General features: G+C 43.2%; 218 protein-coding genes, 1 tRNA gene and 1 pseudogene (2 of these 220 running past the window's edge). 77 read left to right on the forward strand and 143 right to left on the reverse strand.

All coding sequences use genetic code 11. From position 1 onward, the window contains the following. From ppk1 to ABD128_RS01055, 6 genes are all read right to left on the reverse strand, one after another. Positions 1-583, reverse strand: partial view of a polyphosphate kinase 1 gene (ppk1, locus tag ABD128_RS01030; RefSeq protein ID WP_343985334.1) — the 5' end (the start) only. The gene continues 1,478 nt to the left of window position 1, outside the view; 583 of the gene's 2,061 nt are visible here — the first part of the coding sequence; it begins with the start codon at positions 581-583; the stop codon falls past the left edge of the window. A 110-nt stretch (positions 584-693) separates the two neighbouring features. Beyond that, complete coding sequence (gene rluB, locus ABD128_RS01035; protein ID WP_343985336.1) at positions 694-1,572, reverse strand: 23S rRNA pseudouridine(2605) synthase RluB; 879 nt, start codon at positions 1,570-1,572, stop codon at positions 694-696. Between the two features lie 89 nt (positions 1,573-1,661). Continuing rightward, positions 1,662-2,165: a response regulator gene (locus ABD128_RS01040; RefSeq protein WP_425545665.1), complete on the reverse strand. Its 504-nt coding sequence runs from the start codon at positions 2,163-2,165 to the stop codon at positions 1,662-1,664. Positions 2,166-2,288: 123 nt separating this feature from the next. Beyond that, entirely contained in the window at positions 2,289-3,140 is an 852-nt protein-coding gene (scpB, locus tag ABD128_RS01045; RefSeq protein WP_343985338.1) for an SMC-Scp complex subunit ScpB, read from the reverse strand. Positions 3,141-3,142: 2 nt separating this feature from the next. After that, a complete protein-coding gene (locus ABD128_RS01050) occupies positions 3,143-4,072 on the reverse strand; it encodes a segregation and condensation protein A (protein ID WP_343985340.1) in 930 nt (309 codons plus the stop codon). A 55-nt stretch (positions 4,073-4,127) separates the two neighbouring features. Beyond that, complete coding sequence (locus tag ABD128_RS01055; RefSeq protein WP_343985342.1) at positions 4,128-5,345, reverse strand: tryptophan--tRNA ligase; 1,218 nt, start codon at positions 5,343-5,345, stop codon at positions 4,128-4,130. Positions 5,346-5,552: 207 nt separating this feature from the next. Here ABD128_RS01055 and ABD128_RS01060 point away from each other — a divergent pair, with 207 nt between their 5' ends. From ABD128_RS01060 to ABD128_RS01070, 3 genes are all read left to right on the forward strand, one after another. Continuing rightward, on the forward strand, positions 5,553-5,915 hold the full coding sequence (locus ABD128_RS01060; protein WP_343985344.1) for a DUF1428 domain-containing protein: 363 nt from the start codon (positions 5,553-5,555) through the stop codon (positions 5,913-5,915). A gap of 117 nt (positions 5,916-6,032) precedes the next feature. Further along, the gene (locus ABD128_RS01065; RefSeq protein ID WP_343985346.1) at positions 6,033-6,578 is read left to right on the forward strand and encodes a hypothetical protein; all 546 of its coding nucleotides are present in this window, start codon (positions 6,033-6,035) and stop codon (positions 6,576-6,578) included. Next, positions 6,578-8,731, forward strand: a complete 2,154-nt coding sequence (locus ABD128_RS01070) for an alpha/beta hydrolase family protein (RefSeq protein WP_343985348.1) — start codon at positions 6,578-6,580, stop codon at positions 8,729-8,731. Before ABD128_RS01065 ends, ABD128_RS01070 begins: the two co-directional genes overlap by 1 nt. A gap of 47 nt (positions 8,732-8,778) precedes the next feature. Here ABD128_RS01070 and ABD128_RS01075 read toward each other — a convergent pair whose 3' ends face one another. Beyond that, entirely contained in the window at positions 8,779-9,402 is a 624-nt protein-coding gene (locus tag ABD128_RS01075; protein ID WP_343985350.1) for an L-threonylcarbamoyladenylate synthase, read from the reverse strand. A 12-nt stretch (positions 9,403-9,414) separates the two neighbouring features. Beyond that, positions 9,415-10,329: a PHP domain-containing protein gene (locus tag ABD128_RS01080; RefSeq protein ID WP_343985352.1), complete on the reverse strand. Its 915-nt coding sequence runs from the start codon at positions 10,327-10,329 to the stop codon at positions 9,415-9,417. A 40-nt stretch (positions 10,330-10,369) separates the two neighbouring features. Between ABD128_RS01080 and ABD128_RS01085 the strand changes: the two genes are divergently transcribed. The 4 genes and pseudogenes from ABD128_RS01085 to ABD128_RS01100 all read left to right on the forward strand — a co-directional run bounded on the left by ABD128_RS01085 (position 10,370) and on the right by ABD128_RS01100 (position 12,396). Continuing rightward, positions 10,370-10,930 (forward strand): inner membrane-spanning protein YciB, encoded by a 561-nt coding sequence (locus ABD128_RS01085; RefSeq protein WP_343985354.1) that lies wholly within the window; start codon positions 10,370-10,372, stop codon positions 10,928-10,930. A 30-nt stretch (positions 10,931-10,960) separates the two neighbouring features. After that, the gene (locus ABD128_RS01090; RefSeq protein ID WP_343985356.1) at positions 10,961-11,260 is read left to right on the forward strand and encodes a YciI family protein; all 300 of its coding nucleotides are present in this window, start codon (positions 10,961-10,963) and stop codon (positions 11,258-11,260) included. A 55-nt stretch (positions 11,261-11,315) separates the two neighbouring features. Then, a complete protein-coding gene (locus tag ABD128_RS01095; protein ID WP_110200888.1) occupies positions 11,316-11,594 on the forward strand; it encodes a BolA family protein in 279 nt (92 codons plus the stop codon). 2 nt (positions 11,595-11,596) lie between these two features. Continuing rightward, positions 11,597-12,396 (forward strand): annotated as a pseudogene (locus ABD128_RS01100) (alpha/beta fold hydrolase). A gap of 50 nt (positions 12,397-12,446) precedes the next feature. On the opposite strand, the gene ABD128_RS01105 reads toward ABD128_RS01100, so the two are convergent. The 18 genes from ABD128_RS01105 to pyrG form a co-directional block, all read right to left on the reverse strand. Then, the gene (locus ABD128_RS01105; protein WP_343985360.1) at positions 12,447-13,454 is read right to left on the reverse strand and encodes a peptidoglycan DD-metalloendopeptidase family protein; all 1,008 of its coding nucleotides are present in this window, start codon (positions 13,452-13,454) and stop codon (positions 12,447-12,449) included. A 66-nt stretch (positions 13,455-13,520) separates the two neighbouring features. Next, on the reverse strand, positions 13,521-14,108 hold the full coding sequence (locus ABD128_RS01110; protein WP_343985362.1) for a YqaA family protein: 588 nt from the start codon (positions 14,106-14,108) through the stop codon (positions 13,521-13,523). Next, the gene (locus tag ABD128_RS01115) at positions 14,105-14,773 is read right to left on the reverse strand and encodes a protein-L-isoaspartate(D-aspartate) O-methyltransferase (protein WP_343985364.1); all 669 of its coding nucleotides are present in this window, start codon (positions 14,771-14,773) and stop codon (positions 14,105-14,107) included. The genes ABD128_RS01110 and ABD128_RS01115 overlap by 4 nt, the downstream gene beginning before the upstream one ends. Positions 14,774-14,789: 16 nt before the next feature. Next, the gene (gene surE, locus ABD128_RS01120; RefSeq protein ID WP_343985366.1) at positions 14,790-15,542 is read right to left on the reverse strand and encodes a 5'/3'-nucleotidase SurE; all 753 of its coding nucleotides are present in this window, start codon (positions 15,540-15,542) and stop codon (positions 14,790-14,792) included. Positions 15,543-15,556: 14 nt separating this feature from the next. Beyond that, a complete protein-coding gene (gene truD, locus ABD128_RS01125; protein WP_343985368.1) occupies positions 15,557-16,660 on the reverse strand; it encodes a tRNA pseudouridine(13) synthase TruD in 1,104 nt (367 codons plus the stop codon). Next, positions 16,657-17,136, reverse strand: a complete 480-nt coding sequence (gene ispF, locus ABD128_RS01130) for a 2-C-methyl-D-erythritol 2,4-cyclodiphosphate synthase (protein ID WP_343985370.1) — start codon at positions 17,134-17,136, stop codon at positions 16,657-16,659. Before ispF ends, truD begins: the two co-directional genes overlap by 4 nt. A gap of 35 nt (positions 17,137-17,171) precedes the next feature. After that, positions 17,172-18,395, reverse strand: coding sequence for a histidinol dehydrogenase (gene hisD, locus ABD128_RS01135; protein WP_343985372.1), 1,224 nt, complete (start codon positions 18,393-18,395; stop codon positions 17,172-17,174). After that, on the reverse strand, positions 18,385-19,632 hold the full coding sequence (gene hisI, locus ABD128_RS01140) for a phosphoribosyl-AMP cyclohydrolase (protein ID WP_343985374.1): 1,248 nt from the start codon (positions 19,630-19,632) through the stop codon (positions 18,385-18,387). Before hisI ends, hisD begins: the two co-directional genes overlap by 11 nt. Positions 19,633-19,651: 19 nt before the next feature. Continuing rightward, a complete protein-coding gene (hisF, locus tag ABD128_RS01145; RefSeq protein WP_343985376.1) occupies positions 19,652-20,434 on the reverse strand; it encodes an imidazole glycerol phosphate synthase subunit HisF in 783 nt (260 codons plus the stop codon). Next, complete coding sequence (gene hisH / locus ABD128_RS01150) at positions 20,419-21,021, reverse strand: imidazole glycerol phosphate synthase subunit HisH (protein WP_343985378.1); 603 nt, start codon at positions 21,019-21,021, stop codon at positions 20,419-20,421. The genes hisF and hisH overlap by 16 nt, the downstream gene beginning before the upstream one ends. Further along, positions 21,018-21,596, reverse strand: a complete 579-nt coding sequence (hisB, locus tag ABD128_RS01155) for an imidazoleglycerol-phosphate dehydratase HisB (protein ID WP_343985380.1) — start codon at positions 21,594-21,596, stop codon at positions 21,018-21,020. The genes hisH and hisB overlap by 4 nt, the downstream gene beginning before the upstream one ends. After that, the gene (locus tag ABD128_RS01160; protein ID WP_343985382.1) at positions 21,593-23,314 is read right to left on the reverse strand and encodes an aminotransferase class I/II-fold pyridoxal phosphate-dependent enzyme; all 1,722 of its coding nucleotides are present in this window, start codon (positions 23,312-23,314) and stop codon (positions 21,593-21,595) included. Before ABD128_RS01160 ends, hisB begins: the two co-directional genes overlap by 4 nt. After that, positions 23,311-24,159 (reverse strand): ATP phosphoribosyltransferase, encoded by an 849-nt coding sequence (hisG, locus tag ABD128_RS01165; protein WP_343985384.1) that lies wholly within the window; start codon positions 24,157-24,159, stop codon positions 23,311-23,313. The genes ABD128_RS01160 and hisG overlap by 4 nt, the downstream gene beginning before the upstream one ends. 441 nt (positions 24,160-24,600) lie before the next feature. Next, the gene (ispD, locus tag ABD128_RS01170) at positions 24,601-25,305 is read right to left on the reverse strand and encodes a 2-C-methyl-D-erythritol 4-phosphate cytidylyltransferase (protein ID WP_343985386.1); all 705 of its coding nucleotides are present in this window, start codon (positions 25,303-25,305) and stop codon (positions 24,601-24,603) included. A gap of 12 nt (positions 25,306-25,317) precedes the next feature. Beyond that, positions 25,318-25,593, reverse strand: coding sequence for a cell division protein FtsB (gene ftsB, locus ABD128_RS01175; RefSeq protein WP_343985388.1), 276 nt, complete (start codon positions 25,591-25,593; stop codon positions 25,318-25,320). A 278-nt stretch (positions 25,594-25,871) separates the two neighbouring features. Beyond that, positions 25,872-27,155 carry a phosphopyruvate hydratase gene (gene eno / locus ABD128_RS01180; RefSeq protein WP_343986541.1) on the reverse strand — a complete coding sequence of 428 codons (1,284 nt, stop codon included), beginning with the start codon at positions 27,153-27,155 and terminating at the stop codon, positions 25,872-25,874. A gap of 72 nt (positions 27,156-27,227) precedes the next feature. Beyond that, positions 27,228-28,088, reverse strand: a complete 861-nt coding sequence (gene kdsA, locus ABD128_RS01185) for a 3-deoxy-8-phosphooctulonate synthase (RefSeq protein WP_343985390.1) — start codon at positions 28,086-28,088, stop codon at positions 27,228-27,230. 80 nt (positions 28,089-28,168) lie between these two features. Then, the gene (pyrG, locus tag ABD128_RS01190) at positions 28,169-29,806 is read right to left on the reverse strand and encodes a CTP synthase (protein WP_343985392.1); all 1,638 of its coding nucleotides are present in this window, start codon (positions 29,804-29,806) and stop codon (positions 28,169-28,171) included. A gap of 421 nt (positions 29,807-30,227) precedes the next feature. On the opposite strand from pyrG, the gene ABD128_RS01195 reads away from it, so the two are divergent. After that, the gene (locus ABD128_RS01195) at positions 30,228-30,677 is read left to right on the forward strand and encodes a YaiI/YqxD family protein (RefSeq protein ID WP_343985394.1); all 450 of its coding nucleotides are present in this window, start codon (positions 30,228-30,230) and stop codon (positions 30,675-30,677) included. A 537-nt stretch (positions 30,678-31,214) separates the two neighbouring features. Here ABD128_RS01195 and mazG read toward each other — a convergent pair. Then, complete coding sequence (gene mazG / locus ABD128_RS01200; protein ID WP_343985396.1) at positions 31,215-32,006, reverse strand: nucleoside triphosphate pyrophosphohydrolase; 792 nt, start codon at positions 32,004-32,006, stop codon at positions 31,215-31,217. A 4-nt stretch (positions 32,007-32,010) separates the two neighbouring features. Then, positions 32,011-34,221, reverse strand: a complete 2,211-nt coding sequence (gene relA, locus ABD128_RS01205; protein ID WP_343985398.1) for a GTP diphosphokinase — start codon at positions 34,219-34,221, stop codon at positions 32,011-32,013. 790 nt (positions 34,222-35,011) lie between these two features. On the opposite strand from relA, the gene ABD128_RS01210 reads away from it, so the two are divergent. Together ABD128_RS01210 and ABD128_RS01215 are read left to right on the forward strand one after the other, a co-directional pair. Next, entirely contained in the window at positions 35,012-35,407 is a 396-nt protein-coding gene (locus ABD128_RS01210) for a hypothetical protein (protein WP_343985400.1), read from the forward strand. A gap of 253 nt (positions 35,408-35,660) precedes the next feature. After that, positions 35,661-36,095: a hypothetical protein gene (locus ABD128_RS01215; protein WP_343985402.1), complete on the forward strand. Its 435-nt coding sequence runs from the start codon at positions 35,661-35,663 to the stop codon at positions 36,093-36,095. 221 nt (positions 36,096-36,316) lie between these two features. On the opposite strand, the gene rlmD is transcribed toward ABD128_RS01215, so the two are convergent. Next, positions 36,317-37,678, reverse strand: coding sequence for a 23S rRNA (uracil(1939)-C(5))-methyltransferase RlmD (gene rlmD, locus ABD128_RS01220; protein WP_343985404.1), 1,362 nt, complete (start codon positions 37,676-37,678; stop codon positions 36,317-36,319). Positions 37,679-37,737: 59 nt separating this feature from the next. Then, positions 37,738-38,511, reverse strand: a complete 774-nt coding sequence (locus tag ABD128_RS01225) for a 3'-5' exonuclease (RefSeq protein ID WP_343985406.1) — start codon at positions 38,509-38,511, stop codon at positions 37,738-37,740. Between the two features lie 156 nt (positions 38,512-38,667). Between ABD128_RS01225 and ABD128_RS01230 the strand changes: the two genes are divergently transcribed. Next, complete coding sequence (locus ABD128_RS01230) at positions 38,668-39,684, forward strand: ABC transporter substrate binding protein (RefSeq protein WP_343985408.1); 1,017 nt, start codon at positions 38,668-38,670, stop codon at positions 39,682-39,684. Further along, complete coding sequence (barA, locus tag ABD128_RS01235) at positions 39,681-42,530, forward strand: two-component sensor histidine kinase BarA (RefSeq protein WP_343985410.1); 2,850 nt, start codon at positions 39,681-39,683, stop codon at positions 42,528-42,530. The genes ABD128_RS01230 and barA overlap by 4 nt, the downstream gene beginning before the upstream one ends. A gap of 3 nt (positions 42,531-42,533) precedes the next feature. On the opposite strand, the gene mtaB is transcribed toward barA, so the two are convergent. Together mtaB and ABD128_RS01245 are read right to left on the reverse strand one after the other, a co-directional pair. Then, on the reverse strand, positions 42,534-43,880 hold the full coding sequence (mtaB, locus tag ABD128_RS01240; RefSeq protein WP_343985412.1) for a tRNA (N(6)-L-threonylcarbamoyladenosine(37)-C(2))-methylthiotransferase MtaB: 1,347 nt from the start codon (positions 43,878-43,880) through the stop codon (positions 42,534-42,536). A 173-nt stretch (positions 43,881-44,053) separates the two neighbouring features. After that, positions 44,054-44,848, reverse strand: a complete 795-nt coding sequence (locus tag ABD128_RS01245; RefSeq protein ID WP_425545670.1) for a mechanosensitive ion channel family protein — start codon at positions 44,846-44,848, stop codon at positions 44,054-44,056. A gap of 299 nt (positions 44,849-45,147) precedes the next feature. Here ABD128_RS01245 and ABD128_RS01250 point away from each other — a divergent pair, with 299 nt between their 5' ends. Continuing rightward, a complete protein-coding gene (locus tag ABD128_RS01250; protein ID WP_343985416.1) occupies positions 45,148-45,558 on the forward strand; it encodes a hypothetical protein in 411 nt (136 codons plus the stop codon). A 20-nt stretch (positions 45,559-45,578) separates the two neighbouring features. Here the strand turns inward: ABD128_RS01250 and recJ are convergent, their stop codons facing one another. Beyond that, positions 45,579-47,291, reverse strand: a complete 1,713-nt coding sequence (recJ, locus tag ABD128_RS01255) for a single-stranded-DNA-specific exonuclease RecJ (protein ID WP_343985418.1) — start codon at positions 47,289-47,291, stop codon at positions 45,579-45,581. Positions 47,292-47,405: 114 nt separating this feature from the next. Between recJ and ABD128_RS01260 the strand changes: the two genes are divergently transcribed. Beyond that, on the forward strand, positions 47,406-47,774 hold the full coding sequence (locus ABD128_RS01260) for an Mth938-like domain-containing protein (protein WP_343985420.1): 369 nt from the start codon (positions 47,406-47,408) through the stop codon (positions 47,772-47,774). Positions 47,775-47,806: 32 nt separating this feature from the next. On the opposite strand, the gene ABD128_RS01265 is transcribed toward ABD128_RS01260, so the two are convergent. From ABD128_RS01265 to ffh, 8 genes are all read right to left on the reverse strand, one after another. Next, positions 47,807-48,649, reverse strand: coding sequence for a thioredoxin fold domain-containing protein (locus ABD128_RS01265; RefSeq protein WP_343985422.1), 843 nt, complete (start codon positions 48,647-48,649; stop codon positions 47,807-47,809). 137 nt (positions 48,650-48,786) lie between these two features. Further along, positions 48,787-49,713, reverse strand: a complete 927-nt coding sequence (gene xerD / locus ABD128_RS01270; protein ID WP_343985424.1) for a site-specific tyrosine recombinase XerD — start codon at positions 49,711-49,713, stop codon at positions 48,787-48,789. 144 nt (positions 49,714-49,857) lie between these two features. After that, a complete protein-coding gene (gene rplS / locus ABD128_RS01275) occupies positions 49,858-50,214 on the reverse strand; it encodes a 50S ribosomal protein L19 (protein WP_343985426.1) in 357 nt (118 codons plus the stop codon). 60 nt (positions 50,215-50,274) lie between these two features. Next, positions 50,275-51,027 (reverse strand): tRNA (guanosine(37)-N1)-methyltransferase TrmD, encoded by a 753-nt coding sequence (gene trmD / locus ABD128_RS01280; protein WP_343985428.1) that lies wholly within the window; start codon positions 51,025-51,027, stop codon positions 50,275-50,277. A gap of 19 nt (positions 51,028-51,046) precedes the next feature. Beyond that, positions 51,047-51,562: a ribosome maturation factor RimM gene (rimM, locus tag ABD128_RS01285; RefSeq protein ID WP_343985430.1), complete on the reverse strand. Its 516-nt coding sequence runs from the start codon at positions 51,560-51,562 to the stop codon at positions 51,047-51,049. Positions 51,563-51,589: 27 nt separating this feature from the next. After that, positions 51,590-51,838 (reverse strand): 30S ribosomal protein S16, encoded by a 249-nt coding sequence (gene rpsP, locus ABD128_RS01290; protein ID WP_343985432.1) that lies wholly within the window; start codon positions 51,836-51,838, stop codon positions 51,590-51,592. Positions 51,839-52,168: 330 nt separating this feature from the next. Next, positions 52,169-52,564: a hypothetical protein gene (locus tag ABD128_RS01295; protein ID WP_343985434.1), complete on the reverse strand. Its 396-nt coding sequence runs from the start codon at positions 52,562-52,564 to the stop codon at positions 52,169-52,171. A gap of 63 nt (positions 52,565-52,627) precedes the next feature. Next, positions 52,628-54,025: a signal recognition particle protein gene (gene ffh, locus ABD128_RS01300; protein WP_343985436.1), complete on the reverse strand. Its 1,398-nt coding sequence runs from the start codon at positions 54,023-54,025 to the stop codon at positions 52,628-52,630. 372 nt (positions 54,026-54,397) lie between these two features. Here ffh and ccsA point away from each other — a divergent pair, with 372 nt between their 5' ends. Genes ccsA through ABD128_RS01315 form a run of 3 tightly spaced genes read left to right on the forward strand, consistent with a single transcriptional unit; the run spans position 54,398 to position 58,923 of the window. After that, the gene (gene ccsA / locus ABD128_RS01305; protein WP_343985438.1) at positions 54,398-55,132 is read left to right on the forward strand and encodes a cytochrome c biogenesis protein CcsA; all 735 of its coding nucleotides are present in this window, start codon (positions 54,398-54,400) and stop codon (positions 55,130-55,132) included. Between the two features lie 18 nt (positions 55,133-55,150). Then, positions 55,151-56,434, forward strand: coding sequence for an HlyC/CorC family transporter (locus tag ABD128_RS01310; RefSeq protein ID WP_343985440.1), 1,284 nt, complete (start codon positions 55,151-55,153; stop codon positions 56,432-56,434). An 8-nt stretch (positions 56,435-56,442) separates the two neighbouring features. Further along, positions 56,443-58,923, forward strand: coding sequence for an efflux RND transporter permease subunit (locus tag ABD128_RS01315; RefSeq protein WP_343985442.1), 2,481 nt, complete (start codon positions 56,443-56,445; stop codon positions 58,921-58,923). A gap of 46 nt (positions 58,924-58,969) precedes the next feature. On the opposite strand, the gene ABD128_RS01320 is transcribed toward ABD128_RS01315, so the two are convergent. The 8 genes from ABD128_RS01320 to ABD128_RS01355 all read right to left on the reverse strand — a co-directional run bounded on the left by ABD128_RS01320 (position 58,970) and on the right by ABD128_RS01355 (position 67,952). Beyond that, entirely contained in the window at positions 58,970-61,969 is a 3,000-nt protein-coding gene (locus tag ABD128_RS01320) for an immune inhibitor A domain-containing protein (RefSeq protein ID WP_343985444.1), read from the reverse strand. Beyond that, a complete protein-coding gene (locus ABD128_RS01325) occupies positions 61,969-62,295 on the reverse strand; it encodes a hypothetical protein (RefSeq protein WP_343985446.1) in 327 nt (108 codons plus the stop codon). The genes ABD128_RS01320 and ABD128_RS01325 overlap by 1 nt, the downstream gene beginning before the upstream one ends. Before the next feature lie 256 nt (positions 62,296-62,551). Further along, the gene (locus tag ABD128_RS01330; protein WP_343985448.1) at positions 62,552-63,751 is read right to left on the reverse strand and encodes a DUF4785 domain-containing protein; all 1,200 of its coding nucleotides are present in this window, start codon (positions 63,749-63,751) and stop codon (positions 62,552-62,554) included. A gap of 9 nt (positions 63,752-63,760) precedes the next feature. After that, positions 63,761-64,615 (reverse strand): hypothetical protein, encoded by an 855-nt coding sequence (locus ABD128_RS01335; protein ID WP_343985450.1) that lies wholly within the window; start codon positions 64,613-64,615, stop codon positions 63,761-63,763. 484 nt (positions 64,616-65,099) lie between these two features. Further along, positions 65,100-65,186: transfer RNA gene (locus ABD128_RS01340), tRNA-Leu, on the reverse strand. Positions 65,187-65,273: 87 nt separating this feature from the next. Beyond that, positions 65,274-65,498, reverse strand: coding sequence for a helix-turn-helix transcriptional regulator (locus tag ABD128_RS01345; RefSeq protein WP_343985452.1), 225 nt, complete (start codon positions 65,496-65,498; stop codon positions 65,274-65,276). Between the two features lie 2 nt (positions 65,499-65,500). Next, a complete protein-coding gene (locus ABD128_RS01350) occupies positions 65,501-65,971 on the reverse strand; it encodes a hypothetical protein (RefSeq protein WP_343985454.1) in 471 nt (156 codons plus the stop codon). Positions 65,972-66,167: 196 nt separating this feature from the next. After that, entirely contained in the window at positions 66,168-67,952 is a 1,785-nt protein-coding gene (locus ABD128_RS01355) for a DUF885 domain-containing protein (protein ID WP_343985456.1), read from the reverse strand. Positions 67,953-68,108: 156 nt separating this feature from the next. On the opposite strand from ABD128_RS01355, the gene ABD128_RS01360 reads away from it, so the two are divergent. After that, on the forward strand, positions 68,109-68,585 hold the full coding sequence (locus ABD128_RS01360; protein ID WP_343985458.1) for an RDD family protein: 477 nt from the start codon (positions 68,109-68,111) through the stop codon (positions 68,583-68,585). Between the two features lie 177 nt (positions 68,586-68,762). Here the strand turns inward: ABD128_RS01360 and lptG are convergent, their stop codons facing one another. Together lptG and lptF are read right to left on the reverse strand one after the other, a co-directional pair. Beyond that, on the reverse strand, positions 68,763-69,869 hold the full coding sequence (gene lptG / locus ABD128_RS01365) for an LPS export ABC transporter permease LptG (protein ID WP_343985460.1): 1,107 nt from the start codon (positions 69,867-69,869) through the stop codon (positions 68,763-68,765). Further along, positions 69,866-70,975 carry an LPS export ABC transporter permease LptF gene (lptF, locus tag ABD128_RS01370; RefSeq protein WP_343985462.1) on the reverse strand — a complete coding sequence of 370 codons (1,110 nt, stop codon included), beginning with the start codon at positions 70,973-70,975 and terminating at the stop codon, positions 69,866-69,868. The genes lptG and lptF overlap by 4 nt, the downstream gene beginning before the upstream one ends. A gap of 122 nt (positions 70,976-71,097) precedes the next feature. Between lptF and ABD128_RS01375 the strand changes: the two genes are divergently transcribed. The 6 genes from ABD128_RS01375 (at position 71,098) to ABD128_RS01400 (ending at position 77,928) form a co-directional block, all read left to right on the forward strand. Next, positions 71,098-72,588: a leucyl aminopeptidase gene (locus ABD128_RS01375; protein ID WP_343985464.1), complete on the forward strand. Its 1,491-nt coding sequence runs from the start codon at positions 71,098-71,100 to the stop codon at positions 72,586-72,588. Positions 72,589-72,600: 12 nt separating this feature from the next. Then, the gene (locus ABD128_RS01380; RefSeq protein ID WP_110200939.1) at positions 72,601-73,041 is read left to right on the forward strand and encodes a DNA polymerase III subunit chi; all 441 of its coding nucleotides are present in this window, start codon (positions 72,601-72,603) and stop codon (positions 73,039-73,041) included. A 12-nt stretch (positions 73,042-73,053) separates the two neighbouring features. Further along, positions 73,054-73,938 (forward strand): DUF6498-containing protein, encoded by an 885-nt coding sequence (locus tag ABD128_RS01385; protein WP_343985467.1) that lies wholly within the window; start codon positions 73,054-73,056, stop codon positions 73,936-73,938. A 97-nt stretch (positions 73,939-74,035) separates the two neighbouring features. Further along, complete coding sequence (locus ABD128_RS01390; protein WP_343985469.1) at positions 74,036-74,593, forward strand: class I SAM-dependent methyltransferase; 558 nt, start codon at positions 74,036-74,038, stop codon at positions 74,591-74,593. A 150-nt stretch (positions 74,594-74,743) separates the two neighbouring features. Further along, positions 74,744-77,527: a valine--tRNA ligase gene (locus ABD128_RS01395; RefSeq protein ID WP_343985471.1), complete on the forward strand. Its 2,784-nt coding sequence runs from the start codon at positions 74,744-74,746 to the stop codon at positions 77,525-77,527. 29 nt (positions 77,528-77,556) lie between these two features. Further along, positions 77,557-77,928 (forward strand): hypothetical protein, encoded by a 372-nt coding sequence (locus ABD128_RS01400; protein ID WP_343985473.1) that lies wholly within the window; start codon positions 77,557-77,559, stop codon positions 77,926-77,928. A 28-nt stretch (positions 77,929-77,956) separates the two neighbouring features. Here the strand turns inward: ABD128_RS01400 and ABD128_RS01405 are convergent, their stop codons facing one another. The 4 genes from ABD128_RS01405 to guaB form a co-directional block, all read right to left on the reverse strand. Further along, complete coding sequence (locus tag ABD128_RS01405) at positions 77,957-80,515, reverse strand: bifunctional aspartate kinase/diaminopimelate decarboxylase (RefSeq protein ID WP_343985475.1); 2,559 nt, start codon at positions 80,513-80,515, stop codon at positions 77,957-77,959. Between the two features lie 236 nt (positions 80,516-80,751). Next, on the reverse strand, positions 80,752-81,219 hold the full coding sequence (tadA, locus tag ABD128_RS01410; RefSeq protein WP_343985477.1) for a tRNA adenosine(34) deaminase TadA: 468 nt from the start codon (positions 81,217-81,219) through the stop codon (positions 80,752-80,754). A 243-nt stretch (positions 81,220-81,462) separates the two neighbouring features. Beyond that, positions 81,463-83,040, reverse strand: coding sequence for a glutamine-hydrolyzing GMP synthase (gene guaA, locus ABD128_RS01415; protein WP_343985479.1), 1,578 nt, complete (start codon positions 83,038-83,040; stop codon positions 81,463-81,465). Between the two features lie 312 nt (positions 83,041-83,352). After that, positions 83,353-84,813, reverse strand: a complete 1,461-nt coding sequence (gene guaB / locus ABD128_RS01420) for an IMP dehydrogenase (RefSeq protein WP_343985481.1) — start codon at positions 84,811-84,813, stop codon at positions 83,353-83,355. Positions 84,814-84,942: 129 nt separating this feature from the next. Between guaB and xseA the strand changes: the two genes are divergently transcribed. After that, positions 84,943-86,292 (forward strand): exodeoxyribonuclease VII large subunit, encoded by a 1,350-nt coding sequence (gene xseA / locus ABD128_RS01425; RefSeq protein ID WP_343985483.1) that lies wholly within the window; start codon positions 84,943-84,945, stop codon positions 86,290-86,292. A 15-nt stretch (positions 86,293-86,307) separates the two neighbouring features. On the opposite strand, the gene der is transcribed toward xseA, so the two are convergent. The 21 genes from der to ABD128_RS01530 all read right to left on the reverse strand — a co-directional run bounded on the left by der (position 86,308) and on the right by ABD128_RS01530 (position 108,854). Then, positions 86,308-87,723: a ribosome biogenesis GTPase Der gene (der, locus tag ABD128_RS01430; RefSeq protein ID WP_343985485.1), complete on the reverse strand. Its 1,416-nt coding sequence runs from the start codon at positions 87,721-87,723 to the stop codon at positions 86,308-86,310. 12 nt (positions 87,724-87,735) lie between these two features. Continuing rightward, a complete protein-coding gene (bamB, locus tag ABD128_RS01435) occupies positions 87,736-88,890 on the reverse strand; it encodes an outer membrane protein assembly factor BamB (protein ID WP_343985487.1) in 1,155 nt (384 codons plus the stop codon). A 63-nt stretch (positions 88,891-88,953) separates the two neighbouring features. After that, positions 88,954-89,586 (reverse strand): YfgM family protein, encoded by a 633-nt coding sequence (locus tag ABD128_RS01440; protein ID WP_343985489.1) that lies wholly within the window; start codon positions 89,584-89,586, stop codon positions 88,954-88,956. A gap of 16 nt (positions 89,587-89,602) precedes the next feature. Next, positions 89,603-90,880 carry a histidine--tRNA ligase gene (hisS, locus tag ABD128_RS01445; protein ID WP_343985491.1) on the reverse strand — a complete coding sequence of 426 codons (1,278 nt, stop codon included), beginning with the start codon at positions 90,878-90,880 and terminating at the stop codon, positions 89,603-89,605. Positions 90,881-91,013: 133 nt separating this feature from the next. Then, positions 91,014-92,153, reverse strand: coding sequence for a flavodoxin-dependent (E)-4-hydroxy-3-methylbut-2-enyl-diphosphate synthase (gene ispG, locus ABD128_RS01450; protein ID WP_343985493.1), 1,140 nt, complete (start codon positions 92,151-92,153; stop codon positions 91,014-91,016). A gap of 86 nt (positions 92,154-92,239) precedes the next feature. Further along, on the reverse strand, positions 92,240-93,238 hold the full coding sequence (locus ABD128_RS01455; RefSeq protein WP_343985495.1) for a RodZ domain-containing protein: 999 nt from the start codon (positions 93,236-93,238) through the stop codon (positions 92,240-92,242). A gap of 3 nt (positions 93,239-93,241) precedes the next feature. After that, positions 93,242-94,033 (reverse strand): type IV pilus biogenesis/stability protein PilW, encoded by a 792-nt coding sequence (gene pilW / locus ABD128_RS01460; RefSeq protein ID WP_343985497.1) that lies wholly within the window; start codon positions 94,031-94,033, stop codon positions 93,242-93,244. A gap of 30 nt (positions 94,034-94,063) precedes the next feature. Beyond that, positions 94,064-95,200, reverse strand: a complete 1,137-nt coding sequence (rlmN, locus tag ABD128_RS01465; protein WP_343985499.1) for a dual-specificity RNA methyltransferase RlmN — start codon at positions 95,198-95,200, stop codon at positions 94,064-94,066. A 396-nt stretch (positions 95,201-95,596) separates the two neighbouring features. Next, on the reverse strand, positions 95,597-96,028 hold the full coding sequence (gene ndk / locus ABD128_RS01470) for a nucleoside-diphosphate kinase (protein ID WP_343985501.1): 432 nt from the start codon (positions 96,026-96,028) through the stop codon (positions 95,597-95,599). 261 nt (positions 96,029-96,289) lie between these two features. Then, entirely contained in the window at positions 96,290-97,270 is a 981-nt protein-coding gene (locus ABD128_RS01475) for a BsuPI-related putative proteinase inhibitor (protein ID WP_343985503.1), read from the reverse strand. 224 nt (positions 97,271-97,494) lie between these two features. After that, positions 97,495-98,178: a 7-cyano-7-deazaguanine synthase QueC gene (gene queC, locus ABD128_RS01480; RefSeq protein ID WP_343985505.1), complete on the reverse strand. Its 684-nt coding sequence runs from the start codon at positions 98,176-98,178 to the stop codon at positions 97,495-97,497. Positions 98,179-98,793: 615 nt separating this feature from the next. Further along, entirely contained in the window at positions 98,794-99,435 is a 642-nt protein-coding gene (queE, locus tag ABD128_RS01485; RefSeq protein ID WP_343985507.1) for a 7-carboxy-7-deazaguanine synthase QueE, read from the reverse strand. A 113-nt stretch (positions 99,436-99,548) separates the two neighbouring features. Then, positions 99,549-100,286 carry a tol-pal system protein YbgF gene (gene ybgF / locus ABD128_RS01490; protein WP_343985509.1) on the reverse strand — a complete coding sequence of 246 codons (738 nt, stop codon included), beginning with the start codon at positions 100,284-100,286 and terminating at the stop codon, positions 99,549-99,551. Then, positions 100,286-100,804, reverse strand: a complete 519-nt coding sequence (pal, locus tag ABD128_RS01495; RefSeq protein ID WP_343985511.1) for a peptidoglycan-associated lipoprotein Pal — start codon at positions 100,802-100,804, stop codon at positions 100,286-100,288. The genes ybgF and pal overlap by 1 nt, the downstream gene beginning before the upstream one ends. Before the next feature lie 38 nt (positions 100,805-100,842). Next, positions 100,843-102,207 (reverse strand): Tol-Pal system beta propeller repeat protein TolB, encoded by a 1,365-nt coding sequence (gene tolB, locus ABD128_RS01500; protein WP_343985513.1) that lies wholly within the window; start codon positions 102,205-102,207, stop codon positions 100,843-100,845. Between the two features lie 21 nt (positions 102,208-102,228). Further along, positions 102,229-103,209 (reverse strand): cell envelope integrity protein TolA, encoded by a 981-nt coding sequence (gene tolA, locus ABD128_RS01505; protein ID WP_343985515.1) that lies wholly within the window; start codon positions 103,207-103,209, stop codon positions 102,229-102,231. A gap of 9 nt (positions 103,210-103,218) precedes the next feature. After that, positions 103,219-103,659, reverse strand: a complete 441-nt coding sequence (gene tolR / locus ABD128_RS01510; protein ID WP_110200965.1) for a protein TolR — start codon at positions 103,657-103,659, stop codon at positions 103,219-103,221. 11 nt (positions 103,660-103,670) lie between these two features. Further along, entirely contained in the window at positions 103,671-104,333 is a 663-nt protein-coding gene (gene tolQ, locus ABD128_RS01515) for a protein TolQ (protein WP_343986544.1), read from the reverse strand. Between the two features lie 4 nt (positions 104,334-104,337). Then, positions 104,338-104,784, reverse strand: a complete 447-nt coding sequence (gene ybgC, locus ABD128_RS01520; RefSeq protein WP_343986547.1) for a tol-pal system-associated acyl-CoA thioesterase — start codon at positions 104,782-104,784, stop codon at positions 104,338-104,340. A gap of 116 nt (positions 104,785-104,900) precedes the next feature. After that, positions 104,901-105,923: a Holliday junction branch migration DNA helicase RuvB gene (ruvB, locus tag ABD128_RS01525; protein ID WP_343985518.1), complete on the reverse strand. Its 1,023-nt coding sequence runs from the start codon at positions 105,921-105,923 to the stop codon at positions 104,901-104,903. A 1,017-nt stretch (positions 105,924-106,940) separates the two neighbouring features. Continuing rightward, positions 106,941-108,854, reverse strand: a complete 1,914-nt coding sequence (locus tag ABD128_RS01530) for an ATP-binding cassette domain-containing protein (protein WP_343985520.1) — start codon at positions 108,852-108,854, stop codon at positions 106,941-106,943. Between the two features lie 259 nt (positions 108,855-109,113). Here ABD128_RS01530 and ABD128_RS01535 point away from each other — a divergent pair, with 259 nt between their 5' ends. The 9 genes from ABD128_RS01535 (at position 109,114) to ABD128_RS01575 (ending at position 114,156) form a co-directional block, all read left to right on the forward strand. Next, positions 109,114-109,419 (forward strand): hypothetical protein, encoded by a 306-nt coding sequence (locus ABD128_RS01535; protein ID WP_343985522.1) that lies wholly within the window; start codon positions 109,114-109,116, stop codon positions 109,417-109,419. Between the two features lie 81 nt (positions 109,420-109,500). After that, positions 109,501-109,851, forward strand: a complete 351-nt coding sequence (locus ABD128_RS01540) for a hypothetical protein (RefSeq protein WP_343985524.1) — start codon at positions 109,501-109,503, stop codon at positions 109,849-109,851. A gap of 205 nt (positions 109,852-110,056) precedes the next feature. Beyond that, on the forward strand, positions 110,057-110,305 hold the full coding sequence (locus ABD128_RS01545; protein ID WP_343985526.1) for a DUF6868 family protein: 249 nt from the start codon (positions 110,057-110,059) through the stop codon (positions 110,303-110,305). Between the two features lie 85 nt (positions 110,306-110,390). Beyond that, positions 110,391-110,753 carry a hypothetical protein gene (locus tag ABD128_RS01550; protein WP_343985528.1) on the forward strand — a complete coding sequence of 121 codons (363 nt, stop codon included), beginning with the start codon at positions 110,391-110,393 and terminating at the stop codon, positions 110,751-110,753. 243 nt (positions 110,754-110,996) lie between these two features. After that, complete coding sequence (locus ABD128_RS01555) at positions 110,997-111,527, forward strand: REP-associated tyrosine transposase (RefSeq protein ID WP_343985530.1); 531 nt, start codon at positions 110,997-110,999, stop codon at positions 111,525-111,527. A 110-nt stretch (positions 111,528-111,637) separates the two neighbouring features. Next, on the forward strand, positions 111,638-112,198 hold the full coding sequence (locus ABD128_RS01560) for a VF530 family protein (protein ID WP_343985532.1): 561 nt from the start codon (positions 111,638-111,640) through the stop codon (positions 112,196-112,198). Positions 112,199-112,211: 13 nt separating this feature from the next. Further along, positions 112,212-112,406 carry a hypothetical protein gene (locus ABD128_RS01565; protein WP_343985534.1) on the forward strand — a complete coding sequence of 65 codons (195 nt, stop codon included), beginning with the start codon at positions 112,212-112,214 and terminating at the stop codon, positions 112,404-112,406. Between the two features lie 113 nt (positions 112,407-112,519). Beyond that, positions 112,520-112,768, forward strand: coding sequence for an RNA recognition motif domain-containing protein (locus ABD128_RS01570; protein ID WP_343985536.1), 249 nt, complete (start codon positions 112,520-112,522; stop codon positions 112,766-112,768). A gap of 104 nt (positions 112,769-112,872) precedes the next feature. Continuing rightward, on the forward strand, positions 112,873-114,156 hold the full coding sequence (locus ABD128_RS01575; RefSeq protein WP_343985538.1) for a sensor domain-containing phosphodiesterase: 1,284 nt from the start codon (positions 112,873-112,875) through the stop codon (positions 114,154-114,156). A gap of 3 nt (positions 114,157-114,159) precedes the next feature. On the opposite strand, the gene ABD128_RS01580 is transcribed toward ABD128_RS01575, so the two are convergent. Then, entirely contained in the window at positions 114,160-114,660 is a 501-nt protein-coding gene (locus ABD128_RS01580; RefSeq protein WP_343985540.1) for a hypothetical protein, read from the reverse strand. Between the two features lie 140 nt (positions 114,661-114,800). On the opposite strand from ABD128_RS01580, the gene ABD128_RS01585 reads away from it, so the two are divergent. Then, positions 114,801-115,358, forward strand: a complete 558-nt coding sequence (locus ABD128_RS01585; protein ID WP_343985542.1) for a hypothetical protein — start codon at positions 114,801-114,803, stop codon at positions 115,356-115,358. 53 nt (positions 115,359-115,411) lie between these two features. Here ABD128_RS01585 and ruvA read toward each other — a convergent pair whose 3' ends face one another. From ruvA to aspS, 4 genes are all read right to left on the reverse strand, one after another. Next, complete coding sequence (gene ruvA / locus ABD128_RS01590; RefSeq protein WP_343985544.1) at positions 115,412-116,029, reverse strand: Holliday junction branch migration protein RuvA; 618 nt, start codon at positions 116,027-116,029, stop codon at positions 115,412-115,414. Continuing rightward, positions 116,026-116,556 carry a crossover junction endodeoxyribonuclease RuvC gene (gene ruvC / locus ABD128_RS01595; protein WP_343985546.1) on the reverse strand — a complete coding sequence of 177 codons (531 nt, stop codon included), beginning with the start codon at positions 116,554-116,556 and terminating at the stop codon, positions 116,026-116,028. Before ruvC ends, ruvA begins: the two co-directional genes overlap by 4 nt. A gap of 478 nt (positions 116,557-117,034) precedes the next feature. Further along, a complete protein-coding gene (locus ABD128_RS01600; RefSeq protein WP_343985548.1) occupies positions 117,035-117,778 on the reverse strand; it encodes a YebC/PmpR family DNA-binding transcriptional regulator in 744 nt (247 codons plus the stop codon). A gap of 429 nt (positions 117,779-118,207) precedes the next feature. Then, complete coding sequence (gene aspS / locus ABD128_RS01605) at positions 118,208-119,968, reverse strand: aspartate--tRNA ligase (RefSeq protein WP_343986549.1); 1,761 nt, start codon at positions 119,966-119,968, stop codon at positions 118,208-118,210. Positions 119,969-120,279: 311 nt separating this feature from the next. Here aspS and olsF point away from each other — a divergent pair, with 311 nt between their 5' ends. Next, a complete protein-coding gene (gene olsF, locus ABD128_RS01610) occupies positions 120,280-121,980 on the forward strand; it encodes a bifunctional ornithine lipid synthase OlsF (RefSeq protein ID WP_343985550.1) in 1,701 nt (566 codons plus the stop codon). Positions 121,981-122,218: 238 nt separating this feature from the next. Then, positions 122,219-123,865 carry an amidohydrolase gene (locus tag ABD128_RS01615; protein ID WP_343985552.1) on the forward strand — a complete coding sequence of 549 codons (1,647 nt, stop codon included), beginning with the start codon at positions 122,219-122,221 and terminating at the stop codon, positions 123,863-123,865. A gap of 103 nt (positions 123,866-123,968) precedes the next feature. On the opposite strand, the gene ABD128_RS01620 is transcribed toward ABD128_RS01615, so the two are convergent. Then, positions 123,969-124,229 (reverse strand): hypothetical protein, encoded by a 261-nt coding sequence (locus tag ABD128_RS01620; RefSeq protein ID WP_343985554.1) that lies wholly within the window; start codon positions 124,227-124,229, stop codon positions 123,969-123,971. A 219-nt stretch (positions 124,230-124,448) separates the two neighbouring features. Here ABD128_RS01620 and ABD128_RS01625 point away from each other — a divergent pair, with 219 nt between their 5' ends. The 4 genes from ABD128_RS01625 to ABD128_RS01640 are packed head-to-tail and all read left to right on the forward strand — an operon-like array spanning position 124,449 to position 128,969. Continuing rightward, positions 124,449-126,167: a proline--tRNA ligase gene (locus ABD128_RS01625; protein WP_343985556.1), complete on the forward strand. Its 1,719-nt coding sequence runs from the start codon at positions 124,449-124,451 to the stop codon at positions 126,165-126,167. Positions 126,168-126,181: 14 nt separating this feature from the next. Beyond that, positions 126,182-126,748 carry a transglycosylase SLT domain-containing protein gene (locus ABD128_RS01630; RefSeq protein WP_343985558.1) on the forward strand — a complete coding sequence of 189 codons (567 nt, stop codon included), beginning with the start codon at positions 126,182-126,184 and terminating at the stop codon, positions 126,746-126,748. Positions 126,749-126,750: 2 nt separating this feature from the next. Beyond that, positions 126,751-127,917 carry a patatin-like phospholipase family protein gene (locus ABD128_RS01635; RefSeq protein ID WP_343985560.1) on the forward strand — a complete coding sequence of 389 codons (1,167 nt, stop codon included), beginning with the start codon at positions 126,751-126,753 and terminating at the stop codon, positions 127,915-127,917. Further along, on the forward strand, positions 127,914-128,969 hold the full coding sequence (locus ABD128_RS01640) for an NAD-binding protein (protein ID WP_343985562.1): 1,056 nt from the start codon (positions 127,914-127,916) through the stop codon (positions 128,967-128,969). The genes ABD128_RS01635 and ABD128_RS01640 overlap by 4 nt, the downstream gene beginning before the upstream one ends. Here ABD128_RS01640 and tilS read toward each other — a convergent pair. The 3 genes from tilS to ABD128_RS01655 all read right to left on the reverse strand — a co-directional run bounded on the left by tilS (position 128,952) and on the right by ABD128_RS01655 (position 132,031). Further along, complete coding sequence (gene tilS, locus ABD128_RS01645) at positions 128,952-130,259, reverse strand: tRNA lysidine(34) synthetase TilS (RefSeq protein WP_343985564.1); 1,308 nt, start codon at positions 130,257-130,259, stop codon at positions 128,952-128,954. The two genes, ABD128_RS01640 and tilS, sit on opposite strands and share 18 nt — an antisense overlap. 18 nt (positions 130,260-130,277) lie before the next feature. Next, positions 130,278-131,237: an acetyl-CoA carboxylase carboxyl transferase subunit alpha gene (gene accA, locus ABD128_RS01650; protein WP_343985566.1), complete on the reverse strand. Its 960-nt coding sequence runs from the start codon at positions 131,235-131,237 to the stop codon at positions 130,278-130,280. Positions 131,238-131,380: 143 nt separating this feature from the next. Next, entirely contained in the window at positions 131,381-132,031 is a 651-nt protein-coding gene (locus ABD128_RS01655; RefSeq protein WP_343985568.1) for a DUF1287 domain-containing protein, read from the reverse strand. A gap of 167 nt (positions 132,032-132,198) precedes the next feature. Here ABD128_RS01655 and ABD128_RS01660 point away from each other — a divergent pair, with 167 nt between their 5' ends. From ABD128_RS01660 to ABD128_RS01675, 4 genes are all read left to right on the forward strand, one after another. After that, positions 132,199-133,596, forward strand: coding sequence for a DNA-3-methyladenine glycosylase 2 family protein (locus ABD128_RS01660; protein ID WP_343985570.1), 1,398 nt, complete (start codon positions 132,199-132,201; stop codon positions 133,594-133,596). Positions 133,597-133,613: 17 nt separating this feature from the next. Next, on the forward strand, positions 133,614-134,087 hold the full coding sequence (locus ABD128_RS01665) for a methylated-DNA--[protein]-cysteine S-methyltransferase (protein WP_343985572.1): 474 nt from the start codon (positions 133,614-133,616) through the stop codon (positions 134,085-134,087). A gap of 31 nt (positions 134,088-134,118) precedes the next feature. Further along, positions 134,119-134,502 (forward strand): hypothetical protein, encoded by a 384-nt coding sequence (locus ABD128_RS01670; protein WP_343985574.1) that lies wholly within the window; start codon positions 134,119-134,121, stop codon positions 134,500-134,502. A gap of 190 nt (positions 134,503-134,692) precedes the next feature. After that, positions 134,693-135,124, forward strand: coding sequence for a helix-turn-helix domain-containing protein (locus ABD128_RS01675; RefSeq protein WP_343985576.1), 432 nt, complete (start codon positions 134,693-134,695; stop codon positions 135,122-135,124). Between the two features lie 189 nt (positions 135,125-135,313). Here ABD128_RS01675 and ABD128_RS01685 read toward each other — a convergent pair whose 3' ends face one another. The 17 genes from ABD128_RS01685 to rpsB all read right to left on the reverse strand — a co-directional run bounded on the left by ABD128_RS01685 (position 135,314) and on the right by rpsB (position 154,497). Further along, positions 135,314-135,718, reverse strand: coding sequence for an MAPEG family protein (locus ABD128_RS01685; protein ID WP_343985580.1), 405 nt, complete (start codon positions 135,716-135,718; stop codon positions 135,314-135,316). A gap of 387 nt (positions 135,719-136,105) precedes the next feature. Next, positions 136,106-139,591: a DNA polymerase III subunit alpha gene (gene dnaE / locus ABD128_RS01690; protein ID WP_343985582.1), complete on the reverse strand. Its 3,486-nt coding sequence runs from the start codon at positions 139,589-139,591 to the stop codon at positions 136,106-136,108. A 179-nt stretch (positions 139,592-139,770) separates the two neighbouring features. Beyond that, positions 139,771-140,361, reverse strand: coding sequence for a ribonuclease HII (gene rnhB / locus ABD128_RS01695; RefSeq protein WP_343985584.1), 591 nt, complete (start codon positions 140,359-140,361; stop codon positions 139,771-139,773). Continuing rightward, positions 140,358-141,569 (reverse strand): lipid-A-disaccharide synthase, encoded by a 1,212-nt coding sequence (lpxB, locus tag ABD128_RS01700; protein ID WP_343985586.1) that lies wholly within the window; start codon positions 141,567-141,569, stop codon positions 140,358-140,360. The genes rnhB and lpxB overlap by 4 nt, the downstream gene beginning before the upstream one ends. Positions 141,570-141,579: 10 nt before the next feature. Then, the gene (gene lpxA / locus ABD128_RS01705; RefSeq protein WP_343985588.1) at positions 141,580-142,338 is read right to left on the reverse strand and encodes an acyl-ACP--UDP-N-acetylglucosamine O-acyltransferase; all 759 of its coding nucleotides are present in this window, start codon (positions 142,336-142,338) and stop codon (positions 141,580-141,582) included. Positions 142,339-142,347: 9 nt separating this feature from the next. Next, a complete protein-coding gene (gene fabZ, locus ABD128_RS01710) occupies positions 142,348-142,821 on the reverse strand; it encodes a 3-hydroxyacyl-ACP dehydratase FabZ (protein WP_343985590.1) in 474 nt (157 codons plus the stop codon). Beyond that, positions 142,814-143,860 (reverse strand): UDP-3-O-(3-hydroxymyristoyl)glucosamine N-acyltransferase, encoded by a 1,047-nt coding sequence (lpxD, locus tag ABD128_RS01715; protein ID WP_343985592.1) that lies wholly within the window; start codon positions 143,858-143,860, stop codon positions 142,814-142,816. Before lpxD ends, fabZ begins: the two co-directional genes overlap by 8 nt. Before the next feature lie 20 nt (positions 143,861-143,880). After that, a complete protein-coding gene (locus ABD128_RS01720; RefSeq protein WP_343985594.1) occupies positions 143,881-144,381 on the reverse strand; it encodes an OmpH/Skp family outer membrane protein in 501 nt (166 codons plus the stop codon). A gap of 21 nt (positions 144,382-144,402) precedes the next feature. After that, the gene (gene bamA, locus ABD128_RS01725) at positions 144,403-146,877 is read right to left on the reverse strand and encodes an outer membrane protein assembly factor BamA (RefSeq protein ID WP_343985596.1); all 2,475 of its coding nucleotides are present in this window, start codon (positions 146,875-146,877) and stop codon (positions 144,403-144,405) included. Positions 146,878-146,889: 12 nt separating this feature from the next. Beyond that, a complete protein-coding gene (rseP, locus tag ABD128_RS01730; RefSeq protein ID WP_343985598.1) occupies positions 146,890-148,230 on the reverse strand; it encodes an RIP metalloprotease RseP in 1,341 nt (446 codons plus the stop codon). A gap of 30 nt (positions 148,231-148,260) precedes the next feature. Then, a complete protein-coding gene (gene ispC / locus ABD128_RS01735) occupies positions 148,261-149,469 on the reverse strand; it encodes a 1-deoxy-D-xylulose-5-phosphate reductoisomerase (protein ID WP_343985600.1) in 1,209 nt (402 codons plus the stop codon). A 17-nt stretch (positions 149,470-149,486) separates the two neighbouring features. Next, positions 149,487-150,365, reverse strand: coding sequence for a phosphatidate cytidylyltransferase (locus ABD128_RS01740; RefSeq protein ID WP_343985602.1), 879 nt, complete (start codon positions 150,363-150,365; stop codon positions 149,487-149,489). A gap of 9 nt (positions 150,366-150,374) precedes the next feature. Next, entirely contained in the window at positions 150,375-151,049 is a 675-nt protein-coding gene (uppS, locus tag ABD128_RS01745) for a polyprenyl diphosphate synthase (RefSeq protein ID WP_425545671.1), read from the reverse strand. Between the two features lie 213 nt (positions 151,050-151,262). After that, complete coding sequence (gene frr / locus ABD128_RS01750; protein ID WP_343985608.1) at positions 151,263-151,820, reverse strand: ribosome recycling factor; 558 nt, start codon at positions 151,818-151,820, stop codon at positions 151,263-151,265. A gap of 90 nt (positions 151,821-151,910) precedes the next feature. Beyond that, positions 151,911-152,627, reverse strand: coding sequence for a UMP kinase (gene pyrH, locus ABD128_RS01755; protein ID WP_343985611.1), 717 nt, complete (start codon positions 152,625-152,627; stop codon positions 151,911-151,913). A 42-nt stretch (positions 152,628-152,669) separates the two neighbouring features. After that, on the reverse strand, positions 152,670-153,536 hold the full coding sequence (gene tsf / locus ABD128_RS01760) for a translation elongation factor Ts (protein WP_343985614.1): 867 nt from the start codon (positions 153,534-153,536) through the stop codon (positions 152,670-152,672). 226 nt (positions 153,537-153,762) lie between these two features. Next, a complete protein-coding gene (gene rpsB / locus ABD128_RS01765; protein ID WP_343985617.1) occupies positions 153,763-154,497 on the reverse strand; it encodes a 30S ribosomal protein S2 in 735 nt (244 codons plus the stop codon). Between the two features lie 674 nt (positions 154,498-155,171). On the opposite strand from rpsB, the gene ABD128_RS01770 reads away from it, so the two are divergent. Next, a complete protein-coding gene (locus ABD128_RS01770) occupies positions 155,172-155,717 on the forward strand; it encodes a hypothetical protein (protein WP_343985620.1) in 546 nt (181 codons plus the stop codon). A gap of 180 nt (positions 155,718-155,897) precedes the next feature. Here ABD128_RS01770 and ABD128_RS11405 read toward each other — a convergent pair whose 3' ends face one another. Further along, a complete protein-coding gene (locus ABD128_RS11405) occupies positions 155,898-156,062 on the reverse strand; it encodes a DUF5694 domain-containing protein (RefSeq protein ID WP_425545666.1) in 165 nt (54 codons plus the stop codon). A 37-nt stretch (positions 156,063-156,099) separates the two neighbouring features. On the opposite strand from ABD128_RS11405, the gene ABD128_RS01775 reads away from it, so the two are divergent. The 4 genes from ABD128_RS01775 to ABD128_RS01790 all read left to right on the forward strand — a co-directional run bounded on the left by ABD128_RS01775 (position 156,100) and on the right by ABD128_RS01790 (position 157,873). After that, positions 156,100-156,354: a hypothetical protein gene (locus ABD128_RS01775; RefSeq protein WP_343985622.1), complete on the forward strand. Its 255-nt coding sequence runs from the start codon at positions 156,100-156,102 to the stop codon at positions 156,352-156,354. 332 nt (positions 156,355-156,686) lie between these two features. After that, positions 156,687-156,896 carry a cold-shock protein gene (locus ABD128_RS01780; RefSeq protein ID WP_343985625.1) on the forward strand — a complete coding sequence of 70 codons (210 nt, stop codon included), beginning with the start codon at positions 156,687-156,689 and terminating at the stop codon, positions 156,894-156,896. Positions 156,897-157,075: 179 nt separating this feature from the next. Beyond that, positions 157,076-157,423: a Fis family transcriptional regulator gene (locus ABD128_RS01785; protein ID WP_343985628.1), complete on the forward strand. Its 348-nt coding sequence runs from the start codon at positions 157,076-157,078 to the stop codon at positions 157,421-157,423. Positions 157,424-157,558: 135 nt separating this feature from the next. Further along, positions 157,559-157,873: a hypothetical protein gene (locus ABD128_RS01790; RefSeq protein ID WP_343985631.1), complete on the forward strand. Its 315-nt coding sequence runs from the start codon at positions 157,559-157,561 to the stop codon at positions 157,871-157,873. A gap of 34 nt (positions 157,874-157,907) precedes the next feature. On the opposite strand, the gene ABD128_RS01795 is transcribed toward ABD128_RS01790, so the two are convergent. After that, positions 157,908-158,543 carry a glutathione S-transferase family protein gene (locus tag ABD128_RS01795; RefSeq protein ID WP_343985634.1) on the reverse strand — a complete coding sequence of 212 codons (636 nt, stop codon included), beginning with the start codon at positions 158,541-158,543 and terminating at the stop codon, positions 157,908-157,910. Between the two features lie 116 nt (positions 158,544-158,659). Here ABD128_RS01795 and ABD128_RS01800 point away from each other — a divergent pair, with 116 nt between their 5' ends. The 14 genes from ABD128_RS01800 to ABD128_RS01865 all read left to right on the forward strand — a co-directional run bounded on the left by ABD128_RS01800 (position 158,660) and on the right by ABD128_RS01865 (position 168,663). Further along, on the forward strand, positions 158,660-159,292 hold the full coding sequence (locus tag ABD128_RS01800) for a toxin-antitoxin system YwqK family antitoxin (RefSeq protein WP_343985637.1): 633 nt from the start codon (positions 158,660-158,662) through the stop codon (positions 159,290-159,292). A 64-nt stretch (positions 159,293-159,356) separates the two neighbouring features. After that, positions 159,357-159,563: a DUF3565 domain-containing protein gene (locus ABD128_RS01805; RefSeq protein ID WP_343985640.1), complete on the forward strand. Its 207-nt coding sequence runs from the start codon at positions 159,357-159,359 to the stop codon at positions 159,561-159,563. A gap of 65 nt (positions 159,564-159,628) precedes the next feature. Next, positions 159,629-159,967 (forward strand): zinc ribbon domain-containing protein YjdM, encoded by a 339-nt coding sequence (locus ABD128_RS01810; RefSeq protein ID WP_343985643.1) that lies wholly within the window; start codon positions 159,629-159,631, stop codon positions 159,965-159,967. 86 nt (positions 159,968-160,053) lie between these two features. Continuing rightward, the gene (locus tag ABD128_RS01815; protein ID WP_343985646.1) at positions 160,054-160,329 is read left to right on the forward strand and encodes a hypothetical protein; all 276 of its coding nucleotides are present in this window, start codon (positions 160,054-160,056) and stop codon (positions 160,327-160,329) included. Positions 160,330-160,359: 30 nt separating this feature from the next. Beyond that, complete coding sequence (locus tag ABD128_RS01820) at positions 160,360-160,779, forward strand: VOC family protein (protein ID WP_343985649.1); 420 nt, start codon at positions 160,360-160,362, stop codon at positions 160,777-160,779. 79 nt (positions 160,780-160,858) lie between these two features. Continuing rightward, positions 160,859-161,377, forward strand: a complete 519-nt coding sequence (locus ABD128_RS01825; protein WP_343985652.1) for a CC0125/CC1285 family lipoprotein — start codon at positions 160,859-160,861, stop codon at positions 161,375-161,377. An 87-nt stretch (positions 161,378-161,464) separates the two neighbouring features. Next, positions 161,465-161,695, forward strand: coding sequence for a glycine zipper domain-containing protein (locus tag ABD128_RS01830; protein ID WP_343985654.1), 231 nt, complete (start codon positions 161,465-161,467; stop codon positions 161,693-161,695). A gap of 180 nt (positions 161,696-161,875) precedes the next feature. Next, positions 161,876-162,709 (forward strand): type I methionyl aminopeptidase, encoded by an 834-nt coding sequence (gene map / locus ABD128_RS01835; protein WP_343985658.1) that lies wholly within the window; start codon positions 161,876-161,878, stop codon positions 162,707-162,709. Positions 162,710-162,723: 14 nt separating this feature from the next. Further along, positions 162,724-165,375 carry a [protein-PII] uridylyltransferase gene (gene glnD, locus ABD128_RS01840; protein WP_343985661.1) on the forward strand — a complete coding sequence of 884 codons (2,652 nt, stop codon included), beginning with the start codon at positions 162,724-162,726 and terminating at the stop codon, positions 165,373-165,375. 23 nt (positions 165,376-165,398) lie between these two features. Beyond that, on the forward strand, positions 165,399-166,223 hold the full coding sequence (gene dapD, locus ABD128_RS01845; protein ID WP_343985664.1) for a 2,3,4,5-tetrahydropyridine-2,6-dicarboxylate N-succinyltransferase: 825 nt from the start codon (positions 165,399-165,401) through the stop codon (positions 166,221-166,223). 37 nt (positions 166,224-166,260) lie between these two features. Beyond that, a complete protein-coding gene (locus tag ABD128_RS01850) occupies positions 166,261-166,605 on the forward strand; it encodes an arsenate reductase (protein WP_343985668.1) in 345 nt (114 codons plus the stop codon). Positions 166,606-166,613: 8 nt separating this feature from the next. Then, entirely contained in the window at positions 166,614-167,753 is a 1,140-nt protein-coding gene (dapE, locus tag ABD128_RS01855; RefSeq protein ID WP_343985671.1) for a succinyl-diaminopimelate desuccinylase, read from the forward strand. Position 167,754: 1 nt separating this feature from the next. Continuing rightward, on the forward strand, positions 167,755-168,471 hold the full coding sequence (locus ABD128_RS01860; protein WP_343985674.1) for a M15 family metallopeptidase: 717 nt from the start codon (positions 167,755-167,757) through the stop codon (positions 168,469-168,471). 51 nt (positions 168,472-168,522) lie between these two features. Further along, a complete protein-coding gene (locus tag ABD128_RS01865) occupies positions 168,523-168,663 on the forward strand; it encodes a hypothetical protein (RefSeq protein WP_170114230.1) in 141 nt (46 codons plus the stop codon). A gap of 31 nt (positions 168,664-168,694) precedes the next feature. On the opposite strand, the gene ABD128_RS01870 is transcribed toward ABD128_RS01865, so the two are convergent. After that, positions 168,695-169,435 (reverse strand): enoyl-CoA hydratase, encoded by a 741-nt coding sequence (locus tag ABD128_RS01870; protein WP_343985681.1) that lies wholly within the window; start codon positions 169,433-169,435, stop codon positions 168,695-168,697. A 74-nt stretch (positions 169,436-169,509) separates the two neighbouring features. Further along, positions 169,510-170,919 carry a M28 family peptidase gene (locus ABD128_RS01875; RefSeq protein ID WP_343985683.1) on the reverse strand — a complete coding sequence of 470 codons (1,410 nt, stop codon included), beginning with the start codon at positions 170,917-170,919 and terminating at the stop codon, positions 169,510-169,512. 122 nt (positions 170,920-171,041) lie between these two features. Between ABD128_RS01875 and ABD128_RS01880 the strand changes: the two genes are divergently transcribed. After that, a complete protein-coding gene (locus ABD128_RS01880; RefSeq protein WP_343985686.1) occupies positions 171,042-171,521 on the forward strand; it encodes a glutathione peroxidase in 480 nt (159 codons plus the stop codon). After that, the gene (locus ABD128_RS01885; protein WP_343985689.1) at positions 171,521-172,351 is read left to right on the forward strand and encodes an SDR family oxidoreductase; all 831 of its coding nucleotides are present in this window, start codon (positions 171,521-171,523) and stop codon (positions 172,349-172,351) included. Before ABD128_RS01880 ends, ABD128_RS01885 begins: the two co-directional genes overlap by 1 nt. Before the next feature lie 28 nt (positions 172,352-172,379). Here the strand turns inward: ABD128_RS01885 and ABD128_RS01890 are convergent, their stop codons facing one another. The 13 genes from ABD128_RS01890 to rpoE form a co-directional block, all read right to left on the reverse strand. After that, a complete protein-coding gene (locus ABD128_RS01890) occupies positions 172,380-173,114 on the reverse strand; it encodes a hypothetical protein (RefSeq protein ID WP_343985691.1) in 735 nt (244 codons plus the stop codon). A 47-nt stretch (positions 173,115-173,161) separates the two neighbouring features. Beyond that, entirely contained in the window at positions 173,162-173,545 is a 384-nt protein-coding gene (acpS, locus tag ABD128_RS01895; protein ID WP_343985694.1) for a holo-ACP synthase, read from the reverse strand. Next, positions 173,527-174,276 carry a pyridoxine 5'-phosphate synthase gene (gene pdxJ, locus ABD128_RS01900; protein ID WP_343985697.1) on the reverse strand — a complete coding sequence of 250 codons (750 nt, stop codon included), beginning with the start codon at positions 174,274-174,276 and terminating at the stop codon, positions 173,527-173,529. The genes acpS and pdxJ overlap by 19 nt, the downstream gene beginning before the upstream one ends. A 42-nt stretch (positions 174,277-174,318) precedes the next feature. Next, the gene (gene recO / locus ABD128_RS01905) at positions 174,319-175,038 is read right to left on the reverse strand and encodes a DNA repair protein RecO (RefSeq protein ID WP_343985703.1); all 720 of its coding nucleotides are present in this window, start codon (positions 175,036-175,038) and stop codon (positions 174,319-174,321) included. Next, entirely contained in the window at positions 175,035-175,955 is a 921-nt protein-coding gene (gene era, locus ABD128_RS01910; RefSeq protein ID WP_343985706.1) for a GTPase Era, read from the reverse strand. The genes recO and era overlap by 4 nt, the downstream gene beginning before the upstream one ends. 10 nt (positions 175,956-175,965) lie before the next feature. Continuing rightward, positions 175,966-176,661, reverse strand: a complete 696-nt coding sequence (rnc, locus tag ABD128_RS01915; protein ID WP_343985709.1) for a ribonuclease III — start codon at positions 176,659-176,661, stop codon at positions 175,966-175,968. A 24-nt stretch (positions 176,662-176,685) separates the two neighbouring features. Further along, positions 176,686-177,063 carry a DUF4845 domain-containing protein gene (locus tag ABD128_RS01920; protein WP_343985712.1) on the reverse strand — a complete coding sequence of 126 codons (378 nt, stop codon included), beginning with the start codon at positions 177,061-177,063 and terminating at the stop codon, positions 176,686-176,688. Between the two features lie 85 nt (positions 177,064-177,148). Next, positions 177,149-178,051, reverse strand: a complete 903-nt coding sequence (gene lepB / locus ABD128_RS01925) for a signal peptidase I (protein ID WP_343985714.1) — start codon at positions 178,049-178,051, stop codon at positions 177,149-177,151. Continuing rightward, positions 178,051-179,856 carry a translation elongation factor 4 gene (gene lepA, locus ABD128_RS01930; RefSeq protein WP_343985717.1) on the reverse strand — a complete coding sequence of 602 codons (1,806 nt, stop codon included), beginning with the start codon at positions 179,854-179,856 and terminating at the stop codon, positions 178,051-178,053. Before lepA ends, lepB begins: the two co-directional genes overlap by 1 nt. 228 nt (positions 179,857-180,084) lie before the next feature. After that, positions 180,085-181,377, reverse strand: coding sequence for a Do family serine endopeptidase (locus ABD128_RS01935; protein ID WP_343985720.1), 1,293 nt, complete (start codon positions 181,375-181,377; stop codon positions 180,085-180,087). A gap of 113 nt (positions 181,378-181,490) precedes the next feature. Next, positions 181,491-181,967 carry a SoxR reducing system RseC family protein gene (locus tag ABD128_RS01940; RefSeq protein ID WP_343985723.1) on the reverse strand — a complete coding sequence of 159 codons (477 nt, stop codon included), beginning with the start codon at positions 181,965-181,967 and terminating at the stop codon, positions 181,491-181,493. A 135-nt stretch (positions 181,968-182,102) separates the two neighbouring features. Then, entirely contained in the window at positions 182,103-182,765 is a 663-nt protein-coding gene (locus tag ABD128_RS01945; RefSeq protein ID WP_343985726.1) for an RseA family anti-sigma factor, read from the reverse strand. A 270-nt stretch (positions 182,766-183,035) separates the two neighbouring features. Beyond that, a complete protein-coding gene (rpoE, locus tag ABD128_RS01950) occupies positions 183,036-183,626 on the reverse strand; it encodes an RNA polymerase sigma factor RpoE (RefSeq protein ID WP_110201047.1) in 591 nt (196 codons plus the stop codon). Between the two features lie 344 nt (positions 183,627-183,970). On the opposite strand from rpoE, the gene nadB reads away from it, so the two are divergent. Next, complete coding sequence (gene nadB / locus ABD128_RS01955; RefSeq protein ID WP_343985729.1) at positions 183,971-185,572, forward strand: L-aspartate oxidase; 1,602 nt, start codon at positions 183,971-183,973, stop codon at positions 185,570-185,572. Between the two features lie 11 nt (positions 185,573-185,583). Here nadB and ABD128_RS01960 read toward each other — a convergent pair whose 3' ends face one another. Together ABD128_RS01960 and ABD128_RS01965 are read right to left on the reverse strand one after the other, a co-directional pair. Continuing rightward, on the reverse strand, positions 185,584-186,015 hold the full coding sequence (locus ABD128_RS01960) for a protein YgfX (RefSeq protein ID WP_343985732.1): 432 nt from the start codon (positions 186,013-186,015) through the stop codon (positions 185,584-185,586). Positions 186,016-186,050: 35 nt separating this feature from the next. Then, positions 186,051-186,305 carry an FAD assembly factor SdhE gene (locus tag ABD128_RS01965; RefSeq protein WP_343985734.1) on the reverse strand — a complete coding sequence of 85 codons (255 nt, stop codon included), beginning with the start codon at positions 186,303-186,305 and terminating at the stop codon, positions 186,051-186,053. Positions 186,306-186,463: 158 nt separating this feature from the next. Here ABD128_RS01965 and ygfZ point away from each other — a divergent pair, with 158 nt between their 5' ends. Further along, a complete protein-coding gene (gene ygfZ, locus ABD128_RS01970) occupies positions 186,464-187,384 on the forward strand; it encodes a CAF17-like 4Fe-4S cluster assembly/insertion protein YgfZ (RefSeq protein ID WP_343985737.1) in 921 nt (306 codons plus the stop codon). 67 nt (positions 187,385-187,451) lie between these two features. Here ygfZ and ABD128_RS01975 read toward each other — a convergent pair whose 3' ends face one another. Then, positions 187,452-188,090 carry a peroxiredoxin-like family protein gene (locus ABD128_RS01975; protein ID WP_343985740.1) on the reverse strand — a complete coding sequence of 213 codons (639 nt, stop codon included), beginning with the start codon at positions 188,088-188,090 and terminating at the stop codon, positions 187,452-187,454. Positions 188,091-188,210: 120 nt separating this feature from the next. Continuing rightward, the gene (locus ABD128_RS01980; RefSeq protein WP_343985743.1) at positions 188,211-190,079 is read right to left on the reverse strand and encodes a DUF885 domain-containing protein; all 1,869 of its coding nucleotides are present in this window, start codon (positions 190,077-190,079) and stop codon (positions 188,211-188,213) included. Between the two features lie 449 nt (positions 190,080-190,528). Between ABD128_RS01980 and fabA the strand changes: the two genes are divergently transcribed. Further along, positions 190,529-191,041 (forward strand): bifunctional 3-hydroxydecanoyl-ACP dehydratase/trans-2-decenoyl-ACP isomerase, encoded by a 513-nt coding sequence (gene fabA, locus ABD128_RS01985; protein WP_343985746.1) that lies wholly within the window; start codon positions 190,529-190,531, stop codon positions 191,039-191,041. Between the two features lie 54 nt (positions 191,042-191,095). Next, on the forward strand, positions 191,096-192,307 hold the full coding sequence (gene fabB, locus ABD128_RS01990; RefSeq protein ID WP_343985750.1) for a beta-ketoacyl-ACP synthase I: 1,212 nt from the start codon (positions 191,096-191,098) through the stop codon (positions 192,305-192,307). A 65-nt stretch (positions 192,308-192,372) separates the two neighbouring features. On the opposite strand, the gene ABD128_RS01995 is transcribed toward fabB, so the two are convergent. The 4 genes from ABD128_RS01995 to ABD128_RS02010 all read right to left on the reverse strand — a co-directional run bounded on the left by ABD128_RS01995 (position 192,373) and on the right by ABD128_RS02010 (position 197,162). Beyond that, positions 192,373-192,639 carry a DUF3081 family protein gene (locus tag ABD128_RS01995; protein ID WP_343985753.1) on the reverse strand — a complete coding sequence of 89 codons (267 nt, stop codon included), beginning with the start codon at positions 192,637-192,639 and terminating at the stop codon, positions 192,373-192,375. 403 nt (positions 192,640-193,042) lie between these two features. After that, positions 193,043-194,542, reverse strand: coding sequence for a lysine--tRNA ligase (gene lysS / locus ABD128_RS02000; protein WP_343985756.1), 1,500 nt, complete (start codon positions 194,540-194,542; stop codon positions 193,043-193,045). A gap of 422 nt (positions 194,543-194,964) precedes the next feature. Beyond that, a protein-coding gene (prfB, locus tag ABD128_RS02005; RefSeq protein WP_343985759.1) for a peptide chain release factor 2 occupies positions 194,965-196,063 on the reverse strand; the annotation gives its coding sequence in 2 pieces (ribosomal slippage) (positions 194,965-195,987 and positions 195,989-196,063; 1,098 coding nt in all). A 607-nt stretch (positions 196,064-196,670) separates the two neighbouring features. Next, positions 196,671-197,162, reverse strand: a complete 492-nt coding sequence (locus ABD128_RS02010; protein WP_343985761.1) for a DUF4442 domain-containing protein — start codon at positions 197,160-197,162, stop codon at positions 196,671-196,673. A 196-nt stretch (positions 197,163-197,358) separates the two neighbouring features. Between ABD128_RS02010 and ABD128_RS02015 the strand changes: the two genes are divergently transcribed. Further along, positions 197,359-199,215 carry a DUF885 domain-containing protein gene (locus tag ABD128_RS02015; RefSeq protein WP_343985764.1) on the forward strand — a complete coding sequence of 619 codons (1,857 nt, stop codon included), beginning with the start codon at positions 197,359-197,361 and terminating at the stop codon, positions 199,213-199,215. 59 nt (positions 199,216-199,274) lie between these two features. Here ABD128_RS02015 and ABD128_RS02020 read toward each other — a convergent pair whose 3' ends face one another. Genes ABD128_RS02020 through ABD128_RS02040 form a run of 5 tightly spaced genes read right to left on the reverse strand, consistent with a single transcriptional unit; the run spans position 199,275 to position 207,656 of the window. Further along, on the reverse strand, positions 199,275-199,817 hold the full coding sequence (locus tag ABD128_RS02020) for a GNAT family N-acetyltransferase (RefSeq protein WP_343985767.1): 543 nt from the start codon (positions 199,815-199,817) through the stop codon (positions 199,275-199,277). A 5-nt stretch (positions 199,818-199,822) separates the two neighbouring features. Further along, a complete protein-coding gene (locus ABD128_RS02025) occupies positions 199,823-203,218 on the reverse strand; it encodes a UvrD-helicase domain-containing protein (protein ID WP_343985770.1) in 3,396 nt (1,131 codons plus the stop codon). Next, positions 203,211-205,931, reverse strand: coding sequence for a PD-(D/E)XK nuclease family protein (locus tag ABD128_RS02030; RefSeq protein WP_343985773.1), 2,721 nt, complete (start codon positions 205,929-205,931; stop codon positions 203,211-203,213). The genes ABD128_RS02025 and ABD128_RS02030 overlap by 8 nt, the downstream gene beginning before the upstream one ends. A gap of 27 nt (positions 205,932-205,958) precedes the next feature. After that, positions 205,959-206,957 (reverse strand): YhdH/YhfP family quinone oxidoreductase, encoded by a 999-nt coding sequence (locus tag ABD128_RS02035; protein WP_343985776.1) that lies wholly within the window; start codon positions 206,955-206,957, stop codon positions 205,959-205,961. A 36-nt stretch (positions 206,958-206,993) separates the two neighbouring features. Beyond that, a complete protein-coding gene (locus ABD128_RS02040; RefSeq protein ID WP_343985779.1) occupies positions 206,994-207,656 on the reverse strand; it encodes an alpha-ketoglutarate-dependent dioxygenase AlkB family protein in 663 nt (220 codons plus the stop codon). Positions 207,657-207,881: 225 nt separating this feature from the next. On the opposite strand from ABD128_RS02040, the gene ABD128_RS02045 reads away from it, so the two are divergent. After that, positions 207,882-210,092 carry an oligopeptide:H+ symporter gene (locus ABD128_RS02045; RefSeq protein ID WP_343985781.1) on the forward strand — a complete coding sequence of 737 codons (2,211 nt, stop codon included), beginning with the start codon at positions 207,882-207,884 and terminating at the stop codon, positions 210,090-210,092. A 73-nt stretch (positions 210,093-210,165) separates the two neighbouring features. On the opposite strand, the gene queF is transcribed toward ABD128_RS02045, so the two are convergent. Together queF and rlmM are read right to left on the reverse strand one after the other, a co-directional pair. Then, positions 210,166-211,023 (reverse strand): NADPH-dependent 7-cyano-7-deazaguanine reductase QueF, encoded by an 858-nt coding sequence (gene queF, locus ABD128_RS02050; protein ID WP_343985784.1) that lies wholly within the window; start codon positions 211,021-211,023, stop codon positions 210,166-210,168. A gap of 13 nt (positions 211,024-211,036) precedes the next feature. Continuing rightward, positions 211,037-212,113 (reverse strand): 23S rRNA (cytidine(2498)-2'-O)-methyltransferase RlmM, encoded by a 1,077-nt coding sequence (rlmM, locus tag ABD128_RS02055; protein ID WP_343985787.1) that lies wholly within the window; start codon positions 212,111-212,113, stop codon positions 211,037-211,039. Between the two features lie 132 nt (positions 212,114-212,245). On the opposite strand from rlmM, the gene ABD128_RS02060 reads away from it, so the two are divergent. Next, on the forward strand, positions 212,246-212,842 hold the full coding sequence (locus ABD128_RS02060; RefSeq protein WP_343985790.1) for a class I SAM-dependent methyltransferase: 597 nt from the start codon (positions 212,246-212,248) through the stop codon (positions 212,840-212,842). A gap of 500 nt (positions 212,843-213,342) precedes the next feature. Here the strand turns inward: ABD128_RS02060 and ABD128_RS02065 are convergent, their stop codons facing one another. The 3 genes from ABD128_RS02065 to ABD128_RS02075 form a co-directional block, all read right to left on the reverse strand. Then, positions 213,343-214,572 carry a nucleoside recognition domain-containing protein gene (locus ABD128_RS02065; protein WP_343985793.1) on the reverse strand — a complete coding sequence of 410 codons (1,230 nt, stop codon included), beginning with the start codon at positions 214,570-214,572 and terminating at the stop codon, positions 213,343-213,345. 133 nt (positions 214,573-214,705) lie between these two features. After that, positions 214,706-215,119: a hypothetical protein gene (locus tag ABD128_RS02070; protein ID WP_343985796.1), complete on the reverse strand. Its 414-nt coding sequence runs from the start codon at positions 215,117-215,119 to the stop codon at positions 214,706-214,708. A gap of 33 nt (positions 215,120-215,152) precedes the next feature. Then, a complete protein-coding gene (locus ABD128_RS02075; RefSeq protein ID WP_343985799.1) occupies positions 215,153-217,021 on the reverse strand; it encodes a DUF11 domain-containing protein in 1,869 nt (622 codons plus the stop codon). Between the two features lie 292 nt (positions 217,022-217,313). Between ABD128_RS02075 and ttcA the strand changes: the two genes are divergently transcribed. The 3 genes from ttcA to ABD128_RS02090 all read left to right on the forward strand — a co-directional run bounded on the left by ttcA (position 217,314) and on the right by ABD128_RS02090 (position 221,079). Further along, on the forward strand, positions 217,314-218,234 hold the full coding sequence (gene ttcA / locus ABD128_RS02080) for a tRNA 2-thiocytidine(32) synthetase TtcA (protein ID WP_343985803.1): 921 nt from the start codon (positions 217,314-217,316) through the stop codon (positions 218,232-218,234). 101 nt (positions 218,235-218,335) lie between these two features. Continuing rightward, a complete protein-coding gene (locus ABD128_RS02085) occupies positions 218,336-218,794 on the forward strand; it encodes an acyl-CoA thioesterase (RefSeq protein WP_343985806.1) in 459 nt (152 codons plus the stop codon). Positions 218,795-218,979: 185 nt separating this feature from the next. Continuing rightward, positions 218,980-221,079 (forward strand): M13 family metallopeptidase, encoded by a 2,100-nt coding sequence (locus ABD128_RS02090; RefSeq protein WP_343985809.1) that lies wholly within the window; start codon positions 218,980-218,982, stop codon positions 221,077-221,079. A gap of 116 nt (positions 221,080-221,195) precedes the next feature. On the opposite strand, the gene ABD128_RS02095 is transcribed toward ABD128_RS02090, so the two are convergent. After that, positions 221,196-222,260, reverse strand: coding sequence for a PQQ-dependent sugar dehydrogenase (locus ABD128_RS02095; RefSeq protein WP_343985812.1), 1,065 nt, complete (start codon positions 222,258-222,260; stop codon positions 221,196-221,198). Positions 222,261-222,406: 146 nt separating this feature from the next. Next, the gene (locus ABD128_RS02100) at positions 222,407-224,620 is read right to left on the reverse strand and encodes a S9 family peptidase (protein WP_343986551.1); all 2,214 of its coding nucleotides are present in this window, start codon (positions 224,618-224,620) and stop codon (positions 222,407-222,409) included. Between the two features lie 223 nt (positions 224,621-224,843). Here ABD128_RS02100 and ABD128_RS02105 point away from each other — a divergent pair, with 223 nt between their 5' ends. Further along, a complete protein-coding gene (locus ABD128_RS02105) occupies positions 224,844-225,797 on the forward strand; it encodes a DMT family transporter (RefSeq protein WP_343985815.1) in 954 nt (317 codons plus the stop codon). Positions 225,798-225,859: 62 nt separating this feature from the next. On the opposite strand, the gene ABD128_RS02110 is transcribed toward ABD128_RS02105, so the two are convergent. From ABD128_RS02110 to aceE, 4 genes are all read right to left on the reverse strand, one after another. Further along, positions 225,860-226,246: a hypothetical protein gene (locus ABD128_RS02110; protein WP_343985818.1), complete on the reverse strand. Its 387-nt coding sequence runs from the start codon at positions 226,244-226,246 to the stop codon at positions 225,860-225,862. 186 nt (positions 226,247-226,432) lie between these two features. Further along, on the reverse strand, positions 226,433-227,851 hold the full coding sequence (gene lpdA / locus ABD128_RS02115; RefSeq protein WP_343985821.1) for a dihydrolipoyl dehydrogenase: 1,419 nt from the start codon (positions 227,849-227,851) through the stop codon (positions 226,433-226,435). A gap of 207 nt (positions 227,852-228,058) precedes the next feature. Then, positions 228,059-229,717 (reverse strand): dihydrolipoyllysine-residue acetyltransferase, encoded by a 1,659-nt coding sequence (aceF, locus tag ABD128_RS02120; RefSeq protein WP_343985824.1) that lies wholly within the window; start codon positions 229,715-229,717, stop codon positions 228,059-228,061. Positions 229,718-229,732: 15 nt separating this feature from the next. Next, a protein-coding gene (gene aceE / locus ABD128_RS02125) for a pyruvate dehydrogenase (acetyl-transferring), homodimeric type (protein WP_343985827.1) crosses the window boundary here: on the reverse strand, positions 229,733-230,686 show its end. Its footprint extends 1,740 nt past the window's final position; 954 of the gene's 2,694 nt are visible here — the last part of the coding sequence; its start codon lies off the right edge, out of view; its stop codon occupies positions 229,733-229,735.

A 230,686-nucleotide genomic window follows, 5' to 3' on the forward strand; every position in this document is an offset into this window, starting at 1 on the left:
TTTCAGGCAGTTCAATAATTCGTGGCAAAGAACGTGGCATGTGCAAAACCGCATACTCCAAATTTCGCCCAAAAGCATCGTTACCATGTAAGTGTAATAGAAAGTGCAAACTCTTATTGACCAAACGTGGGAATGGGTGGGTTAAATCAAGACTGATAGGACTGATAACAGGAATAACCTGATGTTTAAAATACTTTTTTAACCACAGACACTGTGCTTCATTCCATTCATTTGCAGGTAAAAACTGTATTGACTCATCAGCTAGCTTAGGCAATAACTCATCATTGAAAATTCGGTACTGTTCATCAACTAGCTGGTGCGCGCGCAAATTAATCTCTTTTAATACCTCTTCCGCGGAGGCACCGTTGAGACTCGGCTTGGTATTTCCCCGAGCTAAATCATGTCGTATACCGGCCACGCGGACTTCGAAGAATTCATCTAAATTATTGCTACAAATAAAAATAAAGCGAATGCGCTCTAGAAGGGGAATAGTAGGGTCGAGAGCTTGCTGCAATACTCGCTTATTAAAGGCCAGCAAACTCAGCTCTCGATTCAAATAGTATTTTCGATCTTTTAAATTCATTCCATTAAGCTTACCAAAAGATTGAAGGTGGCACTTGGCCTTTTTCCTTGAGGGTCTTATACGAAAAAAGCCACCACGCATTAGCTACGAAGTGGCTTTAATCGGAAGAGTTAGTGCCTTCTCCAAATATTCTTACGTTGGCTGCCTTTTGGCTTTGGTTGTTCTTTACGAGGATTGACATCTAACTTCACCAATTCAGCAACTTTGTTGATTTGGTCTGCAGTCAAATCCATCCAACGGCCTCGGCTTAGGCTCTTAGGAAGCTCAACTGGCCCATACTCGATTCGTATAAGACGCGAGACATCAACATCCTGCGACTGCCATAACTTACGAACTTCACGGTTTTTGCCCTCGGATAAGCCCACATCAAACCACTGATTAGCACCCTCGCCCCCACCTGGCTGGATGAAGTTAAATTTACACAAGTCGCCATCAATAAGAACACCATCTTTCAGGTTCTTGATCATTTCATCAGTAACTTCACCATGAATACGCACCGCATATTTACGTTCAACCTGATATGAAGGATGCATTAATCGGTGCGCAAGTTCGCCGTTGTTCGTGAATAGCAATAAACCTGTAGTATTAATGTCCAAGCGACCAATACTAATCCAGCGACCAAAACTAGTCCTAGGTAAACTTTCAAATACGGTCGGTCTGCCTTCTGGATCTTTTTGCGTGGAAACCTCGCCAAGCGGCTTATGGTAGGCGATGATCCGAGTGTATACTTCATCAGAAGGCTTTATTTTGATAACTCGCCCATCAACACGAATAGTATCCTTATCACTTGCCCTTTCGCCTAAGCTGGCAATGGAACCATTAACACTGACACGCCCATCAGCAATCCATTTTTCCAGCTCCCGACGCGAGCCTAAGCCAGCATTAGCTAGAATTTTCTGAAGTTTCTCCGTCTTTTCGGATCGTGACTTAGCCTCACTTTTTGGTTTGTGTTCACGATCCTGCTTAGACATGCTCTTTTCTTTAGACATAAGGGGTCTTCATCAATCAGTATTAATACAATTTTAGGCGTTTAGGAGCGTACAGTCGAGAGCAACTGTACTTATTTTCAAGGAATGTCTTAAGAAGACGTGCGTCGGATGCGTTTATCTGGGCCAATAAAGTTCTCAATTCGATGAAAAACCTCATACCGTGAAAAAGGTTTTTTCATAAAATCATCAGCACCGATCCGTTCAGCGTAATACTTTTCAGTAGCAATGACGTTACCACTGATCATAATTACTGGGATATTTTGTGTTTTAGGATCTTTACGTAACTCTCTCAAGGCTTGAAAACCGTTGATACCAGGAAGAACGATATCGAGGAAGATTAAATCGGGTAAATGTTGTTTGGCTAATTTCAATCCTGCTTCAGCATCAAGCGCAATGCCAACTTCATATTGATTTTGTATCAACATTTTCTTCAATAAGACACAAACTGTTTTAGAGTCATCAATAATCAGCATTTTGGTACCTGGGCGAGCATTTACGCGATTACTTTGTCGTCTATCAGAGTGCTCCAAATTATCAGCAGACTCGGATAGCCCAGATGATAGCGTAGAACGAATTTTATCTAGAAACCCCAAGCTAGCCCCCAGCGATTAGCGTCATAAATTTGAATATGTTTTTGTTAATGAACGATTATATACAAAATTTTAAGCAAAAAACCACGATCAGCTACTCAGTTAGCAGCTTTACTTTATTTACTTTTAATGAAGCTCCGTGGGCTTGAGGCTTGTATCGCTTTCTTCTTCACCTTCACTAGAGCCAGAATCTAGAGTACTAGCACCACCCTCGTCTACGCCCCTGTCTTCCACATCAGACTCTTCCGTAGAGAGGCGTTGGATAGAATTTGCCTCATCAACCTCTTTTGGTTCAGACGAATCGTCACTGTCTACAGACTTCTCTTCATCCCTCGAGGCTAAGTCAACTTCTGAATCTTCCATTGCTTCGATGTGAGTCTTTTCGTTTCTTGATTCCGTAACATCTTGAGCTTCATCGTCACTATCAAATTTTAATTCAGGGTTAAGGTTATCCAAGTCTTTGATTTCCGCTAAAGACGGCAACTCATCCAAGCTTTTCAAGCCAAAGTAATCTAAAAACTGTTTGGTTGTAGCATATAGCGCTGGCTTTCCAGGCACATCACGATGCCCCACCACACGAATCCACTCGCGCTCCAATAAGGTTTTTACAATCGAAGAGCTCACACCCACACCACGAACTTGCTCAATATCACTACGTGTAGTTGGTTGACGATAAGCGATGAGTGACAATGTCTCTAATAAAGCGCGTGAATATCGAGAAGGACGCTCTTCCCATAGTCGAGCAATCCATTCGGCATAATCTTGACGTGCTTGATAGCGAAAACCTGTCGCCACTTCCACTAACTCAACACCACGCCCTTCACATTCGTTTTGTAAAATGTCGAGGGCTTTAGTAACGTCCGAAGTTTTGACTTTCTCTTCTTCAGCAAACAATTCAACTATTCGATCTTTTGATAAAGAACTACCCGCAGCTAAGAGTGCCGCTTCAATAATGCATTTTATTTTATCTATATTCATACTCATGCTTGATCGCTTGTGGTTTCTACTTTCGCTAACTTTTCATCGATGGACTCGTTTTCCCCTTCATCTTCGTGGCTACTCCCAACCTTTGCCCTAACATGAATTGGTCCATAGCTATCGCTCTGGATAATTTCTAATAGAGACTCTTTTGCCAGCTCCATGATTGCTAAGAAAGTAACAACAACACCGGAGCGTCCTTCTTCTGGATCAAATAATTTGGAAAAATCAGTAAAGGACTGAGCAGATAGGCGCTCCAAAACCTTACCCATGCGCTCGCGGACTGATAAGGCCTCGAACTTCACTTGGTGGCTCGAGAACATTTCAGCTCTTCTTAAGACATCACGAAGTGCGATAAGAAGCTCCTTTAGATCCACCTCAGGCTCTGGCTTGATAATATTCATATCAGGCTTTTTAGCGCTAGCTTGATGGACATCACGCCCCATACGAGGTAACTCATCAATGTCTTCGGCGGCTTGTTTAAACTGTTCATATTCCTGCAAACGACGAATCAAGTCCGCTCGTGGATCATCTTCGTCATCATCCTCAGCAGGTGGTCTTGGTAACAAGACACGACTTTTAATTTCCGCCAACATAGCCGCCATGACTAAGTATTCTGCCGCTAACTCTAACTGTATTGCTTTCATCAACTCGACATACTCCATGTATTGCTCAGTAATATGGGCAATTGGAATATCTCGGATATCGACATTTTGACGCTTAATTAAATAAAGCAGTAAGTCTAGAGGCCCCTCAAAAGCTTCTAGGAAAACTTCCAAGGCATCTGGTGGAATGTATAAATCTTGAGGGAATTCTTCGACCTGCTCACCATCAACTAGAGCAAACGGCATTTCTTCCTGCACATGATCAGCAACTGGCTGCTCGTGCTCAGAGTGTTGTTGCTGTTCTGTCTCGCCGTTTTGCTCAGTCATTATGGTTTCTCAGTCAATTATCAATATCCTTAGCCTTCAAGGGTTACTTCGTACATTACTTATAAGACAAGCCCATGGCTTGGCGAACATCATCCATCGTTTCACGAGCCACATCGCGCGCACGATCACACCCTTCCGAAACGATATTACGGATAATTTCAGGGCTCTCTTCATACTCTTTAGCACGCTCTAAGAACTGCTGCTGCTCCGCACAAACACCATCAATCACAGGTTGTTTACACTCAACGCAACCGATACCTGCCGTCGTACAGCCCTTTTGGACCCACTCTTTAACCTCTTCTGGAGAATAAATCTTGTGGAATTCCCACACCGGGCATTTCTCAGGAGTTCCAGGATCATCGCGTCTAACGCGCGCAGGATCCGTTGGCATGGTGCGAATTTTCTTCTCAACAGACTCACGCGGCTCACGCATAGAAATCGCGTTACCGTAGGACTTAGACATCTTCTGCCCATCCAAACCAGGCATTTTAGACACTGGCGTCAATAGCGCTTTTGGCTCCGGAAGAATCACCTTACCACCACCATCTAAATAGCCATACAAACGCTCACGATCATTCAGCGAAATGTTTGCCTGGCTTTCGACTAAAGCTTGAGCCGTTTCTAAAGCCGCTTGGTCGCCTTCTTCTTGGAATTTTTTACGCAAGTTATTGTAAAGCTTCGCATTTTTCTTACCCATCTTCTTGATGGCGGCAGTTACTTTTTCTTCAAAACCAGGCTCTTTACCATAAAAATGGTTAAAGCGACGGGCTGCTTCGCGCGTCATCTCTACATGCGGAACCTGATCAGCTCCAACTGGCACATTACCAGCTCGATACACCAAAATATCAGCCGCTTGTAATAATGGATAACCTAAGAAGCCATAAGTTGATAAGTCTTTGTTTTGCAACTTCTCTTGCTGCTCTTTATAGGTAGGCACTCGTTCTAACCAACCTAGAGGAGTCGTCATCGACATTAACAAGTGAAGTTCAGCATGCTCAGGAACTTTCGACTGAACGAATATGGTTGATGCGCTGGGATTAATTCCCGCTGCTAACCAATCAATGACCGTATCCCAAACATAGCCTTCAATTTTCGAAGTATCGTCGTAGTTTGTGGTCAAGGCATGCCAATCAGCCACCATGAAGAAGCACTCATACTCATGCTGCATTTGTGCCCAATTCTTTAAAACTCCATGGTAATGCCCCAAATGTAATGGTCCCGTAGGACGCATGCCGGATAGAACGCGCTTTTGGCCAACTGATATAGAACTCAATGGATATCCTTTGAAGTAACTTTTTGTCTAAATTTATAAGATTGTCCATTATAACGAGAACAAACGAAAACGCTATATTTCTGTATTTGGCTGTTAAAATTCCTCATCTACCACACTTTAGCTGTATAATTTTTAAACATTCCTTGACTTCATAAATAGATAAGCAACACACTAAAAGCTACACGACCCACAAAAGGAGATTTTTTGATGTCACTCTATATTGACGGCTATGTCGTTCCAGTTCCAAAAGACAAGCTCAATGAATATACCGAAATGGCGAAACGGGCTGGGAAGGTATGGAAAGAGTACGGCGCTTTAAAAGTCATTGAATCAGTCGCCGATGATGTACCAGAAGGCAAAATCACCTCTTTTGGCAAAAGCGTACAACTTAAAGACAATGAAACAGTGGTGCTCTCCTACATTCTCTATGAATCTCGGCAAGCGCGTGATGAAATCAACGAAAAAGTTATGAAAGATCCACGCCTCGCTGACATGATGGATCCGGAAAACCTGCCTTTTGATGGTATGCGAATGTTCTGGGGAGGCTTTACGCCTATCGTAGAACTTTAAAAAGAGTTGAGTCCGACTCAGTATACTAATTCCACATCTAGTACGGTACAAAAACTAAACATTAACAATATCTTACGGTATACTTAAAAAAATTATAAATACACAAGGGATATAATAATGAAAAAGTATGTCGTCTTATCTTTGCTGATATTGTTGCTTTCAGGTTGCGTATCAAAACTCAGTAACTTCACCAATGAACAGAAACTGGCACCAGATTCCAATATGGGGGTTGTCGTTATTGCCTATGATTCAGACACAGCTATCCACAGTTTGGTCTTCTCTGGTCCTAGCACTTTTGAGCTGGAGCATAACTTGTATGACAACAAACATAACTACGTCGTAACAAGCTTTCCAGCAGGCACTTATGACATCACGAAAGCAAAAATCTATAGTAAATATTACTATATAAGCCTTGGCTCTGATGAAGATGCAAACTGGAAGATCAATATCAAACCAAACAAAGTGAATTATATTGGTCATTTTAATATCGATCAAATTGGTTCAGGTTATAAAGTTCAGATTAAAAATAGCACCACTCTTGCTTTAGAGTTTCTACAAGAAAACTACCAAGATCTAATTAAAAGGTATGAGTTAGTATATTCAAAAGATGGGCCTGATGACGAATTTCTAGCGTTCCTAGACTCACTGAAGGGAGAAGAATAATGAAACTAAAGTTTGCCTCCTTACTATTTGTACTACTTGTTACTTTTACTGCAAATAGCTCTGAGTTTATTCCAGCCAATCAAATGTTTGTGTCAGATCAGTATCAATCTTTTGCTATTTCACCTGACGGAGAAACACTACTTGGCAAAAGTTTTATTGATGGATATCAGCAACTATTTGCTTTTAGCGCAGGCTCTAAACAGGCAGCTGAGGTTTTTAAAATCACAACGTCTGATAGAAAAAGAATTTTAGATTACGATTGGCTTGATAAAGATACCGCTTATGTCTCTTTTTTAGGCACATTTAATACCTATTATATTCGAATTATAGACTTTACCTTCAAGGATAATGACTTCGAAATTGATTACTATGATGTAAGAGGCCTTGGGGTTCTTGTTAACCCTATGCTGGGTGTGGAAGATAAAGCACTGCTAGCCAAGCTAAATGCTAAAGACAAGAAACTCGACTTATTAGAGCTCGATTTAAGTAAACTACGAAATATCAAACATAATTCGAAGAACCATAAAAAGATATTTAGTACGTTTCGAAACCTTAGTGAAGACCTCGAAGATACCTATAAGTTTTATGTCTCAGACAGCACCTATGAACTAGAGATGATAGGTCAGTCATACGATGATTATAATACATACTCAGTTTATGATTCGAAAACAGGTAGCTGGAAAGAGTTCTTTAGGGTTAATAAGAACACTAGTGAAGAAAAAAACTACTCAAAGCTTGACGTTTTCACACCAATCACCAAGGTTGACGACCGTCACATTGTAGCGTTATCGAATATTAATCGAGATAAGGTAGCCGTTGTTCTTTTTGATATAGAAGCAAAGAAAGACGTTAAAACCCTTTATGAATCAGAATACTACGATGTTAAATCTGCAGCTTATAGCAGGAAACAGAAAAAATTAATATCTGTTTCTTATGCAGACCGAGGTCTTAACAAGCAAAAGTTTCTTGATAAAGGTAGTAATGACTTCCAGTCCGAGTTAGTTAAAAAAATTGGATTAGAATCCGTATTTATCATTGACCGCTCAGTTACCGGTAGTGATTATGTAATCTTCGCACACGATGCATCGAATCCAGGAAGGTTCTACCACTATAACGTAGCCAGTAATAAGTTAAGATTCTTACAGAGCTCGATGCCAGATCTGTATCCATACACATTCACAAAAGCCAACATTCTGACCACTACCAATGACCTAGGAAATAAGGTAGAGGGCTTTTTATATACAGGTGGTAGCACTAAAAAGATGCCAATGGTTGTTATGCCACATGGAGGTCCTATTGGCGTTCAAGACCTTAATGAATTTGATAGAGAAGTTCAGTTCTTGGTTAACCGTGGGTTCGCGGTTTTAACTATTAACTTCAGAGGAAGCTCTGGATACGGTAAAAAGTACATGAGTGCTGGACGTGAACAGTTCGGTAAGGGAATTGAAGCTGACATTAACAAACTTGTTAATAAAGCCATAAGCCTGACGGCAATTGACTCAGATAAAGTCTGTATCTATGGGAAAAGTTACGGCGGTTATTCAGCTATAACCTCGACGATTCTCTATCCGGGTACATACAAGTGTGCAATATCTGGCTTTGGTGTTTTTGACCTTCCACTGCTCTATAGTGCCTCTAACTTACATCACTCTGAAGATGTTAAAGATGCCATAAGCTTTGTTGTTGGGGATATCGATACTAAATACGCAGAGTTAAAAGAAAACTCCCCTCTATATAAAGCTAATAAAATCAATGTCCCTACTCTATTATTCGCGGGAAGAAATGATGAAATTGCTCACCCAGAGCATAGTAGACGACTTAATTATGTTTTAAACACAATTGGAAAGGTCGATGTTGAATATCATGAATACCTACACTCAGGACACGGTCACCCAAATTGGGTAGGAGATCGTCACCAACTTATCACAATTGTTAGTTTTTTAAATAAGCACATTAATCCAGGGTTATCTCTAACTGAGAAAAACAAAAGCGTTATTAGCGATGATTATTACTTGTTGGGGCTTATTTACTATGACGGACACTACCTAAAGAAGGATCATGACAAAGCTGAAAAGTACTTTCGTTTAGCGCATAGTAATGGCAACGAAAATGCTGCTAAATATCTTAGAAGACTTGGAATATACGATTTTTAATAATTCAACAAAGTATGCATGATCACACTCAAACGTGTGGTCATGCTTTATTCAAACACTGAAACATCACCAGCACCATATCGCATGATTTCTGGATAACCGGAAGTCAGGTCAACAACGGTTGTGGGTTCATGCCCACAATAGCCACCATCGATGACGACATCAACCCGTCCGTTAAGCAGTTCGTATATCTCATAAGGTTCAAGTACTTCGCCATCTTCCTGCTGCGGTAAAATTAAACTGGTGCTCATCATAGGCTCACCAAGTTCTTCCAGAATGGCTTGTGTGATTGGCGTTTCTGGCACTCGAATACCGATCGTTTTCTTTTTACTGTGTTTCAATCGATTAGGAACTTCGCTAGTTGCTTTGAGAATGAACGTATAAGCCCCTGGAGTATTGTTTTTGACCAAGCGAAAAACGGTGTTTTCGACTTTGGCGTATGTCGCTAGCTCAGAGAGATCACGGCAAACCAAAGTAAAGTTGTGATTTTTATCGAGATCACGAATAAATCGGATTCGTTCTATCGCATTCTTGTCCCCAATAAGACAACCTAGCGCATAACCCGAGTCTGTTGGATAGGCGATTAAAGCGCCCTTGCGTATTTTTGCAACCACTTGACTGATTAGCCTTGGCTGGGGATTTTGATTATGTATTTCAATTAATTCTGTCATAACTTTATTCTTTTAGTCCTGAGTTTTAGTCCAAGCACTTGAAGTCCATACAGGGACGACGTGCTCTGGTAATGGGGCGAACTTTCCGAGTAAGGCCCACGGCTTATCTGGTGAGTGAAAGTCAGAACCCTGCGATGCATAAAGTTCGAACTGTTTACTCCAGTCGGCCAATAAATTTTTCTGACCAGGATGTATATTAGGATAGCACGTTTCGATGCCAAGTCCGCCCACTGCTTTGAACTCTTCGATCAGACGTTTTAACTTGTTTGAGCCCATACCATAGCGCGTCGGGTGAGCCAATACCGGGATGCCGCCTGCCTGACGAATCATAGCCGTGGCATCTTCTAAATCAAACCATTCATCCGGCACATAGGCTCGACCGCCTTTGGCTAGATACTTCTTAAAAGCATCACCAAAGTTTTTTATCACGCCTAAATCCAACAAATATTGAGCTAGGTGTGTTCGACAAACCATCGGCTGGCTATCGACCATATACTCAACATCTGGCTGCGCACCTTTAACACCGGCAGCTTCTAGCTTTTTGCCCATAGTCAGCGCACGCTCTCGTCGTTTGTCTTGAATAGCCCTTAAAAACTGCTGGAGACCGTTGTGCTTATGGTCAATTTGTAAACCAACAATATGAACGGTTTCTTCTTTCTTTTTGCCCCACGCTGCAGAGATTTCAACGCCAGGGACTATTGAAAGATTAAACTGTTCAGCTAAACTCAACGCCTCATCTAGCGATTCGACGGAATCGTGATCGGTAATCGCCAACTCATCGACCCCACGCTCTTGTGCAAGCTTTAAGAGCTCAAGAGGTGTTAAACTGCCGTCAGAAGCAATAGTATGGCTGTGTAAATCACGTAGCATGGTCTTGATAGAAGTCGCGTTAATAGTTGATACCGATAGTTTGCCTACCTTTTGCAATAAGGTAAACTTAGCAAGCCATTAATTAGGTATATTTAGCATGTTTTTAAAAGAAAACTACCCTATCGTGGGTTTTATCGCCGTTTATTTATTCACAAAGAACTTAATCCTCGCCGCAGCGGTTTGGAGTGGCTTAACCTTGGTGCAAATGCTTGTTCATTATTTCACCAAGAAAGAGCTTAAAAAAAGCCACGTTGCCCTATTTTTACTAGGCTTAGCTTTAGTCGCCTTAGCCTATTATTTTGATAATGATGACTTTATTAAGTGGAAAACCAGCGTCGCGGTTTGGGGTGGCGCTTTATTTATCCTCATTAGGCAGGTTTTCTCTAAGAAATACGTGATTCAAGATTTAACAAAATCCAGCGGACTGATAAAAGACTCAGCACCTGAGCATTTGCTGGCTAAAATTAACTGGATCTGGGTTGTAACACTAGCGGCTTATGGTGGCCTCAACCTTTACGTCGCCTTTAATTTCAGCACCGACTTTTGGTTCTACTTTAAATTGATCAGTATGTTCGTCTTATTGTTTGGGCTTATGATTGTTAGCATAGTCATGCTCAAAGAGCATATTCATTTAGAAGAAGAGCAGTCTAAGCCTTAAAACCAAAAGTATTATCTAAAAGGAAACCTTATGCTGTATATGATTTATTCCGAGGACGTTGAAAACTCCTTACCCCTGCGCGCCAAGGCAAGACCAGCACACATTGAACGCCTAGAAGCTCTTAAAAATGAAGGCAGACTCATCATGGCAGGGCCATTACCAGCAATTGACGCTAACGATCCCGCTGAAGCTGGCTTTAGCGGTAGCCTAATTGTCGCTGAATTTGACTCTTTAGAAGACGCCGAGAATTGGGCAAAAGCAGATCCTTATATTGAAGCTGGCGTTTACCAAAACGTCACCGTTAAACCCTATAAAAAAGTTTTGCCTTAATTGCTAACTAGCTAAAGACAAAGCCCGACACACATTTAAAGAATTGGAAAAGGTTATGACACAACAAGCACCAGACAACACTTCTCGTATCGAAAAGATGCACCAACTGATTTCAGACGCTTTACAGCCAGAGCAACTGGAAATTATCGACGACAGCCACAAACACATTGGCCACGAAGGCGCCAAAGGTGGTCTTGGGCACTTTACTGTACTTATCAAAAGTGACGCCCTAGAGGGAAAGCGAATGCTGCAACAGCACCGTATGATTTACAACGCTTTAGGCGATATGATGCAAACGGATATCCATGCGCTAGCAATAAAAGTTGTAAAGTAACAATGAAAAAATTACTATTTATCTGCGGACTTCTTCTTAACAGTCACATAGTTGCATCTCCGAAAACAGTTAAAATTTCTGGCCATACAGTCGAGTATGAACTAAGAGGCTCTGGCGATTATACTATTTTGCTAGAAGCTGGAGGCTCCGCAGGCATGGATGACTGGAATCCTATTTACGAACCATTAACAAAACACGCAAAAGTATTACGCTATTCAAGATTAGGGAATGGTAATTCTACTCCGGTAAAGAAAAACTACAGCTCAGAAGAATATGCCTTTGAAGCAAAACAACTACTTGATGCCTTAAATATTGAACAGAAAGTGGTTTATATATCGCACTCCTATGGCGCTTATATTGCGCGTGTATTTACAGCAACTTATCCAGATAAAGTATCAGCACTTATGCTCATAGAACCAGCATCAGAGCATGACGTAACTATCATGAGAAGCATTAACTTAGAAGTTGCTGAAAAAGAAATTGCTGAAGTTAAGTTGGATGACTTGAAGAATGGTATGTCTAATCAATACCTGGATTTTTGGGCAAAACGACCGTTACCCAATTACCCAGAAATTCCGGATATCCCAGTAACCGTTATTGCCTCAATAAAAAGATATAAAGAACCACCATTACTTTTTTTACTGATGAAGCACGAGAAAAATGGGGGGAGCTACACAAAGCGTGGGCTGAATCCTTTCCTCAGGGCAAAGCAGTATTAACTGATAAAAGCTATCATTTCCCACAAAATGATGAACCAGAAATGGTTATCGCGGAGATTATAGAGCTGTTAGGACGGATATAAAGGTGACTTTTACATAGGTTACCTTATTTCTACTAACTCTCTAGTGTTCGCTACCGCTTTGGCAAATACCTCAACGGATCAACCGGCTTTCCTTTATAGCGAATTTCAAAGTGTAGTTTTGGAATATCCGAGTCGGTATTACCTATTTCGGCGATCTTCTGTCCTGCTTTAATGATCTCGTTTTCTTTAACCAGTAAGCGCTTGTTGTGCGCGTAGGCGCTGATGAAGTCGTTATTGTGCTTTATGATTATAAGGTTGCCATAACCTCTTAATCCACGCCCAGAATAGACCACAAGCCCTGGAGCAGCCGCTCTAACTGGCTCGCCCATATTGCCTGCGATATCAATTCCACGAGAGCCTTTGACGCCAGTGAAGCGAGTGATAACCTTGCCCATATTGGGCCACATCCAGTACTTAACCGGTTTGCTGGTGAACGATTTGGTCGTTGCAGGTTTTGTTTTTGGTCGCTTTTTAACTGGCTCAGCGCGCTTTGCTTGTGGTTTTGTAGTCGATGTCTTTTTGCTTTCTCGCTTTTTTGCAGTTTTTGTTTCGTTTGGTTTAGCTGTTTTTGGTGGCGTGACCTTTGGCTGTTCTACAGCCTTAGTGGCGCCACGACTGACTTCCTGAACACCGCGGCGGCTAGCCACGGGGCTATTATTAGAGCTATCTTGGCTGGCCACTTGAGAAGTATCAACGGTACGCTCGCTTTCATAGCGGCGTGTTTTTTCTAAGTCGAGTTTTTGCCCAGGGTAAATCGTGTAAGTAGCGTCGATATTGTTGGCTTGTGCCAAGGTGTCGTAGTCGAAGCCATAACGAAAAGCGATAGAATACAAGGTGTCCGCGGGCTGAACAACATAATATTGCTGGCTGTTATCTACTTCGCTTGGCGGGTAAAAACTATGAATCTCGGCGCCTTTACCTGTGGCGTCACGTTCTTCAACCGGCGCTAGTCGAGGATTACCACACCCTTGTAACAAATACACCACTAAGACGATCGCAACGATCCATAAGGAGCGAATGGCAGATCGCTTAAGAATGTCTTTTGTTTCTTTTTGCATCAGTGTGCTTATCCCTATTGCCACAAACGAATGTACAAGCTGTTGAAATCTAAGAGTATTTAGCCATTAATTGACTAAGTTGTAAATAATGTAGGCTAAAACGCCTAAAATTAGTACGCCCCAACCTATCCACTCTACATATTGACGCAGTTTATGCTCCATTTGTTCCCCGCCCCACTTCACTAATCCACCGATCAAGAAGAACTGGGCGCTTCGAGCGATAATTGAAGCCACCAGAAACGGGATAAATGCCATGCTTAAAGCACCAGCAGTTAAGGTGAAAATTTTATAAGGTACTGGCGAGAATCCTGCCACTAAAACCACCCAAACACCGTATTCAGCGAACCATGCCAGAGCACGGTTATAAGTTTCTTCGTAGCCAAGCTCAACAATCCAAGGCAAAACCCATGATTCAAAGGCAAAAGCACCAATAATATAAGCCACGACACCGCCTAACACTGAAGTCGCCATAGCGACAAAAGCTAACCACAGCGCACGATTTGGTCTAGCCAGAGCCATCGGAGCTAACATGACGGCGGTAGGAATAGGGAAAAAGATTGATTCAATAAAACTGATGAATCCTAGAATATAAACTGCGTATTGATGACGCGCCCAACGAAGACAAGCGTCATACATTTTGGTAAAGATTTTCATCGAGCTACACCACCAACCAAAGGCACAAACTTCACTTTTTCAATAAAGGTTTCTTCAATTTTAGTACCTCTACGCTGAACCAGTATTAAATCTTGCGAGGCATTGGTTGAGCCCACGGGGATCATCATACGACCGCCATCAGCGAGCTGTTTGACGAGTTTTTCTGGAATAATTGGTGGCGCAGCAGTAACGATAATGCCGTCGAAGGGCGCATATTGATGCCAGCCATTAAAACCATCGGCAAAAAGGTATTGGATATTGTGCTGACCGATGCCGGTCAAGGTTTTGCGCGCTTGCATGTGAAGCGCTCGGATGCGCTCCACCGTGAACACGGTTTTGGCTACTTTCGAAAGAATAGACGTTTGATAACCACAGCCAGTACCGATTTCGAGCACTTTATTCATGCTCCCCGTTTCCATCAACATTTCAGTCATGCGGGCAACAATATAAGGCTGTGATATAGTTTGTCCCAAGCCAATCGGAAGAGCCGTATCTTCGTAGGCTCTATGCGACAATCCTTCATCAATAAACAAGTGACGAGGAGTTAACTCTATGATTTTTAATAGTTCTTCGTTCTTAATGCCTTCGGCCCGTAAGCGCTCAACAAGGCGTGTGCGCGTACGCGCGGAGGTCATGCCAATTCCCGAAATGTGTGTCGCATTCATATATTTATTATCTATATTAGTTATCGATAGTTTTTAAAAAATCTTCCAGCTCGTCAAAACTATTGTATGCCGTTAAATCGACATTGATCGGTGTCACCGAGACGTAACCGTTCAAAACCGCATGAAAATCAGTACCTTCCCCCACATCTTGGCCTTCAGGCAGCGGTCCCAACCAATAAATAGGACGACCTTTTGGATCTTTATCGAGAATTATAGTATCAGCACGGTGGCGATTTCCCAAGCGCGTTAATTTAATTCCCTTTAATTTTTCATAAGGAACATCTGGCACATTAATATTAAGCACTCGATTTTTGTCCATCGGGTGCTGTTGTAAACCTTTAATAATATCTACTGCAACCTTCGCCGCGGTCACATAGTGTTCACAATCATGCCCCACCAGCGACACAGCCACCGCAGGATAACCAAGGGCTCGCCCTTCCATCGCGGCTGCCACAGTACCTGAGTACAAAGTGTCGTCGCCAAGGTTGGCGCCTGTATTAATTCCTGCGACAACCATATCGGGACGCTCAGGCATCAAATGGTGCGTACCCAGATGCACACAGTCCGTTGGCGTTCCAGTTACCGAGTAAAAACCGCGCTCGGTTTCGTTGACTCGAATCGGCTTATCCAAGGTTAATGAATTACTAGCTCCGCTACGATTGCGATCGGGAGCTACTGTCGTAACCTCGGCAATTTTTGATAAATGGTCGAATAGTGCGCTTAATCCTGGTGCAAAGTGTCCGTCGTCATTACTTAATAATATCTTCATAATCGTATTAATCGTTAGTCGTGTTCGTTGTTTGTTATATCTTTAAACGGCTTATGCTCAACTAAAGTTACTAGCTCACGAAGCATACTGGTGGCGAAAGCGCCTTTAGGTAAGTCAAAGGATAAGCTGACTTCTGTCTCATTATGCCACTCGCTTGTGACATTTTGTGGAAAGCACTTTAAGGCGCGGCGCTCTTCGTTAAATCGCTTGTTAGCTAACTTATCGATAAGAACTTGATATTCAGACAGGCATTCAGCCTCAAAACTCAAAGCTTCATGCATAGGCTGTGGACGCGAGCCTGCTAAAGGAGCAGTCAGTAAAATATCATTCTCTATGAAGCGCGGTTGCTCGGCATTAACGTCCTCAACAACAAACCCTTTCTCAGAGCCACTTAACATAACAAAATCGCCTTGCAGTAATTTTGTAGACAAGCCTTTATTAATACGCTCTGAAACTACATGGTTATAAAGATATGACCGCACCGCAGAAAAAAGTAAGCCCTGTAAGTTTCGATTTTTAAGCTTTTTATTCTTGATTAACAGATCGATTCCACGAGTTAAATTAGCTCCTTGGTGACCGAATCGTTGCTCACCAAAGTAATTTGGGAAGCCCTCTTCGCTAATATTGTCCAAACGCTTTTTGAAGTCTTCTTGTGAAACATTAAGGTCGCGTAAGCGAATATCAAAATGGTTAGATTTTACCGCACCAATTCTAAGTTTCTTATCATGACGTGTTACCTCTAAAACATTAACCTCGTCATCATTAAACTCACTCCAGTCAATCTCGCGCAACAGAGGCAACTGCACACTAAACCACTGACGTGCAATGGCGAAGCGATCCTTCTTACCTGCATAGCCAACATCCGTAGGCTTCACATCGGCAAAACGAATCAATTTTTGTACAACAATATCGGTGTTAATATTTTGCTTTTCGATATACAAAAAGTGGTGCGCGCCCTCGCCCGAAAGCTCAAAGCGCAAGGTTTCTTCTACGACGAAATCACTTAATTCTGACTTGAAGTTCGCGGTGCCTAGTGGCTTTCCATGCATACGACTCCATTCATAGCACTCAGTCCTGCTTAATGGGTGTGACGGTGTGTTCTCTTTAGAATCGCTCATGAGGCTGACTGCAATAGGCATACTGAATGAACTGCAATGCCTTCTTTTCGACCGACAAAACCCAATTTTTCAGTGGTCGTGGCTTTGACGTTCACTTGCGAGAGGTCAGCATCACAGATAGTGCATAAGACATCTTTCATAGCATCAATATTAGTCGCCATCTTGGGCGCTTGCGCCACAATGGTAACGTCCAAATTGCCTAGCTTGTAGCCTTCTTTCGACACTAGCGCCATGACCGACCTGAGTAACTCTTTGCTGTCGGCTCCAGCGAACTCTTCGCTAGTATCAGGGAAGTGGTGCCCTATATCGCCTTTTGCAATTGCGCCAAGCAAAGCATCGCAAACCGCATGCAACACCACGTCACCATCAGAGTGCGCGATTAAGCCTTGCTCTCCTTCAAATAGAACACCACCTAAGATAAGCGGTTTATCGCCACCGAATTTATGGACATCGTAACCGTGGCCAATTCTGAACATAAGAAGATCCCAACAACAAAGTGCCTAATTTATAATTATTGAGATCTTACCGCCATTGACCGTTGATGCCAAACCAATTGCTCTGCTTCAGCGATTTTTTCACCAATCGCTGACAATTTCTGGCGCCCCTTGTCGTTTACCGTCTGGATCGACTGCACTTTTAGAAAGCTTAAAACACTCAAGCCGCTAGAACGATCAGCCGTACCCATCGTTGGTAAAGTGTGATTAGGGCCAGAGCAATAGTCGCCATACGCCACCGCACTATTTTCACCGACAAACAAAGAACCAAAGTTGCTCAAAAAAGATTGTTCGATTCGCTCATCAGCCAATAACAGGTGTTCGGGAGCATATTGATTACTAAACTCAACCATATCGCTGTTATCATCAGCTTTAAGCAATATTATTTGTTGATTTTCTAGCAAGCTATTAAGTTCTAGATCCGACTCAAGAGAGTCTTTAACACTATTCAACAGCTCTAAACTATCAGACACTAACAAGCTTTGCGCCTGTGGATCGTGCTCAGCTTGCGCCGCCATATCCGCAATGATCCATTCTTGATTTATGGACTCATCCGCTAGAATTAACAACTCACTGGGGCCCGCAGCCACATCAATTTTAATTTGTTGGCTCAATAGTTGCTTTGCGGTATTGACGTATTGGTTACCCGGTCCGACAACCATCTGTACAGGCTCCATTGACTCGTAGCCATAAGCTAGAGCGCCAATAGCTTGAGCTCCGCCCAACTTTAAAAAAGCCGTAGCGCCAGCAAAACTTGCCGCCGCTAATATCGCAGGGTGAGCAGATGGTGAGCAGGCAATACGTTCGCTACAACCCGCTAGTTTTGCCGGTATCAAAGTCATGAGCGCTGTTGAAATCAGAGGAAACCGCCCACCGGGAATATAAGCACCAATACGCTCTATAGGCTGATATCGAAAGCCAAACTCACCACAGTCATCGATATAAGTACTATCAATCAGCTTATCCTTTTGAAATTGAGCGAACCTCTCTATGCGTGAGCCAGCATCTTTAATCGCTTGCAGAAGCTCAGGTTCTAAGCCGTAATCTTCAGGTGCTTTTAGCTCAATCCATTCAGGCGCAAAGCCGTCGAAGCTCTGACTAAACTCTTTTACAGCCGTATCGCCTTCTTGCTGAATTTTGTTTAAAAGACTGCTAACTGTTGAGGTTACATCTGCTTGGCTATTACTTCTTTCGCGCTGCCAAGTCTTACAATTCTGAATTATGGATTGACTAGTCTGCATTTCGAGCCCCCAGTTCACTAATAATTTCCGCCGGCGCTACACCCTTGGCTTTAGCGTTAACTAGCGCAAAGAAAATTAAGTCAGCCGCTTCCCAGCGCACTTCATCTGTATCTTGCGCTTCGATAAGCTCTTGGCACTCTTCGTTAAGCTTTTCAATCTGTAGTGCTTCATCACCGAACAACTTTTGCGAGAATGACTTGGCCTCGCCAGTGTCTAGTTCCTGTAATCGTTGCTCAAAAACTTGGTTTAATCGATTTAAATCGAACTGTGGCGACTGTGAAGCAAAGCAGCTGTACCGCTCAAAGTGACAAGCGTTACCTTGTTGCTTCACCTTAAATAACAAAGTATCGCCATCGCAGTCATAATCAATATTCACCAACTCTTGCGTGTTACCGCTCGTCAACCCTTTCTGCCACAGCTCATCACGCGAACGGCTATAATAAACTCCAGCCTTACGCTCAATCGAAGCCGTTAGCGATTCTTTATTCGAATACGCCAACATTAAGACCTGATTGGTTTCCACGTCTTGCACCACCGTTGGTATAAGCTCAGTTTTTTCGAAATCCAAACAGCTCATGAGCGCTTCGTCGAGCTTGAGCTTGCCAGTGTAAACTGACATGCCGATTTGGCTATTGGCACCAAGCGCATTAATAGTTTTTATATCTTCTAGCGTAGTAATCCCGCCTGCAACCGTGACAGGAATTTTTGAGGTTTCAACAACCGACTTAACGCGCTCTTCATCAATGCCCCCTAGCATCCCTTCTTTTTGCACTTGGGTGTATAAAAACTCAGCACAGTTACCTTGAATCTCTTCAATCAAGTCTAAAACTTTGATGCTATCGGTCGACTGCCAGCCGTGCGTGACCCAATCATCGCCTTTGGCATCAATGGCAAAAATCAGCTGCGAACTCGGAAGTTTTTTCACGAAGTCGGCGCGGCACGATGTGCCCAAAATGACTTTCTTAGCTCCAGCCGATAAATACTCTCTAGCAATATCATAATCGCGAATACCGCCACCGACACGACAAGGATATTTTTTTACCAGCTCTTTAATCAGTTCTTTATTACTTCCTCGGCCTAGTGCTGCGTCTAAATCAATAATAGCTACTTCACCATAGAGGCTAAAGCGCTCTAGCAGACCAAAGACATCCTCTTCTTCGACAATTTTTCTGTTGGGATTGCCCTGCTCTAACTGAACCGCTTTGCCATCTAATAAATCAATACTTGGGATTAACATTTAACCTACCTACTCGCGTTTAACGCGTTAAAATTTGCTGTTGTCTCAGGGCTTTCTTAACATCTTGCACGCTGAACTCGCCTCTGTGGAACATTCCTGCCGCCAACGCAGCATCGCTTCCTGCCATAAAAGTATCGACAAAATGCTGTTCATTGGCTGCGCCACCCGATGCTATTACTTGAATGTTGCGCTCCTTGGCCACTTTCGACATAAGCTCATTATCAAAACCTATACCAGTACCGTCGCGGTGCATTGCAGTCAGTAGAATTTCCCCAGCTCCACGCTGCTCGACCTCTTCAAACCAGCTAAACGCATCAAGCTCAGTCCTGACGTGCCCACCGCTGACATAAACCGCATAGTCATCGTCAGCATCTTTATTCACATCTACCGCGACTACCACGCATTGCGAGCCAAAGCCCTCCGCAATCTGATTAATCAAATCAGGCGTCTTAACGGCGGCTGAGTTTAAGGCGACCTTATCGGCTCCCGCGTTTAAGAACTGTTCAACATCGGCGTAGCTGTTTAAACCGCCGCCTACAGTAAAGGGAATCGATAAATTTTGTGCCACTCTTCGCACTGTTTCTAGCGCATTCGCACGATTTTCGAGTGTTGCTTTAATATCAAGAAATACAATTTCATCTGCACCCTGCTCTTGATATCTAAGCGCTAACTCAACAGGATCCCCCATATCGGTTAAGCCTTTAAAGTTCACCCCTTTAACGACTCGACCATTGGCTACATCAAGGCACACGATGACTCGTGGGATCAGACCGTTATTCACATTTTCTAATTGCATAGACATTGCTTAATAATCTCCTCGCCAACCTCGCCTGATTTTTCAGGGTGGAATTGAAATGCCCAAATATTGCCTTGATAGATTGCTGCGACAAACTGCTCACCATAAGTTACGGTTGCGGCAGTCACCGCCGATTGTTTAACGCCAAAGCTATTAACGAAATAAACAACCTTTTCATTCATGCTCCCCACTCTAGAATTCAACTTCGACCAACCCACCATCGGCTGTTTAGGGCTATTTAAACGCTCAACCTTTCCTGCAAAAATCCCAAGACCTCTAACACCAGGGTCTTCCTCAGACTGTTCAAACAGGACCTGTAGTCCAACGCAAATACCAAGCAAAGGTTTGTCTTGTCGAACCCACTGAATGATGCTGTTATCCAATCCAGTCGCCGTTAATTGCTTCATGACCTGCCCAAACCGCCCTTGACCTGGAATAACCAAAGCGTCGACAGAGTTATTTTTAATATCGTCAGAGGTATTTATCTGTACCGTTTTGAAACCAATACGCTTGAGGCTTGCGAATAAGCTGAACAAGTTTCCAGCCTTGGTATTAATCACTCCTAATGTTTTATTTCGCGGTTGCCAGTTCATAACACACCCTTTGTGCTGTTATCGCGCTGAGTTACTTGAAGCGCTTCTCGAAGTGCAAATGCTAAGCCTTTAAAACTGGCCTCAATTAAGTGGTGATTGTTATCGAAATACTCTGTTTTTATGTGCAAAGTAATTGCGCTATTTATGGCGAAGGTATAAAAAAAGTGCTTCCACATTTCAGTGCCAATCCCACCTAAACTTTCGCGCGAAAAAGGTAAGTCGGTAATAGCATATGCACGGCCACAAACATCCACCGCGACCATTAGCAAACTCGCATCCATTGGCAATAAGCGCTGGCCATAGCGCACAATGTTCCCCTGCTGTCGCCAAGCTTGATTAAAGGATTGGCCTAAGCAAATCGCCACATCTTCAATCAAGTGGTGATCATCTACCTCCAAATCGCCTTTACACTGCAAGCTCAGATCCCAACCTGCGTGGGTAGCTAACTGATTCAGCATGTGGTCAAAGAAAGGTAAACCTGTATTAATCGCAACCTTTTGTTGGCCATTGATGTTTAGCGCTAACTCGATTGACGTTTCTTTTGTCTCACGATTGATACTTATGGACTCACTCATAGCAAATTCTCCAACTCATTCACCGACTCAAGCACTAAGTCCGCGCCAAAGTCATACAATTCATCACTTCCAATGCCGATCGCTAACGCGCCAGCACCATTGGCGGCAGCCATATCGTCGGGCGTATCGCCCAGCATCCAACAATTCTCTTTACCGTAATACTGCAAAGCTTTAACCACTCCTTCAGGGCTCGGTTTCGACTCGACAACGTCATCGTCACTCACCATTAAACTGTTTTTCGCGCCGATTAAGCTTGCACCTTCAATGGCCTCCTCTTTAGGACGCCCCGTAACAATCGCCGTTTTTAAGGACTTAGTGCCAGTAATGAAGAAGCGTGTGGCTAGCGCTTTGTTCAACAGAGGCTGCTCAAGGGTCTTAAATCCTTCTGTCCTACCGTTGCCTTGGTAATACATCTGAAAAACTTCAATAACCTTATCGAAATCTATTTCTTCAGGTAGTTGGTTTAACTTTTCAGCCGTTAAAGCCTGAGCAAGCACCCAGTCATTGTTGTACCCGCCTTGACTGCGTAAACGCTCAATGTCAATCTGCGTAACCGTTTCGCCACTCAGTGACTTTACTGTTGCTTTAATCGCTTCGTCATAACTTTTACTGGTATCAATCAAAACCCCATCCATATCAAAACATAGCAGCTCTGGCTTTAACGCCAGATTTAACGCGCTCAATAATGGTTTGATATAAAAAGGAATGGTTATGCGGATGGCTGTTTGATCAAGGCTAGACTGCTTAACGCTTAGCCCTGTAAGTGTTGTTTTAATAAGGATATTTCGCTTCTGGCAAGCTGCTGTTATCAGCCTTAGCTTTTCTTCACTGCCCTGAATAAACACAAAATTCGCGCTACTGTCGACAACTCTCAAACCTGATGACGTTAATAATGAGACAATCTGCTCACGGTTTTGAGCGATAGAAAGAGCATAGTTACTAACCTCTAAACGAGCCGCCTCAGTGAATGCTTTTTTAGCAACCTCAATCGTTGACGATGGCAAATTGAACGGCATTGCCAAACGCGAAAATTGCGACACTAGTGCTTCTTGCCCCAGTAAATAACCGCAGCGGATCCCCGCTAAGCCAAACGCTTTCGACAAGGTTCGCAAAACAATTAAGTTATCAAACTGTTTAATAAGCTCGATTGTTTTGTCCGACTCATAACAAGCAAACTCGATATAGGCTTCATCTAGGAACAACAAAGCACCTTTAGATTTAGCCAGCCCACAAGTTTGAACTAAATCATCGAAAGGTATTAATTCACCAGTGGGGTTATTCGGGCTAGTTAGAATTAATATTGAATCGTTGTTTAGTAAGTCCTGAGCACTTAACAAATCGATACGCATATCATCTTGTGGCTCGACTAAGTCTATATCGCTATTCCAAACATTTTTTCCCACAAGGTACTGACTGAAAGCCGGAAGAGGTAAAATTAGTTTCCGTTGATTCAAACAAGCAAACTTAAACAGAATCTCAATGGCCTCATCCCCACCATTAGTCAAAAGCAACTGCTCTTCGCCAACTTCATGGAACTGACTCGCTAGAGCCTGTAAACCTGACTTTTCTGGATAACGCCATAAACATTCCGTGGATATTGCTGCTTCACTCAACCATAATGGTTTATTATCCGAGCGCTCATTAAAGTCGAGCTTTAGTGGTCTTGCTCCACCTTTGGCGCTTTCTCGGAGTAATGGGTTTTGATAGAGAGGTTTCATAGCGCTTTCCTGATTGGGGTTTCTAAAATATCGGTCGCCCCAGCCGAAATAAGTTGTGGAATCAAGTCCTTGGTTAACTTGCGTTCAATGGCTGCTTTTATGGCAAAACCATCGGAGTTATAAAGCTCGCTGACAGTGGGTGAGCGCATAGCTGGCAACAGCTTCACCACGCTTTCAATGGTATCTTTCGAACAGTTCATCTCTAATAAAACACGCTTTCTGCCATTTAAAACCCCGCGCATTAGTAACAATAAATCGTCAATCTGTTTCTTTTTTGCAGGGTCACTCATGACTTTTTTATTAGCGATAAATTGAGTAGAGCTTTCGATAACGGTATCGACAATTTTTAATCTGTTAGCGCGAATTGTTGATCCAGTACTGGTATTATCGATAATCATATCCGCATCTTCAGGAGGGAAAACCTCAGTGGCACCATAAGCTCTTAGCAACTTAAAGGGCACACCAAGTTTAGTCAGATAGTCTTCGGAAATCTTTTTATACTCGGAAGCTACGATAATTTTACGCTGCCTCACTTCTTCCCATTCCCAGTCTTCGGGGATACAAGAAACTAGCTTGACTGGGTTAAAACCAAGATCAAGCAACACATCCACATCAGCCTCTTGCTCAATAATCCAGTCCATGCCGGCAAAACCTATATCGTGTTGTCCTAACGCCACCATTTCTGGAATATTTTGACTTTTCAATAACTTCACTTCGATATCGCAGCCGTACAAGCTGGGCCGATAGTTTCGACTATTACCCACTAATGTTAAGCCAACCTCAGACAGTAGTTCTTCAACCTTGTCGTATAACTTTCCTTTTGGGATCACCATTTTTAACGCCATCTAACTTCTCCTAAAATTGATATAAAATCTAAAAACTAAAACCTTTATTCCAGAAACAAAAAACCCGTTGACCTTTCGGAGCAACGGGTTAGAAACCTTTAATGAGTATCAATCAAGCACTACTCATCCCACCGTCGCTCGCGCAGTGTATGGTGATGATGATGTAGTTGAATGGTTAATATCATTTGGTCTCTCTTAATATTCGTTTTGTGCTATTTCATGTGGCAAAAAAAAAGCCCCGCTCAATGGCGGGGCTTTTTAAATTCTTTAATGAAATTACATTATTAAAGACAATAGCTCACCGCCAACGCTTGTGCGTGGTGATGATGGTTATGTGCTTTGTTCAATAATGTATTCATATGAGTGCATTAAAACCTGATTTTAAAACTGTGTCAATAAAGCAATATATCTATTTAGTTATATGAGGCTTAGGGCACTGAGCTAATCTATGCCGTGACTTAACCAAATTGATGCCAGTAACAAATCTTCCTGCTCTGTAATCTTTATGTTTTTTCTAGAACCAATGACTAACGAAGGATGATAACCCGCGAACTCCATTGCTGACGCTTCATCCGTTACTGTCTGCCCTTCCTTTAGTGCGCTATCAATCGCATGCTTTAATGTTCCTAACGGGAAAAACTGTGGTGTTTGAGCTAACCAAACCATGTCCCTATCAATAGTTTTCTCAATAGTTTGTCTTTTATTTGCTTGCTTGACAGTATCGATCGCGCCAACCGCAAGGGTTGCACCATCGGGCGAGCTCTCTTTACTGGTAATTAAATTATCAATATGACGAGAGCTTAAACAAGGGCGGGCTGCATCATGCACCATAACCCAGTCAGATTCAGCCCCTTCAGACTCACGTATAAACGCTAATGCCGCAGCCACAGAGTCCACACGGTCTACTCCACCAGTAGTGGTTAATACCCGAGGGTTGTCTTTATAAGGCAACTCTTCCCAGTAACTATCATTTGGACTGAGCGCGACAACAACTTTATAAATTTTAGAGTGCTCTAAGAAGCGATTGATGCTGTATTCTAGAATGGTTTTATCTTCAATTTTGAGATATTGCTTAGGAATGTCAGAGTTCATGCGAGCACCGATTCCAGCAGCGGGAATCACGGCCCAAATACGCTCAGAGTTCATATCATGTCTCGGTTAATGGCTGTCCAAAATTCGGATAAAGACTTCACCTTCCTTTATCATACCTAGCTGGTATCGTGCGCGTTCTTCAATGGCATCTTTGCCAGCACGCAAATCCTCGATTTCAGCTATGATTTTTTGATTTCTTATTTCTAACTCTATGTTTTCTTTACGAATACTATCAGCTTTTTCTCGTTGCTGGCTTATTTCACGGAAAGAGGACTCGCCGAACCAAATTCGGTATTGAAGTGATCCTAAAATCACGACTAAAACTAAAGCCACCCATTTCATAAAATCAACAATGCCAGAAAACTGTTAGTTAATAAAGTATTAGTATTATGTAGAGAAAGGTAAATATCGTTATTTAAGCTTGTCATTCTGATGAAAATCAGAGTCTTGCGTTATTTAAGATCCTGAATCTAGTTCAGTATGACATCACTTAAAAACACTTTCTCTCTGTAATCCCTGTAAATAGAGCCTTAGAGGCTTAACCTAAAGCATTCAGCCAGCGAGAGCACTAAAGATATAAGCACTGCCACTGGCTCTATAACCCAATATTAAGCCTTAGATTATTTTTTAAATGTAAAAGCACTATTGCCTGGGTAAGGTGCCTTACCATTCAGCTCGCCTTCGATGCGTAACAACTGGTTATATTTAGCGACACGATCAGAGCGGCATAATGAACCTGTCTTAATCTGACCGGCAGCAGTAGCAACGGCTAAATCAGCAATCGTAGTGTCTTCTGTCTCACCACTGCGGTGAGAAATCACTGCCGTATAACCAGCTTTATGCGCCATATCAATAGCCGCTAATGTTTCGGTTAAAGTACCAATTTGGTTAACTTTAATCAAAATTGAGTTAGCAATCCCTTTATCGATACCTTCTTGTAGGATTTTAGTGTTGGTTACAAACAAGTCATCACCAACAAGCTGACACTTATCACCAACCTTCTCAGTTAGTGCTTTCCAGCCATCCCAGTCACCTTCGTCCATCCCGTCTTCGATTGAAACAATTGGGTAACGCTCAACCCAGTCAGCTAAATAGTCAGCAAACTCTTCCGAGCTTAATACTTTGTTTTCAGACGCTAAGTGGTACTTACCATCTTTATAGAATTCACTCGATGCGATATCCAACGCTAAAGCAACGTCTTCGCCAAGCTTATAGCCTGCTTTATCAACCGCCTCGACAATAGCTTGAATCGCTTCTTCATTAGAGCCTAAATCAGGTGCGAAACCACCCTCGTCACCGACTGCCGTGTTAAGGCCTTTCGCTTGTAGAACTTTGCGTAAGCTGTGGAAAATTTCAGCGCCCATACGCAAACCTTCTGAGAAAGTTGGTGCACCTACTGGCATAACCATAAACTCTTGAATATCCACGTTATTATCCGCGTGCTCACCACCATTGATGATATTCATCATAGGCACTGGCATACTAAATTTACCGTCGCGGCTGATGTGCTCATACAATGGCTTGCCCGACGCTTGCGCAGCTGCCTTCGCATTAGCAAGAGACACCGCAAGGATTGAGTTTGCGCCTAGCTTTTCTTTATTTTCAGTGCCGTCTAAATCAAGCATGATTTGATCGATAGCGGCTTGATCCGAAGCATCTTTACCAACAAGGGCGTTTTTGATGTCATTGTTAACGTATTCAACGGCTTTCAACACGCCTTTCCCTAAGTAACGTGACGCATCACCATCACGAAGCTCTAAAGCTTCACGTGAACCAGTAGAAGCACCTGAAGGCGAGCAAGCCATTGCTTTCACGCCATTTTCCAAGATAACTTCCGCTTCTACAGTCGGATTACCACGAGAATCAAGAACTTCACGTCCAATAACATTTTTGATTTTCAAAATCACACCCTCTTTATTCAAAATGAATAGTGTTCAAAATAAACAAAATAAATACTAAAAAATAGTCGTTAAAACTTACAGCAGATCGCCTGTGCCAAAGTCAGTAATGGTATCTTCGGCAAAACCTGCTTTTTTAACGATTGTGTCGAGCTCTTTCATGACCTTCAATGTTTCCTCAATGCGGTACATTGGGAACGAGTTTGGGCCGTCACACTTCGCCACGCTTGGATCTGGGTGACTTTCCATGAAGACACCAGAAACACCTGCTGCAATAGCCGCACGCGCAAGTACAGGAATCACTTCGCGCAACCCACCCGAAGAGGCGCCTTGACCACCAGGAAGCTGAGCTGAGTGTGTCGCGTCATAAACCACTGGGCAACCCGTGTCGCGCATTATCGATAGAGAACGCATATCTGACACTAGGTTGTTATAACCAAAGGAAACACCGCGTTCACACACCATGATGTTGTCATTGCCAGTCTCGCGTGCTTTTTCGACCACGTTTTTCATATCCCAAGGAGATAGAAATTGGCCTTTTTTGATATTCACAGGAATACCCGGCTCACAAGCTTTACGGATAAAGTTGGTCTGGCGACACAGGAACGCTGGTGTCTGCATCACGTCAACCACAGAAGCCACCTCGTGAAACGGTGTATCTTCATGCACGTCCGTTAATACAGGAACGCCAACTTGGTCTTTAACTTTTTGCAGAATGTTTAAGCCATCTTCTAGGCCGGGCCCACGGAAACTTTTACTCGATGAGCGGTTAGCCTTATCAAACGATGACTTATAAATAAACGGGATGCCCAAACGGTCCGTCATTTCCTTTAAGTAACCCGCGGTGTCGATTGCTAGCTGCTCGCTTTCGATGACACAAGGGCCACAGATTAAGAAAAACGGTTGGTCGATACCAACTTCCCAATTCAATAACTTCATATTCCTGCCTTTGACTTCTGCCAATGTTGCGCTACAGCTGATTCGCTTAGCTCTTAGGTTGCTTTTAATAAACCTAAAGCTTAGTCGCTGCGTTTTTCAGAGCGATAATCTTTGGCTGCAGCAATAAATGCACTAAATAGTGGATGACCATCACGAGGCGTCGAACGGAACTCAGGATGGAACTGACAAGCGACGTACCAACGGTGGTCTTTCAGTTCAATCATCTCTACTAATTTCTTCTCGCTAGAAGTACATGATACCACAAGGCCTGCATCTTCAAGCTGTGGCAGCAAGTTGTTGTTCACTTCATAGCGGTGACGGTGACGTTCATTAATCACATCACTTTGATAGATTTCGTGCGCTTTAGTTCCAGGCTTAACGTCTGCTGGCTGAGCGCCTAATCGCATGGTTCCGCCTAAATCGGAATCATCAGTACGCTCTTCAGTCGAACCATCACGGTTAACCCACTCTGTTATTAAACCCACAACTGGGTTTTCAGTAGACGCATTGAACTCTGTACTGTTAGCATTTTTAAGGCCGGCTTTATGACGAGCGTACTCAATGACAGCAACCTGCATACCTAAACAAATGCCCAAGTATGGAATATTGTTTTCACGTGCGAATTTAGCTGTGGCAATTTTACCTTCAACACCACGCTCACCAAACCCACCAGGGATCAGAATTGCATCCATATCTTTTAGGATATCTGCACCACGCTTTTCAACATCTTGAGAGTCTATATAGTGGATATTGACTTGCTGACGGTTATGTAAGCCGGCGTGCTTTAAAGCTTCCGTCAATGACTTGTAGGCTTCGGTAAGTTCCATATACTTACCGACCATAGCCACATCAACTTCACCGTTTGGATTCGCTTCGCGGTAAAGAACCTCTTCCCATTCAGACAAGTCTGCTTTTGGCGCATCAATCTTGAAACGCTCACAAATCAGTTGATCCACGCCTTGATTCAATAAGATTGAAGGGATTCGATAGATGCTATCTACGTCTTGTAGCGATACAACCGCTTTCTCTTTAACGTTAGTGAACAAAGCCACTTTAGCTTTTTCACTGGCTGGAATGGCGCGATCAGAACGACAAATAAGCATGTCAGGCTGAATACCAATCGAGCGTAATTCTTTTACTGAGTGTTGAGTTGGCTTAGTTTTTAACTCACCCGCTACCGCAATGTAAGGCAATAGTGTTAGGTGAACAAACATGGCGTTTTCTTTACCTACTTCAAAGCGCAATTGACGTATCGCTTCCATGAATGGCAACGACTCAATATCACCAACAGTACCGCCAACTTCAACCATGGCGACATCCGCGCCTTTCGCGCCATCGATAATTTTGTGCTTAATTTCGTCAGTAATGTGAGGGATTACCTGCACAGTACCGCCGAGATAGTCACCACGACGCTCTTTACGCAATACATCCGAGTAGACTCGACCTGTCGTAAAGTTATTGCGCTGGCTCATGCTATTGCGAACGAAACGTTCATAGTGACCTAAATCAAGGTCAGTCTCAGCACCATCGTCGGTTACAAAAACCTCTCCATGCTGAAAGGGACTCATGGTTCCTGGGTCAACATTGATGTAAGGATCAAGCTTCATCATAGTTACGTTAAGGCCACGCGATTCTAATAGAGCCGCCATTGAAGCGCCCGCGATCCCTTTACCTAAAGAAGAAACAACACCACCGGTTACAAATACATACTTGGTCATAAGCCTAATCCAACACTTGAACGTTTTAAAAACTACTAAATACAACAAACCGCAAAACAGGATTGCGGCTTAAATGCCAGCAAAGTTGCTTCACGATTAATAATACCTAATTCTTTGATTTTTAATGCTTTATTTAACTTTCAAATAAATAACAAAGCATTTCACCACTACTAAAGTGGTTTATTTACATACGTATGTCGTAGAGAAGAAAGGACTCCCAGGACGGGAAAATAGTATATCAAAAAGGTCCGATGATTGGCGAGGACTTTTTAACTATTTTGAGCTTTAGATGATTAGATTATCTATGACATCACGGTGCTCGCTCTTTGCCGGTCATCACTTCACAGTGTGAAAGACATTAGGCGCAGTTTTCTATATCATTATATCGAGTTAACAGTCAGCCAACATAATAGGGTTTACAGTGAAGATTTGGGTCGATGCGGACGCGTGTCCGGTGGTTATTAAGGAAATTTTGTTTCGTGCAGCGCAAAGAGCTGAGCTTCATGTGTGCCTAGTCGCAAACCAGTTTATTAAAGTTCCACCCTCGCCATTTATTAAGTCCATACAAGTTCCCGCAGGTTTTGACGTAGCTGATGATGAAATTGTCATTCGAGCAAATCAAGGCGATCTAGTTATTACCGCCGATATTCCGCTTGCAAACGAGGTCATCGACAAAGGCTGTACTGCCCTCAGCCCTAGAGGGGAGCTTTTCACCAAAGAAAATATCAAAGCTCGACTGACGATGCGTGATTTTATGGAAACGCTTCGCTCCAGCGGCATTCAAAGTGGTGGCCCACCACCTCTCAGCCAAAGCGATCGCATGAAGTTTGCGAACCATCTCGATCGTATTATCGCCAAAGCCCAAAAGTAATCCCAGTGTAAAAAATACCGTCAGTTGTCATTCAACTGTTGCCGGAATACACTAGAAAAACTATCGCAAAGTTAAACCACAGAGACTAGAAGTTATATTAATTTCTGGAAGGTATGTCTTATATTGTAATTTTTTAAGCACTCAATTGCTAAAAAAGTCACTCGGAGATACCTATCTTACTTAAGGCTTTGAAAAGGATTTAACAACGATGAAATGCTTAGTTTGTAGTTTTACCGCGGTATGTATTTTATTTGCTAGCACTGCTAGTGCAAAAAACCTAAAAAGTACGGGCTCGTACAAGGTTCATTTAAGCAACCCTTCAAATCACCTAAACTGCCGAACGGGTCCAGGAACCAACTTCCCTATTCGTGCACACCTTGAACACGGTGATCCAATCCAAGCTCTACATGTTACTAACCACACAGGCCCCTGGTTTTACACGAACTTGCGGTGTTTTGTCAGGGCGAGTTCAAGCTACCTAAGGTGGCAAGGTGAAATCAATGAAAAGCCGAAGCCAACGACACCTAAGATTGTTCGCTAAGATTCTGTGCTGAGTTTTTTAGCTTTTTGCCAGGCTTGCTCAAGTTGTTCGAGGCTGGCGGAGTCCACGGTTAAGCCATCGTTATCAATAAGGATTTCTAATTGACGGAATCGATTTTCAAACTTACGACAACTTTTTCTTAAAGCAGTCTCGGGATCGAGCTCTAGGTGGCGCGATAAATTCACACAGCTAAACAAAACATCTCCGAGCTCCTCTTCGATATGAGCTCTATTTTTCTTGCTTATGGCTTCCTTGAGCTCAGCAACCTCTTCTTCCAACTTCTCAATAACCCCGTTGATATCAGGCCAATCAAAACCATGACGCCCCACACGCTTCTGGATTTTTTGAGCAAGCGACAAGGCAGGAAAGCTGCTCGGTAAATCATCCAGTAAGCTGGTGTTGGATTGATTCTTGGTTTGACGCTCTTGATGCTTCAGCTTTTCCCAGTTTTGCTTAATCGCAGCATCATTTTCTAAAGACATGTCTGAAAAGACATGAGGATGACGCCGTACGAGCTTTTCTGACATGGCTTTAGCAATCGACTCAAAGTCAAATAAGTCTTGCTCGCTTCCCAGTTGTGCATAGAAAACCACCTGGAATAATAAATCCCCTAGCTCGCCTTCGAGCTCGGCCATATCACCTTTTTCAATGGCATCGGCAACCTCATAAGCTTCTTCCAGCGTATGGGGTACAATGGTTTCGAAGGTTTGCTTCTTATCCCACGGACAGCCTTGCTCAGGGTCACGAAGCGTACGCATGATGTCGAGTAGTCTTTGAGTATGTGTCATCGGTTTAATTCGTTTTACGTTCAACCGAAAATATATTCGGTAACTGTCTAATTAATGTCATCACTCGGTTCAAGTCATCGATCTGGCTCAACTCGACCTCAATCCATAGCTCTACCTGCTCGTTCTTTCTATGTGTCGATAAATCGGTAATACTCGCCTGCTCATTAGCCAATATAGTCGTAATATCTTTCAGTAGTGATTTACGATCCATCGCGCTGATTCGTAAATCCACCGCATAAGAGCTGGTGGCTTTACCTTCCCAACTCACTGGGATCAGTCGCTCAGGTCTTCCGACATTCGCTTTCTTTATGTGTGTGCAGGATTTGCGGTGAATCATAATACCACGGCTTTTGGTGATATAACCGACAATTTCCTCGCCTGGAACTGGTTTACAGCACTTGGCAATCTGCGTCAGCAAGTCGCCAACCCCAGACACCGAAATATCATTATACGATTGGCGCTTCGTCTTCTGGCGCAAGGTCGGCTTGATATCGCGACGTGGCTCTTGAACTTCTTTGAACTCTTTTGCGCGGTTTAAGGCTTGCATGATACCAAGATCACCAGAGCCGATTTTGATATACAACTCCTGCTCACTGGCCAAGTGTAGACGCTGGGCTAATTCACGATGGTCAACATCCGCTAAGTGCGCTCGGCTTAACTCTTTCTCAAGCAAAGCTTTGCCCGCATTCGCGTTATCTTCTTTATCCAGTTTATTAAAAAATTGTGCAATTTTGTTTCGCGTCCTTGGGCTACCAATGTATTGATTATAAGGAATTAGCCAGTCACGACTTGGCAACTCCTCACCCTTTGTCATAATTTCTACCACCTCGCCAGTACTGAGCTTATAGGTCAAAGGCACGATACGACCTTTAACTTTTGCCCCAACACAGCGATGTCCTACAGAGGTATGAATGCGGTAAGCGAAGTCGATGGGCGTACTGCCCGACGGTAAATCAATCACTTTGCCTTGTGGCGTAAATACAAAAATACGATCTTCAGCAACAGAGCTTTGAAATTCCTGCATCAAGTCATCGCTCGCCGTATCTGCAAGCTCACTTTGCCATTCAAGCAGTTGTCGCATCCACTCAATTTTTTCGTCCACACCGACGCGCGTCAGATTTGTGCCTTCTTTATATGCCCAGTGTGCCGCGATACCTTTTTCAGCCTCTTCGTGCATCTGGTGAGTACGGATTTGAACTTCTAGAACCTTCCCTTCTGGCCCAACGACCGCCGTATGAATCGAACGATAGCCGTTTTCTTTTGGCGTCGCCACATAATCATCGAACTCCTTAGGAATATGCTGCCAACTACCATGAACGATCCCTAACGTTGCGTAACAGTCTTGAACCTTGTCCACTAAAATTCGAACCGCACGAACGTCGTAAATTTCCTCAAAACTCACATTCTTGCGAGTCATCTTCTTCCAGATCGAATAAATATGCTTTACACGACCGGTAATATCGGCTTTTATCGACTCCGCCGACAGCTTCTTGTTCAAAAGCTCCAAAACGTCATGAATATACTGTTCCCGATCCACCCGCTTCTCGCGCAAGCTCTTAGCGATAGTCTTATAAGCATTCGTCTCAAGAAAGCGGAATGCTAAATCTTCAAGCTCCCACTTCAGTTGACCGATACCTAATCGATTGGCCAGTGGCGCGAAAATATCATCGGTTTCTTTAGCGAAAAGAAGTTGCAGTTCACGATCTGCATTCTTAATGTGACGTAATGTCACCACACGATCAGCTAACTTAAGCAAAACAACACGAGCATCATTAACCATTGCCAGTAGCATTTTTCTTAGGCTTTCTACCTGCTGATCATCGTTACCGGCGCCAGACGATTGCTGTAAGCTGCGCATCGCCTCCATTTGCCCCGCACCAAGCACTAAGTTGGCGATACTATTACCGCAGTGCTTTTTTAACGTTTCATGATCAAGCGATTGGCTAATAACCGACGGCAATAGCACCGATGCAATCAAAGTATCCGAATCCGCATTGAAATGCGTCAACACCTCAGCCAACTCCAAACCCGCAGCTAGAGTATTTAAGCGAATTATCGGTGTCGTAGAGACGTTTTTCTGAGCAAGCTCAACGGCTTTTCTCAGCTTTGCAACCGCCTTGTCCGACAACGACAACTCATTCAGCTCTAACCATTGTTCAAAGTTAAAGTTACCTGAATCGACTATTTCGAATATATCGTGTTCTTTACGCTTCATAGCTATATTTCTTGTATTAGTAAACTATTATTTTTCTTAAGATTTTTGACTAGAACACCCGCAATGGTAAAACATACACACCTTGTAATAACCCCCATTGCAGCGTCTTATAACGCTCCCGACCTTGCGTGATTACTACAGAAAAGCCTTACAGCTCGGGCATCAAATCCATGAATTAAATATAGTAGCAGTATAAAAATTTAATGGAAGTGAGGAATGGGATATTTCAGATTTTGTCATTATTGGGTTAATACTTGTTTGCATTTTATTGACTGTAGGTATCGTCTTTGCGAGGAGCCGTAGGCGACGTGGCAATCTCAGTGTCATCTTTTCTGTTTATTCCTCACCCCTCAGAGACAGAACCTAGTTCTACGAATATCGTCTTTGCGAGGAGCCGTTAGGCGACGCGGCAATCTCAGCTGTGTAATAACTAAGTTTATTAGTCACTTTTCTTGCGTGCCCAAGAAAAGTAACCAAAAGAAAGGCACCCCAAGCGTTAGGTGCTTCGCACTCCCCTCCTTCACCAAAGTTACTCACGCGCCGTCAAACTCGACCTCCTGTCTCGTTTTGACTAATTTGGGCTATCCCCCAAGGGGATTCCCTGCGGTCACCTACCAAATTACGCTATAACTTTTCCTCACTCGGCTAACTTTAAGGGGTAGTTGGAGCAAGCTTATATAGTCCTACATATTATTGGGGAATTAGGTAACTTGTATAAAAAGCCTCACAATATTAAAGTGTTACATACTAAATCGGATAATATATCTAATTATAAATAAATGGAGAGATTATGAAATTAACTTACACAATGTTCTTTGCAGTTCTTTCACTAACTTTCTTATCTTGCACGGACGACAGCACTAAGTCATCCAACACTAACTCAACAAAAACACCAGAAGGTGAGTTAATACCTAGAAGTAGCCAAGAAAGCGCCAAGTATTATCTTATTTCTGTAGAAGCAGATGGTGAATTTTTACGTTCAACACATAGCCGCGTAAGCTCTATGAGTCATGGGTATTCGATTACACGAATTGATTGTAAGGCTAAACGGTATCAAGATTTAGGTTACGGAGAAAACAAGCAATCTAATATTAAAATATACAAAAAAACTCAGTGGGCAAATTTAGTTAATGGCTCAAGCAAATATGACTTGGTTTCATTTGTTTGCTCTAGAAATAATCAATAGCAAGCGTAGCCTCGAAGGAACTCAGTGACTTCGAGGTTCGAGTCAAACAATTACAACCTGACTTTTATTACGACCGAAGGAAGTGCCTGTGGTGCGCTATAGCTAATCGAGCTCACACTTATTATTTCGTGTTTTGGCTAACTACATCATTTACCAACAGTGAAATATCTATTTTAGAAACTTGTATATAAAAGCCTATTGACTTTAAAATCTTACCATCTAATTAATGGAATAAAGGTAACCAAGGAAAAGAATGAAGAAACTGCTTCTAATATTCGCAATACTCCTACCGTTTCGCGCTTTATCACTTGAGGTGATTATATTTGATAAAAAAATTGAGTTACCTGAAACCTGCTGGATGGTGATCCCTAACAAAAATAATGCCCTTATCGAAGGCTCTAAGCTTGATTGTATTTATCAAGACAAAAGCACCATAGAGTTAACTATTAATTGGAGCTGCGATATTCAGTTTTTTACGAATGCAGTCGATGAAACAGGCGAGAAGTTAGCAGTGAACCGAAAGAAGCATGGAGTTAGTTATATGGAGTTTCACTTAAAAGATAAAAACAAAGGAACACCGATATTCCTTCGTCTAATTAGAGACGAGTCTCACTGCTTGGTAACCACAGGAACTTCACTAAAATCAATAAAAGATATAACTAAAACTCTGTGGTTTACCGATGAGTAATAATCAAAGCAAGCATAGCCTCGAAGAAGTGAAACGCCTTCGAGGGTTTATTTAAACTTTTATAACGTCACTGGCTTCCGTGGTTAAACCACGGAATGACGAATTTGACTGAAAGGGATATAAAATTGCTTTAGGCGAGGCAAAATTCAAAATTGGGGCGGGAGTTTACGCTAGGTACATGACCAATCCAATTTTGAATTTTACCAAAGCATAAAGTGATTTTAGGCCCTTTCAAATAGGGCGATGGATTCTGTATGCGCCGTATGCGGAAACATATCCATAACTCCAGCTTTTACCAACTTATACCCTCTTTCCTTTAACTCACCGCTATCTCTAGCCAGTGTTGCTGGGTTACAAGAGACATAGACAATGCGCTCTGGGTTGAAGCGTGCGATGTTTTGCACAACGTCTAGCGCGCCACTTCTTGGTGGGTCGATGAGGACTTTGTTGAAGCCTTCTTGGGCCCATTCTTCTTGGGTGAAGTCAGTTTGTAGGTCAGCGGCGTAGAATTTTACGTTATCGAGATTATTGTGTTTGGCGTTCATGCCACCACGCTCTACCATTTCTTCACTACCTTCAACACCTACGACGTTTTGTACCTGAGTCGCTAGAGGGATTGTGAAGTTACCTAGGCCACAGAATAAGTCGAGGATTCGGTCGTCTTTACTCGGCTCTAACCAGTCGATGGCGCGCTTGACCATTTGCTCATTAATGCTGGCGTTGACTTGGGTGAAATCCATTGGGTGGAACAGTAACTCGACTCCGTAATGGTCTAGTTTATAGCTCAACCAATCAGGATTTTCTTTAGAAGAGTCTTCTGGACCGTAAATCTTATGAACGGTTTTTGGGCCTTTTGGCTGTAAATAAATATAAAGTCCATGCTCTTTACCAAACTCGACCCACATATTATGGTCTTTCTCGGTTAGAGGCTCTAAATGGCGCACCACCAGCGCTACTTGGTCGTCGCCCATGGCAACTTCAAGCTGTGCAGTTTTGTTGTTGGTGTCGAGCTCTGAGATCATTTCTTTAAGCGGTGTAATTAACTGACCGACTCTTGGGTCTAGCACCACGCAAGAATCAATTGTGGCGAGGAAGCTACTGCGCTTTTCACGGAAGCCCACTAGCGCACCGCCTTTTTTCGGCACGAACTTAACACCTAGACGCGCTTTACGGCGATAGCCTAAAACGTCGGCCTGCATCGGTTCGACTAGCTCATAATCATCATTAGCTAAGTCGTACTGGCCGAAATGTTTAAGCTGTTCGACTAGAACTGACTGTTTGTGGGAAATTTGCGCAGGATTGCTCATGTGCTGCAAACTACAGCCACCACAGATATCGGCATGAATACAGGGTGGCGTAACTCGATCGGCTGATGCTACATGAATTTCTTCGGCCACGCCTTCATCAAACTTGCCACGTTTTTCGGTGTAGATAAAGGATACTTCTTCACCAAGCAATGCATTATCAATAAATACAGTCTTACCATCGACAGAGGCAATACCTCGGCCCTCGTGTGAAAAGGCATGGACTTCCGTACGGACGGGATCTTTGGGTAATGCCTTTCTACGTCTTCTTCTTGCCATTAAATTCGGTCTCTTTTTTGCTAACTGTCGCTAAAAATTACAATTAAAACAGAATGGGCTTATTCGCCATTCCAGTGTTCTAAAAATTCATTAAAATGTGGTTTGTTTTCTTCTTTCAGATATTGCTGCAGGAAGCTCTCTTCCGCGGCTAAATCATCTTCGGTCATGTTGCCTCGCATCACTTCAAAGCGTAAATACACCAAATAGGTGTTGAGAACGTCTGTTTCGCAGTAATCGCGAATGGCCTTAAGGTTGCCTTGGTGATAGGTTTCCCAAACCTTGGCACCGCTCATGCCCATTTTACCGGGGTAGCCTAACATCGAAGCAATTTTGTCTAAAGGGGCGTTCGCTCGTGGATTATATAGAGCCAGCAAATCCATTAAATCAATATGGCGATTGTGGTAGCGGCTGATGTAGTTGTTCCACTTAAATTGGTTATCAATCTCGCCTGTGTCCCAATATTTCTGCGCCACTACGTTATTTTTCATGGCTCGGTAATGCAATACCGGCAAGTCAAAGCCGGAGCCGTTCCAGGACACGATGGTCGGCGCGAAGCGTTCAATACCATCGAAAAACCGCTGAACGATTTCTTTTTCATCAGCATCCTCTTCGCCGAGTGACCACACTTTTACTTTATCACCGTGACGAAAAACTGCCGAAATGGCGACGACTTTGTGCAAGTATAGCGGCTGAAACGTTGTGCCCGACTGCTGCACTCGTAAGTGCTCCATGGCAGAAACCACGTCTTCGTCACTTAACCCCTTAAAATCATTGAGCAAGCGTCCTGCTTCAACGTCTGGAATCGTTTCGATATCAAATACAAATAAATTCATGTCACCGCTATCTCGTCTACAATTTTTATGTTTATGTATCTTATTCGCTTAATCTATAAGAAGCTGTTCTTGCCTCAGCCACATTGGCAAGGTAGATTAGGCTACAAAGGCCCCCGTAGTATAACGATTTTATCGTAAAAAAGCTTGGAGATTTCGTTGTTGAGTTCCATACGTTTAGTGCTGCAACCTGCGGTTTATCTATTAAAAATTATACTAATATTATTGATTTGCGCAGCATCACTCCCAAGTATCGCTGAGCATGTCGAGCCGCCGACCGTAGTTAAGGTTAATGTTCTAAGCCCTTTTTCAACCCAACAAGAAAGAGCATTACTTTACTCTTTTCGCCAAACCTTACTTGAAGAGTTTAATGTTGAGGTCACCAAGACACTTATATTTTGGCAAAGACAAAGCGACTGGCAACAACAGCTCGAGCTTAATCAGCCAGATTTAATTATCGCTATTGGCAATGACTCGTTTAACAAAATTAAAGATTTAGGTTTATCTACGCCGATATTAGCGATGATGTTAAGCAAGGATCTCCTGCAACAATTACGCCAACATCCGCGCGACAATATTTACGCCATAACCCATACCCAACCGACAGAGAGATTCGTGCAACTGGCGAAAAGTCTGAACGTTTATCAAGCGCAGATAGGTAGCTTTGTCTCGCCTCAAATTAAGGATCAAATTCAAGAATTTGAGCGTCTAGCAAGGTTTTACGATCTGAGTTACCGCCCTGTCATCGTTGAGCCAAAGCGTAAAGGTCGTGATGCCATACGCCAACTGAGCCTTTGTTGCTCTGTGATCATTTTAGAAAGTGATTATGTATTTCGACCGGGTAAGGTTAGAAAATCAATCTTAGTTAATGCTTATCGTCAGCGTATTATTGTGATTGCGCACTCTGAAAGTGTATTAAAAGAGGGAGCAATGCTAACATTATTTACCCAGCCACATAATATTGGTAAACAAGGCGCGGCTCTATATAATCAGATTTTAAATGACACCGTTTCTCTGCCTTACCAATACCCAGCAAGCTTTTCGATTTCAATTAATCGGAAAATTGCACGTTTACTGGGGTATGATGATTTAAAAGTCGGTGCGCTAATGCGAAAAATTGAAACCTTGGACTTAATTCAAAAAACTATGGGCGATGGGAAGATGCAAACACCATGAAAAACTGGGGAATAAGTAGAAGAATTCTTTCTTTGGCAATAACGCCAACGCTTTTAGCTTGCCTGCTCTTAGGCTTTGTTTTTATCAATAATCATATCGAAGATAGTGAAGAGTCCCTTATTTCTCGGGGTAAAACCATCGCTACCCATTTAGCACTGGCTAGTGAGTACGGCATTATTACGCTGGATAACTCCACCCTGCAAGAAATGGCTCAAGCGGCGCGAGATAACGACAAGGAATTATTAGCTGTCGCCATTTATGACCAGAACAACCGTATTCTGACCTCAGTTGGTGCAGCCGAGTTCTTGTCTACCATGAGCATCAATAGTCCGCACGACCTAACGAAGATTGGCGCGCAAACCAGCTTGATGCGCTATGCACGCATGGAGAAACACGACAATGGAATGCTCTTCCATGCTCCAATTCTTTCAAAATTCCCGGAAGATCACGAGTCCTGGCGTACCAACGTCAAGAATAATACAGAAATCCTAGGTTATGTCTCAGTACTAATGTCTAAAGATTTCTCACTCCTTAGTCGCTACAGCACAATTTTCACCACTGTTCTTATCAGCCTTTTAGGCTTATTGATTGGCGGATACTTAGCAAGAAGGATGTCTTCCAGCGTGACAGAGCCTATCGTCAGCATGGCAAAAGGTGTTGATAAAATTAAGGATGGACGGCTCGATACTCGAATTAGCTCAAATGCAAGTGCTGAACTTAAAACGCTTCAGGATGGTATTAATCTGATGGCCGAAACTATGGAGCATAACCAAGAAGAGATGCAACAAGCCGTTGACCAAGCCACCGAAGACTTGCGAGAAACGCTTGAAACTCTTGAGGTTAACAATCTAGAACTCGATATTGCTCGACGACAAGCGGTTGAAGCTAGTCGTATTAAAACTGAGTTTCTGGCCAATATGAGTCATGAGATTCGGACTCCTATGAATGGCGTTATTGGTTTCACCGATCTGCTACTAAAAACGGAACTTAACAATAAGCAAAAAGACTTTTTGTTTGATATTAAGCGCTCTGCGTCTGGCTTGCTTTCAATCATCGACGACATTTTAGACTACTCCAAAATCGAAGCGGGAAAAATGTCCTTTGAGCGCTATCCGTTTGATTTAAGAGAGTGTGTCGATGATGTCTTTAAAATTCTTGGCCCAAATGCATCGAAGAAAGGTATTGAGCTGGTCTCTCTAATTTATTCAGATGTTCCCAAAGCCTTGCTCGGCGATCCTATCCGAATCAAGCAGATTATCACTAACCTTTTGAATAACGCGGTTAAGTTTACTAAATCCGGAAGTGTCGAACTGTATGCAGAGGTCGAATCCGAGGGTAAGAAAGGCTTAAAGCTAAAAATTGAAGTTAAAGACTCAGGGATTGGCTTAACCCGTGAGCAACAAAACAACTTATTCAAAGCTTTTTCTCAAGCCGATAGTAGTACTACGCGTGAATTCGGTGGTACAGGTCTTGGCTTGGTGATTTCAAAGTCGTTAGTAGAGAAGATGGGCGGTAATATTGGCGTCAACAGTACCGAAGGAGAAGGCTCTACCTTCTGGTTCACGCTTCAGTGCGAGCGCGCAGAATCATTGCCAGAAGACGGTATTACGGGTGAATTCTTAGCAGCTAAATCGGTACTAGTCTTTGACCCACACCCAGCGACGAGGCTATCACTAACGCAAATGCTTGAAGATTGGCAAATGCAGGTTCGAAGCTTTGAAAAAATTGATGATCTCATGACTGAAGTCGATCTCTACACCCAAAGCGGGAAAAATGTCGACCTCATCATTATCGGTGGACAACGCTTTAGACGCCGCATGCAACGCATTGAGCATATTTGCGAGATAGTTAATAGTCAGCTGAAATGTCCAGTAATTACCTTCACCACATCTAGCGATGTCGATTTCTTAGAGCACTTAAGCAGTTTAGGTGTATCTCGTGCCATGGAGAAGCCGATTACTTACCGTGCTTTATACAATTCGTTGATTGAATTGCTACACTCCAGTAAACCACGTAAAGCAGAAACGTTCACAGCACCATCACCAGCACCACAGGATGTATCAAAACTAAAAAACAGTTATGTCTTGGCTGTGGATGATAACCCAGCAAACTTACGCTTAGTAGCAACCTTATTGCAGGATCTCAATATTAAAGTCGATACCGCCGAAAGTGGTATGCAGGCGGTGTCTCTCAGTAAAGATAAAGTCTATGACGCCATATTAATGGACATTCAGATGCCTGAGATGAATGGTCTAGAGGCAACTCGTACGATTCGTGCCAATGCTACCAACCAGGCCACTCCAATCATTGCGTTGACAGCACATGCGATGGCCAACGAGCGCGAGATACTGCTCGACTCTGGCATGGATGATTACATGACTAAGCCGGTTTCTGAGCAAGATCTAGTTAATGTTTTATTAAAGTGGACACAAGCAGATGTCACGCTAAACACTAACAACCAAGAGCACAAGTCAGAGCCACTCGACAAAGAAAAAACATTGGATTGGGAGCTCAGCCTGAAGCTGGCTAATAATAAGGAAGACCTTGCAAAGGATATGCTCAAGATGATGGTTGATTCCAATCACGAGACTGGTCGTGTGATTCACGCAGCCTATCAAGCTCAGAACTTTGATGAACTATTACAACAGATCCATAAGTTACACGGAGCTAGCTGTTATGTTGGTACACCACGCTTAAAAAGCCTAAGCAGTCAGTATGAAACGAAGCTTAAAAAACAACAGTACAACTTGCTAGACGACCTTCACAGCGAGCTATTACAAGAGCTAAAAGCCATCAATGACGTGGCGAAGCCCTATATCGAAAATATTGCTAACTCAGAAAGCTAACAATTAATCCAACTGGGTAATTTTGATTGCCGATTCTTGAGGCGCCTCCGGGATCGGTTCGACAATCTCCCCAACCAAAGTCCCCTGCTCGATATCTACAGCTGTTAGTCTTGTCGATAAAATCAAACGCTCCGGGCTTAAGCCTTGCGCTACATCGACGGCCACCTTGTGATAATTTGGCGTATAACCGTGGAAACGTTGAGTTCCATCCTCATTAGTTTGATTCGAGCTTTCCCATAGGATTGAAACCGTTTGCCCTACTTGCGCCTCTAATTCACGCGCTTTTAGCTTTGCTGCCAATTCATGCAATCGACGGCTTCGCTCTTTTTTAACGTCTTTACTAATTTTGTTAGGTAGACGAGCAGCTTTTGTACCTTCGCGATCCGAATAAGTGAAGATATGGATATGGCCAAAGCCCACCTGCTCAATATATTGCATTGTTTGCTCGAACTCATCATCCGTTTCACCAGGAAAACCGACGATAACGTCCGTTGTCACGTTAAAACCAGGGACTTGGGTTCTGGCTTGATTGACCAATTCCTGGAAGTCCTCTGTGCGACAACGACGTGACATGCGGCGCAACACAGAATCTGCACCACTTTGGATTGGTAAATGCATATGCGCCATTAAGCGGGGGTTAGCAAAAAGCTCAAAGAAGTTCTCACCAAGATCCCACGGCTCGACCGAAGCAAAGCGAATTCGCGGCATCTCAGTTCGTTGAAGTACATTCTCTACCAATTCATAAAGGCTCGAATCAATGTCTGAACCATAACCACCAACATGAACACCAGCTAACACTATTTCCTGAACGCCTTGCGAATAAAGGTTATTTATTTCTTCAATCAGGTCATCAATGCTACGGCTTTTTTCTTCGCCACGCGCAACAGTCACAATGCAATAAGTACAACGATAACGACACCCATCTTGAATCTTTATAAATGCTCTTTCACGATTCCGAGCGAATAGAGCGCTTTCACCTGGTTGAGTCGCAAACTCAGGCATTACCGGCATATCGAGAACGTCTTTAACCTTCTCAACAAGAATATCTTTATCCGAATTATCAACCACCAAGTCGACACCCATGATTTGTTCAAGCTTTTCAGGTTCTAGCGATGCATAACAGCCCGTCACAACCATGCGTGCTCCTGGGTTTGCGCGGTGGAAACGTCTGACGGTTTGGCGAGATTTACGCGCAGCTTCTGAAGTCACAGCGCAGGTATTGAGTACAATTAAATCAGCCATTTCAGGCGTTGCCGCTAATGAATAGCCCACTTTTTGGAATGATGTAGCCCAGTTTTGTAACTCAGCTTCGTTTAAGCGACAACCCAAAGCATTCAAATGTACTTGCATAAATCTTTTCTCTAACGTGTGACAGTTCGGTGGTTTTGCTAAGAAATGATATCCCAGCGAAACGGGCGCCAATTGTACATATTCTAGTCACTAGATTCACCTAATTTCGCATCAATTCTTTTGCTCAGCCATAAAAAAAGGCGCCGGAGCGCCTTTAACACAAGGAAAGATTTCTAAGAAGATTGTTCCACTTGGTGCAAGTGAACATCCCTTTGAGGATAAGGTATTGAAATACCATTCGAATCCAGTGCTTTCTTAATAGCTTCTAGGTTGTGCCAATACACAGGCCAGTAATCACCGCTATCAACCCATACACGTAACGTAAAGTTTACCGAGCTATCAGCCAATTCAGCCACCGCAATAAAAGGCTCAGGGTCTTTGTGAACACGCTCATCAGCCTTGATCACATCGAGAATAACTTTCTTTGCCTGATCAATATCATCGTCATAACCAATTCCAAGCTTAAAGTCGACACGACGCTTAGGCTCAGCACTATAGTTAACTAATGAGTCGCTTGAGATTGGTGAGTTCGGAATAATAATGATCTTATTATCCGGTGTTTTAAGGATAGTGTTAAAGATTTGAATCTCTTTTACTGTTCCCGAATACCCCTGCATCTCAACCCAGTCACCAACTTTGTAGTGACGGAAAATCAGTAGCATAACGCCACCCGCAAAGTTCTGTAGTGTGCCCGATAAGGCCATACCAATGGCTAAACCAGCAGCACCTAATAACGCAACAAAGGTGGTCATCTGCACACCCATGGTGCTAATAACCGTGATGCCGAGGATGATTTTTAATAGTATGCCGGTAAAACTTAATAAAAAAGACTGTAAAGTCGTATCGAAGTTTTTGATTGTAAACATTTTCTTCATAGCACCAAGTAAGACCTTAATTAAGATCAAACCGATGATAAGAATAACTAAAGCAACCGCCAATTTAGGTAAGTAAATCATGGCATAGTCCATAGCCAGCTCCGGCCAGCCCGAAATTTCTTCGACACTAATGCCTATTCCTTCTACTGCTTCGGTCGCCGATTCTTTTGCTGTTTCTGCTACATTATTTGTAGACATCTTTGTTCCCCGTATATGAGTCATGAATTACATCAGTATTGTATTAATAAGGTCTCAAACTAACAAGCATGCGTCTGAAATCAAGTACTTGCTTTTACAAATTTTAACGACAACTCCAGATCAATCTGTTAATTTATAATCAAAGTCTATGTAAATTTACATATCTAGTACAAAAAGACCAAATAGGAGCCATTATGCGTCAGCTACAACTTCTAGTCATCGCCACAATAACCGCATCTCTTAGCGTCGGTTGCGCCAGCATTAAGCCTGCCGAAGTAGACACTAAGCTATCTGCATGGCAGGGAGCGCAAATCGATACATTGATTCAAACGTGGGGTGTGCCGACGGCTGATCGCGAGATTAATGGCAAAAAGTATGCCGAATGGAATACCCGTGAAATTAAAAACCGTCCCTCGTTTAATATTGGTGTCGGTGGTTTTGGGGGAAACTTCTTTGGAAGTATTGGTACTACCCTTTTTGGTGGTAAAAAAGATCTCTATTGCACCGTCCAGGTCGGTTATAACGACCAAGGAACAGTCTTTCAAACTAACTGGAATGGCGATCCTCAAGCCTGCGACTCAGCCATTCCTGAGCGAACTGACTGAGCCAGTAGGCTAAAAGAACACTACTCAACGGCTTCTAAATGCGTAATGATTAATTGTAACTCTGGTTGATAATAGTCGTTAATGTCAGGTTTAAAGACCGCTCGTATGGTAGACACTGGCTTTGCCCAAACATTCGGGTCGACACGAAAAGCAATGGCGGCTATCGGTTGTGAGCAACTGTCTTTTCTAAGAGTTAGTTTTAAGTGTTGTTCACCGACAATTCTCTGATTAATCACTTCAAACTCATCATCAAATGCAGGTTCAACAAAGCCCTGTCCAAAAGGGCCCGCCTGAGCTAACAGTTGCGCACTTTCAAGCCGATACTCTTCCGGCAATAATGCTCCATCTGTTTCTATAACATCCTCCATCGAACGGCCAGCCAGAACATCTTTAACCGCAAGCTCGAAAGCTTCCTGGAAAGCTTCTAAATTTGCTTGCGGTAACGACAGTCCCGCCGCCATAGCGTGGCCACCAAACTTATCAATTAACCCAGGGTGCCGAGCATCAACTAACGCTAGAGCGTCACGTATATGAACTTCCTTGACTGAACGCCCAGAGCCTTTAATGATGCCACCATCAGCATTGGCAAAGACGATGCAGGGACGGTAGACCTTGTCTTTCAAACGCGACGCGACTAAACCAACAACCCCTTGGTGCCAGTGTGGTTCATACAAACAGAGTGTATAACCAGTGTCTTCGCCCAAAGTCATCGACTCCACCTGCGCCAAAGCTTCATCCTGCATTTCTTTTTCTACCTGCTGGCGATCGCTGTTTAGGCTGTGTAATAGTTGCGCTAACTCCGCAGCTTTGTCTCTCGACTCAGTTATTAAACATTCGATGCCTAGACTCATATCGTCGAGTCGACCGGCGGCATTAAGCCTAGGACCAACTGCAAAACCAAGATCTGACGACTTAATCTTGACTGGATCGCGCTTGGCGATACGCAACAATTCAATAATCCCAGGGCGACATTTCATCGCGCGGATCCGCTTTAAGCCGTGATGTACTAGTATTCGATTATTTTTATCCAGTGGAACAACATCAGCAACAGTTCCTAGCGCGACGATATCTAGGTAATGCGCCAAATTAGGTTCGCTGACAGTGCTCGATTCAAACCAATTCTTTTCACGTAAAAGAGCTCGAAAAGCGAGTAATAAATAAAAGACCACTCCTACTCCAGCTAAGTTTTTACTCGGAAAATTATCGCCAGGTTGGTTGGGGTTAATAATGGCATCCGCTTCAGGCAGCTCGTCTCCTGCAAGGTGGTGGTCAGTGACCAAAACCTTTATTCCAGCGTCTTTTGCAGCTTTTACACCTGCAATACTCGAAATACCATTATCGACGGTAATTATTAAGTCTGGAGAACTTTCTTTCGCGACCTCCACCAGTTCTGGTGACAAGCCGTAGCCATAATCAAAACGATTAGGTACCAAATAATCAACCGTCATCCCAAGCTGGCTCAAGACAAGTTTTGCCAAGGCGCTGCTGGTTGCACCATCTGCGTCAAAGTCGCCTACAATCAAAACCTTATCTTGGTTTTGTAAACTCTGCCACAACAGCTCCACCGCCTGCTCTATGCCTTTTAAACTATGAAAAGGTTCAAGTTCAGATAAACGGTAATCCAACTCTTCCTTTGACTGTACTCCACGGTTGATATAAATCCTGTTAAGCAGTGATGAAGAGGTTAATGCGAGGTTGTTGTTAGAATTTCTTCGGCGAATGTTAAGCGACATACACACCTTATGCGTCTTACAGCAATATTATTGGTTAGACTTAAAACTGAAGTTCGTTATACTGAAAATACACGCATTGTGCAAAAGTAATCTGTTAACCAACGATCAAATTCAATGGATATTTCACTCGACAAATCAGCTGGTCAATACCAAATCAGCTCCTACTCCGACAACTGTATTACGATAAATAATATTGGATACTTCGAGCCTGTTAGCGTCAGCTTAGACACCTTGGAAAATGGGCACCTGCCAACGAAAGTTAGCGATTTTGACCAATCACTCTTGAAAGCACTGAAAATAGATAGCTATGAAGCTGTGTTATTAGGAACGGGTGAGGAGTTACAACAAGCCTCATGGGACTTGCTAGAATCAGCTCAAATTATGGGCGCACCTTTGGAAGTAATGTCGACCGCGGCAGCTTGTCGAACCTTCACCGTTTTAGCTAGCGAAGGCCGTCGAGTCTTAGCCATTTTATACCCCTAGAAAGTCAGTATATCGACTCATAACGGGGAATGTTATTTGTTAGCCACTTCTTGTTTGTTAACGTTAAGTTCGTTCAGCCGTCGGTTTAAGACTTCCGCAGGAAGATAGCCACCAATTAAGTCACCATTTTCTAAAATAATACCAGGGGTTCCATTTAGGCCAAACTTGCGTACCAAATACATGTGTTCCTGAAAAGGTGTCTTGCAGGTGCCATTGCGGTATTTATTGTGTATTTTTGCATCCGTCATAGCAGTTTGTGGATCCGATGCACACCAAATGCCTCTAAGTTTATTCGCGGACTTAGACTGCAAACCCGCTCTTGGAAAAGCTAAATAACGCAAGGTAATGCCAAGGTCTAGATAATCCTGACGCTCGCGGTGAAGTTTCTGACAAAAACCACAATCCACATCGGTAAAAATCGTCACTACATGCTTTTCGTTCGGTGCTTTATAAATCACCATATCACTTTCATCAAGCTTGTTGATTTCAGCAATGCGCATAGGCGATTCTAGCTTTTGAATTTCAGCCATACGTTTAGATGACAAGTTGCTGACTTTGGGTGTAGAAATATCAAGTAACTGACCTTTCACCAAATATTTGCCGTTACTGGAAATGTAGTAGAGATCGCCTTGTAACATAAAGGAATAAAGCCCAGCTATTTCTGACTGCGCGACATGCTGAATACTAGCAGAAGGAAACTTCGACTGTAGCAATTGTCGTATTTGCACTGGATTCAGCTCCGAACTAGCGGGTTTCTTACTAGCTGCTTGCACATTAACGGCCTCGACACTACTGGCAGAAGCCACACTCGATGGTGTCATGATAGGCAATGAGGCGAAGAGTGCTAAAGATAACAATTTGCTTAAATTCGTCATAGGGTTAAAAGTTCTTTTCGAAAATGGATTTAGTAGCATTTCGTCAACATAAAGCTACCGAGACTTTCTTACAGCTTATTCTAGCCAAGTCATTTAGTAATTAGTAAGCTGATTTACAAAGATTTACACGCTAACCACTAACCTCGCGGATGATGTTCTGAATGTAACTGCTTCAACCGCTCTCGAGCTACATAAGTATAAATCTGAGTGGTTGATAAATCGCTATGCCCCAATAGCATTTGTAGAGTCCTTAAATCAGCACCATGGTTCAACAAGTGGGTAGCGAACGCATGGCGTAAAGTATGCGGTGATATATGGCTTCTTATGCCCGCTAACTTTGCATAATGCTTGATGCGGTGCCAAAAGGTTTGACGTGTCATATTAGTACCGCGCGTACTTAAAAATAGCCAGTCATTACCCTCTGCTGTTGCAAGTTCAGGACGCCCATATTTTAAATACACTTGGATTGACTCTAGTGCCTCTTCACCAATCGGGACCAGTCGTTCTTTATCCCCTTTACCTATGACGCGCATCACGCCCTGCACAAAACCAATTTGATTAACCTCGATGCTGATAAGCTCAGTGATGCGTAGACCACTACTGTATAACAGTTCCAACATAGCTCTATCACGCAAACCAATAGCCGTTTCAAGATCAGGTTGTGCGATCAAGGTTTCAACATCCTGTTCACTCAGGGTTTTGGGAACAGGCGCTTGAATTTTAGGGTTTTCAATTTGTTGAGTAGGGTCAACTTGGAGCCGATGTTGTTGGCACAGGTAACCATAGAACTTACGCAAAGACGATAGAAGTCGGGCTGTGGAGCGGCCACTGTACTTTTGCTTATAACGATTCGCCAGATAAGATTGAATATGACTCTGATCAGCTTTTAGTAATCCGCTTTTGTTTAACTTTAACCAAGCTGCAAAAATTTTAAGGTCCGTTCGATAACTGGAAAGAGTTGCGTCAGAAAGTCCTTGCTCCATCCAAACATGATCACAGAATAGTTCAATTTCATTAATATCTTCAGGTGAAGCATCACACTTCTTACGGCGTCTATCTACCAAAATACAGTCCTATCGAAACAATAACTATAGATTACCTTAACTCTATAACGAACTAAAGATACTGCTCAGCTTAATTGCACTATATAAATGAGATGCACAAAAAAAGCAGCCCGAGGGCTGCTTTTAATCTTCACTGAGAAAAACTTACTTTTTAACGTCAAGTCTTTCTTTAATACGTGCAGATTTACCACTACGGTCACGCAAGTAGTAGATTTTAGCTTTACGAACAGCACCACGACGCTTAACTTCAATGCTATCGATTAATGGGCTGTAAGTCTGGAACGTACGCTCAACGCCAACACCAGAAGAAATTTTACGAACTGTAAAAGCTGAGTTTAAACCACGGTTACGCTTAGCAATTACAACGCCTTCAAAAGCCTGTAAACGCTCACGATCGCCTTCTTTAACTTTAACTTGTACAACTACTGTGTCACCAGCACCAAAAGTTGGTACTTCTTTGTTCATTTGTTCAGCTTCTAGCTGTTGGATGATATTACTCATGGCTGTTGCTCCTCATTTGAGCGTCTGCTCTATAAATTAAATTGTGAAAAAGAGACAGCGTTATTCGCTATTCTCTTCGATAAACTCTTGTAAAAGTTGCTGTTGCTCATCGTTAAACTCGATTTGCTCCAACAAGTCTTTACGTCTTAACCAGGTTCTCCCCAGAGATTGCTTCAGCCTCCAGCGACGAATTTTTTCATGATCGCCGGTTAGCAATATGGGCGGGACCTGTTGACCTTCGTAAACTTCAGGTCGTGTATAATGCGGATGGTCCAATAAACCTTCCGCGAAAGAATCTTGCTGTGCTGAGTTTTGGTGACCCAAAACACCAGGCAAGGTTCTAATAACAGAGTCCATCACAGCCATTGCTGCAATTTCCCCACCGCTAAGAACAAAATCCCCAAGCGATATCTCCAAGTCTATTTCAGACTGAATAACACGCTCATCAATTCCTTCATAACGGCCCGCAACAAGAAGCAAATTTTGCTTTTGTGCTAATGTTTCAACCAGTTGATGATCGAGTTTTTTGCCCTGAGGTGATAAATACACCTTATAAACAGGCTGACTATTCGAAATAGTCATGGAACTCTCAGCATAACGAATAGCTTCTGTTAGTGGCGCAGTCATCATCAACATGCCCGGTCCACCACCATAAGGCCTATCATCAACGGTACGGTGTTTATCTTGGGTAAAATCTCGCGGGGTTGTAACCGCCACATTGACTTTACCTTGTTTCACCGCACGTCCAACCACACCCTGCTCACAAATTGATTCAAACATTTGTGGAAAAAGGCTGATGATATGTATATTCATCAACGCTTTTGCATCAGTGTTAATAGTCAGACTCCCAATCAACGAGAATCTCTCCCGCCTCTAGGTCAACATTGATTACGCTATAATCAGGTACATAAGGAATCAGTAATTCGTCGCCTTTCGGCTTCTTAACCACCAACACATCATTGGCACCCGTTTCCATCAACTTTTTTACCTGCCCGAACTGTTCACCGGCTTGATTAACGACGTTTAATCCTATGAGATCACGCCAATAATATTCACCATTTTCTAGCTCTGGCAGTTGCGATTTATCTATCGCTACTTCAATACCATGGTAGGTTTCGGCTTGGTTTCGATCATCACAACCCTCAAGTTGTGCGACCAATGTTTTACCTTGCTCACGACCTTTTACAATAGCAACTTCTTGCCATTCGCCATTAAGCTTTAAGTACCACGGTTTATAATTAAAAATATTTTCTTTCGGCGAAGTAAAGGAATAGACCTTGACCCAACCTTTAATGCCATGAGCCCCATTTAATTTGCCGACTACTAATGGCTCAAAAGCTTTAGACATCAATAATATTCTTAATTAAATTTAAAATTACTCAGCTTTAGCAGCTTCTTTAACTAGCGCTGCAACGCGACCAGTCATTTGCGCGCCTTCACCGATCCAGTGTTGGACGCGATCGTTGTCTACGCGTAGACGCTCTTCGTTACCACGAGCAACAGGGTTAAAGAAACCAACGCGCTCAATAAAACGACCATCGCGACGTGCGCGAATATCAGCAACTACTAAGTGGTAGAAAGGACGCTTTTTTGAACCACCACGTGCTAAACGGATGCTAACCATACGTTTAAATCCTCTAATAAGAAATACAATACACCCCAAAGCCCCCTTTTTAGGCGCTTACGAGGCTTACTAAATTTTAAGAGCGCGAATTATAAATGAAATCGCACCCTTTTGGAAACCGTTTTTGCCTATAAACCCAAATATTTCGGGCATTTCCAACTGTTTCAACAGTTTTCCTAAGCTACGATTGCTTTAAAACATAAAAGCGGTCGCTATTATAACAAACTGTTAAGGACTTTTGTCGGCTCTTTCGTGTTTAACAGGTTAGATCGAAGGCATAAAAAAACGGCTAAGGAATACCCTTAACCGCTTTTAACTCTATGATTATATTTATTTCTTGGCGCTAGAGCAGCTTTGTGCCTTTTCTGGGTCGATGCCATGCTCCTCACTAACGCTTTTTGAGCAGTTTTCCATTTCAGCAGTAAGTGCGTCACGCTCTTCTTGGCTCATACCTTGAGCTGCCATCAGTTGGCTAAAGTTTGGTGCCATACATTTATCCAAAACACCGGTCATCATTGCGTTACAGTCAGACTCGTTAATCTCTAGACAAGACAGCATTTCTTTGTCCTGACAAGCTTTTGCCATTTCTTGCTTCATCATCTGCATCATCATGGCTTCCATACCAGCTTGTTGAGGGTTTGCACCCTGCGTAGTCTCGCCTTCCGCTTGTGCGCCTAGAGATAGCGTTAATAAGACGCTGGCAGCGACTAATCCAAATAGTTTCATATCATTCTCCAAAATCGTACAGTAAAGTCGCCCGATTCTAACGAATGAGTCTCTGAGTACAAGCTATTTTCGTCCAAAAGGAGGCATGCCTCCCATTCCACCACCGCCTCCTGGTGGCATCATTCCTTGCATACCGCGCATCATTTTCATCATGCCACCCTTTCCTTTCATCTTCTTCATCATCTTTTGCATTTGATTAAACTGCTTCAAAAGGCGGTTAACATCTTGAATTTGAGTTCCGGAACCATTAGCGATTCTTCTCTTCCGCGAGCCTTTAATCAATTCTGGTCTCGCACGCTCTTTAGGCGTCATAGAGTTAATCATCGCCACCATTCGACCGGTGGACTTGTCATTCATAACTTTTTGCTTAGCTGCTTCTGGAATTTGCCCCATACCAGGTAGTTTATCCATCAAGCCTGCCATGCCGCCCATATTAGACATTTGAAGTAGCTGATCGCGGAAATCTTGAAGGTCAAAACCTTTACCCTTCATGATTTTTTTAGCGACTTTCTCGGCTTTCTTTTTATCAACCTTACGTTCAACTTCTTCAATTAAGCTGAGTACGTCGCCCATACCTAAAATTCGTGAAGCTACTCGCTCAGGGTGGAATGGCTCCAACTGGTCGAGCTTTTCACCCATGCCGATAAACTTAATCGGCTTGCCGGTAATTTGACGGATGGATAATGCCGCACCACCGCGAGCATCACCGTCAGCTTTGGTTAAAATAACACCGGTTAAATCAAGGGCATCATTAAATGCTTTAGCTGTATTTGCAGCATCTTGACCCGTCATAGAGTCAACCACAAACAGAGTTTCGGTCGGCGACACGGCTTGTTGTAACTCGCTGATTTCAGCCATCATAGCTTCATCAACCGCTAAACGACCCGCGGTATCGATGATGATGACGTCAGCAAATTGCTTACGTGCCTCTTCGATTGCGTTTTTAGCAATATCGACAGGTTTTTGGTAGGTAGTACTCGGGAAGAAGCTAGCACCAACTTCACCAGCTACAGTTTCGAGCTGCTTTATCGCTGCTGGACGATAAACGTCAGCACTAGCAACCATCACAGACTTTTTCTCTCGATTGATAAGTAAGTGAGACAGTTTACCGGCACTGGTTGTTTTACCCGCACCTTGCAGACCGGCCAATAGAATCACCACTGGTGGTTTAGCGCTTAAATCTAGCGCATCGTTCTCTGCGCCCATGGCTTTAACCATTTCATCATTAACGATTTTGATGAATGCTTGGCCTGGATCTAGCGCTTTTCCAACCTCTGTGCCAACCGCACGAGCTTTAACTGCCGCGATGAATTCTTTTACTACAGGTAACGCAACGTCAGCCTCAAGCAACGCCATACGTACTTCACGTAGCGTTTCTTTAATATTGTCTTCGCTAATTTTGCCCTTTCCAGCAATATTCTTCAGGGCACCTGAGAGGCGATCACTTAAACTATCAAACATTCGATATAACTCACTTATTTATGACGGTCAGTTCACTTTTGACATTTAACCTATGGTGAGGCTTAAACCAACTCAAAATATGATGATATTTACAACTATGACGCAATTATACCCAATCGTCCTAGAATTGCACGATTTCAACCACCTCTAAGCACCTATGAGCAGTGATGAATCTGACATTTTTCAATGATTTTGAAAAAACTCCACGAAACGCCACCTTAGACATTGCTATTTATACTCAGAAGCGCTTGTTAAAGCGCTGTTTTCCTCTAAAATAGCGTTTAGAATTGACTCATAATTATTAAGCATAAAGTGACACTCATATATCAACTATTGACAGGATTGGCCTATCTCGGACTCGCACTCTTCCTCATGCGACGATTACGCCACCCAGCACAGGAAGTTCCAGATTGGGGTAAGTGGTTGCCGTTTATTCCAGCGGCTCTTCACTTGCTCGCGGTTTATATGTTGATAGAAGGTCGCAGTGAACAGGGACAAAACCTGACCTTGCTAAGCCTCGCCTCTTTAATCACTTTAGTGTTGGTACTTCTGGTTACCATTTATCGATTTAGTAAACAAACTCCGCATTTAATGCTATATACCGCAATAATTGCGGGAGTAGTTAACTTACTTAGCATGTTTCCTGAAGAGCCGAATATTGTTAACTTTAGCAATAACGGGCTTGGGGTGTTGCACGTATGGCTATCAATCATCGGTTTTAGTTTGCTATTTGCAGCAACGTTACAAAGTATTCTGGTCCTCGTTTTGCATAACAAACTTCGCCACAAACCAGCCAGTATACACCCCCTATTGCCTCCTCTATTAGAAATGGAGCACTTCCTGTCGGCGCTGGTATTGTCCGGCATTATTTGTTTAGGTTTCGCCTTTGGCCTTGGCTTCGGCTTGCCTGATATTGTTATTCAGTCTCAACCGCTACACAAAATTATTCTATCGGTTCTAGCTTGGTTCAGCTTCTGTACATTTTACATCGGGTATAAGAGCTCTAGATTAAGCGGTATCCGTTTTGCGCGTTTGTGTATTATTGCTTTCGTTATCCTGAGCATAGGCTTTCTCGGCACTAAGCTGGTTGTCCAGTATATTTTATAAAAAAAAACGGAGTTTTTCTTGGAATCATTGTCAACCGGATCCCTATTTTTAATACTGGGTTTGCTCGTTCTTCTTTCAGCCTTCTTCTCTAGCTCAGAAACGGGCATGATGTCGCTCAACCGCTACCGCCTCAAGCACCGCGCCCGAAGTGGCGACAAGAGAGCAAAGCGAGTTTATGAAATGCTGAAGCGCCCCGACAAACTGTTAGGCTTAATCTTACTCGGTAATAACATCGTTAATATTCTCGCTTCGGCGATCGCCACGGTTATCGCCATTCGCTTTTGGGGTGAAGGTGGAATCTTCGCAGCAACGTTAATGCTGACCGTTGTCATTCTAATTTTTGCAGAAGTGACTCCAAAAACGTTAGCCGCACTCAATCCAGAGAAGATATCCTTTTTCGCAGCTCCGACACTCAACCTGCTTTCCACTATCTTTAATCCAGCGATTAAGCTCATAAGCTTTTTAGCTAATGCTTTACTGCGACTTTTTGGTGTTAACTCGAATTCTGGCCAAGACGATCACCTCAGCCAAGAAGAACTGCGCACGGTGGTCAATGAAGCAGGAACTATGATTCCGCGTCGACACCAAAAAATGTTGTTGAGTATTTTGGATCTTGAAACCGTGACAGTTGATGACATTATGGTTCCTCGAAATGAAGTCATCGGAATCGATCTTAACGACGACATGGACTACATCCTCGAGCAAATACGAAACAGTATTCATACTCGACTGCTGGTATTTCGCGGTGAGATTGATAACGTTGAAGGCTTCCTTCATGCCCGCAACTTTGGTCGTGTGCTTGAGATGGAATCGAATGACTCCACAGGAATTTTAGAGCACCTTGATCCGATTTATTACGTTCCAGAGGGTACTCCTCTGCATACTCAGCTAATGAAATTCCAGCGCAAACGTGACCGCGTTGGATTGGTTGTCGATGAATATGGTGATATTGAAGGGCTGGTAACGCTTGACGATATTCTTGAAGAAATCGTGGGAGACTTCACCACGGAAATGTCGAGCATTAACAAAGATATTCAAAAAGATGGCGAAGACGTGTATCTCATTGATGCGACCGTCACCCTCCGTGACTTGACAAAAACCCTGGAATGGAAGCTACCGACTGAAGGTCCGAAAACGTTAAACGGATTAATAACAGAATACTTAGAAACCATACCGCAGGCTGGAACATGTCTACGCCTTTATGGTTATCCAATGGAAATTTTGCAAGTTAAAGATAATATCGTTAGAAGCGTGCGCGCCATGCCAAAATTTTATGTGGCACCTACGAACGAAAGCAACTAGGACATACAATGACACAACACAAAGAATCTCTTTTCTTTAGTTTTTATAGGAAATTAATATTGGAGCACCCTTTAGCGAGTCTGATCTTTGTCTTTATTTTGACCTTGCTAGCCGCGAGCCAGTTGCCGAAATTCCGCCTCGATGCCTCGGGCGAGTCTTTAACCCTTGAAAACGACAAGTCGATAGACTACTACCGCCAAGTTAATGAGAAATATGGCTCAGATGATTTCCTAATCATTACTTGGCAGCCTAAAAATGGCTTAATAAGCGACGAGTCCATTGATGGCTTAAAAAAACTTACTGCTGAACTTCAAGAAATCGACACTGTTTCTAACGTTAATAGCATCTTAAACGTACCGTTACTTGGTAATGTTACACTTGATACTGATGCTTTAGGTGAAGAAATACCTACGCTTACCAGCCCTACAACTAACCGTGAAGAAGCGCTTAAGGAATTCTCAAAAAGTCCTCTATATAAGAACTTATTGGTCGGAGAAGGTGGCAACACTAGCGCCATTCAAATCAACTTTGAACGCGACGAAAAATACTTTTCATTACTCGATGCTCGCGATGAACTCAGAGCCAAAGCAAAGTCAGAACAACTCTCCAGCACTGAAAAAGAAGAATTATCTCGCTTAGAAAAAGAGTTTGACGCTTATAGTAAACAGGCCTCTGAAAGAACTAGCGCCATCATCGCAGACGTTAGAAAAATCATGCAGGATTATCGTGATATAGCTACCATGCACTTAGGCGGCATTTCGATGATTACCAATGACATGCTAACATTTATTCAGCATGACATTACCGTCTTCGGCGTCGGCATTCTGCTCTTTATAATGCTTGCCCTATTTGTATTCTTCGGCAAGATACGTTGGGTACTGTTGCCGCTAACTTCCTGTGTTATTACCGTTATCATGCTGGCCGGCTTACTAAGCTTCCTCGACTGGCGAATCACGGTTATTTCATCCAACTTCCCAGCGATTCTTCTGATTGTGATTTTAGCGCTGAATGTCCACCTTGCCGTTTATTACCGAGACTATATATCAGCGAACCCAGACTCAGAGCAAGAACTGCGCATCTCGACCACATTAAAGACCATGTTCTGGCCTTGTTTCTATACAGCTCTAACCACTATCGTCGCATTTATCTCGTTGTTGATTAGCGGTATTCGCCCTGTGATAGACTTTGGCTGGATCATGACGATCGGTATCGTACTAGGCTTTATCACTACCTTTATTATTTTCCCAAGCTTTATACAGCTACTTAAAAAAGACAGTCATACCAGCGGCAACAGCATTACCTATAAAATTACAAACTGGATCTATAGCTTTACCGTAAACTACAAAGCGCTAATCTTTTTCGTCACTGTAGGCATTATCGGTTTTAGTGCTTATGGCATTACTCAACTCAAAGTTGAAAACCGTTTTATTGATTACTTTAAACCAAGCACTGAAATTTATCAGGGCATGACGGTTATCGATAAAAAGCTCGGTGGTACAACTCCATTAGATATTGTCATCGACAAAGGCGATGAAGCTTCGCTAGTTGCTGAGGATGAGTTTGAAGACGAGTTTGGCGATGACTTTGATAGCGGTATTTACGACCCTGGTTACTGGTTTACGGGAGCCAGATTGAAACAAGTAGAACGTATTCATGATTATATAGATAGCTTAGGCGTTACCGGTAAAGTTCAATCGATCGCCACTTATGCCAAAGTCCTAGAGCAAATGAACGGCGGCGAATATCCGGATGAGCTAACTTTGAGCTTAGTGCATCAAAAAACTCCAGAAGACGTTCGCTCAGTACTAATGTCACCTTACCTTTCGGAAGAAGGTGATCAGATTCGTATTAATATACGTGTCCAAGAAACTAACCATGATTTAAAACGTGCCGAGCTTATAGATTCCATCAACGATTACATCGTAAACGAAGAAGGTATTGCGCAAGAAAGAGTACACTTTACGGGTATGTTAGTGCTTTATAACAATATGCTCGAGAGCTTGTTCGACTCACAAATTAAAACGATTGGAGCTGTCTATTTAGCCATCTTACTGATGTTTATTGTTCTATTCCGCTCGTTTGTCTTAGCCATACTGGCCACTATTCCAAATGCTCTTTCTGCAGCTCTAGTACTCGGTATTATGGGTTGGGCAGGTATTCCAATGGATATGATGACGATTACCATTGCCGCCATTGTGATCGGTATCGCGGTCGATAACTCGATACACTATGTGCATCGCTTTAAAGCTGAGTTCACCAAAGATAACGACTACTTAGCAACCATGAAGCGCTGTCATGGCAGTATTGGTAAAGCCATTTATTACACTGGCGTCACCATCATCTTTGGCTTTGCGATATTGGCTCTATCAGAATTTATTCCATCGATTTATTTTGGCCTACTAACTGGTTTGGCTATGGCAGTAGCATTATTCCTGAACCTAACCTTGTTACCGTTATTACTTATTACAACTAAGCCATTAAAGTCATAAGCATAAAAAAAGCCGTGAAAACACGGCTTTTTCTTTTCTCTGTCTATTAACGTTTGCGTCTTAGCACTGAGCTCGCAGCTAATAATAAGATTAGCCATAAGCTTGCACTACCACCACCGCCAGAAGACTTCTTCTGCACGCTAATGCTTTTAGTTACAACCTTTTCTACGCCAGTACTATCGGTCACTTTTAATTCAACAGTGTAAGCACCACTTTCTGCATAAGTATGACTTGGTGAGGCACTTGTAGAACTACTACCATCACCAAAGTTCCAAGCATAGCTATAACTACCGTCGCCACCATTGACGCTTGAAGTAAAGTTAGCTTTTAGACCATCAGCCGCGGCGCTGAATGAAGCATTCATTGGCGCTATTACCGATACGGACTTCTTTGTTTCGACTTGCTGTTTATCCGCACTAGTAACCACTAAATTAATAGTATAGTCACCGGTAAGTGCATAAGTATGCTGCCCTGTAGCTTGAGTGCTAGTAGTGCCATCCCCAAAGTCCCATGCATAGCTATAATCAGCTGCACCACCAACGATGTTGGTTGAAACCGATACTGTAGCGCCATCAACAACTGTGAGCAATTCAGCTTGCAATGCTTCGGCGATGCTCACTTGCTTCGTTTTAGAGTTAACCGTAGCTTCGCCATCTGTAACCGTTAACGTTACATCATAAACACCGCTCTGCGCATAGCTGTGAGTTGGCGCTTTATCCGTAGAAGCCGCCGAGCCATCGCCAAAGTCCCATAAGTAACTGTAACTTTTGTCGCCTCCTACCGTACTGTCAGAGAAAGTAACGGTTTGATAATTAATATCAAAACCAAAGTTTGCTACAAGCTCTGCTGATGCTTTCGATATTTCGACCGTAGCAGTACTACTATCAGACGCCTGAGCCTTTACTTCGATAGATAAACCATTCACAGGTAGGACTAAGCCTGACTGTGGCTGCTCTGGCAATGAATAATCCAAACTATCATCAAACTTGGCTGTTGGGCTTAGGTGCGAATCACCACTGTAGTTCTTTTGGGCATAAAGGCCGAAAGCAGCGTCTATTACTTGTAGCGTAGAGCTTGCGATCACGCCATTTCGCATTACTGGATTCTGATCAGCATCAACAACGCCTAAGAAACCATGACCTGGATGCTCTGCGACTTTATTATCGCTGTAAGCTTCGTCAGCGAACCAAACTAAAACACCAGGCGTGTAAACTGTCTGAGTTAAACCTTCATCTTGACCATTTGAGCTACGCAGTTGAACCCAATAGTTTTGTGGCTTACCCGGCTTAGTATTACCGACACGGAGAAAACCGTTTAGAGTTACCTGACCCTCAGTTTCCGCACCATCACTATAGAAGTCAGAGCCATTATTTAAGGCTATATCATCAATCACCAATCCATAACCACCTACCGCTGGGTCAGTCACATAGGCAACTTCAATAGTAACTGACTGTCCAGCGAAGGCTGACAAGTCGAAAGTTAAGTCTACCCAGCCTAAAGTACCTTCTGAACCCGTAATATCCTTGGATTTACCAGTGATAAAGTTCGTCACGCTATGATATGCATTGTTGATCTTTGTATGATTGCCTGCGACTGCAGTGCCGTTGACCAATACTTGAGCGTAGTCATAGTCGTCTTCAATATCCCAACGAGCTTTCATACTTAACGTAGTGCTTCCTGATGAAGGAATATCAGCTGAGAATGAAAGACTGTTGTTCATGTAGTGCCCTTCATTCGAATAGTACTGATAACTCCCCGAATAGGGAGCGTCAAAATTGACATGCGCCGGTGGCACATCAATTCGGATCTGGTTTAAACCACTGCTATGATTAACAGCTTCAACTAAGTCGATAGTTCTTGAGCCCGGCTCCATTGAGTCAAAGTTAATGACCTCTTCATTAATCCAGTTACCCCCGAATACCGTCTGGAAGTATGCTCTGGCATAAGGACTAAAGCCTGTGGGTTGCGTGCCGGCGATTTCACCTGCCCAGCTGCCACCAGCCATCACCGACCAGTATGCAACAGGAGAGCCAATCTCAGAGCCATCAATATCATATTCATCAGGCACACCAAGATCGTGTCCAAACTCATGCACGACTACACCAGTCGCGGCATCAATCGGCTGTATGGTATAGCCGAATAGTTTTTTATCGGTACCAGGTATGGTATAGCCATTCGTGTTCGTATCTACAAAGAAACGGTGTGACCAAATCGCATCACTTGATAACTTTCCGCCTCCAGCTTCTTCACCAATGCTTGAATGATAAACCATAACGTGATCGATCATGCCGTCCGGCTCGTTCACATTGCCATTACCATTTAAGTCATAAGGGTCTTCAATATCATACTCATCAAGGTTGATATTATTAGCTGCAACAGCTTTAGTAACCGCTTCCTTTATAAGCTCCGGTACGTTTTTGTCATTATCGCTATCAGCATCGTTTTCGCCATAATATTTCGCATTATTATCAGCAGTTACCCAACCATAAGTTTGACCAGTGAAGCTGAAAGAGCCTCCTGACTCATTCTGATAGTACTGATAACCAGAAGTCAGGTTCTGCCCACTTGGTCCGGCGAAACCTGTGGTTGAAAACATAAGATCCTGATAGTGCGACACCGGATAGGAACTGTAATACATGTCTGTGTCACTAGCAGTTAAGCCATGTGCATCATGCTTTAAGTCTGGGAAATCAATCAATACGGCTAACACTTTAACCGTTGTATTCTGCGCGTTTTTTTGCGCTTGAGTTTGACCACTTTTATAGCTGGAGTGATGTTTTTGAAGCCTGACTTGCTCAAGCTTCGGTCGTTTGACAGAGCTATTGCTCATGTCACCAAGGTACGTCTTGATGGCACTTTGACGTTCTGCCTCTGTCGCTGTAGGTTTTATCTCGCCTCTCTGCTCTATCCAGTAAAGAATGCGCTCTTGGTTTACGATAGCAGGGTCTTTAGGCGTCGCTGAAGTCTCTGCACTATTGATGGCCAAACTAACACCTGGTGTTAGAGCTGCTGCAAGCAAGCCTGATAATAGCTTAATTTTCATCATTATTTTCCTTTGATACATTGAGTATAAGCTGAGTTTTTCTTATTAATATAATCACGAATAACCTGTTCTTTCTGTTGCTGTGTCATACCCTCCTTGATTAGGCCTCTTTGTTTAAGCATAGGCTCTAATTTCCATATATTCTGTGGTGCAGGAGGACTGGTACAAATTCTATTTCTTATTGTGCCATTCCCTTCTGAGGTCGATTCTTCTTGGCTTGTTTGGATTTCTGATGAGTTTGAAGAGGTCTGTGGAGACTTATTATCAGTTTGATTTGCACAGGCTAATACTAAGAAAACCGCTAAGCTAGGAAGTACGTTTTTTATCATTCGATTATTATTGTTATGTGGCTTAATCAGTTATTAAAAGTAAATTGTCGATTTCGTGCAAGCAAAAAACCACATAAACACACTTTGTTACATTTTGCTACTTTGTACACTTTTAGGCTACTTTAAGCGGAGATAGCCCAGCGTTGACTAACTTTTATTAAATAATATAACTGCTAGAAGCACTCTATATAGTCGATTGGCCACAAAAAAGGCGCTAATAGCGCCTTATAATTTGAGTAAGTGGCAAAGTTCTATGTTAATCAATTAGGGCCATTTGGTTTTGATCACGAAGTTCTAACTGTTCGACTTTATAAGGTGCAGTAACCCCAGCATTAGCTAAAATCTGAGGATCGAACTTCATCATAATGGCACCCTCACCAGCCGCTAAGTTAGCAGCACTATGCGTCATCATGATTGGCTTAAGACTGCCATCCTCTGTCGTGCCGTATAAAATCGCACGAACTTCATAACGACCATCAACATTAGCATTGACTGGAATAGTTGCCACTGGGCTTTGCTTTTGTCCAGAAACCACTGGCTTGGCCGAAATGCTCGCCGTCTTTTGTGCAAAAGCAAATGGTAGCTGGCCATTACGTTGCACTAACTGTCCGCCCACTTTGGCTTGGACTTCAGTATGCAGTTCCCAAAGAGCACCAGGGATCGAGTCAGCCGTCATATCAAGCGGCTTATTAAGGACATACCCCTCTTTTGAAGGACTAAAGCTTACTTTATGAGTTTTACCGGATGGTGATACCAACTTCCCTTTAATTGAAACTATCTTTTCAGTTCTTCCAAGGTTAAATACCTTGGCGTCAACTTTTAGTGCCTGCCCTTTTAGATAATTACTTTTGTTTGCGGTTAAGTGCATCTCGGTATCGCTATTTTTTTCGAATACATTGACGCGGTATTTAGCATGACTGGCTATGGCATTATCCGCTTTTAGAGTGAAAGTACCGGCTCCTAAACTATCATCAAGCTTAAAACCCGTGGTGCCCTGCTGAAAACCCATGCCATTTTTTTGCATGACATCGCTACTGACCAGAGTATCGAAGGCTTTTCCCTGCTTATACAGTTTTCCTGTTGAGGTTTTTACTGATAATTGTTTAGGCTCTATAGCACTTTTTCCATCAAACGCAGAAATTCGCACTAAAGCACCCTTAGCTGATGTATTTAATGTCACTCCAGATTTTAACTGAGCACCACTGACATCAACTTTATACTGACGGCTTTGAACATGCGCCTGCTTTTGTGAGAAGTCGAGCTGATTGATATCCGAAATAGGGAAACTATAACTGACACTTTTCAACTCGCGCTCGCTGTCTGGATACGTCGGTGTGGTTGGCTGGCTAATTCCTGTGTAAGCGTCGCCGCGTTCCGACTTACTTGTAACATTACCGCTAGCTACCGCCGTACTAGAGAGTGAAACAATGATCGATGTTAATAATACAGTTTTCATGACAACTCCTTAAATTCGGTTACGCAGAAAGACATCTAAGCCGAAACACTTACGGCGGCTCTGAGCATGACTGAGTGGCTCGTCGCCGTAAGTTTTACTGGTGTCATAAAACCAAACGGATCCTGCGGCATTCTGCGAACTGCAATTTAAGAAACCATCGGAGCAACTGTCTAGCCAATTTTGGGTAAACTCAAGACCGACATTTTGTGAGTAGCCACCACAATAACTGTCGCTGTCCCAGATAGCAGACTCAACATCTGTGCCAACCACACTACGAAATGGCTTCGGCAGCGCTGGGCGACCAGAAGTACCATAGAGCCAGTTAGCATTATAGCTCGCCATCCAAGCCACTTGCTGCATTCGTACAGCATCGTTTTTATAGCCAAGTAACCAACCAAGTGCTGACTCGAAAACATTGCCATCGATCACAGCATCTGCCAAAGGTGTGCCTGCGCTCGAAGGCGCTAGCGCAATCACTTCATCAATACGGTTAATGATGTTTGGGTAGCGGCTATCCCACGTAGGATTAGACATGATCCAGCGCGTCACATTACCACCATTGGAGTGTGAAATTATGGTTAAACTGGATATATTTTTTTGATTAATAAAGTTAGTTAACTGTCCGGCTAGGCACCCGGCTGCACCTGAAGTCCACATATATTTCGTGAAATCACAATTTATAACCGTGTAGTTACTTGAGTTTGGAAGGCCTTTTACAACCGACTGAACAAAACTCCCCGTCCAGTAATCGTTGTATGCATCGCTTTGACTACCGGTGCCATGAACAAACGCAACACCCGTGTTTGCCGAAACCAGTCCACTAAAGGTAATAGCTGCGGTTAGCAGCAAGAATTTTTTAAACATCGATACCCCCTATCGTTGTTATGTGCTTGTTGTTATATCAATACTTAGTAAAATCCCTAGCTGAGCAAGTTCGATTCTAGAAAACAAAACTCATAAGATTAACTAAGCCGAATAAATTTATAGCACCAATAGAAGATCCTGTAAAAAACGCACGTTTTAAACTATGAATAGCAATATAAACGAAGACTTTCAAACAAAAGAAAGATAGAAAAGCTATATACTAAAAAGCTTTCTAGGAAAACTTCAAACAAGAAAATAATTTAATGACTAGAAGATTCAAACACCCAAGACCAACCCCATGTCAAATATGACTTATTACTAGCATGAATACATAGGTTTTTAGGAGTTTAGACGTCCAAGGACTGAGTACCATAAAGCATTAATGTGACTCAGTTAACAAAAATTATTGCTAGGACAGAGGCTCTAAAGAGAAAATTACAAAAATAACAAGAATTTATAGCAGGAAGCTGAGATATTAAAAAGATGGTACCAGAGGGCGGACTCGAACCGCCACACCCGTGAAGGCGGGGGATTTTGAATCCCCTGTGTCTACCAATTTCACCACTCTGGCATTTCTAATTCAGTGCAAAAATATGCCCGAAAGAAGCGACGCATTATAAAGCAAAAAGCTGCTTTTGCAATACCAAGAATGGCGTTTTTAAGTGCTTTCTACGTTCTTTTGCGTCAGGCTAAATACATCTTCTACACTGACATTAAAGTAGTTTGCGATTTTCAGCGCAATAATGGTTGAGGGGACAAATTTACCGACCTCTATCGTACTGATCGTTTTACGAGAGACGCCAATTGCGTCCGCCAAATCACTCTGGCTCATTCGATGTTCGGCCCGAAAAACCCGTATTCTATTATCGAGTTCAGGGTGCATAATTACTCCTCAAGCCCTTCTAAGTCATCATCGCGCGTAAGCCAAAAAAAGCTAATACTGGCAGATAACACAGCTACAGCGAACAATAATACGAAATAAAATTTTAAAGGTAGCGCCAGACTGTCCAAAAACTTTGTCGTGCCTAATAAAACAACCAAGGTTAAGGTTAAAGCAATCCAACCATTTTTAAAACTCGCCAACATTGCGCCCGAAACAAAGCTTTCGGCTTCGTTTTTCACAAGGGTTTTACCAGTCAGTTTCTGCTTAATAACTGGCCATAAGGAAACAAACGTCACTATCACGGTTACAGCTGAGCCAATAATTGCCGCAAAATCTAATATTTCGTTCAAGCGACCTTTCTCAGTTAACGCTTCCCATAACAAAATTAAATAAGTAACACCGCATACGAGCATCCCACGGGCGACCCCTGTTTGAACTCTATCCACTGTTTCTGCACAATTCTTTTGACTCATAGCTATACTCCATTCCATTAAACCCAATATCTGAACAGCTATCACAAAGAGAGTTAAACACCTCTTATTGAAACCCTTGGGTATCATTATGATAATTTAACAACTCAAGTCAAGAGATTCTTCAGAATATAAAAAGCCCGATACACAGAACGGGCTAAAATGCTTTTCTAAATGAACTTATAACTCGTTCATTACATTAACGTTTTTCGGCTATAGCGTTCTTTTCGTCTTCAATAAATTGGTGAATCTGATTTTCCAGTACGCTTAGCGGAATAGAGCCATTACTCAACACGGCATCATGAAACTTACGAATATCGAAGTGCTCACCCAGCTCTTTTTCAGCTTTAGCGCGTAACTCTAGGATCTTTAGCTCGCCCAATTTGTACGATAATGCTTGTGCAGGCCAGCTGATGTAGCGATCAATCTCAGTTCTGACATTAAGCGTCGAAAGTGCGGTATTGTTTTCCATCATTTCGATGGCCTTTTCACGACTCCAACCTTTGGCATGCATACCTGTATCGACGACTAAGCGCATGGCGCGCCACATTTCATAGGTCAAACGACCAAAGTTACTATAAGGGTCTTGGTAAAAACCTGCTTCTAGCCCAAGTTTTTCGCTGTACAAGCCCCAACCTTCGCCAAACGCTGAGATATAAGTGTTTTGACGGAACTTAGGCAAGTCAGTTAATTCTTGCGCCAGTGCAGTCTGTAAGTGATGGCCTGGCACAGCTTCGTGCAAGGTGAGCGCTTCTAAATTATACAACGGACGTTTATCGAGGGCATAAGTGTTAACCCAATATTCCCCAGCTCTATCACTATCGATAGGCGCGCCCGAATAGCGACCCGTAGTATATTTGGGTGCGATTTCTGGGGCCACAGGGACGACACCGTATGGCTGACGCGGCAACTTACCGAAGAACTTAGGTAATTTGTGGTCCATTTTCTTAGAAATGTAAGCGGCTTCTTTCAGCAACTCTTCAGCAGTCTTTGGGTAAAACTGCTCGTCGGTACGTAAAAAGTGTAAGAATTCTTCAAAAGTACCTTCAAAGCCAGTGGACTCAATCACCTCTTCCATCTCTTTACGAATTCGAGCGACTTCTTTTAGACCAATTTCATGAATCTCGTCTGGCGTTAAATCCAAGGTCGTATAATGCTTAATTTGGTTCTGATAGAAAGCCTTACCATCGGGATAGTCCGTGGCAGCAATCGTTTTCTTAGCACCAGGCAAATACTCACTCTCAAAAAATTCTAAGTAAGCTTGATACTGTGGCACGACCTTAGTGCTGATGACCTTTGCTGCTTCTTTTTGTAAGGCTTCTTTATCTTCAGCATTAATAGAATCAGGCATGGTTTCAAAAGGACGATACCAAACGGTGTCTTGCGGTTTATCTTTAATATAGACGCTGATGCTGTCACTATAACCATCAAGTACCGCGCGTGGCACTGTAAAGCCTCGCTCCATACCTGCTCGCATGTTGCTCACATTCTGCTCGAAGAATGTCGGTACCGCCGACAACAAAGCGATGTAATCCTTATAGTCCTCGGCTGTCCTAAAGCGGAAAGAGTTCATCAAGTAGGTGGTTTGGGCATGAAAGCCGTACTCAGAGGTTAATGGCATTTCATAGGTTTTAAAGTCAATCTCCGCCACTTCTTGCTGCAACTGAGTCATCATCATGTCATAACTAATCTGCTCGTCTTCCAGCAAGTTTTCGCGTTTAATACTTTCCAACTCACTTATCAGCTCTAAGAGTTTAGCTTTACGCTTTTGATATGCTTGTGGGCTTTCATCGCGCAGCTTACCTTTTGCCGACTCGTCACCCTCACGCGCTGCCCACACAGGGTTTTGCGACATTCGATATTCTTGTACATCCTGAAAGAACTCTTGCAACCACTGGCTGTAGTCTTCGCCAGCTTGCGCGCTATAACTAAAGCTGCTCATTAATAGAGCGCCTGAAATCATTAATGTTTTTGTAAATGTCATTTTTATACCTACTTTAATCAACAACTGACCTGTTATATCAAGAATGATCAGGCTATTAAAGCTGTTGCTAATAAATATTGCTACCATTGTTTTCAAGTAGTCGCAAAGGCTCGCTTTTGCTAGACTAGCGTCAGTTTTTTATCAAAAAGAACCAACATGGCTAAAAATACACAACAACCACTCATCACGACTCCAGCGCCAATTACAAAAAAGCTAGGAGCTTGGTTATACGACATATTGATTAGCGTCGCGATTTGGTTCCTATGGGGCCTGTTTACCTTCCCCCTAATTCATTGGATGCTTGGGGTTGATGATATGAGCGTAAATAGCGGTTGGGAAGATTCACTAACTTACAAACTTTATTCATTATTCCCAACATTACTATTGTTACTCTACTTTGTCGGAAGCCACGTTCGCTTCGGACAAACTGTTGGGATGAGTGCTTGGAAAATCATGGTAGTGAAGGACAATGGGCAGCCAGTAACCCTAGGCCAAGCTTTTGCCCGAGCAATCGTCTCAATTTTTGGGATCGGCATGATTATCAGCCCGCTCAACCGCAAAAAACTCGGCTGGCACGATATGTTGACTAAAACACGCGTCGTTGCTTTGCCTCATAAAGAAAAGAAGAAATAAGCATTCTTCCGTCAATACGAAGGAGCAAAGCGACCCTTGGTGACCGAAGGGCATGCCCTTGGGTGCAATCTGTTTGATTTTATTGGAAGCTTCTTTAGCTACAATAAATTGCTTCATGAGATCGCCACGCGCCTTACTGTCGCTCGCGATGGCATCCTTGTACAGGGTCAGGAAATTCTAGCCCGCCCTTCTCAATAAATACCAAGCCGCTACGGCAAAAATTAGCGGTGGCATTAAAGCGCCAATAAAGGCTGGCAATCCTGCCACTAGGCTCACGGGGCCAAAGGATCTGACCGCGAAGAAATAGACCATTCCCGTCAGTACTCCGGCTAATACTCGCGCTCCCATAGAGACACTGCGCATTGGCCCGAAAATAAAGGATGCGGCTAGAATGATCATAACGGCAGTACTAATCGGCTGAAATACTTTCTGCCAGAAAGCTAAATCGTAATTCTGTGCATCTAAACCATTACTCTCTAAATAGGTTCGATACTGATAAAGATTGATTAGGTTCATATTCTCTGGATCGACGCTTAATGCCGACAGGTTATCTAGGCTAACCGAAGTATCCCACGACTGCTCGGTAAAGGTAGTACGTTCCACTTTATCAAAACGCTTAATGGACTTATCTTCACCCTTCCCGCTGTCATCTGAGCCAAGTTGCGTCGTCACACCATCATACAAGCTCCAGTCACCGTCGGTTAACTCGGCAGAGTTCGCATTGGTCATCCGCGTTAATTCGTTCTCACGATTAAACTCGTACACAGTGACATCATTGAGCCGTGAAGAACCAATCACTTCGCCCACGTGCACCATATTGGCACCATCTTTGAGCCAAAGGCCTTGATTACTATCGACAAATTGCTCGCCATATAATGAACGGTTTCTTAAATTTTCAGCCATCAAGGTCGTTTTTGGTGCAACGAATTCGCCTAAAAATATCGAAAACACGATCAGTATCAACCCATAAGATAAAGCCGCACCGATAATTTGTCCCGTCGTTTTACCCGCCGCGCGCATCACTGTCAGCTCGCTTCGCGAAGCGAGAATACCTAAGCCGGCAATCGAACCAATAAGAATTGCCATTGGAAAGAACTCATAGATGTATTGAGGCGAAAGTAAAAGCGAGTAAGATAGGCCATCAATAAAGGCATACGAGCCTTTGCCAAAGTCGCCACTTTCGTCAATTAGCGCAAATAACACACGAATCACGGCCAGGGTCATTAAGGTCATCAATGACGTGGCCAGAATGGTTTTGCCAATATAAAACCTTAAAATATTCATGAATCACTCCCCTTGGCAGAAGGCGTGCCATTGTTTTTAGTATTGGCTCGGCCGTGGGCATAAAGCAGTCTCGCTGCCAACAAGCCCATCACGATGTAGATTGGAATAAAACCTAACCAGCCAGGAATTTTTTCTGCCTCGACCCACTTGCGGAAAACAACAATCAATACGATATAGCCGATATAAACCATCAAAGCTGGAAGCATTTTGGCGAACTTCCCTTCACGTGGTCTGACGCGGCTCAATGGAATGGCTAAGAATAATAAGAAAGGCACTGATAAGGGAACCGCTAAGCGCCAATGCAATTCCGCCCAGCTATCACCATCGCCAGCCTGCAACAACTCCATGGTTGGTGTTGCTGATATTTTCCGGCGCGACACTATCGAACGTTCGGCTTCTAATCGTGCGTAATAATGTTCGAACTCGGTGATTTTGCGAACATTTTTATCCGCATCTAGCTCATAGACCAAACCGTCATTTAGCTGTAAGTAATTTTTATCCAGCTCTTCATCGTAATAACGCTCGGCAGATTTAGCTGAAATGATGCGCGTATAAGGGTTATTGTCCGTCGGTAACTCGGCGAGGAAAAAGTTACCTAAATGGCTAGGGTTGTCGGAAGAGTCTGCGTAAACCACCCCCTCACCTTCCTGGAATACTTGAAAACGTCCAGGCTCAAGCATACTGAGCTCAAGCTTGCTGGCGTGTTCATCGCGAATTTGATAAGTGGTCTCGTTGGCCACCGGCGCTAACCATAATGCAACAGCACCACCTATTAGCGCGACTACAACAGCAATCGGGATTAATAAGCTGATTAATTTTTGTTCGCTTACACCAACTGAGCGCAGCACAGCCATTTCGCTATCAACGTAGAGTCGACTAAAAGCTAATAGACACCCCAGGAAAAACGCCAATGGCAATAAAAACCCTAATAAAACAGGCGAGTACAGCAAAACCATCTGCCACACCATGGTGCCAGAAATATCCCCGGAAGCGGCTTGAGCTAAGTATTTAACGATGCGTTGGCTAAGAAAAATAGCAAACAACACCCCTAAAATTGCTAAGGTGCTAGTGAAGACTTCACGATTTAAATAACGACTTAATATCAAGGTTTTCTCATACCCTTACCCCATTGATTTACTGGTATTTATGAGCATATCAGTTAAACTATGGGCACGGTTTATGCCAATATCGGCATTATAAACGAAAATTAACAATTTGCAGGTGATCTATGGAATTCTTTGTAAAGAGTGGTAACCCAGAAAAACAAAAAACAGGTTGCTTAATCGTCGGCGTATTTGAATCACGAAAACTATCTGCTCCAGCGCAACAAATTGACGACATTAGCGAAGGCTATATCAACGCTATCGTTAAGCGTGGCGATATGGAAGGTAAGTTTGGTCAAACTTTACTGCTTCACAATGTGCCTGGCACGAGCTGTGACCGCGTATTATTAGTCGGTTGTGGTAAAGAGCGTGAGTTTGACGCGATTAAATACAAGAAAATTAGTGGCAAAGTTATCAAGTTATTAAACGAAACCGGTGCTACTGAAGCGATTAACACACTCCCTTTACTTAACGTCAAAGGCCAAGAGCTTTACTCGAAAGTGCGCTTTGCCGTTGAAGCTGCAAACAACAGCTTATACCTTTTTGAGCAGTTAAAAAGCGAGAAATCAGAAACTCGCCGTCCACTACGCAAAATGACTCTATTCATCGAGTCGCGCGCTGACTTAGCCGAAGGCGAAAAAGCCATCAACCACGCTTGCGCTATTACAGCGGGTCAATCCTTAACGCGTGATTTAGCTAACCTTCCTGGTAATATTTGTAACCCAACTTACCTTGCTAAAATGGCGGAAGACTTAGCCAAAGAATACTCTTCTTTGAGCACCAATATCCTGGACGAGTCTGAGCTCAAAGAAATGGGCGCTGGCGCTTTTGTTTCTGTGTCACAAGGCTCCGATCAGCCGGGCAAATTAATTTGCATGGAGTATAACGGCGGCGAAAAAGGCAACAAGCCTTTAGTCTTTGTCGGTAAAGGTATTACTTTTGATACTGGCGGTATTTCATTAAAGCCAGGCGCTGGTATGGACGAAATGAAGTTCGATATGGGTGGCGCAGCTTCGGTTTTCGGTCTAATCAAGGCAGTTGCGGAAATGGGCTTACCGATAAATGTTGTCGGTGTAGTTGCAGCGGCAGAAAACATGCCAAGCGGTGGCGCTTCACGCCCAGGCGACGTGGTGACCTCTTTATCAGGTAAAACTATTGAGATCCTTAACACGGACGCCGAAGGCCGATTGGTTCTATGTGACGCCTTAACCTATGTTGAAAAGTACGATCCTGAAATCGTCATTGATATCGCGACCTTAACTGGTGCTGTGATTATTGCGCTAGGTCACGAAGCTTCAGGCGTCATGAGTAACAATAATGCGCTAGCTAACGAAATCGAAAACGCGAGCGACATGGCGAATGACCGTGTGTGGCGTTTACCCATTTGGGATGAGTATCACGAACAACTGAAGAGTAACGTCGCTGACTTTACTAACCTAGGTGGTCGTCCGGCAGGAACCATTACGGCGGGCTGTTTCCTTTCTAAGTTCACCAAAAAGTATCGTTGGGCGCATATTGATATCGCTGGTACTGCTTGGAAATCAGGCGCGGACAAAGGTGCTACAGGTCGTCCTGTACCGCTACTGTCGCAAATCGTTATCAATCGCGCAAAATAAGGTCACATCAGTATGACCCAAGTAGGTTTCCACTTACTGGAAAGTCAATCAGGCGAAGAAGCTTATCTTCGCCTGATTGGTAAATGCGTCCAAAGCTTATACAAGCAAGGCCGCAAAGTGTATATCCATGCTAAAGACGAAGCTCAGGCACACGCCGTTGATGAATGGCTCTGGAGCCAAGAATTAACGGAATTTGTACCACACAACATCGTCGGCGAAGGCCCGAACAAGCCACCGCCAGTACAAATTGGTTATGCCACTTCGGAGCAAAACCCACCGGAAAACCAACATGACTGCTTGGTTAATTTAAGTGGTGAGGTTCAGCCCTTCTTCAGCTACTTTTTAAAATGCTTTGAAATCGTACCTAACGAAGACAAAGATAAAGAGTTAGCTCGCGAACGTTATAAGTTTTACCGTGGGCGAGGCTACCCTTTAGACCACAAGAAATATTAAGGGCTAAGCACCTTGCCAGTTACCCCCGTCACTAGAGGAAGCATTGTTCTCGCATTGAGCAACATGGTCCCACTACTGGGGGTGCTTTTAGGCTACTGGAACGCCTTCGATATCATCTTTCTCTACTGGTTCGAAAACATCATTATCGGACTATTTGCTGTAGCACGAATGACCATCCGCCCCGACAATGCGCCACTATTTGTTGCTGGCGGGCTTTTCGCAGCGGGATTTTTTTGCCTTCATTACGGCTTTTTCACTTACGGCCATGGCGTCTTCGTTGCCAGTTTCTTTGAAGAGCAGCTGTTACAGAACTCCGAGGGCTTAAGCCAAAGTTTAATTGATGTAGTCAGTTATATGCTATCCCAACAAGCTGTGCAGTTTGTTCTTGTTGCCATGCTAATCGCCCACCTCATAGACTTTGTCATTGCTTATAGAAATAGAACCATTGATAGCGTTTCCTCTGAAATGACTAAACCTTACAAGCGCATTATCGTATTACACATCGCAATCATACTTGGTGGTTTTTTCGCCTTGAAGTTTGGTCATACTGTTAGCGTTGCTGTGGTTATGATTGGCCTCAAGGTTTACTTCGATTTAAAACCACCAATATCGAATAAAAAAGACTCTATAAATCAGTCCGTTTCCGAACAAATAATTAAAGAAAAGATTGCAAAACACCTCAAAAACCCTGAAATTAAGATAAACGGAAAAACCTATAGGTTCGATACTGTTGAAGAAATGGTTAATTCTGATGTTTACAAAAAGCACTCAAAGTGGCTTTTTTGGCTAATGCCGAAAAACAAACGATTAATTTATGAACAATTGCTTCAGCAAACTATCCAACAAGAGAGACAACTGAAAAAGTCTAGCGACTCTTTAGAACAAAAGGATATATGAGGATTCAAAAATTATAGTATCTTAATAGCCCTCTTATTCTTTATAGTAATACGCTATATAGGTTCATTGAAATATTAGGCAACACCCTAGGAGCATTATGAAAGGTTTTACGAGCTACGCGATTAAAAATTTAAAAAGCACTGGCAGTATAGCTCGTAGCTCAAAATTCCTTGCAAGAAATTTAGCAAAACAAATCCCCGGTGACGCTAAAACCATTGTCGAGCTTGGCGCTGGCGATGGCATCATCACCCGCGAGTTGCTCAAATATATGCCACAACAGGCACACCTGACCTCTTATGAAATCTCTGACGAACTACTCACCCTGCTACAGCGTATTGACCACCCTAGATTTAGCTTAAAACACAGTTCAGCCATGGACATTGTCCAAGACTTTGCAATCGATAGTGTCGATTGTTTAGTTTCCTGCTTACCGCTGGCTTTATTTCCACTGGAGATGAAGCACGAACTATTAACGCATATTCGCTCTGTGCTTAAACCGAACGGTGTATTCTTACAATACCAATACTGGTTAAGCGATAAACAACTTATCAAAGAGTACTTTCCACATCTCAAGACTAACTGGGTGCCTTTAAACCTACCACCATCCTTTGTCTACACCGGCACAGCCCCTCAAAGTGAAGTCGTTACCGAGTAGTTATCAATAGGTTGATTTGGCTTATTTGGTGTCATAGCCCCAATATCTATTCGAAATCTCACTAAATTTCCACACAGATATAGATATATAGCGTACAAGCGTTATAATTCAAGGCTTTATTACTGAAACTGCAGATACCACGAATTGACCATGGATAAAGCATATAACCCGCAAGCAATCGAGCAAGAAACCTACAAGAAGTGGGAAGATAACGACTACTTCTCGCCAAAAGGCGGCAGTAAAGACAATGACGACAGTTATTGCATCATGATCCCGCCACCAAACGTCACTGGTAGCTTGCACATGGGCCACGCTTTCCAACACACCATCATGGATGCGCTCACCCGATATAACCGCATGAAAGGGAAAAACACCCTTTGGCAGCCGGGCTCCGATCATGCTGGAATCGCAACTCAGATGGTAGTAGAGCGTTTGCTCGACCGAGAAGGAAAAACTCGCCATGATTTAGGCCGTGAAGCCTTTGTCGATCGTATTTGGGATTGGAAAGAAGAATCTGGCGGCACCATTACCAAGCAAATGCGCCGTATGGGCGATTCTTGTGACTGGTCGCGCGAAGCTTTCACCATGGATGATGATTTATCAGAAGCAGTTTTAGAAACCTTCGTTCGCTTACATGAAGAAGGTTTAATCTACCGCGGCGATCGCTTGGTCAACTGGGATCCAAAACTCCTGACCGCAGTATCTGACCTTGAAGTCGAATCACACGAAGAGAACGGCCACCTTTGGCACATGCGCTATCCGCTTAGCGATGGCTCAGGTCATATTATCATCGCTACGACTCGTCCAGAGACCATGCTTGGCGACAGTGCGGTAGCAGTGCATCCGGATGATGAGCGCTATCAGCACCTAATCGGCAAAACTATTGATTTACCACTAACAGGACGTCAAATCCCGATTATTGCCGACGATTATGTCGAAAAAGATTTTGGTAGTGGTTGCGTAAAAATTACTCCAGCGCATGACTTCAACGACTACGAAATGGGTCAACGTCATAATCTAGAAATGATCAATATCCTAACGCCAACAGCTCAGATTAACGATAACGCGCCTGAAGCTTATCGTGGGCTAGATCGCTATGACGCACGTAAAAAAATCGTTGAAGACTTTGAAGCGCTTGGCTTGATGGAGAAGATTGAACCACACAAGTTAAAAGTACCTCGTGGCGACCGTAGTGGCGTTGTAATCGAGCCATACTTAACACCACAATGGTACGTTAAGATTGCTCCGCTGGCTGAGCCTGCGCTTAAAGCGGTAAAAGATGGCGATATTAAGTTTGTACCAGAGAACTGGTCGAACACTTACTATCACTGGATGGAAAACATTCAAGACTGGTGTATTAGTCGCCAGCTTTGGTGGGGCCATCAGATCCCAGCTTGGTACGACAACAAAGGTGAAGTATATGTTGGTCGTAGCGAAGATGAAGTTCGTGAAAAATACAATCTTGGCGATATCGAATTACGTCGCGATGAAGACGTTCTCGACACTTGGTTCTCTTCCGCGCTTTGGCCTTTTGCCACATTAGGCTGGCCAGAAGAAACGCCTGAACTAGAAACATTCTTACCAACAAGCGTGTTGGTAACGGGTTTTGACATCATCTTCTTCTGGGTTGCCAGAATGATTATGATGGGCTTGAAATTTACCGGAAAAATTCCGTTCAAAGAAATCTACATTACTGGCTTGATTCGTGACGAGCAAGGTCAAAAAATGTCAAAGTCGAAAGGTAACGTACTCGACCCAATCGATATTATCGACGGCATTGAACTTGAGACCCTAGTTGAGAAGCGCACTACTGGAATGATGAACCCAAAAGCAGCCGAGAAGATTGCTAAGCGTACTCGCAAGCAATTCCCAGACGGCATTGAAGCTTATGGTACTGACGCCATGCGCTTTACATTCTGCGCCATGGCTTCTACCTCTCGTGACATCAACTTCGACTTAAACCGCGTAGAAGGCTACCGTAACTTCTGTAATAAAATATGGAACGCTGCGCGCTATGTGTTGATGAACACTGAGGAGCAAGATACAGGTTTAGAAAACAAGGATATGGAGTTCAGCTTAGCCGATCGCTGGATCAAAAGTGAGCTGCAAAAAACAATTAGAGAGTATGACAAAGCCATTGAAACTTATCGATTCGATATTGCCGCTAACGTTTTATATGACTTTACTTGGAATACTTACTGTGACTGGTACTTAGAGCTTTCTAAGCCAGTTCTTTATAGCGACGAATACTCAGAAGCCGCTAAACGCGGTACTCGTAATACGCTAGTCTCAGTGCTCGATTCGTTAATGCGCTTATTGCACCCGTTTATGCCATTTATCACAGAAGAAATCTGGCAGAAAGTTGCCCCATTGGCTGGCACATACGACAGTGAGCGCCCAAGCATCATGCTACAGGACTTTCCAAAAGCCGACTCAAGCTTAGTCGACGCAAAAGCGAAGCAAGATATCGAGTGGTTAAAGAAGATCATTGTTGGCGTCCGCAACATACGTGGCGAGATGAATATCGCACCAGGTAAACCACTAAGCGTGATGTTCCGAAATGGCTCTGATAGCGATAAAGAGCGTCTTGATAGCAACAAAAACTTCTTATCTAAGCTTGCTAAGTTAGAATCTATCAAGTGGCTTGAAGCAGGAGAAGAAGCTCCGATGTCTGCTACTGCATTAGCTGGTAACATGGAGATTCTTATTCCAATGGCAGGATTGATCGATGTCGAGCAAGAACTAGCTCGTCTTGATAAAGAGGCCGAAAAATTAGAAAAAGATTTGCAGCGAATTTCCGGCAAGTTAAACAATTCGAACTTTACCGATAAAGCGCCACAAGCTGTTGTCGAGAAAGAACAGGCTAAGCTTGCTGAAGTTGAATCAACCTTGAAAAAGATTGAAGAACAACGACAACAACTTAAAAGCCTGTAATTAAAGCAACTAAGATAAGCGAGGAAATAATGAAAAAACTAGTCATCAGCGGTCTACTGTTAGCTGGAAGCACTTTACCACTACAGGCTGATAATTCAGCGAGTAAACATTTTGTCCTCGTCACAACGCACCAAAATGATATTGGTGAAATTTGCCCAGAGATGAACGCTGGGCAAACCTTATCCTTCGACTTTAAATCTAATAATGAAGTAGAGTTTAACCTTCACTATCACGAAGGCGAAAAAGTTAACTACCCTATCGAACCACATAAAGTCACCTCTCTTAAGCAAAGTTTCGAGGCACCTATAAAGCAGACTTACTGCTTAATGTGGAAAGGACTAAGTGAAGAGGCAGCGAAGATCAAAGTGAACTACAGTATTTTTACTCCAATAAAAAACTAAATTTAAAAAAGGACCTCACGGTCCTTTTTTAAATACAAACCTCTTCAGCAGGCTTTCGCATATTGTATTCATTAGCCATAACTCGCCCATAAGCTCCAGTGTTCTCAATTAAGATTAAATCGCCCTCCTGAGTTTCAGGAAAAGGAATTTCCACGCCGAGTTTATCGGTGCTTTCACAAATTGGTCCTACTATTGTCGCCAAGTGTTCTTTTTCTGAGTCAAGTCTAGAAAGGTTAACGATATTATGAAACGAGCCGTATAGTGCAGGTCGCATCAGTGAGTTCATCCCTGTATTCAAGCCTACATAATAATAGTTCTGTTTTTGTTTTACTTGAGTCACTTTAGACACAAGCACTCCAGTATTAGCCGAAATATAACGGCCTGGTTCAATCCACAGTTGATACTGTGGGTATTCTGCTTTAACTGCCTGCAGGCTTGCATCAATGTGACTCATGGTAAGCTCTGATTGCTGTGAACGCTCTTTAATACCAAAGCCACCACCAAGGTTTAAGTATTTAACATCAGGGAATTGTGAGGCAGTTTCAGCCAGTAATCTTGCATGTTCAGCCCAGTGTTCGTTGCTTAAGATCCCACTTCCTGCGTGTGCATGTAACCCCACAACTTTGACATTCTTGCTATTGATAATTGGAATCAATTCAGCAAGTTCATCCATCGGTATGCCAAACTTAGATGTTGCCCCAGCGGTGCGAACATTGGCATGGTGTCCCTTACCAATATTAGGATCGACCCGTAGGAATATTTCCTTGCCTGCAAAAATTTCAGGCCAATGTTTTAATGGATAAGTACTGTCTAGGGTTAAGCGAATTCCTTTTTCTAGAACTTTCTCGTATTCCTTTTTGTCGGCGAAATTTGGAGTAAAGAAGATTCGAGACTTATCAATATTTGGGAATAAATTTAGGACATGGTTAACCTCGCCTATCGAAACAGTTTCAAATCCAGTACCAGCCTCGTAAGCGGTTTTTAGTACCTCAGGATTGTTGTTTGACTTAACGGCGAAAAACACTCTATCTACCGCACTTATAGTGTGCAAATTTTGAATATTATTTCGCACGGAATCTAAATCATAGATATAAGCACTGTCACGTTCGACGAGACAATTCTCAATAATTTTATGCTTAGTTTGCCACCACTTTGCAACTTCGCTAGAAGCTTTGCTTTGCTTTAACTCTTTTGCTGTAGGGCCTAACACTTCACTGTTCGGATTATTCGTGATTAACAGCTCATGAAGAGAAGAAATAACTTTATTGCTATGTTCATTATCTATTACAAAGGTAAGGTTCAAATCAGAAGCAGCCTGTGACAATAGATACACTTTATAGGTTTCGAAAATTGAAAAAGCCGGTGCGATTTTATGCAATATGGCTCGTACGTTTTTTCCTACAATCGATACAGCCGAACAATCATGCATCACATTAACCCTGCACATAGTCGATAAGTCTTTGACTAGCACAGCCAGTCTTTTTTGACTGACGACCTGAGTCAAATTATCAAGACTCACTGTAATGTTCGTTTCTGAGGTCGAGACTAAATCTACCGAAACGTGGTGTCGTTTAAAGATAGCGAAGATATCAGCTAAAAAGCCTGCTTGTTGCCACATCCCTTGACTCTCCATAGAGACTAGGGTGATGCCCTCCTTTGCAGTTACGCCCTTAACCATCCCCCAACTGTTTTCGGTATGACTAATGACTGTGCCATCGATATCAGGATCAACCGTCGAGCGAATATAGATAGGGATCTGACTAATTTTCGCAGGTCGGATGGCTCTTGGGTGCAGAACCTTTGCACCCGCAGAGGCCATTTCTTGCGCTTCCTCGTAATTCAACTGCTTTAATAGTCGAGCATTACTCACTTGGTTTGGGTTTGCTGTAAAAATACCCGGAACGTCGGTCCATATCTCCAAGCGCTCAGCTTCAATTTTTGCAGCGAAGTAAGCAGCCGATGAGTCAGAGCCGCCTCGTCCAAGCAATACAGTTTCGTTATCACGAGTCGAGGCAATAAAGCCCTGAGTAATGACTATAGAAGAGCTCTCTATCGCTTTGAGTAAAGTTTCATCACTCTCGAATTCGCAGTTTGCACAAAGATAATCAATGCTCGGCGTTTCATGCGCAAACAAGTAATCACGCGCATCTAACCTAAGAACCACCTCTTCAAATTGATTGCTTAAATACAGCTGCCCTGCTTTAGTCGCCCATAACTCACCCTGCGACATCACTAGAGCACGAACCCGCTCTGTCACTTCGCCTAATAAAGAAATTCCATCAAGCAGACGTTTCAGAAAGCCATATTCTTCGTCGAGCAAGTTATGAGGTAGCTCTAATCCCGTTAGTAAATGTCGATGAACTTCTACCACCTCTTCGAATGCACCTTCATAGTCACCTTTCAAAGCCAGCTCGATTAAAGCGTCCAATTTATTGGAAACCGAACTTACCGCAGAATGTACAACAAATACTTTTTTCCCCTTGGTATGTTTTCGCTTAATAATGCTCGCAATATTATCCCAATTCCGACGCGTAGAAACGCTAGTTCCCCCAAACTTAAGCAAATGCCAAGAGCTGTTTGTTGCCATACTTTGATTCCTCAATAAATTGTACTCAGTTCATACAGACATAAAAAAACCCGCAGAGGATGACCTGTGCGGGTTTTAAGAATTAGAAATTACAATCGTATCATTCACCCACAGCAGTACAGGACGCGTTTTTTTAGCGCCTTCTTAGCCTGTTTCTTGCTTGAGTTAATTACGATGTTTAGTGTTTTCATGATATTGAATATAATTTATACAAAAAGATTGTCAATAAATAATTGCTATTTAAGGCGTTTAGCCTTAAAAAAGGCTTTAAGCTGTTCGGAGCATTGTTCTTTTAATAAACCCGACTCAACCTCGCAGTGATGATTAAATGACTCATGATTGAGGATATTAAGAATGCTTCCCCCTGCCCCTGTTCGCGAGTCTTCTGTGGCATATACAACACGAGTCACTCTTGCGTGAACTAACGCCATAGCGCACATAGCACAAGGCTCTAGGGTGACATATACAGTAGTATCCACTAAACGATAGTTATTAAGCACTTTACCAGCTTCACGTAAAGCCACAACTTCCGCATGCGCCGTAGGATCATTGTTTAATATTGGTTGGTTAAAACCCTCAGCAATTACCTCTCCACTTTTCACTAAAACCGCACCAACAGGTACCTCGCCCTTCTCCTTAGCGGTTTCCGCTAACTCAAAGGCGCGTTGCATGTACTGGTGGTCTTGTTCGGTGAAATTAGTCATTTTTTAGAGGTCACTCTTAAGAGGTGAGTTGTGCTAAACGCTAACCCACCTTATATGCTATAGCTTGTAGGAAAAGGCTTTTTACATAAACCACAAAGTATTTATTAGCGAGAAGAAACATACGGTTTTTCGTTTTATGCTAAGCGGAAACTCGCGCAAAGAAGGAGTGTACACACAGTACATGACTGATTGAGCAAGTTTCCAACACCGCAGAAAGTGAAAAAGATATGTTTATTTCGCTAATTATTCCCATTCAATGGTGGCTGGTGGCTTCGACGATATATCATAGGTAACACGGGAAATACCGTCCACCTCATTAATAATACGACCTGACACATGCTCTAGGAACTCATACGGTAAGTGTGCCCAGCGTGCGGTCATAAAGTCGATGGTTTCTACCGCGCGAAGTGCTACGACATAATCATATTTACGGCCATCGCCCATGACGCCTACCGATCTTACTGGTAAGAATACGGTGAATGACTGGCTCGTTTTGTGGTAAAGATCATGCTTATAAAGCTCTTCGATGAAGATTGCATCGGCACGACGAAGTAAGTCAGCATATTCTTTTTTAACTTCACCTAAGATACGAACGCCTAGACCTGGGCCTGGGAACGGGTGACGGTAAAGCATGTCGTAAGGAAGACCTAACTCAAGGCCAATTTTACGGACTTCATCTTTGAACAATTCACGCAGTGGCTCTACAAGCTTTAATTCCATCTTTTCAGGCAGTCCACCAACGTTGTGGTGTGATTTAATCACGTGAGCTTTACCTGTTTTAGCACCAGCCGACTCAATCACGTCTGGATAAATCGTACCTTGCGCTAACCATTTTGCGTTGGTGAGCTTTTTAGATTCTTCATCGAAGATATCAATAAACACTTTACCGATAATCTTACGCTTTGCTTCTGGCTCGTCGACACCTTTAAGTTCGTCTAGGAAGCGATCTTCTGCATCAATGCGAATAATGTTTAGGCCGAATTTATCGCCAAACATCGCCATCACTTGGTCGGCTTCGTTTAAACGTAATAAACCGTTATCAACAAATACGCAGGTTAGGTTTTCACCGATTGCGCGGTGTAACAACATTGCAGTAACCGAAGAATCAACGCCGCCAGAAAGACCTAATACGACTTTGTCGTCACCAACTTGCTCTTTGATTTGCTCAATCGCATCATCAATAATGTTTTCAGCAGTCCATAAACGCTCACAGCCACAAATCTCTGAGACAAAGCGCTCTAACATACGGCCGCCTTGTTTCGTGTGTGTTACTTCCGCGTGGAACTGGATACCGTAAAAAGGCTTTTCTTTGTGTGCCATAGCTGCGATTGGAGCGTTGTCGCTAGAAGCAATCACTTCGAAAGTCTCTGGGACTTCTAATACCTTATCGCCGTGACTCATCCAAACGTCTAGCAATGCTTTTCCTTCCGCGTCAATTCTGTCTTCAATACCGTCTAATAAGTCATTTGGAGTATTGATATACACTTCGGCGTAACCAAACTCACGCTTCTCAGAACCGCCAACTTTGCCACCAAATTGGTAGGCCATTGTTTGCATGCCGTAGCAGATTCCAAGTACCGGAATACCAAGCTCGAACACTAGTCCTGGTGCTCTTGGCGTACCTTCGCCTGATACTGACTCAGGGCCACCCGATAGAATAATACCTTGCGGATTAAACTCACGAATGTAGTCGTCGCTAACATCAAAAGGCACCAACTCACAGTAAACGCCAATCTCGCGAACTCGACGAGCAATTAACTGTGTGTATTGAGAACCAAAGTCCAAAATCAATATACGCTGATCATGAATATCTGTTTGCATCTTCTTACCTTTCTAGGTTAGCTAGTCGTCATACGCTACTTGCGTATCACTTAAAAAATCAAAAAGCCGCAGCTAAATTTCTGCGGCTTGGTTTGTCCGTCTTTTAGAAGCACTTCTAATCATAACGCTGGAAAAATGCTCAAGGTAAATAACACACTTCAACACTTTCTTTTTTGCAATCTAAAGTTTTCGAGAGCGAGGCAGAACTTTACGAAACTGCGCAGTTTACTAAAGTAAATAGCCAAGGGGCTAGACCCTGAGCATGATTGAGTAAAGTTCTAACAATGCTATCGGACACTTTAGGCAGCAAAGTTATACGCGGTAGTTTGGGGCTTCCTTAGTGATTGAAACATCATGCACATGGCTCTCACTCATGCCGGCACTAGTCACTCTTACAAACTGAGCTTTAGTTCGCATATCTTCAATCGTTTTACAGCCGGTTAGCCCCATACTTGAACGTAAACCGCCCATCATTTGGTGAACAATGGAAGTCATGTAGCCTTTATATGGAACACGACCTTCAATACCTTCTGGCACTAGCTTGTCAGCCGCATTCGAGCTTTGGAAGTAACGATCCGCTGAACTGTTTTTCTGCGACATGGCGCCTAATGACCCCATACCACGGTATGACTTGTAAGAGCGCCCTTGGTAAAGCTCTACTTCGCCAGGCGCTTCTTCTGTACCAGCCAGCATCGAACCAACCATGACACAGTGCGCACCTGCGGCGATAGCTTTACACATATCACCGGAGAAACGGATACCACCATCTGAAATAAATGGAATACCTGAGCCTTCTAATTCTTTAGCAACACTTGAGATTGCTGAAACCTGTGGAACTCCAACGCCAGTAACAATACGCGTTGTGCAGATCGAGCCAGGGCCAATACCAACTTTAACGCCGTCGGCGCCTGCGTCTACGAGCGCGCGAGCTCCAGCTGCTGTTGCCACGTTGCCGCCAATAACTTGCTTGTCTGGATAATTCTGTTTAACCCACTTAATACGGTCGAGAACGCCTTGTGAGTGACCGTGTGAGGTATCAACTAGGATAATATCAACACCAGCTTCTACAATGGCTGAAATTCGATCAGGAGTTTCTGCACCGGTACCTACAGCAGCGCCTACGCGTAAATGACCATACCGGTCTTTACAAGCATTAGGCTTGCTTTCTGCGTTGTTGATATCTTTAACTGTTATCATCCCTTTAAGGTCAAACTTATCATTAACCACCAACAGTTTTTCAATTCGATGAGTGTGTAACTTATCCAAGATTTCTTCTTGGCTTGCACCTTCGGTTACCGTCACTAGACGTTCTTTAGGTGTCATAACTGATGAAACCGGTTGTCCATCACGGTTTTCAAAACGGATATCGCGGTTTGTCACAATACCCACTAACTGATCACCTTCAACCACAGGCATTCCGGAAATGCCGTATTCTTGAGTCATTGATCTCAGTTGGCCTACAGTAGTATCTGGAGTAACAGTGATAGGGTTGCTAACAACACCGCTTTCGAATTTTTTCACGCGGCGAACATGCTCGGCTTGATGCTCGATAGACATATTTTTGTGAATAAAGCCCATCCCGCCTTCTTGCGCAAGTGCAATAGCAAGACTTGATTCTGTTACAGTATCCATTGCAGCTGAAACAAGTGGGATATTTAGAGCGAACTCACTGGTAATTTTAGTACGCAAATCAGCATCTGCTGGAAGGACCGTAGAGTGTCCCGGTACTAATAAAACGTCGTCAAAGGTTAGAGCTTCCTCTATAATGCGCATAGGGTGTACCACGTATTATTTAACGTCAATGCGACAGGCACTGACTTGATGAAGCGCGTTATTATAACGTGTCCATAGCACGCAGGTAAATAGCCAACAACTAAATAACTTAAGCAATTGTCTCAAATTATGATAAAACCGATTTTAGAACCACAAAAACCAACTCAACAGCGGAAAGTTTACTCAGTTACCGAGCTGGCCTTAAACGTGCGACGCCAGTTAGAAAACGAAATCGGTCAGATCTGGATAACTGGTGAAATTTCAAACCTAGCAACTCCGCGCTCTGGTCACTGGTATTTTACGTTAAAAGATTCAGATGCCCAGCTACGCTGTGCCATGTTCAAAAATCGGAATCGTGGGGTTCGCTTTACACCGGAAGACGGCCAGCAAGTACTTATGCGAGCCAAGCTAAGCCTTTATGAGCCTCGTGGCGACCTTCAGTTAATCGGCGAATATATGGAACCTGCCGGTGAAGGTGCTTTACAAATTGCCTTCGATAGGCTTAAACAAAAGCTGAATAATGAAGGCTTATTTGACCCTGAGCTAAAGCGGCCAATCCCGACCCTCCCAAGCAAGATAGGTATTATCACTTCAGCCACAGGAGCAGCGATACGAGACGTGTTGACGGTTTTAAAACGCCGTATGCCTCAGGTTCCAGTGATTATTTACCCGAGCCAAGTGCAAGGCGAAAAGGCCGCGAAAACTATTATAGAGCAATTGAAAATCGCCAATCAGCGTAATGAGTGCGATGTTTTGCTTGTTACACGTGGCGGTGGTTCTCTCGAAGATATGTGGTGCTTTAACGACGAGCAACTGGCTAGAGAAATTCGCAACAGCAAGATTCCTGTCGTATCAGCTGTCGGTCACGAGGTCGATACGTCCATTAGTGATTTAGTAGCAGACTTGCGTGCCCCCACTCCCTCTGCCGCCGCTGAAATATTGGTGCCTAATCGTGTTGATATTATCCATACATTTCAAGCTCTCGAGCGTCGCTTAACCAATGAGTTCCAACACAAACTCCAGATTCAGCAAGCTAAACTCGATAAGCTGGTCGCTAAAATAGTTCACCCGAAACAACGCCTCGCACAAAGTGAAGCCGATCTGAATCGTCTAATCAAACAACTCAAGGTCGCACAAAAACGTTATCTAGAGCAAAAAGGCTTTAACTTAAACAATGCTAAGTCGCGCTTACAAAGCTACAAACCCGAAAAACACTTAGAGCAATCACAACAACGACTAGATGCGTGGCAAAAACAGCTAAAGCAAGCCATAAAGCAGCGACTGGGACAGTCGCAACAGGCTTTCGCTCTTACCGCGCAAAAGCTCAATGATATTAGTCCATTAGCAACACTAGACCGCGGATATACGATTACTAGGGATGAAAATGGTAAGGCTTTGAGATCTGCAAAGGATGCGAAGAAAGCAGGAAAGTTAATTACAAGATTTATAGATGGTGACGTGGAAAGTAAGCCTGAATAGGCTTACTTTTCTCAACTACTTCTTACCGAACTTCTTAATAGCGCGCTTTTTCTTTAAGCGTTGACGGCGTGACAACTCACGAGACTTATTCGTCTTGTCCGCAAAGGGGTTATCACCCTCTTTTGTCTCAAGACGTATTGGCGTTCCAATTAAGTTAAGCTTCTTACGGAAGAAATTAATCAGGTATCTCTTATAGCTTTCTTGAAGTTTACTCACTTGCTTACCGTGAATCACGATTATCGGCGGATTATGCCCCCCTGGGTGAGCATAACGTAACTTAATACGACGACCTTTAATTGCAGGTGGCTGATGACGATCATAAGCTTGTTCTAAAAGACGCGTTAATTGCGAAGCAGACATTTCGATCAATGCGCTTTCCCAAGCTTCGTCGACCGAGTCCCACAAATGCCCAACGTTCGAACCGTGTAGCGCAGAAATGAAGTGAATTCGTGCGAAGTCAACAAAGCCCAAACGACGATCGATTTCCATCTTAACTTCTTCACGCTGCTCCTCAGTCATGCCATCCCACTTGTTGATAGCAATAACCATCGAACGACCAGCGTCAATAACATGGCTGATCAAGCTTAAGTCTTGATCGGTGATTGGTTCTCTTGCGTCCATCACCATAACCACAACATTCGAATCACCTATCGCCTGAAGAGTTTTTAGGACAGAGAATTTCTCAACCGCTTCTTTAACTTTGCCGCGACGACGCACACCAGCTGTGTCAATTAAAGTATAAGGCTTGCCACGACGCTCCATCTCGATATAAATACTATCGCGAGTTGTTCCAGGCATATCAAATACCACAACACGCTCTTCGCCTAGGAAGCGGTTAATTAGCGTCGACTTACCCACGTTTGGACGACCTACTACCGCAAGCTTCACGCCACGCGCTTGTAACTCCTCAATAGTCTGCTCTTCTTCGTTGACAGGGGTGAGTTCTAAGTTATCGAGAATGGTATCAATTAAAGACGATACGCCACGACCATGCTCAGCTGCTATACCTAAAATCGTGCTGTAACCAAAGCTATAATACTCAGCGATAGCTGCTTCTGCGTGAACACCATCAACTTTGTTAACGGCTAGAATAACGGGTTTTTGTTGGCGTCTTAATTGTTCAGCGACATATTCGTCAGCTGCCGTCATGCCAGTCCTGGCATCGACCATAAAAACAACAATATCGGCTTCTTCAACCGCTTGAAGCGATTGTTTTGCCATTAAGTCATCAATACCCTCTTCATCACCAGCGATACCGCCGGTATCGACGACAATGAAAGGTTGGCCATTAAGCTTGGCTTGGCCATATTGACGATCTCGTGTTAAGCCAGGAAGGTTAGCAACAAGAGCATCGCGCGACTTAGTCAGTCGATTGAACAGTGTTGATTTACCAACGTTGGGACGACCAACGAGCGCGATTACTGGAAGCATAAATAATTACTCTTACTTGTCTTCAACTTTGTTAAAGACATACATAAAACCAAAACGACTTGTTAAAATAACTTCATCATCGATCACAACAGGCTTGTGTGCAAAACCGTAACTGTCTAAATGGTCGCGGGCCACAAACTCACCAGTAGCTTTATCAAGAAAGTGTACATAACCTTCGAAGTCACCAACAATTAAATCATCACCAAGCGCAGCAGCGGCAGTAGGTCTGCGGTACATCAAACCTTCTTGTTTCCAAGCTACATCGCCAGTGGTACGACTAATGGCAACAATAGTACCATCAGTAGTCACAGCGTAAACCCTTAGTGAGTCAACGTATAAGTCTTTTACCGTAGATAACTCTTGGCGCCATAAATAGCGACCGTTCGTTAGGTCCATGGCAATGGCGTAACCATTATAACCAGCACCATAAAGAACATTTCCAAAGACTACAGGAGTGGTGTCGACATCAACAATGCGCGATATATCAGAACTACCACGAGGTGAAGACACACGCTGTTCCCACATTAAGTCGCCAGTGTCCAAATTAAAGGCAGCGATTTTACCGTTAGCAAACCCGGTTAAGACTACGCCATTGGTGATAAGAGGCGCTGAAGTTCCACGAATCGTTAAGTTAGGGATTACGCGATCATAAAACCATTCTTGGCTACCATCGTTACTGTCTAGGGCAAAAATTTTACCATCAGCAGTGCGCACCACAATCATAGTGCCATCAATAGCAGGCTTAGCTAAGACCTCACTAGAAACCTCTTTGCGCCAAACTTCGCTACCATCGGCAACATTCAGCACTATGACGTTTGCTTTTTTTGATCCAACAGCAACAAGCCCAGCATTGGCGCTAATGCCGCCAGAGAGAGGCTCATTCAAATTCACTTCCCAGACGATATCACCAGACTCACGATCAAAAGCAGTCACTAAGCCCTTTATATCTGCAGTTAGAACATAGTTGTCCCAAACAGCAGGCGTTAAATCATTAAACTTCTCATCAGCACCTTCGCCAACTGACTCTGACCAGCGAACATCAATTTCAAACTTTGAGTCAACTTCTTCCAACTCTGTTGGTGGGTTGACGACTTCGTCAGAGCAAGCCGCAAGAAGAACACAAGCAGCTAATGAAGTTAATAATTTAGATTTAACGTTAAATGTCATACTTTATCCTGTTATAAAGAATTTTTTATCAAGCACTTATCGCTTATAAGCGAATTGTCGTTATTATTTCTCGATTCCAAATTCAGATAAGCGTAATGCTAGCAATGGATGTGGCGTACCGTTCGATGCGTCTCTGGCTTCCATAAAAGCGTTTTTGGCCGCATCTCTGTCGCCTTTTGCTAACAAAGCTTCACCTTTAACTAACAAGGCGCTATCTTTAAATGCTTCTGTTTTGATGGAATCGGCTTGGCTGATTGCTGCATCATATTTTTCTTGAGCAAGTAAAACTCGAGCCAAACGAACCTCGGCCACTGGAGTAAAGGCCTTGTTACCTTGGTCAACAACCCAGCGCAATTGTTCCGCGGCTGCGTCTAAATTATTTTTCGTCACCTCAATTTCTGCAAGCTTTAACGCCGCTAGAGCCGCGTAACTGGTCGCACTGTAATCAGCTTTTAATGCTTCAGCTTTTTCTACGAACTGAGCTTGCTCGACGTCACCAGCAACGATCGTATCAACGGCTTCTGCATATTGCTGTGACGCTATCTCAGCCTGCTCTTTCTGGTAATCTTTATAGTAATCCCAACCAAAAATACCACCAAAGCCAATCACTGCGCCTAAAATAATCGCTTTACCGTTTTCTTTCCAAAAGGTTTTAATCGCTTCAACCTGTTGTTCTTCTGTCTCATATTGAGCCATTGCTGGTCCCCTAACTCTATTTCTGGTTAATTAATGATTTCAATTGCTCAGCCACTTCTGATTGAGCTAACTGTAATTGATCTTTTTGTTCACGCAAGAATTTAACACCTACGGTTTTATCTTGCACCTCTTGCTCACCGAGCACTAAAGCAATCTGAGCACCGCTTTTATCAGCACGCTTAAATTGTTTCTTAAAGTTACCACCACCAAAGTTGTTACGTACGCTTAATTCAGGCAGTTTTTCGCGAAGCTGCTCTGCTAACTGAATAGCATTAATCTCGGCTTCCTCACCTAGCGCCACCATATAAACGTCCGCTAGCGAAGGCTTAATCGGAGCTACTTCTTCTAGAAGCGCTACAATTCGTTCGATTCCCATAGCAAAGCCACTGGCGGTAGTTGCATGACCACCTAGCTGCTCGGTAAGACCGTCATAACGGCCACCAGCACAGATAGTGCCTTGTGCACCAAGCTTATCGGTAATCCACTCAAACACAGTACGATTGTAATAATCGAGGCCACGCACCAAGTTCGTATTCACTGTATATTCAACGTCATTGGCTTCGAGTATTTTGCACAGTTGCTTAAAGTGCTGCTCCGACTCTGGATCTAAATGCTCAGACAACTTCGGCGCGTCTTTAACTAGCGCTTGTACCTCTGGGTTCTTACTATCCAAGATACGAAGTGGGTTTGAGCCAAGTCGTCGCTGACTATCTTCATCCAACTGATCTTTAATCGGCTCAAGGAATGCGACAAGTTTATCTCTATATGCTGCTCGCGCTTCATTAGAGCCTAGCGAATTAATTTCCAAGCGCACCGAGCCAGCTAGTCCTAACTCACGCCATAAACGGGCTGTCATCAAGATTAATTCAGCATCAACATCAGCAGTAGCAATACCAAAGGTTTCTACGCCTAACTGATGAAACTGGCGATAACGTCCTTTTTGCGGACGTTCGTGGCGGAACATAGGACCCATATACCAAAGTCGTTGTTCTTGGTTATAAAGCAAACCATGCTCAATTCCAGCTCGCACACAGCTGGCTGTGCCCTCAGGGCGCAGGGTTAAGCTGTCACCGTTGCGATCCTCAAAGGTATACATCTCTTTTTCAACAATATCAGTTACTTCGCCGATAGAGCGCTTAAAGAGCTGAGTTTTTTCCACGATAGGCATACGGATTTCAGAATAGCCGTAGCTATTCATTAGACGACGTAAAATCGTTTCCAGCTTTTGCCAATATGGTGTCTGTTCCGGCAATATATCGTTCATGCCGCGAATTGCTTGAATTTTTTGCGCCAAAATCTATCCCGATACGTTCAAGTGATAATTTTTGTGAAAGTGCGAAATTATAGCTAATTTGGCGAAAAACAGTAGTTATTTCGCCGTAATTTCAGAATTTATAAGGTCTTATAGCGGATCTACTAGGAAATTGCTACTTTACTTCCTCGATAGGCAGTTGCTCAGCGCCTTTGGTCTTTTCGTCTGTCTGGGCTTTTTTAGCTGCGATCTGCGCACGAATGCGTGACTCCAATTCATCCACCAAATCTTCGTTTGCGACCTTGTGGCTTTTGTCACCATCTAAATAAAGCATGCTTTTCTTAAAACCACCAGTAAGCCCGACCGAGACTTCTTTAGCTTCTCCAGGCCCATTGACCACACAGCCTATAACAGCAACATCCAAGTGCTCGTTAACGTCCTCTAGACGCTCTTCGAGGGCATTGACTGTTTTAATGACATCAAACTGTTGGCGAGAACACGAAGGGCACGCGATGAGGTTAATGCCTCTTTGACGTAAACCTAAGCTCTTAAGTATATCGAAACCCACTTTAATTTCTTGAACCGGATCGGCTGCTAGCGAGATACGGATGGTATCGCCAATACCTTCGGCCAACAGCATGCCAAGGCCAACTGACGACTTCACGGTACCGGAGCGGAAGCTTCCAGCTTCAGTAATACCTAAATGTAACGGGTTATCAATTTCTTTGGCCAGGATACGATAAGCAGCAACGGTCATGTAAACGTCTGAGGCTTTAAGGCTAATTTTGTAATCTTTAAAGCCATGACGCTCGAGAATATCAATATGCCTGTAAGCAGACTCTACCAAGGCTTCCGGTGTAGGCTCACCGTACTTTTCTTGTAAGTCTTTTTCTAATGAGCCTGCGTTAACCCCAATTCGAATAGGGATATTTCGCGCTCTAGCCGCATCCACCACAGCTTTTACACGCTCTTCAGAGCCGATATTTCCTGGATTAATACGCAAACAGTCGACACCATACTCCGCAACTTTAAGCGCTATTCGATAATCAAAGTGGATATCTGCAACCAACGGGACCGGAGACTGCTTTTTTATCTCTTTAAACGCTTCTGCTGCTTTCATCGTCGGTACAGAAACACGAACGATATCGGCTCCAGTATCCGCCAATGCCTGAATTTGCTGAACCGTAGCCTCAACATCACAAGTATCTGTATTGGTCATACTCTGGACAGCGATTGGTGCATCACCACCTACCGGAACATTACCGACCATTATTTGACGTGATTTACGTCGTTGAATCCAAGAAGGACTATTCATAATTGTTGCTATCTCACCTTGTCACTTATCAAACTTAAAACTAATGGTATTAAGTATCGTAAGTAACAGTTAAATCAATGCTTAATTCAAGAATCGCCAAGGGTTAGTTTGGCAGCTCGAGTATCTGGGTATTGCGTCAGGTCGATCTCGTTTCCATCAAAGGATAACTCTACCGCTGAAGCCTTACCAAGATTCAAATAATATGGGGTTTTCCCCGAAAGTTGCAAGCTTGTACCAGCTGACTTAATGCCAAGAGCCAGCACTTTTCCAGTAGCATCTTCAATGCGCACCCAACAGTCATTAGTAAAGCTTAAAAAGAGCGACTTATTAGAAGTTGCAGCTGCTGACGAACTAATATTGTTAGAATTATTCTGGACTGTCTCTGCATTACTAACCGATTCGTTTGTGGTGCCAAGTGATTCACTTCCTGCATCAGCTTGTGGCTCACTTTCTAAAGAATCCTCTGAACTGTTTATTTCGAGATTATTTAACTTGAGGCTATCGCCTTCATCGGAGTCACGAGCGTCCTCTGGTACTTTGCTTGAAATTGATAGAGCTCCATTAGGCCCATCATTATCATTTTGATTGTCAAGCTCTAAGCCCTGGCTATCGCTCTCCAACTGCTCCGTGTCTTGACCCGCTGGAACAACTTTTTTCCATAGCTCTTTTTCAACAACCAAGTAGTAAATAGCAACCACTAAAGCGACAATTATTAGTCCGGTCACAATTTTAAAAAGCCAGTTGTTGGAGTTTACGGACTTTTCCAAAGACATACCTTCGACTCGAGGCGAAGTCGTTTTGCTAAATAGATTGTTTTTCTTGCAAAACTGCTCAAAATTAGCAGCTACATCAACTTCATTCAGCTCAAGAAGTTCAGCGTAATTCTTTAGGTAACCGCGATAAAAAGTGACCGGTAGATCGCCTTCATAATCGTCACTTTCTATTTTAGTTAACACAAACTTCGTTAGTTTAAGGCGCTCTGATACCTCCTCAAGCGATATACCCTTCTCTTCTCGGGTGCGCTTCAATAAAGCTCCAGGGCCAAAGTCATGATTCTCAGAATGTTGTTCGGTTTCTACAGTCATAACTTATCGCAGGTTTAGGTATTCAGTAGCTTGCGGTGAATTCGGGTAAAGTTGCATTAGCTTTTGACCATAACTCCGCATACTGCCACGATTACCAATGGCTTTAGCTGCTTTGTAACCTAACAACAAGGAGCCTGGAGTTGCTCGAGTGCGACCTTCAAAGCGGAACAAGTAATCCGCAGCTCGTCGTGGATTACCTTGCTCATAAAAAACTGTAGCCAGGCCAAACAAGGACTTATGTAAACTTGGGTTTACCGTTAGCGCTTTTTCAAAATACTCTTCAGCTTGAGTCACTTGACCAGCATTGAGGCTACAGAAACCCGCGTTTTCATAAGTTTCGCCAACCGACGTGTAGTTAGGTTGAGAAATAGCTTTTAAAAAGTACTCGACACCCTCGGCATACTCTTTTTTAGATTCACACAAAAATGCACCGTAGGCATTTAAGTAGTCTGGATTTCTTGGCGCTTTTTTGATGGCCTGACGGTAATAACTATCGGCTTTGTCATATTCATACACAGCTTGATAGTAATAACCTAGACCATAAAGAACATCAGGCATATCAGGCTTATGCTCATAAGCCTTGATAAGGTTTTGTTTCGCTCTCTCCATATAACCGGTTTCGATATACTTTAGGCCAAGCGCCAAACGAGTTTGTGCCGCTTTAGTTGCATCATATTTATTCTTGCTAACCTCGATACCATCATTGGTGGAGGCCGAGACTTTTGTAGTCGTTGTCGTTTCACAGCCAACCAAAGCCATTCCTGCAACCAGTAACATCCAGTTAAGAGATTTCATTAATACCTACCTGCTTATTATAATAGTAACTTAAACTAAAGCCCTCACATCAATATCGTTGGAGAACTGAGTTCGTCTTTGCTGTCTTTTTGTTTTATCGTTAATCTTACCCGCGAGCTGCCCACAAGCCGCATCAATATCGTCTCCACGCGTACGGCGAACAACTACAACAAAGCCATTGCGATGCAAATAATCGCTAAATGCATCGATTGCCTTAGACGTTGACGTTTCGTAATGAGTCTGTGGAAACGGGTTGAATGGAATTAGATTAATCTTACAGGGCGTATTTTTCAATAGCTTAGCCAATTGTTTTGCATGTTCTATGCTGTCGTTAACATCTTTGAGCATGACATATTCGACAGTAACTTTACGTGCTGCATTCGACTTTTCCATGTAGCGGTGGACGCTAGCCATGAATTCTTTGATCGGATACTTTTTATTAATAGGGACTAATACATCACGCAGCTCATCGTTTGGCGCGTGTAGCGAGATAGCTAGTGCTACATCAATATCATCAGCCATACGGTCAAGCTGAGGCACCATGCCTGAAGTACTTAATGTTACACGGCGCTTAGAAAGCCCGTAAGCAAAATCATCCAACATCAACTGCATAGAGTTGATAACTGGCTGATAGTTAGCCAAAGGCTCGCCCATACCCATCATGACAACGTTAGTAACCGCACGATCATCGCTTTTATGCTTACCATTCAGATAACGCGCCGCGTGCCATACTTGGCCAATGATTTCGGCAGTCGTTAGGTTACGGTTAAAACCTTGATAACCTGTCGAGCAGAAACTGCACTCAAGCGCACAGCCAACTTGTGACGATACACACAAGGTGCCACGATGACGCTCTGGAATAAAGACTGTTTCGATAGCCTGTCCACCAGGAATTTTCAAAGCCCACTTGATGGTGCCATCGCTAGACTCCTGAACACTTAATACTTCAGGGCCCTCGATCACAGCAACATCGGCTAATTTCTGGCGACACGCCTTACTGATATTAGTCATCTCGTCGAAGTTATCGACGCCAAACTGGTGAACCCACTTCATGACTTGTTGAGCACGGAATGGCTTTTCACCGAGTTCAACGAAGAACTCCACCATTTCATCGCGCGTCAGGTTGAGTAGGTTGGTTTTTTCATTAACCGTAGTAGAACAACTCATTAGGAATACCTTTTTGCGATTAAAATCACCTGTTTTCACTATAACTGCGTTAAAAAGTGCTAAAAGTACTCGATTACCGTAAAGGTAACCTCCGAATTTCCACAACTTTTTGCCTTGTAATAGCATTAGCAGGCGGTTTTAAAGCTTTACGACCAAAACGTCACAAAGCTATGTGTATAAATTTTACGCTATTCTAGGCTTTTAACACCTCAATAGCAAAATAACTGTCATTAAAAAATGCAGGCCAAGCCTGCATTTTTTATATATTGTCTGACTAAAATTGAAGATTTTTGGTTGAGTTCAAGGCGCTAGCTTTTCGAGTACCGCAGTTTACTTAAGTAAATGAGGATACGCAGATAAAGCTTGCAACACCGAAATCAGCCAAAAAGGTCAATTTTAGCGAGTGCGAGGGCAAATTTCGTCTGAAGAGAAGAAATAGTTAATCTCACGCTCAGCTGACTCTGGGCTATCAGAACCGTGTGCAGCGTTCTCGTCTACTGACACTGCATAATCTGCACGGATAGTGCCGCGTAAAGCTTCTGCTGGGTTTGTAGCACCCATGATTTCACGGTTTGCTTTGATTGCGTTTTCGCCTTCAAGAACTTGAACCATTACAGGGCCAGAAGTCATAAAATCAACTAAAGCACCGAAGAAAGGACGCTCTTTGTGCTCAGCGTAGAAACCTTCTGCTTTTTCACGAGAAAGGTGGATCATTTTAGAAGCAACGATACGAAGGCCTGCGCGCTCGAAACGTGAATAGATTTCACCAATAACGTTTTTCGCTACAGCGTCAGGTTTTACGATAGAAAAAGTACGTTCAACAGCCATTTTAGACTCCAATAATTGTTAATAAGCAATAAATCAGTTTTTACAAAGAGTGTTTCGCCAAGATTACCTTCTCGGCACAGTCTGCTAAGGCAAACTGAGAATTCGGTGGCTAGGCTCGAGACTATCAATAGGGCCGGATAAGAAGCCCCTAATAAAACCACGTGACACTAGCGCAAAAAAAGGGGTTAATTGATAACCCCTTTTTAATCGCGCGTATTATACAGAATGTGCATTATTTGGGCAATGCCGAAGACGCTGTTATTAGTAGTGATTCATCATATTATCAAGATGTAGGACTGATTCAGCGCTAAGCGGGATTTGGCTAAAGCTACTGGCTTGTGGTGAAAAGCTGCCTTTAATCTCGATTTTAAGCTTGTAAGAGCCAACATCCAGTTTCTCGCCATCTAAAGTACTCAACTCCAGTTCTCCAGCAAAGCGTTCAGCTTCCCCTGGCTTGATTTCAATCGAATGCAAAGCCTGAGTAAACATTCTGTCTTTTGACCAGACCGTAACCAACTGATTATTATTGTCATACAGGTAAATTTCAAACGTTTGCCCTGATCGGAAGTCTAAACGAATGGTCTTATCGGAGTGGTTGATCAGAGTAATAGAAGCTTCCACAGCTTGTTGCTGACTCAAGATTACCGGCTCTGCTGGAAACTGCGCTGAGAGCTCTATTCCGCCTTGATTAGGTAATGTCATATCCCCTACTTTTGCGTGTTCCAATTCGAACTCCACGCTACCAAGAATCGAATCTTGCGTCCACTTCACTAGCCCAATGTTAGGCACAAACCAAGCGCTTTCCAGCCCTGCATCGTAGCAGTAACCAGAAAAGTCTAAGCGCAAAGCATTGTTAAAGTGGCCCGCAGTGGTTACCGTAGTCGTAGCTTTTTCGGCTAACACAGCGTTATCGGTGCAGCCGTCGATACGAACTGGATATTCCGTCCCCACAGGGTCTGTTGCATCAAACAATAGATCCGCTTCTTGTGACTCGTTTAGCCAATACACCTTCTGCCCATCGTTTGAAACCCACAACCATTGATTTTCTTTACCGAAATAGCTTGAGTATTGCTTCCAGTTTGCACCAGAACTATCCACAACGGCGACACTGACTGTTCCATCGTGCGAGTTTTTATAACTACGATAATCAGCTGGCGATGTCATGGTATAGCTTTGCGCAGAAGTGGTGAATGCGACAACGGCGACTGATACTCCAAATACAAACTTGCTCAATGTGTTCATGTTCTCTCCTAGAAATATACGCCCCAGTTATGTGGGTATTGGTTAAAGACAGGGGTATTATTTCCAGAAAGCGAAAAGCTTCCAGTGAACTTAATTTGACAGATATGACAGTTGCGTTAAAGCAAGCGTAAGCGACTGATTATTCTAGATTTTCAACCCTTGCCCGATACTACGAGCAAAGGTGACATTTTTATGTCGCAATAGATTTTATTGCTGGAATAGAGTTATTGATAAATCGTTGGGTCGGTAAAGCCCTGCTCTTCAAAACCTTTGCGCCTCAAAATACAGGAGTCACACTCACCACAAGCTCTGCCATCGTCGTCTGACATATAGCAGGAAACAGTTTGCTGGTAATCCACCCCAAGAGCCACGCCAGCCGCTATAATTTGCGCTTTGGTCATATCGCTTAAAGGAGCTTCAATATGCACTTTACGGCCTTCTACACCCGCCTTAGTGGCTAAATTGGCCATGTCCTCAAAAGCTTGGATAAACTCTGGGCGACAGTCAGGATAACCTGAATAATCGACAGAATTTACCCCGACAAAAATATGTCGTGCTTCTAAAACCTCGGCCCAGCCAAGTGCAATCGATAAAAATACGGTATTTCGAGCAGGAACATAAGTTACTGGAATATCCGCCTCTTCTGCGATAGCGTCGCCAACCGGCACATCAATATCGTGATCCGTAAGCGCAGAACCACCAATTTCAGTCATATCCAGCTTCACTTCAATGTGTTTTTTTGCACCAAACTGTGTCGATACAGCCTTTGCGGCTTTAAGTTCAGCAACGGTACGCTGACCATAGTTGAAACTCATGGTGTAGCACTCATAGCCTTGATCTTTGGCCATGGCGAGAACTGTGGTTGAGTCGAGTCCGCCGGAAAGTAGTATTACTGCTCGTTTTTTCATTTCTTTTATGCCTACTGTTATTCAAGCACCATAATTGATTAACTGTGCAATTCGATTATCCAAGTTTTCGCTTGATAGCGAGTTCCTTTTCTTCATTGGCCAAGAAAAGGAACCAAAAGAAAGCCACCCTAATTATTGGGGTCATTCATGGAATGACTACCTGTATCATTTTAAAAGTACTTAACGCACCAGAGTTTACAGCACATCCTTATGCTGAAAACTCTTATCAAAATCATCCGGATTATGATTGCTATACTTTCAAAACGATACAGCCCAATACTAAGGGACCTTACAGCCCAGTCCTCTGCTAAAAGTATAACCTACAACTATCTATGTTAGGCAAAGTACACATTCATGTATTTAGTCTATACCCAGCCTATCGAAATCACTTTGTGAATAGATGAAATACTTTAGGCAAGGGTTTCAGCTGATTTAGAACCGTAAGTTCGAATTTCAGGTATTGAGAGTTGCCCTATTGCTCCTTCAAATAGCGCTGTTTGAGGGAGTGAAAATTCTTTTAAGCAAGGCTTTCGGCTCAAATAGAACCGCAGTTTACTGTAGTAAATGAGGACGATATTTGAGTCGTATAACGCAGAATAAAAGGATTTTAGCCCATCAAACCCCTGTACGCTCACCCCAAATAACTTTGTGCAGCTGCACCTGCATTCTCACCCTCAACCGATCTTTTAAGATCCACTCAGCTAAGTCTGCATATTCTACCTGACCATAGCTTGGGGAAAATAGGACTTCACACTTTTCGGTTAAGTTGTATTTGTCGATGGTCATTTTGCACCAGTCGTAGTCTTTGCGGCTGCATATGACAAACTTGACTTGGTCGGTTGGTTTTAAGTGGTCAATGTTTTCATATAGATTACGAGACATTTCACCTGAATCAGGCGTTTTCAAGTCCATGACGACCATTACGCGTTTGTCTAAGACCGATATATCATGCGCGCCACCGGTTTCTGTAGAAACCTTGTAACCCTTTTCACAGAGTAAGTGATAAAACTCATAGGCTCGTTTTTGAGCGAGTGGCTCACCACCGGTCATACAAACATGCTGACAATTATATTGCTCGATTTCCGCTAATATTTCGTCATAGCTCATCCATTCACCGCCACCAAAGGCATAGTCCGTATCACAGTAAGTACAACGTAAGGGACAACCTGTAAGTCGTACAAACACGGTTGGAAGGCCTACCGTTAGGCTTTCGCCTTGTAATGAGTGGAAGATCTCAGTGATTCTTAATTTGCTCAAAATGAACCTAAGTATTAAAAGAAGTGTTTAGAAATTGGGCGGATTGTAACAAAAAAGCCGACTAAATAGTCAGCTTTTTATCGATATTAGTGCTGTTGGGCTACTTGCTTGTTTTATAACGAGCCAAGTTTAACCTTAGCTAGCTTACCTGCGGTAGAGTTTGGAAACGCCTTGGCCAACTCTTGGTAAGTTTTCTTAGCAGCTGCTTTATCACCACTAATCTCATAAGTTTGAGCCAGTTTTAATAGTGCCTTATCCTTGATCGTGGTGTCAGGGAATTGGCTATAGACCGCTTCAAACTCACTAGCTGCCTGCTTATACTCTTTATCGTTAAAATGTAACTGCCCCAAAATATAGTGCGCATTAGAAGCTAACGAATGCTCTGGGTAATCTTTTACGAAGGCTTTAAAAGAGCTTTTTGCGAAGGCGTATTTTTTATCACTAAACTGGGTGAATGCTTTGTTGTAGGCGATTTGTGCGTCGCTTAAATCCGCGTTACCTTGTGCTTCAGTCCCTGTTTCATCAGTCCCAGTTAATTCTGGACTGATTAAGCCACCTTGAGTTGCATCACTTAGACGTCTATCAAGATCGGCATACAATTCTTTTTGCTGGCGTTGCAGCTTTTGGATTAAGTAGCCCTGCTCTTCTGATTGTCCGCGTAAATAGCTCACTTCTTGTTGAAGCTGCATTACTTGGCGCATTAGCTCACCGACTAACTGGTTCTGGTCATTATCTTGGAATTGTTGAACCGCTTCGACTGCTTTACCATCGACCACTGGAGCAGCAGTGTTGCCCACAGCAGATGCTGTGAGCAACGATAATGCGATTATCTTAGTAAAACGATAATTCATTACTGATATTTAATTTCCACGCGACGGTTTTCCTGCCAAGCTTGCTCAGTGTGACCTGGGTTCGCTGGAGACTCTTCACCAAAACTAATCACTTCGATTTGGCTAGCAGATACACCATAAGTACGCATTAATTGAGCTACTGATTTTGCACGACGCTCACCTAACGCTAAGTTGTACTCAGGAGTACCACGCTCGTCCGCATGACCTTCAAGAACAATTTTCTTACCCGTTGCTTGAATATGCTTCGCGTGAACTTCTAACAACTCCATATCACCACTACGGATAGCATCGCTATCGAAGTCGAAATAGATTGTTGTGTTTTCCAACAATGCTGCGATACGCTGTCTTTCTGCTTCTTCAGCAGCACGTTGACGTGCTAATGCTTCAGCTTCTGCGTTTGTTGCGTCGTCTTGTTGAACCGTTGTATCAGTAGTGTCTTCTGCTGGCTCTGTAGTGCTACATGCCGCTAACGTTGCCGCCGCGAACAAAGCCAATAGTAATTTTACCGAACGTGTCATTGTCATCCTCCAGGATTGTTATTTAACTATTATTACATTTACAAAATAAAAGGTGACCATGCTGGAGCCTTAACTTCTCCAACGTTGGCCGGTAGTCTTGCCTTAAAGCGTCCATCCATTGAAACTGCACTTAATACTTTTTGACGTCCATCAACAGTAGAGAAAATAATCATGCTACTGTTTGGAGCCACAGACAACGATTCATCCAAACTGGTTGTTGTTAACACAGTCAGGTTCCCCGTCTCGATGTCTTGTGCAGCCACATGGAAATTACCATTGTTTTGGTGAACCATAACAATAGTTTTTCCGTCCGGTGCGAATTCAGCGCCGGCATTATACCTACCTTCGAAGGTTACCCTTTCTGCATCCCCTCCTGCAAGCGAAACACTATAAATTTGCGGTTTTCCTCCTCGATCTGAGGTGAATATCAAACTTTTACCGTCTGGATTCCACGAAGGTTCGGTATCAATCGCATAATGTCGCGTTAAACGACTAAGCCTTTTTGTGGCTAAATCCATCACATAAATCTCTGGATTTCCATCTTTCGACAATACCATCGCCATTTTGCTACCGTCTGGCGACCATGCAGGTGCACTATTAAAACCTTTAAAGCTCGCGATAAGTTCACGCTGCCCTGTAGCAATGGTTTGAATAAATATTTCCGAACGACCATTCTCAAAACTTACATAAGCAAGTTTATTCGCATCTGGTGACCAAGTTGGTGACATAATTGGCTGTTTTGACGAAAAAATCTTAGTTTGATTAAATCCATCGCTATCTGCCACATTCAGCTCATAAGGTTTTTCCGCTAAACGGTCAACTTGTACATAAGCAATCTGGGTCGCGAATGCACCACGCTCACCGGTTAATGCTTCGTAAATTTCATCTGCCGCAATATGCGCTGCCCAGCGGAAATTATCATCATTGACCAGTTTGGTTTTTAACACCATTAAGTGGAACGATTGATCCACTAATGGGTAGCTGCCTGAAGCAATATTCGACTCCATCACGGCCTTATCGTTATAAGGGTCAATCAAGTCATAAGATACCATGTACTTACCCGGTGCTGTTTCTTTAACAACGCCATAAACAACACCATCGACGCCTAATTCTTTCCAAGCATCAATATCTACTTCTGTAATATCGCTTGGGTTTTGCGGTAAATCAGAAATATCGACTGGCTTGAATTTACCGCTGCGCTCTAAATCATCCGCGATAATTTGCGAAAAATTGTGTGGCGGTGAAATCTTCACTTCCGACGCACTTTCAAACTTAAATGGCACAACGGCCACAGGTCGCGCATCATCGCGCCCTTCAGTAATATAAATTTGTACATCAGCGTGCGCTGTATAAGCTACTAAGCCTATACACAATATCATTAGTTTTTTACAAATATGTTTCATAGAGTCTCTACTCTCTTATATTTAATCTTTTAAACTCGGATCAAACGTAAACCTAATAACTCTTAACTCTTTAATCACAGCAGGATTTTCGGAGTAAGGCAACGGTGAAGCACGATTAATCGCCGCAACACCAGTCTGACAGTAAGCTTCCTGGCCATCAACAACAATAGTTTCTAGCACTACGCCCCCCGGAGCGGTTCTAATCTCAATCGTACATGAACCTGGTGACGAAGGCTTATTCCACAAACGAATCAACTTGCTTTGGATCTGTGCCTTGATTTTTTCAAGCTCAGTTAATGCCTGTGCCTTTTTGACATCGCCTTCCATTGCATCGAAAAACTCACCTTCTTGAGCCGCTAGCTCTTCAAGGAGTCGTTGCTCTTCTTCTCTACGTTTACGCTCAGCTTCTTCACGCTTTTTGCGTTCAGCCTCTTCTTTCTTGCGTTTTTCTTCAGCCTTACGTTTTTTCTCAGCTTCTTCTTTCTTGCGCTTCTCTTCAGCCAAACGCTTTTTCTCAGCTTCCGCTTCTTTGCGTTTACGTTCAGCCTCTTCCTTCTTGCGTTTCTCTTCGTCTAATTTTTTCTTCTCAGCTTCTTCTTTTTTACGCTTTTCTTCCTCAAGCTTTTTCTCTAGCGCTATTTTTTTCTTACGCTCGAGCTCCGCCTGCTCTTTAGCCTGCTTTTCTGCTTCGGCTTTTTCTTTCGTTTTTTGTTCAGCAACCTTCTTTTGACGCTCAATCTCTTGCTGCTTCGCTTTTTCTTGCTCGAGTTTTTTCTGACGTTCTTTTTCGCGCTTTTCTAACTCAGCTTTTGAAGGCTCATTTTTGGCCGGAGGTGGCGTCTGCTTCGGTGCTTGCGCGATTCGCGCTTGAATCGGTGCATCCACGTATTTGTGTTCAGGAATATTGGGCTGCCAAATAAATTTCCAAACAACAGCACCGATCAGTACTAAGTGCAGTACGACCGATAAAATAATAGGCAGAATGTTTTTCTTATTAGACAAAGTTGTCACCTACTCAGGTTGCTGTGTCATAAGACCAACATTTTCTATCCCTGCGACCTTCCTCAATTGATCCATCAATTCTATAACTTCACCATAAGAAACTGACTTATCACCATTGATATAAATAGGTGAACTCGGTGACTTTTCAAGTTCGCTAACAACTTTTTCTAGAAGCTCTTCGCGACTCATAGGCTGGGCTCTACTATCTGGAGAAGCACCGATATCAAGATAGTATTGTTCTTCGCTATCGAAAGAGACAATAAATGGCGTTTCTTCATCCGAAGAAATTACCTCAGAGTCCGCCGTCGGCAAGTCAACCTGAATACCTGCGGTGATTAATGGCGCGGTAATCATAAAGATCACCAATAAAACCAGCATCACATCAATGTAAGGAACCACATTGATTTCAGCGTTAAGTCGACGTCTTTGTCTACGTACAAGTTGCGGCATAATAGTCGACCTTAGCTGTGTGCCTTACGGTGCAAAATTCCAGAAAACTCTTCTAAGAAATTTTCATAGCGAATTTCAATGCGCTGCAAACGATTAGTAAAACGGTTGTAGGCGATTACAGCAGGAATTGCAGCGAAAAGGCCCATTGCCGTCGCGATCAAGGCTTCCGCAATACCTGGCGCAACCATGGCGAGTGTGGCTTGTTTAACGCTACCTAACGCAATAAACGAGGTCATAATGCCCCATACGGTACCGAATAAGCCGATATAAGGCGTTACCGAGCCAACCGTCGCCAAGAACGATAGGTTCTGCTCTAACTTTTCCACTTCACGACTGTGAGCTACGCGCATCGCACGGTGAGTCCCATCCATCACAGCTTCAGGGCTGACACCGCTTTGTTGACGCAAACGGATGAACTCTCGGTAGCCGGCAATAAACAAAGATTCAAGCCCCTGTTTTTTCTGCTGACTTTGAGACAATTCAGTAGATAGTTTGCTCAAGTCAATGCCTGACCAAAACTTGTCTTCAAACTCTTTGCTTTTTTTCGATGCCGTATTAAGAACCGACGAACGCTGAAAGATCAACGCCCAAGACATCACAGAAACAATCAAAAGTAACAGCATAATAAGCTGTACAGGAATACTGGCGTCTAAAATTAAACCAGCAATGGACATGTCGTTAGCACCATTCACGTGCAATCTCCTCTTGTAAATAATTCGGCATAGGAGCAGGCGTCATGGTGTCCATATCTACGCAAGCCACTCGTATTGTTGCCTTATTCACTATTTGTTGTTTATTGTCATCGGATGCTTCAACAAGGCTTTCGTCAACACGATGAATCTCTTGTTCAAAAATCACGCTCGCTTTTCTAACTGAGCTAATGCGCGTTTTAACAACCAACTGGTCATTAAAACGGGCTGGGCGAATATACTTTGCATCGACATGGGCAACGGCAAACGCCAGCCCCTTATCAATAAGCACATCCTGCTCCCAACCCAATGAACGCAACCATTCCGTACGGCCACGCTCATAAAACTTTAAGTAATTCGCGTAGTAAACCACACCAGCGACATCAGTATCTTCGTAATAGACCCTAACTGGCCAATTAAATTCACGTGCCATTATTCAATGCCCTGCTATTATAACGATTCACTCTCGGAAAAGTGTTAAGGCTATCCCGAAAAAGTATTCTTAACGAAAATTTACTTCTTACTTTTTTAACAAACTTTGTATATCAAAGATTATTTATTAAATAAGTCATCCGAAGAAGGGATGATCCCAAAGTGCTCATAGGCATGCTTCGTTGCTACGCGGCCTCTGGGGGTCCGCTGAATAAAACCTTGTTGAATTAAGAAAGGTTCTAAAACATCATCAATCGTATCGCGCTCTTCGCCAATCGCCGCTGCTAAAGTATCTAAGCCAACAGGACCACCACCGAACTTCTCGATAATCGTCAGCAACAACTTGCGATCCATCGTATCAAAGCCTTTTGCATCAACGTCAAGCATATCCAATGCGCGATCCGCCACTTTATCCGTAATTAAGCCATCCGACTTGATTTCAGCAAAATCGCGTACTCGGCGTAATAAACGGTTAGCGATACGTGGCGTACCACGAGAGCGTCGTGCAATCTCATGTGCTCCAGACTCTTCAATCTGTAGGCCCAAAATCTTAGCCGAACGCATCACGATGCCCGTGAGGTCTTTAATATTATAAAATTCAAGACGTTGCACAATGCCGAAACGGTCGCGCAGTGGCGAAGTCAATAAGCCTGCTCTTGTCGTCGCACCAACAAGCGTAAACGGCGGTAATTCAACCTTAATCGAACGTGCGGCAGGACCTTCACCAATCATAATATCAAGTTGGTAGTCCTCCATCGCCGGATACAACACCTCTTCCACGTGAGGGCTAAGCCTATGAATTTCATCAATAAATAGGACATCATTTGGCTCAAGATTGGTCAGCATAGCGGCCAAATCGCCCGCCTTTTCAAGAACAGGCCCTGAGGTATGCTTAATACCAACATTCATCTCATTAGCGATAATATTAGAAAGCGTCGTTTTGCCAAGCCCAGGAGGGCCGAAAATTAAAACATGATCCAAAGCTTCTTTACGCATCTGAGCCGCTTTAAGGAAAATCTCCATCTGCTCACGCACCTTTTCCTGCCCAACGTAGTCCTGCAAAGTGGTTGGGCGAATAGCGCGATCAAGCTGCTCTTCGTCAGTGGTCTCAGTTGGATTTATTATTCTATCGTGTTCAATCATTAATTGTGGGTGCTCATGGCAGCAAACGCTTATTGCGGTTAAGTCTACCAAGCCTCAGGCTTAGATGGAACCAAAACTAAGCCTTTTCCATATTTGGCCAGATTCCGCCTTTTTCTTGTTAATTTAATGGGTTAGAAGGTTTTTTAAGCTAATTGGGCTCCATTAATTAAAGCCATCTGAAAAGAATATCCGACTTTGCGAGGAATAACATGACGAAGCAATCTCAATCCTAATAACCACAAGACAAAACGCTCAGAAAACGTAAGCACTCTCGAGCTTGTCATCCTGAATTTAATTCAGGATCTTAGTGTAAGGTAAGAAATCATCTAAAGAGTACTACTCTCTCCATACTCCTAAGATTCCAAATTAAATTTGGAATGACATCCCTTGCCGTCTTTGCGAGGAATAACATGACGTAGCAATCTCAATCCTAATAACCACAAGACTAAACGCTCAGAAATCGTAAGCACTCTCGAGCCTGTCATCCTGAATTCAATTCAGGATCTTAGTGTAAGGTAAGAAATCATCTAAAGAGTACCGCCCGCTCCATACTCCTAAGATTCCAAATTAAATTTGGAATGACAACCCTTGTCGTCTTTGCGAGGAATAACATGACGAAGCAATCTCAATCCTAATAACCACAAGACAAAACGCTCAGAAAACGTAAGCACTCCCAAGCTTGTCATCCTGAATTTAATTCAGGATCTTAGTGTAAAGTAAGAAATCACCTAAAGAGTACCACCCACTCCATACCCCTAAGATTCCAAATTAAAATTGGAATGACAATCCTTGTCGTCTTTGCGAGGATTGACAGATAATGTCGTCTTTGCGAGGAATAGCATGACGAAGCAATCTCAATCCTAAAAACCACAAGACAAAATGCTCAGAAATCGTAAGCACTCTCGAGCCTGTCATCCTGAATTCAATTCAGGATCTTAGTATAACGAAAGAAATCATCTAAAGAGTACCGCCCCTCCATACCCCTAAGGTTCCAAATTAAATTTGGAATGACAACCCTTACCCTTCAAGCTCTTCGTTCAGCATCAGCCAGTCTTCTTCAAGTGTTTCCAAGCGCTGATTAACCTCACCATACTCGGTGCTTAATTCCGCTAACTTGCCTTTGTTGGCATCGTCATACAAAGTCTGATCGGCCATTAACTCATCCAGCTCAGCTTTTCGCGTTTGAACCTTGTCGAGCTCCTGCTCAACCTTTCTCAGCTTGTTTTTCAAAGGCTGCAAAGCTTTTCGCTTCTCGGCTTCGATTCGACGTTGCTCTTTTCGTGAGACCTCAGGCTGTTGCTCTGAAGGCGCGTCATCCGCCTTATCTTTGTTCGAACGACGCTCGATACTCGATTGCTCAAGCGCCCACTTGGCATAATCGTCTAAGTCACCCTCAAAAGGCTTCACGCCACCGTCAGCCACCAAATACAAATCATCAGTCACTGTTCTTAACATGTGTTTGTCGTGCGACACTAACACCACCGCGCCCTCGAACCCTTGCAGTGCCACGGTCATGGCGTGACGCATTTCTAAGTCTAAGTGGTTAGTCGGCTCATCGAGCAACAGTACGTTCGGTTTCGAATAAACCAATAAGGCCAATACCAGTCGTGCTTTTTCACCACCTGAAAAAGGTGCCACAGGCTCTAGCGCTTTATCGCCATGAAAATCAAAACCACCCAAGAAGTTGCGCAGTTCCTGTTCCGTGGCATCAGGATATTCACGCTGTAAATGCTGAATCGGCGACATTTGTGGGTGTAATTGTTCAAGCTGGTGCTGCGCGAAATAACCAATATTCAGATGCTTAGCTTCGATTCTCTCACCTGACTGCACCGCTAACTCGCCCGCTAAAACCTTAATTAAGGTCGATTTACCGGCGCCATTTTTGCCCAAAAGGCCTATGCGATCGTTGGGTAATAAAGTAAAACCAACCTTGTTAAGAATCGTCACTGGGCCTGTATCAGTATCGTAACCGGCACTGACACTTTTTAATTGCATCAAAGGGCTTGGTACATGACCCAGCTCAGGAAAACGGAAATTAAACGGGGAGTCCACATGAGCCGCTGAAATCTTTTCCATACGCTCCAAAGCCTTAACTCGGCTTTGCGCCTGCTTGGCCTTGCTCGCCTTGGCTTTAAAGCGATCGACATAGGATTGCATGTGGGCAATTTCTTTTTGCTGACGCTCGTAATTCGCTTGCTGCTGCGCCAACTGCTCGGCACGCTGTAATTCGAAACTGGAATAATTGCCGCTGTAAAGTTTGATGCGCTGCTGTTCGATATGCGCCACACGGTTAATCACGCGGTCGAGAAAATCTCTGTCGTGCGAAATCAATAAAACCGCGCCTTGATAGGTCTCTAGCCACTTTTCGAGCCACACCACCGCCTCGAAATCCAAGTGGTTCGTCGGCTCATCGAGCAATAACAAGTCCGAACGACACATCAACGCCTGCGCCAAATTCAAGCGCATCCGCCAACCGCCCGAGAAACTCGATACCGGCAATTGTTCCTGTTCAGCGCTAAAGCCCAAGCCGTGCATCAAAGCTCCAGCTCGCGCCCTTGCCGCGTAGCCCTGAATCGAATTGAGTTGTTGGTGAAGCTTACCGATAGCATGACCATCTTCCTCAGCTTCCGCCTTGGCCAAAGCCGCCTCAATCTCACACAGCTCGACATCACCCTCAATCACATACTCCAACGCCGACGTCTCCACCGCAGGCGTCTCCTGACGCACGCTCGAAATCGTCACATTCCCCGCCATCGAGAAATTGCCCGAATCCTCCTCAAGCTCCCCACGGATCAAAGCGAACAACGACGACTTACCGGTACCATTAGCCCCAGTAACACCAACCTTATCCTTCGGGTTGATGATAAAACTCGCGTTTTCAAATAATACTTTTTTACCACGGCGAAGCGCCATGTTCTCGAAAAACAGCATGTAATTATGGATTGATAAAAGTTGTGGACATTATAAAGGTAAGTGGTGCGAGTACAATTGGAATCATCAGGAATAAGGAGAGATAGGGCTTTGCGGAAGATTCGCGCTAATTAAAAGGGTTTGGTAGTATCCATTAAGATAAACCCGACATTGGTGTCAGTTTTGCTAGGTATTAGCGATTATAAATAAACAAACTAAATCAAAAGGTTATCCGTTTTGTCCGATAGTTTGATGTTTCGTTATAGGAGAATGCAGCACTATGTTAGCTGAAATAATTTCAATTATTGCTGTTCTAGTTGCGGGCTTATCTGCCTTATATGCTCGCTGGGCAGTCAACGAGGCAAAAAAAGCGAATGAGCTTAATCGTTTTGAGGCGCTTCTAGGTTTGAAAAGTAGTTATTTAAATGAAATGGATACTCAAATTCGTCTTGCTAAGGATTGGGGCGAAAATGATAGTTACGCACAAGCTTGCCGCGATAAATTTACTAAAGCAGATACTAAGTACCGCGAGATTTGCAAAGAGCTAGATGCATACTATTTCCAGTTGGTCAAAACAACTAATTAAGAATTAACGGGCAAGTGAGCATACGTTGGGGTTCGCAGGTTCTCCCAGCCTACATACTCTCAAATAAGACAGGAAGTAAAAATGAATAAAATAATCATCGCATTAACAACCTTAGTAATTACCATAAACATATCCGCATGTGGAGGCTCGTCACCAGAAGAGAAAAAAGAAAAAACTTGTCAAGACGGTATATTGGCCTATCAATACGCTAAAGACTTTATTAAAAATAGATTAAAGGCACCATCGACAGCAGAATTCCCTTCATTTAGGGGAGTTAGCCATACATATAAAGGTAAATGTTCTCACCGTATAACTGGAGCTGTTGATGCTCAAAATTCTTTTGGTGCAAAAATCAGAAATAGGTTTGATGTCACAGTTAGATATAATAAAGAAAAAGAGACTTATTCTCTTGAAAGCTTATCACTAAAATAACTCGTGTAGGGTGCGTCTAGACGCACCGAAATTACCGAATAAAGCTTAATGGTGCGTTATAACGCACCCTACAACCTACGCCCTGTCACGTTCCCTTAAGCTCCCCTCTATTCCCTCTCTGTTACACCACTTAAACAAAGCAATACTCTTTCACCATGACGAGTAGTATAGTGAAGTATCGAATACTTCACTAAGTGGTGAGTCTATGATTACGTTAGCGCAGTTAACCGAGCTATTAGGATGGGCGGCTGTCATTAATATCGCTTATTTGATTTTGGCGTCGGTTATGATTATGACTATGAAGGGCAAAATATCCTCAATTCATAAGAAGATGTTTAATATAGATGATAAAGACGTTGATGCTTTATATTTCAACTTTTTAGGAAACTATAAGGTTGTGACGCTGGTGTTTTTCGTTGTGCCCTACTTTGCATTGAAGATTATGGGTTACTAAAGCATTTATCGTAAGGTGCTCCTCATTATTTTTCCGATTAGTATGTCTGAGGATCTTTGAGGAAGCTAAAGCGGGGAGTTTTAATATGGTCATTCTCTTAAAAGTTCTGTTGTCATCAATAACCTTGGCGACCTGTTTCTACGCTGCTGGTGCCTTTGGTATTGGTATTTGGACAATTCTCTTTTTTATTCTAGGTGTATTTCTACTACTCTCGGTATATTTCAAACGGTTTTATACAGCTTCAGTAATGATGGCTAGAGCTATGGGCGTCTTATCACTGGTAGCTTTTTTATTGTTAATGCTAGCCGCGACGGTAGGTGGCTCCTTTAACCTGTCTGAAAGCAACAAAGTTGTCGCAGTTTCCCTAGCAGTTATGACAGTTCTCGGTTGCGCGTTCTTCTTGGTTAAGAGTAAGCATAGCGGTGAAAATCATAAGTCTAGTGAGTAATTGTTAAGCAAACGTAGCCTCGAAGGAACAAAGTGACTTCGAGGTTTTAATCCAAACTTTAACGACTTCCCTCGATTACGACCGAAGGAAGTGCTCCAAAGGCATTCCCAAAGGTCTCCTGTGGTGCGCTACCGCTAATCGAGGCTACTCAACATCCGAGCACGCTAAATCTGCTAGAGGCTACAAAAATATAAACCCTTTTGCTATATTCCACCTTCCAGCACAATTGATAAGGATATCAATATGGTTCAATACCGTCGAAACAGGGTTGAAGGCGCTTCTTATTACTTCACTGTTAATCTAAACGATCGTTCTAAAGACTACCTAACTCGATATATACACGACCTTCGTCATAGCTTTCGTGTTTGCAGGGCATCAATGCCGTTTACTATAGACGTCACTGTAATCTTACCTGAACATTTACACTGTATTTGGACTTTACCAGATGATGGCTCAAACTACTCAGCCCGTTGGCGGAAAGTAAAAACTACCTTCACCCAGCGTTTAATACAGCAAAATATAAACATTTCTAAAGATCGGCATGGTCAATATAACTTATGGCAAAGACGGTATTGGGAGCGCACGATACGTAATGACAAGGAGTTTTCTGCCTACGTGGACTATATCCATTATAATCCTGTAAAACATGGTTATGTCTCTAAAGTGCAAGATTGGAAATATTCTTCATTTCACAGATTTGTACGCGAAGGTAAATTATCTCGTGACTGGGGCGGAGAAAACTTAACCAATACGCTAGGACTTGTTGGTGAATAACCTCGAAGTCACTTTGTTCCTTCGAGGCTACATTAATATCTGCTTTTCGTGCTAGTTTGGCTATTCATCGTTATAATGAGTCGATATAGCTCTTTTTGCTGGAATATTGAATGTCTGAAGAAATAAATTACAAGAACAACCCTCTGAATGGCGTGGGTTTGAAGGCCTTAGTGACGGAATTGGTCGATCACTATGGTTTTGAGATTCTCCATGCTTACCTAAATCTTAACTGCTTTAAGACCAACCCTAGCGTCGAGTCTAGCGTTAAGTTCCTTAAGAAAACTGACTGGGCGCGCGAGAAAGTGGAGGCTTTTTATATGTATCAGTATAAAAGCTTACCGCCAGTATCGTCCGAGCAGTTTAATATTCCGCCACGTGATCGCATCGTGTCTGATGACGAAAAGCCAGGCGAGCCGGCAAAGTTAAGCTTAGAAGATGCTGAGAAATTGCAGGAAAAACGTGTGGCAAAGGCAGAAGAGTACAGCAAAAGCGGTGGTCGTGGCTTTGGCAATAAGCGAGGCAACGAAAGAGCCGGCGCTTCACGCGGTCGAGATTATAATAAAAGCTACGGTAACAAATCCGATAGTCGATCAGGCAATCGCGGCAAAAGCCACAGCTCATCGACTAGCAGTGACCCTTGGGGACAATGGAAAGATAAGTCCGAGGAGTAGTTTTCAGCGGAGAATGTCCTTCTATGACATTCTCAATGGTTTTAACCTTAAAAGCGGAGTTTTTGATATGGGTTTATGGGGATTTTTAAGTATTTGCGTTATTGCAGGCGTTATTTTTGTCATGTATGCGTCCTATCTCGACCACAAGAAAGAGTTGAGAAAAATGGAGTTGGAAGCTCAAAAGAACAATAAAGAGAAGGTCGAGTAATTACATAGACCTCTTTGCTCAGCTCAATCTGATGATGCCTGTATTAATTTAAACAGCACTGTGAAGTTACTAATGGTATGATGCGTTTCACAGTTTGGAAATTAGATTAATTTATGAAATTATTGGTAAGAAATCTTGCTCGCACGACTACTGAAGAGCAAGTAACAGAGTTATTTGAGGAATACGGCATAGTTCAGTGGTGTAAGCTCATCATGGATAAAGCCACCGGTGGCTCTAAAGGCTTCGGTTTTGTTGAGATGCCCAAGCCAGGCGAGGCAAAAGTTGCTGTTAAAAACCTTAACGGCAGAAGTATTGACGGTAATAAGATTCGAGTAAAAAAAGCTGACGATAAAGAGGATTAGTACCTCTTACATCTCGGGCAAGGTTTATCAGCCTTGCCTGTCTGAAGTTGAAGCATTAGCTTTTTAGTAGTAGTCTAGGTAGGTGTTTATATGAAGGAATATATATGGAACGAGCAACTAACCCAGCCTACGAAATATCACCTGACTTAGACATTTTCAAAAGTTTCTTTGATATTAGCCTCAGTCATGTTGATGATGATTGGACCGAAATCGTCCAGAAACTCCTTAACTCTCTACGCGAGCACCTCAATATGGAGGTGGCCTTTCTTAGCAAGTTTATCAATGGTAAACGTCGCTTCCAAGTGATTAGCCAGATTAACAACTCTAATATTGAAGTCGGTGCTGAAGATACCTTATGTGAAAGCTATTGCTATAACATTGTTCAACTAAGCCTCCCTCAGATTATTAAGGACACTAAGGACTATAAAATAACCAGTGATTTGGAAATTACTAAAAAGCTCAATATAGGCTCTTATATTGGCGTTCCGGTAGTGCTTTCTGACGGAAGGGTTTATGGCACACTATGTGTTTTTAAAGGCGTTGCAGACTCTCAACTTAATCAAAAAGATTTAGCTTATGTCAGAGTAATTGCTGACCTTAGCGCGACAATTATAGAGATTCAAAAAAGTAGCGCCAGTATCGACTCGGATTTGAAGGATAATATCCGAAAAGTCATCTCCAACGGTTCTTTATTAGTTAAGTTACAACCCGTTGTAAACTTAAAGAATGGTGAGATTATAGGCTATGAAGTTCTTTCTAGGATTAACCAGGGAAAGTGGGCTCCGCAAAAGTTCTTTGAGTCAGCGGTCTACGCAGGATTATCAGAGGAAGCCACAAATAAAGTTTTAGAGCTAGCCCAAGAAACCCTATCTAAACTACCTAGCAACACCAACCTCTCAGTTAACATCACTCCAGATCTTTTAACCAACAATTCATTTATGTCCTCGTTGGCGAGTTCAGGACTTTCGCTTGAACGGTTAGTCTTAGAGATAACCGAACACAGCCTCATCGATGATTATAATGTTGTGACAAAGATTTTAGCTCCTTTACGTGAAAAAGGATTGAGAATTGCGGTCGACGATGCTGGTGCAGGTTATTCTAGTTTAAGGCATGTGATCGCTTTAAAACCAGACTTCGTGAAGCTTGATATGACCTTAACTAGAGATATTCATAGCGATAAAACCAAACAAGCATTGATGAAAGCTCTTATGAGTTTTGCAAAAGAACGGAAATTTGAGTTGGTGACCGAAGGGATTGAAACAATAAAAGAATTAAGGGTATTACAGTCGATTGGCGTGCGAGCCGGCCAAGGTTATTTATTTGATAAGCCCCAATCAGTTGAGTACTTTAAAAATAAAAACCAATATAACTTGTTGGAACTCAAATAGGGTTTAATCCTGCAAGCTATGACTCAGCGCTTCAATATCTTTTGTAGTAATTATCAAGTCGCGCTTTAAATGCTCGAACGTTATTGATACAGCATCCTGAGCTCGGCCGATGTATCCTAGCCTGTTTAAACCCACTCGATAACCGTAACCCAAGAAGTCTTTAGCAGGATTTCCTTCGTACTTTTTAACCGTACGAATTTTATTAAGCGGATAAGCGCGCTTCCCAACAACACCCAAACTTAATACCAACTCATTATCGTCGACTTTTATATTGATTTTGAGGTTTGACACATAATAAGTAAGCAGTGCTGTCAGAATAAAAATGACCAATGCCCATGAAGGTGGCAAAGCATTTTCTCCAACGGGCAGCTCAAGAAACTCTTGCGCAATATACATATAGCCAAATAAGCCCATCACGATAAAAAGCATCAGGACTACCAACTTAATCACTGTAGGCGGCATCATTGCTTGGGTTTCTTGGTAACGATATTTTTTATCGGCCATAGCTTATAGAAGTTGTATATTAAGTGCTTAGTTTAGTTGATTCCATTGTCATGGCGCAACCGCAAAACATTTGCCCTAACGTATAAATCACTTTAGACTCAATGATTATTATTCATACAAAACAATAAGATGGGGCAGTTATGAAGGCGAACCTTACTTTGTTAACGATTTTTTTATTAGTGATGTCGCTAAACTCCACTATCGCTCACTCGGCGAACAATAGTGCGGCATTGACACAAGAGGAAGAAGCGCTATGGCAAGAGGTTTTTGCTGATGATCAGTCTCAAACACAACCTAAAAAGCAGACGATAAATGAAGGCAGTATCAACCTCACGGGACAATGGGTTGGCTATTTTGAGTACGATATGCCAAAAGGCCAACCGGAAGGAATGTTTACTGCCGTGGTCAAGGAACAAGGCAATGAATTCTCAATGTCTTTCCTAGAGCCACGTAACCACGCAACGAAGTACGTTCAAGCAGCACTAACCATAGACGCGAAGCGTCAGGGTAAGTACCTATCCTTTACAAAGAGTTACGGCAATTATGACACCGTGGTCCAATATAATTTAATTATCAGACATAACGGACTGGTCATGGATGGGACATGGAGAATCAACGATAATGTTTATGGCCGAGCATTCTTCTATAGGCTAAAACTAGATGAGCTTAAAGAACTTAAGCAACAATCTGAAATCTAGTCACTCTAAGAAAAAAGCTGCACATACCTTATTAATCGTGCAGCTCTGTCCTTTTATCCAGCCAACTGTCTCAAAGCCAGACGAATAATTTCTTCGCTCTTTAACCCTTCGCTTTCAACCTGTGAAATAGCTTTGCTCGCTTGCTGTGGCTTGTAGCCTAACGCAACTAAAGCGCTCACCGCTTCCTGAGTGACATCACCGACTCGAAAAGAGGTTTGTACCGCACCACCAGATTCTGAGCTTTCAGGTAGGCCTGAAATAGACCACTCTTTTAAGCGATCAGACATCTCAACCAACAAACGCTCAGCAGTTTTCTTACCAACGCCAGGCAATTTAATTAGGCGGTCTACGTTATTGTCGTGAATCGTCATAACGAATTCATCCGCTTCCATTCCAGACAATATCGCCAAGGCCAACTTAGGACCAACTCCGTTAACTTTGATCAATTCACGGAATAAGTTTTTATCCTTATTACTAATAAAGCCGTATAGCGCATGAAGATTTTCGGAAACCGATAAGTGAGTGGCGACAATCGCCTCGGCACCTTCATCAGGCAACTGATAAAACGTCGTCATCGGCACTTGAATTTCATAACCGACGCCAGCGCTAGTTTCTATAATGATAAATGGTGGTGTTTTTTCTATTAATATCCCACGAATTCGACCAATCAACGTAACCGTCCTCTTGCTATAGTTTTTGCCCCTTTTAACTGCGCTAAACCTTGGCTCGTATTGGCGTGACACAAGGCGATCGCCAGTGCATCAGCAGCGTCAGCTTGTGGGCTTGATGATAATTTTAGAAGCATTTTTACCATGTGTTGAACCTGCGTCTTATCGGCGGCGCCAGTTCCAACGACCGACTGCTTAACTTTTCGTGCAGGGTATTCAAATACCGGCAATGCATAATGCGAAGCGCCAACGATAGCAGCTCCCCTCGCCTGCCCAAGTTTTAATGCAGAGTCTGCATTCTTAGACATAAAAACCGACTCGATGGCAAACTCATCAGGTTTAAACTCAAGAATCAACTCGCACACGCTATCAAAGATTTGTTTCAGCTTTAAATCCAGAGATTCATTTTTGATACGAATACAGCCGCTGGTTATATAACGTGGTTTATTCACAGGAATATCGCCACCGACTTCAATTATCCCGAAGCCAGTAATGCGTGAGCCGGGATCGATGCCAAGTATTATTGCCATTTATATTGTTATCCCGTCATTGCGAGGAGTGAGTGTTAATCGACGAAGCAGTCTCATAGCTCATAAAACTATGTTCTATTAAAGAGTGTTAATCATACCACGACTAAAAGATATTGCTGTTGGATTTTCTGAATGAAACAAATGCAGAGTGTATTAGACTTAAATCCCTCACCTTCTGTGTGAGATAGGACTGAAAAAATACAGCAGAGGCGTGGGAAAGATTTTATAAAAATCGGAGTCACTCAAAACCCGAATAAAGAGCCTAGCTGAAACTGCAACCACTCCTATAGATACCCTTTTAAGCGTCAATCGTGATGGCTAGACGGATAAAATTCTTGTATGACTTGTTTATCCAAGTCTAGAAATGAATTAGATGCAGCTGAGGCGCGGCAAAAGTTTTATAAAAAGCGGAGTTTACAAAATGTAAATGAGCACTTTTAGAAAACTTTTAACAAAGCCTCAGCAAATATAAACATTTCTATAGGTTATCGTAGGATTCCGCTGGAATATCCGCATTCGTATACACATTTTGCGTATCGTCAAGCTCTTCCAAACGATCAATCAAACGAATCACTTTAGCACCTTCGGAAACATCTAACTCGGCCTGAGTCGAAGGAAGCATAGTTACTTCAGCATTTTCAGCTTCAAAGCCTGCTTCTTTAAGCGCTTCTTTGACGTCTAAAAAATCTTCCGGTGTCGTTAACACTTCAAATGAACCATCATCATGAGTGATAAAATCTTCTGCACCAGCTTCTAAGGCCGCTTCCATCAGTTCATCTTCATTAAAGTTGTCACCAAAAACAAACTGACCGCGTTTTTCAAAAAGGTAGGCGACCGAACCGCTAGTTCCTAAGTTGCCGCCGTGCTTAGTAAAAGCATGGCGCACTTCGCCGACTGTACGGTTTTTGTTGTCCGTCATGCACTCTACAAGAATCGCCACACCGCCTGGGCCATAACCTTCGTAGTTTAACTCTTCGTAGTTATCGCCTTCGGCGTTGCCCGTACCACGGTCAATCGCTTTCTCGATGGTATCTTTTTTCATGTTAGCGCCAAGCGCTTTATCCATAGCGGCACGCAGACGTGGGTTGTCATTCGGATCACCGCCACCTTCGCGTGCAGCTACAACAAGCTCACGAATAATTTTAGTAAAGATTTTTCCACGTTTTGCATCTTGGGCAGCTTTGCGGTGTTTGATGTTTGCCCATTTACTGTGACCCGCCATTTTATACTCCTCTCGAACTTTTGGTCGTCACAATTTCTTTGTTATAAAGTTTGTTCGAGATTGTCATTTACGAATATGTAAAATCCGCACTCTCTCAAACTTTATGCCTCGAAATTGCTTAGCCCAAAGCGTTCTCTTACTTAACTTTTTACAGTTTCTTTTCTACAGGCTTTAGCTCTAACCTGCCTTTTCTAACTAAAAGCGCAGCAGGCACTTAGCCTAAAGCGTTCTCTTACTTATTTTTTTACAGTTTACTTTTCTACAGGCTTTATCTCTAACCTGCCTTTTCTGACTAAAAGCGCATCAGGCACTTGGCTCTTTTATGCCTGAGTAGATTGCCACGGCTCCAACGAAGCCTCACAATGACACTAATACATTACGTCATTGCGAGTCACATAAGTGGCGAAGCAATCTCTTTATCATCTTCCTTTATGACCCTTTCTTTTTGATTTCGATACCAAGTTCATCAAGCAATTTACTTTCGATGTTGCTTGGTGCTTGTGTCAAAGGACAGCTCGCTGTGGTCGTTTTCGGGAACGCAATAACATCGCGAATCGAGTCAGCGCCAACCATCAGCATGACCAAACGGTCTAGACCGAACGCTAAACCACCGTGCGGTGGGCAGCCGAACTTTAAGGCATCCAATAAGAAGCCGAACTTTTCACGTTGTTCTGTTTCGTCGATACCTAAAATACCAAACACGGCTTCCTGCATTTCTTCGCTATGAATACGCACAGAACCACCGCCTACTTCGCTACCATTCAAGACCATGTCGTATGCTTTTGATAAGGTACCTGTTGGGTTCGCTTTAACCGCTTCAACGTCGTCTTCTTTTGGCGCAGTGAACGGATGGTGTAGCGCATGAATCTGGCCATCAATCTCTTCAAACATTGGGAAGTCGACAACCCAAAGTGGTTTCCACTCATCTTTAACTAACCCTAAATCTTGAGCAGTTTTTAAACGTAGCGCGCCCATGGCATCGGCAACCGTCATCTTTGTGTCTGAGCCAAAGAAGATAATATCACCTTCTTGTGCACCCACTTTTTCGATGATGTTAAGCGCTACCTCTTCGCCTAAGAATTTCAACACTGGGCTTTGGATACCTTCGGCGCCAGCACCATTAATCTTCATCCACGCTAAGCCTTTAGCGCCATAAACACCCACATACTTAGTGTATTCATCAATTTGTTTACGACTAAACTGTGCGCCACCAGGAACACGAAGCGCTGCTACGCGACTTTTTTCGTCATTAGCTGGGCCAGAGAATACTTTAAACTCAACGTCTTTGACTAACTCATCAACCGTAACCAGCTCAGTGTCCATACGCAGATCAGGCTTATCGGAACCATAACGCTCCATCGCTTCGGCGTATGGCATACGTGGGAATTCAGGTAAGTCGATATCTTTAAGCTCCTTGAATAGATGACGAATCAAGCCTTCCATTAACTGCATGATTTCTTCTTGGTTCAAGAAGGAGGTCTCGATATCTAACTGAGTAAATTCTGGCTGGCGATCCGCACGTAAATCTTCGTCACGGAAACATTTCACTATTTGGTAATAGCGATCAAAGCCAGACATCATCAACAACTGTTTAAACAGCTGTGGTGACTGTGGCAAGGCGTAGAAAGAACCTTTATGTACACGGCTCGGCACTAAATAGTCACGCGCACCTTCTGGCGTAGCTTTCGTTAATATTGGCGTTTCAACGTCAATAAAACCGTGCTCATCCATGTAACGGCGCATGGCGCTGGTGACTTTGTGACGGAAGATAATTTTCTCCGCCATTTCTGGACGACGAAGGTCAAGGTAACGGTATTTTAGACGCTGCTCTTCTGAAGCTTCCAGATTTTCATCAATCGGAATCGCTGGTGGCTTAGCGCGGTTTAAGATTTCTAGCTCTTGCGCTAGAACTTCGATGTCGCCTGAAGCCATGTTTTTATTGATCATTTCTTCAGGACGAGCACGCACTTGGCCTTTAACCTGCACCACAAATTCATTACGCAGCTGCTCGGCTGTGCTGAACAACTCTTCAAAGTCAGGATCGACAACTACTTGTATAACGCCACTACGATCGCGCAACTGTAAAAAGATTAAGCCACCTAAATCGCGACGGCGGTGAATCCAGCCTGACAAAGTAACTGTTTGATTTTCTTCGTTTTTCGATAATTCACCACAGTAGTGGCTACGCATTTCAGTTGCCATAATCTCGTATCTGCCTAACGCTTGGTTGTAGTTTTAAAATGTTGTTTAAAAGTACTGATAAACAATATTGATGGGCAGCTATCCAATAGGTACCCAGAAGACGCCATATAGTACGTCAGACAAGGGTTTGTCGCAAGTTACCCTTGAACCCTGACTGTGATTATTTTTGTCATAGAAGTGTCTTTTTTGTGCCACAAGCGTGTCACAGAGTGCCTCAATAATGATAAACATGAATATTATCTTACAGAAAGTTCTGTCACATACTGATCACATACAACGACAAAACAAGGCGGCGGCTTATGATTGACAGTAAAGAAGTGGTTACTCGGTTTTTGCCTCAGTTAGATCATTCTCCTAAGTTACAATCTGGCGTAACTCGGATACTCGCTCGACTCTTTCATCAAGATGAAGTCAATGATTTCATACGACAAAACAACCACATGTCTCATGTGGATTTCCTTGAGGCAGTAAACCAGAGATTAGGCCTCAGCTATTCAGTTTCTAACTCTAGTTTAGAAAACATCCCAGTTTCCGGTAGAGTGGTTATCATTGCGAACCACCCCTTGGGCTCTCTTGATGGCCTAGCTCTACTGGCTTTAATCCATTCGGTGCGAAAAGACGTCAAAGTGGTGGTTAACGAACTATTATGGTCAATGTCTCCACTTAGACCATTCTTTTTACCAGTTAATAACCTTGGCCAAGAGAAAAACCCTAAAACTAATTTAGCCAATATCCATCAAGCCCTAAAGTCAGAAGAAGCTGTAATCTTCTTCCCCGCTGGCGAAGTTTCCCGACTCACAGTCAAAGGCGTCCGCGACGGAAAATGGCACTCAGGTTTCTTAAAGGTAGCTAAACAAACCCAGTCACCAATACTGCCGATTCATGTAGGTGGCAAAAACTCACGGTTTTTTTACGGTTTTTCTTTAATCGCCAAACCCTTGAGTGCGCTTTTTTTAGTTCGTGAAATGTTCAAAAACGTCTCACTTACCCTGCCAATAAAGGTTGGTAAGTTGATTCCCTTCTCGTCCTTTAGCGGTATGTTGCCAAGTAGCAAAGAAAGTATTACGCGATTTAAGCAGCAGGTTTACAGACTAAAGCATGAGCGTTCTGATTTGTTTGAAACAGAGCGAGCAATTGCTCATCCTGAAAATCGAAAAGCCTTAGTTAATGAGCTCGCTAGCTGCGACCTTCTTGGCGAAACAGCAGACGGTAAAAGTATCTATTTACTTGAAAACACGCGAGATTCATCCGTACTTCGGGAAATCGGCAGATTACGCGAAGTATCATTCAGAGCGGTTGGCGAAGGAACTGGTAACCGTCGTGATACGGATAAATACGATTATTACTACAAACATATTGTTTTATGGGATCACACAGACATGGAAATTGTCGGCAGTTATAGAATTGCCGACATTCACAAATTAAAACCCGAGCAATCCCTCTATTCAGAAACTATCTTTAGTTACGAAGATAGCCTGCAAAAAAAATTCCCAATGGCCATGGAGCTAGGTCGAAGCTTTATACAACCTCAATATTGGGGCAAGCGTAGTTTAGATTATTTATGGTATGGCATAGGGGCTTATATTCGGCAAAATCCTCATATCCGCTACTTATTCGGCGCTGTTAGTCTGAGTAATGACTACCCTGCGTTCGCAAAGGATATGCTTGCTTATTATTTCAGTACCTATTATGGCTCCAAAATCAATCTAGCGCGCTCGTTTAACCCTTACCGCATAAAGCCTGTACAAAAAGCGAAACTTGAACGATTGTTTAATCGTTTAGATAAAACAGAAGGCTTTAAAGTTCTAAAACGCGAGCTGTCTTCTATGGGTGTGTCGGTACCAACATTATTTAAACAATATAGTGAATTGTGCGAGGACGGTGGTGTAATCTTTTACGATTTTGGGACTGACCCTGACTTTGGTGATTGCGTGGACAGCGTTGTTTGGGTTGATATGCTCAAGCTCAAAGACAGGAAGCGCAAGCGATATATTGATTAATGCTATAGACTATCACTGCATTTGTGCTGATGTGCTGCACCTTTTCCAGTCAGCCACAGCTATAAGCTTGCAGAAATAGATCCCGCTTGGCGCTTTCTTTTGGGATCAATTGATGAATATCCATTATATATAACTATTTGTTACCTCTTAATTATTTAAAATCAAACGCTTAGAAGCCTTTAACTTGGTTAAAAGTTGTATTAGAGTAGTCTCATTCGTCCTAACAATAAGTAATTCCATGAAGAAGATATTCAGCATACTTTTTGGTTGTTCTTTAGCTGGTTTAATAGCCTTAAATTCAGCACAAGCGCTACCAACTCTCCTGCACAACGTCAAAGGCTACACCATCAAAGATGGCGAGTTAGAGAGTTTTGACAGCATTTTATTCGAAAATGGCGTCATTTTAGACACAGGTTCGCACGATGAGCTGGCTAAAAAAAGTAGCTTTAGTATTGCTTTAGACGGCAAAGGCAAAACTTTATTGCCTGGTCTTATTGACGCTCACGGCCATATTTTAGGTTTAGGCTTGAATTTGATGCGCGTCGATCTTCGTGGCATTGACTCTGAAGGGGAAGCCGTTTCAAAAGTAAAAACATATGCGATAAATAACGATGCTCGATGGATTCTTGGGCGTGGCTGGAATCAGGTTCTTTGGCTTAACAAAGAATTCCCTACCAAGCATTCTCTGGATAAAGCCATTAGCGACAAGCCCGTATGGTTAAGACGCATCGATGGTCATGCTGGCTGGGCTAACTCAAAGGCTCTAGAGCTTGCAGGAATTACAAAAGATACTCCCGATCCTGAGGGGGGCAAAATTATCCGTGACGAGCATGGAAACGCAACAGGTGTTTTGATCGATGCGGCCATGTCATTGGTTGAGAGTAAAATTCCACCAATTAACCGAAAAGAACGCAAAGCTGCGTTAAACCTTGCTTTTAACCACCTCATTAAACTCGGGATTACTTCTGTTCATGACGCAGGTGTTGATTTCGAGACTTATAAATTAATGCTTGAATTATCAGCCAAGGATCGTATCCCTTTACGCGTCTACTCGATGTTAAGCGGCTCTGATCCACGCTTAGAAGCAATGCTAAAATACGGCAAAGTGAATCAGCCCTTTTTAAAGATCCAATCAGTAAAACTCTACACGGACGGCGCCTTAGGCAGCCGAGGCGCGGCATTATTAGAGCCTTATTCAGATGAGCCGGATAATAAAGGGCTGTTGCTGACTGACGAGAAAAAGCTAGAGCAATACTTCAAGCTAATCACAAAGTATGGCTTCCAAGTGAACACCCACGCTATCGGAGATGCGGCTAACCACCTTGTTTTAAAGCAATTAGCTAAGCTCGATAAAGACGTTTCAGCCAAAAAGTTACGCCACAGGATCGAGCATGCGCAAGTGGTAGTGCCTGAGGATATTCCGATGTTTGCCAAGCTCGGTGTCATTGCTTCGATGCAGCCGACCCATGCTACTAGCGATATGAATATGGCTGGCGACAGACTGGGCGAAGAGCGTTTAGAAGGCGCTTATGCTTGGAGAACCTTTTTAGACAATGACGTTATCATTGCATCGGGGTCTGACTTTCCCGTGGAAAAAGCCAATCCATTTTTAGGACTACATGCAGCTGTCACTCGTCAAGATTCGGACAATCAACCTACCGATGGTTGGTTGCCTTCGCAAAGGCTTAGCGTTACTGAAGCACTAAAAAGCTTCACCATCGATGCGGCTTATGCCGGCTTCTGGGAAACCAAGGTCGGCTCTCTTGAGTCTGGAAAAAAGGCTGACTTTATCCTCGTCGATAAAGATATTTTTACCGTTCCAGAAGAACAAATTGATGACGTCCAAGTGTTAGAAACTTGGATTGATGGAAAGCGCGTCCACTAATTTAGTGGCTCAAACTAACTGGATATTTCGATATCAATTACGAAGTAATATCGATGGCTTCAAAGTAATATTCAGCAATAAAAAGTCTGCTACGGCAGGCTTTTTATTTGCCGTGCATTCTATCCAGCTCACTGCGTTTAATGCGCTTTATTGGTGGATTCACCCAAACCGTGTCTAGATTCGAGTGTGAAGTTCTGCTGGCAGCTTCAATTAAAGCCATTTTCTCGTAATCAACGACATAAACGTAATCATCCGCGTCAGAACTTTCGACTAGGTAATCATTTTGTGAGGTGGTATTACACCCTACTAACGCCATGAATCCTAGACCTATAACAGCTAAAAAACCTACTTTTACGCGAGTCATAACCTTACCCTCATATTAATAATGAGAACGCAAACTCACACTCACTACGCTTAGTGTTGTAAGACATAAACTCTCACAACCCTTCGATTGTACAAAAAACAGACAAAAAAGTCTCTGATCACAGCCACATAATACGCTGAAGTAACTTTGTCGACCCTATAATACTTGCTACAATAGCCGACTATTTTGCAATAAATTATTAATAAATTAGGGAACCCAATGCGTAGTAGCCAATATCTACTTTCAACATTAAAAGAAGATCCGAGTGATGCTGAGCTTATTAGCCATAAATTAATGCTGCGTGCGGGCATGATCCGCAAAGTAGCATCTGGGCTCTATACTTGGCTCCCCACGGGTTTACGCGTTCTGCGTAAAGTTGAAAACATTGTGCGCGAAGAAATGAACAAGGCTGGCTCAGTTGAGATGCTTATGCCTTCTGTTCAGCCTTCGGATTTATGGGAAGAGTCTGGTCGCTGGGATCAGTTTGGCCCCGAGCTTCTGCGCTTTGTTGATCGCCATCAACGTGATTTTTGCTTAGGCCCAACACACGAAGAAATCATCACATCAGTAATTCGTGATGAATTAAGCAGTTACAAACAGCTCCCTGCGAACTTCTACCAAATTCAAACGAAGTTTAGAGACGAAGTACGTCCACGGTTTGGTGTCATGCGTTCACGTGAGTTCATCATGAAAGATGCATACTCTTTCCATATTGATGATGAGTCGTTAGAACAAACCTACCAGAAGATGCACCAAGCCTACTGCAATGTGTTCGACCGCATTGGATTAGATTACCGCCCAGTATTAGCGGACACTGGAGCTATCGGTGGCAGTAACTCTCATGAGTTTCACGTTCTTGCGGAATCGGGTGAGGATGCCATCGCGTTCAGCACTGAAAGTGATTATGCCGCCAATATTGAAAAGGCCGAGTGCTTAGCGCCAGAGGGCGAAGCGCCTGCGCCAACACAAGACATTGAGAAAGTCGCGACTCCAAACTGTCGAAGTGTTAAAGAAGCCGCTGAGTCGATGGGAATCGAAACTCGCGATGTTTTGAAAACGTTATTCGTCGAAGGCGCAAGTGAGGAACAGCCTGTGGTTGCACTTTGTTTGCGTGGTGACCATGAGTTAAACGAAATCAAAGCATCGAAACATGAGTTAATCGCCGATCCATTAGTGTTGGTTAGCGACGAAACAGTTAAAGCTACCGCGGGCTGTGCGCCTGGTTCTTGTGGACCTCAGGATTTAAAGATTCCAGTCATTGCTGACCGTGATGCGGCCGTTATGAGCGATTTTGCTTGTGGCGCGAATGAAGACGGCTACCACTTAAAAGGTGTGAACTGGAAACGTGACGCTGAATATACTGATGTGTTTGATTTAAGAAATATCGTTGCTGGCGACAAGAGTCCAGATGGCAAAGGCGTGCTAGAGATTAAGCGTGGTATTGAGGTTGGTCATATTTTCCAGCTGGGTGATAAGTATTCGAAATCCATGAATTGCACTGTGTTGGACCAAAATGGAAAAGCAAAGCCTTTATCTATGGGCTGTTACGGTATCGGCGTATCTAGAATTGTGGCGGCTGCCATAGAGCAGAATCATGATGAAAACGGTATTATTTGGCCGGAATCAATCGCGCCGTTTAAAGTAGCGATCATTCCAATGAATATGCATAAATCTGAAAATGTGCAGCAAGTGGCCGAAGCTTTATACCAGCGTCTTGAGTCGCTTGGAATTGAAACCTTATTCCTAGATCAGAAAGAAAGTCCTGGTGTAATGTTTGCTAATACCGAGTTGGTGGGCATACCGCACCGCTTAGTGGTGAGTGACCGTGGTCTTAAAAATGACACCATTGAATATAAAAACCGTGACAACTCAGATAAAGCGGATCTTGAAGTTGCAAAAGTTGTGGATTATATTCAAAGTAAGATCAACAATAATTAAGCAATATTTTCAGGATGTTACGAAACACACTAATTGCATTCGTATTACTGACTTGGGGCGCCTTAGCTTTCGCACAAGAGCGCCCCGACGAAACTTTTACTGCCCAACTTAAGAAGTTGATGGAGCAAGAAAATCACTTCACAGACAAATACGATGCAACTGTTTGGATGAAGGATATGGAGGGGCGATTAAAGCGACGCGCACCTCACATTCCCGAAGCTGAGCGATTAGAAATCCTGTCTCTTGTACATCGATATGCCCATAAAGCGGGCGTCGACCCACAACTGGTTTTAGCTATAATGGAAGTAGAAAGTAACTTTGACCGTTATGCGCTTTCCGTCGCTAACGCCAGAGGCTTGATGCAAATTATGCCGTTCTGGAAAAAAGAAATAGGCCACACAAACGACTCTTTATTCGATATGGAAACGAATATTCGTTACGGGTGCTATATCCTTAAACTCTACATCGATAAAGAAAAAAACAACCTAACCTACGCCTTAGGGCGTTACAACGGCTCTCGCGGTCGCGCAAAGTATCCAAATAAAGTTTACGCAGCACTTCGCAAGCGCTGGGCGCTATAGCGATGGTTGATAGCAAAATCGCTAACGATGAGCTCGATGATAATTCTGCTGGGCTGATTCTTTCAGGAGGTGGTGCAAGAGCAGCATATCAAGCCGGCGTCTTAAAAGCAGTAAACCAAATTCTAGGACATCCCAAACACTCCCCTTTCAAAATTATAACCGGAACCTCCGCAGGCGCTATTAATGCAGCCGCTATGGCGAGCAACAGCCATCAGTTTGACTATGGGACTAAGCGATTAGAGGAAATCTGGGCAAACTTTAGTCCTGAACAAGTTTACGAAACCAGTCTTGGCACCCTGAGTAAAAATGCTTTTCGATGGTTATGGAATATTTTTAGGCCTAACCATAATTTAAAGCAGCCATTGTCTCTACTTAATAATACGCCATTAAGAAAGTTGCTAGAAAACGTTATTCGCTTCGATGATATTGAAAAAAATCACCAAGCTGGTCTGTTAAGAGCCGTTTGCACTACTTGCTATAACTACAACACTGGTAATTCAGTGAGTTTTTTCCAAGGGCATCCAGACTTAATTGAGTGGAAACGTTTTCGTCGCTACGGCCGAGTGAGCAAATTAAACGTTGAGCACCTCCTAGCATCATCGGCTATTCCGATGGTGTTCCCGTCCCAACAAATTGGTGATGAACATTTTGGTGATGGCTCTCTGCGCTTTTTGACACCACTAAGCCCTGCCTTGCACCTTGGCGCAGACAAACTATTTGTCGTTACAGTAAAGCCTCTGCGAGGTGAACCTGAGCATAAAACATCGATTCCCACAGTAGGCGATATCGGAGGGCATTTATTTGATAGTGTCTTTATTGATAGTTTAGAAAGTGATATTGAGCGTTTAATGCGCGTCAACTCCCTGTTGGCGCATATCCCAGAGTCTGACATCGTTCGTGAACAACTCCCTTTAAAAGCAGTGGACACTTTTATTATATCCCCTAGCATTGAACCAGCTGAGTTAGCAGGCCAATATTTTAAGAATCTTCCTAAGGGCTTGCGCTTTTTCTTTAAACGTATCGGCGTCGATGGCGAGGATGGTAATGGCATTCTAAGCTATCTGCTCTTCGATAAAGGTTTTACTCGCCACCTCATCGAGCTTGGCTATAATGACGCCATGAAGCAAGAAACGAATATCAAAGCTTTTTTTAATACTAGCCAATCATGAACAACTTCCAGTCATTCTTTGAGCTTTACGACCAACAGTCAGCTCCTTTTATGCACACAATGGTGCAGGACTATGCCAGCCGCAAACCCTTTGCCGGTATGACAATTGCGCACAATGTACCCCTAACACAGACCACGCTTCTGAAAATAGCCTGTCTTAAAGCATCGGGCGCAACGGTTACCGTAACCAATCCTAGTTTTGTTAAAGAGTCGCCGCTGGCAATTGAAACCCTAACTTATGAAGGTGTTCAATATAAATCTCTCGATAAACTCGAGGGCTCTTTCGATTTCTTATTAGACTGCGGTGCAGAACTTATCAGGAACTGCCAAGCCAAGCGTGGCATCGTCGAGTTGACCCGAACCGGCGCCATGCATTATGAAAAGATTCAAAGCTCTGAAGTTCCGATTGTATCGGTCGACGATACTCGTCTTAAATCGCTTGAGACTTGCTTAGGAACTGGCGAAGGTGTCTATCGTGCTATTACTGAGCTACATGGGAAGCCTGACGCAGATACAAAAGTTTTAATTTTCGGCTTTGGTAAAGTCGGCACTGGAATTGCTTACTACTTTTCACAAAAGACACCCAATATCGCTGTGGTCGATATGCTTCCTGAGCGACTTAAAGAAATCAGCTCTAGAGGTTATGAAGCTGTATCGGCAGAGTTACCACAACAGGTTGAAGCTGCGATTAAGGAAGCTGACATTATAATTACGGCAACAGGAATTAAAAACCTATTGAGTCTTAGCTACAAAAAGGAATGGTTTAATAATAAAGTATTAGCAAACGCTGGTGCAGAAGATGAGTTTGGCTTTAACTTTAGCGATAGCGAGGTTTTAGCCAACAAAAAGCCCGTGAACTTTGCCTTAGAAGAGCCCACTTTGATGCCTTTCTTAGACCCTATTTTTTATGCTCACAATCTAGCCATAGAAGATGCACTTAAAAAAACAACGCCTGGTTTTAGACCTTTAAATAAAAGCGATGACCTAAGAATTGTTGAACAATGGGCATCACATCATGACTGGACAGTAGAAAAGTTAAAGCGAATCTTTTAGGTGCTCAGCATAAACGGCTCTAACTTCGTCATTAAGTTTAATCAGTAATAATACATCTCTTTGCCAAGCCGGGAACTTTTGTTCTTGAAAGTAGTTTTTTAAACTAGTGCTTTGACGTGCGTTCTTTTTTCTAAAGCGCTCACCACCACGGCGCAAACTCACTACAAGATTTTCCCCTATAAGCTCTGGGTAATGGGTCTCTAGCCACTCTGCAGTAATAGTTATGCCATCAGCTACTTGTAGATCTTTCTTACCGTCCCATGTGGTGTCCTCGAGCTCTTTAAAGTTACTCGAGCTATGTTGAGACAGCCAAACTAAATGATCTTGATGACGTCGAAGACTACCTTGTTTAAATTCAATCATCGGTTGCGCATCAGTTTCCGCTTCTAACATCTGCGACAAAAGCTGCTCTAACACTTTAACGCTCGGCATACCAAGTCCAAGCTTTTCAAACCAATAACGAATCAGGCTATTCTGGCGGACTTCTGACAACTTCTTTAATCCTTCAACCGACAAACCCTTTCCTTCGGTATAGCAAGCCTCCCAGTCTTCCTGCGCGCGCTCCTCAACGATAACTTGCGTATCCGCTTGTAGCTGACTCACTCGTGAAAGCGTGGTTGTTAGCTGTGGCCACTCTTGCTCCAACAAAGGAATGACACGGTGTCTCACAAAGTTTCGACGGTGCTGAGTATCAAGGTTCGAAGGGTCGTCTACAAAGCTTAATTGATGCTCTTTGCAATACTCCAATACCTCAGCCTTGGAGACTGACAGTAGCGGCCGAGCGTGGTATCCCTCAGCAAATGAGGTGATGTACGGCATAGCCGACAAGCCTTTTGGCCCTGCGCCTCGAAAGAGTTGTAATAATAAGGTTTCAGCTTGGTCGTCCTGATGATGCCCAGTTAATAAACATTGCCCACTATCAATAACTTTTGAGAAAGCTTGATAACGCGCTTTACGCGCTGAGTTTTCTAAACTCGCGGCTTTTTGATCAACCTCAACGGCTATAACTTCAAAATCCACGCCAAGCTCCTGACACCAGGACTGGCAAAAGTCAGCCCACTCGTCAGACACAGCTTGTAGCTGGTGATTTATATAGATCGCTTTTAGTTTGTCTTTGGGGTATTGCGAAGAAATAGCGTGGAGCAAAGCCACCGAGTCGGCGCCGCCGCTGAGTGCGATGGTGAAGGTCTGGCTGTGATCAGCGTTTGAGGCTTTCGAGGAATTTTTTTGAGAAATAAATTGAGCCAGAAACGTCGAAATAGCAACGCTTACTGGCTCTTGTTTAGACATTGAGTGTGCGAGAGTTCATTAGCTTTCGGCGACTTCACCGAAGCTCATAAACTTATCAAAACGCTGTTGTAACAAAGTATCTCTGTCCAGTGCTTCAACACTTTCCAGGTCTTTAATTAACTGCGCTTTTAACGTTTTGCTCATATCAATATAGTTACGGTGCGCACCACCTAAAGGCTCTTTGATAATGTTATCAATTAAACCAAGCTCTTTAATGCGATCGGCGGTAATGCCCATTGCTTCAGCAGCTTCTTCAGCTTTTTCAGCGCTTTTCCAAAGAATTGAAGCACAACCTTCAGGAGAAATTACCGAGTAAGTCGAGTATTCGAGCATATTCATTTTATCGCCAACACCGATACCCAAAGCACCACCAGAACCACCTTCACCGATAACTGTCACGATAATTGGTGTTTTCAAAGTTGCGATAAGTTTAAGGTTTCGAGCAATCGCTTCACTCTGACCACGTTCTTCAGCACCGCGACCAGGGAATGCCCCAGGAGTATCAACAAATGTGAAAACTGGTAGGTCAAAGCGCTCCGCCATTTCCATCAAGCGTTTCGCTTTACGGTAACCTTCTGGGCGAGACATACCAAAGTTATGCTTAATTTTAGCTTTGGTATCACGGCCTTTTTGATGACCAATGACCATACATGGCTTGCCATCTAAACGTGCTAAACCACCAACAATTGAAGCATCATCGGCAAAAGCACGATCGCCAGCCAACTCATCAAAATCATCAAACACATGCTCAATATAGTCACGCGTATAAGGACGCTGAGGGTGACGCGCGAGTTGTGCGACTTGCCACGCGGATAAGTCCGAAAAGATTTTTTTGGTCAAATCTTTAGACTTCTTTTTTAAGCGATCAATTTCTTCGCTGATGTTAATTTCAGAATCTTCGCCTGTTAAGCGTAACTCATCAATCTGCGCCTCAAGCTCTGCAATTGGGCGCTCAAAATCCAAAAAGTTCAAACTCATGCCTATTCAACTGGTTTATTAATGGCGTAATTTCTCTATTCTAACCCAAAATCATAAGCTTATAAAAGGTAACTTTGCATCCTATTGCAACTGGTCGGTACACTGTATTAAATTCAGACAAACAGGTGTTTAACTCCTTTCACTTAGCTCTCCACTATAATGTCTGTCGAACGGGGTAAATAGCGGTAATGCCCTACTATTCTGTAATCAAATAAGACATCCTCTAGCTTAGGCCCAAGTCCTATATTGTGCACAATCATGTAATTATCACTTTGAGGTGATTTTTTGTTAGTCACAATACCAATATGCGGTAAACCACCGGCTAAGCGCCAGCTGACAATATCACCCGGCAAATAGTCTTTGGCATCATCCGTTATCGCTAAAGTTTGCCCATGACGTTCAAAAAAGCGTTCTAAATTCGGCACTCGGCGGTGGTCAATATTGGTATCAGGACGCTTTAACCCCCAGTTTTTAGGATATTGCTCAAAATTAGCCTTCATATCCTCATGCACCAGCTGTTGTAGGTCTAAACCTAATTTCCGGTAACTGCGCACAACGACATCGGTACAAACGCCAATATTTTCAGGCACATCCCCCATGGGATAGTCAATGTTTCGGTAAGAACCTTCGTAGATAACGTGATGATGAGTTCTATCGAGCGCGGCTCGAACCAAGTTAACACTAGTTATTTCAGCTGGGTTGTCACTTGATTCTGACGCAGGCACTTCAGCTAGTACGAGGCTAGAGCTTATAGCCAAAGAGAAGGTTAAAACAGATAGTTGCTTCCAAGTCATTATCACAATATATATCCTTTGTTGTAATTTACTCATTCTTATTAATGTTAAAAACCATATACCAATTATGACTTTTAATTTTATGACTGGTTCCCACTAAACCAGTTAGGTAATATTTAGTTCCGATTTTGGCTAACCAGTTATCATAATAGTGATAGCATAAGGCCATGAATGACAGTACACTTCCTACGACTGATAGTTACCAAAAGGCACGTTTAGCGCGCGATGCTCGCTATGACGGTAAATTCTTTGTGGCGGTAAAAACTACTAAGATATATTGTCGCCCAATTTGTCCAGCAAACCCACCCAAAGAAGATAATGTGCTTTATTACTCCAGTGCGGCCCAAGCTCAAGAGGCAGGCTTTCGCCCCTGTTTACGCTGTCGCCCGGAAACTGCCCCGAACTCCCCTGCTTGGCTCGGTAACGAAGCTATTTTGTTCAAAGCCATGCAGCGAATTCAATCAGGTGTCTTAAATACTCAGACCATTCAGCACTTCAGCGAATCACTGGGGATCAGCGATCGTTATTTACGGAAAATATTCCAACAACATTTAGGCATGTCGCCACAGAGTTACGCCAACCACTTGCGCCTGATGTTAGCGAAACAGCTACTTCAACAAACGCGACTGCCGATTACAGACATAGCGCTGAGTTCGGGTTTTAACAGCGTTCGACGCTTTAATGATAGCTTCAAGAACACCATGAGACTCTCGCCGAGTGAACTGCGAAAAAAGTCCAGCGGTGATAGCGATGAGTCTCTAACGATAGAACTAAAACTGTATTACCGGCCGCCTTATAACTGGCCACAAATGCAACAGTTCCTCAAGCAGCGCGAACTGACGGCTATCGAAACAGTGACCGACAATAGCTACAGTCGAACCTTTACTCTAAATCAGACTAGTGGCTTCTTTTGTGCTACTCATGAGGCCCAGAGGAACCGTTTTCATGTCAGCATTGAGCTAAGCGATAACACACAGCTAATGCCGGCGATTGCTCAGATTAAAACTGTTCTCGACCTCGACAGCGACGTAATCACCATTGAGCAACACTTGGCAAAAGACACAAAACTCAAATCTGCACTGACAAATGGACTACGCCTACCAGCTTGTTGGAATACTTTTGAAGCTGGAATAAAAGCTATTTTAGGGCAACAAGTTTCGGTTAAGGCCGCCTATGGTCATGCTCAGCAACTTATCGAGCGTGTTGGCAGTCGCTACAGCGAGCGCTATCAATTATTCCCCACACCGAAGCAAGTGATGCAAGCCGACCTTAGCTTTTTAAAGATGCCTCACAAGCGCAAACAAACCCTGACTGACTTTGCCACCTGGTTTGTCGAGTCCGAACAGAGCAATCACAGCGTCGATTTGGCTGATATTCTTGATATTAAAGGGATTGGGCCTTGGAGTTACGAATACATAAAACTGCGTAGCGGCCAAGATACCGACGCTTTCCCCGCTAAAGATTTAGGGGTGCTAAAAGCGCTTAAGGCCCACGAGATAACTGAAACAGACCATTGGAGTCCATGGCGCAGTTATGCCACGCTGCACCTTTGGAACTCGCTATAAAGAGTAATTTATATTCTATGACCACTTACTACCAACAGATGATATGCCCATTCGGTACTGTCCACCTTTACGCCAGCGAGCAACATTTAAAAGCATTGCTCTTTAAACCATGGGCTAAAGTTCAAACTCACGAAGTAATAAACACCTCAAATCCAGTTCTTGATATTACCATGTCACAGCTTAAAGAATATTTTCTAGGCACACGCCAAACCTTCGACATCCCTTTAGAGCCTAGTGGAACTGAGTTCCAACAAAAGGTGTGGCAGACGCTACAAGAAATCCCTTATGGTAAAACTTGGAATTATGGCCAACTGGCGCAGGCTATTGGCAATAAAAACGCTAGTCGTGCAGTAGGCGCAGCTAATGGCAAAAACCCCATATCCATCATAGTACCCTGCCACCGCGTGATTGGTGCTAACGGAACGCTAACTGGGTATGCTGGCGGGCTAACAGCCAAAGAGTGGTTACTCAAACATGAAGGCGTGCTATAAATAACTTGTATTTCCTGCCTTGAGGTGAGCAATGGCATTGATAACAGAAGTGATCTTGTGGCTTTTCGCTCTGGGGCTAACACTCTTTGAGGTTATGGTCATTGTCGCTAAGCTAAAAGCTATTCGCTTCCTCAATGCTTTTGTTAAAACACCTTGGCATCACTTCCTCGAACAAGCGCTCAGGCTTATTGTCGGCACAGCACTGGTTATCCACTCGCCAAACATGAAATTCAGTGAATTCTTTGGGGTTTTCGGTTGGATAGTTATTATCACCTCACTCATGCTTGTGGGCTTGCCTTGGCGATGGCACCGCTCTTTCGCCCAAAAAGTGATTCCTACCGTCATTAAGCTCATCCACTTATACGGCCTTAGTTGTCTCGGTCTTGGTATATTTATCATTTACAGCTTATTATAAAATCTCACAACTCATTGATTTTATTAAACTGTCACCTTAATGTCAGGTCGAAAAGTACTCGCTGTCCTGACTATGTCATATGGATGTCGTGGTATACTCAACGGCGTATTTTAATAATACAGGTTCACTCGATAGCCACCGCAAACAAGCAAGGCTGTGAAGCTTTAACTAACTTTTAGGATTGGAAAACATGATTGTAAGAAAACTACGATTACGTAACGGATGGTCACAAGAACAACTCGCCGAAATGACTGGGCTTAGTGTCCGCACCATTCAGCGTATTGAACGTGGACAGCCAGCCAGCCTAGAAAGTCAGAAAACTCTCGCCGCTGTGTTTGAAGTGGATATCGCCACGTTTCAACCTCCTGAGAAGCAATCAAGAAACACTCAGGAACCTCAAACCCAGGAGCCTGTAATGAACACAACCAATACTAACGAACCAACTGAACTAGAAAAGCGCCCTATTGAAGAAGTGACTGATGAAGAGGCTGGTGCCATGGAATACGTAAAAGGCATTAAAGATTTTTACAGCCACATTCTTTTTTACATCATTTTCACCGTTATTTTCATATTCGCAGGAAAGATTTCAGAGATGCTCATCCCATGGGGGCTTGGACATTAGGCCTCATATTCCATGGCCTACAAGCTTATGAAGTGATCAATATATTCAAAATCAACTGGGAAAAGAAGATGGTTGAAAAGCGGCTGAAGAAGAAGCTTTAACTGATAAGTCTCTTTTTAGGTTGGGCTTAACAGCCCAATCTAACCTTCTATAGAAATTAATAGTTTCTACTCAGTTTTTATTACTAATCTAGCTCAATAATCGCTTCCACAAAATAATCATCCACATTGCTAGTACAGCTAAAAAGTTAATAGTAAAAACTAGCCCCCTAAGACGAATATTATTAGTCAATATCTGCACAAAACTATGAAATAAACGCCCAGCAACAAACACCCAAGCCAACCAAACCTGAGCAGGCTCAACCACGCTTCCTTGACTAACTAATAACACGCACACCACATAAAAGAGTAGCGGCCACTCAAACTGATTCGACAGATTCGCACTAATTCGTGGCTCAACCTCAGCCCAAGACTCTTTCTTAGACTTAATAAAGCCCCATACCGCAGGCGCACGTACTAACGTAAGCAAAACATAGAGAAAAGCCACCCACAGAACGTGAGTAAACATTGGGTAGAGTAGTAAGTCAGGATTCATAGTTGCACCTTATTGCCACTGTCAATTTTTTACAAATAGCGCCCCTTTCCCCTTAGGAGCTAGCCGAATGATAAACAGTTATAGCGCAAATTAGGCAGGATGCCTAATTTAGCTAAGACGAAACAGGGAGGTTTCGTTTAGCGGCGCGTGAGAAACTGTTTAGAGTGAGGGAAGCACAAAGTGCCTAGCGATTGGGTGCCCTTTCTTTTGGTTCGTTTTCTTTGGGCATGCAAACGACCAAAGGAAGTGCCTTTAGGTAATAAATGAACAAACAATACTCAGGCATCTAAGTATTTAGAGTAGCTACATCAATTACTTACAATCATTATTCAAAATAACTTAGAGAGATTGCCACGCCTTCCCATGGCTCGCAATGACTATATATGGCTAATATTCCACCTTTGCTTCAACACACCCGGGAATATGCTTCAGTGCAAATACTAAGGCGTCAGCTGGCTGGACGGCCCATTCGGGGGATAATTTAAAATCAGCGGCAAGTTTAGCTTGTTGGTATTGGAGGTTCACAACCACAGGGCAACTTCCGTCTTTATGCTGATTAAGCTTCTCATGAAGCTCAGTCATGGTATCTGGCCCAATGATGGTGTCCGAGACAGTAATTACAATTTTCTTGCAGTATTGCTCACGCGCTTGCTCAAAGGATAAAACGCTGTTTGCACTAACGCTAGTGCCACCAGAATAATCATCATGGCGCGCTTCACCATCAATGACGACGACACTGTCTTTGGTTAAAACATCACGATAGCGCTCGAATGTTTCAGCATAAACCGTTATATCACAACGACCTGACTTATCGTCGATGGTTAGGATTCCCATCTTGTCGCCACGCTTTGTGGTCATCACACGCATGGCGATAATTAACCCTGAAACACGTGCGGTTCTACCTCGCCCAGTGGGTTGTAAGTCGCGCAAACGGGTAACACTCATCTGCTGAATTTCTGGCACGTAACGGTCGATTGGGTGCCCGGTTAAGTAGAGTCCAAGGGTATCTTTTTCGCCTTGAAGCACCTGCTCATCAGTCCAAGGTCTGACTCTTACATACTGATGCTGTTCACTAGCTGTTGTGGCGACGACGCTACCAAACAAATCATCCTGACCTACGGCTTGGCTTTTATTAAATTGCTCAGCCGCCTTTATCGCCTCATCTAATGAAGCCATTAGTGTGGCACGGTTTGGCCCAAGTTGGTCCAGCGCACCAGCGCGGATCAGTGACTCAAGAACACGTCGGTTGGCTTTTTTAAGGTCTACTCGACTACAGAAATCGAATAAGTCTTCATAAGGGCCGTTAGCTTCGCGCTCTGTGACGATGCTTTCGATCGCACCTTCACCGACGCCTTTGATCGCACCGATGCCATAAACGATACGCCCTTCTTCGTCTACCGAGAAGCGATATTGCCCCTTGTTGACGTCCGGTGGCGTGATGGTTATACCCTGCATCTCTGCGTCTTCGACATAGGTTACAACTTTGTCTGTATTGTCCATGTCAGAAGACATAACCGCTGCCATAAATGATGCTGGGTGATGCGTCTTCAACCAAGCGGTCTGGTAAGCGACTAAGGCATAGGCTGCTGAATGTGATTTGTTGAAACCATAACCCGCAAACTTTTCAACCAAGTCGAAAATTTTCATGGCTAGATCGCCATCGACACCGTTTTTCTCAGAGCCTTCTTTAAAAATACTACGCTGTTTCTCCATTTCCTCAGGTTTTTTCTTACCCATGGCACGACGTAAGATATCAGCGCCACCGAGTGAGTAGCCAGCCAGGACCTGCGCAATCTGCATCACCTGCTCTTGATACAAAATAATTCCGTAAGTAGGTTCTAGGATTTCTTTCAACCATTCATGCTGATAATCGGGATGTGGGTAAGAAACTTTATCCAAACCATGCTTACGGCGAATAAAGTCATCAACCATGCCTGACTGAAGTGGGCCGGGACGAAACAGCGCTACCAAAGCAATAATATCTTCAAAACGGTTAGGCTTAAGGCGCTTGATCAAGTCCTTCATACCACGCGACTCAAGCTGGAATACGGCAGTGGTATTCGCTTCTTGTAGAAGCTTGAAAACTTGTGGATCCTCGGTATCGATACGAGCAATATCGACCGGCTCTTCACCTTTCTTCTGCAAGATATTGTTGGTCGTTTCTAAAGCCCAATCAATGATGGTAAGCGTTCGCAAACCTAGGAAGTCAAACTTAACAAGACCCGCGCTTTCCACATCGTCTTTATCAAACTGAGTTACCACGTTGGCACCGGTTTCGTCGCAATATAAAGGTGCGAACTCTTCAAGATCTCCCGGCGCGATTACAACACCACCAGCATGCTTACCTGCGTTACGCTTAACACCTTCAAGCTTACGTGCTAAGTCCCACACTTCACGGAAATCTTCATCGACCTCATACATACGCACGAGTTCAGGTTCTTGCTCGTAGGCTTTTTCTAGCGTCATACCTACTTCAAATGGAATCAGCTTAGCGATTTTATCGACAAACCCATAAGGATGGCTTAACACACGTCCTACATCACGGATTACCGCTTTCGCTGCCATGGTACCGAATGTGATGATCTGCGAAACGCTGTTTCGACCGTAACGCTCTGCCACATACTCAATCACGCGATCACGCCCTTCCATACAGAAATCAACATCAAAGTCGGGCATAGAAACACGCTCAGGGTTCAAGAATCTCTCAAACAGCAAATCAAATTCTAGCGGATCAAGATCGGTAATCTTCATGGCGTATGCCACTAAAGAACCCGCACCAGAACCACGTCCAGGCCCAACTGGAACCCCGTTATCTTTCGACCACTGGATAAAGTCACCAACGATTAAGAAATAGCCTGGAAACCCCATGGAGTTAATAACGTCTAGCTCAACCTGTAGACGCTCGTCGTAAGGCTTGCGGATCTCAGCGAAGTTATCAGCATTGCGGTCATAGAGGTGATCAAGTCTTTCTTCCAAGCCTTCTTTAGCAACATGCTCAAAATACTGATCAATGGTCATGCCATCTGGGATAGGGAATTCGGGTAGAAAGTACTCACCTAAGCGCAAGTCCATATTGCAACGCTTTGCAATTTCTACTGTATTTTCAATGGCTTCCGGAATATCGTCGAACAAGTCGACCATTTCTTGCTCTGTGCGTAAATATTGCTGATTTGAATATTCACGAGGGCGCCGAGGATCCGCTAATACTCTGCCCTGGTTAATGCAGACACGAGCCTCGTGCGCATCAAAATCTTCTTTTTCAAGGAATCGTACGTCGTTTGTGGCGACCACTGGCGTTCCTGAGCCTTGGGCCAAACCGATAACTTGGTGAATATATTCGTTTTCGTAAGGGCGGCCGGTTCGTTGTAATTCAAGGTAGAATCGATTCGAGAAATGATGATTCCAAAAGCCAAGAAATTCTGCGGCCTTGTCCATCTTGCCAGCTAATACGGCTTTACCAATATCCCCTTTTTTGCCACCTGAAAGGATAATCAAATCTTTATTGAGCTCGACTAGCCACTCTTTTTTGATTAACGGTAATCCTCGATGTTGGTTTTTTAAATAGGCACGTGAAATTAGGTATTTGAGATTGAGGTAACCATCTGTGCTCATGCACAAAGCAGTCACTCGAAAATAGTCATCCTCGTCGCTAGGGTCTTGTATAAGTAAATCGGCACCAGCTATTGGCTTTATGCCAGACTTGACTGCTGTCGAATAGAACTTTACCAAGCCACACATGTTCATTTGATCGGTCATGGCGATTGCTGGCGCTCGCTGCTCAACGCACTCATTCAGCAGTGGCTTTACTCTCACGAGGCTATCAACCATAGAGTATTCAGTGTGAACTTTTAGATGAATAAAGCGAGGTGCCATATCGTCAACGTACCGTCATTGTTTTTGTATTAGTAGTGGATTCTGTTTTAATAATCTGAGGTGGTTTTAAGCAAGCATAATTAGCGGTGTCTGCTAACCAACCAACTCCATTATAAGGAGGTCGATGCCTCATTGCAGTAATATTCTTATGCAACAGCTCTTAAATTAAGCCAATGGTTTTACAGGTTCAACTGTTTTTGTACCGGCGCATAAGATTTGCGGTGTATGTCAGTGATACCTAGGGCCATTATCGCTTCTCGGTGTTGCTTTGTGGGGTAGCCTTTATGTTTTGCAAAGCCATATCCAGGGTACTTTTCATCCATCTCGACCATCTCATTATCACGAGCCACTTTCGCCAAAATAGATGCTGCGCTGATCGCAGGTTCTTTGCTATCGCCTTTGATGATAGCTTCCATCGCACAGTCAAGTTGGGGGCAATGGTTGCCGTCAATCAGAGCTAGTTCTGGTTGATGTGATAATGTCTCGACGCTTCGTTTCATGGCTAACAAACTCGCCTGCAAAATATTGAGCTTATCAATTTCCTCAACCTCTGCACGGCAAATTGACCAAGCTAATGCCTTTTCCATGATTTCTTCCGACAAGGCCTGACGGCGCTTTTCAGTGAGCTTTTTAGAGTCTGCTAAGCCTTCTATAGGTTTGTTTGGATCAAGAATAACTGCGGCGGCGACTACAGGACCTGCTAATGGGCCCCTACCTACTTCGTCAACTCCAGCGACTAACAGCGGACGCATGCTCATCTTGTCGATCATCGATTAACCTCATGTTCGCGCAGGCCATTCTCAGACCACCAGTGCTCGATTGAGTTAGCTGCATATACGTTAGCATCTTTCTTTAATGTTTTGTGCCACTGCATAAACTCATCATGGACTTTTAACCAACGTTGACCGTTACTATTTTCATCTTCTCCAATCCAAGCTCGAACCTCGGCAAATAAGTTATCTGGTGTACAATCTTCTTGTATCAGCTCAGGTAACAAGATTTGCTTCGACAGTAGGTTTGGAATCGCGAAAGTATCAATCGTCAGTAGTTTTCTAAACACTTTATAGCTAATGGGGCCAACCTTATAGGCAACAACCGTTGGACGCTTCACTAGCATCGCTTCCAACGTCGCCGTTCCGGATGCCATTACTATGTAATCAGATGCGGCCATCGCGACTCTTGATTGTCCATCGATTATGGTGATTTTTGGTAGTTCTCCATGCTTTTCTTGGGCTACCTTTAGTTGTTGCTCGAACTGACTTCTTCGCTTGTCATTCGCCATTGGAGCTACAAACTGAATCTCTGGATAAAACTTTTTCAGCAGCACGGCCATGTCGATAAAGTCTTGGCCGAGCAACTTCATCTCTGAGCCACGACTGCCAGGCATGAGGCATACGAATTGGGCTTCTTCATCGAGTGATAATTGTTGACGAGCTTCCACCTTGTTCGATTCAAGCGGTACCTCATCGGCAAGCGGGTGGCCTACACAAAAATTATCAATGGCATGATGCTGGTAAATATCTTGCTCGAATGGAAATAAGCACAGCATTAAATCCACAGCTTTCTTGATTTTGTGGATACGCTTTGGACGCCAGGCCCAGACTGAAGGGCTGACGTAATGAACGGTCTTAATGCCCTTGCTTTTAAGCTTTTGCTCTAAGCCTATATTAAATTCAGGCGCATCAATCCCAATAAATAAGTCAGGTTTTGTATCAATCCAGTAGCGTGCCAGATTAGAGCGTAGCTTTAATAGCTCTGGTAACTTCTTCAAGATTGGTAATAGCCCCATTACCGATAGTGATTCCATCGGATATAAGCTTGCACAACCTTCTTTTTGCATTAATGGGCCGGCAATACCTTCGAAGACAGCATTAGGATACTTCTTTTTAAGTTCAGAAATTAATCCTGCACCTAAAATATCGCCGGAGGCTTCTCCGGCGACAATTGCAATTCGTTGTATCGATTTTACAGGAAGCATTTGCGCCCCTCTATCTCAGAATGCCACGTTCAACCGACTCTAAAAAGCTGACTAAAAAGTCAACATTTTCATCTTTGAGTTGTGACATTTCAGCTATAGCTTCATCGATTTTCAGCGACTTACGATAAAGTAAGCGATAGGATTTTTTCAGCGCACTTATCGACTCGGCTGAGAAACCACGACGTTTAAGACCTTCCGCATTAAGTCCATAAGGTGCATTTTCTGCAACCAGAACAAATGGAGGTATGTCTTTACTAATCGCGCAGTCCATCCCGACAAACGCATGATCACCGATTTTACAAAACTGATGGATTTTTGCGAAACCTGAAAGAATAACAAAGTCGCCCACTTTGACATGACCTGCCAAAGTGGCGTTGTTAGACATGATAATGTCGTCACCTAAGATACAGTCGTGAGCAATATGGGTATAGGCCATAAACCAGCCGTTATTACCGACTCGCGTCTCACCACGATCTTGTATCGTACCGCGATGCACCGTACAACATTCACGAAAGACGTTGCCGTCACCAATAATGGTTTTGGTTGGCTCTCCCGAGTACTTCTTATCTTGGTTTTCCTCGCCGATCGAAGAAAACTGATAAAAACGATTGTTCTTGCCAATCTCGGTGTGAGATCCAATTACGACATGTGGACCAATTACCGTGCCCTCTCCTATTGATGTTTCAGCACCAATTATCGAGTAGGGTCCGATTTCGACGTTATCAGCAATTTTAGCTGTTGGGTCAATGATAGCGGTCTTATGAATCACACTAAGTCCTTACGAAATATCTTTACGAGCACACATTAATTCAGCAGAGCAAACAACCTTACCATCTACAGTTGCTTGTGCTTTAAACTTCCACATGTCTCTCTTACGCTTTATGACTTCAACTTCCATTAGCAACTGATCACCTGGCTCTACTGGCTTCTTAAATCGAGCGTTATCGATACCCACAAAGTAATACAAGGAATCTTCACTTGGCAAGTCTTCGGTCGTTTTAAAAGCAAGGATGCCCGTCGCTTGCGCTAGAGCTTCTAACATTAAAACACCAGGAAACACAGGGCGGTGCGGGAAATGACCTGGGAAAAATGGTTCATTTACAGTAACATTTTTAATTGCTGTTAACTTTTCACCTGGCGTGTAGTCAAGCACTCTGTCAATCAACAGAAAAGGATAGCGGTGAGGCAAATGTTGCATCACTTCGTAAATATCCATGCTATTTAATTCGTTCGGCTGTTTATTATCACTCATTATCGGTTTCTCTATCTTGTTTCAGTTGAAGCAACTCTTTTTCAAGCTGTTTCATTTTACGCCACATAGTATCCAACTGACGGAAGCGAATCGCGCTTTTCTGCCAGTCTTTATTATCTTGATGGGTGGTACCTGACGAGTAGGCACCAGGCTTTGTAATCGACTTATTGACAAAGGTTGTAGCTGTAATATGTGCTTTGTCACAAATCGTTAAGTGTCCTAAAATACTGACTCGCCCTGCTATTGTACAATATTTTCCGATTTTGGCACTGCCAGCAATAGCTGTGCATCCCGCTATAGCGGTGTAATCTCCAATCGTCACATTATGAGCCACATGAATATGATTATCCAGTTTGACCCCATTGCCAATTGTTGTGCTTTCTAGTGCTCCGCGGTCTATCGCCGTATGGGCTCCAATTTCAACATCGTCACCAATGACAACACCGCCCACTTGAGGGATTTTGACCCATTGACCTTGATCATGCGCATAACCAAAGCCATCAGAGCCAATCACCACATTGGCGTGGATAATACAGTCTTTACCTAAAGATATGCCATGATATAAGACAGTATTAGGATAGATTCGAGTGTTGGGACCAATGGCACTATTTTGACCAATAAAGACACCAGACTCGATAATGCAACCACTTCCAATAGTCACTCCAGCTTCAATTACGACATTTGGTCCTATATAAACATTTTCGCCTATCGTTACTGACTCATCTATAGCCGCACTTTCGCTAATAATCGCGGAAGGTTTCGGAGTAGAGTCAAATATTTGCGCCGCTCTAGCAAAACCTAAATAGGGATCAGCCATAATAAGCAGATTGCCTGATGCTTTCTCTGCAACATCTGGAGTCACAATCAGTGCAGAAGCTGAAGAGCCTTCAATCTTGGCAATATACTTAGGATCATTGATGAAGCTTATATGACTTTTTTCAGCCGTATCTAACGGCGAAACCGCAGTTATGATTAACTGCGGTTCTCCTTGTAACTCAGCACCAATGGACTGAGCTATGTCTTGAAGTGTTTTTTGCAAAACGACTCCTTATATAGCTACTATTTCGACAGTTCTTGTAAAACCTGCTCAGAGACGTCTTTCACAGAAGCGCCCATATATGGCACAGCACGACGATCCAATAGCATATCGTAACCACCTTGCTTAGCAATTTTCTCTACAGCTTGTTGCAAGTTTTGACCTGCTTTACGCATTTCTTCTTGGCTACGGCGCTGAAAATCTTCTTTGTATGCATCTTCTTTCAATTTAAAGTCAGAGGCACGCTTTTTTAATTCACGCTCGGTTTTAGTACGCTGTGATTCGGACATCGTCTTGGCATTATTAATATACTCAGTTCTATCGTCTTCTAGCTTTTTAAACTCTCTTTCAAGCTGACTTTTACGCCCGTTAAACTCTTTATTTAAAGTTTCTTTTACCGTTTCACGCTCAGGTGATTTAGCCATAATATAATTAGTGTCTATTACAGCAATTTTTAACTCCGCGCTCGCTAGCGCTGGTAACATTGAAAGGCTTACAAATAAAGCAATTACTAGTTTTTTCAAAATAAATCTCCAAAAATTTAATTAAAATGTTTTACCGATATTGAATGTAAAGGTTTCAGTATCATCGTAAGGCTCGCTTTTAAGGGGACGAGACAAACTAAATTGTAATGGTGCGAATGGTGAGTACCATTGTAATGAAATACCGTATGATGCACGGAAATTACTAGCATCACCAAAATCTGGGACGTAGCCTAACACGCTATTACCATCGATTTGTAGCTGTTCAAATCTACCAACATCAAATTCAGTATCCCACACATTACCTGCATCCACAAAGAAGCTTGTACGTACGTTTGAGTTATCCTCAACGAACGGTGTCGGGAAAATAAGCTCAAATGAATTAATCAACTTAGCGTTACCACCAATTGAGTAACGGCTTACTGCTACTCTATCAAATTCGTCAGGCAAATATACAGTTGTATTACCAGAGCCTGGTATCGTTCCGGGCACTGAAACCGTACTTCTAAATCTTCTAATATCACGAGGGCCCACAGTATTACCTTCAAAGCCTCTCAGAGAGCCACTTCCCCCTGCATAGAAGTTTGTGAAGTATGGTAAATAAGGCGTATCACCTAAACCATCGCCGTAGGCCATAGTGCCACGCCAAGAAAATATCCATTCATTATTATCACTAATTGGCAAATAGAAACCGTAGTCATAAGTGGCTTTATAGTATTCTAAATCACCTATATCAGTCGCTACTTCCAACCTCCAACTATGATCTACACCTTTAGATGGGAAAATAGCTCGGTTCAGCGTATTGTATCTAAAGCCAAAGTTTACTGAGAACACATCAAAGTCGACTTTTGACTCTCTTCTAGAATCAGATCCAAGTAGGCTGAAGAAGTCGATTACACGTTGCGAATCAGTTTGTGGTGACGTTAATGAGTTCTTTGAGACTCGGGCTCCAGCACTAAAACTTGAGAACTCTCCTGTTGGGAAGTAAAAAGTCGAACCTAACGCTATCGTATCTAAACTTTGTGCAATTAAATTTAATTTGCCATAGTCTGTTTCACTATAGTTCAAGCTCGTATTAAGCCCAATTCCGCTTTGCGTAAAGTAATTATCCGTGTAACTAACATTTGCACTCTTAACAGCTTTGTTGGTACTTAAAGCTATAGAGGCCGAGTTTCCTGTGCCCATAAAATTCTGATGGGATAACTCACCGTTGATACTAAACCCGTAAAAGTCGTTATAACCAAAACCGCCACTAATTTGCGCGGCATTACGCTCTTTTACTTCAAAATTTACATCAGCTCTGTCTGTCGTTCCTTCTTTTTTAACCGTATCAACGGTCACCTGCTCAATAAATGGGAGGCGTTGCAAACGCAATTTTGAACGATCAACTAAAGCGGATGATAATGCACCGCCTTCAAGTACTCGTGATTCGCGACGAAGAACATTTTCATCAGTTGTCACATTTCCTTTAAATGTAACTTTGTCAACATAATATCGCTCTCCGGGGCTCACCATGACTGTCAGCTTGGCTTCCGAGGTGTCTTCATTAATTTCAGGAATGGTACGAACTTCTGCAAAAGCAAACCCATAAAGACCTAATAACTGTTTGATTTGCTCTTCAGCAAATGTCATTGCCGCAGCTGAATACACATCACCTTTTTTTAAAGGGATAAGTCCTCTGATGACTTCTTCGCTTACAGTGAAATCCCCAAGAATATCGATGTCAGAAACATTATAAATTTCCCCTTCACTGATGCCGATAGTAATGTAGATATCCTCAGCATCATCAGACAAAGATATATTGGTAGAGTCGATAGAAAACTTTAAATATCCTCGATCCTTGTAGTACGAGGTTAGGGTTTCTAGATCCTTCTCTAAAGTTGTACTTGAATACTTATTGTCATCAGTAATGAAAGTAAACATTCCACCAGTGCTTAACTCAAATTGAGAAATTAGCTCTTGGTCGGAGTAAAGATTATTACCGATTAAGTTGAACTCTTTAATTCGAGCAGAACCACCCTCTTTAATATTAATACGCAACTGAACACGGTTACGAGAGAGCTCAACTATCTTTTTTTCTACACTGAGGTGATAATGTCCATTTGAAAAGTACTGGTTAGTAATTTCCTGCTCAATTTTATCAAGCACAAAGTTATTCAGTACCTCACCTTTTGCAATCCCAGCATTTTTCATGCCGTCCTTGAGTTGGTCAGTTTTTAAGACCTTATTACCGTCAATAATGATGTCTGAAATAATTGGGCGCTCTACAACTAAAACCTTTAGAGTAGTACCTTCTTTTTCTAATTTTACAAAGTCAAAGTTACCTGAACTATATAAAGATCGAATAACCGAAGGGGCTCGCGAGTCATCAATAGTCTCACCGACTCGGATTGGTAGCTCAGTAAAAAAGGTTCCCAGTGAAATTCGTTGCAATCCTTCAACTTCAATATCTTTAACTACAAAGGGCTCGATGGCTTGAGCTTTAGAAAATAATCCCGCTAAAACTAATGCAGTTACCGTTTTTCTTATCAAATGCATCTAATCTTGTCTCTATTGGTTTATTCGGTCTATATCAAAAAATAGCGCTACGGCCATTAACGTAAGCAGTAATATGATGCCAACACGCATCCCAAGTTCCATAATTCTTTCAGAAACTGGTTTTCCCCGGACGAGCTCGGCTAAATAATACATCAAATGCCCACCATCGAGCATGGGGATAGGGAGTAGATTAACAAAACCTAAGTTGACGCTTATCATAGCGAGATAAAGCAAGAATGCAACCATCCCAGCTTCGGCTGTTTGCCCCGCCCCTTGTGCGATTCCCACAGGGCCACCAAGGTTTTTGATGGAAAGCTTTCCTGTGACTAACTTACCTAGGAAGCTGGTGATACGTTCTACCATTTGCCAGGTTTCTTGCGTTCCTTTACCTAGTGCCTCAAAAACTCCATAATGCATCGTGTTATAGCTCTGGTAGCCAGCCCCTACTCCAATAACACCTATGGCTTCAGTCCCCTCTCTAACTTCTGGCGTAATAGTCAATGAAATGGTTTGCTCACCCCGCAACACTGTAACTGAAAGCGGTGTATTGGCATTCTGCTCAACTATGTCTCCCATAACACTCCAGTACGGAGTTTCCTGTCCATCAATACTTACAATTTGGTCGCCAACTTTAATCCCCGCTTTTTCAGCCGGCATCCCTTCAGCAACTAGACCTATAAGTGCTGGACCATCGTAGGCGCCGAAATCAACACCTAGTGCTTTAAACAGATCTTTCTGTTCATCAGGCTCTTGCCACTGACTGATATCCAAAGTAATGGTTTGGATTTTTTGACCAATAGGCTTAACCACCACCTCAAGTTGCTTGTCATCCCCAATATGGTCTAAGAAGGCAAATAAGGTATCCTGAGTGCTTTTTACAGGCTCCCCGCCAACTTCAAGCACTTCACTCTTTGCAGGAAACCCTGCCTCTGAGGCTGGAGTATTCGGGTAAACTTCAGTGACGAATGGCTTGCTAACATTAATGCCAAGCATAAAAACAAATGCATAAATTAGAATGGCCAGTAAAAAATTAGCCATAGGACCAGCTAAGACGATGAGAATGCGCTTCCACACTGGCTGACGATTAAACGCATAAGGCAAGTCTTCTTCTGGAACGTCGCCTTCGCGCTCATCAACAAACTTTACGTAGCCGCCCAGCGGTATTGGTGCAACACAAAACTCAGTACCATGCTTATTAAACCGGCTCCAGAGAGGCTTACCAAAGCCTACAGAAAAGCGTAAGGCTTTTACACCTAACTTTTTTGCCACCCAGTAATGCCCCCACTCGTGGAACGTTACCAGAACGCCAAGTAAAACCAATAAGCCAAAAATACTCCAAAGAGCTGTGATCACGCTTTGTATCTCCAAATCATATATCTAATATTAAATTGTCATTTGCTCAACGAGCTGCTGAGCGTACTCTCGCGCTTGTTTATCCGCATCTAAAACTGCTTCCAGGGTCGATGCTTCAGCATAACGAGTCGACGTTAATGTTTGCTGAATCAGCTCTGATATTTGGGTGAAGCCAATTTTCCCGTCAAGAAACGCTTCCACGGCGACTTCATTCGCAGCATTCAATCTTGCAGGGCTATTGCCCCCGAGTTCCATCGCTTCGCTCGCCAAAAGCAAACAAGGGTAACGTTCTTTGGCTGGGCGATCAAAGGTCAATTGGGAAATTTCCATAAAATCCAATGGTTTCACACCAGCTTCAATCCTCTCAGGAAAGGCCATGGCATGGGCTATTGGCGTGCGCATATCCGGATTCCCCATTTGGGCAAGGACCGAACCATCGTTATAGCGGACCATGGAATGAATAATGCTTTGCGGATGGAGGACCACTTCAATTTGTGCCGGCTCTACATCAAACAACCAGCAGGCCTCTATCAGCTCCAAGCCTTTATTCATCATAGTCGCTGAATCAACAGATATTTTACGCCCCATATCCCAATTTGGGTGGGCGCAAGCCTGCTCTGGTGTAATAGAAGAAAACTCTGATAAGTCTTTATTGAGAAAAGGGCCACCCGATCCGGTTAAGACAATATTGTGAATACCGCATTTCTCAATACCCTGCTCAACAAAGTGCTCAGGCAAACACTGAAAAATTGCATTATGCTCACTGTCAATCGGCAGTAAAGTCGCACCATGCTTTTTAACCGCATCCATAAAGATAGCACCAGACATAACCAGGGCTTCTTTGTTTGCTAACAATATTTTCTTTCCAGCTTTAGCAGCAGCCAAGGTTGGCATTAAGCCAGCGGCACCAACAATGGCCGCCATAACAGTGTCGACACTCTGGTGACTCGCTACGTAATCCAAATGTTCAGCGCCATGCAGAACAATGGTATCCAGCTCTTTTTCTTCAACGTATGACTGAAGTTCATGAGCCAACTTGGAGTCTAACAAGACCGCATAGGTCGGGTGAAATTCTACGCACTGATGTTTAATCTGCTCTAAATTGCGGTTCGCCGTCAGCGCAAATACCTGATACCTTTCAGGGTGCCTGCGAATAACGTCTAAAGTGCTGGTACCGATGGAGCCGGTCGCACCTAGGATACAAATCTGTTCAGGCGTGTTATCTGTGGGTTGATTCATTTTGATAGCCTAAAACCTTACGTCAGTAATTCTAACCATAAAACACCAGCTACAAAAAATGGTGCGACGGACAAAGTGCTATCTAGTCGGTCGAGCAAGCCGCCATGCCCTGGCAGTATATTACTGCTGTCTTTAATGCCTGCTTGGCGCTTGAGCATACTTTCGAAAAGGTCACCAAAAACCGACAATACAACCATCAACACGATAAACACCACAAATTGTGGCCAATCTAGGGCCAACGGCAACATAGATGCGACAAGGCTACCAACGATGATTGCTAAGACTAAACCGCCAATCGCGCCTTCCCAGGTTTTATTAGGGCTAACCACTGGTGCAAGCTTGGTTTTGCCAAGCGTTTTACCAGCAAAGTAAGCACCAACATCGGCACCCCAAATAATTACTAACATCAACAGTAGCATCCAAGCGCCAAAGTTATAGTCTAGGTTAATCAACAAGCTACGAATGATAACGACAGCCAACCAAGCAGAGGCAAGAATGACGATACCAAACAAACCGCGTAACCAAGGCCCTCTAAACATAGATTTAGTGGCTTTGGGATAAAGAACCACAACAATCGAAGCGACCACCCAGAGCATCAGGGCGACTAACAGTAACTTGAAGGGATAAGCGTCGTACCATAAAGATGGTAAGACCGCCTCACTGAAAAAGGTTTGCTCGTAAAGCTGATAAAATACACCGCCAATGGCTGCTAGGGATAATACAATAAAAGCCGATTGCCCAACTTTCCCCGTTTCTAATAAGCGCGACCATTCCCACGCTAGAATAGCAAATACCGGTACTAATATTGCTGAAAAAACAAGCAAGTCCGGTAAAAATAATAAACACCCAACAAGTGGTAATAGTAGTACAGCAGTTATAATTCTTTGTTTTAACACAGTATTCCCCTAATTACTGGTCGTAGCGACCTGCTCGCCAGTCTTTCCAAACCGTCTTTGACGACGATTATAATCTTCTATAGCAACCTTTAATGCTTTTCCATCAAAATCCGGCCATAGCGCATCACTAAAGTACAACTCGGCATAGGCGGCTTGCCACATTAAGAAGTTACTTATTCGTTGCTCACCACCGGTACGAATCAATAAATCTGGGTCAACACCGTCAGCAGTTACCAATTGCGCTTGTAGAGATTCCTCTGTAATACTAGCTCCCTGCTCGGCTAATGATTGCGCAGCCTGCACAATATCCCAACGGCCACCATAGTTAGCAGCAATTTGGAGGTAAAGTCCGTCATTATCTTGAGTCAAAGCCTCAGCTTTTTCAATCGCTTTACGCAATCTACTATCAAAACCTTCTTTATCTCCAATGACCATCAGTTTGACGTTATTTTTGTGCAACTTCTTAGATTCGTTTTTAAGGCTAGTCGCAAATAACTCCATTAAAAAGCTGACCTCGTCCTTAGGGCGATTCCAGTTCTCACTGCTAAAAGCAAAAAGTGTTAGATACTTAACACCGAGCTCGCCACAAACCTCCGCCATTTCTCGCGCTCGCTCCATGCCCGCTTTATGACCAAATACCCGCTTTTTACCACGAGCTTGAGCCCAGCGCCCATTGCCGTCCATAATAATAGCGATATGCTGAGGGACTTCACTGATTGAAGCTTCTTTTTTGGGGACTTTTTGTTCCAAGCTATCCTCTCTGGCTCTACGAATCTATTTATCTTTATTATAACGAAAACGCCGTGAAAAGTTTCACGGCGCCATATCATTATTTATACCATATAAAGGCTTATTGGTGCTGAAGTCTTTTCAACCAAGCCTATTGGTAAATCTGTCTTAGATCTCTAATAACTCAGTCTCTTTTTCTTCAAGCAACTCGTCAATTCGAGCAATTTTTGCGTCTGTAAGCTTTTGAATTTGCTCTTCAGAACGGCGTAAATCGTCTTCTGTGATTTCCTTCTCTTTTTCTAACTCTTTCAATGAGTTATTAGCGTCACGACGAATATTACGGACCGCAACTTTAGCATTTTCAGCTTCACCACGAACCACTTTGATAAGCTCTTTACGACGCTCCTCGTTTAAAGGTGGCAATGTAATGCGAATAACTTGACCTGCTACGTTTGGCGTTAAACCTAGGTCTGATTTTAGGATAGCTTTTTCAGTATCTTTAATAGCACCCTTATCAAAAATCTGCAGTACTAAAGTACGGCCTTCTTGAACGCTGATGCTCGCCACTTGGCTAATAGGTGTGTCAGCACCATAGTATGGAACCATGATGTGCTCAAGCAAACTAGGATGTGCGCGACCTGTACGAACTTTAGAAAGATCGCTTCTAAATGACTCGATGGTCTTATCCATACGTTGGTCAGCATCTTTTTGAATGTCATTAATCACTGGGATATCTCCTATAATTGCTTGTTATATTCTTAATTTGGCTATTATGCCTTAATACTTGATTGATTCAATCGAAAGGTTTGCTCAACCTTATGGATGTATCAGTGTGCCTTCATCTTTGCCCAATACAGCCTTTTCTAAGGCTCCTGCTTGAGTCATATCGAATACACGAATGTTCTTCTTGTGGTCACGTGCCAAACAGAATGCCGTTAGGTCCATAACCGCCAATTCTTTATCTAACGCTTCTTTATAGCTCAAACGATCATACTTAACAGCATTTTTGTCTTTCGCAGGATCTGCCGAATAAACGCCATCAACTTTGGTCGCTTTAAGAATAACTTCAGCGTCTATCTCAATGCCTCGAAGGCACGCCGCTGTATCAGTGGTAAAGAATGGATTACCCGTCCCTGCACAAAAAATAACAACACGCCCTTTTTCTAAAGCGTTTATTGCGCCACGACGAGAAAAGCCTTGGCAGACACCATCGATTGGCATCGCAGACAGCACTTTAGCTGGCTGCTCGATGCGTTCGAAAGCATCTTGCAAAGCGAGAGAGTTCATCACAGTCGCCAGCATGCCCATGTGATCACCGGTCACACGGTTCATGCCAGCTTCTGATAATTTTTGGCCGCGGTAAATATTACCGCCGCCAATCACCACGCCGACTTCAACACCTTGCTTACATAACGATTTAATCTCATCAGCGATTCTTTGTAGAACTTGAGGATCGATTCCGAAAGCCTCACGCCCCATTAAAGCCTCACCACTCAATTTTAACAAAATACGCTTATAAGCTAAGTCGGCCATAGTGTTTCCTTCTAAAATGTTACATCTAAGTAGTTACTTAGATTATTTCTTCATTTGAGCAGCAACTTCAGATGCAAAGTCTTCTTCTTTCTTTTCAATACCTTCGCCTACTTCAAAACGAGTGTAAGAAATAACTTTAGCATTGTTTTCTTTCAGCAACTGACCAACAGTTGTTGAAGGATCTTTAACGAAGCTTTGACCTTCAAGAGTGATTTCACCAACGAACTTCTTGATACGACCAACCATCATTTTCTCAACGATGTTCTCAGGCTTGCCTTCCATATCAGGTTGCGCTTTGATGATTTCTTTCTCTTTCTCGATAACTTCTGGAGCAACGTCGTCAGCCGTGTTGAACTGAGGGTTGCTAGCAGCAACGTGCATCGCGATGTCTTTAGCCAAGTCTTCGCTACCACCGTCTAAAGAAACGATAACACCGATACGGCCGCCGTGAACGTAAGCACCAAGAGTGTCGCCATCAACTTTAGCAACGCGACGTACTGTGATGTTTTCGCCAATTTTCGCAACTAAGTTAGCACGAGCTTCTTCTACAGACTCGCCAGAAGGCATAGTCGCAGCGTTTAAGGCTTCAACGTCAGAAGTGCCGTTAGCTAGAGCAACGTCAACAACTTCGCTTGAGAATTTCTTGAAGCTATCGTCACGAGCAACAAAGTCAGTTTCAGAGTTAACTTCAACCAAAACACCAGTGTTGTCGCCAGACTTCGCTAAAATCACACCTTCAGCCGCGATACGGCCTGCTTTCTTAGCAGCTTTCGCTTGACCTGATTTACGCATGTTATCGATTGCAGTCTCAACGTTACCGTCAGCTTCAACCAATGCTTTTTTACACTCCATCATGCCAGCGCCAGTGCGCTCACGTAATTCTTTAACTAATGCAGCAGTAATTGCCATGATAGTATCTCCGATAGTTTCCTCTGCTTATATATCAAGCAGAATACTTAAAATAGAATAGTTTAATCGTCAGTGTTGAAACCTTTATGAAGCTTATCAGCTCTTTGATTACTAAGGCTTTTCAGAAAATGTTTCTTCCAAAGGGTAGTCTGGAAAAACTCTTTCAAAAAAGGGGGCCTCGCCCCCTTTTTCAACACTCGAACTTTTCAATCGAGAAGGGCAGCGATTACTCGTCGCCAGACTCTTCTACAAACTCGTCGCCTTGATCAGCAACAGTGTTGCTTTGCTTACCGTCAAGCACTGCGTCCGCTACTGCACCGCAGTATAAACGAATCGCACGGATCGCATCATCGTTACCTGGGATGATGTAATCAACGCCTTTCGGGTTAGAGTTCGTATCAACCACAGCAACAACAGGAATACCCATCTTGTTAGCTTCTGCGATTGCAATGCTTTCGTGATCAGCGTCGATTACGAACAATACGTCTGGAAGACCGCCCATGTTCTTAATACCGCCGATAGACTTCTCAAGCTTTTCCATCTCACGAGTACGCATTAACGCTTCTTTCTTCGTCAAACGCTCGAAAGTACCGTCTTCAGACTGTTTTTCTAAGTCTTTCAAACGGTTAATAGAACCACGAATCGTTTTGTAGTTAGTCAACATACCGCCTAACCAACGCTTATCAACGAAGAACTGACCACAACGAGTCGCTTCTTCTTTAACGATATCGGCTGCAGCACGCTTAGTACCAACAAAAAGGATTTTGCCTTTGTTCGCAGCAACTTTACCTAAGAAATTCAACGCGCCGTTGAACATAGGTACAGTTTCTTCAAGGTTGATGATGTGGATCTTGTTACGCGCACCAAAGATATATGGACGCATTTTAGGGTTCCAGAAACGAGTTTTGTGACCGAAGTGCACGCCCGCCTGTAGCATGTCACGCATACTAACTTTTGACATAATAAAATTCTCCGAATTTCGGGTTAAGCCTCCGCAAATCCCATTTCCCGACCCCAGCCAGTATCTTTTTAAAAGAACTCTGACGGAGCACCCCGGTAAATGTGCCGATTTGCGTGTGTTTTAAGTAAATAATCGTATTTTGTGACAAAGGAACTGACAGTCGTTAAACGCACTTCCGAGCCACGGCGCGCTTTATACCATTTTTCAGGGTGAGAGGCAATGATTTTGGGTGATTTGCTTCTAATCTCTTAGATAGATTAGAATTAAGTCAGGGTCATTACTTTCCTAAAACAGAGGTCAAATGCTTGCTAAGAACGCAATATCGTTGAGCAATGAGGATATGAGCACTATTAATTCAGCTTTGGATGAGTTTGAACGTTCATTAAGCTCCATTGAACGTGATTCACAAGATGCTTTTGCCTTGGCCATTTTATAAACTCCTGTTTTGATAGGGACTCCTTTCAATCTAATAAACTTTCAGCCTTGGTATCTTTTCAAAAAGCTTGGAAATCAGCGAACATATTAACTGACTTAGTAGAAGGGAGCGATACTCGACTTTTTCAAGAAGGCATTTCAAGTGCTAAGACCATTTTACGTGACTCACTATTATTAAATGTGGACTTTTTTAGCACCACCTTAATAATCTACTAACATACATAAAAGGAAATAAAAAAATGGAGCCTGATAGTAATTCAATAAAAGTTGCAGAGCTCCAAAGACAAGCCACGGCTTATAAAAGAATGGGAAGTTTGAACAAAGCAATCAGACTTTTGAAGAAGTCACTAAAACTCATTAAAAAATCTAGCGTAGGCTTTGACCATTATTCATTTACCAAAATTATCCCCTATATACAGTACGCAGGCAGATACTCCAAGCTAGAGAAATTTGTTAAATACAAAATTATTCCAGTCATGGAAGTCAACAACAAAATTTCTTTTGCACACCAAAATAAGCAAATACAGGAGGCTTACTATAACCTCAAACTCTCACAGATTTATGACAAAATGCGACTCGCGGCTCAACGGGAAGGCAATTTAACTGATAAAGAAAGGTACTCAACCCTCCGCGAAGAAACTTACAATAAATATATTGTTCTACTTGCCTCAGGCGAAGAGTCTAAATCTAATGAAGATATAGAACTTTTTGAGGATCTATTTGGGCCAGACCGTTCAACTTGGCCAAGAGGCGTTAAGCGTTTAATAAATCTTGATGACAATTAATGGAATTAATGGGGGGCAGAGTTCATTTACTAAAGCATGTTAAGCAAAAGTCTAGCCATATCAATGAGCAAGCGTAGCCTCGAAAGAACATCAGTGATTTCGAGGCTTTATGTTTATAGCTGACTCTTTACCCTTGATTACGCTTTGCTAATCGAGGCTACGTTTAATCTTCCAAGTACTTCAACGTATCCACCACTTCGATTTGGGGCTTCTTTTTATAAACTCTCTTAAAAATACGGTGTGAGCTCGGCCCATTAGGATGAATACTCGACCGTCTTTGGTCATGCGGATGCGGTAGAGGTTACAGTAGATGAGGAAATGGGGAATAATGGGGTCAGAGTACATTTACTAAAGTCAATTAGACATAAGTCGAGTCATATCAATGAGTAACTACTTTTTAGTTTTTGGGATTGTATTAGCTGTTCTACTCAATATTATTGCCTGTTTTCGTGTCTTCAAAGCCGATTATTTTTACAAGCATCAAAAAATATTCCAAATTATTTTAATTTGGCTCATCCCCTTCATAGCTTCAATTGGAGTAATCCTTTTTTTATCCAATGAGAATAATCCTTCAAAAAAACTTACTGAGTTTGGAGGTGGAGCTAATGATAGTATTGGTGGGGCAGCTGATGATTAGCAGGTGTAGCTTTTGACCTTGGTATCCCTCTAATGAAAGAGACAACGTTACTTCGAGGATATTACCTTTCAATTCAACCAGCCCTAATATAGAGCTGCATACATTAAGGCACTTCTAAGTACTTGAGAAAAAAATAAATGAAATAAAGGTAGACAGCGGCCCCATAACTCTATACTCTTGACACCAGCTAGAAAGAAGTCTCTATTTTCATCCTACATTTCATTGTAATTAGTATTAATTCGTGTCCTGCAGTTTCTAAATATCAGTCTACATTACCAGCTATTCAAGCCTCTTGAAGGCAATTTTATATTTAAATATTACAGGATAATATTATGTCTAATACAATTACAGGAACCGTTAAGTGGTTCAACGAAGCAAAAGGTTTTGGTTTTATCGAGCAACAAAATGGTCCTGACGTGTTCGCACACTACAGCGCTATCAGCAGCTCAGGTTTCAAAACTTTAGCAGAAGGCCAGCAAGTTCAGTTCACAGTAACTGACGGTCAGAAAGGCCCACAGGCTGAGAATATTGTTGCTGTTTAATTACTAGCCAACCCTATTCGAAAAGCAAGTCACTCGTGACTTGCTTTTTTTATGTCTGCGCAAAAGTGCTTTACAGTAATAAATACCCTTAGCAACCCGTTACTACGCTAGTTATCGCGTTCTAAAAGCAATATACTCAAGCCTTTAATCAATGGTTTAAACTCTCTCTACGCTTCCTTATGAAGAAAACCGATAAAAAAACTGAAAAGTTAATCGTTAAAACTCTGACTGATGCCTGCCATATCGCTACTGAAACGGTCGAGGGCTTTGAGTGGTTGACTCACTTTGTTGATTACGATGCATTCCCACAGTCCTTTGAAGTTGTGTGTATCTTTGATACCAAGGAGTCTTTATCGAAAGCCATTCAGGAACATCAGGATAGTTTCGTTCGTTCCTTGATCACTGATAAGCTGAGAAGCATAGATATCCCCATCAAAGATAGCGCTAAACAGATTAACTTTGATACTGAAGAGGCTTGCGAAGCCGAACATAACGGTAACTGGGCTAAACGATTTCTGTCGCAGTAATTTAACGACCTATAAACAATCATTATCTAAAACTATTCGAATCAGATTCTTAGCCCATAAATGCTTCACTTATACCTTATTGCGGTCTAGACTAAGTCTGTTAGCAAGGTAAATCGAATCACCAAAGGAATGATTATGTCGCTTACTCTATTGATTATTGGTTGTTTTCTGCAGTTTATGTTTGCGGGGTTTCAGGTAATGTTTGTGATTTTTTCGGCTTCAGGCGCGGTCAATACACATACCATTAAAGGACTAAAGCTAGCGCTGTTAAACTCTGCCGTATTTATTTTGCCCTTATCATGTATAGCGACTGTAGTATTGTTAGTAACGCTTTATATTAAAGACTCTCCTTATTTGTCGCTTTGGTGGCATGCCGTTCCCGTAGTTTTATCGGTTCTTTATTTAATTTACGTCACGCTACTGACAAAAAATGAGCCCGCAGAGCGCTAGCATGAATAGCGAGCGCCAATCGCTTGGTAATATTTCAATTATTTCCAATTAACTGCTCATCGAGATCTTTCGCTGCTTTATACGCAGAGCGTTCGCTAACCCTTGCGGCGTACTCTTTAAAGCCTGGACGCTCATCTAAACTACCAAAATGAAGTCCCCATAAAACATGAGAGCCCACATAAATATCTGCGGCAGTAAACCTCTCACCTGCAATATACGGGCTCGATTGCAGTTTTTGTGAAAGAACATCAAGCACTAAGTTGTAATTACCATAGCCAACCATTCGCTCCTGCTCATCTTTAACATCAACGCCTAGCGAGCGATTCACGATGGCTGACTCTAGCGGGCCAGCACTAAAGAAAAGCCAACGATAATATTCAGCACGATTATCTATGCTCGGCGCCAAGCCCTTTTCGGGAAACGCATCGGCCAGATAGGCGCAGATCGCCGCACACTCCGTGACCACTTTCCCGTTATGCACAATCGCTGGCACCTTGCCCATTGGGTTAATCGCAATGAATTCTACCGTTTTCATAGGAGCGCCATACTCAAGAATCTTTTGGCGATACTCAGCTCCAGCCTCTTCCAAGGCCCAGCGCGCGATCTGCCCACGGGATTGTGGGTTGGTGTAGAATACTAAAGAACTATCTGCTGCGTTAGTTATCGGCATATTGCTGTCTTCTGAAAGTTATTGAATCTCTACACATTATCTGAAGACACTATGAAATAGCAATATCTTTAATATCAGGTTACTATGGTTAAAAAACGAACAAAGGTAATCGTGCAATGAAACTTCGAGCAGCAATTATTACAGCAATTCTCTCTGGAATAACGTTGTACGCTTCTACCGCGTTCAGCGCCGGAAAAGCCTTCGATTACACCAAAGTTAAGCCTGAACATTACGCTAATCTCAAAAACAAATCGGAGTTTACAGACAAACAAGGCGATACCTATAAAGTAAAAAACTCAAAATATTCGAAGGGTTTGTATATCCAAATTACCGAGAATGGTCGTAGCAAGTGGAAAAAGCATGGTCGATTCTACTCGATATCATCCAGTAGCGGTAAAACCAAAGGCTTTGTGACTTACCATTATGGTGTCAAAGAAGGCCCAGCCGAATCCTATAACCATAAAGGGCAAGTGCAATTTAAAAAGTACTATAAAAATAACAGGCTAGAGGGCCCTTGGCAGCAATATACAGATAAAGGAAAGCTGTTTGAGGAGCGTATTTATGTTGGCGGAAAAAAACATGGAGAGAGGATAATGTACCACCCAAATGGCCAACCCAACTTCAAATCCACCTATGTCCAAGGCAAAAGAGAGGGCGAATCTTATCAATATAACGATAAAGGCAAAATAATCGCTAAGAAAGTGTATGTTAACGGTAAACAAATAGGTAAAACACAATGGCTTCATTAGGTACAATGCTAAACCTTAGGGATTGCTATACCTACAGCTAGTTTCGAATATACACTAAAATACTATGAACCAATCTATAATTGGCTACCATAAAGATGAAGAAGACCACTGGGTAGCCGAATTAAACTGTGGTCACTTCCAACATGTGCGCCACAAACCACCCTTCATCAACCACCCGTGGGTTGTGACGCAACAAGGCCGTGAGTCGATGCTTGATGAAGAACTGAACTGCAAAAAATGTGATTCAGGCGCACCTAAAGATAAACTTTAGCCTTTAGCTACACTTTCCTCTCGCCACCAGTTAAGATCAATAAAACATTACAATAAGGTTATGCAATGAACGAACTCCCTAATTGTCCTCAATGTGACTCCAGTTATACCTACGAAGACCAAGCAATGTTAGTTTGCCCTGAGTGCGGTCATGAGTGGTCAAAAGATTCTACGGGGGATTCTGAAGGCGATTTATCAATCAAAGACTCTAATGGCAACCCACTTCAAGACGGCGACACCATCACGGTTATCAAAGATTTAAAAATAAAAGGCTCTTCACAAGTGGTAAAAGTTGGCACTAAAGTAAAGAACATTCGACTGGTCGATGGCGACCACGATATTGACTGCAAAATCCCTGGCATTGGTGCTATGAAACTTAAATCTGAGTTTGTAAAAAAGGTTTAAAATCCCCCTGTTTCAATAGTTCAATCGTAAATCACCCCCTCCTTTCTGTTAGGATTTAACAAGCTCCTAACAGAAAGAGGTATAGAATGATGAAACGGTTTTACTTGATTCTGAATGGCTTATTGGCCTTAGGGTTGATCGGCTGCTCAAGCGATTCAGAACGAACAGCAAAAGAGCAATCAGAGCCGATTAAAGGTAGCTTGCAATGGTGCCGTATGTACCACGACCCAGCCACTTCTGGCGAAAGGAAGCCAAACGCAGCCAAATACTGCGAGCCCACTTTAGAAAGGCAACACCCTCATAAGCGTGACAACACTATTTTAGATAACGGTGCCAAAGTAGAGGTTAAACCCTCACTGTAACTATAAAAGCACAAAATAAGGCGAATAGAGATGCCCCAACCATTCCATTTAGCAATTCCAGTACATGACCTAAAGTCAGCACGTCAGTTTTATGGCGAGTTATTAGGGTTCGACGAGGGGCGCTCTAGCGACCACTGGATTGATTACGACTGCTACGGCCACCAATTGGTAGTACATTTGGATGAATCAATGCAACCCAAACCAGCCAACACCTCTAAGGTTGATGGGCATGGCGTTCCTATTCCGCACTTTGGTGTTGTGCTAGACATGATGCAATGGCGCAAACTGGCTGAGCATCTTACGAAAAATAGAGTCGAGTTTACCATCGAGCCTTATATTCGGTTTGAAGGGAAACCTGGCGAACAAGCAACTATGTTCTTTAATGACCCATCCGGTAACGCCCTTGAATTTAAGGGATTTAATAATATGGATGACTTATTCAAGAAATAAATTATTTAAAGTTCTGCAACAAGGTTGTTTATCCGCCTTGATTAAAGTGAATCGCATTTACTAGAAAGGGGAAATCACGATGAAAGCAATACAAGTCCTATACATATCTGCATGCTTAGCTTTAGCGAGCTGTGCAAGTACAACAGCGTACGCCCCAGCAGATAGCACTGATGATTACGGTTATTACAGTACAAAAATTAGCGATAAGCGTTACCGCGTGGGCTTCAATGGTAATACAACCACAAGTCAAAATACGGTTAAGGATTACGCTTTACTGCGAGCAGCTGAGCTCACTTTGCAAGAAGGCGGCACTTGGTTCCAGATTGTAGATAGGAGTTCCGACAAACAATCGCACCATTCCCCAGCAAGAACAGAAGTTCGTCGTACTGATGTCATCGAGCGAGACTGTGGATTATTGGGCTGTGAAACTCGACGTCGCCCTTCTTACACCACCACAGTAGGGGTTGAAGCAGGAACTTCCAAAAGTAAATATAGCAGCTCTTTAGAGATTATGATTGGCGATGGCGAAATGCCTCAATCAGATGGCCAATATTATGATGCACAACAGCTAGCTTCAACTCTACGAGCATCAATGTAGTCAGTGTTACAGTTTATACACTTAGGTTAAGACAAAGCGGCTTTCGGGTCGCTTTTCTTTAAGTTTGATTTTTAAGCTCAGCCGTTTATGATTGAGTTTATTACCCACCAACTCGAAAACCGCATGAAAGAGAAGCAAGCAGGGGAAAATCATGGCTCAACTTATATTGGTGCTTTTCTCGCCATTGGCGTTGGCATGGGAACAGCGCTTGGTATCGCTCTAGACAATATGATGCTAGGTATGGCAATTGGTGTAGGCGCGGGAGCAGTCGCAGGCATAGCCCAAGAAATCAGAAAGCGAAAGTCACGTTCAAAGTAAACACCAACCTTGTTTAGCTAATAAAATACCTATTTAGCCCCGATATTTACCCTTCCTATCAATGCCTAACTTAAAAGCTATCAGGTTTCCCTTGTCGCATACAATTCGTTAGAATAGATGACTATTTGCTAGCCATCAAACTAAGGCTAGGCACAACAAAAGGTACCTATTGGACATTGTATGGGCATTCAGCTAAAGACTCCTGAAGAAATTGAAAAGATGCGCGTCGCAGGCCGTTTGGCTGCGGAAGTTCTTGAGATGATTGGTGAGCACGTCAAAAAAGGTGTCACCACCGAAGAACTGAACCAAATTTGCCACGACCATATCGTGCACAAGCAAGGTGGCTACCCAGCTACTTTGTACTATGGTGGCTCTCCCTACCCAGTTCCACTCGACGAAGAAGGTAACCCAACTCAACTGTTAGTTGGCGGTGGTTTTACTAAATCGATTTGTACTTCGGTAAACGACGTTGTGTGTCATGGTATTCCTAACAAAAAGCCTTTACGCAATGGCGATATTTTCAACTTGGACGTGACGGTGATTAAAGACGGTTATCACGGCGACACCAGTAAAATGTTTGTTGTCGGAGAGCCGACGCCTCAAGCCAAAAAGCTCATTCAAGTGACTCAAGAAAGTCTTTACCTTGCGATTGATATGGTAAAACCTGGCGCACGCTTAGGTGATATCGGTTATGCCATCCAGCGCTATGCTGAAGGCAAAGGATACTCTATCGTTAAAGAATATTGTGGCCACGGTATTGGCGCTAAGTTCCACGAAGAGCCACAAGTGACTCACTACGGCCGCCCTGGCACTGGTGTCGAGTTACAGGAAGGCATGACATTCACTATCGAACCCATGGTTAACGTAGGTAAACGTCACGTTAAACATAACAAAAAAGATGGCTGGACAGTGTTAACTAAAGATCGTTCTTTGTCAGCTCAGTGGGAGCATACTTTATTAGTCACTTCGACAGGCGTAGAGGTGCTTACCCGTCGCCAAGAAGAACCCTTTTAAGCGGGCTTCTGTAAGTGGCAAGTCCAGACAAATTCAACTACCTTCCAAAAGCAGCCGATTTACTCAAGAAGAGCCAGTCGGCTGAAGGCATTGAGCGTCTTAAAGTTTATAAAGGCTATCTTCAAGCAGGCTTAGACGCACTGACCAAACAATTCCAAAAAGGCACCAGTATTATTCAACTGTTGCGCGCCCGCAGTGCCTTAATGGACCATATCTTAATCACCAGCTGGTCACAATTTTCCGTTAATAGCAGTGCCGCCTTAATCGCCGTTGGTGGTTATGGGCGTGAAGAGTTGCAGCCCTACTCTGACATCGATATCTTAGTGTTATTAAACGAATTGGATGATGCAAAAGGTAAGCAACCTGAACTTGAGGCATGGTTAGCTTTTTTGTGGGACATTGGCCTTGAAGTTGGCCACAGCGTCCGAACCATCGAGCACTGTGAAGAACTGGCGCTAGAAGATATCTCCGTAGCGACAAACCTGATTGAGTCACGTTATTTGTGTGGCGATCGCTTATTGTTAAAAGAATTAGACGAAAGAATCAAGAAGCCTGAATTTTGGCCATCAGAAAAGTTTTTCAAAGCTAAGCTTAACGAACAAATCACTCGCCACATTAAATTTAAGGAAACCTCCTTTAATTTAGAACCTAATATTAAGTCGAATCCGGGCGGACTGCGTGACCTGCAAGTCATCCAATGGATTACGTTGAAACACTTCAAAAGCAGTAGTTTGCACGACCTGATTAAGTACGGAATTTTCACACGACGTGAGTACCGGAGCTTATTGAATGGGCAGCAGTTCCTCCACCGTGTGCGCTTCGCGCTACACGTCTTAAGCAATAAGCGTGAAGATCGATTATTGTTTGAACACCAGAAAAAAGTCGCTGAGTGGATGGGCTTTGAGGATCACGACAACAAGTTAGCTGTGGAACATTTGATGCAACGCTATTATCGCGCCGTCATGATCATTCGTAATCTTAACGAGCTATTCCTGCAGATTTTTGAGCAAGAGTATTTGCAGCTTGGGCAAAACGCTAACTTCATTGAGTTGGACGAAGACTTTTATCTGCACAACCAAAGAATTGGTATTAAAGATCCTGATCTGTTTCTGCGAAAGCCACATGCGTTAATTAAAATTTTCAGTCATATAGCGCTTAACCCGGAGATTATACAAATCGAAGCCAAGACCATGCGAAAAATTCGCTCTAGTCAACAAATGGTCAACAAAAGCTATCGACGTGATCCAATTAACATTAGCTATTTCAAAGAGTTTTTAGCAACTAAGCAGTTGACCAGTCGTGGCTTCACGCTAATGAAACGCACGAATATTCTCGGCGCTATGATTCCAAAGTTCGCGCAGATTGAAGGCCAGATGCAGTTCGATTTATTCCACGCTTACACTGTGGACGAACATACCCTATTCCTTTTGCGCTACATCATTCGCTACAATAAGCCTGAGTTTCAGCATGAGTTTCCGCTATGTCGCAAGATCATGAAAACTTTAGTCGACCCTACACCTTTGTACTTGGCGGCTATCTTTCACGATATCGGCAAGGGCCGTGGCGGCGATCACTCGGAGCTCGGCGCTGTCGATGCTTTAGAATACTGTAAATCAATTGGGCTAGAGACACATATTGCAGAGCTGGTTGCTTGGTTGGTGAAAAATCACCTCATCATGTCGCTTGTAGCGCAGCGCAAAGATATTAGTGACCCTGACGTTATCGAGCGCTTTGCAAGTCGTGTGCCCTCGATTCTGCATTTGGAATTACTCTATGTGCTAACAGTGTCGGATATTCGTGCGACCAACCCGACCTTGTGGAATTCGTGGAAAGAGTCACTATTGAAAGAACTGTTCTTAGCGACTAAACATTACTTAACCCAATCCACTCCTCGCGCGAACCAAAGTGAAATGCTTGAAGATACCCGTCAACAAGTGATCGAGCAGTTTACTAAGTCTGGCGAGTCTGTAGAGCCCGTTCGGGAACTACTTGTTGAGCTAGGTAATGATTACTTGTTGCGTTATCACCCTGAGCAAATCATTTGGCAAACCGAGCAATTATTATCGCAGCCGGAACTGCCCTATGTCGCCATAAAGAATCACCGATCACAGGCAGGCACAGAAGTCTTTATTGCGATAGAAGACCAGCCAGACTTGTTCGCTTCGATAACAGCATTATTGAGCCAGAATCATTTGAACATTCAGGCCGCAACTTTATTTACCTCGCCCAAAGGCCTGTGTCTCGATACCTTTATTGTGTTGGATGAACAAGGTTACCCGTTATCATACGAGCAGCGGATCCAAGAAATCCAAGACAACTTAATTGATGGCTTATCCAACATGAAAGGCTTAGACTTGTCGATTAGTCGTGCCATACCATCGAAACTGAAATACTTTACGGTCAAAACTCGAATCGAGATATTTAATGACCCGAACAAAGCATTTACCACTCTTGAAATCACAGCGCTCGACCGCCCCGCCCTTTTGGCGAATATCGGTCAAGCTTTTAGAGATTGTGATATCGAGGTGCACTCTGCAAAAATTGTCACGCTTGGCGAGCGTGTCGAGGATACTTTTACCATCAGCGATGGCAATAATCAGTCGATTACTGATGAGACTAAGATTAAACAAATTAAGCAATATCTTAAGCAAGCGATTAACGCTTAAACTAAATATTTATAGGAACCGTTATGTCTTTGCAAAATACTATTGAACAAGCTTTTGAAAACCGCGATTCGCTTTCTCCAAGCTCAGCACCGGCGGAGATTAAAGAAGCTGTAATAGAAGCACTAAACCTACTCGACTCAGGCCAAGCTCGTGTAGCCGAGAAGAAAGATGGCGATTGGATCGTGAATCAATGGCTAAAAAAAGCGGTTCTTTTATCGTTCCGCTTAAATGAAAACAATGTCATCGACACAGAATTGGCGCAATTTTATGACAAGGTGCCGATGAAGTACCAAGGTTTGAGCGAAGAGCAATTCAAAGCTGGTGGCACTCGTGTGGTGCCACACGCCATCGCGCGTCATGGCTCCTACATTGCTAGCAACGTCGTTCTGATGCCAAGCTACACCAATATTGGCGCCTACATTGATGAAGGCACTATGGTCGACACTTGGGCAACCGTTGGTTCCTGTGCACAAATCGGCAAAAACGTTCACTTATCAGGCGGTGCAGGTATTGGTGGCGTTTTAGAACCATTACAAGCTGGCCCAACTATTATCGAAGACAACTGCTTTATTGGCGCACGCTCTGAAGTAGTCGAAGGCGTTATTGTTGAAGAAGGTGCTGTGTTATCAATGGGCGTATTCATTGGCCAAAGTACTAAGATTTATAACCGCCTAACTGATGAAGTGACTTACGGTAGAGTTCCAGCTGGCTCGGTTGTAGTTCCAGGAAGCTTGCCTTCGGAGTGCGGTAATTATAACTTAAATTGTGCCGTTATCGTTAAGCAGGTTGATGCGAAAACTCGTGCTAAAACTAGCGTTAACGAATTATTACGTTTAGGCAAAGATTAAGTTTAAAGCATAAGTTAAAAAGGTTTAGGTATTAGTTATGGTAAAGATTTACGGCATTCCAAACTGCGATACAGTAAGAAAAGCAGTGAAATGGTTAGAAGCTAAAGACATCGAGCATGAGTTCATCGACTATCGTAAAAACCCGCTAGAGCGCTCGATTATAGAGAGTTGGGATAAAGCTATCGGTTGGGAAAAACTACTCAACAAGCGCAGCACCGCTTGGCGTCCACTTGAGCAGTCAGTGAAAGATAATATTGATCGCGACTCGGCTATCGACTTAATGCAAAGCAAAGTGACTTTGATTAAAAGACCAGTACTGGTCAAAGGCGATGAAGTTCATTTGAGTTTCAAGCCTGAACAATACCAAGATATTTTTAGCTAAGGCACATTATGACTATCGATGTTATTGAGTTAGCCAAAAACCTGATTAATCGTGAATCGGTGACGCCGCATGACGCCGGTTGTCAAAAGCTGATGATAGATCTGCTCGATAAGCAAGGTTTTGAACACGAAATCATGGACTTTGAAGACACTCAAAACTTTTGGGCAATTCGTCAAGGCGCTACGGAAGAGCCTGTTTTTGTGTTCGCAGGCCATACCGACGTAGTGCCGGCAGGCAACTTAGACGACTGGCATACACCGCCTTTTGAAGCAACAATCGAAGATGGTTATCTTTACGGTCGTGGCGCTGCTGATATGAAAGGCAGCCTTGCCGCTATGGTCGCGGCCACAGAGCGTTTTGTCGCTGACTACCCTGATCATAAAGGCTCGATTGCATACCTTATTACCAGCGATGAAGAAGGCCCTTTTATTAATGGCACTGTGCGCGTGGTCGAAGAACTAATGAAACGTAACCAACGCTTCGATTACAGCGTGGTTGGTGAACCTTCGAGCACAGCCGTACTTGGCGACGTTATTAAAAACGGGCGTCGTGGCTCGCTGACAGGATTCCTAAAGATTCTAGGCACCCAAGGTCACGTCGCCTACCCTCACTTAGCAGATAACGCCATTCATAAGTCTTATAAAGCTCTAAATGCTCTGGCAGAAGAGCATTGGGATGATGGAAATGAGTTTTTCCCACCAACCAGTTTTCAGATAGCGATCGAAAATTCTGGTACCGCAAGCAATGTCATTCCTGGTGAAAAATATGTGGAATTTAACTTCCGCTACTCAACAGAGTCCACTGCAGAGGGTTTGAAAAAGCGTGTCACTGATGTCCTAGACCGCTTCAACCTAGATTATCAGCTGGACTGGAAATTAAACGGTGAGCCATTTCTGACACCTCCTGGAGAATTGCTTACTGCCGCAAAGAATGCGGTACGTGAAAACTGTAATATTGAAGCTGAAGCTTTAACCAGTGGCGGAACTTCCGATGGACGCTTTATCGCAAAGACTGGCGCTGAAGTTGTTGAAATTGGTCCCGTGAATAAAACCATTCACAAAATTAACGAATGCGTCAAAATCGACGAACTAAAAACCTTAGTGGATGTTTATTACAGTGTTTTAAAACACCTTTTAGCTAAAGAGTAATATGAAGAGTATAGATAATTCCATGATGACACCCGAGCAACTGATTGGGTTGGAGCAGAACCACCTAATTAATGTTGTTGATAACAGCGAGTTATTAGGGCAAAAATTCGAATGCCACCATGAGGTGCTAATTCCAATTGCAAAATTAATTCGTCAGTCTGAGCTCGACGGAGTCCCGCTTCGGGTTATCAGTAGCTATCGTAGCTTCGAGCGACAAGCTGAAATATGGAATTATAAGTATAACAATGATGTTGAGTTGAATTTACGCGATGGCACCACCGTCAACTCTTTTGAGTTATCGCCTAAAGAGCGTGTCGATGCAATCCTACACTACAGCGCCATCCCAGGCACCAGCAGGCACCACTGGGGAACGGACTTTGATGTATTCGATGCGGCAGCAATCGATCAAGGCTACGAAGTTAAACTCACTGAAGAAGAGTTCGAAGATAAAGGCCCTTGTTCGCGTTTAGACGAATGGTTAGATTACAACCTTGAGTCTTTTGGTTTCTTTAAACCTTATCGCGAGGACAAAGGTGGCGTAGCTTGCGAGCCATGGCACATCAGCTACAGACCGATTGCAGAAAAAGCTTTGAAGGAGTTTCCGTTAGACTTCTTGAAAGAAACGTTAAGAGAAAAAGATATAGGCGGCAAAGACAATATCAATTCAAGGCTGGAGAGTCTTGCTAGGAAATACGTGTATAATATTTGTACTGAGTAATTCTATAGTGACGCATTACTCTGTCATTCTATAGCGAAACAAGGAGCGATTATGTTGAAAGCGATTTTGATTACGTTATTAATTTTCGCCATTATTGGCGCAACTTTGTTTGTGCTGAAACGAAACAACAAATTCAAAGTTCCTAAAGGTGTAAAGCCACAGCCTTACAAGGATGATGAGGATGATTACTGATAGCTATATCGGCAATCATCCTCGATAAAGATTACTTCTCTAAAAACTTCTTAAAGATAGCCTTAGCTTCGTCGCTAGTTAAAAGCGATGAAAAGCTTCGTGCCTCACGCTCGATTGCTTTACTGACTAACCCAGAATTCGAACGCAATAATTGACGGCTCACTCTTAAGGCATGAGCAGGTTTACTCGCTAGTTTCTCAGCTTTGCCTTGCGCAATTTCGTAATATTTATCTACTGCTACAACGTCATTAATAATGCCAAGTTCTTTTGCTTTCGCAGCATCGAACGGCTCCGCTAACAGTAACAGCTCTGCTGCTCTAACATAACCAATCTGGCGCGTTAGTAAGTAACTAGAACCAGCCTCAGGACACAGCCCTAAGTCAACGAATGGTAAACTGAAATAGGTTTGGTCTGTGGCGTAGACAAGGTCACAGTGAAGCAACAAGGTGGTTCCGATCCCAACGGCAGGCCCTGAAACGGCGGCCACCATCGGCTTGTCGAAATTGGTTAACTCATGCAAAAACTTTAAGACCGGACTTCCCTCTTCCAATACAGGCTGCTTTAAAAAATCGGTAATGTCGTTACCTGCTGAAAAGCACCCTTCGCTGCCTTTAAAAAGTACCACATTTACTTCATCGTTAGCTTTAGCCGACTTTAGAGTCGCCGACAACGCATCGTACATTTCTGAGGTTAATGCATTTTTCTTATCTTCACGATGGAAGCTGATATGAAGGACTTTATTGATTAATTGAGAAGTCACTAACTCGGACATGTTATGGCCTCTTGAACTGGGTAGATATTAGTCTCAAAAAGATAACACATCCGAGCAGATAGGGATAGACTCGGTTACTTTTGGTTAAAACCTGTACCGAAGTCACCGTTCATTTGTGCGGAAAGATAGGCAAAGATAACGTAAGCAGCGGTATTTTGCTTTAATGATCCGGGGTCGACCTTATCCAAAGTGTCGTTTGGTGTATGGTGATAGTCGAAATAATCGGTTCCATCTTGGCGTAGAGAAAAGACCGAAATCCCCTTCCCACGTAAAGGAATAAGATCTGGGCCACCACCAGCATTGTTGTTACCGTAGCTAATACCTAAAGGTGCCATGACGTCTGCCATCTGCTTCACTGCAGGTATCGCTTCAGGCTTGACCTTTGAATCGATTCGCCAAATTTTACCAGCGCCAAAATCTGACTCAGCGGCAGTGATGATATTTTTAATATCATCTTTATGTGCTTCGGCGTACGCCTTTCCGCCTATTAAGCCCTGTTCTTCGTTTGCAAACATGATAACGCGGATAGAGCGCTTTGGACGATCTGGTAAATCTAATATTAACTTTGCCGCAGCAACTGTGATACCAATTCCAGCGCCATCGTCTAAAGCCCCAGTACCTAAGTCCCATGAATCTAAGTGCGCACCGATAATTACATATTCTTCAGGATTTTCACTACCCGTGATCTCACCAATAACATTATGGCTAGTGTATTCTTCACCATTTTTAGCACCTATCGTCATTTTCACAGTGACAGGCTTACCACGGCGAATCATATTCTCTAACAAGTCCGCATCAGGAGCTGACAAGGCAGCGGCTGGAATTTTTGTGATTCCCTCTTCATAACGCATAACGCCAGTATGCGCCATGCGATGTGAGTCGGTACCTATTGAGCGAATTAAGATTCCTACGGCGCCTTTCTTAGCCGCTTCAGACGCTCCCTGCCCTCTTGCGGCTACCGCTGGTCCGTACCCCGAACCGTCTCTAGCTCGCTCCATACGGTTCTTAATAAATACAATTTTCCCTTTAGCGGCATTAGCAGGTGCTGCTTTTAAAGCCTCAAGATCATCAAACTCAATGATTTCAGCCGATAAGCCATCTTCAGGGGTCGCCACACTAAAACCCAAGGCAGTGATAACTAGCGGTTGCGGGTAAGGTGATAAAACCTCTGCGCTCTCGACACCACGCTTCCAAGTCGGAAAGGTTACCGGCTCGGTCCACACTTTGTCGAAACCTAGCTCTTCCAACTTAGCTACGCCCCACTTTACCGCAGCAGCGTCGCCTGGCGTACCCGCCATTCGTGGACCTACTTCTGTGGTTAGCGATTCAACAATGTCGTAATCCAGCGAGCTATCCAGAGCCTTGTCTCTTAGTTGTGCTGCGACTTTTAAGTCCTCATCATCAAAGTTTGGGGCATCATTCGCCACTGCGCTAAAAGCAATAAAGCATGATACAACTAGTGTCGATACATATTTCAGTTTCATAAGATACTCTTCGAAAATTTAATTCTGCTTGTTAATACCCTCTTAACTTGTCATCGACTCAAGATTGACAGTCTCCATACCAAGGGGCTAGAGTAGCTAAAAGGTTTTGTCGAGGAAAAATCATGCCTACCATATACGATTATTCGGCGGTTTTAAATAACGGCCAAGAAGTTTCACTCAAAGACTATCAAGGAAAAGTGTTACTGATTGTTAATACAGCCAGCGCCTGTGGTTTCACCCCACAATACGAAGGGCTTGAGAAGCTGTATCAAGAGTTTTCTGGTCAAGGATTAGAAGTCCTAGCCTTCCCCTGTAACCAGTTTGGCAAGCAGGAGTCCGGCTCAGATGACGAAATCAAGAATTTCTGTGACTTGAATTTCAATATATCTTTTCCACTGTTCCAAAAAGTTGACGTTAATGGTGATAAGGCTCACCCGCTCTACCAACATTTAAAAAAAGAAGCGACAGGCCTATTAGGTTCACAGAAAATCAAGTGGAATTTCACAAAGTTCTTAGTCGATAAAGACGGCAAAGTCATCGAGCGCTATGGCTCAATAACCAAACCTGAGAATCTAAAAGAAGACATAAGGAAACTGCTTTAATGCCTAGTTTAAAAGATAAAGTTATTATCATTACTGGCGCCAGTCGTGGCATTGGTCGTGCTATGGCGCTGAGATTCGCCGAAGAAGGCGCCACCATCGTTATCGCCGCTAAATCTGATAAACCACACCCAAAACTTCCAGGTACGATTCATACAGTAGCTGAAGAAGTCGAGAAGGCTGGCGGTAAAGCGATTGCAGTGGCGCTAGACGTGCGCAAGGAGTTGCAAATTAAAAAGCTGTGTGACCAAATTGGTGAAAAGTTTGGCCGCATTGATGCTGTCGTAAACAACGCTGGCGCCATTAGCCTAACCACTGTCGAAGATACTTCGCCAAAGCGTTATGATCTTATGCAACAGGTCAACTCACGCGCAGTTTACTGTTTCGGGCACTATGCCCTGCCCTATCTAAAGAAGTCGGAAAACCCACACATTCTAAACCTATCGCCACCTGTAAACCTGAAGGAAGAATGGTTAAAAGATTATAGTCCTTATACTTTGTCTAAGTACGGCATGAGTATATTGAGTAAAGGTATGGCGGCTGAGTTTAAACAATACGGCGTTGCAGTAAACACTCTATGGCCTAAAACATATATTGCGACAGCGGCCATCGAGTTTGCGGTAGGTAATAAAGAAACCCTTAACTACGCGCGCAAACCTGAGATTATGGCGGATGCGGCTAAAGTTATTCTGACCCACCCGAGTAATAATTACACCGGCTTGTGGTTGATTGATGAAGAGGTCTTAAAAGCCGCTAAAGTTTCTGACTTTACACAATATGCATACAACCCTGATTATGAGGGAAAAATAAAGAAAGACCTTTTTTTAGATTAATTGGCAATTAGTACACTGATTAAAAGTATCACTTAAAAAGCTGCATGAAAAACTGAGCTATTTCATCGTAAAAAAGTAATGCAGCAATTACTGCAGCAATAAGAACAACAACGCCAAAACGACTTCCTGAAGCTCGCTCTACGACTACATCATTCTCATAACCTAGAGTTACAGGCTCATCTACGTAGGGTAAATCAGGGAGCTCGGCACCCAGGTTTTCGTCCTCCCTTTTCGGCAAAGCACTGCTTGATAAACTTTCAGTCACTTCTTTTATCGAACGAACATCGAGGGAATCAGCGGTCAAGGTGATATGGCTAATTTTATCACTAGCGCGATCTTGACCAACTTCTATCAAAACATCGTCTTTACGCCAACAGTAGCTACCTTTTTGTTTTAAGTATTGATAGTCCTTACCAAAAACCTCTATCGCTTTATAAATAGTGTCACTTAGCCGAAGAGTACCTTCTACGTTCCCAATTTTTTCATTAACTTCTGTAGAGTGATTAACTAATGAGAGGTTACTTACTATAAAGTCGTCAGCTTGGTTGGTCACCGATGATTTAGGCGATAGCTTCTTAATAAACTCCAACTCAATCACCGAGTCAAAGAGCTCTAAGCTCGCTTCGGTAACGCCTTGTCCTTCATAGGAAATAACATCGTTCCAACTCGCGTTAAATCTTTGAAAAAATCGTTGTACCTCTGAGCTGTCGGCCGAACGGCCAATTATTGATAAATAGTCCTGTGATAAATAATCTTGTGACATAAAAACTGTGTCGAATCCTTGTGTTGACTTTGTATTAATATTCCAGCTTATTCTGTTTCGGCTATTGCAAAAGCCACAGCAGCATCTCGTTCGTCACTAATGCTTAAGTGGACTCTAGTTATTTTATTATTTTGCGCCCACTCTTCGGCCTTGCCCTGCAAGACCACTTCTGGCTTGCCAAGCTGGTTACTGACAATGGAAAGTTGCTTGAAATCAATGCCTTCGCGCATGCCTGTTCCTAGCGCTTTACTGATGGCTTCTTTTGCCGCAAACCGTTTGGCAAGATAAGTGGGTTTGTTTTTTTTGGTTACGTAGGCTTCCAACTCATCAGCCGACAAAATTCGCTCAGCAAACTTATCGCCATGACGTTGGTAGGAGCGCTCAACGCGCTCCAGCTTTACGATGTCGGTGCCTACACCAAATATGGCCATTGACGCGCTTCAACCATTAACTTTTTCATTTCAGAGACCGCTTGATCAAGACCACTAAATACCGCTCGCCCTATAATCGCGTGCCCTATATTAAGCTCTACAATTTCTTTGATAGCAGCGATAGGTTGTACGTTATGATACTGCAATCCATGCCCAGCATTGACTTGAATACCCTGTCCAACAGCATGAGAAACGGCTCGTTGGATTTTTACTAACTCGACTTCACGCTCATGATCATTTTTTGCATCAGCATAATGCCCAGTGTGTAGCTCAATTAAAGGTGCGCAAGTTCGGGCTGCTGCATCAATCTGCTCTTCATCTGTGTCGATAAAAAGCGAGACTTGAATTCCGGCATCCGCCATACGCAGACAGGCTTCTTTAATTTTACTTTCTTGACCTTTAACGTCTAGCCCACCTTCGGTGGTTAACTCTTCACGCTTCTCTGGCACTAAACAGACATAGGCTGGCTTGGTCTTTTCGGCAATCGATAACATTTCATCGGTTACAGCCATTTCTAAATTCATGCGTGTTTGGATCGTTCTAGCGAGAATCTCAACATCACGATCTGTAATGTGGCGACGGTCTTCTCTTAGGTGTACCGTAATTCCGTCAGCACCATTTTGCTCGGCGATAAATGCCGCTTGCACCGGATCTGGATAGTCGGTACCGCGAGCATTTCTCACTGTAGCAACGTGATCGATGTTTACACCTAAAAGTATGGGGTTTTTCATAAAAATTTCCGTACAGAATCAATTAATTAAAGGTTATGCAACCTATGATTGAATAGCAAGTGTTTGTTGTAAAAGCTTACGGCTATTCAGCTCCTTATAGCCTACCAAAGGATCGATCAAAGTTCGACACACCTTGCGAGCTAAGGCCAAGCTACCGGTTTGCTGCCAATCATGCTCAGCGATAGCAATAATGTGCTTGCCTTGTGTTTTTAGAGAGCCTTTTGGCGCTTGAGGCAGCAGAACAAAACCCTTCTGGGGTATAAAACCGTAATCAAGTTCAGGTTCTATCATTTCCCCTTGGATATCGCACTGCCAGTCTATGCCGTAACCCAGCTCCTCAATTAAAGCGAGTTCAAACTCACGCAGCACAATTGACGGGGTTTCTTGTTGGCTGAGGCGCAATAAAGCGGATTGATAACTGTGATAAATATCTGGGTGGGGGTCCCATTGAATTAGTAGTTTAAGCATCAGCTCATTCATATATAAACCTGACAGGCTTGGAATCCCTAATAACGGATAACTTTGCGAGCTCGCTTCGAAATCTTTTAAGGTTTTTAAGTCACTGCGTCCAACCCAACTTACGACAAGGGGCTGAAACGGCTGTAATAAAGCTCTTTTATGGTTTTTCTTGTTACCACGAACACCACGAGCTAATACATTGCATCGCCCGTGGTCTAAGGTAAATAACTCTAAAATGAGGCTAGTTTCTTTGAAAGGACGCGCATGTAATACAAATGACTGTGTTAGCTCAACATTGTTCATCGATGATCGTCGTAGCCTAAAGATTTTAGCGCACGCTCATCATCAGCCCAGCCGTCTTTAACTTTAACCCAAAGTTCTAAGAAGACTTTAGCATCGAACAGCTCTTCCATCTCAAGACGAGCATCACGCCCAATCTGTTTTAGGCGCTGGCCTTGCTTGCCGATAATAATAGCTTTTTGACCAGAACGTTCGACTAATATCAAACCATTAATATGAAGTACACCATTGTCTTTAAACTTAAACTGTTCAATTTCGACCGTCGATGAGTATGGTATTTCTTCACCAAGGGAACGCATTAATTTTTCACGGATAAGCTCTGCCGCCATGAATCGTTCACTGCGATCGGTGATATAATCCTCAGGATAAAACAAATCGCCTTCAGGTAACCATTGCTTCAAGTTTTTAGTGAGCTCATCAAGATTCTGGCCTTTTAACGCAGAGCCCGGGAAGACTGCATCGAAATGACAAGCTTCCGTGATTTTTGCAATGTGGGGGAGTAACTCTTCCTTGTCTTCAACTTTATCTACTTTGTTGACGAATAAAACTTTCTTCCCTTTAGCTTGTTTGAGTTTCTCTAAGACCATCTCATCATCATCGGTCCATTGCAGACTATCAATCACAAATACCAACACGTCCACATCAACCATTGAACTTGATGCTGCTCGGTTCATATAGCGGTTAATGCTTCGAGCTTCTTTGCGGTGGATTCCTGGAGTATCGACAAACAAGATCTGCGCTTCATCATCAGTATAAATCCCTAACACACGATGCCGCGTGGTTTGAGGCTTCCGTGATGTGATACTGACCTTTTGCCCAAGGATATGATTCATCAAGGTGGATTTACCCACGTTTGGTCGGCCTAATACCGCAACGTAACCACAACGAAAAGAATCTTGCTGTTTAGAATGTTCTGTCATGTTTATCAACTTAAGACACTAAAGCCTTTTGTAATTCAGTGAATGCTTTTTCGGCCGCTAATTGCTCAGCGTTGCGGCGACTACTGCCAGTTCCTTGGGTTTTTATCTTTTGTTCAGCGATGACGCAAGCCACTTCAAAGGTTTGCTTATGAGCCTCGCCCGTTACCGTTATAAGATCGTATATAGGCAAGGGGAAGCCACGAGATTGTAATAACTCTTGAAGCCTAGTCTTAGCATCTTTTTTAACCTCTTCAGGATTAAGCTGGGTCAAGCGTTCACCATAGAGCTTCAGAATTAACCGGCTTGTTGTTTCAAAGCCTGAATCTAAATAGACCGCTCCGATTACCGCTTCGAAACCATCAGCAAGAATAGAAGCACGCCTAAAGCCGCCGCTTTTTAGCTCACCTTCTCCAAGGCGAATATAATCACCCAGGTCAATTTCTTTAGCGATAACAGCTAGTGTTTTTCCTTTTACTAGACTGGAGCGCATTCGGGTGAGCTGGCCTTCATTTACCTTAGGAAATTGTTCAAAAAGTGCTTTTGCGATAACCATGCCAAGAACCGCATCGCCTAGAAATTCTAACCTTTCATTGTGGCGATTAGAAGCGCTGCGGTGAGTTAGAGCTCTTTGGATTAACTTTTGGTCTGAAAACTCATAGCCAAGATGGCGACAAAACCGTTCGATTTGCTGTTGCTGATGACTCATCTTGGCCTTTTAGATATGGGTAGATTAATTAAGGGGTTCTTCGTGCTTGAATTCTAATAAAGCACTAATATTGCCAAATAATGCTATGCGGTTTTCGTACTCAATGTACAACGCTTTACCACCAGTAACATCTTTAATTTCTACATCATCAGTCTCAACGATATCAATACTGTTAACGCTAAAACGACCTGAGATATAGCGCTTTAAATCAGATTTACTGGTGCTTGAATCACTTTCTTCAGCCACTGACTTTAGCGAACTTTTGATACTAAAATATTCCATGTAAGCAGGGACTAACTTAATAGCTAAATACATAAAAAAGAGAACTATTGCCATGATAATCAACCAGCCGGCAGCAGTCATGCCACCTTGGTATTGCTTGTTGAGATATGTTCGGCTCATTCTTTTATTACTTAAATTACTTTGAGTAGTCATAGACCCCGCTCTCCTTAAACGTAAACTTGTATTCTTAATCAAGAACTTAGGATTATTTTATTGCTCCCGCTCTACTAAAGGATATACCTTTTGGTAGATGTTTGCCAAATAAAACTGGCTCATCAGTAAAAGTTAAGAAAATCCACTTATAAGCCGCTTTACCAATTATACCTTCTTCGTGCACAAAGCCCCATTCACGAGAGTCTGCACTACCATCACGATTATCACCCATCACAAAGTATTTTCCCGCGGGTACTACTTCTGTCCAACGAGCATTAAGGCTGTTGCCGCCAACTCTTTGTACAGAGTTGTCTAAATAAATTAGCGGATGCTGGTTATCATTGATGGTTTCTTTATATGTATTAAAGAGCTCACCTCTAGGCACCAAGTCTTCGACCTCATCCGACACAAACTCGGACTTAATCGTCATCGGCTCACAGCTTCCACCACCAATATCATCACCATTTTGACATTGTGGAATGATGGTTAAAGTTCCACGATCCCACTCCAGACGATCTCCAGGAACACCAACTAGGCGTTTGATATAGGCTTGCTGTGGTTCATGGGGTGGGTGAAACACCACAACGTCGCCACGCTGAGGATCCGCTACATCAATAATCTTAGTATTGAAAGCAGGCAGACGAACACCATAAGCAAATTTATTGACCAGAATAAAGTCACCGTCATAAAGACCTGGATTCATACTGCCCGAGGGAATTCTATACGGCTCAAAAAGAAAAGAGCGTAATACCAAGACGGCAAAGATAATAGGAAAGAAGGAGCGACAAACATCAATAAACGCAGGATATTTCTCGCGTCCCTTTTCATCATATTCGACACCACCGGCTTCTATGCGTTTTTTCTGCCACCAAAACTTATCGAGCAAAGTCACCACGCCAGTAATTAGCGCAGCAAGCCCTAAATAAAACCCAAAATCGTAATAAATTGTTGGCATTACTTGTCCTTACCTACGTTTAATACAGCAAGGAACGCTTCCTGTGGAATTTCAACTTTACCCACTTGCTTCATGCGCTTCTTACCCGCTTTTTGTTTTTCTAACAGCTTACGTTTTCGCGACACGTCACCACCATAACACTTGGCCAGTACGTTTTTACGTAACGCTTTAACCGTTGAGCGCGCTATAACATGGTTGCCAATCGCCGCTTGTATCGCCACTTCGAACATCTGGCGAGGAATGATCTCTTTCATCGCTTCAACCAGCTCTCTACCACGATATGTCGCTTGTTCTTTATGGACAATTAAGGCCAATGCGTCGACTCGGTCACCGTTAATCAAAATATCTAAACGAACGAGTTCATCCTGCTGGTAACGCTTAAAGTTGTAATCTAAAGAGGCATAACCACGGCTAACCGATTTTAGTCTATCGAAGAAATCGAGCACCACTTCGTTCATCGGCATTTCATACGTCAAAGCGACCTGCGTCCCCGCATATTGCATCTTAGTTTGGACGCCACGCTTTTCTACACACAACGTGATCACTGAGCCTAAATGCTCCTGTGGCACAAGAATATTTGCTTCACAGATTGGCTCACGAATTTCTGCAATGTTAGAAACTGGCGGTAATTTTGAAGGGTTATCCACGTAAATCACTTCATCATCAGTGGTTACGACTTCATAAATTACTGTTGGCGCAGTGGTAATCAGGTCAAGATTGTATTCACGCTCTAGACGCTCTTGGATAATCTCCATGTGGAGCATCCCTAAGAAGCCACAACGGAAACCAAAGCCCAATGCCGTCGAGTTTTCTGGCTCGAAGAATAAAGAGGCATCGTTTAAACTTAGTTTAGATAAGGCATCACGGAAAGATTCATAGTCATCCGAACTCACCGGGAAAAGTCCAGCATAGACCTGAGGCGTCACTTTTTGGAAACCTGGTAAAGGGTCTTTAGACGGATCTTTTGCTAATGTGATGGTATCACCTACGGGTGCGCCCTGAATATCCTTAATACCGGCAATGACGAAACCCACTTCGCCAGCTCGCAAAACGTCAGTGTCATAGCGCTTAGGGGTAAAAATGCCCACATGATCCACTAGGTGTGATTTACCCGTGGTCATAATTTGCATTTTATCGCCCTTTCTAATGGTTCCTTGCATAACACGAACCAGCGAGACAACACCTAAATAGTTATCAAACCACGAATCAACAATCAAAGCTTGGAGCGGCGCATCAGGGTCACCAGAAGCTGGCGGGATATCACGCACAATTGCCTCTAAAAGTTCATCGATACCAACACCGGTTTTAGCACTACACTGAACCGCATCCAATGCTTCTATCCCAACAATGTCCTCGATTTCCTGCATTACTCGCAAAGGATCGGCCGCTGGTAAATCAATTTTATTCAACACCGGAACAACTTCTAAATCTTGTTCGATAGCGGTATAGCAGTTAGCCAGTGTCTGAGCTTCAACTCCTTGGGCGGCATCAACCACTAACAAAGCACCTTCACACGCCGCCAAAGAGCGCGAAACTTCATACGAGAAGTCAACGTGACCAGGGGTGTCAATAAAGTTCAGCTGGTAAGTATGGCCATCTTTAGCTTCATAGTTCAGCGTCACACTCTGAGCTTTAATGGTAATACCACGCTCACGCTCTAGATCCATCGAATCCAAAACCTGCTCGGCCATTTCACGCTCAGTAAGGCCTCCACATTGCTGAATTAAACGATCTGACAAAGTTGACTTGCCATGATCGATATGAGCAATGATAGAAAAGTTACGAATATAATCGGTATATGCCATATATGTTCCGCTAAAACCTTCTTGTTTTATTAACGCTTAAGCGCCTAACCATTTGAATTTGAAGAGTTTATTATTATTTCTTCTGCAAAATCACGATTAAGTGTTAATTGATAAGTGACTGTTTTGAATTTAATTTAAAAGTAAGCGGCCTATTTTAGCTAAATTCATAGAAAAGGCCAGTTAAGTTGGACTTAAGCTGGCCTTGCTAACGTCTAAATGAGTAACAACTTACTTCAGTTCTATAACAAGGAAGTCGCTACCGACGCCTTGGCGCACAATCAATACCGCAACCTTGCCTTCTTTAGGGAGAGAAGTAACCGCTTTTTGGAAGTCTTCTGGGCTTCTAATTGCCGTGCGATGTAGTTTCTGAATAATATCGCCCTGACGTAGACCCGCTCTTGCCGCAGGGCTATCACGCTCAACATCTCGAATAATGACACCTTGCTCGATCCCCGTCGCTTCTTTTAAATCTGGAGTCAGTGCTGAAACCGCTATTCCAAGCTCTTGCTTACCGGTATTCGAGGCTACCGTAAACTGACCATTGGCGTCGCTTAAAGTCACTTCAATAGTTTCTTCATCGCCATTACGAACGATGGTAAGTTCCACCTCTTCACCAGCGGGCATTTGACCAATGTAAAACGGTAGGTCTTGCGCTTTACGCACTGGCTTACCATCCACCTCAATCACTACATCGCCAACCTTGATACCTGCTTTATCGGCAGCCATATTCGGCATTACTCGGGTAACTAAAGCACCGCCAACGCTATCCAAGCCAAAGGCATCTGCTTTATCCTGATCAATCGGGCCAAACGTAACACCTAAGAAACCACGATTGACCTTGCCATCTTTTAATAACTGCTGACGGACGTTATCCGCGAGATCGATTGGAATAGAAAAAGATAAGCCGCTACTAATCATCGGGTTAAAAATCATCGAGTTAATCCCCACGACTTCGCCGTCTAGATTAATCAAAGGGCCGCCGGAGTTTCCGCGGTTAATGGCCACGTCAGTTTGGATGAAAGGCACATATTGCGATCCTACTTCGCCACGCCCCTTGGCGCTTACGATACCAGCCGTCACCGTATGCTCTAAATTAAATGGCGCTCCAAAAGCCAACACCCACTGCCCCACTTTTAAGTCTTTGGTAGTGCCTACTTCAAGCGCTTCGAGCTCTAAATCGCCTGAATCAATTTTCAACAATGCTACGTCAGTATTAGCGTCACTACCAACTACCTCAGCTTTAAATTCACGTCCGTTATAGAGCTTTACAATAGGCGTTTCTGCGCCGTCGATGACATGGTGGTTTGTCAGAATGTAACCTTTATCATCAACAATAAAGCCAGAACCACCGCCACGGCCGACGACTCGCCCCCAGCGCTTAACTTCGACTTTTATGCTTACTACGCTTGGCTGAACCTTTTCAACCAACTTAGTAAAATCAGGGAATGAATTTGCTTCTGCGCAGCCCGATAATACCACCAGCCACGTCACTAGAGTTATTGATAAGAAACGTTTCAACATGTTATGCCTTCTCCGCAAAATTTTGTTTTAACCATAAGTTTTATAACTTATTGAAAGTAGATACCTTGTTAGAGAATATCTTACTGAGACAGTTCCCGTAGCTTCGCCCGCATTTAGTCAGGTGATGTTACGACTTGTGTCACTTCAATAGGTCTCTTTACAATTTTCAACAAAATAGGTTCCATTTTGTGTTGCTGTGCTTTGCGACGAGAAAACCAGCTAACTCCAGCAAAACCAACGAGTAAGCCTACGAAGGCAGTTAAAATGGAGCCTAACTCAGAAAGGTTAGGTAGGGCTAAAGAAGATAATAGTAGCGCCAACATTAGACAAAACAAAGGTAGTAAATACACAACCAAAGATGCTTTCAGCACTAAATCTTCAGGAATACCCACTTCTACCTCATCATTAATATGGGCATTCAGGGTATTTTTTAAAGGTGTAACATAAACTTTGTGGGAGAAAGCCTTGTTCACGATGCCACTGCCGCAGGTTGAGCTGACCTTACAGCTCGAGCAGCCGGTTTTCGATTGAGTTTGAACCCAAACCGTACCGTCTTCCGCTGCTATAACTTGCCCAGTCTCTGTAAACATCGTAGTTAAAAACCTTATTGTAGGATTTAGGCCATAAAAAAACCCATCATTCGATGGGCTATTCTAACGTATCACTGAAGATTTACCTACGCTCAGAGGGCAAATTCAATTCGCAAGCTACTTCAACGACGGTGATTACTTATTGCTATTGTTATCCACTTTACCCTGTTCATCTTGTTGTGAGGTTTTTAATTCTTCTTCCACACGCATCGGAACTTGAACTGGGATGACTTTTTGATTACTCACCACACGAACAGTAGGCAAACTACTCATACCGGTGATTTGGCGAGTTAACGCTTCATGCTTTAAAAACATATCGTGCATTGTTTGTAGCTCCTGACGATCGACATTCGAAGCAATCACTTCAAGAGCACCATCAGTCGCTTGAATCGTTGTATTGCTAGCCGCCGCCAACTGCTGAGACGATTGGTTTACGCCTGGTTGCGTATTAGAGACGCTAAATAAAGCAACAATAGCAACCGACGCTGCGATAGCGAAACCGCCTGCTTGCTTCCAAATTCGGTTCGGGAATGGAATCACATTGCTGGTCGATGATTGCTCGTCTGTGTCTTTACTGTAGATCTCTTCAGAAGCTATGGCTGAACTGACTTTTGAGGAAATATCCATCTCGACAGGCTTGACTTCGTTGCGCATGACTTGGCCGATTAATTGATAACGCGACCAAACAGCCATCGACTCGCTACCCTGCTCTAGGCTTTCTTGTTGGTCATCGCTTCCAACGCGACCATCCACCCAGGCAGACAAAATCTCTTTATCCAAACGCTTTGTATCGCTCATTACCAATTACCTTTTACCTTTATCATGCTTTAGCACCTATCAACTATATTTGGGCTTTCTCATAAATCTAGCCCAAATATTAAGGGAAACCAAAGCCACGCAAACCATAGAATGTAATACTTTTAGGCATTACTTATGCAAACTTGCTTTAACCTTCTTATACCAATTGACTGGGGTTGCTGTAAAAAGTTCACACTTTTTGTAAAAAAGTTTGTCTGTTCAGCGAATTTTCAGCCAACCTTATACATGTAACTGTGTTCTCAGCGAATCTTAGGATCGCCACCCCTGCTCCAATAATGGCGCAATTTTTTGATCGATGGCATCACGAGCTCTGAAAATGCGCGACCTGACAGTGCCCACAGGGCAGTCCATCGAGTCGGCAATTTCCTCATAACTCAATCCCTCAATCTCTCGCAACAGTATAGCTGTGCGTAAATCTTCAGGTAACTCATCGATGGTTTTAAAAATCATTTCTTTGATTTCATCGCGAAACATTAAGCGCTCAGGGCTTCCAGTATCGCGCAGAGCATCACCACCGTCATACTGCTCGGCATCGCTAGAATCAATATCGCTGCCTGGCGGTCTACGCCCCTGCGAGACTAAAAAGTTTTTCGCCGTATTTATCGCTATTCGGTAAAGCCAAGTGTAAAACGCGCTATCACCACGAAAGTTTGGCAAAGCGCGGTAGGCCTTAATAAAAGCTTCCTGCGATATGTCCATAACTTCGTCTTTGTCTCGCACAAATCGTGAAATTAGGTTCATAATCCGTTGCTGGTATTTCACCACCAGCATATCGAAAGCTTTCTTGTCGCCTTTTTGGACTCGCTTTACTAGCTCTGAATCAACATCAGCCTCAGACATGGTGTCCTCTACTTAGCTGTCCACTTCTCATCGAGTATTCCCGTTATTGTTGTATTTGCAGGGCAAATAAGATCTATTTATAGTTTTTCAATGCTTTTTACAGCCACTTATTCGCTAGAAAAAACTAACTGATAATAAGCGACTGTGGTAAAGTCCGCATTAGATTAGGTGCGGTTAAACCTTCGTAAAAACACCACTGAGTGTATAAAGTATCAGTACCTGTGTTTTTATGAAAGCTTATCGTCCAGATATATTTTGCTTGGAAAACACTTTCCTTTCCACCCGCTCGTAGAAAAGAAAGACCCAGTTAACATAAGAAAAGTTCCATCACGGTATAAATTTTCATGTCTAAGACTCATCAAGATCTCATACATTCCACTGATGTTTTGGTCATTGGTAGCGGCGCAGCAGGACTTTCAGTGGCACTACGCTTAGCCCACAAAGGCAAAGTTACCGTGCTCAGCAAAGCTGAAGTTACCGAAGGCTCTACCTTCTACGCCCAAGGTGGCATCGCTGCGGTACTTGATGAAAGCGATTCTATTGATTCGCACGTCGAAGACACTCTAATCGCGGGCGCCGGCTTATGCCATGAAGACGCGGTTCGCTTCACGGTCGAGCACTCGCGCGAAGCTATCGAGTGGTTAATCGAGCGTGGCGTCGCTTTTAGTAAAGAGGATGAGCATTATCACCTAACCCGCGAAGGTGGTCATAGTAAGCGTCGCATTATCCATTCTGACGACGCAACTGGTAAAGCCGTGTCGACAACCCTTGTCGCCGCTGTTCAAGCAGAGCCAAACATAAATATTCTGGAAAATTATATCGCGGTGGATTTAATCACTGGTGATAAACTCGGTTTACCAGATAAACGCTGTCATGGCGCTTACGTTTTAAACCTTAAAGAAGATCGCGTCGAAACTATTCAAGCTAGATTTGTGGTTCTAGCCACAGGTGGCGCCAGTAAAGTCTATCTTTATACTTCCAATCCGGATGTCGCTAGTGGCGACGGCATAGCGATGGCATGGCGCGCTGGCTGTAGTGTGGCAAATTTAGAGTTTAACCAATTTCACCCTACTTGCCTTTACCACCCCCAAGCTCGAAGCTTTCTCATTACAGAAGCACTGCGCGGTGAAGGTGCCATCTTACGTCGGCCTAACGGCGAACGTTTTATGCCGGAGTATGACGAGCGAGCAGAGTTAGCCCCTCGTGACGTTGTCGCTCGAACCATTGACCACGAAGTCAAAAAGTATGGCTTCGAGTGCGTCTATTTAGATATTGCTCATAAAGAGCCCGAATTTATCAAAAGCCATTTCCCAACTATTCATAAGCGATGCTTGGAGTTTGGGATTGATATCACAATGGATCCAATTCCAGTTGTGCCTGCAGCCCATTACACCTGTGGCGGTGTTCGCGTAGATACTAATAGTCGCACCGATATCGAGGGCTTGTACGCCGTTGGTGAGGTTGCATTCACTGGCTTACACGGCGCTAACCGTATGGCCAGCAATTCACTGCTTGAGTGTTTAGTTTATGCTCAGTCGGCCGCTCAGGACATCGAAGATTCATGGGATAACACGAACATTCCTGCTAAGTTACCACCTTGGGACGAGAGCCAAGTTACCGATTCAGACGAAGAGATAGTGTTGACTCACAACTGGCACGAACTGCGCCAGTTGATGTGGGATTATGTTGGCATTGTTCGCACCGATAAGCGCCTACAGCGAGCTCTAAGACGTATTGAATTATTACAGCAAGAGATCCATGAATACTACTCCAATTTCAAAGTTAGTAATGACCTCATCGAACTCAGGAACTTAGTGTTAGTGGCAGAGCTGATTGTGAAATGTGCGATGCAACGAAAAGAAAGTCGTGGATTGCACTCTACGCTAGATTACCCGCAACTTGCCGATAAAGCCGTTGACTCGGTGTTAACGCCAACGGACTCTTAACAGTTTAACCCTTAACCTGCCTTATAAAACTTCAAAGTTCGCGATAAGTTCCGAAATTCAGATTCTTTCATCGAGTCGCGAAATAGAATGAGTTGCCGAATGTTTTGGGGCCTTGAGGGATCGAGCTCACGATACTTTAAGGTCACCCACAAAGGCCAAGCAACCGTATCTTTTTTAACCTCAATTGCTAGCTTGAGGTCTTTTTCGACAATAAACCACTGGCCTTCAAAAAACACCAGCTCGGTGACATGCTTATAAAGACGATTCAGCATCCTGAGCTGCCACAGGCCCAATAAAACAGTTACTGGTACACCAGTTAGCGCAATAATCCAACGCTCTTGGAGCCAACCCGCAACCACAAACAAAACAATAAAGGCAGACCACAAGATCATAAAGACCTGACGGCTAACCTTAGGCGTTTTAAGCACTATGCGTAAATTCATATAAGAGGCACTGGCAAGGGACTTTAGATTAGTGGTTATTTAATTTGCTTATCGACAAATTCTTTAATCGACGCCACCAACTCAGCGAATTCTGGCTTCGGAGTTTCAAATCCCATAATCCATGCATACAAATCAGGATCGGTCTCTTCTAAGAACTCCTGATAATGTTGAACATCACTATCGCTAAAATCTTTAGAATGTTGCTCAAGATACGGCAATAACACCACATCTAACTCCAGCATGCCCCGCCTACTTGCCCACTGAAGCTTCTTAAATTGTTGTTCGGTCACGTTATTACTCTATTGTCAGAACTCTCTTTGGCACAATTATAGCCTTATACTCAATGGTTTTGGAAATAGGACTGCAAAATCATTTGGTTTGCAGTAAAATCGGCTTCGAAACACATAGATATCGTACTAACCATACGACCTTAAATAATCAGGGTGTTATGAACTTTACTAATCAAGATGCTATTCAGCATATCCCACAATTACAAAACATTGCCTGTGAACTTGGCGGCTTTGGCGTGATTCAGATTTCAGGTGAAGACAGCCATAAACTGTTACAAGGTCAACTAACTTGCGATATGAACTTAGTCACGGAAGAGCAGGCGAGTCTCGGTGGCTATTGTAGCGTCAAAGGACGCTTACACAGCATTTTTTACATAATGAAGTTTGAGCAGAGTTATTTAATGATTCTGCCAAAAGACAATTTACAGCATGTGCTAGAAACCTTGTCTAAATATGCGGCGTTCTACCAATCCGAACTAGTCGATGCTAGTAAGGATTATGAGCTTTGGGGGCATACCCAAAAAGCTCCAGGCAACCACTCAACAGAGCAAGAAGTCCTGACTGTTAGTAATTTAGATGGTATCTATGATGTCCATCTCAACAGCCTCTTCAATGCCTCTATTTTGATTAGTCGTAAAGAGCGCGCTAGCGAGCTGGTGAATATGTTAGCTGGAACTACTCTCGCTGATAAGAATGCTTGGGATTATATCGAGTTGCAGGCGCATATCCCTATGTTTGGCAAAGCTGCCATAGAGCACCACTTGCCACATAACGTTGGCTTACACCAGGTTGGTGCTGTCAGCTTCACCAAAGGGTGCTATACCGGGCAAGAAATCGTGGCTCGAATGCACTATCGCGGTAAACTGAAAACACACGCAGTCTTGTCGTACATTGACTCTGTCGTCACTCTTGAGGAACTCAGCAAAGTATATAGCGAAGGTGACAAGAACGTTGGCGAATTAATACGTGCAGCTGTATTCGACGGCAAGACCTATTGTCTTATTAGCCTAAAAGAACAAGCTCTAGAGTTGCCAATATTTATTGGTGAAGACAAGCAACCAGCTAAAATTCTCGATTAATATAGGTGTTGCGATAAGACCACAAAGGCGCTTTTAAGCGCCTTTTTTATGTGATACAGACCAACAATTATTCTTCAAGCGCCAATTTGGCCGCTGTTAGCAATAACTCAGGTTTAATACGGACCTTATAGTTTGGATTTACATACTGAAATTGAATCACGCCATCAGTATCCAAGATAAAAACTGCAGGCACTGGTAAAGTGCTTTTATCATCACCTGCCAAACGTGCGGTTTTGCCACCAATCGATTTTACTTTTTGGTTGTATTCATCAGAAATATGAAACGCCAAACCGAACTGACGCGTGGCCTTCAACTGATAATCAGATATTAACTCATAGCCAAGATTCTTATCTTTACTTGTTTTTTGTAATGCGCTTGGAGTATCGGGGCTAATAGCCAATAATTGGTAACCCATCGCTGAGATCTCATCTTCAACTTCTTGAATCTGACTCAACTGTGCATTACAAAACGGACACCAACCACCTCGATAAAAGAGTAGTATGGTCGGCTTTTGAGCTAATTTTTTACGCAGACTAAAAGGCGCACCCTCACTAGTAAAAAGCATCATTTCAGGTGCACTTTGCCCAATCAACAGTGGTGACACATTATTTGGGTCATCCACAACCTGCGTCCGATCTAAAGCCAAAGCACCGACTGAAAGGGTTCCGGTTAAAATAAATAGGATGATCTGTAATACTCGTTTCATAACTGCCTTAGTTTTAATGGTTCAATAGTGTTTATAAGAGAAAACTGCACAGGAATTGTTACAGTTGAAAAACAAAAAAGCGACTCAGGAGCCGCTTTTTTGTATTATTACCTGCTAAAGCTATGACTTCTGACTGTCAACCCAGCGTTTAATCTTAGCTTCTAATATATTCAGCGGTAATGCGCCATCTTTTAGTACTTGATAATGGAACTCTCTCACATCGAAATCATCACCAAGTTCTGTCTCAGCCAAAGTTCGTAGTTCACGGATTTTCAACTGTCCGATCTTATACGCTAAAGCTTGGCTTGGTATAGCCATAAAACGCTCAGCTTCTGAGACTCGGCGAGCTTCAGCCGCTGCTGAGTTCTTCTCCATATACTCTAAGACTTCTTCACGCGTCCAACCTTTTGCGTGTAAGCCTGTGTCGACCACCAAGCGGATCGCACGCCACAACTCTGCACTCAAGGCTCCGTAATACTGGTATGGATCCGTGTAGACACCCATTTCTTTACCAAGCGACTCCGAATATAACCCCCAACCCTCAATAAAGGCTGTGGTACCACCGAATCGGCGGAAGTCTGGGATATCTTTCAGTTCTTGCTGTGTCGAAATCTGGAAGTGATGCCCTGGTACCGCTTCGTGCAAGTATAAGGACTCCACAGTCCAAGTCGGACGTGCGCTTAAGTCGTAAGTATTCACATAGAAAATACCAGGGCGCGAACCATCTGGCGCTGGACGCTGATAGGATGCGGAAGATGAAGATTGCTCACGGAAAGCTTCGACCGCACGAATTTCAAACTGCGCCTCTGGAATAACCTTAAATAAGTCTGGAGCGGTTTTATCCAGAGTTTCACGCAAGTCCTCGTAAGCCTGCAACATATCTTCTTTCGAATCGAAAATAAACTGGGGGTCGTTTTTGGTAAACTCGAAGAATTCCTGTAGAGAACCCTCAAAGCCTACTTGTTCCATAACGCCCTTCATTTCACCATGGATACGAGCCACTTCATCGAGGCCAATTTGGTGAATTTCATCAGGCGTTAAGTCAGTGCTGGTGGTTTGCTTCACTTTAAACGCATACCACTCTTTGCCATTAGGTAGAGCTACCATACCCGCAGTCTCGCGCGTTGCAGGAAGATATTCATCCTTAATAAAGTCATGCATACGACTGTACATTGGCACTACCATGGTTTTAATGGTATTGACGTACTCTTTGGTTAGGCGTTGCTTGTCTTCAGGGGAAAAACTTTCTGGCATGCTTTTGATCGGAGAATAGAACAAGCTTTGCTCAACATCATCAACGATATGAGCTTTGAGCTGTGGCAACACTTTCACCATGAGAGCTTTAGGTTGTACCACACCATTTTCCATACCCGTTCGCATATTTTTGATAATGACGTCAACGCTGTCATAAGCTTGATTTAAACGGCTTAACCAGTTTTCGTAATCTTCAACGGTGTTAAACGGTTGGGCGCTTTTACCCGAACCAAGCATGGCGAAAAAGTTAAAAGGATTATAAAACTGTTGGATTGGCTGCATATAGTCAGGGTATTTCTCACCTTCAATCGCCGCCTGACGCTCATTCTTAAAGATCTGATAACTTAGAAGAGCCTGGCCTTCGATCTTTGACTGATCGATTTGATTGATTTTGTTGAGGTATTTTTTATGAAAAGCTAAAGCTTCGGCGCGCCCTTTTTCACTACCAAAATCACCCAATCTGTCGTTATAGCGATTATCACCCATAAAAGTTGCATTCAATGGGTTCATTTTTAGGTTTTCTTCCCAGTAAGACTGATAAATCTTTTTGGCTTTTTCCGCTTCGCTTAATGCCTGCTCTTCGGAAGCGGTCTGTTCTAAATTAGTAACTTGCTCAGACTTAACCTCTACTTCTTTTTGAGTGTTGCTAGTACCTTCTTTTGATGCGTCATCGCCACACGCCGTTAGCGCAATAGCTAAAGCCACAGCCGACAATTGAAACTTTAAAGACTTCATAGGGACTCCTCTTATAAATTCGTCCAATACTGATATTTATTGATAAATTTCTTAGTATTGATTAGTTGTTTTTTCTATACGGAATCCACTATAACCTTTGCTCCAATTCAAAACAAAAGCAACTAGTAACAAAATATTGCGTGTTTTGTGCTCTTGTAACCACCCAAAAGTGGTTTCTATATTTTTCAGGTTCACTAGTTTTGGTAGGTCATTATGCGACCATAGCCCACACCCAATTAACACTTCCTTCGCTGCGTTCCTCCTCTTAAGCAACTTTCACGACTCCTGCAAATTGCATGGTTAATACCGACTGATTGTAACCAGTTCTCAACATTGCATTAATTGATAATCTAACCCCACTGTCCATACCAGATAGGCGGTTTATATCTGGCATAATGCACCTTTTAAATCCTATAAACGTGTTATTCAACACACAAGGTTTTCTCAATATGCAAAAATCATCCTACAGTAAACAAGACCTGTTGGATTGTGGTCATGGCAAACTCTTTGGTGAAGGCAATGCACGACTGCCATTGCCACCGATGCTAATGATGGATCGAATTACTCATATCAGTGAAGAAGGTGGCGCTTATAATAAAGGGCAAATCGTTGCCGAATTAGACATCACTCCAGATCTCTGGTTTTTCGATTGCCACTTTGAGTCAGACCCCGTTATGCCGGGATGTTTAGGTGTTGATGCTTTGTGGCAATTAACAGGATTCTTCCTACCGTGGAAAGGTCTGCCAGGCAAAGGACGCGCCCTAGGGTCTGGGGAAATCAAGTTTACAGGACAAGTATTACCATCCTCTAAACTTGTCACTTACATCATCGATATAAAAAGAGTCATAACGCGTAAGCTAAAACTCGTGATTGCTGACGGCAAGATGTTAGTCGACAATAAAGAAATCTACTCAACGAAAGATTTACGTGTAGGTTTGTTCGAATCTACAGACAACTTCTAATAGAACGCGGTAGAATAGTTTAGATAACTTAGCAAGAATTAAGTGAGTGTGATTGTGAAAAGAGTCGTAGTTACAGGTATGGGCATTGTTTCCTGCCTTGGAAATACAGTAGAGAGCGTTAAACAGTCTCTGATTGACGGTAAATCAGGTATCAAGAAAGTTGACGCTTATGAAGAGCATGGCTTACGTAGCCACTTGGCGGGCAAACCGGACATCGATGTTTCAGAGCATATTGACCGCAAGAAACTTAGATTCATGGGTGATGCTGCTGCTTACTCCTATATCGCTATGGAACAAGCTATCGCTGATGCCAATCTCACGGAAGAATTAGTTTCAAATTTCCGCACAGGTATTATCATGGGCTCTGGTGGCGCCTCACAAAAAGCGCAAGTGGAATCTATTGATATCGCTAAAGAGCGTGGCCCAAAACGCATAGGCCCTTACGCTGTGCCTAAAACTATGGGTAGCACAACTTCGGCTTGTTTAGCGACTCCTTTTAAAATTAAAGGCGTTAACTATAGCATTTCATCTGCCTGTGCAACGAGCGCACACTGTATCGGTAACGCCGTTGAGCAAATACAGCTAGGTAAACAAGACATCATGTTTGCTGGCGGTGGCGAAGAAGAAGATTGGCGCTTAACCGTTCTATTTGATGCTATGGGTGCCCTTTCAAGCAAGTACAACGATACACCTGAAACCGCATCTCGTCCGTATGATGCGACTCGTGACGGTTTTGTTATTTCATCGGGTGGCGGTTGTCTAGTGCTAGAGGAATATGAACACGCCAAAGCACGTGGTGCAAAAATCTACGCTGAAATTACTGGCTACGGTGCAACTTCTGACGGTTACGATATGGTAGCACCATCTGGCGAAGGCGCGGTACGTTGTATGCAACAAGCTTTAGCGACTGCTAAACAACCTGTTGACTATATCAACACTCACGGCACCAGTACCCCTGTAGGCGATACCGCCGAGCTATCGGCCATCACACAAGTGTTCCCAGAAAAAGTACCTTATATTGGCTCTACTAAATCATTAGCGGGCCACTCCTTAGGAGCAACTGGCGTTCACGAAGCCATCTACTCATTAATTATGATGGAGAATAACTTCATCGCGGCCTCAGCCAACATTAATGAGTTAGACGAAAAAGCCGAAGGCTTACCAATTGTACGTCAGCGCATGGACAACACAGAGATCAAAAGCTTCCTATCGAATAGCTTCGGATTCGGTGGCACAAATTGCTCATTAGTATTCGAAAAAGTTTAGGTTTAAAGCTGATTTCTTAGTGATAACTCTTAAGTAATTCAAAAAGCCCGCAATCGCGGGCTCTTTTATTTCTTGGTTTTAATGTTATCAATCTTTTTTAACTTCTCCATAAACTCATCTTTATCGAGCGCGCTCTTATAATCCAAGTTATATTTACTATGGAAGTTAATACTTAACGTCACTTTATCATCGGTCAACTCAACATTATAACCATCCAAGTCTGAGTAAGCATTAATCCCTTTGTAATGATGTTTATTACCTCGTTTCTCACCCAACTCAACAACTTTTTGGTAGGCTCGCAAAGCCATGCGAATATCAATTTCAGAAGACATAATCACTCCTTAAAACTATTTGTAAATATCCTAACTAAAAGTTTAAACAATAGATACAAAAAAGCCCGCAACGGTGCGGGCTTTAAAATTTCTTTACCAATGAAGGGCAAAATTAAGATTTTACGTACCTATAAGCGCAGAATTTTTTACTTCTAACGAGGCGCAGACGTTTCGAGGAATAGATGGAGCTAACTAAAAACTAAGATTTTTATGCTTAGACGAGGCTTGAAGCAATTTATCTCGCGGAGTTTACTTAATTACATGAAAAAAATTTAATATACCTATAAACGCAGAATTTTTTACTTCTAACGAGGCGCGGACGTTTCGAGGAGTAGAGTTAACAAATAGTTAATGAACCCCGCAGAAACGTCCTGCAACAAAGTTAGAAGTGAAAAAGGCAAGTTTACTCTGGGCGCATATGCGGGAATAGTAGTACATCTCGTATACTTGGCGAGTCAGTCAACAACATCACCAAACGATCAATACCAATACCCTCACCTGCTGTTGGCGGTAAGCCATACTCTAGCGCGCGTATATAATCCGCATCGAAGTGCATCGCTTCGTCGTCACCAGCATCTTTAGCTTCAACCTGTGCTTTAAAACGCTCCGCCTGATCTTCAGCGTCGTTCAACTCCGAGAAGCCATTGGCTAACTCACGGCCACCGGCAAAGAACTCAAAGCGATCAGTAACAAATGGATTATCATCATTGCGACGAGCCAAAGGCGATACTTCAGCTGGGTAAGCGGTAATAAAGGTCGGCTGAATTAATTTATGTTCAGCGACTTCTTCAAATATTTCGATCTGAATTTTACCTAAGCCCCAAGAGTCTTCGACTTTAACGTTAGAAGCTTTGGCTATTTTCTTAGCCGTTTCAAGATCATTCAACTGCTCAATTGTGACTTCTGGCAAATACTTAACAATTGCTTCTAGCACCGTCATGCGCTCAAATGGCTTACCAAAGTCATAGGTTGCTCCGCTACTTTCAAAGACTGTTTTTCCAAGCACCGACTCAACAGTGAAACGTAACATTTCTTCGGTTAAATCCATAAGATCATTGTAATCCGCATACCCCCAGTAGAACTCAAGCATGGTGAACTCTGGATTGTGACGAGTCGACAAACCTTCGTTACGGAAGTTACGGTTAATCTCGAAGACTTTTTCGAAGCCACCAACGACTAAACGTTTCAGATAAAGCTCAGGCGCAACGCGCAAATACAGCGGCATATCCAAAGCATTGTGATGCGTTTCAAATGGCTTCGCCGTAGCGCCACCAGGAATAACGTGCATCATTGGTGTTTCAACTTCTAAGAAGTCACGAGTCTCTAAAAACTCACGAATTGCCTTAACCACTTTCGAACGAGCGACAAAAGTTGCACGCGATTCTTGGTTAACAATCAAATCGACATAGCGCTGACGATAACGAGTTTCTTGATCTGACAACCCCCCCCACTTATCGGGGAGCGGACGTAACGACTTGGTTAATAAGCGAATACTCGATGCTTTTACCGACAATTCGCCTTTATTGGTTTTGAAGACCGTACCCTCGATACCAACAATATCGCCAATATCCCAAGTTTTAAAGTCATCGTAAGTTTCATCGCCAACCTGATCTTTGCGCACATAAGACTGAATACGGCCCGACATATCTTGAATGGTGATAAAGCTCGCTTTACCCATGTTACGGAATAACATGATGCGACCAGCAACCTTAACCTTCTTCCCGATTTCCTCTAGCTCAGACTTTTCCTTATCGCCAAATTCTTCGGCAATATTCGCTGCTAGGGAATCACGACGAAAGTCGTTCGGAAAGGCAACCCCCTGTTTTCGTTTCTCCGCCAACTTCTCTTTACGTAATGTAATTTGTTCGTTGACGTCGACCACTGGGGTTTCTTGATTGCTCATTTTTTCTCTACACCTCAAGTTAATTACTTTCTTCATTAAAACAAGTACCGATTCACGGTACGAAAACTCACATCATTTTTCTGTGAATATATAAATTCTTTTACTCAATATTAGAGTGTACGCCCCTAAATGTTTACCCCTCAGGGGATTTGCTAAGTTGTTACAAGGTAACGCCTAGGCTCTAAAACTTCTAAATCTATACAACATTTAGAGTGTCGCCCCTAAATGTTTACCCCTCAGAGGATTTGCTAAGTTGTTACAAGGTAACGCTTAGGCTCTAAAACTTCTAAATCTATACTCAATTTAGAGTGCTCTGTGCACAGTAGATGCGAGGCAAAAGTTCAATATAAACGCGCAGTTTACTCTAGTAAATGAGCATTTATATTGAGCTTTTAACAAAGCAAATACAAAGCACAGACGCTCTAAACGCCGGCCTTCAGGGATGCTTCTATAAACCCATCCAAATCACCGTCCAGTACGGACTGCGTACTACTCGACTCGTAACCTGTACGCAAATCTTTAATTCTCGACTGATCCAAGACATACGATCGAATCTGACTTCCCCAGCCAATATCTGACTTGGAGTCTTCAAGCGCCTGCTGCTCTTCACGCTGCTTTTGCATCTCTAGCTCATACAGCTTGGCTTTCATCATTTTCATCGCTTCAGCACGGTTTTTGTGCTGTGAGCGGTCGTTCTGACATTGAACCACAATTCCGGTTGGAATGTGAGTCAGGCGAATCGCTGAATCCGTTTTGTTGACGTGCTGACCACCGGCACCACTGGCGCGATAGGTGTCCACACGTAAGTCCGCTGGATTGACTTCAATATCAAGATCATCATCAACTTCTGGATAAGCAAATACTGATGCGAAAGATGTGTGACGACGGTTGCCCGAGTCGAAAGGCGACTTTCGGACTAAACGATGAACACCGGTTTCGGTACGTAACCAACCGTAGGCATATTCGCCTTCGACCTTAATAGTGGCACTTTTAATACCAGCGACGTCGCCGTCAGACTCTTCGGTAACTTCTACTTTGAAGCCCCGACTTTCTGCCCAGCGAAGGTACATACGTAATAAAATGCTTGCCCAGTCTTGTGCTTCGGTGCCACCAGATCCTGCTTGGATATCAATATAAGCATTGTTTTCATCCATCTCGCCAGAAAACATACGCCTGAACTCTAGTTTGGCCAGCATTTTCTCTAAGCCATCGACTTCTTCTTCAAGCATGTCGACACTGTCAGTGTCGTCTTCTTCCGCCGCAATTTCCAGCAGGTCTGAATTATCGGCAATGCCCTGCTCTAGATTGATGATGGTGTTGACCACCGATTCTAATTTAGCGCGCTCTTGGCCCAACGCTTGGGCTCGCTCCTGATCGTTCCAAACGTCAGGTTGCTCTAACTCTTTAGTGACTTCTTCTAAACGCTCTTGCTTAGCATCAAAGTCAAAGGTACCCCCTAAGCGTAACTACACGCTCGGACATATCTTTAAGGTGTTCTCTTATTGGATTAACTTCTAACATAAATCCCCAAAAGCATTAATTCGTGGCATTTTCGCGCCATTTCTATGCAAAAGTGGCATATTTTAACCAATCACGGCGGTACTGCATAGCCATAAACCAAATCATATAACCAAAATCACAATAAATATTAGACGTAAGGTGGAAATAATGGGATTTAAAGGATAAGTCTTATGCTGAGACAGTGAGCCTAGGTACTGACTCAACGCCAGCAAAGGGCCTTCTTACACACAAACTTTAGGATTGAAGTTCATTTGCTAAGAGCTTAGGCGGCAAATTGAAATTTTAAGGACGGAATTTACCAAGACTCGTGATGGGAAGAAACTGAGCCAAACTGTTCGCAAAACACGAACTTAAAAGCTATAGACTAAACTTAGGCTAGGCAAATCATAAATTCGGGAAAGGAGTTTACTTTAGTAAATGACAATAGTGCATTTCAAGTGAAGCTAAGAGCTGACTTAGCGCACCTTTTTACCCACAATTTTTAGCATTAAAGCTCACTAGCTAAGTGCTTAGGCGGCAAATTGAAATTTTAAGGACGGAGTTTACTAATAGTAAATGACGACTGAAAAATTTCAGTTTAACAAACTAAGCACAACGATAGGGAGTTTTACCGGCGTTTAGGTGTCCAAGCCCACAGCATTCTGCACCCAATCGGCTCTTTCCCTTCTTCATCCGTAACCGTAACCGCGACTTCAACTTCGCCTTTTTCTAGGCTGATAATGTCCTGAATCTGCTCTTCGGTTAAGTGCGCTTTGGCCACTAAATCACCCTTAGCTCGCTTTAGAAAGTCAACCTTAAGCGTTTTGATGACTGGGACTTTGTCATCTGGGACATTCATTCCTACCACCATACCGGTCGCCGTTTCAGCGATTAAAGCCATGCCTGCAGCGTGAATGGTGCCGATGTGATTTTGTACTTTTTTGCGATTTTTTAATCGGAATTCTGAGCGTTGCTTGTTGAGCTCCAACACTTCAATTTTAGCCGTTCCGACGAGTTTTACGGTTTTCCTTAGAGCAAAGTTTAAAAGTGGCTTTCTTAAAAAGGCAGGATACCCTTGTATTTTCTTGACTAAACGCGCTAAACGGTTATCACGACTCATGATTTTCTTTTGAACCTCTAATCTTTTCAATAATCACATCAATGTGGCTGCGAAGCTGGACTGACCAGACAATCATGGCATAACTCAGATTATGTGTAAAAAGATATTTCAGAGTGATTTTGTCCGTATTTTTTGTGGTAATGTTAGTTTTACCTAAAAATACAGACATAAGTCTCTTTGGATCGTGGGAAATTAGATGACCAAAATAACAATATTAAGCCTGAGCATCGCATTAGCGCTAAGCGGGTGCTCGGATAGTGATGAAACAAAAACTAACGTCGCTCAAACGACTGAACAACAGGCCAACTCTAGCGAGCTAAAATCACCTTCAGCGACCATGACGGCAGAACAGGCTTCTAAAAAGTTAAACGAGCTTTTCGCTGAAAACTTCGAGGAAAGCTTAGCCCTAAACCCTATTCAAGCCACAGCTATTGGCGATAGTCGCTTTAATGACCAGCTGCCCAATTTCCTATCGCCAGAATTCCGCAAAAAGTCTCATGACTTTACTGTTAAGTGGTTGGAAAAAGTAAAAGAAGTCGATCGTGACTTATTAACTGGTCAAGATCGATTGAGCTACGACGTATTTATTTATCAATCAGAAATGGCGCTTGAAGGCGAAGAGTTCCCTGGACATTTAATTCCGATTAACCAGTCCAACAATATCGCTAATTTCTTTGCACAGCTTGGCTCGGGACAAAGCTTGCAGCCTTTTAATACGGTTGAGGATTATGATAATTGGTTAAAGCGTGTTGAAGGTGGTCAGGCAATCATTGAGCAAAGCATCATTAACATGAATCAGGGTATCGAAAACAATGTGGTGCAACCAAAGGCTTTAATGGAAAAAGTAATTCCACAACTAGCCTCACATATCGTCGACAACCCCAAAGACAGTGTTTTTTATCAGCCCATTGCTAACATGCCCGAGAGTTTCAGCGAGGAAGACAAGGCACGAATTACTGCTGAGTACGAAAAAGCGATTACTCAAAACATTATTCCAACCTATAAAAAACTGCATGATTACATTAAGGATGATTACTTAAAACAGGCTCGCGATACCTTTGGCTTAAGCGAACAACCAAATGGCAAAGCTTGGTACGACTATCAGCTTAAAACCTACACCACCACCGACTTAACGGCTGATGAGATTCACCAGTTTGGCCTCAATGAAGTTGCTCGTATTCGTGCTGAAATGGAGCAGGTGATGAAGGATGTTGAGTTCGAGGGCTCTTTGGAAGATTGGTTTGGTTATGTACAGAGCAACCCTGAGTTCTATTACGACAACGAAGAAGATCTGTTACAAGGCTATCGCGACCTGCAAGCTAAAGTAAACAAGCTGTTGCCGAAGATGTTTAATATTCAGCCTAAGTCTGATTATGAAGTTCGAGCAGTTGAAGCCTTCCGTGCAGAGTCGTCAGCTGGCGCATCTTATATGCCAGGAAGTCCTGATGGCTCGCGTCCTGGCGTGTTTTACGTAAATACGTTTAATCTAAAAGGCCAACCTAAATACGGCATGGAAACCTTATCGATTCATGAAGCGGCGCCTGGCCACCATTTCCAAATTTCGTTACAACAAGAAGTTGAAGGGTTACCAATGTTCCGCCGCTTTGGTGGTTTAAGCGTATTCTCAGAAGGCTGGGCTCTTTACGCAGAATCGATTGGTAAAGAGATGGGGATGTTCACCGATCCGATGCAATACTACGGCCGTTTAAGCGATGAAATGTTACGCGCTATGCGCTTAGTAGTGGACACTGGCTTGCATGCTAAGGGTTGGTCGCGCCAACAAGCAATCGATTACATGATGGCAAACTCTTCGATGGCCGATACCGACGTAATCTCTGAGGTTGAACGTTATATCGCATGGCCGGGGCAAGCAGTATCTTACAAGGTCGGTCAGCGCGAAATTAGCCGTTTGCGCGCAGAAGCCGAAGAGAAGCTTGGTGATAAATTTGATATTCGTGAATTTCATACCCAAGTGTTAATTGATGGCGCTTTGCCTATGCCAGTTTTGAAATCAAAAATCCGCGAGTGGATTGATTCAAAACAGAGTTCGTAAACGGTAATAGGAATTAAAAAGGAGCCTCTTTGGCTCCTTTTTTATAAAGCTCTATAGCTCTATAAGTTCTTTAAATTTCTAACCAGACAGCCATAAGCCACTTCATCCTGCCAGCGGTCTTCAAACTTGAAGTGCTCTTTAAAATAAGCCTCACGGGTCATGCCAAAATGTTCCATTAATTTCCAAGACGGAATATTTCTTGGCTCACAATACGCCACAATCTTATGACATGGCCAATCGCTTACAATAGTCTTCAGTAATTCTCTTATTGCTTCAGTACCAAAGCCTTGTCCATGATAGTCACGATTGAACTTGTAGCCAATCTCAATATGACCATGATACTTATCCCGATAACGGAACCCTATATCACCAATAAGCTTGTTCTCAGACTTTAGTACTACAGCAGCCCCCATCCAGCGTCCCTCTTCACCTGTCCAGTCGCCGAAGTGATTCATAAAAATATCATGGGCATCTTTTCGGTTAGATACCGGCATAATATATTGCATCACGTTGGGATCCATTGCGTACTCGCAATAATCCTCAAAATCACTTTCTTTCAGTGGCCTTAACAGCAACCTTTCTGTATCAATGCTTTCTTTCATTGAGTCTATCCTGAAATTTCAACAAATTGTTTTAGCAGGGGAAAGTATAATGCGGTTTTAATTGGCCTCGCATCAACTTTCTGCACCAACTGTTGGTATTGCTTCAATTGAGGACTATAGCGCTCAACTTCTGCTTGAATAAATTGTTCAAGCTCTGAACCTTGGTGATCACCAGTTTTATAGTCAACAATCCACCGTGTCCCCTGTTCATCAACAAAACTGCGGTCGATAATAAAATTGCGGACCAAAGTCTTTCCAGCCAAATCTGTGACAGTGCCCGTCAGTTCCCACTCACACTTTTCGTCTTGGTGTTGTTTGAGTAACCACTGTCCTTTGTCATCTGACTGCACATTAATTAATGCCTGCTTTGCTTTAACGAACGCTTGCGTGACTTCTTTTTCAGAGTCCAGTAACTCCCAAAGTTGATTCTTAACTACTTGGTAATCAGTTGCATCCAACTGCTCAAAACTGCTTTTGCGAAGTGCAATTAACTCGAGTTGCTTATGAACAACGAGCCCCACTACTCGCGCAACATCACTTGCCCAATCAAAGTCTAAGCCTTCTTGCTTTAAAGACTCCTGCTCTAAAGACTCTTTCTGAATTAATGACAATTGATTTTCAATCGAAGGCAGTTGTACATGACTCTTTAAACGATACCAGCCGGTATCAAGAGCTTGCGTTTCATCTCTTTGCGAACTTGTTTCAAGCGTTTCTATGACTGAGTTGAACTCTCTCTCGATAACGTTTTCATAGTGCGGTTTTAAATAATGCAATAAGGAACGTTTATCAATTGAGTTGTACGACCATTCAGATTTTTCTTCGTCAAACTTTAGCTTCAACTCACAACTTAAAATAAGTCGTTTTTTCGCTCTTGTCGCCGCCACATATAATAGACGAGCGTCTTCAAAAGTGGCTTTTTTACTTTGGATATCTCGTGCCAGCTGATAGATGGGCTCTTTCTGCTCTGCAGCTTGAATCGGTGCTAATAGGTAGCCCGTCCTATCTTCTGCGGTAAACTCTTCCCACAGTAGTAACTGATGGTCATCCGACCGTTTTTGTCTTTGCAATGACGGCAATATAACCGTATCAAACTCAAGTCCTTTCGACTTATGCATGGTCATTATTTCAACCTGTGCTGCGTCAGCTTGTTGATCAGCAAACAACTCACTAACCGCCGTGCCGATTCTTTCAACCGTTATAGGCCACTCTTTTTGTTCTAATTCCAGTAGTAATTCAAAGACCGCGTAAACATCTCTAAGCTCAGATTGATTCAACAAGCTACTCGGGCCACCTAAAGCAAGCCACATTGATTCAATGAGTTGACTCAAGGGCTTACGGCCGCTATTAGCGATAGCTGGTGTAATGACTTCACTGACTAATTCTAGGCGAGTCTTCACTTCCGCACTCAAACCTTCAACAGAGCTAAACTGCTCAAGCCAAGTCCAGAACTGATGAGAAAAAGCTTGGTGTAGATGCGTTAGATCAGATAGCTCAATTCCCACGAGTGGCGATTTAAAGAAACCTACCCAGGCAAGCGAGTCTTGTGGATGTAGCAATAATCGACACAGTAATATCAAATCATTGACACAAGATTTGTGCGTTAAGTACTCCATGTCCTTAGCATAATAGCTCACTCCAGACGCTCTTAGCTCAGACATGAGATCTTGGGCATGACTGCGGCCCCTGACTAAAACTGCAATCGATTCACCTGGATGCTCAAGAGTAATCTGACGAATCTCTTGTGCCAGTTGCTCGGCTTCGTTTTTCTCAGCCTGATCAAAGTTTGTTAAGAACTTCACGAAATGATCATTATTATCCGGTTTCATGGCTTCTGCCTTGCTATAACTTACAGCCCCTAGCAGAGCATCATCGTTTGCCGGGAAAACTTTATCAAAACGTCGGTTTACCCAATCGATAATTGAAGGTGAAGAACGGAAGTTAGCCGTTAACTGCAATGGGGTCACGGGGAAACCGTTAATACCTTCCTGCTGAGTTTTGATGAATAAGCCCACGTTGGCTTCGCGGAATCGGTAAATTGACTGCATCGGATCGCCGACTAGAAATAACGTTCGACCTTCACCGGGTTGCCAACCTGCAATCAGCTTACTCAGCAACTGATACTGAGTAAAAGAGGTATCTTGAAACTCGTCCACTAAAAGATGAGAAATCTGATAATCGAGTTTTAGTGCAAGCTCCGACGGCTCATCAAAATAACCCAAGGCTCTATCGGCAGCTAGCGCAATTTCGATGAAATCAGCTTCGGCGTTCGACTGGAAATCAACCGTGAGCTCAACCGACACTAAACGTAATAAGTGCAATAAAGAATAGAGGATTTCTTGTTGTTCGGGGCTGTACACCGCTTTTGGGAGCGACATAACATCAGCTAATGACTCCGCAAAATCAGGGATTTCTGCCCAGTCGGCAAACAATTCTTTTAGATCTGCTTTTAACGCCTTGCCAACTTTTTTATCTTCGCCCTCTAAGTCACCATCAGCTACAAGTCCAATTTTTTTATTGAGTTGTTTTTTAAATGTGCCTGACTTAGTTAAACAAAAAGAGGCTATGGCTTTCCACTGCTCTAAATTCTGATAGTCCAAGCTTGGTAACAGTTGAATGTCTTTCAAAGGTGCTAACTCGTGATCAGCATCTAGAAACCCTGATGCGAAGTGAATGGCACTGAGTAAGGCACTGTTTTCAAGTTTGGACTGAAAGTTCGATAAACGCTCTAGACGCATCTGGGCAATTTGGTTGATACCATCTTCAAGAATATCAATATCAAGCTCGCCAGCACCGAGTAAACGCAACCACTGATCGCGTTTACCGAGCATTTGCGCTAAAAGCCCAATCAGTTTCTCGACTTGGTTATCAAGGTGAGCCAACAGCTTTAAAATATGCGTCCCATAATCCTCATCGTCCAGGTAGTTTAAAATCGATTCTGCGGCTCTTTGGTAGGACTCTTGCGAATAATTGGTGATCGACAGAGACCCACCAAGACTACTCAGCACCGGCATCTGATTGGCGATCATGCTCGATAAAGAATCAATAGTTGTAATACGCAAACGATGGCTATTCTGTAATAAATGCCACTCCTGCTCCGCATCTCTTTCTAGAACCTGTCGTGCGAGTTGCCAAGTCACTTTTTCATGAGCTTGTTGAGGCTCTGCACCTTGCGCAAAAAGTAGCGATTCAACTAGTCGATGCCGCATTTCCGCAGCTGCTTTGCGCGTAAAGGTAATCGCGATAACTTCTTCCGGGCTTTCAACGGTAGTCAACAAGTTTAAAATTCGTTGGGTCAATAAACTGGTTTTACCCGCACCCGCCGGTGCCTGCACAATAAAGGACTCGTCAGCTTTAATGGCTTGGCTTCTTACCGCATGATCTGGAGGTAATAGATTACTCATAGTCTTCACCTCCGTTAACCAAGGCTTCTAAACTTTCACCACGCTCTGACCAACGACTTATCGCCAAATGATCGGTAAAGTCACCGCTGTATTCCGTTATGTCTGCATGCCCATTTTTAAAGCTCTCGGCTATCTCTTCCAGCATCCCTTTCCATTGCTCGATTGCTTCATCAAAGTCATCAGAATAAGGGTTAGCTTTAATATCATGTAGCGCTTTAACGCCTTCCAGCATATCGTTTTCAGAGGTAATACCTATATATTTACAGGCCTTTAAATGCGCCTGCATAAAGACGATGCCGGCGACACCTTGTTTTTCGTCACGGCTATCGGAATTTGATTGCTCGGAAATAGCCTGCTCTGAAATGGCGTAAAGCAAAAGCTGTGGCTCGGCAATTGGGTCGCGCAGTAATGACATTAAGGTCGGTTGGCCGGTCTTATAGTCAATAATCATTAATCGCCCGTCCCTTAGCTTATCGATTCGGTCAATTATAATGCTAAATTTTAGGCCTGCGAGTTCCACTTCGCGCGGTACTTCTGTACCTATAACAGTAAAAGGTTCGCGCTTTTTGTCTAAGTCTAAGGATTCCATGATTAGTGCTTCTAGCCGCTTAGCTTCCACATCCATAAATGCTTGGTTCTGCAATAAATAAATATGTTTGGCAGCTTCGTTTAACACAAATTGAGCGGTTTGTTTGACTAAGCCCTCAAGCGCATCATCAGATAACTCAAGTAAAGCGCTTTGGGTTTCTAAACGCGTCCAAATGATCTGCATCGCTTTATGGAATAAGTTACCGCGATCCATGAATGAAATCCCGAGCCCATCTTCTTCAAAAGGCTGTAGCGCTAGTCGGTATCGTAAGTAGGCATCGAAAGGTGACGCGGCTTGCATCCGCAACAACCCAGTTCCACCTTTAACGGCATAGTGCTCGCCTACTGTCAGCCCTTTATCATCACCATAATATTCAAGCGCACCGTTAATTGGCCATTCGGTCAATTCACCAGGCAACTGCGATTCGAGGGTTTGTTTATGCACAGTATGATTGGGTAATAATGTTTTCAGCAAAGGGCTCATCATTTGCTCTTGCTCACCATCGTACTCTGCAAAACTAATCACTAGCTCAGGATTTGCCAACAAAGACTGGAGCAGTGAATGTGCATATTCCACTTCTCGGTTATGCGAGGAACCTGGTAAATCAAACTTCCGATGTATGGCTTTCGATATAAAAGGATTTGGCGTGGCTTTTTGTGGCAACACTTGATCGGTCGCTCCAACTAACCAGACAGCATCAAAGGTAATGCCAATAGCTTCGAGCATCCCCATGATTTGCAACGGTGCTTTAGGTTGTTGCTGGTGGAAAGTTTGCTGCTCTAAATGTTCTTTTAAAAGACTTATCGATTTAGCAAAGTTAATCTTCCCCGCCAATACCTTTTGCAAACTCTGCGCCGATTTAATGGCCTCGATAAAGGTTTGTTGAACTTGATATTCGCGACTTGTGATCGAATGATACCCTGTCCAATGAACCTCTGCTAACAGCTTTAGAACCACAGCAATATGTGACTTGAAGCCTTGTTTTGCGGACAACGCCTCTGAGTTTTGTTTGAGCCATTCGTCGACAAAGGTTAACCAAGGCAACTTGACTTGATGGTGACGACTGAGCTTTAACAAATCCTCTATAGAGTAATATGCCTTGGTGGATTTTCTAACAATCAGCTCAAACTGTGTCGCCTGCCAGTGCGACTCCTGTTCATTGTATAAATAAGGCGATAGCAATAAATGCTGCAGCTGCTTTTTACTCAAGCCCTGATAAGTTAAGGTCAGCCAATCGGTCACCACGGCGACCAACGGCTGCTGGAGCAATGATTCGTCAATCGAGAAATCATGTAACGGGTGCGTTAGCTCTTTACCCTGAACTAAATCGCCAACGTAAAACTCACGGTAAATCAGGCGCTCGATATAAGACTTTTTCTGCTCTAGCTCAGGAACGACGATAGCTATGGTTTGCTCCGAGTCTTTGAGTAACTTCTGTTTAGCCCAGCGCACTGCAGCAATTAATTCTTGGGAAGGATCGGGTAAAGAGCACAGCTGTACATGCTCTTGATTAGCAGATACTTCAAGCGCCCAATTAACAACATCCTTCGAGTCCTTTAATAACTCGATTAGCGTAGACTGTTGGGGCGTTGGCTGCTGGAAACCGTACGTAACGATAGTGTTAGGTAGCTGCTCAGCAAATGACGGTAGGTTTTTTAACAGATAATTCGCTTGTTGATGAGCTTCAATCCAGCCGTGGCTTTGTAAGTCTTTAGTAAAAGTAGAAAACCACTCGGCAAAAGATTCTTGATCTTGATCTCCAGGCATCGCTCCGAGATGCTCTATTTGCCACTGTTGGCACACACGCCACGCATCAAAACTTAAATTCTGCGTTTGCTTACGATTCAATAAAGGTTCGACAACGTCTGAGCTAGCCACCATTTGTTGCCACAGATGTCGCCCCTGGTTGCTGCTCAGTCGTATCGGCATATCAAGCCCCGACTCTTGAGCTAGCTCCCAACAATAATTAATAAAAGCATTCCAAGGCATGACTTTAAGACTCGGCCAAACATCAAGCCCTTGCGCAATCTGTTGTGCCGCAAATTCATCTCGCAAATAGCGTGACTGGCGTTGACTCGCCGTAATGATTAATGACTGCTCTGCGTCAATCGAGCTGAAATCCATGATATTCCTTAATGTTTTCGTTATTTTTTATTGGCAATTCACCAGTAAACGTCCTCGATGCTTATTATCAATAAGCTCGTCAAAATATGGCGACACCTCCTTAAGCGCGATTTCTTTACTTAAGATTTTCTCAAAGTCTGGTAATGGCGATTCTTTTCCGAATTGATTCCAAAGCTTTTTCCTAAGCTCCATAGGGCAATTAGTCGAGCTAACACCAAGCAGGCTGACACCTCTTAAAATTAAAGGAATTACGGTAGCATTCAGCGTCGGGCTTTGCGCTAAGCCGATACAGGCAATATTACCCCATAGATCGATATTAGCCATCAACTTACTTAATGTTTCGCCACCAATATTATCAATCAAACCGCCATAAAGCCCTTTAGCCATAGGCTTATCGCTCAACTCCATCTCGCTTAAGGTCTTCACCTCAGTCGCACCCAAGTCTTTCAAATAGTCGTGCATAGACTGTTGGCTGGTAATCGCTATGGTGTCGTAGCCTTTTTTGCTCAGCAGGTTTATCGCAAAACTTCCGACACCACCACTGGCACCTGTGACAACAATCGGGCCTTTATCTGGTGTCTGACCATTCACTTCCATCCGATGAATAGCAAGTGCCGCGGTAAAACCTGCGGTACCTATAATCATCGACTCGCGACCAGAGTAATGCTCAGGTTGCTTCATCACAAACCGACTATCGACACGCGCGTATTGGGCTAAGCCGCCGTCAAAGCTTTCGCCAAGACCACAACCATTGACTAGAACGTCTTCGCCAACACTGAATTTTTGGTTCGAAGACTCAACGACCGTGCCGGCTAAATCAATCCCTGCGTTCAAGGGAAAGGACTTTAGAATAGCTCCACGGCCACTCGCCGCAAGCGCATCCTTATAATTGATGCTTGAATAATCCACTTTGATTAAGGTGTCACCAGCGCTCAGCTCATCGGTCTCCATTTGAACTAATTGGTGCTTGATATCGGCTTCTTTAAATACTCGGCAGGCTAAAAAAGACACTTTTTGACTCCTCATTGTTTAATTCACCCCCTATCTAACGTCTTACTCTACTTATCCAATAATATTTCTAAAGGTTAGATTAATTCTAGGCTGTGTAATCTTGGGTTCTTTAGGAACTTGGTGCAACCAATATCGTTGCGTGGTCCCTTGCATGACCAATAGACTACCAGAATTGAGCGTCATTTTGTGTCTCAAACTGGGGTTTGTTTTATGTTTTAAATGAAATGCTCGGGGCTGACCAAGACTTATCGAAGCGATAAACGGATCATCACCTAGCTCTTTTTCATCATCAGCATGCCAGCCCATACTGTCCTGACCGTTTCGATAGAGGTTACACAAGACACTGTTAAAAGGCGTTTCCAGTTCTACTTCTAATTTCTGCTTAATCGTATAAAGCTCGTCTATCCACGGTAAAGGCTCATGCAGCTTGCCGGAATAGCGATAATTCGTTCCTAAGTCACCATACCAAGCCACTAATCGCGGGACTTTGCGCTGATTGCCCGCGATCCAGAGAGACTCTTCAGCCCACTGTATCTTTTGCAATAAAGCGTCGAACAAGTGAGAACATTGGGATTCTGTAATGAAGGCTGGGTGGTAGCTTAGCCTAGCGCTGTTATTTTGCCCACTACGCTTTCCATCAGCGCCGCCATCAACTTTCTCAAAAAGCTGGATTTGCTCTATTTCGGAAGTTAAGCCTAAATCTATTTGCTGCATAAGTTACTTATTTTCAGTTGGAGTCATTGGCTAGTGTGTATAAAAATCAAACTACTCAGCCCGAAAGTCACCGATTTTTCTTGCTTTCAGCGGTCTCATCGCTAAACTAATCGGGTTAGTTTTGAGACGAAATGGCGCGAAAGCGGTACTCAAAACCCTATAACTATAAAAGATGTAGTCACAATTTTAGCATTAATTCACTAATTCTATAGGAGTCTGCCGACGATGACGGCTCAAAGTAACACGACAAATCCTAAGGATGAAAAGACGATTCTCGGACACCCGAGAGGCTTAATCATTCTATTCTTTACAGAGATGTGGGAGCGCTTTTCTTATTACGGGATGCGCGGCTTATTAATTATCTACTTAACCCAACATTTCTTATTCTCAGACGAAAAATCTACCATCCTATACGGTGCTTACACAGCCCTAGTATACGTAATGACCATTATCGGTGGTTCATTGGCAGATAGATACTTAGGAACCCGCAAAGCGGTTACTTTCGGTGCTATATTGCTGGTCATGGGACATATTGGTATGGCCTTTGAAGGTAGTGGTTCTAAAGAGATCATGACCTACTCCGGCAAAGAGTATCAAATTACTCTTGATGGTCGAGGTGGCGATGCTCGTCAAATCATTAAAACTGACGACGGCCAAAGCTATATCAAATTCGGCAATCAGGTGTTGGATATCAACAATGCGGCAGCATTAGGATTACCTAGTCGACTTGGTGGCTTCGAATATAGCGTTGAGAACGCAGATGAGAAGCTTCAAGGCAAGAACAAAAGCGTTAAAATCTTGACCTACAACGACACTGAGTACCACCTCATCACACAAGGTAAAGGCGATGAGAAAGTTACCACTGTTGAGAAAGGCGATGTAAAAGGGACGGTCGATATTAGCGCTCACCGCTCAATGACTTTCGGCACAAACCCAACGCTTTACTTAGCTACTTCATACCGTTTAGGTCCAAGCTTCCCGAATAAGGTCGGTGGCTTCGAGTTTGAAGTTCTCGATACTCAAACCAATGGCGATACTGTTGTTCGTAAGATTAAATACCAGGGTAAAGAGTACACTTTAACTAAAACAGGTAACGGCGAAGATGCTAACTACCTATTGAAAGGTGCTGAGGGCGAGTCTGAAGTTGAAATCAAGGCACCACATGACCTGAAGATTTCATCTGCTGAAGAACTTGGTTTACCAGCTATTATCGAAGGTGATAAATACCAAAACCGTATTGTGCAACAAGACTTGTACGTAAATATCTTGTACTTGTCGCTAGCCCTTATTATTGCGGGTGTTGGTTTCCTTAAGGCAAACATTTCGACTATCGTTGGCTCGCTATATGGCTTTGGCGATACCCGTCGTGATTCAGGCTTCACCCTGTTCTACATGGGTATCAACCTTGGTTCACTACTATCAGCACTCTCGTGCGGTATTATTGGTATCGTTTGGGGCTGGGCATATGGTTTCGGTTTAGCTGGTATCGGTATGATTTTCGGCTTAATCATCTTCATCTGGAAGAGTGACTGGCTTGAAGGTAAGGCTGAACCACCTAATCCTGCGAAATTGAAAGAAAAAGTCTTTGCTTTCATTAACTATGAGTGGATGTGTTACCTGATCGGTGTTGGCATCATTGCGATTTCTATGTTCTTCGTGATGAACGCAGAGATCATGGGCGACATTCTATTCGTATTAGCCGCTGTGATGTTCTTAATCCTAGTTTCATACGCCATGATTAAGCTTGAAGGTGATGAGCGTCACCGTATGTTCGCGGCAATCTACTTCGTCTTAGCGCAAATCCCATTCTGGGCATTGTTTGAGCAAGCAGGTTCGTCGTTGAACTTATTCACCGACCGTTTAGTCGACCGCAGCATGATGGGTTGGGTTGTTCCCGCGCCAGTGTTCCAGTCATTAAACGCGGCTTATATCATTATCTTCGCACCAATCTTGGCATGGTTATGGAGTTTCTTAGCGAAACGTAAATTGAACCCACCAACGCCAGTGAAGTTTGCCATGGGTGTCTTCCTGTGTGGCTTTGGTTTCCTAGCGCTAGTCGGCGGTATTGAAGCTTCAGGCGAAGCAGGCTTAACTGCGGTTTACTTCATCTTCCTAATCTACTTGATCCACACCTTGGGTGAGTTAATGGTTTCTCCGGTAGGTTTATCTGCTGTAACCAAACTAGCGCCAGCGCAAGCGGTCGGTATGACCATGGGGGCTTGGTTCCTTTACAGTGGCTTCTCTAACTACTTAGCAGGTGCTATCGCTAAAGGTACGGGTGCAGAAACCATTGGTGGTCAGCTAACAGATGTGGCTGCAGCAAAAGCAACCTATGCAGATGTTTATACCAACGTTGGTATCGTTGCGATGTGTATCGCTGTGGGTATGTTAATCATCTCACCATTAATTAAGAAGTTAATGGAAGGCGCTGATTAATCACAGTAGCAACTAGCAAGAAACAAAAAAACCAGCCCTCGGGCTGGTTTTTTTATGGCTTTAAGTTAACGACTTACTGTCTGACCAATCTTTGATTGCTCAGGTGAAGACTAGGGGAAGAGCTAAGACGAATACTCGGCACGTTACTGCGCCAAGGATTTATATCTAAACCACCCCGGCGGGTGTAACGGGCATAAACAGTCAACGCTTCTGGCTGACAATGTTGCATGATATCGACGAATACACGCTCTACACATTGCTCATGGAATTCGTTGTGATTCCTAAAAGAAATCAAGTATTTCAGGAGCCCTTCATGACAAATACGAGGGCCTTTATAATCAATCAGGATTGTCGCCCAGTCTGGCTGTGAAGTAATTAAGCAATTACTCTTTAACAAATCGCTCTGTAAGCTTTCTTTGACCGATTCATCGCCAGCACCTTTATCAACACGGAGCAAATTTGGCGCGTAATCATAGTCTGTGATTTCAACATCGAGCTCGTCGATCAATATCGCTTCTGGCTGAATAATAGGATTTTGCTGGTGATACTCTTTTAGAGTGAATAATTTAACACTAACGACGCCTTCTGCGGCAGCTTCTAAATCAGCCCGAAGAACACTCGAAACCTTTTCCCAACTCTCAAATCGAGTCTGGTTAAAGGAGTTTAAATAGAGCTTAAACGATTTAGACTCAATAATGTTGACACTGTCGTGAGCAAACTCAAAGACACCGATGGCCACTTGTGGCTTACCTTTGGCATTTAACCATGACATCTCGTAGGCATTCCAAAAGTCACCACCATGAAATGGTAGCTCTTGGGTTAAGCCTAATTCGTCGCGCTTCAGCTGACGCGCAACAGGGAATAACAAGCTTGCATCATAAGTGTCAGGGTAAGCAACATCTTTGCCTAAGGGTATATCTGCTTCGTTCATTTCAAAACCTGTATTAATTAGACGTCACTTTCGACTTCAGCCTAAAGTAAACGGTCACTTCCTCACGATCGTGATACAGATGCTTAGCTTGCCAATAGTAGCTCAAGTCAGCGTCCTCTAACCGATCACAAATTAAGTCGATACAATCCGCGACTTCTTGGAAGCGTTTTTTCATCGGTAGCTTGAGATTAAAGATAGCATGTTGCGTATGACCGCCTTCGAGCCATTTTGCCATCAAATCAGCGACTAGTGATGGCTTTTCTACCATGTCACAAACCAACACATTGACGGGCTTCTTTGGCAGCCATGTGAAAGCATTTTCTTTTAAATGCTCAACCTGGTCGGTCGCCATTAACTTCTTGTCCATCGTGCCATTATCCACCGCAGTGACCTGCAAGCCTCGCTCGACGAGCTGGAAAGTCCAACCACCTGGCGCAGCGCCTAGATCGGCTCCGGTATTACCTAGCCTTAGCGCTTCCCGCTGTTGCGTACGCGACATTAGAACCTGAATCGCTTCGTCTAATTTCAAACTTGAGCGGCTTGGTGCATTTTTAGGTGCTTTTAAACGCAAGATCCCACTTTTTAAGTGACTAGAACGCGCTAATGGCGAGTATCCAACCAAACAGTGATCAGTCTCTAGGAATAGCACATGGAGTCGAAAGTCACTTTCCTCATTGATTAAGCCCTGCCTTTCCATAGCTATAGTCAGCGGCGTGGTGAACTTTTTGCAAAATTTAGAGAGCTCACGCCCTTCGTCACTATCGAGATGTTCCACAAGCAACGACTTGCCCACGGCGACGTCTTTACCTACCTCAAGAATCGGACTGATGCGATCATCCAATGGTAAATCTTCTAGTTCAGCCCTAGCCCAAAACCATTGGCGTGCAAAAATGATGTCGTCTAAATCGAGTACTTCAAAAAAGCGTTTGCTAGTCGCATCATCAAACAAATAAAAACGCACATAGCCCGTATCGGCCTGCGCATTGGCATAACCGGCTAACTCATAAGTATTAGCGATGGCTTGTACTTCTGCGGCGCAGTCTGATTCAAAGCCTGGACGACAGAAAAAAACAAAAGGGGCTTGTTGCATATAGTGTCAATACGAAGTGGTATTAAGATGGGCAGATTCTAACATGAGACACTAGCTTTGATTAGGGTTTTGCTAACGCCAATGCTAAAATAGCGCCACTTTTAACCCTAAACTTGATAATTACTGACCGATATGGCTCATTACACAAAATCTCAAATCGCTGAACTGAAAAAAGATCTCCAAGTAGAAGATACTATTAATAACTTCCCCATGTCGTTTGATACAACCTGGGGTATCTTTTCGCCGCGATCCATCGATGTCGGCTCCATCATGTTATTAAAATATCTTGAAGTTGAGTCTACAGATAAGTGCCTTGATCTTGGTTGTGGCTACGGCGTATTAGGCTTAACTATGGCTAAAATGGCGCCTCAGGGTGAAGTGCTAATGGTCGATAAAGACTATGTTGCCGTGGAATACGCCAATCGTAATGCCAAAAAAAATCAAACACCACACGCCAGCGCCCGTCTGAGTAACGGTTTTAGCGATGTGCCTGAAAAAGGGTTTAACGTCATTGTTTCAAATATTCCTGCTAAAGTTGGTAATGAGCTTCTATATATATTCCTCAACGATGCCTACGAGCGTCTTGCACCAGGTGGACGTTTCTATGTGGTCACGATAACTGGGCTGAGAGACTTTATGAAGCGTGCTTTTAAGGAAGTGTTTGGAAATTACAAAAAACATAAGCAGGGTCCAGCTTATACTGTCGCAAGTGCAGTAAAAGAAGAATAACCGTACAAAAGCGGTTACTTTATGAACAGCTTAAACGCGGTAATAAATATGTAATAAAGTTTACACATTTCCTGTGGATAAGTTTGGGGAAAAATTGCTGACACCTGCTCATAGACCACAAAACAAGGTGACCCGACTCAAATTGCTCATTTTTTAACCAACCTCAGTCAATATCTATACTTTTCAATAACTTAGCTTGATTGCAATAGGCTAAAAGCTACCTGTTTAAACTCTGAACAAAGGCAAAGCCTTATAAAATAAGGGTTTGCTCATGATTGTGGATTTCTTTGGTCTTGTGAGTGGTTCCAAGCTTCTGACTCTTGCAAAAAAGCAAGCGATTTTTAAATCTTTTTCACAGGTAAGCGTTCACTTACGCCCAACTCTTTAAATTATGTGACAGAGTCGACAATATGGTTTCTATTGACTAATTCACAACCATATTCACCATGATCAAGGCTGAAAACTCGCCACGTATAACCCAATAAGTAAAATGCTATAACTTAGGCAAAGAACCAGTAACTCAAGCTAATAGCTGCAACAATTCCTGCGAGATCGGCTAATAGCCCACAGGACAAAGCATGGCGAATGCGTTTAATCACTACAGCGCCAAAATAAACTGTTAAGACATAGAAGGTAGTTTCTGTGCTGCCTTGTATCGTTGCCACCATGTAGCCCGCTAAAGAATCCACACCTTGTGATTCCATGGTTTCTAACATCATCGCTCTAGCACCACTACCACTAAAGGGTTTCATCAGGGCCGTTGGAATAGCTTCAACGAATCGTGTATCCAACCCCAAACTGTCAAAAACCCAGCTTAAGCCTGAAGCAAACGCATCAAGCGCACCTGAGGCTCGTAGCGCCCCTATTGCCGTTAACATGGCAACAAGGTAAGGAATTATGGTGACAGCGACTTTAAAGCCTTCCTTAGCGCCTTCCACGAACTCCTCATACACCGGCACTTTACGGTGCCAGCCGTGTACTAATATTAAGACAATCGCCGCCATCAGTAAGAAATTACCAAGCGCAGAACTTATGGCCGACATTTCGTCAGCCGGTAACGTCATTAATGCCCATACTAAAGTTCCTATAATTGATGCAAACGCTAAGACGTAAAGTCCGATAACACGATTAAAAATAGAGAGTTTCTGCACGATAGACACAGCAACTAGTCCGACAAATGTTGAAGCACAAGTGGCCAGAAGAATTGGCAAGAAAATTGCCGCAGGATCGGCAGCACCCATTTGTGCGCGATAAAGCATTACTGTAATGGGGATGATAGTCACTGCAGAGGTATTTAAGACCAGAAACAGAATCTGAGCATTTGACGCTGTATTCTTGACAGGGTTTAACTCCTGTAACTGCTCCATAGCGCGGATGCCCATAGGCGTTGCAGCGTTATCCAGTCCCAACATATTAGCCGCCATATTCATGCTAATGCTACCAAGGGCGGGATGTCCGTTAGGAACGTCTGGCATCAATTTTCTAAAGAGCGGCGCCAAAACTTTAGCTAACTTGTTCACTAAGCCACTTTGCTCAGCAATCTTCAATAAACCTAGCCAGAATGCCAAAATACCGATTAGGCCAATAGAGATAGTCACACTCAGCTTTGCCATATCAAACAAAGCCTTTACTAAGTCAGGGAAAGCAGCTTGGTTACCACCAAAAATCCAGTCAAACAGCGACAAAGCAAAGGCGATAACAAAGAAAAGTAACCAGATCAGGTTCAGCATAAACGGTTCGTTGAATTATTGTTAGGACTAACTTACCCAAAAACCTATGGCCTGTAAATTTAACGTTTGGGTATTATTCAACAGATACTAAAAAAGGCACCTCTGAGGTGCCTTTTAACACGAATTACTGCATTCACTTCAGTGATTTAGTGCTCTTGGTCATCGATTTTGATTTAAATTTATTCTTATCCGAGTTACTAGGTAGGCCAGACACAAATACTACATGGTCTTTTTGCTCCAGCGTTAAACTACTTAAAAAACTATTTTGCTCGTTAATTGTAATCTCACGATCAGCAACAAACCTCGCTACCCCCTTGCGTGACATATCTGTCTCTAACTTAAGCTTAACATTAAGTTGTTTCTCGATTTGTTTTTTAAGTCTAACCCTATCAGCCGCACCTTTCTCGTCACCGCCTTTTATTATGACAAGCTTTGTTGCTTGCCTTTCAGGGGTAATTACCTGCAATTGAGCCGCCATTAGAGGCATACTCAAGATAGATATAAACGAAAAGAATATTGCTGTCTTAGTTACTGTCTTCTTAAACATAATTCACCTAAATCTAATGCATGCGCGATTTAATTAAAAGTCTGCAGGATCGGTACTGTACATCACAGGCACGGTAATCGTCGCCTGACCACCAGCAATCACACTGACGTTCAGGGATATGCTGCTATCGCCACTGGCGCCACCGCTACCACTGCTACAGCTTGATCCCGCGGTAGCTGTACAAGTCCAGTTTCCGTTCAGGGTCACGCCAGCAGGAAAGTTATCACTTACCGCTAGGTTGTTCGCTTCTGCAGGGCCAGCGTTAGTCACTACGATAGTGTAAGTATCAGAACCACCAGGCACAAAGTCGTTCAACGAGCTTTTTGTAACCGAGATATCCACCACACCAGCGCTGATATCGACAGAAGCTTCATCGTCATCTGCGATTCCATCGCTGAGGTCATCTACACCAAAACCACTGCGAAATTCTGAATCAGGATCAATCCTATCGGAATTAATGATCTCAGCTTGGTTTGTAATCACACCAGCGGTATTAGGGCTAGCAACTATCTCCAAAGTCGCCGAGCCGCCATTAGCTATAGTTCCCACGTCCCATATACCAGAGCCAGAAGCATAGCTACCTTGGCTTGGGTTAGAAGACACAAAATCTAGCTCAGCCGGTAGCAAATCTCTTACCTGGATATTGTTAGCTGCATCAGGTCCACTATTGGTAACCGTTAAAGTGAATGTTACATTTTCGCCTACGTTTGGCGCGACATTATTGGTTGTTTTAGTCAATGACAAGTCTGCTTGTGGTACACAAACAACAAGTTCCATAGCATCGCCGCCAGCGCCTTCAACGCCAATCCCATCGAGCGTAAATCCAAGTGTAGAATATTCACCTTGATAAACAACAGAGCCTGCAGCCGTACCAGTTGCATTATTAGTTGATGACTCTGTGTTCGCTGAAACCACTAGCATTTCTCGCATCAAACTATTATTACTATAAGTATTAAAATGGCCTACACCAGCTAAGCGTCCCAAAGTAACACCAGCATTATCTACTGACCACCTCGCAGAGTTACTGACACCGCCACCCACTCCACCGAGTCGGTCAAGGTGTACAACAGCGTTGTTCACGGTACGACCACCAAAACTAATATCCAAAGAACCGATGCCACCTGGGTCCAAATTACTGGATACCCCGTCACTATTAACGGCTTGATAAACTGGGTCATAACCATTGGCTCCGGGCGTTTGATCCCAACTAAAGTCCGCGACTAGTGAGGTGTTGCCCTGAACTGCTGATGAACTGAAGGCGTTAATTGTGTTCATAGAATCCAAAGCAAAGCTCCAGCTTCCCGGCCCGGTAGATGAAGCAGTAATTTCTATTGGGATTGCTCCTGAAGTTGACTGCAGAGTGCCACCTGAACTTGACCAAGCTCCTGTTAGATTGACATCGGAACAAGTTTGAGTAACTGTAGGTGCTATCGGATCACTGATAGTGAAAATATTAGTAGAAGTACCGAAGCCTGAGGCCGAAACAGTGCCAATACTTGTACCATTAACAAACACAGTAACGTTGCCACCCCCATTCCAACCATCACCAAACGAATCAAACATTTCTATGCGATAGTTACCGGGAGGAACTTTATTAAAGGTATAAGTTTGGGTTAATGAGGTATTGCCCACTCCAGGTGCAGAACAAAAACCAGGGACACAGATGGCATTTTCACCGCCATATATTGTCGTGACAAGATTACTGTTGATAGTCTCTGCGGTATCTAAATCGCCATCTCTATCTTCTACATCTACAGCGACATTCCAAAACTCAATTTTATTGTCACGCGCAAAAGATGGCCAGTTTACTTGGAATTCCACCGTCGCAGCTTGTGCAAAACCAGCTATTAAAAAAAGTAACGTTGCTAACGTTAGTTGACCTAATTTTTTGTGTTGACGCATTCCCCCCCCCGGACACACCGATTATCTTTGGTGCATAGAAGATAATTCAAATTTCACAGTTTATTTAATGCGCATTTGCATTAAATTCAATAAGTTAGAGGCGGCTAGATTAACTACCGCTTAGCATAAGTACAATACATTCTATGCCATTCTCTACAACAAGTAATCTATACATTGTAAATAATATGTTAAATTTGAAGCCGTGAATTTTTGGTGAATAAATATACAGTGAAAATTTTTTTAGTTATAATCCGCCGCCTTAACTTGGGTAAGTAAGAAATGGCTGTCTGAAATGACCGATCAACGATCAAAACTTGAATTCAATAAACTGCAGAAGCGGCTTCGTCGCAATGTAGGCAAAGCAATTATGGATTTCTCCATGATTGAAGATGGTGACAAGATTATGGTTTGCTTATCGGGTGGTAAAGATTCCTATACACTGCTCGACATTCTGATGAACCTGCAAAAGAGTGCGCCGGTAAAATTTGAGCTTATCGCGGTAAACCTGGATCAGAAGCAACCTGGCTTTCCAGAGACAGTATTGCCAAACTATCTTTCAACGTTAGATATTCCTTTCGAAATCATTGAAGAAGATACTTATAGTGTCGTTAAGCGTGTTATTCCAGAGGGTAAAACCACTTGTGGTCTCTGCTCACGCTTACGTCGAGGCGTCATTTATGGCTGGGCAGAGCGCCACGGTATTACTAAGATTGCTTTAGGCCATCATAGAGACGACATGATTGAAACTCTGTTTTTAAACATGTTCTTTGGCGGCTCGATGAAATCCATGCCTCCTAAACTGAAAAGTGACGATGGTAAACATATCGTGATACGCCCTCTAGCCTATTGCAAAGAAAAAGATATTGCTCAGTACGCCAAAGCTAAAAACTACCCTATCATTCCCTGTAACCTCTGTGGTTCACAAGAAAATCTACAGCGCCAAAACATCAAAATGATGTTACAAGACTGGGATCGAAAATACCCTGGTCGGATTGAGACAATTTTCAAAGCCATGACAAACGTCGCTCCATCGCACCTTGCTGATAACGAGATTTATGATTTTAAAGGATTATCGCAAGATGTAACGAGCCAAAAAGCAGGTGGCGATACACTATTCGATACGCCTGAGCTCAATAGTTCGATGCTTAGTGAGAAAGACGATAGCGATGAAACACAACAGTCAAACTCGATTCAATTCGTCAATATTGGCTAAGAAGACCCAAAACTCGTCATATAAAAAGATTGAGTGAAGAATTCTCAGAAAATCCTTGTTAAGATGGTCGGATCAGTAATAAACCATCTTAACAAATGATTATGAAAGCAAGTCCAGCAACAACTCTCGAACAATTCAAACAAGACTTCCCTGTCATCCTTCCTATCCGTGTCGCTTGGGGCGAAATGGACGCGTTCCAACACGTCAATAACGTGAGCTATATCCGTTACTTTGAAAGCGCGCGTATCACTTACATGGAAGCGATGAAGATGGAAGCTGACATTAAAGTTTCACCAGTGGGCCCGATATTAGGCGATGTATACTGCCGCTACCGTCGCCCTGTGACTTACCCTGATACTTTGCATGTTGGCACAAAAATCAGTGAGTTACATGAGTTTGGCTTTATCATGGAATACCAAGCTTTTAGTGAGAAGCAACAAACCGTTACCACGCTTGGGCACTGTAAAATCGTCATGATTGATTACCGTACCAATCAAAAAGTGCCCGTTGAAGGTGAAATGCTAGATAAAATCCTTAAGCTACAGCCAGAACTTAAGTAAGACACGATTTCTATTGTTTATAACCGGTAGCTTCCATCCATTGGAAGTTACCACCCTCCATCACTCCTTAGCGTTTCTAATATTTCGTAATACTCTGTAACGTTTAGCTCTAACTCATAACTTCCACTGGCAATGATTTCTGGTAGTATGTTGAGCTATCCAATGAAAACAACACAGGTATCACTATGAAAAAGCTACTAATTAGCTCAGTGTGTTTAGCTGTTTTAGCGGCTTGTAATTCTGACGATGCTCAGGATAAAAAGTCACAAACTGAAACCGTCAAAGCACAGTCGAATGATCAAAAAACAACTCAAACGGATAAAGCACAAGAAGAAAAGCTGATTTCGGGGATAGAAACGAAATATATTGACCGTTCTGTCCGCCCACAAGACGACCTATTCCGTCATGTCAACGGCAAATGGTTGAAAGAATTTGAGATCCCTGCGGATAAATCAAACTATGGCTCTTTCACTAAGTTGGCTGAGCAAGCGCGTAAAGATGTTCGTAATATCATCGAAGAAGCGGCGCAAACTAAAGCCGAAGACGGCACTGAAGAGCAGCAAGTCGGTGATCTATTCGAAAGCTATATGAACACCGATAAGCTTGAAGAATTGGGCACTAAGCCATTACAGCCAGAGCTAGAAAAAATCGACTCGATTGAAAACCTGTCTGATTTGTCAGAGTACATCGCTTACGCGCAAATGGTTTCTACGTCGCCTTTCAGCACGTACGTCTACATCGACGCCAAACAGCCTGACACTTACATTACTCAAATGAATCAAAGCGGACTTGGCCTGCCAAGCCGTGAGTCTTACCTAAAAGAAGACGAAAAGAGCCAGAAGGTTCGCGATCAATACGTTGAGCATATCGCTAAAATGTTTGAACTCGCGGGCATCGAAAACGGCGAAGAGAAAGCTGCAGTTGTGATGGGCTTAGAAACTGCTATCGCTCAAAAGCACTGGGCAAAAGAGAAACTTCGTAATCCAGTGGCGCGCTACAATAAAATGACTTTTGCAGACTTGCAAAACACCATGTCTAACCTAGATTGGGATCGTTGGCAAAAGAACTCAATGCTTGAAGGTGTTGATAATGTAATCGTTGGTCAGCCTGACTACTTCGCTGCATTAAACGATATGCTTAAATCGATACCTCTTGAAGATTGGAAGACTTATTTTAAGTGGCACATGATCACCAATAGCGCTAGCTACCTCAATGCTGCTATGGATCAAGAAAACTTCCGCTTCTATCAAGGTGTTTTAAGTGGTGTTGAAGAGCAAGAACCTCGCTGGAAGCGTGGCGTTAGCGTGATTAACGGCACTCTAGGCGAAGTAGTTGGCAAAATTTATGTCGAAAAGCATTTCAAGCCAGAAGCTAAAGAGCGCATGGTCGAGTTGGTTGAAAACCTACGTCAGGCCTATGGCGAAGGTATCAAAGAACTTGAGTGGATGAGTGAAGACACTAAGAAGCAAGCGCTTGATAAACTCCATAAGTTCACTCCGAAAATCGGCTACCCGGATAAGTGGAAAGACTATTCAGACTTAGTCATTAAGGCTGACGACCTTTTCGGCAACATGAAGCGTGCTTCATTAGCCCAGGTTAAGAAAAACCGCGAGAAACTAGGTCAGCCAATCGACCGTACTGAATGGTTCATGACACCGCAAACGGTTAACGCTTATTACAACCCAGTAATGAATGAAATCGTTTTCCCAGCAGCGATCTTACAGCCTCCATTCTTCAACATGGAAGCAGATGATGCGGTAAACTATGGCGGTATTGGCGCTGTAATTGGTCATGAAATGGGCCACGGCTTTGATGATTCAGGCGCTCAATACGACGGTGACGGTAAATTACGCAACTGGTGGACTGAGAGCGATCTTGAAGAGTTCAGTAAGCGTACCGATAAACTTGTCGCACAATACAACGAGTTTACCGTGCTAGATGGTGTTCACATCAATGGTGAATTTACACAAGGCGAAAACATCGGTGACTTAGGCGGATTAACGATTGCCTATAAAGCGTACCAAATCTCTAAAGACGGCAAAGAAGCTCCTGTAATTGACGGCATGACTGGCGATCAACGAGTATTCTTCGGTTGGGCACAGGTATGGCGTCGCAAATACCGTGATGCAGAGTTACGCAAGCGTATCGACACGGATCCACATTCGCCAAGCGAATTCCGTGCTAATGGTACCGTTCGTAACATGCCAGAGTTCTACGAAGCCTTTAACGTAGAGCCGACTGATGAAATGTACTTAGCACCTGAAGAGCGTGTAAAAATCTGGTAAGCATTTGCTATCAGAAGTACATAGGTACAAAAAAGCCAGAGCATAAGCTCTGGCTTTTTTATTGTTCAAGATAATCACTTGAAGAAGGTCACTTGAGAAAAGCTACCTCGGATAAATCACTTAGAATAAGTCACCCGATAAATTTTACCAAAACCATCGTCTGAGATTAGTATGGAACCGTCAGGTAACTGAATCACATCATTAGGTCTTCCTTTAATTTCTTCATCAACTAACCAGCCTGTGACGAAATCGTTTTGCGACTCGACCTTATTATCATCTAAAGTGAGATGCACCACCTTATAACCTACCTTGGTACTTCTATTCCAAGAACCGTGTTGAGTTACTAACATCGTGTTTTTATATTCTTTTGGGAACATATCACCGGTGTAATAGAGCATACCTAACGGTGCCACGTGTGCCTGAAATTCCCAGGCAGGTTTTGTGAACTCTCTATCACCAAGCTTTTTGCCAAAAGCGGGGTCTAAAAAGTCTTCTCCATGCACATAGGGAAAGCCGAAGAATTCGCCTAACTCTGTAACTCGATTCAGCTCACAGGCTGGCTCATCATCGCCTAACCAATCACGACCATTGTCAGTGAACCATAGCTCTTTAGTTTCAGGATGCCAGTCGAAACCCACGCTATTTCTCACACCGGTGGCGACTAGCTCTCTGTCTTTAGTGTCGACATCGATTCGAATGATAACGCCATAACCTTCGTCATCGCATACGTTACAAGGCACACCTATTGGGATGTAAAGCTTACCGTCAGGCCCAAATTTAATGTATTTCCAACCGTGGTGGCTGTCGTCGGGTAAATCGTCATAGACCACTTCTGGCTCCTGTGGCTTCTTGTAATGATTATCGATGTCGTTAAAGCGCAAGATTTTATCCACTTCAGCCACATACAGATCACCATCACTATAAGCCACCCCACTCGGCATGTATAAGTCTTCGGCAATGACATAAACTTTGTCAGCCATAAAATCACCATCGGTATCTTCTACCGCGTACACTTTCCCCGCTTTGCGTGAGCCAACATAAACAATACCTGTATCAGACAAAGCCATCTGCCGAGCCCCTTCAACTTCAGGCGCAAAAACCTCAATCGAAAAATTATCTGGTACCACAGCTGCTTGCAGCGCACTAGCAAAAAACAGGCTTAAAGCAATAGCAATTTTCATGAATCAACTCCGTCTATCAATAGTTAATATAGAATAAAGGCTGAGCCCTATGTAAAGCAAATCGAGCTCGCCAAAAGTCAGTACGATTAACCTAAAAAAGCGACCCGAAGGCCGCTTTTTTATATATAAACACTTTTAATCGCTTACTATTTCAAATGCTTTTCAAAATAATCAGTGATGGTATTAAAGACATGCGTTCGGGTTTTCTGCCCCCAGATAGAGTGTTTACTTCCTGGGTAATTCATCATATCGAACGGCTTGTTAGCGTCCTGTAATGCCTTAAACAGCTTAGTGCTGTTAGTAAACAATACATTGTCATCCGCCATGCCGTGGATAATCATCAAATCACCCTTGAGTCCTTCTAAATATGGGAATACATTGCTCTGCTCATAGCCTTCTTCGTTTGTTTTAGGGTGGCCCAAGTAACGCTCGGTATAATGCGTATCATATAGATACCAGTCAGTTACTGGAGCAACCGAAACACCCACTTTAAAGACGTCAGGCTCTTTAAACATGCTCATGATCGTCATGTAGCCACCATACGACCAACCAAACATACCTATACGCTCAGCATCGACAAAAGGTAACGTTTTTAAGAACTCGACACCCTTGACCTGATCTTTAACCTCGACCTCACCTAACTTACGGTAAATCGGATCTTCAAACTTTTTACCACGATTCCATGAGCCACGGTTGTCTAATGAAAAAACCACAAAACCACGATCAGCCATCATGTGGTGCCAATATGTATTACGCGCTCCCCAAGTGTTGGTTACACGTTGTGCATGAGGACCACCATATACATCAACAATAACAGGGTATTGCTTCCCCTTCTCCATATTGGTTGGTTTATATAAGCGGTAGTACATGGCTTGGCCGTCTTCGGCTTCGATCGTACCGAACTCTGGCTTCGCTGCTTTTTGATAAAACTCAAAGTAAGGGTGATCTTCGTCCAGTTCATTTTTCTCTAACCAGGTCACCAAAGTACCGTCAGCTTTACGTAAACTAACCTGTGGTGGCTGTTTTACTGATGAGAAGTAATCGACAAACAGTTCCATATTCTTTGCGAAACTGGCTGTGTGAACACCCGCTTGCTGAGTAATCTTTTTAATCTCACCCAGCCCATTCATTGGCACCGAGTATAAATGTTGCTCTAAAGGCGTTTCTTTATTGGCATCAAAATAAACCAGGCCCTTGTCTTCGTCGACGCCATACAATTTATCAACCACCCAATCACCGCTGGTCAACTGATTAATAAGATTGCCTTTTAAATCATACAGGTACAAATGGCGATAACCGCTGCGCTCAGAGCTCCAAACAAATGCATTATGACGCTTTAAGAAGTACAAATCTTTGGTTAAATTAATCCAAGTATCTGATTTTTCAGTGAGGATCACGTTCGATTTGCCCGTTTCCACGTCTGCGAACATCAGCTTCAACGTTTGCTGATCGCGGCTTTCCCATTGGTACGATAAACGTCTTGAATCTCGGAGCCACTTTACCCTTGGAATATAAATATCCGTTTCTTCAGCAGTTTCTTGTGTCTTAGTGTCAACCCACGTGGTTTTACCGCTTTCAAGGTCTAACACTCCAAGCTTAATCAAAACGTTATTTGTACCAGTGCTTGGATAACGTTGTTCAAACACTTCAAAATCTTCGGCGTTAATTTCATAACGTTTTTCAATATTAACCGGCGACTCATCAACTTTAAGGTACGCCATTTTCTTGCTATTCGGTGACCACCAGTAACCAGTCAGGCGCCCCATTTCTTCCTGGGCCACAAACTCAGCCATGCCGTTTTTAATCGTGCCTTCGCCATCAAACGTCAACTGGCGCTCTTTACCACTTTCAATATCCACCATGAAAATATCTTGATCACGAATAAACGATACGCTCTTACCGTCTGGCGAGAGTTTTACGTCGGTTTCGTAAGCATCCGTTTTGGTTAGTTGCTTAGTTGCTTCCTCAGCATCCTTGGTTAAGTCATAAACAAAAATATCGCCACCAAGCGGGAACAGTAAGGTTTCGCCATCATCACCCCAGTAGTAACTGATGATACCTTTTGCAAATAATCGCATACGCTCACGACGCGCCTTTTCTTCGGATGAAAGATTTTCTTCACCTGGCATCAAGTCTGCAGAGTCAACTAACATCCGAGACTGCTTATCAGCTAGATTGTATTCCCACAAGTCCAAGCGCTCTTGTTCGTCTTCTTTGCCTTTCAAGAAGGTCACACGCTTACCGTCTGGTGATAATTTAACCGAACGTGGCGCAGGGCCAGTGAGAGAAGGATCGGCGTAGATACGCTCAACCGTCAACTTGCCTGATGTCTCATGATCAGCGGCATTCGCCATTGTCATAGTAGCTGCTCCTGTCAAAATTAGGGCCGCACCACCCAATAAGGACTTAATCGAGTTCATAACCTATATTTCCCCGTAATTTTTCGTTCAAGCATCATAGAATTTAAGCCTTCAACAATCAATGATGGTGCTTTAGATTTATTGTTTTAGTTGCCAATAATGGCTAGTCACTACCTTCAAATTAATAGATAATGTACCGCAACATGTCAGTTCGAGAGTCCCTATGCATATTGTTTCCGGTCGCTGGCAATTAGGCCTTGCACTATCTCTTACCACAGTCATCCTATGGGGTTTACTGCCCATCGCTTTAAAAGGCGTTTTACTAGAAATGGATGCCGTTACCGTCACTTGGTATCGCTTTGCAGTAGCAGCCATTTTCGTTTTTATTTTCATGGCTGTTCGAAAAAGAATACCCAACTTTAAAGCACTCAAAGGCATTATTGGCATATTGATGTTAATTGCCATCTTCGGCTTATGCGCTAATTATGTGTTCTACTTATTTGGTGTCGAAAGAATTACACCGAGTAGCGCACAAGTCATGATTCAAACAGCCCCCATGTTCATGCTACTTGGTGGTCTGTTAGTGTTTAAGGAAAGTTTCAATAAATGGCAATGGATGGGTTTCGCTTCTTTTGTTATTGGCTTGGTATTGTTCTTCAATATGCGCTTCAGCGAAATCCTCAGTAACTGGCAAGGCGCCTATACCGTTGGTTTGTTTTGGATGTTGCTCGCCGCGATCACTTGGGCAGCTTATGCCTTAGCGCAAAAGCAGCTACTTAATACTTTCACGTCCAATCAAATCATGTTCATTATTTACATCACAAGCACATTGATTTTGATTCCAGGGAGCGAACCGAGCCAAGTAGTTTCGCTAAGCTCTATCGGCTGGATGCTGCTTATATTTTGCTGTTTGAATACCATTGTTGCTTATGGTGCCTTTGCAGAAGCCCTGGCACACTGGGAAGCTTCTCGCGTCAGCGCTATTTTAGCACTAACGCCATTAGTCACTATTATGTCGATGAAGGTCGTAGCTTACTTCTTCCCTGATTATTTACCGGATGAGCCAATGAATGCTTTAAGTGTTGTTGGCTCCGTGATGGTTGTACTTGGCTCAGCGACCACTGCTGTCGCCGGCAACAAAAAATCAAAAATCATCAAACAGTCACCGTCGCCATAACTCATTATTCTTTATTTACAAAAAAGGCTTCCAAGTGGAAGCCTTTTCTTTTCAAATTAGTCCTACTTAGTTACGATAAAATCATCAATTTTTGCTTTAAGGTTATTAACCCAGCGCGGATAGCTGCGATGGATTGTCTGCCCATCGTAATCTAAGTTAACGCTGCTTACATAAATAATGCTGTAGCTTTTAGTATTATAAGGAATATCAACCACAGCTTGGTGCGCGCGAATATTTAGTGTTCCACGAATTACGCCGGGTGCTATTGGCTGCATTTGCCAGCCTAATACTTGCCCTGCTTGGATAATACTTAGCTTCACATCTTCAACGGTTTTCTCGCCATTGACCAAATACTCAATATTGTGATTATTGAGATTGATTAAAGGACGACTGGTATTACAAGCCGTTAGCAAGCCCACTATAAACAATGACAAAACAACTATTCTCATAACTTCTCCCTATGTTTTTTTATTATTCATCAGTAACAATTTTCCCGAAGGAAACGCCACTATACTAGATTTACATCTAAAATATTATTACTTTTTCTGAATCGGATTATGACAAAAAAGCCTCCCGAAGGAGGCTTTTAAGAATCAGTCTAATTGTAGACTTAAACTAGCAATAAAGATGCTGTCTTACTTCTTCTTACGCTGAGGAGGAAGATCCGTACAAACACCTTCGTAAACCTCTGCTGCAAAGCTTACAGACTCAGAAAGCGTTGGGTGCGCATGAATCGTAAGGCCAATATCTTCAGCGTCACACCCCATCTCAATCGCAAGACCAACTTCAGCAATTAATTCACCAGCATTTACACCAACGATAGCGCCGCCGATTACGCGATTGTTTTTCTTATCGAACAATAGCTTTGTGAAGCCTTCTTTGCGGTCTACACCGATAGCACGGCCTGAAGCAGCCCATGGGAACTTGCCTACGCCATAGTCAATGCCTTGCTCTTTCGCTTCTTTTTCAGTTAAACCAACCCATGAAACTTCTGGGTCTGTGTATGCTACTGAAGGAATTGTTAATGGATCGAAGTAGTGCTTCTTACCAGCAATAACTTCTGCTGCTACGTGCGACTCAGCAGTTGCTTTGTGAGCTAGCATTGGTTGGCCTACGATGTCACCGATTGCATAAATGTGCGGAACATTAGTACGCATCTGCTTATCAGTGTTGATAAAGCCACGCTCAGTTACTTCAACGCCAGCTTTATCAGCGTCAATCAAGTCACCGTTTGGACGACGTCCAACTGCTGATAAAATCATGTCGAACTTTTGTGGTTTTTCTGGAGCGTTTTTACCTTCGAAAGTAACGTATAAGCCATCTTTCTTGGCTTCAACTTTAGTCACGCTCGTTTCCATCAAGATATTTTCGTACTTACCTTTGATGAACTTCTCTAGAACTTTTACCACGTCTTTGTCTGCTGCTGGGATTAGCTGATCAGCCATCTCAACCACAGTGATTTTTGCGCCTAATGCACGGTAAACCGTCGCCATCTCTAGACCGATGATACCACCACCGATAACTAGCATATGGTCAGGAACTTTACGCAGCTCTAGTGCGCCTGTTGAATCAACGATACGATCGTCTTCTGGTAAAAACGGTAGATCAACAACTCGCGAACCAGCAGCGATAATAGCATTATCAAAAGTGACTTTTTGCTTCTCACCTTCGTGCTCAACTTCGATTTCGTTAGCACCAGTAAATTTACCGTAGCCTTGAACAACTTTAACTTTACGGCCTTTAGCCATACCCGCTAAGCCGCCAGTCAACTGCTTGATGACACCATCTTTGTAGCCACGAATCTTGTCGATATCGAATTTTGGTTTACCAAAATCAACGCCGTGAGCAGAGATTTCCGCGGCTTCATCGATCACTTTAGCTGTGTGCAAAAGTGCTTTCGATGGGATACAACCCACGTTCAAACAAACACCACCTAAGGTAGCGTATTTCTCGATTAAAATGACATCCATGCCAAGATCTGCGGCACGGAATGCGGCATTGTAGCCGCCAGGGCCACTACCTAAAACAACAACTTGAGCGTGTAAGTTACTCATGAGTTCCTCTTTTCTATCTGAATTTAGAGTTTTAACTCTTAAATATAAGGTCTGATGGCGCGTATTTTACCTAATTTGACTGAAAAATCATCAAACAATTCGCCATATCCTACGTTCGTCATTACGAGGGGCTTGAGCGATAAAGTAATCTCTTTAAAGATTGCTATGCTCTTGCGGCCTCGCAATGACGTCAGTTCGTATTTTTCTTTAAAGAATCGTGCGACGAATATCCGCCAACATCTTACCAAGATGTACGATAAACCTAGCCGCAACCGCACCATCAATCACACGGTGGTCATAGGATAACGACATTGGCAACATCATGCGTGGTTCAAAGTCTTTACCGTTCCAAACAGGCTTCATTTGGTTTCGGGATAAACCAAGAATAGCAACGTCAGGCCAGTTAACGATTGGGGTAAAGGATGTACCGCCAATGCCGCCAAGCGACGAAATAGTCATCGAGCTACCCTGCATATCTTTCGCAGTTAGTTTCTTATCACGTGCTTTTTCTGACATTTCGCCCAACTCATTCGCCAGTTGATAGACAGACTTGCTATCAACATCACGAATCACTGGAACTACTAAGCCATCTGGCGTATCAACCGCAACACCGATATTGTAGTACTTCTTCAATATCAGAGTTTCACCATCTGGTGCTAATGAAGAGTTAAAGGTTGGGAACTCCTTTAAACTTGCAACAAGCGCTTTCATGATAAATGCCAATGGTGTTAAGCGCACGCCTTCTTTTGCCGCTTCATCTTTCATCGACTTACGGAATTTGTCCAGTTCAGTAATATCCGCTTCATCATGTTGAGTAACGTGTGGAATTAAATTCCAGTTACGCTGCAGAGTAACACTACTGATTTTCTGAATACGTGACAGTGATTTTTCCTCAACTTCACCAAACTTTGTGAAATCAATTTCAGGTAAATCAGCCGCCGCTACAGAGCCCGTATTAGCCGTAGCCTTTGGTCGCGATAATTCAAACTTGATATAAGACTGAACATCTTCTTTCAGGATTCGATTCTTTCGACCAGATCCCTTCACTTTCGATAAATCTGCACCAAATTCACGCGCTAAACGACGTACTGCTGGGCTAGCATGAATCACTTCGCCTTCGCGACGCTCAAATGGCGCAACAGCAACAGGAGCCTGCTTGTAATCAGACTTCGGCATCGGTTCATCTTTGATGCTTCTCTCTTGCTCAGGCTGTGGCTCTGGCGCTTTATCTTCGCTAGAGTCGCTATCAGCATCAGATGATTCATCAACAACTTTCATAGTACCGATTTCATCGCCTTGGCTGACTTTATCGCCGACTTTGACGCTGATTGATTCCACTGTACCAGCAAACGGCGATGGTACTTCCATCGTTGCTTTTTCAGTTTCCAATACGATAAGACTATCGTCCTGTTCTACTTCATCACCTGGCTTAACGCTAATTTCGATGACATCCACGCCTTCAGAATCACCAATATCAGGGATAGTGATCGACTCAGTACGTGCCGCGCCTGATGACTTAGGCTTTTCTTGGCTTTGGGCTTTCGGCTCAGCAGACTCAGTACCTTTGTCTTCAGCTGGCTCTTCTGCTGAAGAGTCTTCTTGCTCCGGCTCAGAAGCTTCTTCGCTGGTTGTTTCGATCTTTAAGATCAAGTCGCCCTCGGATACCTTATCACCAACTTTTATTTCAACTGACTTAACAATTCCAGCATCACTCGACGGAACTTCCATCGTAGCCTTGTCAGTTTCTAGAACGATTAAACCATCATCAACGCTGATTTCATCACCAACGTTAACTAGGACTTCAATCACATCAACCCCACTGGCATCGCCAATATCGGGGACTTTTACCTCAGTTAAATTTGCCAAGGGAACCTCCTCCAATTATAGGGTTGCTGGGTCAGCTTTATCAGCGTCGATGTTATAACGCTTGATTGCTTTTGTAACTTCTTTAACGTCGATCTCGCCATCTTCCGCTAGCGCCTTAAGTGCTGCAACGACGATGTAATAACGATCCACTTCGAAGAAGCGACGCAAGTTTTCGCGACTGTCTGAGCGACCGAAACCATCAGTACCAAGAACTTTGTAATTCATTGGTACGAAAGGACGAATTTGATCCGCATAAGCTTTCATGTGATCCGTTGCCGCGATAGCTGGTCCTTTTTGCTTCTCTAGACATTTCTCGACGTAAGACTTCTTAGGCTTCTTGTCAGGGTTAACCATGTTTTCACGCTCAACCGCTAAACCTTCGCGACGCAGCTCTGTAAAACTTGGTACAGACCAGATATCAGATAGGACGCCGAAATCTTCTTCGAGTAGCTCCGCCGCATACTCAACTTCGCGTAAAATCGAGCCACAGCCCATCAACTGGACGCGCGGCGCTTTTTTGCGCGATTTGTTCGATTTCAACTGATACATGCCTTTTAGAATGCCTTCTTCAACACCTTCAGGCATCTCAGGGTGTACGTAGTTTTCATTCAAAGTAGAGATGTAGTAGAACACATTCTCTTGTTCTTGATACATACGACGCATACCTTCACGGATAATCACCGCAAGCTCGTAAGCGTAAGTTGGATCATAGCTGATACAGTTTGGAATCGTCGCGGAAATCAAGTGGTTATGACCATCTTGGTGCTGCAAGCCTTCACCGTTCAACGTTGTACGACCTGAGGTTGCACCAATCATGAAACCACGCGCCTGCATATCGCCAGCGGCCCATGCTAAGTCACCAATACGTTGGAACCCAAACATCGAGTAATAAACATAGAAAGGAATCATCGGCAAGTTATTGCTCGAATAACTAGTTGCAGCAGCCATCCACGAAGACATAGCGCCTGC

It is taken from the genome of Kangiella japonica (assembly GCF_039523535.1).
Taxonomy (GTDB): domain Bacteria; phylum Pseudomonadota; class Gammaproteobacteria; order Enterobacterales; family Kangiellaceae; genus Kangiella; species Kangiella japonica.

Excerpts from the sequence above, each read along its gene's own strand:
- rluB (WP_343985336.1), bottom strand. The coding sequence starts at position 1,572 with ATGTCTAAAGAAAAGAGCATGTCTAAGCAGGATCGTGAACACAAACCA.
- scpB (WP_343985338.1), bottom strand. The coding sequence starts at position 3,140 with ATGAATATAGATAAAATAAAATGCATTATTGAAGCGGCACTCTTAGCT.
- ABD128_RS01050 (WP_343985340.1), bottom strand. The coding sequence starts at position 4,072 with ATGACTGAGCAAAACGGCGAGACAGAACAGCAACAACACTCTGAGCAC.
- ABD128_RS01060 (WP_343985344.1), top strand. The coding sequence starts at position 5,553 with ATGTCACTCTATATTGACGGCTATGTCGTTCCAGTTCCAAAAGACAAG.
- ABD128_RS01065 (WP_343985346.1), top strand. The coding sequence starts at position 6,033 with ATGAAAAAGTATGTCGTCTTATCTTTGCTGATATTGTTGCTTTCAGGT.
- ABD128_RS01070 (WP_343985348.1), top strand. The coding sequence starts at position 6,578 with ATGAAACTAAAGTTTGCCTCCTTACTATTTGTACTACTTGTTACTTTT.
- ABD128_RS01075 (WP_343985350.1), bottom strand. The coding sequence starts at position 9,402 with ATGACAGAATTAATTGAAATACATAATCAAAATCCCCAGCCAAGGCTA.
- ABD128_RS01085 (WP_343985354.1), top strand. The coding sequence starts at position 10,370 with ATGTTTTTAAAAGAAAACTACCCTATCGTGGGTTTTATCGCCGTTTAT.
- ABD128_RS01090 (WP_343985356.1), top strand. The coding sequence starts at position 10,961 with ATGCTGTATATGATTTATTCCGAGGACGTTGAAAACTCCTTACCCCTG.
- ABD128_RS01095 (WP_110200888.1), top strand. The coding sequence starts at position 11,316 with ATGACACAACAAGCACCAGACAACACTTCTCGTATCGAAAAGATGCAC.
- ABD128_RS01105 (WP_343985360.1), bottom strand. The coding sequence starts at position 13,454 with ATGCAAAAAGAAACAAAAGACATTCTTAAGCGATCTGCCATTCGCTCC.
- ABD128_RS01110 (WP_343985362.1), bottom strand. The coding sequence starts at position 14,108 with ATGAAAATCTTTACCAAAATGTATGACGCTTGTCTTCGTTGGGCGCGT.
- ABD128_RS01115 (WP_343985364.1), bottom strand. The coding sequence starts at position 14,773 with ATGAATGCGACACACATTTCGGGAATTGGCATGACCTCCGCGCGTACG.
- surE (WP_343985366.1), bottom strand. The coding sequence starts at position 15,542 with ATGAAGATATTATTAAGTAATGACGACGGACACTTTGCACCAGGATTA.
- truD (WP_343985368.1), bottom strand. The coding sequence starts at position 16,660 with ATGAGCGATTCTAAAGAGAACACACCGTCACACCCATTAAGCAGGACT.
- ispF (WP_343985370.1), bottom strand. The coding sequence starts at position 17,136 with ATGTTCAGAATTGGCCACGGTTACGATGTCCATAAATTCGGTGGCGAT.
- hisD (WP_343985372.1), bottom strand. The coding sequence starts at position 18,395 with ATGCAGACTAGTCAATCCATAATTCAGAATTGTAAGACTTGGCAGCGC.
- hisI (WP_343985374.1), bottom strand. The coding sequence starts at position 19,632 with ATGTTAATCCCAAGTATTGATTTATTAGATGGCAAAGCGGTTCAGTTA.
- hisF (WP_343985376.1), bottom strand. The coding sequence starts at position 20,434 with ATGTCTATGCAATTAGAAAATGTGAATAACGGTCTGATCCCACGAGTC.
- hisH (WP_343985378.1), bottom strand. The coding sequence starts at position 21,021 with ATGAACTGGCAACCGCGAAATAAAACATTAGGAGTGATTAATACCAAG.
- hisB (WP_343985380.1), bottom strand. The coding sequence starts at position 21,596 with ATGAGTGAGTCCATAAGTATCAATCGTGAGACAAAAGAAACGTCAATC.
- ABD128_RS01160 (WP_343985382.1), bottom strand. The coding sequence starts at position 23,314 with ATGAAACCTCTCTATCAAAACCCATTACTCCGAGAAAGCGCCAAAGGT.
- hisG (WP_343985384.1), bottom strand. The coding sequence starts at position 24,159 with ATGGCGTTAAAAATGGTGATCCCAAAAGGAAAGTTATACGACAAGGTT.
- ispD (WP_343985386.1), bottom strand. The coding sequence starts at position 25,305 with ATGAACTCTGAGCGTATTTGGGCCGTGATTCCCGCTGCTGGAATCGGT.
- ftsB (WP_343985388.1), bottom strand. The coding sequence starts at position 25,593 with ATGAAATGGGTGGCTTTAGTTTTAGTCGTGATTTTAGGATCACTTCAA.
- kdsA (WP_343985390.1), bottom strand. The coding sequence starts at position 28,088 with ATGAAGTTATTGAATTGGGAAGTTGGTATCGACCAACCGTTTTTCTTA.
- pyrG (WP_343985392.1), bottom strand. The coding sequence starts at position 29,806 with ATGACCAAGTATGTATTTGTAACCGGTGGTGTTGTTTCTTCTTTAGGT.
- mazG (WP_343985396.1), bottom strand. The coding sequence starts at position 32,006 with ATGACACATACTCAAAGACTACTCGACATCATGCGTACGCTTCGTGAC.
- relA (WP_343985398.1), bottom strand. The coding sequence starts at position 34,221 with ATGAAGCGTAAAGAACACGATATATTCGAAATAGTCGATTCAGGTAAC.
- ABD128_RS01210 (WP_343985400.1), top strand. The coding sequence starts at position 35,012 with ATGAAATTAACTTACACAATGTTCTTTGCAGTTCTTTCACTAACTTTC.
- ABD128_RS01215 (WP_343985402.1), top strand. The coding sequence starts at position 35,661 with ATGAAGAAACTGCTTCTAATATTCGCAATACTCCTACCGTTTCGCGCT.
- rlmD (WP_343985404.1), bottom strand. The coding sequence starts at position 37,678 with ATGGCAAGAAGAAGACGTAGAAAGGCATTACCCAAAGATCCCGTCCGT.
- ABD128_RS01225 (WP_343985406.1), bottom strand. The coding sequence starts at position 38,511 with ATGAATTTATTTGTATTTGATATCGAAACGATTCCAGACGTTGAAGCA.
- barA (WP_343985410.1), top strand. The coding sequence starts at position 39,681 with ATGAAAAACTGGGGAATAAGTAGAAGAATTCTTTCTTTGGCAATAACG.
- mtaB (WP_343985412.1), bottom strand. The coding sequence starts at position 43,880 with ATGCAAGTACATTTGAATGCTTTGGGTTGTCGCTTAAACGAAGCTGAG.
- ABD128_RS01245 (WP_425545670.1), bottom strand. The coding sequence starts at position 44,848 with ATGGACTATGCCATGATTTACTTACCTAAATTGGCGGTTGCTTTAGTT.
- ABD128_RS01250 (WP_343985416.1), top strand. The coding sequence starts at position 45,148 with ATGCGTCAGCTACAACTTCTAGTCATCGCCACAATAACCGCATCTCTT.
- recJ (WP_343985418.1), bottom strand. The coding sequence starts at position 47,291 with ATGTCGCTTAACATTCGCCGAAGAAATTCTAACAACAACCTCGCATTA.
- ABD128_RS01260 (WP_343985420.1), top strand. The coding sequence starts at position 47,406 with ATGGATATTTCACTCGACAAATCAGCTGGTCAATACCAAATCAGCTCC.
- ABD128_RS01265 (WP_343985422.1), bottom strand. The coding sequence starts at position 48,649 with ATGACGAATTTAAGCAAATTGTTATCTTTAGCACTCTTCGCCTCATTG.
- rplS (WP_343985426.1), bottom strand. The coding sequence starts at position 50,214 with ATGAGTAATATCATCCAACAGCTAGAAGCTGAACAAATGAACAAAGAA.
- trmD (WP_343985428.1), bottom strand. The coding sequence starts at position 51,027 with ATGAATATACATATCATCAGCCTTTTTCCACAAATGTTTGAATCAATT.
- rimM (WP_343985430.1), bottom strand. The coding sequence starts at position 51,562 with ATGTCTAAAGCTTTTGAGCCATTAGTAGTCGGCAAATTAAATGGGGCT.
- rpsP (WP_343985432.1), bottom strand. The coding sequence starts at position 51,838 with ATGGTTAGCATCCGTTTAGCACGTGGTGGTTCAAAAAAGCGTCCTTTC.
- ABD128_RS01295 (WP_343985434.1), bottom strand. The coding sequence starts at position 52,564 with ATGAAACTATTTGGATTAGTCGCTGCCAGCGTCTTATTAACGCTATCT.
- ffh (WP_343985436.1), bottom strand. The coding sequence starts at position 54,025 with ATGTTTGATAGTTTAAGTGATCGCCTCTCAGGTGCCCTGAAGAATATT.
- ccsA (WP_343985438.1), top strand. The coding sequence starts at position 54,398 with ATGCGACGATTACGCCACCCAGCACAGGAAGTTCCAGATTGGGGTAAG.
- ABD128_RS01315 (WP_343985442.1), top strand. The coding sequence starts at position 56,443 with ATGACACAACACAAAGAATCTCTTTTCTTTAGTTTTTATAGGAAATTA.
- ABD128_RS01320 (WP_343985444.1), bottom strand. The coding sequence starts at position 61,969 with ATGATGAAAATTAAGCTATTATCAGGCTTGCTTGCAGCAGCTCTAACA.
- ABD128_RS01325 (WP_343985446.1), bottom strand. The coding sequence starts at position 62,295 with ATGATAAAAAACGTACTTCCTAGCTTAGCGGTTTTCTTAGTATTAGCC.
- ABD128_RS01330 (WP_343985448.1), bottom strand. The coding sequence starts at position 63,751 with ATGAAAACTGTATTATTAACATCGATCATTGTTTCACTCTCTAGTACG.
- ABD128_RS01335 (WP_343985450.1), bottom strand. The coding sequence starts at position 64,615 with ATGTTTAAAAAATTCTTGCTGCTAACCGCAGCTATTACCTTTAGTGGA.
- ABD128_RS01345 (WP_343985452.1), bottom strand. The coding sequence starts at position 65,498 with ATGCACCCTGAACTCGATAATAGAATACGGGTTTTTCGGGCCGAACAT.
- ABD128_RS01350 (WP_343985454.1), bottom strand. The coding sequence starts at position 65,971 with ATGAGTCAAAAGAATTGTGCAGAAACAGTGGATAGAGTTCAAACAGGG.
- ABD128_RS01355 (WP_343985456.1), bottom strand. The coding sequence starts at position 67,952 with ATGACATTTACAAAAACATTAATGATTTCAGGCGCTCTATTAATGAGC.
- ABD128_RS01360 (WP_343985458.1), top strand. The coding sequence starts at position 68,109 with ATGGCTAAAAATACACAACAACCACTCATCACGACTCCAGCGCCAATT.
- lptG (WP_343985460.1), bottom strand. The coding sequence starts at position 69,869 with ATGAATATTTTAAGGTTTTATATTGGCAAAACCATTCTGGCCACGTCA.
- ABD128_RS01375 (WP_343985464.1), top strand. The coding sequence starts at position 71,098 with ATGGAATTCTTTGTAAAGAGTGGTAACCCAGAAAAACAAAAAACAGGT.
- ABD128_RS01380 (WP_110200939.1), top strand. The coding sequence starts at position 72,601 with ATGACCCAAGTAGGTTTCCACTTACTGGAAAGTCAATCAGGCGAAGAA.
- ABD128_RS01390 (WP_343985469.1), top strand. The coding sequence starts at position 74,036 with ATGAAAGGTTTTACGAGCTACGCGATTAAAAATTTAAAAAGCACTGGC.
- ABD128_RS01395 (WP_343985471.1), top strand. The coding sequence starts at position 74,744 with ATGGATAAAGCATATAACCCGCAAGCAATCGAGCAAGAAACCTACAAG.
- ABD128_RS01400 (WP_343985473.1), top strand. The coding sequence starts at position 77,557 with ATGAAAAAACTAGTCATCAGCGGTCTACTGTTAGCTGGAAGCACTTTA.
- ABD128_RS01405 (WP_343985475.1), bottom strand. The coding sequence starts at position 80,515 with ATGGCAACAAACAGCTCTTGGCATTTGCTTAAGTTTGGGGGAACTAGC.
- tadA (WP_343985477.1), bottom strand. The coding sequence starts at position 81,219 with ATGACTAATTTCACCGAACAAGACCACCAGTACATGCAACGCGCCTTT.
- guaA (WP_343985479.1), bottom strand. The coding sequence starts at position 83,040 with ATGCAAACAGATATTCATGATCAGCGTATATTGATTTTGGACTTTGGT.
- guaB (WP_343985481.1), bottom strand. The coding sequence starts at position 84,813 with ATGCGCATTATAGAGGAAGCTCTAACCTTTGACGACGTTTTATTAGTA.
- xseA (WP_343985483.1), top strand. The coding sequence starts at position 84,943 with ATGATAAAACCGATTTTAGAACCACAAAAACCAACTCAACAGCGGAAA.
- der (WP_343985485.1), bottom strand. The coding sequence starts at position 87,723 with ATGCTTCCAGTAATCGCGCTCGTTGGTCGTCCCAACGTTGGTAAATCA.
- bamB (WP_343985487.1), bottom strand. The coding sequence starts at position 88,890 with ATGACATTTAACGTTAAATCTAAATTATTAACTTCATTAGCTGCTTGT.
- ABD128_RS01440 (WP_343985489.1), bottom strand. The coding sequence starts at position 89,586 with ATGGCTCAATATGAGACAGAAGAACAACAGGTTGAAGCGATTAAAACC.
- ispG (WP_343985493.1), bottom strand. The coding sequence starts at position 92,153 with ATGAATAGTCCTTCTTGGATTCAACGACGTAAATCACGTCAAATAATG.
- ABD128_RS01455 (WP_343985495.1), bottom strand. The coding sequence starts at position 93,238 with ATGACTGTAGAAACCGAACAACATTCTGAGAATCATGACTTTGGCCCT.
- pilW (WP_343985497.1), bottom strand. The coding sequence starts at position 94,033 with ATGAAATCTCTTAACTGGATGTTACTGGTTGCAGGAATGGCTTTGGTT.
- rlmN (WP_343985499.1), bottom strand. The coding sequence starts at position 95,200 with ATGAGTTGTTCTACTACGGTTAATGAAAAAACCAACCTACTCAACCTG.
- ndk (WP_343985501.1), bottom strand. The coding sequence starts at position 96,028 with ATGGCTGTTGAACGTACTTTTTCTATCGTAAAACCTGACGCTGTAGCG.
- ABD128_RS01475 (WP_343985503.1), bottom strand. The coding sequence starts at position 97,270 with ATGAACACATTGAGCAAGTTTGTATTTGGAGTATCAGTCGCCGTTGTC.
- queC (WP_343985505.1), bottom strand. The coding sequence starts at position 98,178 with ATGAAAAAACGAGCAGTAATACTACTTTCCGGCGGACTCGACTCAACC.
- ybgF (WP_343985509.1), bottom strand. The coding sequence starts at position 100,286 with ATGAATTATCGTTTTACTAAGATAATCGCATTATCGTTGCTCACAGCA.
- pal (WP_343985511.1), bottom strand. The coding sequence starts at position 100,804 with ATGACACGTTCGGTAAAATTACTATTGGCTTTGTTCGCGGCGGCAACG.
- tolB (WP_343985513.1), bottom strand. The coding sequence starts at position 102,207 with ATGAAACATATTTGTAAAAAACTAATGATATTGTGTATAGGCTTAGTA.
- tolR (WP_110200965.1), bottom strand. The coding sequence starts at position 103,659 with ATGCCGCAACTTGTACGTAGACAAAGACGTCGACTTAACGCTGAAATC.
- tolQ (WP_343986544.1), bottom strand. The coding sequence starts at position 104,333 with ATGTCCATTGCTGGTTTAATTTTAGACGCCAGTATTCCTGTACAGCTT.
- ruvB (WP_343985518.1), bottom strand. The coding sequence starts at position 105,923 with ATGATTGAACACGATAGAATAATAAATCCAACTGAGACCACTGACGAA.
- ABD128_RS01530 (WP_343985520.1), bottom strand. The coding sequence starts at position 108,854 with ATGCTGTTTTTCGAGAACATGGCGCTTCGCCGTGGTAAAAAAGTATTA.
- ABD128_RS01535 (WP_343985522.1), top strand. The coding sequence starts at position 109,114 with ATGTTAGCTGAAATAATTTCAATTATTGCTGTTCTAGTTGCGGGCTTA.
- ABD128_RS01540 (WP_343985524.1), top strand. The coding sequence starts at position 109,501 with ATGAATAAAATAATCATCGCATTAACAACCTTAGTAATTACCATAAAC.
- ABD128_RS01545 (WP_343985526.1), top strand. The coding sequence starts at position 110,057 with ATGATTACGTTAGCGCAGTTAACCGAGCTATTAGGATGGGCGGCTGTC.
- ABD128_RS01550 (WP_343985528.1), top strand. The coding sequence starts at position 110,391 with ATGGTCATTCTCTTAAAAGTTCTGTTGTCATCAATAACCTTGGCGACC.
- ABD128_RS01555 (WP_343985530.1), top strand. The coding sequence starts at position 110,997 with ATGGTTCAATACCGTCGAAACAGGGTTGAAGGCGCTTCTTATTACTTC.
- ABD128_RS01560 (WP_343985532.1), top strand. The coding sequence starts at position 111,638 with ATGTCTGAAGAAATAAATTACAAGAACAACCCTCTGAATGGCGTGGGT.
- ABD128_RS01565 (WP_343985534.1), top strand. The coding sequence starts at position 112,212 with ATGTCCTTCTATGACATTCTCAATGGTTTTAACCTTAAAAGCGGAGTT.
- ABD128_RS01570 (WP_343985536.1), top strand. The coding sequence starts at position 112,520 with ATGAAATTATTGGTAAGAAATCTTGCTCGCACGACTACTGAAGAGCAA.
- ABD128_RS01575 (WP_343985538.1), top strand. The coding sequence starts at position 112,873 with ATGGAACGAGCAACTAACCCAGCCTACGAAATATCACCTGACTTAGAC.
- ABD128_RS01580 (WP_343985540.1), bottom strand. The coding sequence starts at position 114,660 with ATGGCCGATAAAAAATATCGTTACCAAGAAACCCAAGCAATGATGCCG.
- ABD128_RS01585 (WP_343985542.1), top strand. The coding sequence starts at position 114,801 with ATGAAGGCGAACCTTACTTTGTTAACGATTTTTTTATTAGTGATGTCG.
- ruvC (WP_343985546.1), bottom strand. The coding sequence starts at position 116,556 with ATGGCAATAATACTTGGCATCGATCCCGGCTCACGCATTACTGGCTTC.
- ABD128_RS01600 (WP_343985548.1), bottom strand. The coding sequence starts at position 117,778 with ATGGCGGGTCACAGTAAATGGGCAAACATCAAACACCGCAAAGCTGCC.
- aspS (WP_343986549.1), bottom strand. The coding sequence starts at position 119,968 with ATGCGTAGCCACTACTGTGGTGAATTATCGAAAAACGAAGAAAATCAA.
- olsF (WP_343985550.1), top strand. The coding sequence starts at position 120,280 with ATGATTGACAGTAAAGAAGTGGTTACTCGGTTTTTGCCTCAGTTAGAT.
- ABD128_RS01615 (WP_343985552.1), top strand. The coding sequence starts at position 122,219 with ATGAAGAAGATATTCAGCATACTTTTTGGTTGTTCTTTAGCTGGTTTA.
- ABD128_RS01620 (WP_343985554.1), bottom strand. The coding sequence starts at position 124,229 with ATGACTCGCGTAAAAGTAGGTTTTTTAGCTGTTATAGGTCTAGGATTC.
- ABD128_RS01625 (WP_343985556.1), top strand. The coding sequence starts at position 124,449 with ATGCGTAGTAGCCAATATCTACTTTCAACATTAAAAGAAGATCCGAGT.
- ABD128_RS01630 (WP_343985558.1), top strand. The coding sequence starts at position 126,182 with ATGTTACGAAACACACTAATTGCATTCGTATTACTGACTTGGGGCGCC.
- ABD128_RS01635 (WP_343985560.1), top strand. The coding sequence starts at position 126,751 with ATGGTTGATAGCAAAATCGCTAACGATGAGCTCGATGATAATTCTGCT.
- ABD128_RS01640 (WP_343985562.1), top strand. The coding sequence starts at position 127,914 with ATGAACAACTTCCAGTCATTCTTTGAGCTTTACGACCAACAGTCAGCT.
- tilS (WP_343985564.1), bottom strand. The coding sequence starts at position 130,259 with ATGTCTAAACAAGAGCCAGTAAGCGTTGCTATTTCGACGTTTCTGGCT.
- accA (WP_343985566.1), bottom strand. The coding sequence starts at position 131,237 with ATGAGTTTGAACTTTTTGGATTTTGAGCGCCCAATTGCAGAGCTTGAG.
- ABD128_RS01655 (WP_343985568.1), bottom strand. The coding sequence starts at position 132,031 with ATGACTTGGAAGCAACTATCTGTTTTAACCTTCTCTTTGGCTATAAGC.
- ABD128_RS01660 (WP_343985570.1), top strand. The coding sequence starts at position 132,199 with ATGAATGACAGTACACTTCCTACGACTGATAGTTACCAAAAGGCACGT.
- ABD128_RS01665 (WP_343985572.1), top strand. The coding sequence starts at position 133,614 with ATGACCACTTACTACCAACAGATGATATGCCCATTCGGTACTGTCCAC.
- ABD128_RS01670 (WP_343985574.1), top strand. The coding sequence starts at position 134,119 with ATGGCATTGATAACAGAAGTGATCTTGTGGCTTTTCGCTCTGGGGCTA.
- ABD128_RS01675 (WP_343985576.1), top strand. The coding sequence starts at position 134,693 with ATGATTGTAAGAAAACTACGATTACGTAACGGATGGTCACAAGAACAA.
- ABD128_RS01685 (WP_343985580.1), bottom strand. The coding sequence starts at position 135,718 with ATGAATCCTGACTTACTACTCTACCCAATGTTTACTCACGTTCTGTGG.
- dnaE (WP_343985582.1), bottom strand. The coding sequence starts at position 139,591 with ATGGCACCTCGCTTTATTCATCTAAAAGTTCACACTGAATACTCTATG.
- rnhB (WP_343985584.1), bottom strand. The coding sequence starts at position 140,361 with ATGATCGACAAGATGAGCATGCGTCCGCTGTTAGTCGCTGGAGTTGAC.
- lpxB (WP_343985586.1), bottom strand. The coding sequence starts at position 141,569 with ATGCTTCCTGTAAAATCGATACAACGAATTGCAATTGTCGCCGGAGAA.
- fabZ (WP_343985590.1), bottom strand. The coding sequence starts at position 142,821 with ATGAGTGATAATAAACAGCCGAACGAATTAAATAGCATGGATATTTAC.
- bamA (WP_343985596.1), bottom strand. The coding sequence starts at position 146,877 with ATGCATTTGATAAGAAAAACGGTAACTGCATTAGTTTTAGCGGGATTA.
- ispC (WP_343985600.1), bottom strand. The coding sequence starts at position 149,469 with ATGAATCAACCCACAGATAACACGCCTGAACAGATTTGTATCCTAGGT.
- uppS (WP_425545671.1), bottom strand. The coding sequence starts at position 151,049 with ATGGACGGCAATGGGCGCTGGGCTCAAGCTCGTGGTAAAAAGCGGGTA.
- pyrH (WP_343985611.1), bottom strand. The coding sequence starts at position 152,627 with ATGGCCGACTTAGCTTATAAGCGTATTTTGTTAAAATTGAGTGGTGAG.
- tsf (WP_343985614.1), bottom strand. The coding sequence starts at position 153,536 with ATGGCAATTACTGCTGCATTAGTTAAAGAATTACGTGAGCGCACTGGC.
- rpsB (WP_343985617.1), bottom strand. The coding sequence starts at position 154,497 with ATGTCAAAAGTTAGTATGCGTGACATGCTACAGGCGGGCGTGCACTTC.
- ABD128_RS01770 (WP_343985620.1), top strand. The coding sequence starts at position 155,172 with ATGGAGCCTGATAGTAATTCAATAAAAGTTGCAGAGCTCCAAAGACAA.
- ABD128_RS11405 (WP_425545666.1), bottom strand. The coding sequence starts at position 156,062 with ATGTACTCTGACCCCATTATTCCCCATTTCCTCATCTACTGTAACCTC.
- ABD128_RS01775 (WP_343985622.1), top strand. The coding sequence starts at position 156,100 with ATGAGTAACTACTTTTTAGTTTTTGGGATTGTATTAGCTGTTCTACTC.
- ABD128_RS01780 (WP_343985625.1), top strand. The coding sequence starts at position 156,687 with ATGTCTAATACAATTACAGGAACCGTTAAGTGGTTCAACGAAGCAAAA.
- ABD128_RS01785 (WP_343985628.1), top strand. The coding sequence starts at position 157,076 with ATGAAGAAAACCGATAAAAAAACTGAAAAGTTAATCGTTAAAACTCTG.
- ABD128_RS01790 (WP_343985631.1), top strand. The coding sequence starts at position 157,559 with ATGTCGCTTACTCTATTGATTATTGGTTGTTTTCTGCAGTTTATGTTT.
- ABD128_RS01795 (WP_343985634.1), bottom strand. The coding sequence starts at position 158,543 with ATGCCGATAACTAACGCAGCAGATAGTTCTTTAGTATTCTACACCAAC.
- ABD128_RS01800 (WP_343985637.1), top strand. The coding sequence starts at position 158,660 with ATGAAACTTCGAGCAGCAATTATTACAGCAATTCTCTCTGGAATAACG.
- ABD128_RS01805 (WP_343985640.1), top strand. The coding sequence starts at position 159,357 with ATGAACCAATCTATAATTGGCTACCATAAAGATGAAGAAGACCACTGG.
- ABD128_RS01810 (WP_343985643.1), top strand. The coding sequence starts at position 159,629 with ATGAACGAACTCCCTAATTGTCCTCAATGTGACTCCAGTTATACCTAC.
- ABD128_RS01815 (WP_343985646.1), top strand. The coding sequence starts at position 160,054 with ATGATGAAACGGTTTTACTTGATTCTGAATGGCTTATTGGCCTTAGGG.
- ABD128_RS01820 (WP_343985649.1), top strand. The coding sequence starts at position 160,360 with ATGCCCCAACCATTCCATTTAGCAATTCCAGTACATGACCTAAAGTCA.
- ABD128_RS01825 (WP_343985652.1), top strand. The coding sequence starts at position 160,859 with ATGAAAGCAATACAAGTCCTATACATATCTGCATGCTTAGCTTTAGCG.
- ABD128_RS01830 (WP_343985654.1), top strand. The coding sequence starts at position 161,465 with ATGATTGAGTTTATTACCCACCAACTCGAAAACCGCATGAAAGAGAAG.
- map (WP_343985658.1), top strand. The coding sequence starts at position 161,876 with ATGGGCATTCAGCTAAAGACTCCTGAAGAAATTGAAAAGATGCGCGTC.
- dapD (WP_343985664.1), top strand. The coding sequence starts at position 165,399 with ATGTCTTTGCAAAATACTATTGAACAAGCTTTTGAAAACCGCGATTCG.
- ABD128_RS01850 (WP_343985668.1), top strand. The coding sequence starts at position 166,261 with ATGGTAAAGATTTACGGCATTCCAAACTGCGATACAGTAAGAAAAGCA.
- dapE (WP_343985671.1), top strand. The coding sequence starts at position 166,614 with ATGACTATCGATGTTATTGAGTTAGCCAAAAACCTGATTAATCGTGAA.
- ABD128_RS01860 (WP_343985674.1), top strand. The coding sequence starts at position 167,755 with ATGAAGAGTATAGATAATTCCATGATGACACCCGAGCAACTGATTGGG.
- ABD128_RS01865 (WP_170114230.1), top strand. The coding sequence starts at position 168,523 with ATGTTGAAAGCGATTTTGATTACGTTATTAATTTTCGCCATTATTGGC.
- ABD128_RS01870 (WP_343985681.1), bottom strand. The coding sequence starts at position 169,435 with ATGTCCGAGTTAGTGACTTCTCAATTAATCAATAAAGTCCTTCATATC.
- ABD128_RS01875 (WP_343985683.1), bottom strand. The coding sequence starts at position 170,919 with ATGAAACTGAAATATGTATCGACACTAGTTGTATCATGCTTTATTGCT.
- ABD128_RS01880 (WP_343985686.1), top strand. The coding sequence starts at position 171,042 with ATGCCTACCATATACGATTATTCGGCGGTTTTAAATAACGGCCAAGAA.
- ABD128_RS01885 (WP_343985689.1), top strand. The coding sequence starts at position 171,521 with ATGCCTAGTTTAAAAGATAAAGTTATTATCATTACTGGCGCCAGTCGT.
- ABD128_RS01890 (WP_343985691.1), bottom strand. The coding sequence starts at position 173,114 with ATGTCACAAGATTATTTATCACAGGACTATTTATCAATAATTGGCCGT.
- acpS (WP_343985694.1), bottom strand. The coding sequence starts at position 173,545 with ATGGCCATATTTGGTGTAGGCACCGACATCGTAAAGCTGGAGCGCGTT.
- pdxJ (WP_343985697.1), bottom strand. The coding sequence starts at position 174,276 with ATGAAAAACCCCATACTTTTAGGTGTAAACATCGATCACGTTGCTACA.
- recO (WP_343985703.1), bottom strand. The coding sequence starts at position 175,038 with ATGAACAATGTTGAGCTAACACAGTCATTTGTATTACATGCGCGTCCT.
- era (WP_343985706.1), bottom strand. The coding sequence starts at position 175,955 with ATGACAGAACATTCTAAACAGCAAGATTCTTTTCGTTGTGGTTACGTT.
- rnc (WP_343985709.1), bottom strand. The coding sequence starts at position 176,661 with ATGAGTCATCAGCAACAGCAAATCGAACGGTTTTGTCGCCATCTTGGC.
- ABD128_RS01920 (WP_343985712.1), bottom strand. The coding sequence starts at position 177,063 with ATGAGCCGAACATATCTCAACAAGCAATACCAAGGTGGCATGACTGCT.
- lepB (WP_343985714.1), bottom strand. The coding sequence starts at position 178,051 with ATGCCAACAATTTATTACGATTTTGGGTTTTATTTAGGGCTTGCTGCG.
- lepA (WP_343985717.1), bottom strand. The coding sequence starts at position 179,856 with ATGGCATATACCGATTATATTCGTAACTTTTCTATCATTGCTCATATC.
- ABD128_RS01935 (WP_343985720.1), bottom strand. The coding sequence starts at position 181,377 with ATGTTGAAACGTTTCTTATCAATAACTCTAGTGACGTGGCTGGTGGTA.
- ABD128_RS01940 (WP_343985723.1), bottom strand. The coding sequence starts at position 181,967 with ATGTTTACAGAGACTGGGCAAGTTATAGCAGCGGAAGACGGTACGGTT.
- ABD128_RS01945 (WP_343985726.1), bottom strand. The coding sequence starts at position 182,765 with ATGAGCGATACAAAGCGTTTGGATAAAGAGATTTTGTCTGCCTGGGTG.
- rpoE (WP_110201047.1), bottom strand. The coding sequence starts at position 183,626 with ATGTCTGAGGCTGATGTTGATTCAGAGCTAGTAAAGCGAGTCCAAAAA.
- nadB (WP_343985729.1), top strand. The coding sequence starts at position 183,971 with ATGTCTAAGACTCATCAAGATCTCATACATTCCACTGATGTTTTGGTC.
- ABD128_RS01960 (WP_343985732.1), bottom strand. The coding sequence starts at position 186,015 with ATGAATTTACGCATAGTGCTTAAAACGCCTAAGGTTAGCCGTCAGGTC.
- ygfZ (WP_343985737.1), top strand. The coding sequence starts at position 186,464 with ATGAACTTTACTAATCAAGATGCTATTCAGCATATCCCACAATTACAA.
- ABD128_RS01975 (WP_343985740.1), bottom strand. The coding sequence starts at position 188,090 with ATGAAACGAGTATTACAGATCATCCTATTTATTTTAACCGGAACCCTT.
- ABD128_RS01980 (WP_343985743.1), bottom strand. The coding sequence starts at position 190,079 with ATGAAGTCTTTAAAGTTTCAATTGTCGGCTGTGGCTTTAGCTATTGCG.
- fabA (WP_343985746.1), top strand. The coding sequence starts at position 190,529 with ATGCAAAAATCATCCTACAGTAAACAAGACCTGTTGGATTGTGGTCAT.
- ABD128_RS01995 (WP_343985753.1), bottom strand. The coding sequence starts at position 192,639 with ATGTCTTCTGAAATTGATATTCGCATGGCTTTGCGAGCCTACCAAAAA.
- lysS (WP_343985756.1), bottom strand. The coding sequence starts at position 194,542 with ATGAGCAATCAAGAAACCCCAGTGGTCGACGTCAACGAACAAATTACA.
- ABD128_RS02010 (WP_343985761.1), bottom strand. The coding sequence starts at position 197,162 with ATGAGTCGTGATAACCGTTTAGCGCGTTTAGTCAAGAAAATACAAGGG.
- ABD128_RS02015 (WP_343985764.1), top strand. The coding sequence starts at position 197,359 with ATGACCAAAATAACAATATTAAGCCTGAGCATCGCATTAGCGCTAAGC.
- ABD128_RS02020 (WP_343985767.1), bottom strand. The coding sequence starts at position 199,817 with ATGAAAGAAAGCATTGATACAGAAAGGTTGCTGTTAAGGCCACTGAAA.
- ABD128_RS02025 (WP_343985770.1), bottom strand. The coding sequence starts at position 203,218 with ATGAGTAATCTATTACCTCCAGATCATGCGGTAAGAAGCCAAGCCATT.
- ABD128_RS02030 (WP_343985773.1), bottom strand. The coding sequence starts at position 205,931 with ATGGATTTCAGCTCGATTGACGCAGAGCAGTCATTAATCATTACGGCG.
- ABD128_RS02035 (WP_343985776.1), bottom strand. The coding sequence starts at position 206,957 with ATGAGGAGTCAAAAAGTGTCTTTTTTAGCCTGCCGAGTATTTAAAGAA.
- ABD128_RS02040 (WP_343985779.1), bottom strand. The coding sequence starts at position 207,656 with ATGCAGCAAATAGATTTAGGCTTAACTTCCGAAATAGAGCAAATCCAG.
- ABD128_RS02045 (WP_343985781.1), top strand. The coding sequence starts at position 207,882 with ATGACGGCTCAAAGTAACACGACAAATCCTAAGGATGAAAAGACGATT.
- queF (WP_343985784.1), bottom strand. The coding sequence starts at position 211,023 with ATGAACGAAGCAGATATACCCTTAGGCAAAGATGTTGCTTACCCTGAC.
- rlmM (WP_343985787.1), bottom strand. The coding sequence starts at position 212,113 with ATGCAACAAGCCCCTTTTGTTTTTTTCTGTCGTCCAGGCTTTGAATCA.
- ABD128_RS02060 (WP_343985790.1), top strand. The coding sequence starts at position 212,246 with ATGGCTCATTACACAAAATCTCAAATCGCTGAACTGAAAAAAGATCTC.
- ABD128_RS02065 (WP_343985793.1), bottom strand. The coding sequence starts at position 214,572 with ATGCTGAACCTGATCTGGTTACTTTTCTTTGTTATCGCCTTTGCTTTG.
- ABD128_RS02070 (WP_343985796.1), bottom strand. The coding sequence starts at position 215,119 with ATGTTTAAGAAGACAGTAACTAAGACAGCAATATTCTTTTCGTTTATA.
- ABD128_RS02075 (WP_343985799.1), bottom strand. The coding sequence starts at position 217,021 with ATGCGTCAACACAAAAAATTAGGTCAACTAACGTTAGCAACGTTACTT.
- ttcA (WP_343985803.1), top strand. The coding sequence starts at position 217,314 with ATGACCGATCAACGATCAAAACTTGAATTCAATAAACTGCAGAAGCGG.
- ABD128_RS02085 (WP_343985806.1), top strand. The coding sequence starts at position 218,336 with ATGAAAGCAAGTCCAGCAACAACTCTCGAACAATTCAAACAAGACTTC.
- ABD128_RS02090 (WP_343985809.1), top strand. The coding sequence starts at position 218,980 with ATGAAAAAGCTACTAATTAGCTCAGTGTGTTTAGCTGTTTTAGCGGCT.
- ABD128_RS02095 (WP_343985812.1), bottom strand. The coding sequence starts at position 222,260 with ATGAAAATTGCTATTGCTTTAAGCCTGTTTTTTGCTAGTGCGCTGCAA.
- ABD128_RS02100 (WP_343986551.1), bottom strand. The coding sequence starts at position 224,620 with ATGACAATGGCGAATGCCGCTGATCATGAGACATCAGGCAAGTTGACG.
- ABD128_RS02105 (WP_343985815.1), top strand. The coding sequence starts at position 224,844 with ATGCATATTGTTTCCGGTCGCTGGCAATTAGGCCTTGCACTATCTCTT.
- ABD128_RS02110 (WP_343985818.1), bottom strand. The coding sequence starts at position 226,246 with ATGAGAATAGTTGTTTTGTCATTGTTTATAGTGGGCTTGCTAACGGCT.
- lpdA (WP_343985821.1), bottom strand. The coding sequence starts at position 227,851 with ATGAGTAACTTACACGCTCAAGTTGTTGTTTTAGGTAGTGGCCCTGGC.